Source organism: Paenibacillus sp. FSL H8-0175 (assembly GCF_045040615.1).
Lineage (GTDB): Bacteria > Bacillota > Bacilli > Paenibacillales > Paenibacillaceae > Paenibacillus_AQ > Paenibacillus_AQ odorifer.
In genome coordinates this window covers 1,614,629-1,845,314 of record NZ_CP150299.1, presented here as the reverse complement: position 1 = coordinate 1,845,314, position 230,686 = coordinate 1,614,629, and the positions used below count along the sequence as shown (strand labels likewise).

184 protein-coding genes, 3 pseudogenes and 1 riboswitch (2 of these 188 cut by a window edge) are annotated in these 230,686 nt (G+C 44.1%); of the genes and pseudogenes, 43 read left to right on the top strand and 144 right to left on the bottom strand.

From position 1 onward, the window contains the following. The 3 genes from MHH46_RS07985 to MHH46_RS07975 all read right to left on the bottom strand — a co-directional run. A protein-coding gene (locus MHH46_RS07985; RefSeq protein ID WP_076192898.1) for a sensor histidine kinase crosses the window boundary here: on the bottom strand, positions 1 to 209 show its start. Its footprint begins 1,513 nt before the window's first position; only the first 209 of its 1,722 coding nucleotides appear in the window; its start codon is at positions 207 to 209; its stop codon lies off the left edge, out of view. Positions 210 to 276: 67 nt separating this feature from the next. Next, positions 277 to 2,439, bottom strand: a complete 2,163-nt coding sequence (locus MHH46_RS07980) for an alginate lyase family protein (RefSeq protein WP_076192902.1) — start codon at positions 2,437 to 2,439, stop codon at positions 277 to 279. Continuing rightward, a complete protein-coding gene (locus MHH46_RS07975) occupies positions 2,429 to 3,550 on the bottom strand; it encodes a glycoside hydrolase family 88 protein (protein WP_076192904.1) in 1,122 nt (373 codons plus the stop codon). The genes MHH46_RS07980 and MHH46_RS07975 overlap by 11 nt, the downstream gene beginning before the upstream one ends. Before the next feature lie 259 nt (positions 3,551 to 3,809). On the opposite strand from MHH46_RS07975, the gene MHH46_RS07970 reads away from it, so the two are divergent. Next, positions 3,810 to 5,072 carry a TraB/GumN family protein gene (locus MHH46_RS07970; RefSeq protein ID WP_036675660.1) on the top strand — a complete coding sequence of 421 codons (1,263 nt, stop codon included), beginning with the start codon at positions 3,810 to 3,812 and terminating at the stop codon, positions 5,070 to 5,072. A 194-nt stretch (positions 5,073 to 5,266) separates the two neighbouring features. Here the strand turns inward: MHH46_RS07970 and MHH46_RS07965 are convergent, their stop codons facing one another. Continuing rightward, the gene (locus tag MHH46_RS07965) at positions 5,267 to 6,553 is read right to left on the bottom strand and encodes a Gfo/Idh/MocA family protein (protein ID WP_076141355.1); all 1,287 of its coding nucleotides are present in this window, start codon (positions 6,551 to 6,553) and stop codon (positions 5,267 to 5,269) included. Positions 6,554 to 6,700: 147 nt separating this feature from the next. Between MHH46_RS07965 and MHH46_RS07960 the strand changes: the two genes are divergently transcribed. From MHH46_RS07960 to MHH46_RS07950, 3 genes are all read left to right on the top strand, one after another. Next, the gene (locus tag MHH46_RS07960; RefSeq protein ID WP_076192907.1) at positions 6,701 to 7,528 is read left to right on the top strand and encodes an AraC family transcriptional regulator; all 828 of its coding nucleotides are present in this window, start codon (positions 6,701 to 6,703) and stop codon (positions 7,526 to 7,528) included. A 451-nt stretch (positions 7,529 to 7,979) separates the two neighbouring features. Continuing rightward, positions 7,980 to 8,297 (top strand): transposase, encoded by a 318-nt coding sequence (locus tag MHH46_RS07955; RefSeq protein ID WP_036683594.1) that lies wholly within the window; start codon positions 7,980 to 7,982, stop codon positions 8,295 to 8,297. Continuing rightward, positions 8,246 to 9,172: an IS3 family transposase gene (locus MHH46_RS07950; RefSeq protein WP_143766647.1), complete on the top strand. Its 927-nt coding sequence runs from the start codon at positions 8,246 to 8,248 to the stop codon at positions 9,170 to 9,172. The genes MHH46_RS07955 and MHH46_RS07950 overlap by 52 nt, the downstream gene beginning before the upstream one ends. A gap of 237 nt (positions 9,173 to 9,409) precedes the next feature. On the opposite strand, the gene MHH46_RS07945 is transcribed toward MHH46_RS07950, so the two are convergent. The 9 genes from MHH46_RS07945 to MHH46_RS07905 are packed head-to-tail and all read right to left on the bottom strand — an operon-like array spanning position 9,410 to position 23,136. Continuing rightward, positions 9,410 to 11,629, bottom strand: a complete 2,220-nt coding sequence (locus tag MHH46_RS07945) for a glycoside hydrolase family 105 protein (protein ID WP_179086342.1) — start codon at positions 11,627 to 11,629, stop codon at positions 9,410 to 9,412. 15 nt (positions 11,630 to 11,644) lie between these two features. After that, entirely contained in the window at positions 11,645 to 12,916 is a 1,272-nt protein-coding gene (locus MHH46_RS07940; RefSeq protein ID WP_076130716.1) for an FG-GAP repeat protein, read from the bottom strand. Positions 12,917 to 12,943: 27 nt separating this feature from the next. Continuing rightward, a complete protein-coding gene (locus MHH46_RS07935; protein WP_076130715.1) occupies positions 12,944 to 13,753 on the bottom strand; it encodes a polysaccharide deacetylase family protein in 810 nt (269 codons plus the stop codon). A gap of 21 nt (positions 13,754 to 13,774) precedes the next feature. Further along, positions 13,775 to 14,482: a DUF1961 family protein gene (locus MHH46_RS07930; protein WP_179086343.1), complete on the bottom strand. Its 708-nt coding sequence runs from the start codon at positions 14,480 to 14,482 to the stop codon at positions 13,775 to 13,777. A gap of 27 nt (positions 14,483 to 14,509) precedes the next feature. Next, a complete protein-coding gene (locus MHH46_RS07925) occupies positions 14,510 to 17,137 on the bottom strand; it encodes a hypothetical protein (protein WP_076130719.1) in 2,628 nt (875 codons plus the stop codon). Positions 17,138 to 17,175: 38 nt separating this feature from the next. Beyond that, a complete protein-coding gene (locus MHH46_RS07920) occupies positions 17,176 to 19,590 on the bottom strand; it encodes a helix-turn-helix domain-containing protein (RefSeq protein ID WP_081388003.1) in 2,415 nt (804 codons plus the stop codon). Between the two features lie 51 nt (positions 19,591 to 19,641). After that, positions 19,642 to 21,228, bottom strand: a complete 1,587-nt coding sequence (locus tag MHH46_RS07915) for an extracellular solute-binding protein (RefSeq protein WP_076130714.1) — start codon at positions 21,226 to 21,228, stop codon at positions 19,642 to 19,644. Between the two features lie 34 nt (positions 21,229 to 21,262). Continuing rightward, positions 21,263 to 22,147, bottom strand: coding sequence for a carbohydrate ABC transporter permease (locus tag MHH46_RS07910; protein ID WP_076130713.1), 885 nt, complete (start codon positions 22,145 to 22,147; stop codon positions 21,263 to 21,265). Positions 22,148 to 22,164: 17 nt separating this feature from the next. After that, complete coding sequence (locus MHH46_RS07905; protein ID WP_036675672.1) at positions 22,165 to 23,136, bottom strand: sugar ABC transporter permease; 972 nt, start codon at positions 23,134 to 23,136, stop codon at positions 22,165 to 22,167. Positions 23,137 to 23,400: 264 nt separating this feature from the next. On the opposite strand from MHH46_RS07905, the gene MHH46_RS07900 reads away from it, so the two are divergent. Next, positions 23,401 to 25,392 carry a beta-galactosidase gene (locus tag MHH46_RS07900; protein WP_076130712.1) on the top strand — a complete coding sequence of 664 codons (1,992 nt, stop codon included), beginning with the start codon at positions 23,401 to 23,403 and terminating at the stop codon, positions 25,390 to 25,392. Positions 25,393 to 25,467: 75 nt separating this feature from the next. Here the strand turns inward: MHH46_RS07900 and fucU are convergent, their stop codons facing one another. Genes fucU through MHH46_RS07880 form a run of 4 tightly spaced genes read right to left on the bottom strand, consistent with a single transcriptional unit; the run spans position 25,468 to position 29,817 of the window. Then, positions 25,468 to 25,896, bottom strand: coding sequence for an L-fucose mutarotase (fucU, locus tag MHH46_RS07895; RefSeq protein WP_076130711.1), 429 nt, complete (start codon positions 25,894 to 25,896; stop codon positions 25,468 to 25,470). Between the two features lie 11 nt (positions 25,897 to 25,907). Next, on the bottom strand, positions 25,908 to 26,558 hold the full coding sequence (locus MHH46_RS07890) for a class II aldolase/adducin family protein (RefSeq protein ID WP_038569477.1): 651 nt from the start codon (positions 26,556 to 26,558) through the stop codon (positions 25,908 to 25,910). Positions 26,559 to 26,578: 20 nt separating this feature from the next. Further along, complete coding sequence (locus MHH46_RS07885; RefSeq protein ID WP_076130710.1) at positions 26,579 to 28,024, bottom strand: rhamnulokinase family protein; 1,446 nt, start codon at positions 28,022 to 28,024, stop codon at positions 26,579 to 26,581. Positions 28,025 to 28,053: 29 nt separating this feature from the next. Beyond that, positions 28,054 to 29,817, bottom strand: coding sequence for an L-fucose isomerase (locus MHH46_RS07880; protein ID WP_076130717.1), 1,764 nt, complete (start codon positions 29,815 to 29,817; stop codon positions 28,054 to 28,056). A gap of 244 nt (positions 29,818 to 30,061) precedes the next feature. Between MHH46_RS07880 and MHH46_RS07875 the strand changes: the two genes are divergently transcribed. Continuing rightward, positions 30,062 to 30,832, top strand: coding sequence for a DeoR/GlpR family DNA-binding transcription regulator (locus MHH46_RS07875; RefSeq protein WP_076130709.1), 771 nt, complete (start codon positions 30,062 to 30,064; stop codon positions 30,830 to 30,832). Between the two features lie 41 nt (positions 30,833 to 30,873). Here the strand turns inward: MHH46_RS07875 and MHH46_RS07870 are convergent, their stop codons facing one another. After that, positions 30,874 to 31,581, bottom strand: a complete 708-nt coding sequence (locus MHH46_RS07870; RefSeq protein WP_076130708.1) for an SGNH/GDSL hydrolase family protein — start codon at positions 31,579 to 31,581, stop codon at positions 30,874 to 30,876. 66 nt (positions 31,582 to 31,647) lie between these two features. Between MHH46_RS07870 and MHH46_RS07865 the strand changes: the two genes are divergently transcribed. Then, on the top strand, positions 31,648 to 32,622 hold the full coding sequence (locus MHH46_RS07865; RefSeq protein ID WP_076130707.1) for an aldo/keto reductase family protein: 975 nt from the start codon (positions 31,648 to 31,650) through the stop codon (positions 32,620 to 32,622). Positions 32,623 to 32,704: 82 nt separating this feature from the next. Here the strand turns inward: MHH46_RS07865 and MHH46_RS07860 are convergent, their stop codons facing one another. Further along, positions 32,705 to 35,380, bottom strand: a complete 2,676-nt coding sequence (locus MHH46_RS07860) for a YhgE/Pip domain-containing protein (RefSeq protein WP_076130706.1) — start codon at positions 35,378 to 35,380, stop codon at positions 32,705 to 32,707. A gap of 235 nt (positions 35,381 to 35,615) precedes the next feature. On the opposite strand from MHH46_RS07860, the gene MHH46_RS07855 reads away from it, so the two are divergent. Further along, positions 35,616 to 36,143 carry a hypothetical protein gene (locus MHH46_RS07855; protein WP_076130705.1) on the top strand — a complete coding sequence of 176 codons (528 nt, stop codon included), beginning with the start codon at positions 35,616 to 35,618 and terminating at the stop codon, positions 36,141 to 36,143. A 93-nt stretch (positions 36,144 to 36,236) separates the two neighbouring features. Here the strand turns inward: MHH46_RS07855 and MHH46_RS07850 are convergent. The 6 genes from MHH46_RS07850 to MHH46_RS07825 form a co-directional block, all read right to left on the bottom strand. Further along, positions 36,237 to 37,795 (bottom strand): IS3 family transposase gene (locus MHH46_RS07850; RefSeq protein ID WP_143762803.1). Its coding sequence is split into 2 segments (ribosomal slippage): positions 36,237 to 37,162 and positions 37,162 to 37,795, totalling 1,560 coding nucleotides; the frame shifts between segments, so codons are not numbered across the junction. Between the two features lie 103 nt (positions 37,796 to 37,898). Continuing rightward, positions 37,899 to 38,864 (bottom strand): family 43 glycosylhydrolase, encoded by a 966-nt coding sequence (locus MHH46_RS07845; protein WP_076125166.1) that lies wholly within the window; start codon positions 38,862 to 38,864, stop codon positions 37,899 to 37,901. Between the two features lie 12 nt (positions 38,865 to 38,876). Further along, positions 38,877 to 40,154, bottom strand: a complete 1,278-nt coding sequence (locus tag MHH46_RS07840) for a glycoside hydrolase family 27 protein (protein WP_076125487.1) — start codon at positions 40,152 to 40,154, stop codon at positions 38,877 to 38,879. Between the two features lie 31 nt (positions 40,155 to 40,185). Further along, complete coding sequence (locus tag MHH46_RS07835) at positions 40,186 to 40,458, bottom strand: DUF6171 family protein (RefSeq protein ID WP_076125168.1); 273 nt, start codon at positions 40,456 to 40,458, stop codon at positions 40,186 to 40,188. Positions 40,459 to 40,462: 4 nt separating this feature from the next. Further along, positions 40,463 to 41,938: an alpha-N-arabinofuranosidase gene (locus MHH46_RS07830; RefSeq protein ID WP_076125169.1), complete on the bottom strand. Its 1,476-nt coding sequence runs from the start codon at positions 41,936 to 41,938 to the stop codon at positions 40,463 to 40,465. Next, the gene (locus MHH46_RS07825; RefSeq protein WP_405132624.1) at positions 41,935 to 43,257 is read right to left on the bottom strand and encodes an arabinan endo-1,5-alpha-L-arabinosidase; all 1,323 of its coding nucleotides are present in this window, start codon (positions 43,255 to 43,257) and stop codon (positions 41,935 to 41,937) included. The genes MHH46_RS07830 and MHH46_RS07825 overlap by 4 nt, the downstream gene beginning before the upstream one ends. 424 nt (positions 43,258 to 43,681) lie before the next feature. Between MHH46_RS07825 and MHH46_RS07820 the strand changes: the two genes are divergently transcribed. Together MHH46_RS07820 and MHH46_RS07815 are read left to right on the top strand one after the other, a co-directional pair. After that, positions 43,682 to 44,638: a transcriptional regulator gene (locus tag MHH46_RS07820; RefSeq protein WP_036675692.1), complete on the top strand. Its 957-nt coding sequence runs from the start codon at positions 43,682 to 43,684 to the stop codon at positions 44,636 to 44,638. A gap of 131 nt (positions 44,639 to 44,769) precedes the next feature. Then, positions 44,770 to 44,928, top strand: a complete 159-nt coding sequence (locus tag MHH46_RS07815) for a hypothetical protein (protein ID WP_036675694.1) — start codon at positions 44,770 to 44,772, stop codon at positions 44,926 to 44,928. A gap of 672 nt (positions 44,929 to 45,600) precedes the next feature. On the opposite strand, the gene MHH46_RS07810 is transcribed toward MHH46_RS07815, so the two are convergent. From MHH46_RS07810 to spoVAC, 16 genes are all read right to left on the bottom strand, one after another. Then, positions 45,601 to 45,762 (bottom strand): hypothetical protein, encoded by a 162-nt coding sequence (locus tag MHH46_RS07810; RefSeq protein WP_175619980.1) that lies wholly within the window; start codon positions 45,760 to 45,762, stop codon positions 45,601 to 45,603. A 36-nt stretch (positions 45,763 to 45,798) separates the two neighbouring features. Beyond that, positions 45,799 to 46,569 carry a class I SAM-dependent methyltransferase gene (locus tag MHH46_RS07805; RefSeq protein ID WP_038569469.1) on the bottom strand — a complete coding sequence of 257 codons (771 nt, stop codon included), beginning with the start codon at positions 46,567 to 46,569 and terminating at the stop codon, positions 45,799 to 45,801. Positions 46,570 to 46,624: 55 nt separating this feature from the next. Further along, a complete protein-coding gene (locus MHH46_RS07800; RefSeq protein WP_076125173.1) occupies positions 46,625 to 47,548 on the bottom strand; it encodes a S1 RNA-binding domain-containing protein in 924 nt (307 codons plus the stop codon). After that, complete coding sequence (gene rsfS, locus MHH46_RS07795) at positions 47,545 to 47,892, bottom strand: ribosome silencing factor (protein WP_036675699.1); 348 nt, start codon at positions 47,890 to 47,892, stop codon at positions 47,545 to 47,547. The genes MHH46_RS07800 and rsfS overlap by 4 nt, the downstream gene beginning before the upstream one ends. Then, entirely contained in the window at positions 47,889 to 48,467 is a 579-nt protein-coding gene (gene yqeK / locus MHH46_RS07790) for a bis(5'-nucleosyl)-tetraphosphatase (symmetrical) YqeK (protein WP_076125176.1), read from the bottom strand. The genes rsfS and yqeK overlap by 4 nt, the downstream gene beginning before the upstream one ends. Beyond that, on the bottom strand, positions 48,439 to 49,041 hold the full coding sequence (locus tag MHH46_RS07785; protein WP_076125178.1) for a nicotinate-nucleotide adenylyltransferase: 603 nt from the start codon (positions 49,039 to 49,041) through the stop codon (positions 48,439 to 48,441). The genes yqeK and MHH46_RS07785 overlap by 29 nt, the downstream gene beginning before the upstream one ends. Positions 49,042 to 49,077: 36 nt before the next feature. Beyond that, positions 49,078 to 49,371, bottom strand: a complete 294-nt coding sequence (gene yhbY / locus MHH46_RS07780) for a ribosome assembly RNA-binding protein YhbY (RefSeq protein WP_036675703.1) — start codon at positions 49,369 to 49,371, stop codon at positions 49,078 to 49,080. A 67-nt stretch (positions 49,372 to 49,438) separates the two neighbouring features. After that, positions 49,439 to 50,311, bottom strand: a complete 873-nt coding sequence (gene aroE, locus MHH46_RS07775) for a shikimate dehydrogenase (RefSeq protein ID WP_076125180.1) — start codon at positions 50,309 to 50,311, stop codon at positions 49,439 to 49,441. Between the two features lie 17 nt (positions 50,312 to 50,328). Further along, entirely contained in the window at positions 50,329 to 51,456 is a 1,128-nt protein-coding gene (gene yqeH, locus MHH46_RS07770) for a ribosome biogenesis GTPase YqeH (protein ID WP_076125182.1), read from the bottom strand. Positions 51,457 to 51,458: 2 nt separating this feature from the next. Further along, complete coding sequence (locus MHH46_RS07765) at positions 51,459 to 51,980, bottom strand: YqeG family HAD IIIA-type phosphatase (RefSeq protein WP_036675921.1); 522 nt, start codon at positions 51,978 to 51,980, stop codon at positions 51,459 to 51,461. Between the two features lie 87 nt (positions 51,981 to 52,067). Beyond that, positions 52,068 to 54,308: a transglutaminase domain-containing protein gene (locus MHH46_RS07760; RefSeq protein ID WP_076125184.1), complete on the bottom strand. Its 2,241-nt coding sequence runs from the start codon at positions 54,306 to 54,308 to the stop codon at positions 52,068 to 52,070. 1 nt (position 54,309) lies between these two features. Then, positions 54,310 to 55,554, bottom strand: a complete 1,245-nt coding sequence (locus MHH46_RS07755; protein WP_076125186.1) for a DUF58 domain-containing protein — start codon at positions 55,552 to 55,554, stop codon at positions 54,310 to 54,312. Position 55,555: 1 nt separating this feature from the next. Further along, on the bottom strand, positions 55,556 to 56,512 hold the full coding sequence (locus MHH46_RS07750) for a MoxR family ATPase (RefSeq protein ID WP_076125188.1): 957 nt from the start codon (positions 56,510 to 56,512) through the stop codon (positions 55,556 to 55,558). A 155-nt stretch (positions 56,513 to 56,667) separates the two neighbouring features. Continuing rightward, positions 56,668 to 57,018: a stage V sporulation protein AE gene (gene spoVAE, locus MHH46_RS07745; RefSeq protein WP_036675923.1), complete on the bottom strand. Its 351-nt coding sequence runs from the start codon at positions 57,016 to 57,018 to the stop codon at positions 56,668 to 56,670. Positions 57,019 to 57,020: 2 nt separating this feature from the next. Continuing rightward, positions 57,021 to 58,052, bottom strand: a complete 1,032-nt coding sequence (gene spoVAD, locus MHH46_RS07740; RefSeq protein WP_076125190.1) for a stage V sporulation protein AD — start codon at positions 58,050 to 58,052, stop codon at positions 57,021 to 57,023. Next, on the bottom strand, positions 58,049 to 58,552 hold the full coding sequence (gene spoVAC, locus MHH46_RS07735; protein ID WP_076125192.1) for a stage V sporulation protein AC: 504 nt from the start codon (positions 58,550 to 58,552) through the stop codon (positions 58,049 to 58,051). The genes spoVAD and spoVAC overlap by 4 nt, the downstream gene beginning before the upstream one ends. Positions 58,553 to 59,115: 563 nt before the next feature. On the opposite strand from spoVAC, the gene MHH46_RS07730 reads away from it, so the two are divergent. Then, on the top strand, positions 59,116 to 60,189 hold the full coding sequence (locus tag MHH46_RS07730; RefSeq protein ID WP_076125194.1) for a M42 family metallopeptidase: 1,074 nt from the start codon (positions 59,116 to 59,118) through the stop codon (positions 60,187 to 60,189). A gap of 551 nt (positions 60,190 to 60,740) precedes the next feature. Here MHH46_RS07730 and MHH46_RS07725 read toward each other — a convergent pair. The 3 genes from MHH46_RS07725 to MHH46_RS07715 form a co-directional block, all read right to left on the bottom strand. After that, positions 60,741 to 61,580, bottom strand: coding sequence for an aldo/keto reductase (locus MHH46_RS07725; protein ID WP_212592202.1), 840 nt, complete (start codon positions 61,578 to 61,580; stop codon positions 60,741 to 60,743). 195 nt (positions 61,581 to 61,775) lie between these two features. Beyond that, positions 61,776 to 62,090 carry a multidrug efflux SMR transporter gene (locus MHH46_RS07720; RefSeq protein ID WP_076125196.1) on the bottom strand — a complete coding sequence of 105 codons (315 nt, stop codon included), beginning with the start codon at positions 62,088 to 62,090 and terminating at the stop codon, positions 61,776 to 61,778. Continuing rightward, positions 62,091 to 62,453, bottom strand: a complete 363-nt coding sequence (locus MHH46_RS07715) for a multidrug efflux SMR transporter (RefSeq protein WP_036675723.1) — start codon at positions 62,451 to 62,453, stop codon at positions 62,091 to 62,093. It abuts the gene before it with no gap. Positions 62,454 to 62,537: 84 nt separating this feature from the next. Beyond that, positions 62,538 to 62,645, bottom strand: a riboswitch (guanidine-I (ykkC/yxkD leader). A 184-nt stretch (positions 62,646 to 62,829) separates the two neighbouring features. Between MHH46_RS07715 and MHH46_RS07710 the strand changes: the two genes are divergently transcribed. Together MHH46_RS07710 and MHH46_RS07705 are read left to right on the top strand one after the other, a co-directional pair. After that, positions 62,830 to 63,732, top strand: coding sequence for an MBL fold metallo-hydrolase (locus MHH46_RS07710; protein WP_405132585.1), 903 nt, complete (start codon positions 62,830 to 62,832; stop codon positions 63,730 to 63,732). A gap of 92 nt (positions 63,733 to 63,824) precedes the next feature. Further along, the gene (locus MHH46_RS07705; protein WP_405132584.1) at positions 63,825 to 64,100 is read left to right on the top strand and encodes a hypothetical protein; all 276 of its coding nucleotides are present in this window, start codon (positions 63,825 to 63,827) and stop codon (positions 64,098 to 64,100) included. Positions 64,101 to 64,242: 142 nt separating this feature from the next. Here MHH46_RS07705 and MHH46_RS07700 read toward each other — a convergent pair whose 3' ends face one another. Beyond that, a complete protein-coding gene (locus tag MHH46_RS07700) occupies positions 64,243 to 67,074 on the bottom strand; it encodes a glycoside hydrolase family 3 protein (RefSeq protein WP_076195200.1) in 2,832 nt (943 codons plus the stop codon). A gap of 187 nt (positions 67,075 to 67,261) precedes the next feature. Between MHH46_RS07700 and MHH46_RS07695 the strand changes: the two genes are divergently transcribed. Beyond that, the gene (locus tag MHH46_RS07695; protein ID WP_405132583.1) at positions 67,262 to 67,936 is read left to right on the top strand and encodes a DUF1720 domain-containing protein; all 675 of its coding nucleotides are present in this window, start codon (positions 67,262 to 67,264) and stop codon (positions 67,934 to 67,936) included. Here MHH46_RS07695 and MHH46_RS07690 read toward each other — a convergent pair. The 4 genes from MHH46_RS07690 to MHH46_RS07675 form a co-directional block, all read right to left on the bottom strand. Continuing rightward, positions 67,924 to 68,601, bottom strand: a complete 678-nt coding sequence (locus MHH46_RS07690; RefSeq protein ID WP_076125206.1) for a winged helix-turn-helix transcriptional regulator — start codon at positions 68,599 to 68,601, stop codon at positions 67,924 to 67,926. The two genes, MHH46_RS07695 and MHH46_RS07690, sit on opposite strands and share 13 nt — an antisense overlap. Before the next feature lie 810 nt (positions 68,602 to 69,411). After that, positions 69,412 to 69,549, bottom strand: coding sequence for a hypothetical protein (locus tag MHH46_RS07685; protein ID WP_179086317.1), 138 nt, complete (start codon positions 69,547 to 69,549; stop codon positions 69,412 to 69,414). A gap of 6 nt (positions 69,550 to 69,555) precedes the next feature. After that, on the bottom strand, positions 69,556 to 69,975 hold the full coding sequence (locus MHH46_RS07680) for a rhodanese-like domain-containing protein (RefSeq protein ID WP_076193422.1): 420 nt from the start codon (positions 69,973 to 69,975) through the stop codon (positions 69,556 to 69,558). 4 nt (positions 69,976 to 69,979) lie between these two features. After that, complete coding sequence (locus MHH46_RS07675) at positions 69,980 to 70,300, bottom strand: rhodanese-like domain-containing protein (RefSeq protein ID WP_076125210.1); 321 nt, start codon at positions 70,298 to 70,300, stop codon at positions 69,980 to 69,982. Between the two features lie 101 nt (positions 70,301 to 70,401). Here MHH46_RS07675 and MHH46_RS07670 point away from each other — a divergent pair, with 101 nt between their 5' ends. The 7 genes from MHH46_RS07670 (at position 70,402) to MHH46_RS07640 (ending at position 77,288) form a co-directional block, all read left to right on the top strand. Beyond that, entirely contained in the window at positions 70,402 to 70,686 is a 285-nt protein-coding gene (locus MHH46_RS07670) for a helix-turn-helix transcriptional regulator (RefSeq protein WP_036675735.1), read from the top strand. A 6-nt stretch (positions 70,687 to 70,692) separates the two neighbouring features. Beyond that, positions 70,693 to 73,257 (top strand): FAD-dependent oxidoreductase, encoded by a 2,565-nt coding sequence (locus MHH46_RS07665; protein WP_076193424.1) that lies wholly within the window; start codon positions 70,693 to 70,695, stop codon positions 73,255 to 73,257. Positions 73,258 to 73,466: 209 nt separating this feature from the next. Further along, positions 73,467 to 74,159 carry a response regulator transcription factor gene (locus tag MHH46_RS07660; protein WP_076193427.1) on the top strand — a complete coding sequence of 231 codons (693 nt, stop codon included), beginning with the start codon at positions 73,467 to 73,469 and terminating at the stop codon, positions 74,157 to 74,159. A gap of 82 nt (positions 74,160 to 74,241) precedes the next feature. Next, entirely contained in the window at positions 74,242 to 75,165 is a 924-nt protein-coding gene (locus MHH46_RS07655) for an ABC transporter ATP-binding protein (RefSeq protein ID WP_076193429.1), read from the top strand. Continuing rightward, positions 75,158 to 75,919 (top strand): ABC transporter permease, encoded by a 762-nt coding sequence (locus MHH46_RS07650; RefSeq protein ID WP_076125218.1) that lies wholly within the window; start codon positions 75,158 to 75,160, stop codon positions 75,917 to 75,919. Before MHH46_RS07655 ends, MHH46_RS07650 begins: the two co-directional genes overlap by 8 nt. Positions 75,920 to 75,939: 20 nt before the next feature. Then, positions 75,940 to 76,866, top strand: coding sequence for a sensor histidine kinase KdpD (locus MHH46_RS07645; RefSeq protein ID WP_256717225.1), 927 nt, complete (start codon positions 75,940 to 75,942; stop codon positions 76,864 to 76,866). Between the two features lie 227 nt (positions 76,867 to 77,093). Beyond that, positions 77,094 to 77,288 (top strand): helix-turn-helix domain-containing protein, encoded by a 195-nt coding sequence (locus MHH46_RS07640; RefSeq protein ID WP_076193432.1) that lies wholly within the window; start codon positions 77,094 to 77,096, stop codon positions 77,286 to 77,288. 124 nt (positions 77,289 to 77,412) lie between these two features. On the opposite strand, the gene MHH46_RS07635 is transcribed toward MHH46_RS07640, so the two are convergent. Further along, a complete protein-coding gene (locus MHH46_RS07635; protein WP_076185318.1) occupies positions 77,413 to 77,871 on the bottom strand; it encodes an Lrp/AsnC family transcriptional regulator in 459 nt (152 codons plus the stop codon). 172 nt (positions 77,872 to 78,043) lie between these two features. On the opposite strand from MHH46_RS07635, the gene MHH46_RS07630 reads away from it, so the two are divergent. Continuing rightward, entirely contained in the window at positions 78,044 to 79,219 is a 1,176-nt protein-coding gene (locus MHH46_RS07630; protein WP_254857088.1) for a serine hydrolase, read from the top strand. Positions 79,220 to 79,338: 119 nt separating this feature from the next. After that, positions 79,339 to 80,547 carry an MFS transporter gene (locus MHH46_RS07625; protein WP_076185319.1) on the top strand — a complete coding sequence of 403 codons (1,209 nt, stop codon included), beginning with the start codon at positions 79,339 to 79,341 and terminating at the stop codon, positions 80,545 to 80,547. A gap of 106 nt (positions 80,548 to 80,653) precedes the next feature. On the opposite strand, the gene MHH46_RS07620 is transcribed toward MHH46_RS07625, so the two are convergent. Continuing rightward, positions 80,654 to 82,918, bottom strand: a complete 2,265-nt coding sequence (locus tag MHH46_RS07620) for a glycoside hydrolase family 3 C-terminal domain-containing protein (protein WP_076193434.1) — start codon at positions 82,916 to 82,918, stop codon at positions 80,654 to 80,656. Between the two features lie 110 nt (positions 82,919 to 83,028). On the opposite strand from MHH46_RS07620, the gene MHH46_RS07615 reads away from it, so the two are divergent. Beyond that, entirely contained in the window at positions 83,029 to 84,306 is a 1,278-nt protein-coding gene (locus MHH46_RS07615) for an AraC family transcriptional regulator (RefSeq protein ID WP_076193436.1), read from the top strand. A 52-nt stretch (positions 84,307 to 84,358) separates the two neighbouring features. On the opposite strand, the gene MHH46_RS07610 is transcribed toward MHH46_RS07615, so the two are convergent. Both MHH46_RS07610 and MHH46_RS07605 read right to left on the bottom strand, forming a co-directional pair. Continuing rightward, positions 84,359 to 85,426, bottom strand: a complete 1,068-nt coding sequence (locus MHH46_RS07610; protein ID WP_076193439.1) for a serine hydrolase — start codon at positions 85,424 to 85,426, stop codon at positions 84,359 to 84,361. Between the two features lie 179 nt (positions 85,427 to 85,605). After that, entirely contained in the window at positions 85,606 to 86,439 is an 834-nt protein-coding gene (locus tag MHH46_RS07605) for a metallophosphoesterase (RefSeq protein WP_076125230.1), read from the bottom strand. A 223-nt stretch (positions 86,440 to 86,662) separates the two neighbouring features. Between MHH46_RS07605 and MHH46_RS07600 the strand changes: the two genes are divergently transcribed. From MHH46_RS07600 to MHH46_RS07585, 4 genes are all read left to right on the top strand, one after another. Next, complete coding sequence (locus MHH46_RS07600; RefSeq protein WP_076193441.1) at positions 86,663 to 88,315, top strand: helix-turn-helix domain-containing protein; 1,653 nt, start codon at positions 86,663 to 86,665, stop codon at positions 88,313 to 88,315. Between the two features lie 170 nt (positions 88,316 to 88,485). Continuing rightward, a complete protein-coding gene (locus MHH46_RS07595) occupies positions 88,486 to 89,433 on the top strand; it encodes an iron-hydroxamate ABC transporter substrate-binding protein (RefSeq protein WP_076193443.1) in 948 nt (315 codons plus the stop codon). A 5-nt stretch (positions 89,434 to 89,438) separates the two neighbouring features. Continuing rightward, positions 89,439 to 90,446: an iron ABC transporter permease gene (locus tag MHH46_RS07590; RefSeq protein ID WP_076193445.1), complete on the top strand. Its 1,008-nt coding sequence runs from the start codon at positions 89,439 to 89,441 to the stop codon at positions 90,444 to 90,446. Further along, entirely contained in the window at positions 90,443 to 91,450 is a 1,008-nt protein-coding gene (locus MHH46_RS07585; protein ID WP_076125241.1) for an iron ABC transporter permease, read from the top strand. The genes MHH46_RS07590 and MHH46_RS07585 overlap by 4 nt, the downstream gene beginning before the upstream one ends. A gap of 85 nt (positions 91,451 to 91,535) precedes the next feature. Here the strand turns inward: MHH46_RS07585 and MHH46_RS07580 are convergent, their stop codons facing one another. From MHH46_RS07580 to MHH46_RS07570, 3 genes are read right to left on the bottom strand one after another with little or no spacing between them, the layout of a single operon-like run. Then, on the bottom strand, positions 91,536 to 92,234 hold the full coding sequence (locus tag MHH46_RS07580; RefSeq protein WP_076193447.1) for an SDR family oxidoreductase: 699 nt from the start codon (positions 92,232 to 92,234) through the stop codon (positions 91,536 to 91,538). Further along, the gene (locus tag MHH46_RS07575) at positions 92,234 to 92,704 is read right to left on the bottom strand and encodes a VOC family protein (protein ID WP_076193450.1); all 471 of its coding nucleotides are present in this window, start codon (positions 92,702 to 92,704) and stop codon (positions 92,234 to 92,236) included. The genes MHH46_RS07580 and MHH46_RS07575 overlap by 1 nt, the downstream gene beginning before the upstream one ends. Before the next feature lie 57 nt (positions 92,705 to 92,761). Further along, on the bottom strand, positions 92,762 to 93,097 hold the full coding sequence (locus MHH46_RS07570) for a hypothetical protein (RefSeq protein ID WP_076193452.1): 336 nt from the start codon (positions 93,095 to 93,097) through the stop codon (positions 92,762 to 92,764). A gap of 125 nt (positions 93,098 to 93,222) precedes the next feature. Here MHH46_RS07570 and MHH46_RS07565 point away from each other — a divergent pair, with 125 nt between their 5' ends. The 3 genes from MHH46_RS07565 to MHH46_RS07555 are packed head-to-tail and all read left to right on the top strand — an operon-like array spanning position 93,223 to position 96,247. Then, a complete protein-coding gene (locus tag MHH46_RS07565) occupies positions 93,223 to 94,104 on the top strand; it encodes a carbohydrate ABC transporter permease (protein ID WP_076125253.1) in 882 nt (293 codons plus the stop codon). Continuing rightward, positions 94,104 to 94,943 carry a carbohydrate ABC transporter permease gene (locus MHH46_RS07560; RefSeq protein WP_076141188.1) on the top strand — a complete coding sequence of 280 codons (840 nt, stop codon included), beginning with the start codon at positions 94,104 to 94,106 and terminating at the stop codon, positions 94,941 to 94,943. Before MHH46_RS07565 ends, MHH46_RS07560 begins: the two co-directional genes overlap by 1 nt. A gap of 32 nt (positions 94,944 to 94,975) precedes the next feature. Continuing rightward, the gene (locus MHH46_RS07555; protein ID WP_143762767.1) at positions 94,976 to 96,247 is read left to right on the top strand and encodes an ABC transporter substrate-binding protein; all 1,272 of its coding nucleotides are present in this window, start codon (positions 94,976 to 94,978) and stop codon (positions 96,245 to 96,247) included. Positions 96,248 to 96,345: 98 nt separating this feature from the next. Here MHH46_RS07555 and MHH46_RS07550 read toward each other — a convergent pair whose 3' ends face one another. Beyond that, positions 96,346 to 96,927: a TetR/AcrR family transcriptional regulator gene (locus MHH46_RS07550; protein ID WP_076193456.1), complete on the bottom strand. Its 582-nt coding sequence runs from the start codon at positions 96,925 to 96,927 to the stop codon at positions 96,346 to 96,348. A gap of 294 nt (positions 96,928 to 97,221) precedes the next feature. Here MHH46_RS07550 and MHH46_RS07545 point away from each other — a divergent pair, with 294 nt between their 5' ends. Continuing rightward, positions 97,222 to 98,664, top strand: a complete 1,443-nt coding sequence (locus MHH46_RS07545) for a DHA2 family efflux MFS transporter permease subunit (protein ID WP_248547961.1) — start codon at positions 97,222 to 97,224, stop codon at positions 98,662 to 98,664. 91 nt (positions 98,665 to 98,755) lie between these two features. On the opposite strand, the gene MHH46_RS07540 is transcribed toward MHH46_RS07545, so the two are convergent. The 6 genes from MHH46_RS07540 to MHH46_RS07515 all read right to left on the bottom strand — a co-directional run bounded on the left by MHH46_RS07540 (position 98,756) and on the right by MHH46_RS07515 (position 108,769). Continuing rightward, positions 98,756 to 99,769, bottom strand: coding sequence for a stalk domain-containing protein (locus MHH46_RS07540; RefSeq protein ID WP_076125261.1), 1,014 nt, complete (start codon positions 99,767 to 99,769; stop codon positions 98,756 to 98,758). A gap of 260 nt (positions 99,770 to 100,029) precedes the next feature. Next, a complete protein-coding gene (locus tag MHH46_RS07535; protein WP_076193460.1) occupies positions 100,030 to 100,902 on the bottom strand; it encodes a hypothetical protein in 873 nt (290 codons plus the stop codon). An 81-nt stretch (positions 100,903 to 100,983) separates the two neighbouring features. Continuing rightward, entirely contained in the window at positions 100,984 to 102,117 is a 1,134-nt protein-coding gene (locus tag MHH46_RS07530; RefSeq protein WP_076193462.1) for a DUF4367 domain-containing protein, read from the bottom strand. Then, positions 102,099 to 102,656, bottom strand: a complete 558-nt coding sequence (locus MHH46_RS07525) for an RNA polymerase sigma factor (RefSeq protein ID WP_076193465.1) — start codon at positions 102,654 to 102,656, stop codon at positions 102,099 to 102,101. Before MHH46_RS07525 ends, MHH46_RS07530 begins: the two co-directional genes overlap by 19 nt. Positions 102,657 to 102,902: 246 nt before the next feature. Then, positions 102,903 to 107,474, bottom strand: a complete 4,572-nt coding sequence (locus MHH46_RS07520) for an endo-1,4-beta-xylanase (protein WP_076193467.1) — start codon at positions 107,472 to 107,474, stop codon at positions 102,903 to 102,905. Between the two features lie 407 nt (positions 107,475 to 107,881). Next, entirely contained in the window at positions 107,882 to 108,769 is an 888-nt protein-coding gene (locus MHH46_RS07515) for a LysR family transcriptional regulator (protein ID WP_076125263.1), read from the bottom strand. 111 nt (positions 108,770 to 108,880) lie between these two features. On the opposite strand from MHH46_RS07515, the gene MHH46_RS07510 reads away from it, so the two are divergent. Together MHH46_RS07510 and MHH46_RS07505 are read left to right on the top strand one after the other, a co-directional pair. Next, on the top strand, positions 108,881 to 110,287 hold the full coding sequence (locus tag MHH46_RS07510) for an MFS transporter (RefSeq protein ID WP_076193469.1): 1,407 nt from the start codon (positions 108,881 to 108,883) through the stop codon (positions 110,285 to 110,287). 344 nt (positions 110,288 to 110,631) lie between these two features. Beyond that, positions 110,632 to 113,304, top strand: coding sequence for a cation-translocating P-type ATPase (locus MHH46_RS07505; protein ID WP_076193472.1), 2,673 nt, complete (start codon positions 110,632 to 110,634; stop codon positions 113,302 to 113,304). 104 nt (positions 113,305 to 113,408) lie between these two features. On the opposite strand, the gene MHH46_RS07500 is transcribed toward MHH46_RS07505, so the two are convergent. The 8 genes from MHH46_RS07500 to MHH46_RS07465 form a co-directional block, all read right to left on the bottom strand. Then, positions 113,409 to 113,618 (bottom strand): helix-turn-helix transcriptional regulator, encoded by a 210-nt coding sequence (locus MHH46_RS07500; RefSeq protein WP_076125269.1) that lies wholly within the window; start codon positions 113,616 to 113,618, stop codon positions 113,409 to 113,411. 1 nt (position 113,619) lies between these two features. Then, on the bottom strand, positions 113,620 to 113,946 hold the full coding sequence (locus MHH46_RS07495; RefSeq protein ID WP_076185332.1) for a DUF6442 family protein: 327 nt from the start codon (positions 113,944 to 113,946) through the stop codon (positions 113,620 to 113,622). 129 nt (positions 113,947 to 114,075) lie between these two features. After that, entirely contained in the window at positions 114,076 to 115,164 is a 1,089-nt protein-coding gene (locus tag MHH46_RS07490; protein ID WP_256717226.1) for a nucleotidyltransferase domain-containing protein, read from the bottom strand. Positions 115,165 to 115,332: 168 nt separating this feature from the next. Further along, a complete protein-coding gene (locus tag MHH46_RS07485; protein ID WP_036675789.1) occupies positions 115,333 to 116,205 on the bottom strand; it encodes a YitT family protein in 873 nt (290 codons plus the stop codon). A 28-nt stretch (positions 116,206 to 116,233) separates the two neighbouring features. Then, on the bottom strand, positions 116,234 to 117,538 hold the full coding sequence (locus MHH46_RS07480; RefSeq protein ID WP_076193475.1) for an alkaline phosphatase family protein: 1,305 nt from the start codon (positions 117,536 to 117,538) through the stop codon (positions 116,234 to 116,236). After that, positions 117,535 to 118,794: an MFS transporter gene (locus tag MHH46_RS07475; RefSeq protein ID WP_076098890.1), complete on the bottom strand. Its 1,260-nt coding sequence runs from the start codon at positions 118,792 to 118,794 to the stop codon at positions 117,535 to 117,537. Before MHH46_RS07475 ends, MHH46_RS07480 begins: the two co-directional genes overlap by 4 nt. Before the next feature lie 148 nt (positions 118,795 to 118,942). Further along, positions 118,943 to 119,389, bottom strand: coding sequence for a V4R domain-containing protein (locus tag MHH46_RS07470; RefSeq protein WP_076185335.1), 447 nt, complete (start codon positions 119,387 to 119,389; stop codon positions 118,943 to 118,945). Between the two features lie 182 nt (positions 119,390 to 119,571). Further along, a complete protein-coding gene (locus MHH46_RS07465) occupies positions 119,572 to 120,753 on the bottom strand; it encodes a sensor histidine kinase (protein WP_076193477.1) in 1,182 nt (393 codons plus the stop codon). Positions 120,754 to 121,044: 291 nt separating this feature from the next. Here MHH46_RS07465 and MHH46_RS07460 point away from each other — a divergent pair, with 291 nt between their 5' ends. Then, positions 121,045 to 122,976, top strand: coding sequence for an ATP-dependent DNA helicase (locus tag MHH46_RS07460; RefSeq protein ID WP_256717227.1), 1,932 nt, complete (start codon positions 121,045 to 121,047; stop codon positions 122,974 to 122,976). 66 nt (positions 122,977 to 123,042) lie between these two features. Here the strand turns inward: MHH46_RS07460 and MHH46_RS07455 are convergent, their stop codons facing one another. The 18 genes from MHH46_RS07455 to MHH46_RS07370 all read right to left on the bottom strand — a co-directional run bounded on the left by MHH46_RS07455 (position 123,043) and on the right by MHH46_RS07370 (position 146,415). Beyond that, positions 123,043 to 123,813 (bottom strand): ABC transporter permease, encoded by a 771-nt coding sequence (locus MHH46_RS07455; protein WP_076193481.1) that lies wholly within the window; start codon positions 123,811 to 123,813, stop codon positions 123,043 to 123,045. Next, the gene (locus tag MHH46_RS07450) at positions 123,814 to 124,572 is read right to left on the bottom strand and encodes an ABC transporter ATP-binding protein (protein WP_036675796.1); all 759 of its coding nucleotides are present in this window, start codon (positions 124,570 to 124,572) and stop codon (positions 123,814 to 123,816) included. It abuts the gene before it with no gap. Positions 124,573 to 124,648: 76 nt separating this feature from the next. Beyond that, positions 124,649 to 125,515 (bottom strand): pentapeptide repeat-containing protein, encoded by an 867-nt coding sequence (locus tag MHH46_RS07445; RefSeq protein WP_076125280.1) that lies wholly within the window; start codon positions 125,513 to 125,515, stop codon positions 124,649 to 124,651. Positions 125,516 to 125,529: 14 nt separating this feature from the next. Then, positions 125,530 to 125,859 carry a PadR family transcriptional regulator gene (locus tag MHH46_RS07440; RefSeq protein ID WP_036675798.1) on the bottom strand — a complete coding sequence of 110 codons (330 nt, stop codon included), beginning with the start codon at positions 125,857 to 125,859 and terminating at the stop codon, positions 125,530 to 125,532. Between the two features lie 166 nt (positions 125,860 to 126,025). Beyond that, positions 126,026 to 127,309, bottom strand: a complete 1,284-nt coding sequence (locus MHH46_RS07435; protein ID WP_076193484.1) for a hypothetical protein — start codon at positions 127,307 to 127,309, stop codon at positions 126,026 to 126,028. Between the two features lie 266 nt (positions 127,310 to 127,575). Further along, positions 127,576 to 129,309, bottom strand: coding sequence for a family 10 glycosylhydrolase (locus MHH46_RS07430; RefSeq protein WP_076193486.1), 1,734 nt, complete (start codon positions 129,307 to 129,309; stop codon positions 127,576 to 127,578). Between the two features lie 38 nt (positions 129,310 to 129,347). Then, positions 129,348 to 130,994, bottom strand: coding sequence for an extracellular solute-binding protein (locus MHH46_RS07425; protein WP_076193489.1), 1,647 nt, complete (start codon positions 130,992 to 130,994; stop codon positions 129,348 to 129,350). A 33-nt stretch (positions 130,995 to 131,027) separates the two neighbouring features. Further along, on the bottom strand, positions 131,028 to 131,918 hold the full coding sequence (locus MHH46_RS07420) for a carbohydrate ABC transporter permease (RefSeq protein ID WP_076193492.1): 891 nt from the start codon (positions 131,916 to 131,918) through the stop codon (positions 131,028 to 131,030). A gap of 59 nt (positions 131,919 to 131,977) precedes the next feature. Next, positions 131,978 to 132,904 carry a sugar ABC transporter permease gene (locus MHH46_RS07415; RefSeq protein ID WP_076185343.1) on the bottom strand — a complete coding sequence of 309 codons (927 nt, stop codon included), beginning with the start codon at positions 132,902 to 132,904 and terminating at the stop codon, positions 131,978 to 131,980. Positions 132,905 to 132,928: 24 nt separating this feature from the next. Then, positions 132,929 to 134,224 carry a 6-phospho-beta-glucosidase gene (locus MHH46_RS07410; protein WP_076193495.1) on the bottom strand — a complete coding sequence of 432 codons (1,296 nt, stop codon included), beginning with the start codon at positions 134,222 to 134,224 and terminating at the stop codon, positions 132,929 to 132,931. A 43-nt stretch (positions 134,225 to 134,267) separates the two neighbouring features. Next, complete coding sequence (locus tag MHH46_RS07405; RefSeq protein WP_076193498.1) at positions 134,268 to 135,248, bottom strand: N-acetylglucosamine kinase; 981 nt, start codon at positions 135,246 to 135,248, stop codon at positions 134,268 to 134,270. A gap of 21 nt (positions 135,249 to 135,269) precedes the next feature. Continuing rightward, on the bottom strand, positions 135,270 to 136,271 hold the full coding sequence (locus tag MHH46_RS07400; RefSeq protein WP_076125296.1) for a LacI family DNA-binding transcriptional regulator: 1,002 nt from the start codon (positions 136,269 to 136,271) through the stop codon (positions 135,270 to 135,272). A gap of 297 nt (positions 136,272 to 136,568) precedes the next feature. Further along, positions 136,569 to 140,336 (bottom strand): GH32 C-terminal domain-containing protein, encoded by a 3,768-nt coding sequence (locus MHH46_RS07395; RefSeq protein WP_405132582.1) that lies wholly within the window; start codon positions 140,334 to 140,336, stop codon positions 136,569 to 136,571. 148 nt (positions 140,337 to 140,484) lie between these two features. Beyond that, entirely contained in the window at positions 140,485 to 141,360 is an 876-nt protein-coding gene (locus MHH46_RS07390; RefSeq protein ID WP_076193503.1) for an ROK family protein, read from the bottom strand. Between the two features lie 21 nt (positions 141,361 to 141,381). Beyond that, on the bottom strand, positions 141,382 to 142,863 hold the full coding sequence (locus MHH46_RS07385; RefSeq protein WP_076193506.1) for a glycoside hydrolase family 32 protein: 1,482 nt from the start codon (positions 142,861 to 142,863) through the stop codon (positions 141,382 to 141,384). A 57-nt stretch (positions 142,864 to 142,920) separates the two neighbouring features. After that, positions 142,921 to 144,534: an ABC transporter substrate-binding protein gene (locus tag MHH46_RS07380; protein ID WP_076193509.1), complete on the bottom strand. Its 1,614-nt coding sequence runs from the start codon at positions 144,532 to 144,534 to the stop codon at positions 142,921 to 142,923. Between the two features lie 61 nt (positions 144,535 to 144,595). After that, the gene (locus MHH46_RS07375) at positions 144,596 to 145,477 is read right to left on the bottom strand and encodes a carbohydrate ABC transporter permease (RefSeq protein ID WP_036675818.1); all 882 of its coding nucleotides are present in this window, start codon (positions 145,475 to 145,477) and stop codon (positions 144,596 to 144,598) included. Between the two features lie 17 nt (positions 145,478 to 145,494). Continuing rightward, the gene (locus tag MHH46_RS07370; RefSeq protein WP_076193591.1) at positions 145,495 to 146,415 is read right to left on the bottom strand and encodes a sugar ABC transporter permease; all 921 of its coding nucleotides are present in this window, start codon (positions 146,413 to 146,415) and stop codon (positions 145,495 to 145,497) included. Positions 146,416 to 146,880: 465 nt separating this feature from the next. Between MHH46_RS07370 and MHH46_RS07365 the strand changes: the two genes are divergently transcribed. Beyond that, positions 146,881 to 147,918, top strand: coding sequence for a LacI family DNA-binding transcriptional regulator (locus tag MHH46_RS07365; protein ID WP_076185350.1), 1,038 nt, complete (start codon positions 146,881 to 146,883; stop codon positions 147,916 to 147,918). Positions 147,919 to 148,020: 102 nt separating this feature from the next. Here MHH46_RS07365 and MHH46_RS07360 read toward each other — a convergent pair whose 3' ends face one another. The 4 genes from MHH46_RS07360 to MHH46_RS07345 all read right to left on the bottom strand — a co-directional run bounded on the left by MHH46_RS07360 (position 148,021) and on the right by MHH46_RS07345 (position 152,949). Beyond that, on the bottom strand, positions 148,021 to 148,827 hold the full coding sequence (locus MHH46_RS07360; protein WP_179086319.1) for an AAA family ATPase: 807 nt from the start codon (positions 148,825 to 148,827) through the stop codon (positions 148,021 to 148,023). 323 nt (positions 148,828 to 149,150) lie between these two features. Beyond that, positions 149,151 to 150,548, bottom strand: coding sequence for an MATE family efflux transporter (locus tag MHH46_RS07355; RefSeq protein ID WP_076193593.1), 1,398 nt, complete (start codon positions 150,546 to 150,548; stop codon positions 149,151 to 149,153). 397 nt (positions 150,549 to 150,945) lie between these two features. Further along, a complete protein-coding gene (locus tag MHH46_RS07350; RefSeq protein WP_076193514.1) occupies positions 150,946 to 152,097 on the bottom strand; it encodes a PdaC/SigV domain-containing protein in 1,152 nt (383 codons plus the stop codon). 114 nt (positions 152,098 to 152,211) lie between these two features. Beyond that, entirely contained in the window at positions 152,212 to 152,949 is a 738-nt protein-coding gene (locus tag MHH46_RS07345; RefSeq protein ID WP_076193517.1) for a CPBP family intramembrane glutamic endopeptidase, read from the bottom strand. A gap of 341 nt (positions 152,950 to 153,290) precedes the next feature. Here MHH46_RS07345 and MHH46_RS07340 point away from each other — a divergent pair, with 341 nt between their 5' ends. Beyond that, positions 153,291 to 153,722 carry a hypothetical protein gene (locus tag MHH46_RS07340; protein ID WP_076125314.1) on the top strand — a complete coding sequence of 144 codons (432 nt, stop codon included), beginning with the start codon at positions 153,291 to 153,293 and terminating at the stop codon, positions 153,720 to 153,722. Positions 153,723 to 154,047: 325 nt separating this feature from the next. Here the strand turns inward: MHH46_RS07340 and MHH46_RS07335 are convergent, their stop codons facing one another. Genes MHH46_RS07335 through MHH46_RS07270 form a run of 14 tightly spaced genes read right to left on the bottom strand, consistent with a single transcriptional unit; the run spans position 154,048 to position 170,371 of the window. Continuing rightward, complete coding sequence (locus MHH46_RS07335; RefSeq protein ID WP_076125316.1) at positions 154,048 to 156,354, bottom strand: thiamine pyrophosphate-dependent enzyme; 2,307 nt, start codon at positions 156,352 to 156,354, stop codon at positions 154,048 to 154,050. Positions 156,355 to 156,380: 26 nt separating this feature from the next. Further along, complete coding sequence (locus MHH46_RS07330) at positions 156,381 to 157,391, bottom strand: 2-oxoacid:acceptor oxidoreductase family protein (protein ID WP_076125317.1); 1,011 nt, start codon at positions 157,389 to 157,391, stop codon at positions 156,381 to 156,383. A gap of 45 nt (positions 157,392 to 157,436) precedes the next feature. Continuing rightward, positions 157,437 to 158,402 (bottom strand): flavodoxin family protein, encoded by a 966-nt coding sequence (locus MHH46_RS07325; RefSeq protein WP_076125319.1) that lies wholly within the window; start codon positions 158,400 to 158,402, stop codon positions 157,437 to 157,439. Positions 158,403 to 158,412: 10 nt separating this feature from the next. Further along, a complete protein-coding gene (locus MHH46_RS07320) occupies positions 158,413 to 159,381 on the bottom strand; it encodes a 2-keto-3-deoxygluconate permease (protein ID WP_076125321.1) in 969 nt (322 codons plus the stop codon). Positions 159,382 to 159,421: 40 nt separating this feature from the next. After that, positions 159,422 to 159,865 (bottom strand): hypothetical protein, encoded by a 444-nt coding sequence (locus tag MHH46_RS07315; RefSeq protein ID WP_076125323.1) that lies wholly within the window; start codon positions 159,863 to 159,865, stop codon positions 159,422 to 159,424. Between the two features lie 50 nt (positions 159,866 to 159,915). After that, on the bottom strand, positions 159,916 to 161,277 hold the full coding sequence (locus MHH46_RS07310; RefSeq protein WP_076125325.1) for an NADH-ubiquinone oxidoreductase-F iron-sulfur binding region domain-containing protein: 1,362 nt from the start codon (positions 161,275 to 161,277) through the stop codon (positions 159,916 to 159,918). A gap of 2 nt (positions 161,278 to 161,279) precedes the next feature. Next, positions 161,280 to 163,418 carry an FAD-dependent oxidoreductase gene (locus MHH46_RS07305; RefSeq protein WP_081386478.1) on the bottom strand — a complete coding sequence of 713 codons (2,139 nt, stop codon included), beginning with the start codon at positions 163,416 to 163,418 and terminating at the stop codon, positions 161,280 to 161,282. 3 nt (positions 163,419 to 163,421) lie between these two features. After that, positions 163,422 to 164,936 carry an FAD-dependent oxidoreductase gene (locus tag MHH46_RS07300; RefSeq protein WP_217696513.1) on the bottom strand — a complete coding sequence of 505 codons (1,515 nt, stop codon included), beginning with the start codon at positions 164,934 to 164,936 and terminating at the stop codon, positions 163,422 to 163,424. Continuing rightward, on the bottom strand, positions 164,900 to 165,823 hold the full coding sequence (locus MHH46_RS07295) for an alpha/beta hydrolase (protein ID WP_076125327.1): 924 nt from the start codon (positions 165,821 to 165,823) through the stop codon (positions 164,900 to 164,902). Before MHH46_RS07295 ends, MHH46_RS07300 begins: the two co-directional genes overlap by 37 nt. Beyond that, entirely contained in the window at positions 165,816 to 166,949 is a 1,134-nt protein-coding gene (gene buk / locus MHH46_RS07290) for a butyrate kinase (protein ID WP_076193519.1), read from the bottom strand. The genes MHH46_RS07295 and buk overlap by 8 nt, the downstream gene beginning before the upstream one ends. Before the next feature lie 4 nt (positions 166,950 to 166,953). After that, entirely contained in the window at positions 166,954 to 167,958 is a 1,005-nt protein-coding gene (locus MHH46_RS07285; protein WP_076125330.1) for a phosphate acyltransferase, read from the bottom strand. Continuing rightward, a complete protein-coding gene (locus MHH46_RS07280; RefSeq protein ID WP_076193522.1) occupies positions 167,959 to 168,342 on the bottom strand; it encodes a holo-ACP synthase in 384 nt (127 codons plus the stop codon). 17 nt (positions 168,343 to 168,359) lie between these two features. Then, the gene (locus MHH46_RS07275; protein ID WP_076193524.1) at positions 168,360 to 170,108 is read right to left on the bottom strand and encodes a CocE/NonD family hydrolase; all 1,749 of its coding nucleotides are present in this window, start codon (positions 170,106 to 170,108) and stop codon (positions 168,360 to 168,362) included. Between the two features lie 11 nt (positions 170,109 to 170,119). Beyond that, positions 170,120 to 170,371, bottom strand: a complete 252-nt coding sequence (locus MHH46_RS07270) for an acyl carrier protein (RefSeq protein WP_081386479.1) — start codon at positions 170,369 to 170,371, stop codon at positions 170,120 to 170,122. Between the two features lie 195 nt (positions 170,372 to 170,566). Between MHH46_RS07270 and MHH46_RS07265 the strand changes: the two genes are divergently transcribed. Then, complete coding sequence (locus MHH46_RS07265) at positions 170,567 to 172,096, top strand: CdaR family transcriptional regulator (protein WP_076193529.1); 1,530 nt, start codon at positions 170,567 to 170,569, stop codon at positions 172,094 to 172,096. Positions 172,097 to 172,310: 214 nt separating this feature from the next. Here the strand turns inward: MHH46_RS07265 and MHH46_RS07260 are convergent, their stop codons facing one another. The 4 genes from MHH46_RS07260 to MHH46_RS07245 all read right to left on the bottom strand — a co-directional run bounded on the left by MHH46_RS07260 (position 172,311) and on the right by MHH46_RS07245 (position 177,199). After that, positions 172,311 to 173,180: a carbohydrate ABC transporter permease gene (locus MHH46_RS07260; RefSeq protein WP_076125340.1), complete on the bottom strand. Its 870-nt coding sequence runs from the start codon at positions 173,178 to 173,180 to the stop codon at positions 172,311 to 172,313. Next, a complete protein-coding gene (locus MHH46_RS07255) occupies positions 173,177 to 174,100 on the bottom strand; it encodes a carbohydrate ABC transporter permease (RefSeq protein ID WP_076193532.1) in 924 nt (307 codons plus the stop codon). Before MHH46_RS07255 ends, MHH46_RS07260 begins: the two co-directional genes overlap by 4 nt. Positions 174,101 to 174,179: 79 nt before the next feature. Continuing rightward, positions 174,180 to 175,580, bottom strand: a complete 1,401-nt coding sequence (locus MHH46_RS07250) for a sugar ABC transporter substrate-binding protein (RefSeq protein ID WP_076193534.1) — start codon at positions 175,578 to 175,580, stop codon at positions 174,180 to 174,182. 569 nt (positions 175,581 to 176,149) lie between these two features. Then, positions 176,150 to 177,199: an NAD(P)-dependent alcohol dehydrogenase gene (locus tag MHH46_RS07245; protein ID WP_076193537.1), complete on the bottom strand. Its 1,050-nt coding sequence runs from the start codon at positions 177,197 to 177,199 to the stop codon at positions 176,150 to 176,152. A gap of 120 nt (positions 177,200 to 177,319) precedes the next feature. Between MHH46_RS07245 and MHH46_RS07240 the strand changes: the two genes are divergently transcribed. Next, complete coding sequence (locus tag MHH46_RS07240; RefSeq protein WP_076193540.1) at positions 177,320 to 177,736, top strand: MerR family transcriptional regulator; 417 nt, start codon at positions 177,320 to 177,322, stop codon at positions 177,734 to 177,736. A gap of 55 nt (positions 177,737 to 177,791) precedes the next feature. Here MHH46_RS07240 and MHH46_RS07235 read toward each other — a convergent pair whose 3' ends face one another. The 12 genes and pseudogenes from MHH46_RS07235 to MHH46_RS07180 all read right to left on the bottom strand — a co-directional run. Continuing rightward, positions 177,792 to 178,451 carry a YitT family protein gene (locus tag MHH46_RS07235; protein ID WP_248547753.1) on the bottom strand — a complete coding sequence of 220 codons (660 nt, stop codon included), beginning with the start codon at positions 178,449 to 178,451 and terminating at the stop codon, positions 177,792 to 177,794. Between the two features lie 279 nt (positions 178,452 to 178,730). Next, complete coding sequence (locus tag MHH46_RS07230; RefSeq protein WP_076141168.1) at positions 178,731 to 179,207, bottom strand: hypothetical protein; 477 nt, start codon at positions 179,205 to 179,207, stop codon at positions 178,731 to 178,733. A 436-nt stretch (positions 179,208 to 179,643) separates the two neighbouring features. After that, complete coding sequence (locus MHH46_RS07225) at positions 179,644 to 180,294, bottom strand: ATP-binding cassette domain-containing protein (RefSeq protein WP_076125354.1); 651 nt, start codon at positions 180,292 to 180,294, stop codon at positions 179,644 to 179,646. A 12-nt stretch (positions 180,295 to 180,306) separates the two neighbouring features. Continuing rightward, entirely contained in the window at positions 180,307 to 181,284 is a 978-nt protein-coding gene (locus MHH46_RS07220; RefSeq protein ID WP_076193543.1) for a hypothetical protein, read from the bottom strand. Beyond that, on the bottom strand, positions 181,259 to 181,852 hold the full coding sequence (locus MHH46_RS07215; RefSeq protein ID WP_076125358.1) for an RNA polymerase sigma factor: 594 nt from the start codon (positions 181,850 to 181,852) through the stop codon (positions 181,259 to 181,261). Before MHH46_RS07215 ends, MHH46_RS07220 begins: the two co-directional genes overlap by 26 nt. 26 nt (positions 181,853 to 181,878) lie before the next feature. Next, positions 181,879 to 182,571, bottom strand: coding sequence for a hypothetical protein (locus tag MHH46_RS07210; protein WP_076193545.1), 693 nt, complete (start codon positions 182,569 to 182,571; stop codon positions 181,879 to 181,881). Continuing rightward, positions 182,568 to 185,027 carry a hypothetical protein gene (locus tag MHH46_RS07205; RefSeq protein WP_076125362.1) on the bottom strand — a complete coding sequence of 820 codons (2,460 nt, stop codon included), beginning with the start codon at positions 185,025 to 185,027 and terminating at the stop codon, positions 182,568 to 182,570. The genes MHH46_RS07210 and MHH46_RS07205 overlap by 4 nt, the downstream gene beginning before the upstream one ends. Beyond that, positions 185,024 to 185,902, bottom strand: a complete 879-nt coding sequence (locus MHH46_RS07200) for an ABC transporter ATP-binding protein (RefSeq protein ID WP_256717228.1) — start codon at positions 185,900 to 185,902, stop codon at positions 185,024 to 185,026. The genes MHH46_RS07205 and MHH46_RS07200 overlap by 4 nt, the downstream gene beginning before the upstream one ends. A gap of 224 nt (positions 185,903 to 186,126) precedes the next feature. Then, entirely contained in the window at positions 186,127 to 186,606 is a 480-nt protein-coding gene (locus tag MHH46_RS07195; protein WP_081387905.1) for a carbohydrate-binding family 9-like protein, read from the bottom strand. 642 nt (positions 186,607 to 187,248) lie between these two features. Next, positions 187,249 to 188,196 (bottom strand): Gfo/Idh/MocA family protein, encoded by a 948-nt coding sequence (locus tag MHH46_RS07190; protein WP_256719255.1) that lies wholly within the window; start codon positions 188,194 to 188,196, stop codon positions 187,249 to 187,251. Continuing rightward, positions 188,120 to 188,278, bottom strand: coding sequence for a hypothetical protein (locus MHH46_RS07185; protein ID WP_248547758.1), 159 nt, complete (start codon positions 188,276 to 188,278; stop codon positions 188,120 to 188,122). Before MHH46_RS07185 ends, MHH46_RS07190 begins: the two co-directional genes overlap by 77 nt. Before the next feature lie 504 nt (positions 188,279 to 188,782). Beyond that, a pseudogene (locus tag MHH46_RS07180) lies at positions 188,783 to 189,042 on the bottom strand (sigma factor); the annotation flags it as partial. A gap of 304 nt (positions 189,043 to 189,346) precedes the next feature. Here MHH46_RS07180 and MHH46_RS07175 point away from each other — a divergent pair. Beyond that, a complete protein-coding gene (locus MHH46_RS07175; RefSeq protein ID WP_076193549.1) occupies positions 189,347 to 190,312 on the top strand; it encodes a nitronate monooxygenase family protein in 966 nt (321 codons plus the stop codon). 400 nt (positions 190,313 to 190,712) lie between these two features. On the opposite strand, the gene sigK (MHH46_RS07170) is transcribed toward MHH46_RS07175, so the two are convergent. Continuing rightward, positions 190,713 to 191,255 (bottom strand): RNA polymerase sporulation sigma factor SigK, encoded by a 543-nt coding sequence (gene sigK, locus MHH46_RS07170; protein ID WP_076193552.1) that lies wholly within the window; start codon positions 191,253 to 191,255, stop codon positions 190,713 to 190,715. Positions 191,256 to 192,110: 855 nt separating this feature from the next. On the opposite strand from sigK (MHH46_RS07170), the gene MHH46_RS07165 reads away from it, so the two are divergent. Beyond that, the gene (locus MHH46_RS07165) at positions 192,111 to 195,269 is read left to right on the top strand and encodes an amidase family protein (RefSeq protein ID WP_081387906.1); all 3,159 of its coding nucleotides are present in this window, start codon (positions 192,111 to 192,113) and stop codon (positions 195,267 to 195,269) included. A gap of 219 nt (positions 195,270 to 195,488) precedes the next feature. Here the strand turns inward: MHH46_RS07165 and sigK (MHH46_RS07160) are convergent, their stop codons facing one another. The 7 genes and pseudogenes from sigK (MHH46_RS07160) to sigK (MHH46_RS07130) form a co-directional block, all read right to left on the bottom strand. Beyond that, the gene (gene sigK, locus MHH46_RS07160; RefSeq protein ID WP_405132581.1) at positions 195,489 to 196,061 is read right to left on the bottom strand and encodes an RNA polymerase sporulation sigma factor SigK; all 573 of its coding nucleotides are present in this window, start codon (positions 196,059 to 196,061) and stop codon (positions 195,489 to 195,491) included. A gap of 40 nt (positions 196,062 to 196,101) precedes the next feature. Beyond that, on the bottom strand, positions 196,102 to 196,380 hold the full coding sequence (locus tag MHH46_RS07155; RefSeq protein ID WP_139330139.1) for a hypothetical protein: 279 nt from the start codon (positions 196,378 to 196,380) through the stop codon (positions 196,102 to 196,104). Between the two features lie 134 nt (positions 196,381 to 196,514). Further along, complete coding sequence (locus MHH46_RS07150) at positions 196,515 to 196,790, bottom strand: hypothetical protein (protein ID WP_076193557.1); 276 nt, start codon at positions 196,788 to 196,790, stop codon at positions 196,515 to 196,517. A gap of 175 nt (positions 196,791 to 196,965) precedes the next feature. Beyond that, positions 196,966 to 197,235, bottom strand: a complete 270-nt coding sequence (locus MHH46_RS07145) for an RHS repeat domain-containing protein (RefSeq protein WP_076193560.1) — start codon at positions 197,233 to 197,235, stop codon at positions 196,966 to 196,968. A gap of 192 nt (positions 197,236 to 197,427) precedes the next feature. Beyond that, a complete protein-coding gene (locus MHH46_RS07140) occupies positions 197,428 to 197,955 on the bottom strand; it encodes a hypothetical protein (protein ID WP_076193563.1) in 528 nt (175 codons plus the stop codon). 53 nt (positions 197,956 to 198,008) lie between these two features. Beyond that, positions 198,009 to 198,371, bottom strand: a complete 363-nt coding sequence (locus MHH46_RS07135; protein WP_076193565.1) for a toxin C-terminal domain-containing protein — start codon at positions 198,369 to 198,371, stop codon at positions 198,009 to 198,011. Positions 198,372 to 198,565: 194 nt separating this feature from the next. Then, positions 198,566 to 199,078 (bottom strand): annotated as a pseudogene (gene sigK, locus MHH46_RS07130) (RNA polymerase sporulation sigma factor SigK); the annotation flags it as partial. Positions 199,079 to 199,235: 157 nt separating this feature from the next. Here sigK (MHH46_RS07130) and MHH46_RS07125 point away from each other — a divergent pair. Next, on the top strand, positions 199,236 to 201,353 hold the full coding sequence (locus tag MHH46_RS07125; protein ID WP_076193568.1) for a Piwi domain-containing protein: 2,118 nt from the start codon (positions 199,236 to 199,238) through the stop codon (positions 201,351 to 201,353). A 167-nt stretch (positions 201,354 to 201,520) separates the two neighbouring features. Next, entirely contained in the window at positions 201,521 to 201,709 is a 189-nt protein-coding gene (locus tag MHH46_RS07120; RefSeq protein WP_076193570.1) for a helix-turn-helix transcriptional regulator, read from the top strand. Between the two features lie 33 nt (positions 201,710 to 201,742). Here MHH46_RS07120 and MHH46_RS07115 read toward each other — a convergent pair whose 3' ends face one another. The 13 genes and pseudogenes from MHH46_RS07115 to MHH46_RS07055 form a co-directional block, all read right to left on the bottom strand. Then, positions 201,743 to 202,165 carry a hypothetical protein gene (locus MHH46_RS07115; protein WP_076193573.1) on the bottom strand — a complete coding sequence of 141 codons (423 nt, stop codon included), beginning with the start codon at positions 202,163 to 202,165 and terminating at the stop codon, positions 201,743 to 201,745. Beyond that, positions 202,131 to 202,517 (bottom strand): hypothetical protein, encoded by a 387-nt coding sequence (locus tag MHH46_RS07110; protein WP_076193575.1) that lies wholly within the window; start codon positions 202,515 to 202,517, stop codon positions 202,131 to 202,133. Before MHH46_RS07110 ends, MHH46_RS07115 begins: the two co-directional genes overlap by 35 nt. 494 nt (positions 202,518 to 203,011) lie before the next feature. Continuing rightward, on the bottom strand, positions 203,012 to 203,416 hold the full coding sequence (locus MHH46_RS07105; RefSeq protein WP_076193578.1) for a hypothetical protein: 405 nt from the start codon (positions 203,414 to 203,416) through the stop codon (positions 203,012 to 203,014). Between the two features lie 5 nt (positions 203,417 to 203,421). Next, positions 203,422 to 204,345, bottom strand: a complete 924-nt coding sequence (locus tag MHH46_RS07100) for an RHS repeat-associated core domain-containing protein (protein WP_256717229.1) — start codon at positions 204,343 to 204,345, stop codon at positions 203,422 to 203,424. A gap of 355 nt (positions 204,346 to 204,700) precedes the next feature. Next, on the bottom strand, positions 204,701 to 205,102 hold the full coding sequence (locus tag MHH46_RS07095) for a hypothetical protein (RefSeq protein ID WP_076193581.1): 402 nt from the start codon (positions 205,100 to 205,102) through the stop codon (positions 204,701 to 204,703). Between the two features lie 8 nt (positions 205,103 to 205,110). Beyond that, positions 205,111 to 205,980, bottom strand: coding sequence for an RHS repeat-associated core domain-containing protein (locus MHH46_RS07090; RefSeq protein ID WP_405132580.1), 870 nt, complete (start codon positions 205,978 to 205,980; stop codon positions 205,111 to 205,113). After that, on the bottom strand, positions 205,910 to 206,092 hold the full coding sequence (locus MHH46_RS07085) for a hypothetical protein (protein ID WP_256716045.1): 183 nt from the start codon (positions 206,090 to 206,092) through the stop codon (positions 205,910 to 205,912). Before MHH46_RS07085 ends, MHH46_RS07090 begins: the two co-directional genes overlap by 71 nt. A gap of 342 nt (positions 206,093 to 206,434) precedes the next feature. Next, positions 206,435 to 206,881 (bottom strand): annotated as a pseudogene (locus tag MHH46_RS07080) (sigma-70 family RNA polymerase sigma factor); the annotation flags it as partial. Between the two features lie 350 nt (positions 206,882 to 207,231). Further along, positions 207,232 to 211,617, bottom strand: a complete 4,386-nt coding sequence (locus MHH46_RS07075; protein WP_076195212.1) for a type I polyketide synthase — start codon at positions 211,615 to 211,617, stop codon at positions 207,232 to 207,234. A gap of 5 nt (positions 211,618 to 211,622) precedes the next feature. Beyond that, the gene (locus MHH46_RS07070) at positions 211,623 to 214,964 is read right to left on the bottom strand and encodes a non-ribosomal peptide synthetase (protein WP_076195214.1); all 3,342 of its coding nucleotides are present in this window, start codon (positions 214,962 to 214,964) and stop codon (positions 211,623 to 211,625) included. A 20-nt stretch (positions 214,965 to 214,984) separates the two neighbouring features. Further along, complete coding sequence (locus tag MHH46_RS07065; RefSeq protein ID WP_076195216.1) at positions 214,985 to 221,041, bottom strand: non-ribosomal peptide synthetase; 6,057 nt, start codon at positions 221,039 to 221,041, stop codon at positions 214,985 to 214,987. After that, entirely contained in the window at positions 221,041 to 230,040 is a 9,000-nt protein-coding gene (locus tag MHH46_RS07060; protein ID WP_405132579.1) for an amino acid adenylation domain-containing protein, read from the bottom strand. The genes MHH46_RS07065 and MHH46_RS07060 overlap by 1 nt, the downstream gene beginning before the upstream one ends. Before the next feature lie 56 nt (positions 230,041 to 230,096). Next, on the bottom strand, positions 230,097 to 230,686 hold the end of the coding sequence (locus MHH46_RS07055) for an MFS transporter (protein ID WP_076192925.1). 757 nt of this gene lie beyond the right edge of the window; 590 of the gene's 1,347 nt are visible here — the last part of the coding sequence; its start codon lies beyond the right edge, outside the window; its stop codon occupies positions 230,097 to 230,099.

Below are 230,686 nucleotides of genomic sequence, written 5' to 3'. Positions count from 1 at the left end.
ATAAAATGGGAAGCGAACGTCACATCATCAATAGTTTTGTTTAGTTCGTCAATCATAACGTTCAGGAAGTTATCGTTGCTGAGCTGCAGCTTCTCTACCATCGTATCCCGGATGAGCACGAAGGAGATGATCGATACTGCAATCAGCGGGATAAAAATCAGCAAAAGAAATGAAACCTGGATACGTCTATAGTAAGTGAATTTGAACATGTTTTCTCCGCGCCTCTCTCATGCTCTTTTCTTTTATTCTATCAGCCCGTTGTCCAGTATTCATACATTATCTGATTACCGTGACTTTCTTTTGACCGTCTGCAGAAACCATAAGCACTACTACTCCAAAAATTTGTACGCCTTCCACTACATAGGAATCTAAATGACTGGATGGAATCTCGTGGCTGATCACGATAATATACTCCTCATTCCTTTCGGGGAGGATGATGCGACAGGCCTCCGCCTGTGCAGCAGCCACCGGTTCACCCGTATGGCGGTAAATCGGCACCTGTTCGACCAGCGGACAGAACAACTCACCCGCAGACTGCGGGTACAGCACCTGCATGATCGAGACCGTTCCTTTCCCCTTTCGGGAGTACACAGCATACTGATTGGGTTCCAGCAGATTATATTCGCGGGAGATTACCCCAGCATCAACCCTGCCCTGAAGACCATCAACATGAACAGGAAGGATACAAAGATTGGCTTCCCGCTCATTTTTGGTACGGCATATTAGCGTTCCATCTTCCATCTGAACCGTTCCGGGTGCAAAATGAAAATGCTGGGAAAATGTATGCTCCTGCCGGGAACTGAAGCTGTCCACCAGAAGCCAGTAAAAAGGCTTAATAAATAGGATCCTCCTTAACGGGTAGACCGGATCATCCAAATGACGGTAGCCGTCGTGGCTGCCCTCTACATAATCAAAGTCCGGATGGCTGATCCATTGGCAGCCCGTTGGCTTCGCAATCTTAGAGAAGGACCATGTATCCGTGACTTCGGTAAATCCAATTCCGTCCACAGTGGTCGTATTATGGGCAGCGCTTTCTTTTAGCGCTTTTCTAAGTGGTGTATGATCACTATAGTTGTATCTGCCAAGATCGGTAAGCAGATCCCGCCCATAGGCATACAGATCGAAATGTAGCAGATCCGCGTGCCCATGTCCACCCCCAAGTGGTCCGCAGTGAAAATATAGGTACAAATCCTGCTCGTCCCAGCCCGTTCGCATCACATAATGACCGGAATGTGCATAAGAGCGTGACAAGTTTGGCGGTAGCTCCGCATTCAGCCGCTCGTAGCCCTCAACTCCATTTATCCCAAACAACCAGGCATTGTCATAATCCATTTGATCGTATCCGCCAAAACGGAGTACAGCATCCTGAAATAACCAGCCCGCATAAGTCAAAAGCGAACGAATATCGCTGTCATCACTATCGCCAAGCATCGGCTGCCGGTGATTCGGTTTGGCCCAATATAATGAAGCGACAGCCATTTGCTGAACCTTTTGCTGAAATTCTTCCTGAAGCTCCAGTCCGTTCAATCGGGCTAAGCGGATGCAGTCGAGAAAACATACCAAAACCTCATGGTGATAGGTAGGCGATTGCTCCCAGTGGATGCCGTCCGCCATAATCTGAATTCGCGCCGTCTCTCCCAATCTCTCCTCACTGAGCTGTCGCCAGTTATTGGCGCTAGTGAACTCAGGGAAGTAGAGCGCAGTTTGGAACAAACCACAAGTCTCCAGCACCCCCCAGTTGCTGATCTTCTTCCAGCCCGTAAACGATAAAGCTAAATATTGGCCGTGTTCATGGAGAGATATCATCACTTTGGCCAGCAGCGTCGGTGTGAACAGCGGACTATCCTGTATATAAGACAGTGCTTTAATCCAGTTAGCACAACGAAGGCCCGCTTCAATTGTGCGCCATGTCAGCGAATCATTCGCAGGCTTGTCTGGAACGGGGTTACGGTCTATCCAATCTTCAAGCTGGCAGCAAAATGCTCTTGCATAAACCTCTTTACCTGTTATCGCATATACTTGTCCTAATGCCACCCAGTAGCGGTGGCGATTCAGCATATAAGCCCATTCTACATCCTTGTCCGGAACATGACGCCAGTCAATTTCTTCCTCAAAGGTAACCGGAATGCGGCTGCGCTCCATATCCCAGGGAAAACGAAAGAGAAACGTCTGCTCCACAACTTCATCCGCTGTCTTCATTACAGCTTCCAGCTCGTCTGCACAATAAAGCCGTACATAGTCAATAAGCTGCTGCTTCCGGTTATCCTCTTTCCGCCAGCCCGGCGTGCTCCGTCGGGTCAAATACCGATGTAATTCAGTCAGCGCATCGTCCTGCCGCGCTTGGCTGAGCGCATTCTTCAATAGAGCTAAAGCGGGCAACTCAAGGTCGAGCAGCGCAAAGACGGCATAGGGGGAGATTTGTCGGCCATCAGCGTTCATACCAGTACCCCTTGTTGCCTTTTTGCAGCCGCATCAATGCTTCAAGATAGAAATAATCTCCCCAGATCATGAAGTCATCTGGAGACAGATCGCCGCGCACATGATAAGAACCATGCTTCAGCAGCCCCTCCGCCTCTTCGCCGAGCGTGGAATAGTTCTGCACAAGCGAAGTCATCGACTGCACTAATCCCTGCTGAAAATAAGCCCGCTCCGAATCCTCCCCATCCATTAGCTCCAGCAGTTCCTGTAGTCCGGCTGCTACTATTGCCGAGGCCGAGCTATCCCGGTAAGTATCCGGAGATACCGGAGCATTAAAATCCCAGTAAGCGACATGATCCTGCGGCAAATGCTCCAGAAAATAGCGGGCCATCCGCTTGGACGTTTCCAAATACAACGGATTTTTGGTATAGCGGTAGGATAATGCAAAACCGTAAACACCCCAAGCCTGCCCGCGCGTCCAGGTCGATCCGTTAGTAAAGCCCTGATGAGTGGCGCCGCCAATCGGCTCTCCGGTCTTCGGGTCGAAGAAAAACGTATGGTAAGAGCTGTCATCTCCCCGTACCAGATACCGTCTCGTTTTCTCCGCCTGCATGACCGCCACCTCCCTGTATTCGGAATCACCGGTCTGTTCTTCTGCCCAATACAAAAGGGGAAGGTTTAACAGACAATCAATAATGATCCGCCCGCCTTCCTGAGTATCCCCCTCCGGTCCCCAAGCCTGAATATAACCGCCAGCTGTACGCCAGCGCTTCAGCAGCAGGTCTGCCGCCTGCAATGTCAGTTGACGCGCTGATTCGTCTTTATCTATAATCCACTGGGCTTTAGAGGATAACGAATACAGGAAGCCGATGTCGTGATGATCAAGCACGGTCTTTGCCGCGAAACGGCGGCGGAAATCTTCTACGGTATGGGATGCCGCAATACGGAAGCTGTCATCCCGCGTATATTCATAACACAACCACAACATGCCGCTCCAAAATCCGTTAGTCCAGTCGTCGTTGTTATTGAGCTGATAAGTTCCATTCCTGCTGACATGAGGGAAACTGCCCCCGAACCGGTCTATGTTCTTACGTACCTTCTCTATCGCATCTTCAATCGCACTGCTCCACATAAGTTCCTTGCTCCCTTCAGGCTCTTCGTTTCTTACGTTTCATGATAAGGAGAGTGAACAGGATCTAATAGGGGCGATTTTTGCTTTGATGTGCATTATTTTGACTTTTGAATGACGTGAAGTACTGTAAGTTTACTTTCCAATCATAGGCATCAAATCAATATAGTAACAAAAGGTATAACTGTTTATGGGAAAATACGTTAAAATCAGAGAGTGACTTACATCTTTCATTCTTTTTTAGAAACGGAGTGTCCTATTAATGAAAAAGCTAGGTGCATTATTTTTATCCATTTTCATGGTTATGTCTGTCTTTACCACTGCGCATGCTGCTGAAAAGCCTGTCGGTGTATGGATTGATGGAACCGAAATAAAGTTAGGCAATTCTAACCCTGTTGTAGAAAAAGGAACGACCCTAGTTCCTATGCGTCCCCTGCTAGAGAAGCTTAATGTAAATATTAATTGGAATAAAAAAACCCAAACCGTAACAGGGACCAAAAATGGACTGGCCCTCTCACTGACCATCGGTAGCACAACCGCAACGGTAAACGGGGAGAAGAAAAAACTAGAGGTGGCTCCTAAAACCATCAACAATGTCACCTATGTTCCTGTCCGCTTTATAGGAGAAACGATCGGCTATAAGGTGGAGTGGAGTCCAGCGCTGCGCACCATCACTTTTGTGGCCGATACTCAAGCTGCCGGAAGCACCGGATTCTTATGGAAAGTGGAGAACAACGGCAACACCGTCTATCTGCTTGGTTCTATCCATGTGGCTAACGACAAAATGTACCCGCTGCGTCCGGAGATTGAAGCTGCTTTTGAAGCCTCGCAATATTTAGGTGTCGAAGTAGATATCTCTAAGATTGATCAAGCTGAGATCCAAAAGTTTATTTTGGAAAAAGGCTCTTATACAGATGGAACCAAGCTCAAGGATCATGTATCCGCAGATACCTATAACAAAGTAACTCAGCTGCTAAAAGCAAATGGTCTGGCGGAAAATGCATTCGATTCCTTCAAACCGTGGGTCGTTACCCAAGGTGTCTCAAGTCTACAGATGCAAGTTACAAGTTATACGGCGGATACCGGCATTGATTTATATTTTTTACAAAAAGCAGGCAAGCTGAACAAACCTATTATTGAACTGGAAAACACACAATTGCAGCTGAATATGTTCGACCAGTTCTCAGATGGATTGCAAGAAAAGCTTCTTGTCGACACACTCGGCAGCCTCAATCAAACGGACAATACTTCCGCAGCAGCTTCGCTGGATGCACTATCCCAAATGTGGATGCAAGGTGATGAGCAGTCGCTCGTAGCGATGACAAAAGCGGTCGCGCAAGAGCCAGAGTATTATAAAGGCCTGGTTTCGGATCGCAACGTCAACATGGTGAAGCATGTAAAAGAATATTTGAATAGTGATAAAAAAGCGACTTACCTTGTCGTCGTTGGCGCGCTGCATATGCTCGGTGACGATGGTATCGTGACCCAATTGCAAAAAGATGGCTTTAACGTCGTCAAACAATAATTGTTTTAGCTAAAATAAACAAGGCTGTCTCTTAGTCATCTACGATGATTATGGAGACAGCCTTTTATTTTCACTTTTTTTAGCTCAATCTAAGAGTAGAAGTTGGCTTAACATGTGGACAGAGCGGAGGGCCCTCCGGGATTCTGGAGAAACGCTCCCTACGAACCCAAAGCCGCTTGTTCATAAACGGGCTACTACAATTTTATTAACTGATCTACCTTAACTGGAAGTCCAGTAGCTATTGAACGATTTGCCGCAATCCCGGTCATAATAGACAACGCTCCGTCCACATGGGATGCTGCACGATTAAAGCGATCCTCCAGCGGACGTTCAAAAATATCACGCAGCATCACAGGATCTCCGCCTCCGTGCCCCCCAACTCCTTCTTCAATCTCCACTTCATAAGGTGCTGCGAAATGAGGGAAGACCGTGATCCGCTTGTCTTTTAACGCCCCTTCATCTTCCTTATTTCCTCCGGCATTTACATAAGACTGTTCGACGACCTTTACTTCCATCCGCCCCTTGGTCCCATTAAATACCACAATGAAACCCTCCCAAGGCAGATAAGCATTAAGTGAATAATTCATAATCGTCTTATTTTTGTATTTGACCATAACCGCCATCGTATCCTCAATGCTGATATTGTCACCGAACACACTTTGGTCACGCAGGTAACCATCCTCATGCTCCGTATCCAGATACATCTGCTTTAACTGCTCATTATCTTTAAGATGCAGGGCAAACGGATCGTTTTCCGCCGCACTGCTACCATGAGCACGCTGATAAAACTCAGTCACCCCGCGCTTCTCCGCGTTTTCTCTGCCATAAAATCTTAGATCACCCATCGCATAAATCGTATCTGGGCGCGAACCCAGCCAGAAATTCATCAAATCGAAATGATGTGTGGATTTATGAACCAACAGACCTCCGCTGTTCCGTTTATCACGATGCCATCTGCGGAAGTAATCCGCCCCATGCTGCGTATTTAGCAGCCACTCGAAGTTGACGGAAAGCACTTCTCCAATCGCGCCGTCCATAATGAGTTCACGGATTTTGGTGTTGTGTGGGGCATAGCGGTAATTGAAGGTCACACGCAGCTTTTTCCCAGTCCGCTCAATCGCTTCAAGAATTTCCTGACATTTCTCTTCATCCACTGTCATCGGTTTCTCCGAAATAACATCGCAGCCAAGCTCCATCGCCCGGATAATGTAACGATGATGCGTGCGGTCAATACTCGTGACAATAACCGTGTCAGGTTTGGTTTCCTCAATCATACGGTCAAACTCATGAGCTTTATAGGTAGGAACCGCTTGATATTTATATTTTTCCTCCAGCAAACGGTTCGCATAATCCATTCTTGCTCCATTCACATCACAAAAGCCTACAATCTCAGAGGTTTCACGATAATTCGTGGTGATCTCACCATAAAAAAACTCCGCTCGGCCGCCGGTTCCTACGAAAGCATATTTCTTGTTGGACATCAGGATCACTCCATCACTTATTGATTTAAAAGCGTTTTCTTCTTATAGTGTATAGTATAAAATATATCTTAATCTAAGCGATTCTTAGCAGAAATAACAAAAACTTTGCAAATATTATCCTCATCATCAGAAAGGAGCAGATTTAGCATGGAACAGGAGCCTCAGCCTCCTTTTATAATTGAGCAAATAAAAAGAGCCGGTCCATTCAGCATGGATTCCGACCATTATCACGATACTTATGAAATTTATTATTTACTCGCCGGGGAACGCAGTTATTACATTAACAATCTGATCTACACCTTGCGTAAAGGTGATCTGATTTTTATTAACAAGAACGAGCTCCATCGTACCACCTCTAAAGGCTCTGCAAGCCATGAACGGATCTTAATTAACTTTGAGGAAAGCTTTCTGCAAAAGACATTGGCGCACTTCGAGCTGCATTTTCCATTTATGGCTACACAAAGCTTGCTTTTGCGGCCCGGAGCACATGAACAGGGGGCCATTGAATATCTTCTTTTCAGCATGCTAAAAGAACAAACAGAACCACGGACACAGCAAATCCCCTATCTGCAGACGCTGCTCATCCAACTATTTATTGAAATGAACAGAATACAGGAAATAAGCCGCGAGCCCATTGCCCCTGAGAGCAGTGAGAAGCAGCTAAAAGTCTACGAAATTATTGATTTTTTACAAACACATTATGCTGAAAAGCTTACATTGGAGCGGCTATCTGAGACTTTTTTCATCAGCAGCACCTATCTCTGCCGAGTGTTCAAGCAGACAACTGGCTTCACCATCGTAGAATATCTAAACTACATTCGGATCAAGGAAGCCCAACGTCTCTTGCAGAGCACCAACGCTAAAGTTACGAACATCGCCGAGGATACCGGCTTTGACAGCATCGCCCACTTCGGGCGTGTGTTTAAACAAATCGTTAAACGTTCGCCTTTGCAATATCGCAAGCAAAACCGCTGATCCACAGCTAGAAATCACAACCGATTCTCTATGTAGCCGCTCCGTCGATCACAAGCACCTTATGTGAACTGCCATGGGCATGGGGGCATCTGGGGCAGCGAGGGCAGCGGGGGCATCAGGACCATCGGGGGCATCAGGAGCATCGGGAGCATCAGGACCATCGGGAGCATCAGGAGCATCGGGAGCACCGGGAGCATCTGAGCAACAACAATATCTCGTCACTAGATTACCTTTTCGTGCGAACAAAGTTCATGAGGCTATCGGACCCAGTGGACCTTATTCGCAGCATAATCGCTATTTTGGGATTTTATCGGACCCCATAGTCGCTATTGGCATAAAAAGTTACCTATATTAGCCGTTTTCGAAGCAATAACGCCATTTGTGAAGCTAGAATAAAAAGTGGACAGTAGTTAACAGACTGGCGATAATGAGTCCACGGAGGTGTGTTCACATGGGAGAACATCGACAACGGTATAACGAAGAATTTAAAAAACAGACAGTGCAGTTCATTCAAGAGCAAACAAAGACAGTGGGCGACTTGGCGGAAGAGCTCAACATCCCAAAAAGTACCCTGCATCAATGGATGAGCCAGTATCGAGAACTAAAGAATGAACCGGCAGCTAGCGTGGATCGAGTACGGGAACTCGAGGCACAGTTGAAAGAAATGAGCCGTCAACTTCAAGAAAAAGATAACAAGATTGCCGATGTGGAAGAGGAATTAGCGATCGTAAAAAAAGCAGTGCACATCTTCAGCAAACCAAGGAACTGAGATTCCAGTTTATTGAAAAACATCGCTCCGAGTTTCTCTTGGAGAAGATGTGCATGACCCTACATGTGTCACGGAGCGGGTACTACAAGTGGCGGACAGAAAAAACCAGTACGCATATGCTTCGTAAGGCTGCGATAATGAAGCGAATTCAGTATCATTTTGCAGACCATCAAAAGCGGTATGGGAGTCCGAAGATCACCCGCCTGTTACATCAAGAAGGTTATACCGTTACCGAACGCACGGTGAGTGTGTACATGCGACATATGAAGCTTCGCTCCATTGTCTCCAAAACGTATCGGGTACAGACCACCGACTCCAATCATGACCATCCGATTGCCCCGAATACGCTGAACCAGCAATTTAAAATACTCAAACCCAATTCAGTATGGGTTACCGACATTACGTACATTCCTTGCCGGGGAGGGCGGTTGTACCTGGCTAGTGTGATGGACCTTTGCACGCGCGAAATCGTGGGGTGGCGCTTGGAGAACCATATGGAAACTAGCTTGATTTCGGGCGCTTTACAAGATGCTTACGAAGCTAAACAACCGGAAAAGGGTCTATTACATCACTCCGATAGAGGTTCTCAATATACTTCTCATGAATACACGAAGCAGTTGAAGGCGTATGGCATGGAGTCCAGCATGAGCCGCAGAGGTAACTGTTATGATAACGCCTGTATCGAGTCGTGGCACAGCATTTTGAAAAAGGAGCTCATTTATTGTAATCCACGATTCAAAACTAAGGAGCAAGCCTACCAGACACTTTTTCAATATATTGAATTTTACTATAACCGCAAGCGAATGCATGGCGCGCTGGGGTATCTTTCTCCAGTTCGTTTTGCTGAGCAATTGACTAGAATGTCTGTTGCGTGACTGTCCACTTTCTTGACAGAGGTCCATGGAGTCCGAAAATGGCCCCAAAAGGCGATATATCTGCAAATAACGTCATCTGAGTCCGCATAACTTTGTCTAGCAGGAGTAATCGGCGGTTTGGGGAGTTTAAGCAGCACTGTAACGCATAACAAAGAGCAGCGATCCCCACTAATGGAGTATAGCTGCTCCGCTGTAATTTTGTGATTAATACGGTCGTCTCATTCCTCATCATGCCATTCATTTTGCTTCGTCATGTGATTTCATTTCCAAATCTCGTACGAGCCTGTGAACCTCAATTCCGGCCAGCAACACGATGCCAATCCCATGTGTATCGTTTAATTGCCAGGTCAATTCATCTTTATAATACAGTTTGTTAAACGAATAACCCGAACCGCGGCAGACACCGTAAACATTGCCTTGTTTGTCAATACAATGACGGGTTAAGCCGCTCCAGCCGTTGATTGCAGAGGTTACGTATGAGTCTGGTTCCAGCAGCCAACCGCAGCGTACGCCTCTAGCAAAAGCGTAAATAAACATAGAGGTACAAGAAGCCTCCGCGTAGGACTCAGGATCCGTCAACACTTGATGCCATAGGCCCCGCTCATCTTGCAGCTTAAGATAGCCTTTACTAAGCTCGCGGAAATAATCAAGCAAATCAGATCGCAACGGATGTTGCTCAGGCATAACTTCAAGCAGCTCAGTCAGCGAGAAAATCACCCAACCATTACCTCTGCCCCAAGGCACGCCATTGGGTTTATTAAACTTATAATCATACACATGATGCATAATGCCAAGCTCCGGCTGGAACAGCCGCTCCTTGTAATGTAAAAACTGCGCCGCCGCATCATCAAGATAAGCCGCATTTCCGGTCAATTCATAATATTTGCTTAGAAATGGTGTGCTCATATACAAATCATCACACCACATCGTCTGCTGCATGAAATCAACTGTGCCACTGGTCCGATACAGAGCTCCGTCAGGCAGCCTGCTCTGCACTTTAGTAATATAATTGGCAATTTCAGCAGCAGCTTCCGGTGCGCCCTGTAGTGAACGAAGCTTATATGCTTCCAGCATCGTTGCCCCGAAGGATCCGCAGTCGTCCAGCGAATCCATCAGCGCCAGCTGATGATTGATGCCCGGAGCGCCATAACGTCCAAGGTCCCATAAGGCATATTTATGCAGCCCTGTACATTGCTCAATATGGTGTTGTGCATATTCGGCATAATGGGGGGCCTTAAGCTCTACTCCTGTTCTCAGCAATCCGTACAGGGTTACGCCTAGAGGGTAATTCCAGCGCCCAAACATAACACTCTCCAAATAAGGCCTAACCCAGCTATTCGGCTGGTCTACACGCCAAAAGGTTACTTCATCCGCTTCCCCAAATAAAGTATCCATAGAGGTCAGTTCTAAGACTTTCGGCGCTGCCTCCTTGGTGAACAATCCAAGGTACAACCATGGATCAGTTAATCCTTCAACGGGATATGGTTGCACGAGACTACTCTGAACACCACCAGACCGTACGTCCAGTTCAAATCCCCAATTCCCCTCTCCACAGATGGACTCCACGACCAGATCATGTAGTCCATAACCAAGCTCCAGTTGGATATCAAGCATACCTTTCACGTTCTGATGCTCAGCTACAAGTTTCCCATTCACATAGATAGAGATTTCAGCCATTCCACGATAGCTACCTTGCAGACGAATGTCGTCTTCCTGTAGGCTGTTAACTTCCAGCTTACACCAAGCATACGCCTTGGCTCCCAGCATTTCCCCAAATATGCGTGAACAGTTGCCAGTTGCCTGTTCCTGTGGCGACCATTGCTGTGTCGGAAACCAAACGCAGCGAGCTGTCATTTGCTCTTCAGTGAATTCAGCTTCCAGCCAAGCTGCCCAAGATGTCTGCTGGGGTCCACTATAAATCCAACCTTCACAACCGCTTAACTGCGCCGTCGGAGTAAGAAAGTGTACTGGTGCACCTTTGACACTGCCCGTTCCAAAAACCCCTCCGCAACCTGTACCTGTTGCAACATACTCCAGTACCAGATGGTTCCAGCCTTTATCCATGCTCGCCCGAAAAAACGTCCTTCTGTCCGGAAACACATCATCATTTAGATTGGAGCTAAACACCAGCCGTCCATTTATGTAAACCTTAACTGGACTGTAGCAACTAACTGAGAAAGGGGCATCTACCTCATTGTCACTCCACAGCTTTCCCCACACATATACGAATTGTCCTGCCGCTAGCTCCGGCAGTCGTTCTTCCAGATTCATATCGTAACGGCAGTCGCGGAGCCGGTTGAAACCACTCTGCGAATGTACCCGGTACACCGGAGGCTGCGGGGGATAGGCACCGATAAAACGGCTGGCCACTGCGGCCAGTACATTTTCGATTTTGCCCCCATTATATTTGGCAATACAATCAGGATCAGGAAAGTATTCTGGAATATAAGTACTCACTAAGCGTATCCTCCTTCACACCGTTATTTCTCCACCGGGATACAGCGTCGAGTTGTACAATCTTTTAGGGTGAGGTAACGATTTCTCAGAGGCACAGGTACTAATATCTATCCACTCGCTTGAATATACCGTTGCGGACTCATCATTATAAATTACAACCTGTTCCCTGCCACATCCCAGAAGATCGCCGTGAACGGCATAACCTTCCTCCTTGAATTCAGCTACAACCCGCATATGTCCATCGTACAAAGCAGGATATACTCCGCCTCCCCGGCGGTACGCGAGAATATAATCCGGAGAACCAAATTGCCAGTTACTCACGGCTTCAACTATAGTCAGCCAACCGTCGCTTGTACGTTCTTCTTTCCACAGTTCCTTGCCATTACAGTCTAGAAGAAACAACGCATCCTTGCCCTTCAGCCCTTTGCCGTCATCTTCGCGGATCATTCGGTCCAGCCCGGCAACCTGAAGACCAGGCAGTTCAGGCCGGAATCGGCCTAACGCCAGATGCTGTGACTCGATGGAGCCGTCATAACGCCAAAGCTCTTGTCCGTCCCGGTCATACATCACCGTTACGCTTCCGCCGACAACCAGTTCAGGATAGCCATCTCCATTCACATCGCCAACCCAAATACAGTCCGCATGGTCGTCAAGATCATGGCAGCTCCATAATAAATCACCTTTAGAATCAAGCAGATCATAACCTGCCATCACTTGATCCTGTCCATTTCCATGAAGATCGTGAACCCACGGATAATGTCCTACATTGCCTTTATGCGTCCATAATAAATTGAAATCCTGATCCATGGCCCACAGTTGATGATAACGGTCCTTCAGAATGATGTCGGAAGCGTGTTCTTGCCCTGTTAGATTGGCGATGATAATACAATCATGTGCATGTTCAGCAGGTAAGTCGTATATCGACTTAACCGTTCCTGTTGAACCTTCAAGAATATGAAACCGTCCATCCATTACACATAATACTTCCAGCGCCCCATCACCATCTAAATCATAAATTTGCGCTGGATAGTCCGAGCCTTGGCTGCCAGCGTCAGGATCGGGTGTGCCCACCTGCCACAGCAGCTTGCCATCCATATCAAAAGCAGTCAGGCATTGCACCTGATGGGGAATATAACGTACATCCTGGCGATTATCCGGCTGAACCAGCAGCATTTCCGCACGTCCATCCCCATTCAGATCGCCAATAAGCATTTTGCAGCGTGGACCGGCAGCGGAAATATCTACTTTTGCCAGCTGATAGACTAATTGTGTGTCCTTCGTTTTCATTAGAATCCTCCTGTCTTCTCTCTTCGATTAGATCTCTGGGAAACGGACGGTTTGTCCGCCTGCTACTTCTATAATCACACCGTCGATTTCCAGCCAGACAGATACCGCTCCCGGATTATATACAAAATCCCGAGCAGCGGAGAAAATAAGGGCTTCACAAGCCTTCATATAATGAACGAGTTCAATATTTGTCGCGTACCAGATTTCCTCTAGTCCTCCCACTGCTTCACAGAAGCTTTCCATCAGCTCCCAGTTATTATCGTTATCAAATTCATAACTATGGCCCCACACATACATCAGATATAAATACTGCCGTTTATGCAGCTTCACGAACTGCTCCGCATGCTCCAGCAAATGATCATTATGATGGCAAGTCCCCCGCCATTCCAGCCAATCCTCCGGCAGCCCAAAGCCGCCGCCAGTGGTCTGTACCACACGGGCATATTCCATGCCTAAATGAGGCAAAAGCTTCTTTATCTCCTTGTTAAAGGAACCGTTAGGATAAGACATTCCCCGTATCGGCACCTGGAGCAGCGTCTCAAAACACTTTCGATCCTCCATAATCTCATGGATGATTTGCTCCTGCGGACAACGGGCTATCGTCGGATGGTGTTGCGTATGAACAGATACCTCATGTCCCTGGTACAGCTCAGTTATTTCATCTGCCGCAATACGATTACCTTCACCCAGCAGGCCAGAATTGAGATGAAATGTTCCTCTAATCCCATGGCGGTTAAATAGTCTTACCAATCTTTCGTCAGCCCGTCTGCCGTCATCATAGCTCATTGTAAGCGCCTTATGTCTGCCTTCAGGGTAACAATAATAAATAATAGACATCCATCTGAAGCCTCCTTCGCATTACTGTCCAAAAACCGTCAGATTTGAGTATTCAGCCATCAGGGGTGCCATCTGTCGAAACCCAATTTTCCCGCCTGTCAGTAGCGGCCCATAGGTTTCACCATCATCTATCCATGTAAAAACCGGCAGTTCATTGATTGCAAAAAACAGCATAGGACCACGCTTTACCACTAACATCCGGTAGGGCTCAGTCATGTCGCTGACGTCCGGAAGCGGATCGGCTGCCTGCGTAACCAGATGAAAACCATAGCTTTTACGCAAATTACAGGTATGAAATTCACGTTCTTCCACCCAACGCCTGCGAAAATACGAGATATGATACGTGTCTATCTGCCCGTGATGGTATTGATCATATTCACCCGTACGGCGAGCAAGCGCGGAATCAAATAAATCCTTCCCACCCTCTCCTTTGGCCGCGATAAACAAAATCGCCAACCCCGGCTCACGCAATGGGCGGAAATTCCAAGATACGGCGAGGTCTGCCGGGAACTCTTCTGGACACCAGAGAACGACATTTGCTTGTTGTCCGGCCTCGGCATGGATAGTACTCTCCAGTCTCATTCGCTGCAAAGGGAAGGAAACTGCTCCCGCTCCCTCCATCTGGAATCCAGCGATATCACTAGTTGAAGCGAGGGGATTATGGTAGATTGGTTTCCATGCTTCAGGGATCAAACCACCTATACCCGTGTCCTGCATCGGCCTAGCCATAAATCATTCCTCCCCACAATGAAGCCTTTAATTCGCGCGTTCCGGTAAAGCACTACCGATTAATTCCAAGGCAATGATCGTATTTAAAGACCACTGCGAGGCTTCATTTGTATTCATCCAATCGATCTCATTTAACTCAGTCATATAAGTGACCCGATCAGCTTCCTCCTGTAGATTCACACAACCAAACGGATTCTCCAGCAAAATCGACCAGCACCGCTCTGCCGTCGCTGGATCCTTGCGGTAATATGCTCCATATGCAGCAATGGCTACGCTGAGTACAGGATGCTCAAAACGGAGTTTTCCTGAAATCAACCCTCCTGTAAATGTGTCCTTCTCTTCTTGTGGCAAATTATAAAATACGCCGAACTCAGCCAGCATATCTTCCCAGTCCGGGTCCTCCAGCATTGCCGCCAGCTCGAACCACACCTGCGGACCTCCCATGCTAATGGCTAAATGACGCCCCCAGTTATCGTCGCCCATTCCCGACAATAGGCCAGTTGCCGGATCATAACCATATGTGGGACCAGATAATAGCCGTAAATTTGCCCTTTTGATGCAATCCATACCTGTTATAATCTTGTCACGATAAGCGGTATCCTCGAACCGCTCCCAGCGGGTCATCCAATTAGAGCTAAAGGCCGCCCAGTCCGGACCCACCCTAACATGAGTCGGGAATTCATCCTTCGGAAAATACGCCCGCATCGGATCCAGAGTAACTGTTGAATAATCAGCATCCTTTACACTGTCCATAATATCGCCGACCCGCTCGTCTCCGGTCAGATAATAATAGTAGCGATGCAGACCCGCCATGGCGATACGAGCCTCTTTGCAGCCGCAGCCCCAGTGGATGACATTATGCCGCGAGCCTAGTCCGGCGTATTCGCCAAAATGATATACATCTACCTCACTCGTATGCCTGGTCATAGCTTCGGCCATTCGGAACACATCCGCTCTCCCGGACCGGAGAAACGTTACCCACAACCACATATTTGGCACCAGCTCGGAATTCTGCCAGGCGCAGCCACCGAGATCATAGTTCCATACATGTCTGACCGGATCATAGCTGTGCATGAAATCTCCGTAGTCCCAAAAACCGTACCATTTGCGCTGCTCGATCTCTTCCTTGTAAAAGGAGATGATCCCGTCCAGCCGCTCTTCCAGATACGCTTTGGCTGGTGTGCTCCGATCAGGCAAACTCCAGAAACCAAAAGCACCCGCTTCATGATAATAAGTTGGTTCACAAACCAGCAATGAAGGTTCTTCAGCTTCTGCCTGCATCCGCTGCAACAACTCAGGCCCGGGAGTCTGCGCCGTACACCAGAATGTTAGCTCGCTAGTATTAGCGATACCAAATGGAGTGGCCCGTAATTCTTCTGCACCTTCATACGAGGATTCCACATGTGTTTTCGTATCATAATGCCGCAAGTCCATAGCTACCGCATCAGGTGACCAGAACCAGACAGTAAGTGCTGCCGCGTCAGTGGCAGTGGAACCAATCTCCATTCCTGCCGGATGCTTACGCCAGAAATTCTTCATCCCGACGGCTAGCCCTCCGCCCTCTGCCCCAACATAACCAAGCCCACCTGCCCGGCGGCCTTCTGCTGCCTTGATCCAAGCGCAGCCATCCTCTGTCCGCTTCCAGATCCCATAATGCTCGGAAGAATCTTGAACCAGCCGAAAGCTGCCCCAAGTGGCAGAGTCATCCAATAAATTAAGGAAATAGGCATCCTCTTCTGGATTAAATTTCACAGCACATCCTGCTACCTGATCGAGGAATAAATCACGGTACTTACCTTTGGTTCGCCGTGTATGCAACGTCTTAGGAGACTCGCTAAACAAGCCGCTATCTCCGGCAAAACGAACATGGCGGTTGTAAAGAGGTCCACGCATCGGCACTGTGAATTCTATTCCCAATCCTTTAATAAAATCCTGCTGTGGATTACTGTCATAATGAAACGTATGAACTAATCGAATAGACTCCAGCCCAGCATAAAAATATAAACGTAACGTATAGGGAAGCCACTCACGAGCACTGTGCGAAGCTTGGTGAAGTCCATCTAGCTTCACCACTGCGCGAACAGGTCCGTCCTGTTCAAGGATGGCACTTAACGTTCGTCCTGTGAACCGCTCCTCACGTATGCTCAGGGTGCCAGCACCCTCATCTCTCTGTTCACGTATACATACAAGCTCGCCATTACTGCAAACTTCCGTTCCTTCCGTGTCCGCCGGATTTCTGCGTACAATACTGCGGATAAGACCCTTCCCCTGCTTGTTAACCGTGCAAATAATAACACCTGTATCTATAATGAAAGCTTCCTCTGTTTCCTGCACAGTTAGTCGCTCTGTCACTTCCGTAGCTGGAGTCGCTTGATTTATTGTCATTGTCACTAAGGAATCCTGCTGAATATCCGAATTTTTGTTTACTACCGAGTGCGTGGACCATTTGATGCTCCCGTCTGGCCAAAAAGCTGCTGGCCAGCTTTGCAGCGGCACATGCTTTTCGTTCTTCGGCATACTTAAGCAGAGATTCTTTAACGATTCCCTGCCGAGCGCTCCTTTTTTCCAAGGAACCCCCCAGGTAACACCCACATCAATAGCGGGCTTTTTTAGCCAATGCAGGCCAATCGGCAGAGCCGTAGGCACAACAACCATCTCCTTCATACGTTCTTCGCCGCACGTCCTCTTTACTTTTAAAGAGCTTCATTATTATGGCTTAGTTCTCTATAGCGGCTTGGAGTTATTCCCTCTTGTTTCTTAAAAATCCGGTTAAAATAGCTATGCTGATAACCCACCTGTTCAGCTACATCGTTAATTCGCAGCGAGGTATCACGCAGCAGCTCCTTGGCTTTATCAAGCCGTAATTCGGTCAGATAATCGATGAAATTTTTCCCGGTGACCCGTTTGAATGATTTACTCAGTAAAAATGGGCTGATTCCTGTATAATCCGCACATCCATCCAGCGAAATATTATCCATATAATGCTCATTGATATACATCATGGCATGCTCAATCGTCCGTTTGATTCCGGCATCAGAACGTTCACTCAGCTCCGTCAGATACGGTGCGACTACCTTTTCCTGAAACCAGGCAAGGATAAGCTTCGGCTCATGAATTTGCGACAGTGCCGCGTACAGATTAGCCCCTTTGAACAGTTGGTTTGGATGAATGCCTGAGACCATAATGGCGTGCTGAATACTGCCTAACAAATGAAGCATACCCTGCTGTACATCAATCACTTTTGCCCCATTGGCACACAGTGCCTCCAGAAATTCCTCCAACAGCCGGTAAGCCTCTTCCGCTTCTCCTGTGCGCAGGGCCTGAATCATTCCGCGCTCCAAAGTGAACGAATATTGCGGTTCTGGCGTACTTTGCCCCTCACGATCCAGTAGCTCCATATTAATAATCTGGTTCTCACCACCAAACTGGCGATAACTAGCGGCTTGCTTCGCAGCCTCGAACGCTAGCGGAATACCGGATATCCTTCCAACCGGTGCACTAAACGCCACTGTTACCCTCATTTTTAACATGCGATTAATCGTTCCTGTCAGTTCTTCGCTAAAGGCTTGCACCGCTTCCAGCGATGGATTCGCAACGGGTTCGATAAGAAGTAATCCTGCCGTGAGATCATGGAAATTGATAATATCAGCCTGCTTAAAGTGCTCGGCAGACAATTCTCCGATAATATTGACGGCGGCGAATGATACAAGACTTTCATCACCGTTGCGGAACTTCCCCTCCTGGCTGGAGATGCCTGTAAGCTGAATATAAAGAATAATATAATGACAATCCTCTACTTCCCACTTAAAGCGCCGCATCCGGCTTTGCAGATCCTGCTCAGAATAAGAATATAAATACCCCTGAAACAGCTGATGCAGGAAGCTTTCCTTCACATGTGGAAGCTGCTCGGAAAGAGTGTACTTCAGGGCATGGCTCTCCCCGTGCAAGTTCTGCCAATGCCGTTCAATCAGAATGAACTCATCCTCCCTACTCGCAGCCGCCGCTTGGTCAGGCAACAAAGTCTGCAGCAAACGTCCTATCGGTGAATAGATTTTACGGGAAGCAAACCAAGACAGAATCGCCGCCAGCAGCAAAGCACTAAAGCTAACTAAAAATATCAGTCTTGAAATGAAGACGACAGGTGAAGTTATGCTGGTTATCGGTGAAGCGGACACATAGAGCCAGTCTGCGGAGAGTCGGGAAAACTCACCATAAGTCACTGCATATGTAGCCTTACCCCAGTCGAAGAGAAAAGAGGACTCAAGATTTGACTCATGGTTCGCGCCCCGTTCCACAATCTCATTATGCAATGCGGTAAGTAAGGGAGAATCCTCGGCACTGTCTCCAGCAGATACGTACAAATCCCCCGTCGTCTGCAGCAAAAATGTCTCGCCGCTATTATAAGGTGTCATAGTTCGTAGCATCGCAGCTACTTTCTCCGTATCCATGCGGAGCAAAAGAGCCCCGAAGGGCTTCAAGCTTCCGCCCGGAATATGATGGATAAGCGTTAATTCTTTGATATTTGGTTTATTGGGATCGAATGCCCACTGCGTCCAATAGGTGCTTTGTTCAGTATCAATCAATTTGTCATATTGACCAGAAACCATGCTGGAGTCAATCGTGCCATATTCGGGATTAAATAGTAATGGATGATCTCCTGATAGATAGAGTTCAACGTTACTCGTCATCGTGTTCGAGCCCTGCATCACTACGAGTGTCTTCGTAATATCCCAAGCCCGCTCATGATCCTGAATAAAATCAAGGCCATTCAAGCTGTAATCAAACTTGGGATCAAAAGCCCAATGTGCCAGCATCAGCTCCAGATTGGACAGCTGATCATCAATATTAGCCGCCCGCTGTTCAATCTGCCTGTTATGCATCTGCAGCAGCTCGCTCTCCAGGCGTCCCCCTGCCATCCAGTAGACAAGCGCACCAATAATAAACCCCGGAATGGATGACACCACCAGCATAATGATCAGGTTTTTACGATAATACCGGCCTTTACAGCCTGACCAGCCTTTTGTATAACGCTTCCATTTCGCCACATTTCTCATCACTATGCTCTCACCAGCCGAATCAGATAAATTTGAAGTGCAATCGAACCACATTCGTTTTGCTCCTCAGATCCTTTCCAGCCGGATAAAAGCACTAGGAAGGATCTAGTGGTCAGCCTTAGCGTATAATTCGTTCATTTCCTTAACTAAATCATCTCCACCTGTTTTTCTCCATACGTCAAATGCTGATTTCAATTCAGCTTCATCAATTTGTCCTACAATATACTTTATGCGTGCATCGTTAATTACATTGTCGAGTTGAGCACCCTTTTGCGAATATACTGTGGAAATAAAGGCCTCTGCCGGATTAACCACGATGGAAGCTTCATTTGCCTTTTGAACTTCAGTTTGTTTAAGGCGCAGCGGCGTTTGTGCTACAGTCTTGGACTTATCCTCAGGAATATAAGCCAATATTTGGTTTAGACCTTCCACTTCTGACTCCACAAGTACAGTGTCTTTGGAGCGTTCAATAAAACCATCCACCATAGTGTAGTGAGTACCTTCCAAACCAAAACCTAACATCGTTTGTAATTCCGGATTATTGATTTGATCTAGAAAAGCCAGTACCCGTTTCAGTTCTTCTTCGCTCTTCACAGATGATTTTGGAATAGCCAGCATGCCCGAGAAACCAGAGGTTGGCAATGTGTGTAGCTTGCCATCCGTACCTGTTACGCCCCCGCTTACATCTACATAATGTTTATCCGGTTCGTCTTTGCCTTCTTTTTCTAGCGCAGCGTGAATTTTATCATCCACCCGGGCGCCTGTATCGACCACATCGACGATTACTCCTGCCTTATTGTTCACGATCGGATCTGTCCATTTGGCACTGTCCATTACAGCAAAGTCGGAGTTGATCAATTTCTCATCATACAGCTTCTTCATGAACTTAAGCGCTTCCAAATATTCTGGATATTCATGCTCAGGCACCAGCTTGCCATCTTGCACGCCCCATTTATTCGGTGTTCCAAACCATAACTTAATGGTATCAAAACCGCTGGCCCACTGGCCGCTCCATTTGACAAGCACCATGCCATACGTATCCTCTTTACCATTGCCGTCTGGATCTTTTTCCTTGAACGCTTTCAGCATATTGTAGAAATCATCCACCGTCTGCGGTGTTTGCAACCCCACCTTCTCCAGCCAATCCTTGCGGAAAACCATACCGTTACGGCCGAGTACACGCCCCCGATAGATCCCGTAATTCTTCCCATCAATGGCCGAGTTTTTCAGAATAACCGGGTTCGCTTGGCTTAAATTCGGATAATCCTTAAGGTAAGGCCCTACTTCCCAGAATGCACCCGATTTGGCAGCGTTCACAAAACTAGAAGCCTTAACATCCCCCACGTAGATAATGGTCGGCAGCTTCCCAGAAGCTAGCGTAATATTAAATTTATCTGCATAAGATGCATTCGGGACCCACTCAAAGTGGATTTTTGTATTGGTCTGTTTCTCCAGTTCAGCAGCAACCGGACTGCCATCCTTCGGATAATTTGTTTTGAATATCGGCAGCATGAGGGTCAGATCCAGCGGGGACTCGCTTTTCTCTTCTCCAGTATTACTACTTCCCTCACTTTTGCTGTTAGAACCTGCAGATTCATTACCTGAGCAACCTGCAACAACAGTTGTAACCATCATAGCCACAAGTAAAAGTAACAACCAGCGCTTCTTTTTTACCGAACGATTAGCTTCCATTATTATACCTCCAAATTGGAATAAGTTAAGTTTGTTATCCTTTAACAGAACCCAGCATCACCCCTTTAGCGAAATGTTTTTGCAGAAATGGGTACACACATAAAATAGGTAGAGTACCTACTACAATAACCGCCATTTTAATCGACTGCTCCGGTGGCTGCACAAAGCTCGGATCCATAGAACTCATATCGCCAGCCGCAGATTGGGACAACATTACGATCTGTCGCAGCATCACCTGCAAAGGCCATTTTGTCGGATCCGTAATATAGAGCAGTGCCGAGAAGAAATTGTTCCAATGTCCCACAGCATAGAACAACGTAAATGTAGCGAGAACCGGTTTGGATAAAGGAAGGACTATCTTCCACAACAAGCCCAGCTCAGAACAACCATCAATACGCGCCGCTTCTTCCATTTCTATAGGCAGCTCCTGAAAAAAGTTTTTGACAATAATCAGGTTAAAGGCGCTAATTGCTCCCGGTAAAATAAGAGAATTGAGCGTATCCAGCAAATGCAGCTCCCGAATGACGAGATAGGTTGGAATCATTCCTCCACCGAACAGCATCGTAAAAATAACAAGGTTGAGTACCAAATTACGGCCCATCAGATATCGTTTTGCCATCGGATAAGCCATAGTTACCGTGAAGAATAAATTAACGACAGTTCCGATTACCGTAACATAAATAGAAACCCCTATACTGCGCATAATCGTATCTGTTGAAAAAATAAACCGGTAGGCGTCAAATGAAATCGTGGTCGGGATCAGGAATACGGCACGTTTAGTAATTTCCGCATCTGTAGCGAAGGAGCCCGAAACCACAAAGAGGAAAGGGAGAATCGCTACGATCCCGATAATCCCTAAAAATATATAATTGAATATATCAAATGCAGTTCCACCCGTACTCTTGTATTGTTTGGCCACAGCAAGCTTCTCCCTTCTCAATAAAGTCCAGATTCACCAAATTTTTTGGCGATCCAATTCGTCCCGAGCACAAGCGTCACACCGATTATTGATTTAAATAATCCAACAGCCGTGCTGTAACTAAAAGCTCCCTGGGTAATCCCCAGTGCGTATACATAGGTATCGAACACCTCACCTACTTCACGATTAAGAGCATTCATCATTAAATAAATTTGTTCAAAACCGTTATCCAAAATCGTTCCCATCCGAAGAATAAGTAAAATAACGATTGTACTGCGGATAGCAGGCAACGTAATATGCCAAATCTGCCGCCACCGGTTCGCACCGTCTACTACCGCAGCCTCGTATTGCTCCACATCTACACCGGCCAGTGCTGCCAGGAATATAATCGTCCCCCAACCGCACTCCTTCCAGATCGTCTGGAGAATAATCAATGGACGGAACCAGTCAGGATTAGCTAGAAAGTCTATTTTCCTGCCTGTAAACGTATACAAAAACTCATTTACAGTCCCGCCTTCCGTAGTTAGAAATACATAGCTCATACTGGCCACAATGACCATGGATATAAAGTGCGGAACATAAATCATCGTTTGTATCGTCTTTTTATAGAAGGAAAGCCGTATTTCGTTTAGAAGCAGTGCCAGAATAATCGGCGCCGGAAAAAAGAAAATCAAATTATAAAACGATAACAATAACGTATTGCGCAGCAGCATAAAGAAATCGGGATTCTGGAAAAAAACACGAAAATGCTCAAAACCTACCCATTCACTTTTCTGAAAACCAAGAAACGGCTGGTAATTCTTAAAAGCCAGCAGCACGCCCCACATCGGAACATATTTGAAAACAAGAAAATAAAGGACTCCAGGGAGCAGCAGAATATATAACCATTTATCACGTTTAAAACGTTTCCATCTTCTTACCCGGATATTTCGATAGGTCTGCGGCTTTGGCTGTTGTTCTGCAGTACCCGGAACTGTTACGTGCTTCATCCTGTTCACCTCCATTTGTCATGTACAGCTCGCGATTACTGTAGCCATGGATTACTGCAATCACCCTTACTGCGACTCCTATTATGCTGCTAGTGATTTTTTCCAGCAATCGGACTTTTTTGAACGCTTTATATAAGCTAAAAATTCCATTTTATCTAAAAAGTCCAAACCGCGCAAAAGTTTACTATTGTCCGTAAGACATTAAGCACCTATGATTCCAAGTGATGATTTCCAGCAAATGTTTGCCTTAAAGGAGGAACTGAATTGAAGAACAAGCTATACTACGGTGCTGCTTGGTATCCCGAGCTATGGAGTGAAGAGGTGCTTGAGCAGGACATCCTTCTAATGAAAGAAACGGGGATTAATATCGTACGAATCGGAGAATTCATTTGGTCTGCTTTGGAGCCAGAAGAAGATAAGATTGATATCGGCCCCGTCGTGAAATATATCGAAAGGTTACATAGAAACGGAATTGACACAGTAATGTGTACGCCGACACCTACACCCCCCATCTGGCTTACTCATGGACATCCTGAGCGCTGTTATGTGGATGAAAGCGGAACGGTAATGGGACATGGAGCACGGCAGCATATTTGTACCAACAATCCTTATTTTCGTAAGCGGGCTGCCATCATTACGGAGCATATTGCCAAGGAGACCGGAGCACTGCCGGGGTTAGCCGCCTGGCAGCTCGATAACGAATTCAAAGCGCATGTGGCGGAGTGTATGTGTGAGACCTGTAAAGGCTTATGGCATATCTGGTTGCAGCAGCGCTACAGCTCCATTGAAAGGTTGAATGAGGCATGGGGAACAGCCGTCTGGAGCCAAACTTATCAACGTTTTGATCAGGTGCCACAGCCAGGACCCGCACCTTTCCTCCACAATTCATCCCTGCGGACGATGTATCGCTTATTTTCAATGGAAAAGATCGCTGAATTCGCCGATGAGCAGGCTGATATTATCCGCCGCCACTCCACTGCGCCAATTACCCACAACAGCAGTGTCGCTTTTCATCTAGATAATGAACGGCTATTTCAAAATCTCGACTTTGCTGCCTACGACACCTATGCCTCACAGGAAAATATGCATGCTTATCTGCTTAACTGTGATCTGTGGCGAAATTTCAAGCCGGGAAAAGATTTCTGGATAATGGAGACCGGACCCTCGTTTGCCGCATCTCTAGTCAGTTTTGGTGTGCCCCATCCGAATGGATATCTGAAAGCAGAAGCAGTTGCCGCCTATGCGCTGGGTGCAGGTGCATTTTGCTATTGGCTCTGGCGCCAGCATACTTCCGGAAGTGAACAAACGCATAGCTCGATCCTTAGTGCCTGGGGAGAACCAGCTCTAGGGTACGTTAATGTGCTGGAGGCCAATCAAGCACGGCGGGAAATTGAACAAATTATGCTCTCCACCCGGCCCCTTCGGGCAGATGTTGCGATTACCTATTCGGACAGAACCAAAGCTTATCTCGCAACTGAACCTCATCGGAAGCTAAATTATCGTAGTCTGCTGGGCGATTTCTACAAAAGAATTCTTCATATGGGCATTCACAGGGATCTGCTGCCCGAAGGCGGAGACTTAACCGGATACAAGCTGTTATTCACTCCATTCGTACATTATTTGTCCCCCGAGTATGTGCAAAGTGCCCTGGCCTTCACAGCAGCTGGCGGGATTTGGATTGTCGGTCCTCTTACCGGAGGACGAACGAAGGAGCATACCCTTCATACGAATGCCGGACTTGGGGAATTGGAGCGGTTAGCAGGCGTCAAAACTAAGTTTACCTATCCGCTGGAATCAACAGGCACGATTGGACACGCTTTTGGGGTATCTGCTCCCTTGTCCTTGTGGAGTTCTGTTTTTGAACCCGTTTCAGAGTCCGTTTCCAGTATCGGAATGATTACGGAGGGGGTGACGCCGGGGTTGTCCTTCCTGACGGAGCAGCCTTACGGACAAGGCACTATTGTTATGCTGGGTTCAATGCCTGCCGGTGAAGAAGGCGACCTAATGTTATATAAACTCATTGATCATTATGCAGAACGTGCTGGTGTTACCCTACGCAGTGATGTCACTAAGGGAACCCTTGTCTGCCCTAGAAGCGATGACCAGGCTGCCGAAGTCTGGACCCTTGTAAATATGGATGGACACGGGGGAAGTCTCACACTCCCGCGGGACGGACATGATGTTCTCTCAGGCAAATCCGTGGCCTGCGGCCCCCTCTCCCTTGGTGCATATGAGTACCGAGTAATCCGGTTATAAATACTTATCCTTGCAGCATAAAAAGCCGCTAACTCCTTGGTCACCCAAGCGGTTAGCGGCTTCATTTCCGTTATTTCAACTTTTTATAACGCCTTTTTTAAGAATAACGTTCCCATACAACGCTTCCTCACCTGTAACTATCACTGCATAACTTTGCTTAGAACGGTTATAGAAATCAAAACGTTCCTCATGTTTAATCGTGGCTTCAGCATCATGTTTGGCGATGATAGTCTCGTATGTGGTCCAAATGACCGGCACAGTTGGATCTCCTGCAACCACTGCCATAAAAGCCACCTGTTGCTCTGCGTAATGATCCAGAGGTAACAACTCTAAGATGGCATCCAGCAGTTCAGGAATACCGATGCCATCATATCTCAGTACCCTCGGATTCAACGAATGTCCGGGATAATTCGCATCAGCCAATACAAGCTCATCCCCATGACCCATCTCCATCAGAATGAGTACCAGCTCCGGAGACAGCAGCTTAGGAATTCCTTTTAACATAAGGCACCTCTTTACTTCCCATAAAATGATCGCAACGCTACCAGCTCATCAATCCGATGCTGCGGCAATTCTCTCTCCCCGCCAATCATCCGGGTAATGAAGGTGAGCTTGGCGGTATACTCAAGCCGCTCCATATTCAGATATGCTTCCATAACATCTTCTCCCCAAGTAAGGGCTCCGTGATTCTCGAGCAGAACCGCAGTTTTTTTGCCCAGGAAAGGCATCAGTGAATCTGGAATTTCTTCCGTCGATGGTGTTCCATATTCCGCCAACGGAATATCTCCGATCATAATCACCGACTCTGGCATCATCATCTTGTCGAGCGCCTCACCTTTTATGGCAAATGCAGTAGCATACGGGGGATGTGCATGGACCACACCCTTCATCTCTGGCAGCTCATTATAAATTCTTAGATGCATTTTTGCTTCCGTTGAGGGTCTGTAGCCTTCAGCTGCTTCAAGGACTTCACCTTGCAGATTCACTTTTACAAGCATATGAGGCTCTAAATATCCCTTACTCACCGCTCTGGGGGTAGTCAGAATTACATTCTCTGATAAACGAGCAGAAATATTCCCATCATTAGCCGCGATAAAATCTTTATTAAACAGGTTTCTCCCGATATCACAAATCTGCAAACGTAATTTTTGTTCTAAGGTATCCATAGGGTTTCTCTCCTCGTATCCTATTTTTCACAAACCTTCACCAAAGAAGGCAGATATGTCTTAAAGGCAAAAGAACTTTCCACTACCTGCTTGCCCCCGTAGATTTCCAGTTCCCCTAGGGCAGCCAGTTGAATAATTATATTGCCAATTGCACTGGCTTCCACAGGCCCCGCTACAACTTTTCTCCCCGTAATATTAGCGGTAAGCTGACAGAGCAGTTCATTCTGAATCCCACCACCGACCATATGAATGATATTGATTTTTTTGCCGGTGATCTCTTCCATTTCGTCAATCGTATGGCGATAGGACTCTGCTAAGCTCTCAAGTATGACGCGTATAATCTCAGCTTTCGTATAAGGGGCTTGCTGGCCTGTTCGTTCGCAATATTCTCTAATCCGTTGGGTCATCACACCGGGTGTACTGAACAGCTCGTCATTCGGATCAATAATTGCTGGAGCATGATTTATGGTTTCGGCTAGCTCAACCATTTGGCCTTGGCTGACGTATTTTCCCGCTTCGGCCCAATTCCTTTGCAGCTCCTGCAAAATCCATAGTCCCGTTATATTTTTGAGCAAACGATTAGATTGGCCGTAACACTGCTCATTTGTGAATCCGTATTCATAGCTTTTCTCTGTAATGACAGCTTTAGGCGTCTCCATGCCCACTAACGACCATGTACCACAGCTAATAAATGCTGCATCTTCCTTTAGAGAATAAGGAATAGAAGCTACTGCTGAAGCCGTATCATGAGAAGCACCCGCAATTACCTCCATTGAACCTACGCTAAGCTCCTCTTGAATTACCGGAAGGATAGAACCAATAACCGTTCCCGCTTGAACCCGTTGTGGCACTAGACCAACCGGGATATTAAGCCTGCTGAATACTTCAGTGGAGACTTTACCAGATACAGCGTCCATTAAGCCACTTGTACTCCAAATCGTGCTTTCTGCTGCCGCGATACCAGAGAATAAATAGTGGAACAGGTCTGGCATCATTAAAATAGTATCTGCGATCTCTAGCAGAGAATCATTATCCTGAAAATCAGCAAACAGCTGATAAACCGTATTAATCAAGCTCGGTTGAATACCTGTAATGCTAAATTGCTCCCTTGGTGGAAGCAGCGCCTCCAACCCTAGACGATGACTTCCCATTCTCCTATCCCTATAATGATGGGGGGAATAGAGCAACATCCCTCTTTTATCAATAAAACCGTAATCGACTCCCCACGTATCCACGCTTAGAGACCTCAATTTTCCATGCGCCCTATAAGCTCTCTGGATTCCTTTTTTCATTTCGTGGAAGAGCTTCAAAACATCCCAATACAAATGCCCGCCAACATACACCGGCGTATTAGCAAACCGATGAATTTCTTCTATGCGAAGGGTGTTACCGTCATACAATCCCAACATCACTCTTCCGGAACTGGCGCCAAGATCCATAGCCAGAAGCTTAATCGTATCACCCATTTCAAGCACACCTGCTCCACAAGAAGATTTTAATATAGCGGTCCGAAATTCTGACAGGCTCTGTAATCTGCTCCTTCCAGATTCTCCGTCCCAAATAACGACCACACCCGTGGTCTGAAAATACGTGATTCCTCAACGTTATGCATACTTACTGGAATGCGTAAAATCGACGCCAGCGTAATCAGATCCGCCCCGATATGGCCATAACTGATCGCCCCATGATTCGCGCCCCAATTATTCATGACATCATATACCGATTGGAATGAACCACTGTTAGTTAGCTTAGGAGCGAACCAGGTCGTCGGCCATGTCGGATCTGTTCTTTGATCCAAAGTATGATGAACCTCTTCAGGCAGCTCTACAGTGTAACCTTCAACAAGTTGAAGAACAGGTCCAAGCCCCTTCACCAGGTTCAAACGAGCCATAGTAACCGGCATTCCGCCTTGGGTTAAATAATCGGTAGAGAAGCCGCCTCCCCGGAAATATTCTTGAGAAGCTGGCCGGAATTGTGTATTGCTTAGACAAGCCTCAGCCTCTTCGTCTGTAATCTCCCAAAACGGTTTGATTGCAGGCTTACCCTCTATCCTTTGCTCACCTGTACCATCAAGCGCTGCCGAACCAGAGTTGATCAGATGTAGTATTCCGTGAGCTGCTTCTCCCTCCAATTGATGACCCGTCACTCGCTTCACAGCATCGGGACTCCAGAAGGTTCGGACATCCGCAAAGATTTGTGCTGTATTCGTAAGCAAATAATTGAACAGCATCGTTACCCCATTCAAGCTGTCATTCTCTGTCGCTACGAGATAAGGTGCACGTTTGCCGTTCCAGTCAAAAGAAGAATTCAACATCGTCTCCATGAAATCGCCGTTAGGGAAATGGTCCGTCCATTGTCTCTGGCCTTGGAAACCGCCAACAATTGCATTGTGGCCGTTAGCTTCCTCCTCAAAACCAAGCTCAGCGAGAACCGGATTGCCGATCATCAGGTCGCGGGCGATCAATGTCATTTTCACACAGGTCTCCCACTGCTTCTCTTTCTCTTCTGCACTGATTTGCAGATGCGGCGGATTATTATCGGCGCCAACTTGGCAGTTTTCTTTAGTCCACGCTAGCGCACGCTTAAATTCCCCTTTATCATAAATCTCTTCTTCAAAGCGCCGGACATATTCAGACATATCTATATATTCATTGCGCATGCCCAGATACTCTTGGAAAAACTGTTCATTCACAATGGAACCCGCAATCCCCATCGAAACAGAACCCATAGATAAATATGATTTCCCCTTCATTTGAGCAACTGCTAAGCCTGCTCTAGCAAACTGCAGCAATTTAGACTGCACATCCGCTGGAATCTCTTCACTGCTAGACTCTTGAACATCTTCACCATAGATACCAAACGCAGGAATTCCCTTTTGAGCATACGCCGAGAGAACAGCAGCTAGATACACAGCACCCGGCCGTTCCGTTCCGTTAAATCCCCACACGGCATGCGGAATGGATGTATCCATATCCATTGTCTCTGAGCCATAACACCAGCAAGGCGTCACGGTGATCGACACCCCTACGTTAGCCCCGGAGAATTTCTGAGCCGCAGCAGCAGCTTCTTTAACTCCACCGATCGTAGAATCGGCGATGATGCACTCTACAGGACTCCCATTCGGATACCTTAAATTCGCTTCAATAAACTTAGCCACCCGCTGAGCCATGCCCATCGTTTGCTCTTCCAGTGATTCACGAACGCCTCTTCTTCTGCCATCAATGGTTGGGCGGATACCAATTTTCGGATAGTTTTCTATCAATGCCGTTCCTCCTCAAGATCATCTTAGAGTCATCGTTAATAGATCTATTTCTCCTTCATCATAAAATCTGCAAGCGCTTTAGTCAACACAAAACAACATATCTCCTAAACAAAAGTGTGGTTTTATGTGATATTATTATTATATATTGTGGTTTTATGTGAATATGTAATTATTTTTAGATTTAAACAACAATGTAGTACACTAGAAAGCAGACGATTTATATATAAAGGTGAGTGAATGAATGAAAGCATTTGAACGACGGGATCTAATTATTAAAGAGCTTTACAGACAGAAGAAGGTCCATGTCGCAGAGCTAGCGCAAAAATTCAACGTCTCGGAAGAGACCATTCGGCGGGATCTAGATAAACTGGACAAAGAAGGCCTTGCCAAAAAAAATTATGGTGGAGCCATTCTCAACGCCCATACCAATGAAGATCCTTCCTACATCAGCAGACATCAGGTCAATATTGAAGCAAAGCGAATCATAGCCGATAATGTACTGCAATTAATCAATGATGGAGACAGCTTGGTGACAGATACGAGCTCAACGGTGTTTGAAGCCTTGCGTAGAATTATTGAGGAGAAAAACAATCTGACAATTATTACGAACTCTCTGGTGGTATTATCCGAATTTCAACACTCCGGTCAAAAGCTGATTTCCACAGGTGGAATTTTAGGTCCCGAGACCAGCTCCTTTGTTGGAAATACCGCTTCACAGACGATTCGAAAATATAATGTGGATGTAGCTATATTCAGTTGTAAAGCATTGTCCATGACAGGCGGGCTAAGTGATTCAAATGAAGAAGAAAGTGAACTGAAGGTGCTTATGCAGCAGCAGGCAAATAAAGTGGTTCTGCTCGTAGATCACTCCAAATTTGACCGGACTGCGTTCATTAAGTTGTTCAGCTTTGATAGAGTGGATTATATTGTTACAGATCAGAAGCCTTCTGAGGAATGGACCGATTTCTTAAATAATTACCATGTATCTCTTATCTATGCGCCCGCTGAGTGATCAGTAGGTGCATAGATAAAGAGAGATAATAACTTTATAACTTAGTTGTTTAAAAGACCACTTTCCAAGACGACCTCCAGCCATTCCCCAGCAATCAGATCATGCCCGGCAGTCGTCGGATGAACGCCATCCCACAGCCAGTAGGCTGCTTCTGCTCTCTCCACAGCTGCATTGAAAGCATCCTGTAAAGGTACATAGACCGTATCAAATTGCTCAGACAGCTGCTTAACCACTCCCTGATAATGTGTAATCTTCGCTTCCCATTCTGCCCACTGTTCAGCTGGAGCTCCGGTATTTAAAATAAAAGGCTCACATAAAACCAGCTTCGTATGTGGCAGAACTTCACGTGTTTCTTCAAGTACGTGACGGTAAGCGCGTTCAAAACGGTCCGTAACTCCACTTGGTTCCCCTTTCATCATTCTCCAAATATCGTTAACCCCAATCAATATACTAATGATGTCAGGCTGCAAGCTAATTGCATCTTCATTCCAGCGTGCATATAAATCGGAGATTCGATCTCCACTCACTCCGCGGTTATAGAATACCAGATTCTCTTCTGCCCGCTCATTCCCTAGCTTGCCCCCAATGATATACGCATAGCTATGTCCAAGAATATGATTCGGGTCTTCATCACGACCCCGATTCCCATCCGTAATGGAGTCACCCTGAAATAAGATCACTTTTGATTTTTTAGTAGCTGGATTAGTCATTGAATCTTTCATCTCCTTGATTACTAGTATATTAATCATTCAACTTGAATGTCTCCTATAATACAAGTAAAGTTATCATATAGAATACAAGGAGGAAAGAGAAAAATGAAATATAGAAGACTAGGCAATTCAGGGCTCAAAATCAGTGAGATCGGACTAGGCAGTTGGCTTACATATGGAACAGCAGCAGAGCAAAAGGCAGCCGATGCTTGTATCAGCAAAGCTTTTGAATGCGGTATCAATTTCTTTGATACGGCTAATGCATATAACCGTGGTGAAGGCGAAAAAGCGATGGGTGCTGCTCTACGCTCCTATGAAAGATCATCTTATGTGCTAAGTACAAAGGTCTTTTTCCCCATGGGAGACGATGTTAATAACCGTGGTTTGTCCCGGAAGCATATTATGGAGCAATGTGAAGCCAGCCTCCGCCGCTTAGGCACCGATTATATTGATGTATATTTTTGTCATCGCTTTGATACAGAGACCCCTGTAGAGGAGACTCTACGCGCGCTGGATGATCTGACGGCTCAAGGTAAGATTCTCTACTCCGCTGTTAGCGAATGGAGCGCAGCCCAAATCTCCAATGCAGCTGGTATCAGCCGCAGACTGAACCTGCGTCCACTGATCTCGAATCAACCCATCTATAATATGTTCGAACGTTATATTGAAGATGAGGTCCTTGAAGTATCCCAGCGTGAGGGGCTGGGCCAAGTGGTCTTCTCTCCACTAGCGCAAGGAATTCTGACTGGCAAATATAAACCGGGGCAACAACCTCCAGCAGGAACCCGTGCAGCGGATAATTCAGTTAATGGTGTGATCTCCAGCTACCTCCGTGATGATGTGTTGTCTGTGGTTGGACAGCTGGATGAACTCGCTCACAGTTTAGACCTGAAGCTTTCGCAATTGGCATTGGCATGGATTCTACGCCAGCCTGGTGTAAGTTCAGCATTAATTGGTGCCAGTAAGCCAGAACAAGTTGCAGAGAACACCAAAGCTGTAGATGCGGTACTCTCCGCAGATACTTTACAGAAGATCGAGGAGATTCTTAAGCCGGTAGCTGATTTTGCTCCTGCCAGATAACCTTTTGCACAATTGCCATATAGTACACAAAAGAGGTTGTGCCAAAAGCCATCACCATGGCTTAGGTACATCCTCTTTTTCTTTAAGAAATCAATTTAGACTCTTCGGCTTGTTCAGATGCCTTATGGATAAAAGGCTCCAGTGGTTTCTTGAGGAGTAATGCCAGCAAGAGTGCCAGCACACCGAAGATAATCAGATAAATCACATCACGAATCGCCACTTCCGGCAGAATTCCCCCAACCGCCTCCCGCATCAGACTAATTGCATAGGTAAACGGCATATACGGATTTAATATTTGAAAAAAACGCCCAGTCGTACTAATCGGAAATGTGCCGCCGGAGCTAGAGAATTGAAGCACCATGAATACGATCGCTATCCCTTTTCCCAGGTTGCCAAATACAGCGACAAGCGTAAACACAATGGTTACGAACACGATGCTGATTAACACTCCAAAAAGTACAAACCACACCTTATTCACCACATAACAGTGCAGAATAAAAATGTTGCCAAGGACAGCCACCAGCCCCTGAAGAATTCCCACCGTAAGGAAGGTCAGCAGGCGGCCAAAATATAGTTGATATCTTTTGTACGTTAGCCCCCCCGTATCCACACCTGTGCGGAGAAGAGAGACAAGCAGTGTGCCTCCGACCCATAAGGAAAGTACGACATAAAAAGGAGTCATTGCTGAGCCGTAATTCGGAATGGGATATAACTTATTCTCTTTTAACACTACCGGATTGGCCAAAAAATCACTTTTGCTCTTAATATCTCCTCCGAGCAGTTGCGCAATTTCCCCCAGATCAATCTCTTCTTTAATTTGGCGGATCGTGGAGGCGGCTTTTCGAATCGAGTCTTCCAGTACTGGAAGATCATTTCTCACCAAATCTGCGGCAAGCGCCACTCCTTTGTCTGCACGGGGGAGTCCTGTACGTATCAACTCCGAGACCTGATGAACCCGCTCTTCTACAGTAGGCAGATCCTGACGCACGAAATTCGCAGCTTGCTGTATCTTTTCCCCTGCAGTAGGTAAGCTGCTCTCCAATAGCGGAAGTGTATCTCGGATGAAAGCACCAAAGCCCTGGGTCTGATCGGCAACCCCACTGGCTGCTGTGTGGACCGCTTCGCGTATAGCTGGCAAATCCTGCTGCAGACTAGCTAAGCTTGTCTGCCCGAACTCAATCGCCGACATCGTCTCTTCCAGTAGGGTACCCAGCGCGGGTATACGATCTGGCACCTGCTGCAATGCGGTGGCTGTGACATCTGCCGCCGAAGTTATTTGCTCCAGTGTATTTTTTATGGCAGGGATAGTCGACGAATCATACCCAGAGATAAGCTTCGCAATTGCCAGCTTCCCAAGACCAGACTTTAGGAACAATTGGTTAATTGCACTGGAATCAGCGTTATCCTTATTCTGAAGGTCAGCCGCCATAGCATTTACCAAGGACTTCTGACTGTTCAAAACACTGTCTACACCTTTCAATGCCGCAAGATCAGCAATAGACACTGTTTCAGGTGAAAATGTGTTCAATGCATTTAACATAGAAAGTGTGTGTTCAATCACGCTGCTTCCTGCAGCCAACTGTGCTGAGAGTACCTCCAACTGCTCACGTACAGCTTGTGGCTCGTTATCCTCTCCCTTTAACTGTTCAGCAAGCTTGACCACTGAGCTCTCCGTTTGCTGTAGGAGATTAAGATTCTGTTTGACAGCTGCTGGAACAGCTTCAAATGCAGCACTGCTCTTCTCCAAAAATTGTTGAAGCTCCAGAACAAAATCATTTCCGGCAGTGGCAATCTTTTCTGCCTCAGGCAGTGCTGTTAAGGCAGCATTAACGATTTTATGCGCTTCCGTAAGACCTTGCGAGGCCTGAGCCATGATCTGTTCAACTTCACCATAATGGTTATCAAGTTGAACGATTAGCTGTGCCGCTTCTTCAATCTTGGGCAGCTTGTCCTGTAGCCCCCCTAAATGATCTAAGGTACTCGCGATTTGCGGCCAATGCTCAGCAATTTTCTCTAAAGCCTCACCCGCTTTTTCCACCTCTGGCAGCTTATTCTCCAATGTGGAAATACGCTCTGCTGAGGCATGAATCTGCGGCCAATTTTCCTGAATTTTTAATACACGTTTACCTGCGGTTTCAATTTCTGGCAGACTCGCCTCTAATTTAAACAATCCTTTTTCTACCTTGCGTATAATGGGCAATTCAGATTGAAATTCCTTATCAATTTGACTTAAAACAGTAAATACCGTCTCACTAATCGTTTCCGTGAAATTCTCACTGATCTGTGTGGTGATTGAAGTGGCGCCTTTATCTGTGATTTTAGGAGCAATCGCATTTATTTTCTCATTGACGGTATATTCGATCTCTGGTTTCACAATCGTTCCTTCAAGAATTCCAGTCATTCGTTTGGAGAAATTTGCAGGGATAACAATACTGGCATAGTAGTCTCCGCGTTTGACACCATTATGTGCAGTCTCTGCATCTACAAAGGTCCAGCCCAAGTTTTTATTGCTCCGAAGACTTTCCATGACCTCATTGCCGATATTAAAATCCTTCTCCTGCACCTTAGTACCTTCATCTAAGCTGGTAACAGCAATTTTAATGCCAGAAGTATTGCTATAAGGATCCCATACTGACGCAACGTTCACCCAATCATACACGGAGGGCAATACCACCAAAGCGGCAACCAGCAATACGGCCACAGGAACTCTGAATAAGTTACGCCAATCGTTCCTATAAATCCGTAGTATTCCGCCCATTCGCTGCTCCCCCTAATCTGCATGTTTTGATATTTTAATATGCCCGAGGAGACAAGCTTTTACTATTCATTTTAGGGAACTCATGACTTCTCATTGCTTTTCAAAAAAACTTTTAAAAAAATGCAACAAAAACTGCTCTTCTCACGTAAAGAGTAATATAAACCCGTTTAAGAAAAAACAGAGCGGGTAATAAGTTTTATACAACGTCTTACATATCTCAAGGGGGAGATTAATAATGTTTAAGAAAAAGTCAGCGTATGTGTTACCGGTTGTTGTTCTGTTGTTTCTTTCCCTCATTACTTCTGCAAGTACCGTTGGAACACGGGTAGATGCGCAAGATAGTGACAAGACCCAGCATCAAACAGTTTACTTTCATACTATTGAATCCGACCATGGCAAGCTCTCCGGTATGACCGATGAAATAAACTGGTATCAGGGTGCTGATGCCGATCGAATCTTTGCTGAAAGAGATCCAGAAGCTGCAGCAGAAATAGGCGGAGCTCCAGACAGTTATTATATTGTAAATGATGTTGATACTCTGACAACTTATCCGATTGCGGATAACGCCACAGTGACGATGCAAATTTTTGATCACACTGGCAATATGGATGACTTGGATATCAACTGGAATGAGTCCATCACCTTACAGCAATTTATGGATCAATTTAATAAAACGGATGTCATCGACTTGAGCCAGTTCCCGTATCACATCACCATTCAGGACGGCGTAATTACTTCTATCGTTCAACAATATATACCTTAAGGTGCAACATAAGAAAGAGGGTTACTCAGCAGCCATGTAAATGGCTTATGAACTGCACCCCGTCAAGTAGACAGCACAAAAAATAAAAGTAGTTTAAGCGGCCTTAGTCCTAAATTCAATGGGACTGAGGCCGTTTAGTTTTGCCTGTAACCGTTCGTTATTGTAAAAATGAATGTAGGTATCAATATCTGTTTGGAGTTCTTCAAAGGTCTGGTAGGAATGTAAGTAGTACTTCTCACATTTCAATGTTCCCCAGAAGGATTCCATCGGCGAATTGTCAATGCAGCAGCCTACTCGGGACATGCTTTGCTTCAGTTCTGCATCGTCCAGCATCTTTTTAAAATGCAGAGAGGTATACTGAAAACCACGGTCGCTATGGAGTAAGGTTCGGCTCTCCGGTGCTGCCTTCAAAGCTAATTCCAGTGTGTTAAAAACTAGCGAATTATTATTGGAATGACCCAGAACGTAAGCAACAATCGACTTGTCATACAGATCTTTTATTGCACTTAAATACGCCTTCTTGCCGTTTCCGTATTTGAATTCCGTTACATCCGTTACCCATTTTTGGTTTGGAGCTTCAGCCTCAAAATTACGGTTCAGCACATTCTCTGCAACCTGCTGCGGCGTGGAGCCTACATACTTCTTTTTCTTTCTGCGGATGACTGACTGGATGCCTTGGCATCTCATCAGCCGGTACACTCGCTTTGCGTTAATAGATTTATCCATTTGTCTGCGCAAATGCAGGGTCAATTGGCGATACCCAAAGGTTCGTTCCACCTTCTCATACAAGAGGAGCATAGCCTCTGTCAGTTTCTCGTTGTCTGCCTCTCGAGAACTGGGTTTGCGATTCAACCATTTGTAATAACTTGACCGTGAAATCCCTGCGATGTCACACAAAAGCCGAATGGAGCAAGACTGTTCCTGCTGAACGGCCTGAATGGCCAGGTAGATGTTCACCTGGCGAATGGTCCTTAACGTCTCCTCCTTTCGAGTTCCTCTAACTTTTTTAGAAAAGCATTCTCCGCACGCAGGCGTGCATTCTCGTATTCCAGCTTTTGCATCGCGAGTTTGTGGCGATCTGCTTCCGTAAGTTCTTCAGGCGCTTTAGTGCGTCCTCTACCGTCTCGTAACGCCTCTTCACCACCAGCTTCGTACTTCTTTACCCAGCTATATACTTGTTGGTAAGACACGTGAAAATGGCTTGCCGTCTTCGCATAGTCTTCTCTGTTCGAAAGGCAGTACAGCACGATATTTATCCGTTCCTGCCAAGTGGTTACGCGTCCTTTGGTCATAGCTTTAGTTCCTCCTGAATGAGCTGTTAAGCTGTTGCTATGACCATTATACTTCCTAATCCAGTTGGCGAGTTGGGTTGAACTTGCAATCTTATACTTGCAGATGATTTGGTTTTGCGACAATCCTCCCTCGAGATAGTCCTTAACGGCATGGAGTTTAAGTTCTGCAGAATATGTACGATTGTAGCTTCGGACTTCCAGCCCTTCGTATCCATACAATTGATAACGTTGCCGCCACTTCACTAATGAGTTTTTGGATATTCCATACTTCCGGGCCGCAGTTTTCAAACCAATGTCGCCCCGTTCAATTTCTTGGAGAATCGTTAACTTTTCCAGTGCTGTAAACTTCTTTTGTTCCATAAAAATGCTCCCCATACAGCGACAGGTTTTTATTATTTCACCTGTCTACTATATGGGGAGCATATCATTATAAGTAACCCTCTTTTTTTATTTCCTTAACGAATTATTGTTTAGCTGCATCCTTAACGGGAACCCCAAAATTCGGCGTACCATCTTCATTCCAATGGAAGACTTGAGCACGAGTATGACGGTTCGGATCGTACAGCGGATCGCCGGTAATTTCTTTATAATTGCGGCAGTGGTAGATGAGTACATCTTCCCCATTTTCATTTACAGTAAAGCTGTTATGACCCGGTCCATATTGTCCATTCTCTTCATTGGTCTGGAATACCGGTTCCGGCAGTTTGGTCCATGAAGTGGCATCCAGCAGGTCGCTGTCCTCATCTGCAACTAAAAGTCCCATGCAGTAATTGAAGTCCGTAGCGCTAGCCGAGAAGCTGATAAAGATACGGCCGTTACGTTTAAGCACTGCAGCTCCTTCGTTTACCTTGTACCCAATAATCTCCCAGTCATATTCAGGAGTAGCAATCATGGTCTGAGGACCGGTTAGCGTCCATGGATTACTCATTTCCGAAATATACAGGTTAGAATTCCCCTCAATATTCAGATCCTTCTGTGCCCATACATAATACAATTTTCCTTTGTGTTGAAAGGTGGTTGCATCCAATGCAAAGGATTCCCAAGCGGTTTTTACCTGGCCTTTTTCTACCCATGTTCCTTCTAAAGGATTGGCAGATTCATTCTCAAGAGCAAACATACGGTGATCGAATAATCCATCCTTCGTCTCCGTAGTACGCGCCGCCGCGAAATAAATGTACCATTTCCCGTCAATATAATGGAGCTCTGGTGCCCAAATGTTTGCACTAAGCGGACCCGTCTCATATTTACGCCAAGCTACAACCGGTTCTGCAGCAGCCAATCCCTCGATTGTTGTTGCTCTCCGAACTTCGATCCGGTCGTATTCTGGGACAGAAGCAATAAAGTAGTAATAACCATCTGTATGTTTATATACCCATGGATCAGCTCGTTGCTCCACCAATGGATTTTTATATTCTACACTCGTATTCATAATCTCTCTCCTCTATTTAAACTTTAACAATACAGAACCATGCTGTGGAAGAGTTTGAGAAATACCTTCGTTAACCACTTCCAAATCGCGGCTCTGCCATAGATCACGTATAGTATTAGGAATTGAAACCTTAAGCTGCTCGAACGACACCTGAAGCGTTAAAGCTTCATCGCTAAGATTAAACAAAGCTACATAATGGTTACCTTGTTCATCCTCAGATGTCCAGATCGCATGCTCCTCATTTAGCGCCACCTGTCTGCCGCCTTTACCATAACGATGCAGATGAAGCACTTCCTTATTGGTCAATAAAGATAATGTCCAATCATCATTGTCCCGAAGTTCTCCTCCAAACATTAACGGGGAGCGGAAAATACTCCATAGTGTCATCATGGTGACCTGCTCGTCATGAGTAAACCGCGTGAACCGGTCTCCCCCGCCATCTACAGAACGAATGCCCAGATGACCTAACGGAAGCATGTCACAATCCGGCCAATGGCCCGGCTGCACATAAGGAGCCCATTTCTCACAGCGCTCAAACATCCCGCGCAGCAAATGCCAATGATCCCAGTAATCATCGGTCATTCTCCAAAGGTTAGCGTGTCCGGCTAAGTGTTCAGCCTCTTCCACTGGAGCAGGTCCAGGCGAAAGACTGAGCACCATCTCGCGACCACTGCGGTCAATAGCCTTACGGATCATAGCAACTTCTTCTTTGTGATATCCATAAATGCGTGAAGCGGCAATATCATCCACTTTCACATAATCCACACCCCAACTGGCATACAACTGGAACAGCGAGTCATAATACGCCTGACTGCCTTCTTTTGAAGCATCTACTCCATACATATCCGTATTCCATGGACAAATAGAATTTGGGTGAGCCACATCGCGTGCGGTTTGCTCAGATCCTAGAATGGCACTGGCCGCATGAGCAGCCTGACGCGGGATTCCGCGCATAATGTGTATGCCGAATTTCAAACCCAATCCATGTACATATTCAGCGAGTGGCGCAAACCCTTTGCCTCCCGCTGCGGAAGGAAACCGGTTCTCAGCAGGTTGAAGTCTGGAGTACTCATCCATAACCAGCGGTACAAAGTTGCGGTACTGCGAAGAATTCGCTCCAGGCTCATACCACTGAATATCCACAACTACATATTCCCAACCAAAGTCCTTCAAATGGGTAGCCATATATTCTGCATTGCCTCTTACTTCTTCTTCATTTACACTGGCCCCGTAACAATCCCAACTATTCCAGCCCATCGGGGGCGTAGCAGCTAACAAATTTTGTTTGATGATTTTCACGTCCTTTTCAAAAACTTAGTATTCACTCCCAGCGAGGTGCCAAGGGATAAGGGCAAGTAGAGTCCTGCAATCTTGTTCTTACCTCTACAAGACAGCCACAATAACGGCAAGTGCTACCAAATTGCAGGCCAGAGCAATCTCGGCAATGTTCAATACGCTGCAAATATTGCTCCTCCGGTGCTAAAGGTCTTTCTCTAGTGGCTATTTCTATTAAACGCTCCAATTTTTCTGGGCTTATTCTCATGTTCTCATCACAGCTTTTGCAGCGACGGTTTTTTTCTTGGTTCTCTGACATGATGTTATTCCAGAGTCAAGACTACCACGGAAGCAGGTGGAAGCTCACAGCTCAGCTTTTCACCTAATAAAGACGCACCCTCAAAAGCTACTGGAGTAACTGTATCCGGTGCCTCAAATGTATTGTGCGCTCCCAGCACGGAATGCGTTAAAATCTGACCTGTCACTTTGCTAAAGCTAACCTCTTCAATACCAATACTTAGCGATGCGCTGTCCTTATGGCTCAGGTTACAGAGTGAAACATATACTTTGCCATTCGTATCACGAGATGCAGAAACGCTAATCTGTGGAATTGTAAGCTCCCCAAACGTATAATCAGGGCTCTCAATAGTAACTTCAAGCAGTTCATTATCCTGATGCTCTTTGTACATTTCAAATACATGATAGGTAGGCGTTAGAATCATCTTGTCGCCCTCCGTCAGGATAAGAGCCTGCAGTACATTGACCACTTGAGCCAAATTCGCCATTTGCACACGACTGCTATGCTTTTGGAAAATATTCAGCGTTACCCCTGCTACCAATGCATCTCTGAGTGTATTCTGCTGATACAGGAACCCTGGATTCGTACCAGGTTCACTTAAGAACCAGGTTCCCCACTCATCTATAATCATTCCAACCCGCTTATCCGGGTCATATTTATCCATAACCGCTGAATGTTTAGTAATCAATTCATCCATATGCAAGGTTTTTTGCATAGTCTCAAACCATTCGGCTTCATCAAAACCTAAAGCGTAACGTTTCTCTTCCCAGCTTCCAGGAATCGTATACGAATGAAGACTGAGACCATCCATAAACCGTCCAGCTTCGCGCATTAGCACTTCCGTCCAATTATAATCATCAACGTTGGCGCCACCAGCGATTCTATAGATCTGATTTTCACCATAATTGCGCACATATGTCTGGTAACGTCTGTACAAATCTGCATAATATTCTGGACGCATATTGCCGCCGCAGCCCCAGTTCTCATTACCTACACCAAAATACTTCAACTTCCACGGCTCTTCACGCCCATTTTCACGACGCCAGTCCGCCATCGGTGATTCGCCTTCAAAGGTCATATATTCAACCCACTCCGACATCTCCTGAACAGTGCCACTGCCAACATTCCCGCAGATATACGGTTCACAATCCAGCAACTCACATAATTCAAAAAATTCATGCGTCCCAAAATGATTATTCTCGACGACACCGCCCCAGTGCGTATTCACCATCCGCTTACGGGTTTCTTTTGGACCAACGCCATCCTTCCAATGATACTCATCGGCAAAACAACCCCCCGGCCAACGAAGGACAGGAATATTAACTTTTTTGAGTGCTGCTAGGATGTCATTGCGGAAGCCCTTGGTGTTCGGAATCGGTGAATCTTCCCCCACATAGATCCCGTCATAGATACATCTGCCCAAATGCTCAGCAAAATGACCATATAGATATTTGCTGATCTTATTAATTCCTTTACCTGCATGTAGCTTGATCGTAGTCATCTATTCTCTTCTCCATTCTTTTGCTTACCCCAGATGGAAATTCCATTTTCATTTAATCCAGTAAATACAAGGGTCTGAGTTTCTTTCTCCCAATCCCATGACGGAAGCAATTGCACCTTCTCTATCCGGCCTTCACCCTCGACAACATCATTCCAGACCAAGGTCAGGACTCTGCATCCATCAAAAGACCAGCTTCCCTTTCCATTCGCACCTTCCAGCTTAAAGTCAGAGGATAGACTTATGACGGCAGACTGAATCTGGCCATCCGCTGAGGGGTCCATTACAATCCATTCCCACTGTCCTGCGATTAGCTGTTCTGGAATATCCTGTTCCACTTCACCCGCATACCGTTCTGGAGATACAACAGGCCAACCATCCTCTGTCCACAGAATTCGACGAACCTGTAAATAGGACCAATGTTTATCGATTTCACCACGTGCATGATGAACTATATAATAGCTGCCATCCTCATGAAGAACTGAGTTATGGCCGGGAGCTATCCAACCTGGATCTTGTCCAAAGCGATAGCCACCCAGTATTTTATTGCCGACCTCATATCGGGGTTGATGCGCACTATCAGTCATATCTCGTCCGTTATAATCCACATATGGGCCGGTAATAGTATCTGCACGAGCGACACGAACGTTATAATCCTCAAACAGGGAGTCATAGGAGACGAACAAATAGTATTTTTTGAATTGCTCGTTATACACTATGTACGGTCCTTCAACTGCTCCATCTTTAATGGTATTATCCCGTTTAGCGATCAGCGTACCAAAACCTTCTTGCTTCGGTTTGCCCGTTTCCGCATTCAGCTCAATGATATGAATTCCACCAAAAAAAGAACCATACACCATCCACATTCGCCCATCTGCATCCGTAAGCACATTGGCATCAATCGCATTCAGTGAATCTTCAGCACGCGTCTGAATCACTACACCTTCATCGGTCCAAGGTCCCTCAATAGAAGCTGAAGTTTGAAGTCCGATTAGCGATTGTCTACTTCCGAAAGATGAGGCCGAGTAATACATTCGATACTGTTCACCGTATTTCACCACATCGGGTGCCCATAAATTAGTAGCCCCTGCCCATTCCTTCGCAACTTGGGGAATTCCCGGCAGCGCATAATGAACCCATTCCCAATGGATAAGATCCTGTGATTTCCGAACCATTACGCCTGGACGTAATTCTCCTCCGACTCTTATGTCCGTAGAAAAAACATAGTAACCCTCATCTGTTTTAATAATGCCTGGATCATGTGTGTTGTGAATCGTCCATAAAGACTCGATATCAATCACTGATAGATCATACATTGGCATGTTCCCCGGGGAACTTGGAAAGACAAGATCTGATGTTTTTTTTACCATTAAATTATCACCTCAGAAATAGCAACAGATTGAACAGCAATAAATATTAAATTTAAAATGAAAAAATATGTATTCGCTTACAATATAAAATAACATATATAAAAAGCCTTGTAAATATATTTCTATAAACCTTTTTATATTTATATGAAATTAAACTCGAAATAAATGAATTAGGGCGAAATAACAGCCTTTTTCTTTAGACTAATTCTTTATATGTTTAAATTTTACTAAATCAAATAAAAATCATGCCAAAAATCCCTCTTATATTCGTACATTCTACAAAATAAGGAAGTATACTTTATTTATATGCCTTATTAGTTTATAATTTTATAAAATAGTATAATTTATGACGTAATCGGAAGAAGGTATTGATAAAATGATCTATATTAAAGATTTAATGAGTGGATTAGAAATTTTTAAGGCACTAAGCTCAGAAATCAGAATTCTCATTTTAGAGCTCCTTGCCACCAATCAAGCCTTGAACCTGAATGAAATTGCCAAGAAACTGAACCTCAGCAACGGCGCCATCACCATGCATATTAAAAAGTTAGAAGAAAGCGGTCTCATTGAGATAAACACATCAGTGGGTAAGCACGGTATTCAAAAGGTCTGCTATTTAAATAAGGACAAGCTTATTGTTGACCTTCGCAGCAAGGATGTTGATAATCTTTACGAAGTAGAAATTCAAGTAGGTCATTACAGCAACTATCAGGCTGTTCCAACTTGTGGACTGGCTACCAAAGACAGCATCATCGGGGATTTCGACGAGCCGCGTTATTTTGCAGATCCGCAGCGAATTGAATCCGAAATTATTTGGATGGCTGAAGGGTTCCTCGAATATAGAATTCCGAACTACCTTAAAGCCAACCAAACGTTCCGCGAAATTCAGTTCTCGATGGAGATCGGCTCTGAAGCTCCTGGGTCTAACGATAACTATCCGTCCGACCTTTATTTCTATTTAAATGGAATTGAAATCGGATTCTGGACTAGCCCTGGCGATTTCGGAGATACCCGGGGAACATTTAACCCCGATTGGTGGCCTCCGCACCTAAACCAATACGGTATGCTGAAGCTGATCCGTATCAATAATGAAGGCAGCTTTATTGATGGCTGTCGGATTTCTGACGTGACCCTTGATGATATCCAATTGGATTACAAGAGTGAACTCACTTTCCGTATCGCAGTAACCGACAAACCTACAAACAAACGTGGACTCACGATTTACGGAAAACATTTCGGCAATTATAGCCAGGACCTACTGGCACGTGTGTTGTATGATGTACATGAAGTTGGAGAGGGCCTCCCTCGTAACGCTGTTATAATAGCAGAGTAACAACCCCGCTTAAATAAAAAGACCCTAGATTCAGCTAACGCTGATTTAGGGTCTTTTTGTGCTTCGTATATTTTTTCGATATTGAACCATAATAACTTTGTCTCCCAAACCACCGAGAAGGAGTGTTTCGAATGCGTGAAGGTCTAATTCCCGCTGTTCTTGGAACCGTCGTAACCGCTTCTAGCGCCGCTTTTCTTGGAAGCAAGTATAAGATGGCAGCAACAGGCGTACTTGGATTTGGTCTGGCTCATGTCGTATTGGGTGCCATTGATCTGTTTGAGCATCGGTAAGGATTGGAAGATGCCGGGTGGTATGAACACTGCCCGGTTTATTTTGTATTTCTTATGTTGGCGCAATTACAAGCTGCTCCAACAGATGATGTCATAAAAAAAACAGCGCTTCTCCTGATATCGGAGAAGCGCTGTTTTTGTTTGGGGCGCTGGCTGGTTGCTCCAACCTTGTCTCCATCATCTCACGTATCTCACGTGGCTTACGTGGCTTACGTGACTTACGCGGCTTAGCGGCTTACGGACCCAGATGACGTTATTTGCATATTTTTAGCTCTTGGAGCATGTTTTCGGACTCCAGTGACGCTATCCATTGGAAAAAGACCAATATTGGACGTTTTTCAAGCCAATAGCTGCAATGGAGTCCGATAGCACCCAAAATATTGGAAAATGCTGCGTATAAGGTCCGCTGGGTCCGATCGCTACTACTAATACGTATATCTGATGGTAGTTGTGCATGCATGCGTGTTGGGTAGTGAAAACCCACACGCTTCCGTAAAGGGTAATGCATGAGCATTCGATAGCGGGAATCCACACGCTTCCGCAATCGGTAATGCATGAGCATTCGAGAGCGGCAACCCACACGCTTCCGCAATGGGCATATATGAGCATTCGATAGCGGGAACCTACACGCTTCCGCAAAGCGGTAATGCATGAGCATTCGATTGCGGGAACCTACACGCTTCCGCAAAGCGGCAATGCATGAGCATTCAATTGCGGGAACCTACTTGTTTCCGGCAGCGTCAACTTATGTGCTTCCAACAGCAGCATTCCACTCGCTTCCCCCAGTAATAAGCTAAAGTCAAAAAAAGGGGCTGTCCCAGCAGCTATTTTCATAGCTTATGGGACAGCCCCTCTTAACATTTTGAATAATTATTTTATAGCTACATAAAATAATCGTTCAGCATCATCTTCTGCCTCTACCCACTCGAAATCGGCGTAGATCTTCACATCACTAAACCCAGCCTTAAGCAGCTCTTCCTTCATCCAGTTAGGATCGTAGGCGCGCTGAATATGGGTCTCTTCGAATCGGCGATAGCGATCGCTATGTCCGTCTTCACGGGCAAAAATGGACAGATGATGTTCAATTTCGCGGCGTGGAACATCCATCTCACAAGTCCAAATATAAGAAACAGATGGCTCGTCCAGAATAAAGGGCTGTTCTTCTTCATAACGAATTAGTGTGTTTGGATGATGCACATCGAACAGGAAGGTTCCGCCTTGCTTTAACCCTGCATAGGTACTAGCAAAAACAGCGCTGATGTCATCCTCTTCCAACACATAATTCAGACAATCACAAAAGGAAATTACAGAATCCACCAGCTCCGGAAGCTCCCATTCCTTCATGTTTTGTCTAATCCAACGAACACTGCCTTCGCGCAAAAAACGCCGTCCCTGGGGATGCTCCTCCATTTTGCGCTGTGCCACTGAGAGCATATCAGAAGATAAATCGATTCCGGTCATATGATATCCTGAACCCGCCAAAGGAATTGTAATACTTCCTGTTCCGCAGCCAAGCTCGGCTACAGTTAACGGTTTGCCGTATTTACTCCATGCGGCTTCAGCAAAGGATATCCAATCTGGATACGGCATATCTGCCATAAGCTCATCGTATACATAAGCAAATTTCCCATAGGAAGACACAATTACACCGCTTTCTATAACAACATTTTATAAATTCCGTCTATTGAATCGTAGCTTAATCCGTCGTTTCTTCTTGCCCTTCGGTTGTTCCTTCTTCATTCTCCTTAGCAACAAGATACGTCCAGTTCTCTTTTTGAGTAATATGGCCTTCCTTCATCAGCTTCCCAAGTGCACGCTTGAAGGCGGATTTACTGATTCCGAACCGTTGTTTGATAATATCTGGCGGCGTAGCATCCGAATAAGGCATCGCTCCACCTGGACGAGCATGTAAGAACTCCAAAAGTGCGGCGGAATCTACATCCATCCCCACTTCTTTACGAAGACCCATAGAAAGGTTAACACGTCCATCTTCACGGATATGAGAGACACGTGCTTCAAACTGCTCACCAAGACGCAGCAGACGGCTCCGCTCCGAGGAATGGACCATACCGATAATCCCAAAGCCTAGCACACCCGCATCCACAAGTACAAAAGTACCCATTTGCAGCGGCTTATACACTCGGGCTGTTACAGTCTGTCCCATCCAAGATTCAGGTGCAGGCAGAGCTAGAGGAGCAAGCTCCTGTTCTCCGGCCAGCTTGGCACGCAGACGCCCCTGTTTATCATGCTCCATGATCGCAAACACATAGTCCCCAACCTGCGGACGCAGCTCTGGAAGCTCTGGAAGCTCACGGATAGGCAGCAGCAGCTGACGTCCAAGACCCATCTCCAAAAAGCAGCCCAGACGCGGATGAATATCAGCCACTTCCAATAACGCCATCTCGCCCAGCGTCAGAAATGGTTTTTTCATCGTTGCCGCAAGACGGTCCTCGGTATCAAAGAAAATGAAAACTTCAACTTTATCGCCGGCTTTTACCTTCTCTGTCAGCTCCGTATAATGCAGCATAACATCCTGGTCTCCAGCATTCAGAAAAAATCCGTATGGGGAAACTTCCCGCTCTACATGAAGTGTAACCGTAGTTCCTGCAATCAGGCTCATACAGTCTCCACAACCTTGGCATCGGACCACAGACGCTCGATATTGTAATATTCACGCTCATCGCGGTGGAATATATGAACGATAACATCGCCAAGATCCATCAGCACCCAGCGTGCTGAATCCATGCCTTCAATCCCTTTGATCACTCCGCCTGCTTCATGAACCACTTTACGGACTTCGGTAGCGATCGCCTGTACCTGAATATCCGAGTTACCGTGACATACGATAAAGTAATCACTGATTGGTGAAACATTACGTAGATCTAGTGCCACGACGTTCATTGCTTTTTTATCTTCAACAGCCTTAAGGGCCAGTTCTAACAGCTTGCTTGGTTGTACACTCATATTTTATCCTCCAATATTCTAACTAAATCATTACGCGCCAGTACCGTTAAGGGGAAAATCACCCGGCGTTTCTCCAGTAACAAACTAATCGTAGAATCGAACCCAGCGACTAATCCTTCTTCCAAACTTACTTGTGCCTTCTCGCGTATCTTATCAACCCCGGGAAAATCACGCCCAGGCTCGATGTAGTCAGCTAGGCAGACGATCTTTTCAAGTAAACTCATGTCTTCACGGCCTGAGGTATGGAAACGAATCGCATTGATAATATCAGGATCCGTAATCCCATAGTCTTTCTCAGCTACAAAGGCGCCTACTTCCGAATGCCACATCTGCTTGTCATACACCAGAAGATCCAAATTTAATTGATTTTGTTCAATGATCTCCTTCATACGCTCAACCGGCCAATACTTAGCCACATCATGCAGAATTGCTGCTGTCTCTGCACGCTCAGGGTCAGCACCATATTGCTTCGCCAGTTGAATAGATGTCTCCATCACGCCGAGTGTATGCTTCCAGCGCTTATCAGGCATCTGTGCGGAGACCGCTTCAATCAGTGCTTCGCGGCTGTATGCCATACAATCCACTCCTTTGAACATAATCGAACACTGCCTCTGGAACCATATAACGAATAGATTTACCTGCTGCCGCCCGTTCTCTTAACATCGTTGACGAAATATCAACCAGTGGCATATCTGCAAGCAATACCTTTTTTGCTATAAAGTCTGGCAATGCATCTAGATCAAGAGGTGTCCCCGGACGACCCACACCAATAAATGTAAGCCGCTGCACCAGTTCTTCAATCTCGTTCCATTTCGGCAAATACTGGACCATATCCGCTCCAATGATGAAATAAAGATCGAAATGCGGATACTCCTCTTGCAGACGTCTTATGGTCTCATAGGTATAGGAGACGCCACCTCTGACCACTTCCCAATCTAATGTGCAAAAAGCTTCGTGATTCTTCACCGCTTCCTGCACCATGGCTAGTCGGTCTTCTCCAGATACACCCGCCTCATGTTTATGAGGAGGGATATGTGAAGGCATAAACCATACCTCTTGCAGCCCATAAGTATCTCTTGCGGCTTCCGCTGCCATCATATGACCGATATGAAGAGGATCAAAGGTACCTCCCATAATTCCAACTTTCAAGAGGACGACCTCCTCGGTAAGGTATACTTACAGCTATTAACGCGGCAGCTCAATGGTTTTGTTATCACGTGATTCTTTGTATAGAACGACAGTCTTACCGATCACTTGCACAAGCTCAGAACCCGATTGTTCAGCCAGAGCAGCACCGATTTCCTTGGGATTCTCAATATTATTGCTCAGTATACTAATCTTCATAAGCTCGCGCTTCTCAATAGCTTCTTCAATATGGCGTACGAGGTGATCGTTTACTCCACCTTTGCCCACTTGAAAAATAGGATCGAGATGATGCGCCAATGAACGAAGATACCGTGTTTGTTTACCAGTTAACATAAATGAATAACTCCTTAATTAACATATATTATTACCTATTATTACCCTAACTTGATGAATCCATTTCTTACTCATTTCCACCCAAACAATCGAGAATAGTCTGCCGCATGATTTCCGTAGGTGCAGGCTTCCCTGTCCAATACTCCAGAGCATAAGCTCCCTGATAGACAAACATACCAAGGCCTCCATGAATCGTACAGCCCCGTTCGAGTCCTTCCAACAATAGCCGCGTGCGCAGCGGATTATAAATCAGATCGCTTACGACCATTCCTTCACGAAGCAGTCCAGGATCTATCGGTGTCTCATCCATATGAGGATACATACCTACGGAGGTAGTATTGATCAGCACGTCTACACCACTTAGCATTTCTGCTACTTCGTTCATGCTAATCCCGATGACATTCCCTTTGCTACGGCATTGTGTCGCCAAATCCTCTGCCTTATCAACACTGCGATTAGCGATAATGATTGAAGAAGGCTTCTCCTGAAGTAGTGCGGCAACAATTCCTCTTGCTGCTCCACCGGCCCCGATAACCATAATCTTCACACCAGACAAATCAGAAATAGCTTCCGCTTTGAGCGAACGCACATAACCGATCCCATCCGTATTATATCCGGTGAGCACTCCGTTATCATTAACAATCGTATTGACTGCACCAACGGCTACTGCACTCTCATCTAATACATCCAAATATTGCATCACCGCAACCTTATGCGGAATCGTCACATTCACTCCACGGAAACCAAGCGTACGGATCGCTTGCACCGCATCGCCCAGCTTCTCCGGGCGGATGTGAAGCGGTACATAAGCACCCGGAATTCCCAGCGCTTGCAGCGCTGCTTCATGCATAATTGGAGATTTGGATTGTATAATAGGATCTCCCATTACACCGAGTAGAATATTACCGCTATTGTAGCCTTCGACTGCAGTTGTAGACAATAGATTATCCTCCCTCGTTAAATCATCGAAGGGCGGGTAAGCACCTTCACACCACGCGGAACATGAATGGCCACAACTGCACCTTCAGTTCCATTAACCTTAATCCAGCCCAGACCCGAAATATACAGATCGGCTCTGCTGCCCCGGTTAATCCGGAACTCATGCCGCTGCCAAGGTGGCAGCTTGTCCATCCGGTCACTTCCCGGTGGAGACAGCATTTCACCGCGATGATCCTGATAGAGGGAATCTGCGCGTTCCAGCTTCGTGCGATGGATTTTTAAAGTACCACTAATAAAGCAAGTGAAGGATTGATGCGGGCCTTGTACGAAATCAAAACGTCCCAATCCACCGAAGAAAAGAGTCTGTCCTTCGTTCAACTGATAGACTGTCGGCTTCAAAGGATTGGCAGGCATAACTGCATCCAGATCCTGACGCTCAACTAATTCACTATAACGCCAAGGATACACAATCCCTGGAGTATCTATAATGTAGTGGCCGTCATCCAGTGGAATTTTGACCGTATCGAGTGTTGTGCCAGGGTAACGTGAAGTCGTTAACTCCTGCTCTAAATCGCTATAGTCCGAAATCAGACGATTAATAAGTGTGGATTTGCCCACATTGGTAGCACCTACTACATATACGTCGCGTTGACCGCGCAACTCCGTTACGGCTTCCAGCAAACGGTCAAAACCTTGATTGCGTTTCGCACTGCAAAGTACGATTTCAGCCGTCCGCAAGCCTTCCTCTTTACAGCGCTGCTGCATCCAGTTACGCAACTTGTTCCAGTTTGTAACCTTCGGCAGCAAGTCACATTTATTCACTGCAAGAATAACAGGGTTATTGCCAACAAACCGCTGCAGGCCGGAAATCAGACTGCCTTCGAAATCGAAGATATCGACAATATGAATAACAAGCGCATTCTTCTCTCCTACTCCACTCAGCAGGCGAAGAAATTCATCCTGATTCACCGAAACAGATGAAGCCTCATTATAATTTTTAATCCGGAAACAGCGTTGGCAAATCACCGGGTCCCGTTCAAGTGCAACCTCCGGAAGATATCCTGGTTGATCCTTATGCTCCGTCTGAAGCTTGATGCCGCAACCGCTGCACTTCTCAGGACGCTGTGTTTCGCTTTGTTCGTTCATTACTATTTATCCTCCTCGTGCCACAATCCTTTTTTGCGAAGCCGTGTCAGAGCAACCCGCTCTACCCGGCGATTAAACCTTGTGCCGAACCCCTCGTCCTTGACGGAGATTGGCAGTACCAAAACAGTATACAGGCCAAGGCGATTGCCGCCGTATACATCAGTAAGCATTTGGTCTCCCACCACAATCGTTTGTTCAGGGGGCAGCTCCATCTGCTTCATCGCTTTGAGAAAAGGAGCATTACTCGGTTTACGAGCTTGGTGCACAAATTCAATATTAAGCGGTGTTGCAAAGCGGGACACCCGTTCCATGTTATTGTTAGATACGATGATGAGCTTAAAGCCCAGTTCCTTCACCTTTTCGAACCATAACAACAGCTCCGGAGTAGCCACAGGCGCTTTGGCACCGACCAGTGTGTTATCCAGATCCGTGATGATTCCGCGATATCCCTGTCTATACAGCTCGTCCAGAGCAATATCGAATACCGTATTCACCCGGAGTTTGGGAACTAACATTTCAAACAATACGTTCACCTCGATTTCATACAAAAAACTATAACATACTCCTTGCGCATCGCAAATAAATCTGTAGCTATACTTTCACGCAAAGTGTTATTTCTTGGATCTCATTTTTCTCCGCACCCACAAAGCTTCAGTATACACGCTCTGCCAGTCTTTGTCTTCAATAACCTCAGGGCTATATTTCGCCTTTTCGAACATTGTTAGTAGCGAGTGTAGATGATCAGCCACTGCCGGCCGTTCTCCACTCCAGCGATCTACGGCTTCACGTAAAGTTTCGTGTTCTTCTTTTAGCATTCCCTTGCGATGCAAATACCTTACCCAACGCTCAGTTTCCGCCACTACTTTCTGATCTGGCGTTAAAGGCCGGCCATTGCGCAGCTGCTGCATGAAGAAGCGAAGCTTAAAGCGTCTATGCCAAACTATAAAAATCGCCCAGGACAGCAACACCACTACAGCTGCCACAACAACCCATAGACCTACATGAAACCCTTGATCTTCTTGTGCGTTATTCACAGGCGCTGGTGTAGGTTCTGCCTGCTCTTTTTGATCTTCTGGTTCGACTTCAGGGGTTTGCTCACTCTGAGTTAAAAGCGGAATATTAAATCCAGGTGTAGCTTCAACTGGAATCCAACCATAATCACCAAAATAAACCTCAGCCCAAGAGTGGGAATCCGCATTGGTAATTGTATAGTTATTATTCACTGTGCCTGATTGCTGTTGTGCCGGATTCATTGGGATTTCCGGCTGTTCCCCAGGTGCGTACCCCTTAACCCACCGTGCAGGGATGTTCAGAGAGCGCGCCATAGTAACCAGTGCCGTAGAATAATAATCACAGTAACCTTCCTTTAACTCAAACAAAAACCCTTCTACAAAATCGTTGCTTGTGACACGTGATATATCTGGATTATTGGTATATGGAAAGGTTTGTTGTAAGTATTGTTGCAAAAGCGCTGTTTTTTCATACGGCGTTTTTCCTTCAGCCGTGATTTCCTCAGCCAGCTCCCTGACTCTTTTAGGAAAATCGTTAGGCAGTTGAAGAAACATTTTCTCCAAATCGTTCCCTTTATATAGCTCCTCATACGTCTTTGTTGTCAATTCTTGAACAGGAATTACAGGAACCTCAGACGTCACCTCAAAAGTAGACGGATAAGCGAGTTTTTTCCCATCCACATCCCAGATCAGCTCGCTGTCTCGGCTTCTCCAGGAGAGTCCATCTCCAGCTTTTTCCCCATTTAAAGAATCCACCGAAGATACTGAATAAGTGCCAAATAGTACGGGAAATTCATTATTATTAAGCACGGTTACTGTTTGTTTCAGTGTTCGTGTATTTACTTTAGAACCCACACTGCTCTCTAAAGCTTCACCTACATCCACCGCTTCTAGAGGTCCCCGATTTAACCGGTCTCTATCGACCCAACCTCTTCCGGAATATAATCTGCGCGTTTCTCCCCGCATATAAATACGCAAATCAGAAACTACTGTCATCACCGGTGTATAATCGAAGGTAAAGCCGCCACCTAGTTGATCATCATTCAGACTGTAGCCTGACGAAGTATTGTTAGTAGGGGAGACAGAACCCATCTCAGATTTCGTGGTCCCAACTGTGCCCTTCCCAGAAGACTTCCCAATCCCATTCCATTCTTGCCAAGCGGTATAAGGATCGGTTAGGGTAGGCCTTACCCCAGGCATATTCACTCCAATTAGGATGACCAAAGAGAAGACGATGGCAATATTAATGACTATTTTCGTGGGATATTTCAGCAGATGCACCCAACCACGCGGATATTGAAGCTGGAAGCTTCTCAGATGCTGGCTGACCAGCCAGCCCATCCCCGCAAATACCGTCCAGGCTACTTCCTGCCACAAAACAATAGATGTAAAGGAATCCAAGGCAGCCAAGGCCACTATGTTCATTCCTATAAACCATAAAATACGTCTTTTTGAGGATGCCCACCAAGACGACAACAGCAGCAGGGCTGAGGCTCCGAGAGCAAACCAGATATAGGGCACCATATGAACTGCAATATCCTGCAGTCTGTCCGGGAGGGTTGTTGCCCAAGGATCAGCAACGTATATACCATAATTGATAAGTATCCGATAAACGATATAAATAATAGCTGCCGCTTCAATAAAGAGCCTTATCTGAACTTTTACAGGAATTATGATTTCAATAACAGTGATCGTTATTAATGCAGCCCACACAACAGCAGTTGTCTGTCTTAACCAGATAGGTTCCGTATAAGAGACCCACTGGTGGGCTATAATCAAAAGCCACAATAGACCCAAAGAACGGTGCCAGGAGAATTTCATCTGATTCCACCAGTTTCTCATATCAGACTTCCCCTCCTAATACTATGGGAAGCTCTTGCAGTGAGCTAATGCTGTAGCCTGTAATCCCCCGTGATCTTAGAACGTCTGTCCAATCTGTGCTGCTATTCGTTTCTGATAAATTCCCTATATGAATGTGCGACGGAGTCATCCCTCTGCTGTCAGCCCAACGTAGTGCATCCAGTACAGGCTGACCACGTTGAGGACTAATTAGCACGAAGTATGAGCCTTTAGGGAACATACGGTAACTTTTTTCCAAACGGGATATGAGTGGACCGTGCCCTTCGGCGTTAAGATCGATCAAATATTGAATCATTTTCTGACGCTCAGCAGCACCTTCAACAGGTGCAAATACCTTCGTGGTCTTATCCAAACAGCAAAGACCGATCCCAATTCGCTCTCGAATGCCGAATCCAAGTAGTGAGGCTGCGACGGAGACTGCGAGTTCAAATTGATTCGAATTCGTATAAGCAGAAGCAGAGCCGTCCAGAACTAGAATGGTCTTGGGAATCGACTCATGCTCGAACTCTTTGGACTTCCACGAGCCTGTCTTTGCCGTTGCATTCCAATGAATGCGTGTTAGGCGGTCGCCATATACGTAGTCGCGTACACCGTTAATTTGGGTAGTCTCACGTCGTGATTGAACAACAGAGGTCTGTGGCCCAGAAAGACGGGATTTTCTTTCATATAACTGCCACCGCGGAACATAGATTGCACGAGGCAACACCTGAAACTGGCCTTCAGCCAGAAAAGTACCTTTATGCTCAATAAGGCCAAAAATATCTTGGCTGATGATATCCGTATCTGAAAATGTATAAGTGCCCCGTTCGAGAACTGGTGTCTGAAACCGCAGTTCCCCAAGTCCTCTGAGGCTGGGAATCAGGCTTTCCTCAAATACCCAGGATTCGCCATTATGCCGTTTCAGAACTTCCCTAACAACTACATAAGGTAAAGGCAAAATCCCCGGGATTGTGACCTTCAGACCTACACGAAGATACCCACCGGCAGAGAGCAAATCTCCCTTATCCTGTTCGGCATAAAAACTGCGAACACCCTTAGCCCGCCGAACGCCTCCCAAACCTCCAGCAATCAGATATGCAATAAGTACAGAGACCATAATAAACAACATAAATGCAGTTTTACCGCCCTGAAATAGTACATATAAGAGAGTAATACTCCAAATTACAAGGATGCTGGCGAACTTAGTAGGCTGAATGCGAGCTGCCACCGTAGACAAATAACGTCTCATATTATTGCCTCATCGTAACAGGCACTTGAATGCTCTGCAGAAGCTTTTGAAGCAGTGAATCTACGCTAACATTATCTAGGCGCGACTCTGGACGCAGCAATATACGATGACCCAAGGCAAATGGAGTAAGCACCTTTACGTCATCTGGAAGCACATAATCTCTTCCCTGTAAGAAAGCATAAGCTTTACAAGCCAGCATAAACGATAACGAAGCTCGTGGACTTGCACCGAGCAATACAAGCGGATGCTCTCTTGTCTGGCGCACAATATCTAACAAGTAATTCAGTACAGGATCACTCATATAAATCTCACGAATTTCCTCCTGAATACTAGCGATCTGCTCCATACTAGTGACAGCCGTAAGCCTGTCCACCGGTTGACCTTCTTGATGGCTCAGCAATAGATTTTTTTCGGTTGCTGCATCAGGATAACCAAGACTAATTCTTAGCATAAACCGATCCAACTGAGCTTCCGGCAGCGTGTAGGTTCCCTCAAAATCTATCGGATTCTGGGTGGCGCACAACATAAATGGATGCGGCAGCGGATAGGTCTCCCCATCTACGGTTACATTTCGTTCCTCCATCACTTCCAGAAGGGCGGATTGTGTCTTTGTGGTGGCTCGGTTAATTTCATCGGCCAGCAGGATATTCGTCATCACTGGACCTGGGCGGAAATGAAACATCTCATCTCTCGGATGATACACAGATACACCGGTAATATCACTCGGAAGAATATCCGGATTACATTGTATCCGGCGATACTCTCCGGACATTGATCTGGAAAGTGCGCGAATAAGCTGGGTCTTTCCTGTTCCCGGTACATCCTCGATCAGAACATGACCACCGGCAAGCAGCGCTGTTAGCAGCAATTGTATTTCAAATGATTTTCCAAGTATGCAGGATTCTAGATTATTACGGACAGCATTCATGATGTGCATTGATTCTTGACGAACGGGCATATATGATCCTCCTAGGTCAGAATAAGCAGTAATATTTATATTTTACATGATTAGGGGACCCAAAGTACATTGTTGAAGCTTACGAAGTGTAAACAAACCAAAAACCCGCAGGACAAAATGTCCCGCAGGTTCTAATCTAAAGCGCTAAAATCCCATTATCCTTTAGGCCGAACAACCAATGCAGCCAGGAAAGAGAACACAATCGCTGACGAAATCCCTGCGCTCGTGATATCAAAAATCCCTGTAACTACACCGATCCAGCCATCCCTTTCCAGCTCTGTCAATGCTCCATGGACCAAAGAGTTACCGAAGCTTGTGATTGGAATGGTTGCGCCCGCACCCGCAAATTTCACAAGTGGATCATAGATGCCAAAAGCATCAGCAATCGCTCCGGCTACAACTAATGTACTCATCGTATGTGCAGGTGTCAGCTTCAATACATCAAACATCAGCTGGCCTATAACGCAAATGGCTCCTCCGATCAGAAAAGCCCATAAGTAAATCATCATTAAACTCCACCTCCACTTTCTATAGCAACAGCATGAGCCACACACGGAATGCTCTCTCCCTGCTGGTATGACAATGGGGATAATAAGGCTCCAGTTGCCACAATCAGCACCCGTTTTAGTTCACCTTTTTTAATACGCTTGAGTATATGACCATAAGTCACTACCGCGGAACACCCGCAACCACTTCCTCCGGCGATCACATACTTCTGTTTCTCCAAATTGTAGATAAGCAAACCACAATCATCAAAGGTTGTTTGCTCCATTGGAATTCCTTCTTTAGCTAATAAGGTTTTCGCAATGGGCAAGCCTACAGATGCAAGATCACCTGTAACAATTAAGTCATAATGCCCGGGGGATAGTCCGGTATCCCGAAAATGCGCAGTGATCGTATCCGCCGCCGCCGGTGCCATCGCTGTTCCCATATTAAAAGGATCTGTCAAACCGAGATCCATTATTCGTCCAAGGGTAGCCGAGACCACTACCGGATTGTTGCCAGTCCCATCATTCTGACCTACTACAGCACAGCCCGAGCCTGTGACCGTATATTGCGCCGTTGGCGGCTTCTGTGAACCGTATTCGGTAGGATAACGAAATTGCTTCTCCACCGTACAGTTATGGCTGGATGTTCCCGCGAGCACGTATTTGCTGCCTCCGGAATCAACGATCATAGAGGCAATTGCAAGGCTCTCCATAGAAGTGGAGCAAGCACCAAAAACTCCAAGATAAGGCACACCTAATTTTCTTGCCGCGAAGGAGCTGCTGATAATCTGGTTCATCAAATCTCCGCCAACAAAAAACTCCAGCTTCTCCTTATCCAGGTTTGCATTAATCAGTGCCAATAGGGAGGCTTTTTCGAAAAGAGCCCGCTCAGCCTTTTCCCATGTTTTTTCACCCATTTCCAAGGAATCAAATATAAAATCAAAATCTGACGTTAATGGACCCTCTCCCTCTTCAGGACCCACTACAGCGGAAGAGCCTAAAATAACGGGACGGCTCGTGAACTCCCAAGTCTGACTGCCAAACTGTTTCATGTATGTGCACCTCCGCCAACGCCTAAAAAGAGATAGACGATACCAATTATGAAAGCAGCAACGGCACCAAATACGATGACTGAACCCGCCAGCTTGAACATATTGCCGCCCACACCCAGCACAAGTCCTTCCGCACGATGTTCAAGAGCTGCTGAGCACATACTGTTCGCAAAACCAGTAACCGGAACCGCAGTTCCTGCACCGGCCCATTGCGCCAGTTTGTCATACACGCCAAAGCTGGTCAGGATTACAGAAAGTAAAATCATCGTCGCTACAGTTGGACTTGCGGCTTCTTTGGAGGTCATATCGAATATTGCCATATAAGCCTCCTGAATCCCTTGTCCAATTACACAGATTAGGCCGCCAGCAAGAAATGCTCGCACACAGTTTTTGAATACGGGCCTAGCGGGTACAAAGGGCTTGGACAATTTCTCGTAATCTTGCGGGGTCAGGGTATCAAGCTTCAGCTTGACACCCGATTTTTTCGTTTTCGCCGGCATTGAGGGCACCTCCTGAAAGTTAGGCGAAGGGGGCTGACAAGCATCATAGTAGTACTCACTTTGAGCCCCTCAAGTTGTTTCTTCGCTTAGAAGTTTTCCTTATTGTTTGCCATACCCCGCTTCGTTATGTCCCTCCAATTCAGGAAAAATACAGTAACACAACTATCAGCAGCAAGAACAGCACAAGAATAAGCACTGCTTCCTTTTCCAGAGAGTTGTGGCGCCAGTAACGTCTGCGCGCTCCGCTAACCTTTAGGTTTCTTTTGGAGTATCCTCCCTGCACCCTTCTTTTGGGTACACTACCTGCTACCCTCATTTCCTTCGCATCCTTTCTAAAGCTCCTGCCACCAGAGCCCCTATTGCATTGTATTCGCGGAGCATTCACCGGGTGTTCATTTGTCTCTTTAGCATGGACAAGTGAGCTCACAATGTTCATACTAAGTGGCAGGAAGAAATAACGTTGTCGTCCATTTTGGATGGCAACCGTTTCTCGTAGAACTATAAGGATGATGTATAACGCAAAGCTTATACGTCCTTATATTTTAATAAAGGAGTGATTTCAAATGAATCAAGAAACATTGGATCTATTCAAAACACTTACCGAATTCCCTGCAGCCCCGGGCTTTGAGCGCGAACTCCGCGCTTACGTCAAGGATGCTATGACACCTTATACCGAAGAGTTCGTGCAGGATCGTCTCGGAAGTCTGTTCGGCGTATTGCGCGGTGAGGAAAACGGGCCAAAAATTATGGTCGCTGGACATTTTGACGAAGTGGGCTTTATGGTCACCGGAATTACTAACACCGGGATGATTCGTTTTCAACCGCTAGGCGGATGGCTTGCTTCTGCTGTTGCTTCCCAGCGTCTCCAAATCATTACACCAAAAGGCACATTGACCGGTGTTGTTGGCAGCACGCCTATCCACCTACTAAGCGCAGAAGAACGCGGCAAGACGGGCGAAATTAGCAAAATGTATATTGATATCGGTGCAGACAGCCGTGAAGAGGCGGAAAGCTTTGGCGTCAGACCAGGTCAACAAGTACTGCCGATCTGTCCGTTCACCCCGCTTGCCAACCCTAAAAAAATCATGGCTAAAGCGTGGGATAACCGTTACGGTGTAGGTCTCGCCATTGAGCTGGTTAAGTCATTACACGGCAAAAAGCTGCCTAATACTGTTTATGCTGGTGCTACTGTACAAGAGGAAGTCGGACTTCGTGGAGCACGTACAGCCGCTAATCTTCTGTCCCCAGACATTTTCTTCGGCTTGGATGCGAGCGCTGCTGCCGATATGACCGGGGATAGCCAAGCCTTTGGCCATTTGGGTAAAGGCGCTCTACTGCGCATTTATGATCCTACGATGGTTACACATCGCGGCTTAATCGAATATGTACAAGACACAGCGGATACTCACAAGATCAAATACCAGTATTTTGTCTCCCAAGGTGGGACAGATGCAGGTCAGGTTCATGTAAGTGGCATCGGCGTTCCTTCCGCAGTCATCGGAATATGCTCCCGCTACATTCATACTGCTTCATCAGTTATTCATAGCGATGACTACGAAGCTGCTAAAGAGCTGTTAGTTAAACTGGTAGAAGGCCTCGACCGCACTACACTGCAAACGATTATTGAGAACAGCTAAGTTCTTATTTTTAAAAGAGCAGCGATCCTTTTTGAAGGATTGCTGCTCTTTTTTGGGTCGGGGCTTACGGACCTGTGTCACTTGCGCCCCAGTGGTGTTTACAAACCCCGATATTACTTCTAAAAAACAATTGTGCTTATGAACCCCGTTGCCCGCTGATCCCGCCATTGGTACTACGACGGACCCATGATGCTTACGAACCCACGTTGTTTATTGTTTACGCTCCCAACGTTGCTTGCTTACGGCCCCACGTTGCTTGCTTACGGCGACACGTTGTTTATTGTTTACGCTCCCCATATTGCTTCGGACTCAGATGACGCTATTTGCTAATTTAGTGCCTTTTGAGTAAGTTTCCGGACTCCAGTGACACTATTCCAGAGAAATGGGCTCATAATTGGTGTCATTCATGCTAATAGCGACTATGGTGTCCGATATTCCCCCAAAAGTGGCATAATTCTGCGTTTAAGATCATCTGTGTCCTATAGAGACTCCCCCTTATCTCTTTTCATATAAAAAAGCCCGCCTCAACGGCGAGCTCTTTGACAGCTATATCAACTCATATCCAGCGGCACTTTCCACGAAGGTATCGGGAAAGCCTCATCCAGCTTCCATCTTTCTTCTTCACTCAGCGTAATTAAACCTGCAGCAGCATTCTCAATTACATGCTCACGTGAAGAAGCTTTTGGAATCGTAATGATGTCCTCCTCGCGGATCGTCCAAGCTAACATAATTTGTAGTGGTGTTGCGTTATGAACACGGGCGATTTCCTGAACTGCCTCACTCTCGATAACCCCTTTGCGGAGCGCGCCTGCTTGTGCAAGCGGAGAGTACGCCATTACGGGCATGCGGTGACTTTTCTGCCATGGCAGCAATTCAGCTTCGATGCCTCTCGACCCTAAATGATACAGCACCTGATTCATAGCACAGTGAGTTCCCCCAGCTATACTAAGCAGCTCTTTCATATCGTCAACATCAAGGTTCGATACTCCCCATCTTGCTATTTTACCTTGAGAGACCAGTTTCTCCATGCCTTCCACAGTCACTTCAAGCGGAATATCTCCCCGCCAGTGCAGTAAATAGAGATCCAGATGATCCGTATTCAGTCGTTGCAAGCTTTCTTCACAGCTGCGAATAAGATTCTCGTTGCCGGCATTATGTGGGTATACTTTGGATACCAGAAAAACGTCATCCCGAATTCCTTTAATAGCGTCACCTACTAAAAGCTCTGAGTTTCCTTCCCCATACATCTCCGCCGTATCTATCAAATCCATGCCTAATTCCACGCCTAATCTAAGAGCAGCAATTTCTTCCTCTCTACGGGAAGCATCATCACCCATATTCCAAGTTCCCTGTCCTATTCTAGGCACAGAGGTACCGTCTGGAAGCAGCATGCGGTTAGCTCGGTTCACTTTCACAATTTCAGCCAAATGCTCGATTGAATCCTTAGTCATTGTAAAAATCTCCTTACCGATAAATTGTATACTTACTTTATACGACCTTTATGACCCTTTCGAAACATCTGAATCGTGTCTAATTTATAACTTATCTTTCCTTTAGGAGAGAAAAAGTAACAAATTGATTGCTAACTACGCTATCAACTTCAGCCCCACTGCGGCTCCCAGTATCATAAAAATACAGATAACCCGCCGCCAGTCTTTGGCCTCCCCATATAAAAGCATCCCCAAAATTGCTCCACCGGATGCACCGATCCCCGTCCATACCGCATAAGCTGTGCCCATAGGCAAACTTTTCATTGCAAATGATAGAAAAAGAAAACTTCCTCCAAAACCAAGGAAGAGCAGCAAAAACGACTGCAGATTCCGGTATTTATTCAACCTGTTGATCATAGCCACTCCGAACATTTCAAACAATCCAGCAACAACCAAAAATGCCCATGCCATTTAAGACTCCCCCTTTATTTCAGTTTCTTTGATATCTTTGGTTTCGTTAGTTACCATTTTCAGACCTATAACTCCTGCCAGCAAAATAACCACCAGTACCAGCTTCATTAGCTTGAAGGGTTCACCGAATAAAACCATGTCCGCAATGACTGTACCTGCTGTCCCCAGCCCAACAAATACAGAATATACGGTACCCACCGGTAATTTACTGCTTGCTGAAATAATGACATAGAAACTTATGATTATGGCTACAACTGTGATCAGCCACTCCCACACGCTTGAAGCATGCTTTAAACCTATGACCCACATGACTTCGAAAATCGCAGCGCCAACTACCTTCAGCCACTCTGAATTCTTTTTCATTTCAAGCCCTCCTTCAATTCTCCATAACTTATGATTGCCCACGGACAAACAAATAAGCCCGGAAGGTCATCGCCAAATGGCGATACCTCCCGGGCTTTTATCCCTCCGTGTAGACACAAACTTAATGTTCGTGCGTTTTCCCTCGGACCAGACCAGCTGTGCACCCGCTGCGGAACCCTAGAAAACAAATAAATGATTAAGTTACATCGTATGGTAGCAAATCGGGCGTATAAAAGCAACCTTTTCTATTCCGAGCGTAATTAAATCATAGTATAAAATTCCATAAAATTATAAAATAGATATAAATTTCATTCGATTATCTAGGAAAAGAGGTTAATTCATATTTCTTTCCAGACATTTTAACTGCGTCCCTCTAGTGGAAGGCATTTATTGCCTTGAAGCGAAGGAGCAAGGCGGAGCCATGAGTAATGCCGGTTTGATAGATATGGGTGATTACACATTAATCTTTGATACATTCAACACTCCACAAGCTGGCAAAGATCTTAGGGATGCCGCTCTGTATTATTTTAATAAACCTATCAGATACATCGTCAACAGCCATTGGCATGGAGACCACGTTAGAGGGAACCAATTCTTCTCGGATGAAGTAATCATATCCTCCAGTAGAACTAGAGAGCTCATGATAAAAACTCAACCAGACTGGCTTGCCCGAATGAAGAAACTGCTTCCTAATCTTGAAGAAGATCTTACGAAGCTTAATACATCTCTCGAGCTCAAACTGAACGATTCCAAACAACGAGAGCTCCTTTCGCAAATAGGTTATTTACAAGAAATCAAAGAGTCTATACTAACGCTTGAAGTAACCCTTCCCCAACTAACTTATGACCGCAAAATGACTATACATGGCTCGGCAAGGACCGTTGAACTCCTATCGGTGGGTACTGCCCATACGGAATGCGATTCTATTCTATTTTCTCCATCCGATTCTTTAGCTTTTGTTGGAGATATTGTCGCAGTTGATAATCATCCATTAGTAGTAGACGGTAATCCCTTATCCTGGTTGGAGGCACTTACTTATGTCGAGCGCTTAGATGTGAACATAATTGTTCCCGGTCATGGGCCCGTTACTCAAAAACATTATCTACAGCAAATAAAACGGTATATAAATGATATAATCCATATTAGCGAATCATTGATACGCGAAGACATGAATGTGAATGTGAACCATATAGAAATTCCCGAGCCTTATCTGGGCTGGAATTATGGGAGTATTTTTTACAGAAATCTTGAGTTTTTGACGAAAGCAGCTAGTAACTAATTTTTGGAGTTGAAGGGAGCGGTTCGTTATGGTTTTTGGGATACTATTTGTAGGTGTTGCTGTATTTATTATTATACAAGCCGTAATACGTAATGGCTCGAGCTCAAACAAAAGTACCTTTGATAGAAATAGGCAACATGATGCCGCCAACATGTCTTTTATGGCTGCCAGTCATCCGGATCTGCTGGATCCAAACCACTCTAACCACTCTAATCATTCTAACCACCACCATAATCACCACGGAGATCACTCGCATCACCATTCTGGACCTGACAGCGGGGGGCATAGCTGGGGTGGAGACGGCGGACATAGTGGCGGTGGAGACTTCGGTGGTGGAGATGCTGGCGGGGGCGGTTGTGATTAGATGAAAAGAAACGAAAAGAAAAGGACATTCCTGATCCTTCAGGAATGCCCTTTTTTTTTAATGCTCATTTATGATACTGAGAATTTTAGCTTGAGTTTGGCTTAATAACTTTTCGGCACGGAGCGGATGGAGCGTTCTAGCTTATCTTATTGATTAAATTGAAAACGGCTAAGCAGTACCTCACCATTAAAGATGAGATAAACATCGGTAGTTTCAGATTCCACGGACACTTCACCAGTAAGTGTGTTCCACTGCTGCAACACGCCACCCGACGGTACAGTCACAGATCCAACCAGCTTCCCTGCTGGGCTGCCCGTTCTGATCTCAAGGGTGCCACCTTTTGCAGAGGATACCAAGGCTTCAAAAGCTCCTGCCCCTTGCTCGAACAATACATCTTTAAAAGCGATCCAAGCGCCATCTTTTACCGGATGTATGGAAGCACCGCCTGCTTTGCACTCGTCCAGATATACGCCTTCGTAGTCATCGTAATTCTCTGCTTTGGTATTGATATACAGATTACGCGACGGAATAACGTCCCCTTGAACTGATAGGTGAGCGGATAATTGGATGTCAGCAGATGAACGGCCGATCAGAACCATATACTCTCCATTTTCCACGCAATATTGCTCACGGGTAACATCCCAGAATGCCAGCTCGGCAACCGGTAACGTAAACTCTAGGGTTTGCGATTGACCTGCGGTTAGGTTTACTTTTTCAAAACCCTTCAACTGTTTAATCGGACGTTTGACCCGGGAATTCAGAGCTTGCACATAAAGCTGCACCACTTCGTCCCCATCAACAACGCCTGTATTCTCTACTTGAACAGAAATTTTCAGCGTCTCATTCGCTTGCAGCTCCTTAGCGCTTAGGCTTAGGTTGCTGTAGGAAATTTGGGCATAACTTAAGCCGTGTCCAAACGCATACAGTGGCTCTCCGTCAAAGTACATATATGTTCTTTTGCCTTTGATAATATCATAATCCATCAGCTCAGGCAGCTGTTCTACAGAACGGAACCAAGTCATGTTCAGCTTGCCGGAAGGACTGTAATCGCCGAAAAGAACTTCTGCCACCGCATTGCCCAGCTCTTGTCCACTGTGGGAGGTATACAATACAGCCGGGATGTTCTCGTCAATCCAAGTGGAAGTTATCGGGTAACTGCCGACAATGACTACAACTGTATTCGGGTTCGCTGCATAGACAGCCTTGACCAGTCGCTCTTGCTCCTCTGGAAGCACAATATCCGGTCTGTCGATTTCTTCTTTTCCGTTAAGGAGTGGATGGTTGCCCACAAAAACCACAGCGATTTCAGCCGCCTTGGCAGCTTCTACTGCAGCCTCTATGCCGTTAGTTACGATGTTCTTTTTAAAAAGACCTGCTTGCGCATTGGCATCCTGATCTGCCACTTGCAGCGTTCCATTTTCCGGATTCACCGAGATCATTTTATCATTCCAGGTCCGCAAAGATACCGTATCTTCGCCTTCCGGAACGATGTTAATCGATTCTTTTACAAACCAGCCGTAAATTTCATCAGCAGATGCTGTGAGAGTCTCTGCTTCGCTTAAAGTTACATACTGACCGCGACTTGTCGCCTTCAGAGTATTGCTAGTCCAGCCCCAAGCTGTATGATGGAACAATTCTCCGTGCTCTGCTATGTCATGTTGTACAGCCAGTCTTCCGTCCTCCCCTGTGATTCCAATGGCTTGGCCGTTTGCGGCTGAAGTAAGAATGATCTGATCTGCGCCACTCTCAAAAGTAACGTGTTTACCAGGCAGCTTTTTGCTAACCCCCTGCAGCGGAGTCACTCCATAAGGTAAAGTGCCAGAATACCAGTCTCTAAAGGCTTCATCACCAAGCGGACCAATAATCGCCAATTTGCTCAGACTGCTTTTGTTCAATGGCAATGTGCCTTGGTCATTCTTCAACAATACTATAGATTGTTTCGCAGCTTCCAAGGAGAGTGCGGTATGTTTTTTGCTAAGTATTACGGAATCGTCGATTGCTGCGTATGGGTTCCCTTCAGCCGGATCGAACTCTCCCAGACGGAAACGAACTCTGAAAGTGTTGGCAAGCGCACGATCCAAATCTTCCTCTGCTAAGAGGCCTTGGTCTAGTGCTTCGTGAAGAACCTTGATTGTCTCTGCGGTTTCTTCTGTTACGCTGTCAATTCCATTTTTGATAGATTCAGCCATCGATTGTGCAAAAGATTCATAATACTTGTGATCCTTCACAATCCCAAAAAGATCGCCGGCATCGCTTACGATAAAGCCATCCATTTCCCATTCGCCTTTAACCACATCCATTACTGCCGGATGAAGAATAACAGGCACGCCATTCACCGAGTTATAAGCGGTCATCATGGACTGTGCGCCACCTTCTTGAAAAGCAGGCTTAAACGCTTCCAGATAATACTCCCGCATATTTCTCGGATCGATGCTCGCGGAGCAGTTCCCGCGTTCAATCTCATTATTGTTGCCGAGGAAATGCTTCAGCGTTGCTACCGCTTTCAAATAGACCGGGTGATCACCTTGGATTCCCTGCACAAGTGATGTGCTGAGGCGTCCGGTCAACTCTGGATCTTCGCCGTAAGCTTCCTCGGTTCTTCCCCAACGCGGGTCACGTTCCATATCCACCGTTGGCGCCCATAACGTCAGACCGTTAACCGTTGGATTCTTTTTGTAAAAGGCTCTGGCTTCATCTCCGATGGCCGAACCAATCTCCTTCAGCAGCTCTGGATTCCAAGTACAAGCCAGTCCGCTCGGCTGAGGAAAAGAAGTCGCTTTTCCAAGCCAAGAAATCCCGTGCGCCGCTTCCGTACCATGCTTGTAGGCCCCAACACCCAAACGCTCTATGGCAGCTTGATACTGAGGCATCAGGCTTACTTTTTCATCAAGTGTTAATCTGGAGATCAGATCCTGCACTCGCTCATTTAAAGGTAAATCAATCTGTTGAAATGGATATTTAGCTATATCTGTTCCCATCAAAATCGCTCCTTCGTCTCTTGTTGATAGCGGTTTCATTCATTCTCGAGGACAATCCTTCGAAAAAACACCCATACGTCCTATCCATCTAATCATAGAAGATTCCCCTCCTCCGCAACACCTTAACAATCTAAATAGAAATCAGGTCATAATTAGAGATTTAAGGGGATGATGTGGGTGTGAGTGCATGGGTTTGCTCATTATTCGCCTCCAATCTACGGGATTTATACCGCACATTTGCTCGATTCCCGCTCCCCACCCACAATCTGCGGGATTTATACCGTTCATTTGCTCGATTCCCGCTGCACGCCTCCAATCTACGGGATTTCTACCGTTTATTTGCCCAATTCTCGCTCCACACCTCCAATCTACGGGATTTATACCGTTCATTTGCTCACTTCTCGCTCCACGCCCACAATCTACGGGATTTATACCGTTCATTTGCCCAATTCCCGCTCCATCTCCGCAATCTACGGGATTTATACCGTTCATTTGCTCACTTCTCGCTCCACGCCTCCAATCTACGGGATTTATACCGTTCATTTGCCCTATTCTCGCTCCACGCCCGCAATCTACGGGATTTATACCGTTTATTTGCCCTATTCTCGCTCCACGCCCGCAATCTACGGGATTTATACCGTTCATTTGCTCACTTCTCGCTCCACGCCTCCAATCTACGGGATTTATACCGCACATTTGCTCGATTCCCGCTCCCCACCCACAATCTGCGGGATTTATACCGTTCATTTGCTCAATTCTCGCTCCACGCCTCCAATCTGCGGGATTTATACCGTTCATTTGCTCGATTCCCGCTGCACGCCTCCAATCTACGGGATTTATACCGTTTATTCACCACAGCTGAATATCGTTAAGTGAATGTACATATTCATAGCGACAAACCCTCCCACTCACCTGGGAAACTATCGGCTTAAACTTACCTTTCTCACAAAGTGACCTCATACATTTCCTAACTGTACGCAGATCAATGCCAAGCTCTCTCACCAAATCAACAGGCCGAATGCCCCCGTTCGAACGCACCGCAATTTGCAAAATATCACGCTCCAGTCGACTAAACGCCTCCTTCTCTTCTGTCCTTAAAGCGAGGTACGGCATCAGTAATGATCTCAACAAAAAAATAGTATTCTCAGGACTCGCTTCCAGATCATCATATGGTATCGCCACTACCCGATAACCCGCGATTTGTAGATAAGTCTCTCGATTCAATTCCTGCCGATAACGCGTCCGATCTGTGTTTTGCACATGTGGGCCGTAACCTTTTACCTCAAAAGCAAACTTAACCTGCCCAGGCTTCCACGCAAAATCAACAAAATAAGGCCATCCCCGCCAATCCAACACTTCATATTCAGGATGAAGATCATTAAAATGACCCATGATTGGCCACCAGACCTTCTCCGCAAACATTCGCTCACCATGCCCATGTCCCCGCTCCAATCTCCCCCGTCTTTCTCCCGTTCTTCGACTAATATGATCTTCCACCCACTTACGATGTTCTTCCGTAAATCCCATAACGTCCCCCTCCTCCTTGGCATAAAAAAATCCCGCACCCAATTATGGATGCGGGACGTGCTTCGTCCTATTACTCAGAAGTATAGTATTCGCCTTCTTATGCTGTCAATGACACTCTACATTCAACGTTAGCACTCGAGCTAAATATGCTTACCTATTAAAAAATCACATTGGTTAAAGTATATTGCATTAAAGTAAGTTCAGCTTGAGTTAGATCACTACAGTAGTCCAGCTACAGTTAGATCACTATAGTTAGTTCAGCTAGAGTTAGTTCATTACAAGGTTCAGTTACAGTTAGATCAGTACAGTTCAGTTAGAATTAACTCAGCAAGAGCAATCTCGGTTAAGTAAACTACATTTGAGTTAGACGACTAGATTTAGCTCAATATAGTAGGTTTTGTATAGTAGGTTCAGTTAAAGTAATCTCGGTTTGACTAAGTTCCGCTCGAATAATATTATTCGTCCTACCTTTTTGAAATTGTCCGAAATCGTCTCCCATTCTCCACTATTCACTGGCTATCGACCTGTGCTTTTTCTATTTAATTGTATTTCATGCAACTATTTAACTCTTATCCCCCTAAAAGTCCATTTAGTTGTACTTTCTACAACTAAAAAGGGAAACATTAGGTAGTTAAGCGTAAATGATCAAATTTAGATGTACAAAGTGCAGTTAACTGTTACTTTTCCTAAAACTACTGAAGTTTAACTGCACAAAATGCAATTAAAACTGAGTTCGAGATGAGGCTGACTGGATTGCGACTTAGCAACATTAATATAGCGGCTCAACTAGAGTGACATATTGCTCCCTCTTCACTGCCTTCCCTCACCTAGCAAATGTGCAGGCCGAGCGCCTTGCCCATAGGCATCAAAAGAGATCATTCCATCGTCACCCTGACTTCGAATCCCCAGCTTCAACCCGAGACGGCAAATCATTGACCTTAAATCCATTATCCATTATCCTTCACAACAACCTTTCACAGGAATGTCGGAGAGCGTTCTTTTGTTCCCTAACAAATCGCCATTTACCGCATATAGCTTACGAAATCCCTGCTTATAAAGAATTCGCGCGGCTTTATTTCTTTTGTAGTAACTTCCTGCAAGAATTAGAACCGAGTCGCCCGGAGATAGACAGTGCTGCCAGACATAGGGTAACCGCCCCAGCGAAATATTTATCGAACCACGGATACTGTCCTTCTGGTAATCAACGGCATCCCTGACATCGAGCATTTTCATAGCCAATGATTGATCCGCTAATTCGCGAACCTCACGGACTTCTATATAAGTAAGTGAACGAACAGGCCAAGCATAACGCAAAAACCTCACAATACTAAAGACAATTAAAATACTCAGTAGGATCCGAACCATCATGCTCATATCATTACTCCCGCACCAAAAAATCATCCGTCCAAGCGCCTAATCCACCCGTCATGTTCACAACGTTATACCCCTTTTCACTCAGCAGCTCACAAGCCAGTCCACTACGGCCACCACTTAAGCACATCACAATTATCTCGCCATGAGAATCCAGTTCATCTGTGCGCATCAATAGCTGTCCAAGCGGAATATGTTTAGCACCCATTACATGTCCCTCCACCCATTCGGCGGGTTCGCGTATATCCAACATGGTAAGAGTTTCGCCATTCTTCAAGCGTTCCGCCACTTGCTGTGGGGTAATTTCCTTTGAAATTTCAAAAGACATCGAGCATCTCTCCTTCACCTTTATAAAAATAACTTGATTTTCATATCACTATATCATAATATTACGATATAAGGATATTGTAAAGCGAGGTGTTCGTTACCATGGACAAAAATTTCAAAGCCTATAACCAAACCGCCGAAACCTTAAAGGCTATAGCTCATCCCGTGCGCTTGTGCATCATTAAAGGACTTCTGGAAAAGGGCAGCTGCAACGTGAGCTTCATGCAGGACTGTCTCGATCTTCCACAATCTACGGTGTCCCAGCATTTACAGAAGCTTAGATCACTAGGCATCGTTGAAACCGAACGTAATGGGCTGGAGATTAACTATTCTGTTAAAGACGAAAAAATCAAACATCTGATTCAGTTATTTTTAGGGGAGGAATAAGTCATCATGAGTAAAAAAGTATTAATTGTTGGCGGTGTTGCAGGAGGCGCGTCAGCAGCAGCCCGACTTCGGAGATTAGATGAAGATGCCCATATTGTAATGTTTGAGCGTGATCCGTACATTTCTTTTGCCAATTGTGGACTTCCTTATTATATCGGCGGGTCCATTCAGGACCGCTCCAAGCTGCTGGTGCAGACACCGGAGGCGATGCATAAACGTTTTAACATCGATGTTCGGATTCAAAGTGAAGTCGTGGCTATCGACCCTGTGAACAAAAAAGTGCGAGTAGAAAGCATAGAAAAAGGCTCCTATGAAGAGAGCTATGATGCGCTTATTTTATCGCCAGGTGCTAAACCGATTCGTCCGAATCTGCCCGGTATCGAGAGTTCCCAAATACACATGTTGCGTAACATTCCCGACACTGACAAAGTCAAAGCTATAGTCGCTGCGGAAGGCACACGTTCGGCCGTGGTGATCGGTGGTGGATTTATCGGTGTGGAAATGGCTGAGAACCTTAGAGAAGCTGGTCTGGAAGTTTCCTTAATTGAAGCAGGACCACAAATATTAGCTCCATTCGATACTGAAATGTCTTCTATTTTGGCAAAAGAACTCGACGAGCATGGCGTTAATCTTATTTTTTCCGATATGGTCAAAGGGTTTGCTGAGGTGGGAGAACAAATACATGTGCAATTAGCAAGTGGCACTGTACTGCAAAGTGATATGGTTCTGCTGGCTATCGGCGTTTCTCCGGATACCTCTTTTCTGAAGGACAGTGGCTTAGAATTCGGTCCCCGCGGTCATATTTTAGTCAATGAGCGGATGGAGACCAATCTGGATCAAGTGTTCGCTGTAGGTGACGCGGTTGAGGTGGTTGATTTCGTAAACGGAACAAAAACCGCCATTCCACTAGCTGGTCCTGCCAATAAGCAAGGGCGGATTGCTGCGGACAACGTCAGTGGTCTCGGCACAACTTACAAAGGATCACAAGGGACTTCTATTATAAAGGTTTTTGGAGTCACAGGTGCTTCTACAGGTAATAATGAAAAAACATTACAACGTTTGGGTCTGCCGTATCACGTGATTTATATACATCCAAGCTCACACGCAACCTATTATCCGGGGGCAACCCCGATATCTATGAAGCTGATTTTTGATCCAAAAGGTACGGTGCTAGGAGCACAAGCTGTAGGTTACAGTGGTGTAGACAAACGTATCGACGATATCGCTACAGTTATTCGTTTTAGAGGTACGGTCACTGATTTGACGGAGTTGGAGCTATCTTATGCCCCTCCTTATTCTTCCGCTAAAGATCCGGTGAATATGGCTGGCTTTGCCGCTGAAAATATTTTGCATGGTTTGACTACGGTATTCGTCCCTAAGGATTTAGAAGGTCGTGACAAAAACAATACCATTTTAGTTGACGTACGTTCGGAAATCGAACATGCTAATGGTCATATTGAAGGGTCCATTAACATCCCTGTGGATGATCTGCGTGGTCGGCTAAGCGAGCTTGACTCTAGTAAAGAAATTTGGGTGTATTGCCAAGTTGGACTCAGAGGCTACACCGCTTCCCGGATTTTACAGCAAAAAGGTTACCGTGTGAAAAACCTGACCGGCGGTTATAAAACCTATCAGATGAGCCAATTTACGCCTAAAAAAAAAGATAACTTGACGCCAAACGTTGGTACACCAGCAGCCAGTAAAGAAATCGCAGCAACGGGAGCAATGACGGAGACTGAAACTGAAACTGGAACTGGGACAGAGACTGGAACTGGAACTGGCACAGTTACACCAACCGTTAACGCTACAGCTTTCACAACACCTGATTCCGTGCTTGATGCCTGCGGACTGTGCTGCCCAGGGCCGCTGATCCAAGTTAAAATGAGCATGGACCCGCTCTTGGACGGGCAAGTCCTGAAGGTCACTGCTTCCGATCCCGGATTTTATGAGGATATCAAGGCTTGGGCTCGTATGTCCAACAATACGCTTTTGCAGCTCACAAAGCTGCCTACTGGCATGATCGAAGCTTATCTGCGCAAAGGAGTTATCGAGACTTCAGCATCAGCACCAACCGGAGCAGGCGCACAAGTAATTCAAACTAGTAATGCAAGCACAATGGTTGTTTTTAGCGGGGATTTGGATAAAGCGATCGCTTCCTTCATCATTGCCAACGGAGCAGCATCCAGCGGCAAAAAAGTCACAATGTTCTTTACCTTCTGGGGCCTCAATATTATCCGCAAGGATGAAAAGGTGCCTGTTAACAAGAACTTCATCGGTAAAATGTTCGGTGCCATGATGCCACGCGGCAGCCGGAAGCTGACGCTTTCAAATATGAACATGATGGGCATGGGCTCGAAGATGATCCGCTCTCTAATGAAGAGCAAAAATATCTCTTCCTTGGAGGAATTGATTCAGATGGCTATCGACCAAGGTGTGGAAATCGTCGCCTGCCAAATGTCCATGGATCTTATGGGCATCACTCGTGAAGAACTGATTGACGGTGTCGGAATCGGCGGCGTTGGTTATTACCTCGGCCAAGCCGATCAGTCGGGTCATAATCTATTTATCTAAATACCTTAACACCGCAAAGAGACTCCTCTATTTAAATAGAAGAGTCTCTTTCGTATATAAAAATGAACTCACGAGAATCGGTGATATAGATTTGAATAACCAAAATGCAGAAATTGGCTGGATCTGGATACAGAATCTAAAACCTGCTATCCTATTTAATAGGCATTCATCCGAACAACGACCTATTTCAGGTAAAAAAAGGAGATTAAATGAATAACCCGATACATATTCTTGTTGCTGAGGACGACAGCGACATCAACCGATTGCTGTGCAACATTATCAAGAAAAGCGGCTATATTCCCCAACCTGCTTACTCGGGAACGGAGGCACTTCTCTATCTGGAGCAACGTCAATGGAGCATGCTGCTACTGGATCTGATGCTGCCAGGCATGTCGGGTGAGGAACTACTTGAGAAGATTGCCGGGCGGGATGATATGTCGGTAATTATCATTTCTGCCAAGGGTGAGCCCCAGACCAAGGTGTCTGCCCTGCGGGCGGGGGCGGATGATTTCATTACGAAACCCTTCGACGTTGAGGAAGTCTCTGCACGGATCGATTCTCATCTGCGTTTGTATTCGCGGATTACGCAATCGGCTTTGCCTAACGTGCTCCAGCATCAGGGTCTTGTACTTCATCGAGAGGCGATGTCGATTACGGCAAATGGTGTGGAACTGACGCTCACAGCTCTAGAGTTTGAAATTCTCACGTTACTTTTGTCAGCCCCCAAAAAGGTGTTTACGAAAGCGAATTTGTATGAAAGAGTCTGGCACGAGCCATATTACGGGGACGATAATACGGTCAATGTCCATATGAGCAATTTGCGCAGCAAGCTAACCAAGGCCGCACCAGGAAGCGAATTTATCGAGACGGTATGGGGCATAGGTTATCGGCTCAAGCCTTAAGACATTCTTAAGATTTGGCTTTAGCTCTTCTTATGTTTTCAATTCTATACTTGGTCTATCACGAAAAGGAGGCCAAGACGAGATGTACGAGTATGTATTAAAAACAAATCAGCTATCCAAAAAGTTCAAGGGCCATACAGCGCTGGACAAAGTCAATTTGTCAATCCGTAAAGGCTCTATTTATGGTTTTATTGGACAAAATGGAGCCGGAAAATCAACATTAATCCGGATTGTGACCGGACTTGCTTTTCCGACTGAGGGGACGATCGAGCTGTTCGGAGCCAGTGAAGAGCAAGCCCTGATCCAGGCTCGTAAGCGAATCGGCTCGATTATCGAGAGCCCCGCTTTATTCCCCCATATGACTGCGAGTGAAAATTTAGAAGCAAACCGGATTCTACGTGGTATTCCCGGCAAAGATTGTGTTCCTAGAATGCTAGAGCAAGTTGGACTGCAGGGCGCCGGAAAGAAGAAAGCCAAAAATTTCTCACTTGGAATGAAGCAGCGGTTAGGTCTTGCCATCGCCTTACTGGGAGATCCAGAATTTCTGATTCTGGACGAGCCAACTAATGGGTTGGATCCGATGGGTGTCGTCGAAATGCGCGAACTGCTCAAGCGACTAAACCATGAGCTAGGCATTACGATAATGATCTCAAGTCATATTCTAAGTGAGCTGCATTTAATGGCAAGTCATTATGGCATTATTCATCACGGTCAGTTGCTTGAACAACTCACTGCGGAGGAATTAAACGAGAAATGTCAGCAGTATTTATTTATCAAAGTGGATGATCCTGGCAAGGCAACAGCCGTCATTCAGAACGAGCTGGGTACGGCCGATTTCGAAGTGATGCAGGATGGAACTATCAAGTTGTATAGCCGTATTGAGCAGCCAGGCAAAGTATCAACTGCTTTATTCTCTGCGGGCCTCGAGATCGAGAAGTTTATGCCTATGGGTGAAGACTTGGAAAGTTATTTTACAAAGCGGATTGGGGGGAACCCAAATGTATAATCTGATCAGAGTGGAGTTTTTCAAGCTCCGTAAGAATAGATCATTTTGGACTTTTCTATTGGCACTTTCCGTTCTCTCGCTTGCTTACCCATTGCTATATTATTTTGATCATCGCTCCAATGGGGAACCTCAGATCACCGGCGCTGAATTTCTGACTACCTTTATTTCAAGCAATACCTACATTATTAAATTCGGCGTAGCCATTCTGGCTGGATTCTTTATCTCTAACGAATATTCCACAGGGGTCATGAAGACGATCGCATCTTCGGGCAACACCAGAGGCCGGCTGTTCGCAGCAAAACTAATCGTATTCGCAGTTGGAGCCATGGCGATTTCGCTCGTCTTTCCTATTGTCAGCACAGTCGAAGTCACGCTGCTTTCGGGCTTCGGTCATCTGCCGGAAGGAAGCACTACACTTTTTATACCGCGAGCTCTCGGGCTAACGTTATTGTACACGGCTGGTTACGCAGCCATTGGGGCGCTGTTCACCGTAATCCTAACCGACAGCGGCAAAACTATCGGCTTCTCAATGATTTTCTTCCTTATGATCGATACGGTTTTGGCTAGTATAGGTTCGAAGATCTCTTTCTTTAGTAATTTGTACGATTATTCCATCTTCAAACGGGTGAGCGATATCGGTAAGCCCAGTATCGACAGTGGAGATTGGCCAGCGCTTTTACTTGTACCGTTGTTGACAATAGCCGTTTCCGGGGTACTCGGTATTCTCGTATTCCACCGAAAAGAGATCAAATAGCAAATGGGGGGTGCAGGAGAGTGTTGCTTATTCTGACAATCATATTGTTTGCGGCAGGAGCTCTCCTGCTTTTCCGTTTCTTAATGTTAAGGCGAGAACTAGGGCGGATAACAGAGCAATTGCATACCTACAACGAGCGAGCATCCGGTAAAAAAATTGATGTGGCTCTATTCGACCAGAAGCTTGAGGCGCTTGCGGGACAAATCAATCGTCAATCTGATTTAATCGTCGAAGCGGAAGCCCAGCGAAAACGTGTCGAACAAGAATTCCGTCAGGCTGTGGCGAATATTTCACATGATATCCGTACACCCCTCACCTCCATCTTCGGTTATATTCAACTGTTGGAGGATGAGTCAATTACCCCTGATGAAAAACTTGAATATGTTGCCATCGTTAAAAATCGGACGAAACGGCTGCAGGCGCTGCTGAATGATTTTTTTGAGCTTTCCTTGATCGAATCGCTAGATTATCCTCTACATACGGAAAAGCTTGGGATGAGGGCTCTACTCTCGGAAATACTGGTCGGATTTTACGATTCTTTCAACGAACGCAATATTACACCGGATATACGGCTACCTGAGGAAAATGTATCCGTATACGCCGATGAATCCGCTGTGCGGAGAGTTGTCGAAAATTTACTTGTCAATACGTTCAAACATGCGACCGGGTATGTAGAAATCCATTTCGAACGACAGCAGGAAACAGCTGACTTAACAATAGTAAACGATGCGAAGGAACTAGTCGGAAGCGATATTAACCTCTTATTTGACCGATTCTATACCGCAGACCGTACCCGATCTTCTCAAGCTTCCGGGCTGGGTCTCTCCATCGCCAAAAGTCTAATGAATAAAATGGGTGGCACGCTGACAGCCGAACTGGAGGGTGAGAAGCTGATAATGACCTGCCGTTGGAAACTAGGCGATGCTGGCATTAGCTTAGCTACTTAATTCATTTTATAGTTGGTCTAGACTAACCATTGTTCTAACCCGTTTATTGAAGGTAGCCCATTCCCGATAGCCAATGGCCTGCAGGTTTTTCCGGACTTCTTCGAACTGATCTCCCACCCGTTCAGGTTCATGGTTCTGAACAAAACTTTATCGAGAAATTATTCAATAAAAGGGTCTCTGAATTTACGAAGCAACCTCCCGGCTATGAATTATATTTAAAAACACTTATGTTTGAGCTGCTTATTTATATTTATCGCCACCAGGAAGCTCGTGCCTTGTTAATCAATACTGCCTTTAAAGTAGCCAAGATAGCTGAAAATGTTGGATTTGATAATATGACTCACTTTGGTCGGGTATTTAAGGAAATCACCGGGCTTTCTCCACTAAAATACCGCCAGACTTATAAGATAGAAAGTCCATGATGTATCTACGAAAAAGGAGCAGCTGCAATCATTTTTATTAAAATATCTAAACCAAAAAGACTCCTCTATTTATATAGAAGAGTCTTTTTTTTGTTACGACAGGCTAACGGATTATGTTTAAAATCTAACTCAGCAAGTTTAGGCTTGCTTCTTCAAGCGAGGGTATAAGAAATTTATGATCGATTGGTGATGACATCACGATCAGAATCGTGTAAGTACCGTATTTGTCACATTGATTTCCGAACTCCTCGAGGGCTCGTGTAGAGTCGGTTACTACCTTCAATAAGTAGTTGTGTTCCCCACTTATACGGTAACATTCGACGACATCAGGACTTGAGCGGCAGAAATCAAGGAATGCATTACAATCCCTAGAATGAAATAACATGTAGGCAGCTGCTTGTTTCCCAATCTTTTCAGGAGAAATTATGGTGCGATATTCGCTGATGATGCCTTTTTCCTCCATACGCCTAACTCTCTCCGTAACCGCAGGTTGCGATAAACCGACACATTTGCCCAGCTCTGTCATAGAAATTCTTGCTTGATTTTGAAGATGGAAAAGAATTTGCTTATCAACATGGTCCATCAAAATCGCCTCCTTTAAATTTAAGGTTTTCTATATTAACTAGATTGTAATTAACCGTTATAAAGCTAATTTAGCTTAGTTGCCTTATGTAATCAAGATAACTTGTTATATATAATAACCCTACAATAGTAAAGTGTTCTTGACTTTAACTATTCCGAAGGGATGAAGACCGTTGAGTATATTGGATTCAAATAAAATAATTACAGAATGTTTATCAGGTCGCATCGATAGAGTAATTGATCGAACCCTCGCTGACAAGCGCTTGGTCGGTGCTGTCATTAAAGTGGCGATAGATGGGGAACTGGTTTATAGCCGTGCTGCCGGTTTTGCCGACCGCGAGCTAGGCCGACTTATGCGAGAAGATGCCTTATTCCGGCTCGCTTCAGTTACTAAACCTATCGTTTCAACGGCAGCCCTAGTATTAGTTGCGCAAGGTCGTCTACAACTGGACGACCGCGTTGATCGTTGGCTTCCAGAGTTTCAGCCGCGTTTGCAGAATGGCGAGTTCGCTTCCTTGACGATTCGTCATTTGATGACGCACACCGCGGGCCTGTCTTACCGATTTTTCCAAGAAGAGAAGGGTTCCTATCAGTCAGCAGGGGTATCAGATGGTATGGATCAGTCCGGCATCACATTGGAAGAGAACCTGCGCCGTCTTGCCTCTGTCCCCCTCCTTTATACGCCAGGTACCGAGTGGAAATATTCCATCGCGACAGATGTGCTGGGAGCAGTAATTGCAAAGGTCACAGAAACACCGCTCAGTGAGGCTGTACATTCACTCGTGACCAAGCCGCTTGGCATGAGCGACACGGGTTTTATTGCAGTCGATCGAGAACGGCTGGCCACTTCCTATGCCAATGATACTCCAGAGCCACGGCCCTTACTTGATCCTGACAGTATTGCCTTTGTGGAGGGAACGGCTGGGTTCCTGCTTGCCCCTAGCCGAGCACTTGACACTACTGCCTATCCTTCTGGAGGAGCTGGCATGGTCGGCAGCGCCGGAGATTTTTTGCAACTGCTGGAAACATTACGTAAGGGCGGAGCGCCGCTGCTACCGGAGTCACTGGTTCACGATATGACGACCAACCAGATCGGTGATCTGCCAATGGCCTTCTGGCCAGGACGAGGCTTTGGCCTAGGCATCACGGTACTAAAGGATCCTGTCGCCGCAGACACTCCAGAATCTCCGGGTACTTGGCGCATGGGGGGTACTTATGGTCATTCGTGGTTCGTAGATCCCAAGCAACGCCTAAGTGTCGTCGCTTTCACTAATACCGCATTGGAAGGCATGTCCGGTCAGTTTACTGTAGACCTTTGTGATGCCATTTATGATAGACGTAATAAATAGAGCATGAACACAAGAAGCCTGGGTCCGGAATGAACCAGCCTAGGCTCTCTGTCCAGTAGACCCTATTCGTCGTCTATATCATTGAGTTTGCTAAAATTATATAAGAGAGGGGCCTCTCTATGAGCCAAAACACATCTTCTGCCACACAAAGTGCCCCCAGCACTCCCTCTTCTGAACGTCTGCCATGGGCTGGATTACTCGCCTTAGCTATGACGGGGTTTATCTGTATTCTTACCGAAACGATTCCGGCAGGCTTGTTGCTCCAAATAGGTGAGGGGCTTGGTGTCTCCGAGGCCCTTGCCGGTCAACTTGTCACTTTGTATGCTCTTGGTTCCCTGTTGGCCGCGATTCCCTTAACTACCGTGACGCGTGGATGGCGGCGGCGACCACTGCTACTAATGTGCATCCTAGGTTTTCTCATATTCAACACCGTCACCACTTTTTCTTCCAATTATATACTTACGCTAACAGCTCGGTTCTTCGCCGGCGTATCCGCTGGAGTCTTATGGGGCATGATAGCAGGTTACGCCCGGCGCATGGTGCCGGAGTCACTCAAGGGACGAGCAATGGCGGTAGCGATGGTTGGCACACCTCTCGCTCTGGCACTCGGTGTCCCTGCTGGAACCCTTCTTGGCACCCTTGTAGGCTGGCGCTCTATCTTCGGGTTCATGTCGCTATTAGCTCTCATGCTGATCGCTTGGGTATTTTGGAAGCTACCGGACTATCCAGGAGAAGCCCCTGATAAACGGCTCCCTCTCTACAAGGTTTTTGTTATTCCGGGGGTACGGCCGGTATTGTTTGTCGTTCTGGTATGGGTACTAGCACACAACATCTTGTATACCTATATTGCCCCCTATCTTACTCAGGCCGGGCTAACCCAGCGGGTTGACTTGGTATTGCTTGTTTTCGGCATTACAGCGCTTGTTGGCATCTGGGTCATCGGTATTTTGATCGACCGCAAACTACGTCCATTGGTTCTGATCAGCCTAGCTGCTTTTGCCTTGTCATCCATTGTACTAGGCATTAGTAGCAGCCAGCCCATAGTGATCTATTTAGTGGTTGGTGTATGGGGGTTGACGTTCGGAGGAGCAGCTACTTTGCTACAGACAGCCGTTGCCGAAACCGCTGGCGAAAGTGCAGATGTGGCCCAATCGATGCTGGTGACGGCATGGAACCTAGCTATTGGCGGTGGCGGAGTGATAGGCGGAATTCTTATTGAAACACTTGGTGTCCGCTCCTTCCCGTGGGTAATGTTTATACTATTGATTCTTGCGCTGCTAGTAGCGTGGCGCGCTAAAGATTACGGATTTCCTTCAAGGAAACGTTGAGGCACACCTATCGAGTTTATGGGTAACGGTATCCAGACAAGAAATTTACACAAATAAGACCAGTGGCACATATTAGATAGGACTAATATGTGCCACTGGCTTACTTCTACTTAGTAGCCAATGTATTAAATTCTTGCAGATCCTTGGCTAAATCTTCTTCCGTGTATTTCCCTTGGCCGAAACCGATCATTGCCCGCAGCGGCATATATTTCATCATCGCCATGTACATTTCCGGGTTATCATCCATCGCACCCTCTAAACCAAAAACACTGCTGAATTTCTTCACTTTTTCCGCTGTCCGTGGATTATCCAGCAAATCACCAATAGTACTATTCCGATGATAACGCATCGTAAGCGGATTGGTCGATTCTACTCCGATACAAGTTGTCAGACGAATATCCCGCGATGATGAGCCAATAGCAATTTCAAAATCTCCACTTTCCACATGCCAATCACCAATGTTAACGTTGTAATAAGCAAAGGAGCGTTTATCTAACTCAAAGGTTACCTCCTGCTCTTCTTCAGGCTGAAGCTCTAGCTTCTGGAAGCCTTTTAGTTCCTTCAGTGGACGGATCACGCTGCTCTCCACATCACTAACATAGAGCTGAACGATTTCTTTTCCTGCGCGAGTGCCCGTATTTTTAACGGTAGCCTTAACCTGAACAGTCTCGGTGTCCTTTATGCTGCTCTTGGAAATTGTTAAATGACTGTATTGAAACTCTGTGTAGCTGAGACCAAAGCCGAAAGGAAACAGCGGTTTTATCTCTTTTTTATCATAATAACGATAACCTACGAACAAACCTTCCTTATACTCTACCTTATCCCCTTCCCCCGGGAAATTAAGAAAGGATGGATTGTCGCTCAGCTTCATGGGGAATGTCTCTGCCAGTTTACCGCTTGGGCTGACCTCTCCAAACAATAAATCTGCTACGGCACCCCCAAACGCCTGCCCACCTAGATAACCCTCAAGGACTCCTTTTGTTTTATCAATCCAAGGCATCTCTACAGGTGAGCCATTACTGAGTACAACAACGATATTACTCTGGACCTCAGCTACCACATCGATCAGCGCTTTATGGCTCTCTGGAAGAGACAAGTGGCTGCGATCATAACCCTCTGACTCATAATTATCCGGCAGTCCAAGGAACAACACCGCTACATCACCTTTTGCCGCTGTTTCTCTTGCCTCTTGCAGCAAAACCTCATTAATCTCATCATGCTCCAGTTCATATCCTTGGGCATATAGCAGCTCAGCAGACCCCGCAAGACCTCTCATCTCTTCAAAAGCATCATCCAATTGTGTTGGATTCACATGCGAGCTTCCCCCACCTTGATAACGCGGATTTTTAGCAAATTCCCCAATGATCGCAATAGTACCTTGTTTAGATAAGGGTAGAACTTCCTCCTCATTTCTAAGAAGCACCATGCTTTCCCTCGCCACTTTCCGTGCCAGTTGGTGATGCTCTTCAGCATTAAATGAAGTATTATCTTTACGATTGTCTACCGCCTTAAAAATAAAAGTAAGCAGCCGCTCCACCGCAAGGTCTAACGTTTCTTCAGCTAGTTCCCCACTTTGCACCGCTGCGACAATCTTGGCATCGCCAAGTCCTCCCGTTGACGGCATTTCCAGCTCCAGCCCTGCTTGCAGCGCCTTCACTCGCTCATTGACCGCACCCCAATCCGAGACTACAAATCCTTCGAAACCCCATTCATCTCTAAGAATCCGCGTTAGAAGCGTTTCACTCTCAGAAGCGTATTCACCGTTAACCCGGTTGTAAGAACACATTACGCTCCAAGGTTGACTGTTCTTAACTGCACCTTCAAAGCTAGCCAAATAAATCTCCCGCAGCGTCCGTTCATCAATAACGGCATCTACCGACATTCTCCGGTGTTCCTGATTATTGGCGGCAAAATGCTTAAGCGAGGTGCCGACTCCTTCGCTTTGCACACCTTTGATATGGTTCCCCCCCATCTCCGCAGAAAGATACGGGTCTTCCGAGAAATATTCAAAGTTACGACCGTTCAGTGGAGAGCGTTTAATATTCGTTCCCGGTCCCAACAGAACAGCAACGTTTTCTGCCTGGCACTCCTTACCAAGCGCCTTCCCCACTCGCTCAATTAGTGCCCGATCCCACGAAGAAGCCAACCCTGCTGCTGAAGGAAAACAAGTTGCGGGAACACTGTTATGAAGCCCGAGGTGATCGGCACTCTCTTTTTGCTTGCGTAAACCATGGGGTCCGTCCGTTACCATCAAAGAAGGGATTCCGAGTCGTTCAATCCCCTTGGTATGCCAGAAATCAAGCCCTGAACAGAGTCCCGCTTTCTCCTCAAGGGTCAATTGTGATATGAGTTCATGAATTTTGGTTTTCATAAAAATGCCTCCTCTGAATGTATACTATCCCCATTTTAATATACTTCATGCTTGATTTATGGCATTATTATCGTGTTTTTGGTATTCTTGTTAGGCGAGGAGGTCATAACATGTTAGATCATTTGGAGGATAAGGAAAGAGTCCAATATATCTGTAAAGTGATGTATGAGTCACAGCAAATTCCCGTGTTCCTGCTCGACGCCAATCGGGAAATTGAATTTGCTATGCCTTCCTCAATCGAGTGCGCCCCTTGGGTTCATAACCTTAATGAGCCACTTTCTGAAATTACTAAATCTTTTAATCGTGAGAACAACTCTAATGGCAATGGACGGACTTCTACCATACCCATCGTTCGTACCACAAATTTTCTAGAGAATTACATCATTCTCCATTTACCCTCAGACAACAGTAACGAGGGAAGCATTGTGATTGGCCCTTCATTGTATGCTCAACCTACGGAGGATAGTGTGGTAAGTCTGATGCGTGATCATGAAGTTCCGCTTAAGTTTCAGGAGCAATGGCTTAACTATTACTGCAGCCTGACCGTGTTAAATAAAATGAGACTATACCATACCGCTATGCTGCTATACTCGCTCGTTACTGGAAAAACCTTGACCCTTAGCGAACTACTGCTGGACTCCCGCATTCTTGCCTATAAACAACTGCCCTCAGGCAGTTTGGATTTGGATATTTCTTATCGCCGTGAGAATACGTGGCTGCACCACGAGCCCATGCTAGAAAAAAATCTCTTTCACTATGTCAAAAAAGGCAATAAAACTGAGCTGCTACGCGTTCAAGCTTCGTTCTCCGAAGAGAGTTACGGGCTTCTCTCTAAAAGGAGCCAATTACGTAACAAAAAGAATCTGGCAATCTCTTGTATTACACTCGCTACACGTGCAGCTATAGATGGAGGGCTGTACTGGGAAATTTCTTATACCCTAAGCGACTTTCATATCCAGCATATCGAAGAACTAAAAGATATTCCCGCTGTAGATCATGCCGTTCTTAATGCCCTTTGCGATTTCGCAGACCATGTCAAAGAGAGCCGGATGGCGAAACTGTCGCGCACCGTGGCTCTCTGTCAGAACTATATTTTCAATCACCTATATGAGGAACTTTCCTTAGATAGACTGGCTGAGGTTGCAGGATTAAATAGAAGTTATCTCTCCCTATTATTTAAGAAGGAAACCGGCTTCACCATCAGCGATTTTATTCAATTGGAGCGGATTGAAGAGGCAAAACGACTAATAGAAGTACCAGAGTTAAGCTTATCGGACATCGCCTCACGCCTACATTTTAATGATCAGAGCTACTTTACCAAAGTGTTTAAGAAATATACTGGAATCACCCCTAAACAATTTAGAACAAATAGGGAAAACACACTTTAAGAAAAGTAGACACAACAAAAATTCTAAATGGATATGAAAATAGTAGCTGACATCACAGCTCTGTGATTGCTGCAAGAACAGTATTGTTGAAGTAATCAACATACATATTTTTAAATGGCTTCTGGTGATCCAGCTCTACGGATAAATGAACCGTCACTGTCTGATAAATCGGATCCACGCAGAGGAAAGGACCTGCCGCTCCCCAGTGTGAATAGGCATCTGCAGAGAGCAGATCTCCACCGTCACGCTTCGTGCCATTAATCGCCCATCCGTACCCCCAGTATGCTTCAGGGAAAACTTCGTCTCTATATTGTGAGGATACGCCCGGAATTTGATTGCGGGTCATTTCTTTTACTGTTACCGGACTAAGCAATCGTACTCCGTTATAAATTCCGCCGTTAAGGAACATCTGGCCAAAAACAGCCAAATCCATAGCCGTTGAGTAAGCGCCGCCCCCCGCAGATACAGAATTCAAATTGTATTCGCTGTCTACCCATTCCGCGCATGCTGCCTCAGGGGCACGTCTAACTACTCTGTTCCGCACTTCCATTGGCACACGATAATATGTATTTTCCATTCCAAGTGGTTTAAAAATGGTTTCCTTTACGAATACATCATAAGCTTGTCCACTAACTCGCCGTATAATTTCACCCAACAGCTCATAACCATATCCACAGTAAGACATCACAGTACCTGGCTCGTGGCTTAGTGGTGCATCATAACCGCCATTAACCTCAATTCCAGAGGTATGTGTCAACAAATGATGTACGCATACTTTTGTTTTGTTCTCCCCTGTAAATTCGGGGATGTAATCAGAAACCGGCCTATTTAGGCCCACTTTCCCTTGTTCCACTAACATCATAATAGCGGTTGCAGTAAATAGTTTTGTGATGGAACAGAGTGGAAATATAGCATCCGCTGTTAAATCTGCTGCGTCTGCTTCAGGTCCGAATTTTCCATTCGCTTGATGGACCAGCAGCGTCCCCTTTCTCGCAGCAACAATAACTTGCGCAGGTGTGATATTGTCTTCAACCATTTGTGCGGCGGCTGTACGAATACGCTCCACACCAAAAGCCGAGACACCCGCCTGTTCTAAAGAATTAAATACTAACCCTCTCATCGGTAGCCCTCCAATATGATTCATTTAATACATATATAAACTATTATACAAATATATTAAATAATCCTGCTAGCTTACTATTATCCTGTGACTGAATTGTTGAGTTTCTATTAACTATTTGCTAAAAAACTAAAGCTGACCCCGGTTTCTCCCGAAAATCAGCTTCAGCTTAGTTTTCACTAAATTACCGCTACCTTAAAAGCATCTACATTAAATGTTGTCCCGTTGATGGATAATGTGGCATTGTAATAACCCCGATCACCATTTGTTTTGCATTTATATTCCCCAGAACATCCACATACGAAAAATTTAGTTTTGTTGTAACCGGGATATATATTACTAAGCTTTCGGTAAAACAGATGACCATGATGCGTAAAAATAGCTAACACCTTATCTCTCACTTTTGTAGGAATGGATGAAAAAAACTTATTCGTCTCCGATGCGCTTAATACATGGGTTGGATCCACCGTAATCCCACTTACTTTGAGAGGCCAATGAAAATCTATAATATAATAAAAACTATCATCTAAATTTCTCAACAAATTTATACTACCCGGAGTAAACCGTCCAAGCGCACAATTAAGCCATACATACTTGACCTTCCCCTGCGTACCCGGAAAATTCATTTGACCTTCAACAGCACCTAAATATTGTGTGAATAAGGACTGTGTGCTTGCCTCCCAATTTCCTATAGATGCTTTATAAGGAATACTCCCAAGCGTGCTTGTTACCGTATCCTTGAAGTCCTTGTAGTAAGCATTCGCATTATTTCCATGATTAGCTCCCGCTTGCGTATTATCTCCTCCAAAAATAACAAATCTCTTATTCCCGTTATTCACAGCTTTAGGCAAAAGATTACTAAAAATGCTTGAGCTGTTTCCATACCCCACATGACTATCACCAATAACCGCAAAGTTAATGATTTGCGCTTTTGCTTTAAGAATTAAACTACGTTTAGGCTGCAGTCTGGAGGCAGGTCTTCTTTTCCTACTAGGTTTCACCTGTCTTTTCATCTTAGATTCACCTCTTTTAAAATGGATGAAGGATCATAGTAGTATTTATATTCGCTTGACCTTAGGGACTCTTGGACCAATGGATTCATCTAGGAGATTAGTTTCTCTTCTACTTTGTGGTCATTTATGCGGCTTGTCCCAAACGAGAGATGTTATAATTAGTCCCATAGAAGTGAAGAATATAATACCATTCATAGAATTATAGGTAACGGAGGCTTAAGATTTGAATAACGTAGTCCCAGAATGGGCGGAGTCCCATTTCCCTTTATATACCGCTGATAGTATTCAGTCGATGTATGGAACCTCAAATCTGCCAAGACTTCAGATTCATGAGCATTCAACCGTCCTACTAGCTATTGCTGCTGGCAAGGGTATGCTTGAGGTCAATCATCAGACTTATGAGCTAATGGAAGGCATTGTCGTCCTTCTCCCCGAGAATACTTACGCCTCTCTAATTACAAATCGCCAGCAGCCGCTTCATGCTTATAAGCTTTCAATCCGGATTCAAGAACAGACTCGAGCTCTGCCCTCCGGTGCTATGACGCGGACAAGCCAACTGACATCCAATTCAAATATGCTGTTGTTTCCTAATGAACCAGCCATTGTATCTAATATGAAAGAATTATATCTTCACCGGTTGCCAGATCGTGAAATACGTCATGTGCAGAACCAGATCCTGTTCCATCAGATCCTTCTTCAATTGCTGGAGCAGCAGGAAACAAGATTTGAAGTGAGTGAGCAGCCCTCAATGGAACGCAGTATCACATACTTAGAGAATCACTTCAGCGAAAAAATATCACGTGAACAATTAGCTGCAATTGCGGGTGTGAGCGGTTCACATTATTCAACGCTATTCAAACAATTCACGGGCTTTACCCCTAATGAATATCTGTCCAGGTTGAGAGTTCACAGAGCGAAGGAACTACTGCTTAATAGTTCAAGCACACTAAGAGAAATTGCTTTAAAGGTGGGCTACAAGGATGAGTTTTATCTTAGTCGGCGCTTTAAGCAGCAGACCGGCGCATCTCCTTCAGGCTACAATCTTATCCCTTTCCAACGTGTAGCGGTGATGCTCACTCCCTATGCCAGTCATTTGCTGCTGCTTGGCCTGGAACCTGCAGTTACCATTTCAGAGAGCAGCGAGTATTTAAATCTTTCTGACCAGGAACCACCACAGTCTATGAAATTCATCCATACGAACAGCTCGGCTGAGCAGATAAAAGCGTTATTACTGGAAGCAAACATTGAATTGCTTATTGCAGCCACACAACATCTGGAAGAATTCGGCTTGAACGCTGAGCAGCTGCGGGCGGTCGCTCCTATTGTTGAAATCTCTTGGCAGGAACTAGGATGGAAAGACCACTTGCGCTTGATCGGCCGTGCCATTCATCGTAGCGAACGTGCTGAGCAGTGGCTGGACGATTTTGAACAAGAGGAGCTGGAAGCTCGGGCCGTGGTGCAGCAAAGCACGGTGGCTAACGAGATTGTAACCCTTCTGGTCATTAAACCAGATGGACTACTCGTATACGGGGCAAGAAATGTTGGGTATGTGATCTACCAATCGCTAGGTCTCAAGGCTCCTGCCTTGATTGAGGATCAAATAAATAAACTCGGCGACCAGTTTCATTCCCTTATGATTGACGTCTCTGAGCTGGAGGCTTATGCCGGTGACAGATTGTTAGTCACTGTATTTCCAGACGCAAAAGGCTCCACTGCACACAGTGAAGAAATCTTCCACTCCTCTTATTGGAACCAGCTTTCTGCTGTGCAGAACAAGAAGATCCATCTGCTTAATCTGGATGAATGGGTGCCTTATAATCCAGTTTCCATTCGTTTGCAGCTTGGACGTGCGGTTGCATTATTCGAAGGCCAATAATAGTCCAAGTCTTTTTTCCAACAAAAAGGCATGGTTAGGCACATAAGTGATCCCTATAATGATTACAAATGCGAATGATTCTCATAATCAATCTATGGCGCAGCCTGGGATTCATTAAATAATGGAATTATTCACGGAAACATAGTCATTAAAAGGGGAGAATTATTTAAATGAGAAAGATATTTATTCCGTTTGTACTTATTTTAGGGCTTACCCTTAGTGCTTGTGGGGGAAATCAGGCGAAGAATGAGGTTAGTCCTACAAACAGCCCATCCTCGGCTCCTGCTGCGGAGTCAGAAAGTGCGACTTTTACTTATGAATCGGAAAATGGACCTGTTGAAGTTCCGACACATCCTCAGCGTGTCGTTGTCCTCACTCGATTTTTAACAGGTAATGTTATGGCACTAGGTGTACCTGTTGTAGGCGTAGATGAAATGTCCAAAACCAATCCGCGCTTTGAAGAGCAATTGAAAGATGTAGAAGCTGTAAGTGATGAAAGTCTGGAGAAGATTATTGAGCTGCAGCCTGATCTGATTATCGGTCTCTCCGATATTAAGAACATCGATAAATTCAAGCAAATCGCACCAACGGTTACTTATACTTATAATAAAGTTGATTACTTAACCCAACAGATGGAAGTCGGCAAATTGGTGAACAAAGAAAAAGAAGCCCAAGCTTGGGTAGATGACTTTAGTGCCCGCACCAAAAAAGCGGGTGAGGAAATCAGAGCGAAGATCGGCGAGGATGCAACTGTCTCTGTCATTGAAACCTTCAATAAGCAATTGTATGTATACGGGTATAACTTTGGCCGCGGAACTGAACTCCTCTATGGGGACTTCAAGCTCGGTATGCCGGAGACAGTAAAGGAAGGCACCAAAACAGATGGTTACGTGGCCCTCTCAACAGAAGTGCTGAAGGATTATCTAGGCGATTACGTTATTTTCAGTAAAAATGCGGATGAAGATAATTCCTTCCAGGATACAGAAATCTACAAGAGCATCCCTACTGTCAAAAATAATCATGTTTACGAAGCTGATGCCAAAGCATTCTATTTTAACGATCCGCTTAGCTTAGAATATCAACTGGAATTCTTTGAAAAAAGCTTTCTAGGAAAATAATAAAGATGACTACGAAGCAAACTTCCATTCCATTCTTTTATAAGCTGCTTGGTAGCGTGCTGGTAATGGTTATTTGCCTCGTGATCGCGATGTTATTCGGGGCTAAAGAAACCACCCTCCATGATCTGTGGCTTGCCATCACTTCAAGTTCAACGGCAGACAATGTCCTCATTCTCCGTGAGATCAGGCTGCCGCGTGAACTGGCCGCCATGCTGATCGGCGCCGCCTTTGCCGTATCCGGTGCTATTATGCAAGGCGTTACGCGCAATCCGTTAGCCGATCCCGGCCTGCTGGGGTTAACTTCAGGAGCTAATATGGCACTGGCGCTTACCTTCGTATTTATGCCGGGGCTGAACTATTTTGGCACCATGATTGCTTGCTTCTTCGGCGCTGCTCTGGGAGCCGTTCTGGTTCTTATTCTCGGCTCCGTGCGCCAAGGTGGCTTGTCTCCGATCCGTATCGTACTCGCTGGTGCTGCGGTATCTGCATTCCTATATGCTATCGCAAGTGGTGTCAGCATTGCCTTCAAGATATCCAAAGATGTATCCATGTGGACTGCCGGTGGGCTTATCGGCACAACTTGGGGCCAGCTTCAGGCCATTGCACCTGTGATCCTCATCGGGATCGTGGTGGCATTAATATTTTCTAACCAGCTGACTATTCTTAGCTTGAGTGACGAGGTAGCGATCGGATTAGGACAAAACCTTGTTTTGGTTAAAGGGATTCTGTTCACGTTCATTATTCTGCTGACTGGCGCATCGGTCGCTCTAATTGGGGACATGGCTTTTGTAGGGCTAATGATTCCGCATATTGTCCGCAAAATAGTCGGCACCGACTACCGCTATATTCTGCCGATTTCAGTATTCACTGGGGCATCCTTCATGCTACTTGCAGATACCATTGGACGTACAATCCATGCCCCTTATGAAACGCCGATAGTTGCTGTCGTGGCTATGCTAGGACTGCCTTTCTTTTTGTTCGTTGTTCGTAAAGGAGGTCAAACACTCTCATGATTTCCTCTGCTCCAGTACGAAAACAACGTCTTATCCTGTGGGTATGCACCGGACTGATCCTGCTTACGGCTATTGCCAGTATGGGAATCGGCTACTCTTCCCTGTCTTTTGACAGGCTGCTTCCCGTTCTCTTCGGTCATGGAACCTTTAAAGAGGACTTTGTATTATTTTCTGTGAGACTGCCACGTATTCTAATTACGCTACTGGCAGGAATGGCCTTGGCCTTATCTGGGTCGATTCTGCAAAGTGTTACCCGAAACGATCTAGCAGACCCCGGTATTATTGGGATTAACTCCGGGGCAGGTGTGGCTGTCGCTGTATTTTTTCTCTATTTCCCGGTTAGCGTTGGAACCTTCATTTATGCGTTGCCGCTGGTTGCTTTTATAGGGGCTATAATTACGGCAGCATTAATTTATCTTTTTTCATATAGTCGGACTAGAGGGCTTGATCCTATTCGGCTAGTTTTGGTCGGGGTTGGATTTTCCCTAGCGCTGTCGGGAGTTATGATCGTAATCATTTCATCCGCAGATCGTGCCAAAGTTGATTTTATCGCAAAATGGATTGCCGGGAATATTTGGGGTACAGATTGGCCCTTCATCTGGGCTTTACTGCCTTGGTTATTGCTGCTAGTTCCCTTTACCCTGTACAAATCGCTGCGACTCAATCTGCTCAGTCTGAGTGAGGTATCAGCCATTGGTGTCGGTCTGAATCTGGAGCGCGAACGTATTGTCCTGATTCTTGTCGCCGTCGCAGCTGCCGCCTCCGCGGTATCCGTAACAGGTGGAATCGCTTTTATCGGATTGATGGCACCACATATTGCGAAATCGTTGGTCGGTCCGCGCAATCAGATGTTTATTCCCGTCGCAGTATTGCTGGGTGGCTGGTTGCTTCTGATCGCGGACACCGTTGGCCGCAATCTAGTCTCCCCTGATGGCATCCCGGCTGGGATCATGGTAGCGTTGATCGGCGTACCTTATTTCGCTTATTTATTGATTAAGAAATAAATAAGCATATAGAAAAATCAAAAAGAGGTAACTCAGAAGCCATGAATGGCTATTGAGTTACCTCTTTTAGTTAGAACTCTCATTATTAAATCTTCATATCCTTACCCGTATAGTCTACAAACATGAATTGACCTTCCGGTGTAGTCCGCTTCTCGATCAAGTCCATGATGCCCTCAGCACTTTGGGTCGGATTCGTTGGCGCCTCTGCCCCGCCCATATCCGTATGCATCCAGCCGGGATGTACGCCGAGTACTTGTACCCCGCGTTCTTTTAAATATACATGCAGCTGCTGTGAGAACATATTAAGTGCCGTTTTGGAGATGGAATAAGGATAGTCTCCGGAATAAGCATTAGTAATGCTGCCTGCTTCCGACGATATGTTGATGATCGAAAGCTCGGGTTCAGTGAGTAGCGGCAAGAAATGCTTAACCACTCGCATCGGTCCATAAAGATTAATATCCATCGTGGTAAGCATATCTTGGAAATCCAGCTCTTCAATCTGTGTGTCCCTTGCAGTCAGTACGGCCGCATTATTGATAATGGCACCAAGCGTCCGGCCTTGTCCTTGCAGATTTGCAGCAAGTGCCGCGATTCCTTCTTCATCCGTCACGTCCAGCTGGGCCACAGTCAGCTTCTCCCCGTAGGTCGCAGCGAGCTGAGATAGTGCTGTTTGTTCCTGATCGGGACGGCGAACCCCGGCAATGACTCCATGCCCCCGCTTCAATGCCTCAGCCGCCAGCTCATAACCTAGTCCACGTCCGGCACCAGTAATTAGAATATTCACTATACATCCTCTCCTTTATCTTTATCGTTCTCCAGCAGCTCCACAATCACCTTTAACTCCTTGAACGTGTCCATATAAGCATAACGCCCCCCGGTATACTCGCCCTTTTGCTGGAGTGGGAACCCTTTGCCTTCGAGCAGCATAATCTTCTCCTTCATTCCTTCAACCACAAAAGCAATATGATGAGGTCCCTCACCATGTTCATTCAAATAATCACGCCATGTACTGGGCTGCTGGTCTGGCTCAATCAGTTCAAGCTGCAGGGAGCCCATATCAAAAAAAGCCAACTTCCCCCGCGCCACCGTCGCCTCGCCATTATACCGAGTCTGCGCCTGATCTTCTGTATCTGTAACGATAATTTCCGGCTTTTCCAGTCCAAAAAACTCCGCATAAGCCGTGCTTACCTTTTCAACATCATTCACCAAAATTCCAATCTGCGTAACAAAATGATTCCCCAGCCATCCTGACATGTACCCTACCTCCCATTTGTCTGACAAGTCCACCATACCGATTCTTTGAAAAGGCTGTCAAGCCCGAAAAGAAATCGCTCCGGGCCAATGAAAATTATCCAGAGAAAGCTCAGCCGACTTCGGCGCTATCAAAGGCATTTTTGCCTCTCTTTTCTCCAAACCGCACACTTTCGGCGCTATCAAAGGCATTTTTGCCTCTCTTTCCTCCAAATCGCACACTTTCGGCGCTATCAAAGGCATTTTTGCCTCTCTTTTCTCCAAATCGCACACTTTCGGCGCTATCAAAGGCATTTTTGCCTCTCTTTCCTCCAAACCGCACACTTTCGGCGCTATCAAGGGCATTTTTACCTCTCTTTTCTCCAAATCGCACACTTTCGGCGCTATCAAAGGCATTTTTGCCTCTCCCGATGCCGCAACTGGTTAAGAATACTCGGTTAGTAATATTACTTTTTGTTTCGGTTAATCACCAATTCGGTTATAGAATGAAAAGTTTAAATTAACAAAAGGGGTGAGGAACGATGGACCATAGAAAAAGATCACGCCTGATGCAGCAGTTTATTTTTGTCGGGCCAACTTCCTTGTTTTTCTTTATTATTGTGCTGATTCCTTTCTTTTTGGGACTCTATTATTCATTTACCAGCTGGAACGGAATCTCGCGGCATGTCGAGTGGACCGGACTACGGAACTATCTACATATTTTCACCAAGGATCCTTCCTTTCTTAATTCATTCTGGTTCACGGCGAAGTTCACTTTCTTCGGTCTAGTGCTGACCAATCTGCTTGGCTTCGCACTCGCTTATGTGTTGACGCGCAAACTGTTCACACGTAATGTCCTGAGAACTGTATTTTTTGTACCGCATGTGATTGGCGGACTTTTGCTCGGGTTTATTTGGCAGTTTATTTTTGTCAGAGGATTCTCCTCTATCGGGCAGGCCACCGGCTGGTCCTTCTTTAATCTTCCCTGGCTAGGCACCGGAGGAACAGCATTCTGGGCGATTGTTATCGTATTTGTCTGGCAAAATGCGGGATATCTGATGGTGATCTACATCTCTGCTATCAACAATGTTCCCCAAAGCCTAATTGAAGCGTCCAAAGTGGATGGAGCCGGACGTTTTCAGGCCTTGCGCCATGTCACTCTTCCACTGGTCATGCCTGCTGTAACTGTCTGTCTATTTCTATCTATCTCCTGGTCCTTTAAGCTGTTTGACCTCAACCTGTCGCTGACCAAAGGTGGACCCTTTAAAGCTACCGAATCTGTAGCCTTGAATATTTACAATGAAGCCTATACCATCAGCCGGTTCGGAATGGGCTCGGCTAAAGCGATGGTTTTCTTCGTCATCGTGGCCGTGATCTCCCTACTACAGGTTAGAGCAACCAAGAAAAGAGAGGTGGAGCTGTAATGGAGACTACCGCCAAGAAATTTAATGTCCCCCTGCTTCTCATCGAAGTGATTGTAATCCTGCTGGGACTTCTATTTTTAGTGCCCTTTTACTTTTTGCTGGCTAATTCAGTGAAAAGCTATAGTGAAATACTTTCTGACTCTGCTGCGCTGCCTTCAGCACTCCAGTGGAGCAACTACGCGGAAGCTTGGAAAGCTACCAATTTCCCTCGCGCCTTCCTGAACTCTTTTATCATCACGGTGATTAGTAATGTTCTGCTAGCGTTCCTCTGCTCTATGTGCGCTTACAAAATGGTCCGCAACAACAGCTTGTATAACCGTGTGCTCTATATTGCATTAGTAGCCGCCATGGTTATTCCATTTCAATCTATCATGATCCCGCTGGTGCAGGTCGTCAGCGGTTTGGGCGTCATGGATTCAACCGCCGGTTTGATTTTAGCATATCTTGGGTTTGGGGCCCCGATGACTGTTTTTCTATTCCACGGCTTCGTTAAATCGGTACCTCTCGATATCGAGGAGGCTTCAAGAGTGGATGGCAGCAGTCCTTATGGTACCTTTTTCCGGATTGTTCTTCCGCTTATGCAGCCGATTATCGTCACCGTCATCATACTGAACACCCTGTGGATCTGGAATGATTACTTGATGCCATCGCTTATTCTGCAGGATCCGGTGCTTCGCACCATTCCTATCGCCACTTATAGCTTTTTCGGACAATATACGAAGCAGTGGGATTTGGCGCTTCCAGGACTTGTACTCGGGATTACGCCGGTGGTCATCTTTTTCCTAGTGATGCAAAAATATATTATTGAAGGCATTGCCCAGGGCTCCGTGAAGGGCTAATGATACATGTTGCTTTCAGCCAGAGAGGATGAATGAATATGAGAACAAAACGTGGAATTCTCCTCGCATGCTCCCTGCTGCTGGCTGCCCTGACAGCCGGTTGCGGACGCAGCAGCGACAATGCAGATGGAGTCAAAACCGTACACATCTACCAGTTCAAGGTTGAAATATCTGAAGCGCTGGCTTCGCTCAAGACCGAATTCGAGAAAGAACATCCCGATATTAAGCTTGAGGTACAAAGCGTGGGTGGCGGGACTGATTATGGCGCCTCGCTGCGTGCCAAATTCTCTTCCGGAGATGAACCGGATATCTTTACCATCGGCGGCAACAATGAACGTGATATGTGGCTGGAATATCTGGAGGATCTGAGCGGCGAAGCTTGGGCCAAGGATGTAAAGCCACTCGCAGCAGAACAAATGACTATAGATGGCAAGCTGTATGGGATGCCGATGAATCTGGAAGGATACGGCTTTATCTATAATAAGGATCTATTTAAAAAAGCCGGAATCACTGAGAAGCCATTGACGCTAACCGCTCTACGCGAAGCCTCCGAGAAGTTAAAAGCGGCAGGCATCACACCTTTTGCGAATGGTTATCAAGAATGGTTCGTGCTTGGCAATCATAATGTAAACGTGCCTTTCGCCCAGCAGCCTGATCCAGAGGCATTCATCGCCGGACTTACAGACGGTTCCAAAACCTTCGCCGGAGACCCTATTTTCTCCAAGTGGATCGATCTACTTGACCTTACTGTTGAGTACGGCAATAAGAACCCGCTCTCAACCGACTATAATACACAAGTCACTATGCTAGCGAGCGGCGAAGCTGCGATGATGCAGCAGGGTAACTGGACACAAGGGCAGATCGACGGCATCGATCCCAATCTAAACCTTGGCATCCTGCCCATGCCCATTGACGACACTCCCGAAGACAACGACAAGCTTTATGTAGGCGTACCCAGCAATTGGGTTATCAATAAAAACTCTCCCGTTAAGGAGGAGGCCAAGGTCTTCCTGAATTGGCTCGTCACCTCCGAGACCGGAAAAAAATATATCACTAAGGAATTCCAATTCATCCCTGCGCTCGACAACATTAAGGGAACCGAACAAGATCTTGGAGCACTAGGTGCTGAGGTGCTGGCTTATACCGATAAAGATCAAGCGCTGACTTGGAACTGGACCCGCCTGCCGAACGGGATGCCACAGGAATTATCCAGCAGCATTCAAGGGTATCTCGGCGGCAAGCTGACCAAAGAAAGGATGTTGAAGGAATTCCAAATCAACTGGGATAATCTCAGTGTGCAGTGATTTACCTGCTCTAGATACGACAAACAGCCGCGCAACGATGCGTGGCTGTTTGCGCGTGTTCATTTAATTCCTCTCCGTTCATGAGTCGGAACCCGTTGCTAGTTCGCACGCAGCATGCTAATTTGTCTGGCAAGATACACAGGCGTATAGGGCATGTCATCTCGGAGCCAAGAAATAACCGTGCCAATTAGAGCTGCTGAACCGTACCAAACGGCAATGTCCTTTTGTATCGGTACCTTTGAATGATCAACGGCCCCATCCTTTTTCTTCTGGTGTGCAGAAATGATTTCCGCCATCAAATTAAACAGGCGATCTGTAAAAATCGGGCTTCGCTTCGATGTGAGTATGACTTTGTAGAATTTTGCATTTTCCGCAATATGCTTAAGCAGACTCTCTAATATTCTCAGATTCTCTTCATCAACCGATTCATCATGGTTGCCATCGTTGTTCACCACTTGTAGAATGTCCTCCACCATCTCATCCGCCATCTTTTCTAACATATCCGGGAGATCCCGGTAGTGCAGATAAAAAGTAACACGATTGATTTTAGCCCGCTCTGCAATACGGTTTACTGATATTTTCTCAATATCCATTTCCTCAAGCAATTCAATTACAGCATCTCTAAGCAATTGGCGCGTCCGAAGTACCCGGGGATCTGTACGTTGCGTTGTGTTATTCATCTTCTACTCTCCAATCTTTTACTTTCATATTGTAAGCTACATATTTTAAATAATTGTTGTTTTTTAAAAAGAAAAAACTACATTTTCACAAAGAATGTAAACTACTTTACATTTTTTCGCAAATTGTTGCTTGATTACATGAAAATTTCATTTATAATCTAATTCATGCATTGTAAACTATACAACACACTGTAAATTTAGTCCATGATCGACGAGTTGAAAGGATGGAGTGGAGTGAGTACAAAGAGAGAAGTAACAAGCAGTTCCGTGAAAAAGGGCCCCATCTTATTCATTATGATTTTGGGCGCCTTTCTTGCGACACTGAATCAAACGGTAATGAGCGTTGCCGTTCCGGAGTTAATGCATGATTTTAATATCTCGGCGGCTACAGCTCAGTGGCTGACAACGGGGTATATGCTCGTTAATGGTGTTCTAATTCCAATTACAGCTTATCTAATGCAACGGTTTACGACGCGGGAGCTTTTTCAAGCTTCTATGTTTATATTTTTGGCTGGAACGATCGTATCGGCCGTCGCGACAAACTTCCCTGTTCTGTTGACCGGGCGTATGATTCAGGCAGCTGGTGCCGGGATTATTATGCCACTGCTCACGAATGTCATCTTGACCCTGTTCCCTCCTGAAAAGAGAGGGGCTGCCATGGGGATGGTAGGGTTAGCCATCATTTTCGCACCTGCGATTGGACCTACTCTGGCTGGATATATTTTGGAACATTATTCTTGGGAGACAATGTTTTATGGCATGATTCCTTTGACCGTCATTGTAATCATATGCGGATTTATTTATTTAAAAAATATATCGGAACGCATCTTTCCCAAGTTGGACATTGTTAGCGTAACTCTTTCTACCATCGGTTTTGGAACCTTGCTGTATGGCTTCAGCCGCGCTGCCAGTGCGGGTTGGTCGAGCGCAGAAGTGTTATTGTCTTTAGCAGCAGGTGTGCTTTCCCTTGGCTTGTTTACTTGGAGACAGTTGGCTTCCCAAAATCCACTGCTTGATCTCCGGGCCTTTAAATACAATATGTTCTCCTTAACAACTGTCATCAGTATCGCAGTTACAATCGTGATGTATGCGGATATGATGCTGCTACCTTTGTACCTGCAGAATGCCCGCGGTTTTACAGCGATGGAGTCCGGCTTGTTGCTGCTTCCCGGTGCACTCGTAATGGGATTGTTGATGCCGGTAACCGGAAAGCTGTTCGACAGGTTTGGGGCAAAATGGCTCGCTATAATCGGTCTACTGATTACAATTGCAACGACTCTAAGCTTTGTAAATTTAACAGACTCAACCAGCTACATGTATCTGGTATACATGTCAACAGGCCGCCGGATCGGGATGGCTTTGCTCCTCATGCCTATACAAACTCTGGGTCTAAATCAACTCCCCGCCAAGCTTAGTGCGCATGGTACAGCGATTTCGAATACCATTCGACAAGTAGCTGGCGCCGTTGGGACTTCCCTGCTCGTCACCGTAATGACAAGCCGTACTACAACGCATATGAAGGATATGCTGGCCTCTGGCAGTACACAGAACGGAACACAGGAACATATGATTATGGAAGCATCCATTCAAGGGATCAATGATTCCTATCTAGTGATTGTGGGAATTGGTATCCTCGGTCTGCTGCTATCTTTCTTTATTAAACGTGTTGGGCAAGCGCCTGACCCTGAGCAAGAACCCAAGGTGAAGCTCAAAAAAATCATTGCCAAAGAAGCTTGATATAAAAGTTATCAGCACTGTGTAAGCCTCATAAAAAAAGAGATCAACGATGAATAACATCGTTGATCTCTTTTTCTGCTAACTTGCATAACTATTTCAGTTTAAAATAGATGGATCTTTTGTCGGACTCAAGCTTACTATCGTTTCTATAAAGAATAAGGGTGTTCTCCTTGCCTTTGATTATTGGCAGAACAACTTTACCCGAAGCTTCAAAAGAACCCGGTTTACTTGGGGTGACTTCAGGAAAATCAGCCAACAGCTTTTCGATATTTTCTCCGAGAGATCCCTCAAAATAATCACTAGAGCCACCAATATAGTATTGTCCACTGGATGTTTCTACCCCCCAAATGGTAGGTGTAAAACTTGAAAGGAACTTCCGCCCTTGGTCCTCACTACCTTTTACAAGAGTGGCGTTTTTCACCTTAAGCGTTACATCAAGCAGGACATAATCTACAGCTACATCGGGATCAGTGACATGTTCCTCAAACCCAAGAGCATGTAATTGTCCGAGAGTAGTCGACGTAACCTTATTGATAGTGAAAGTATATTGAGCAGATGTTGAATCACCCTTAGGGCTATAATTGTTATCAAGGTCCGTATAAGTAAAAGAAGTACCCAACTTCACTGCATCTGCAAACGAAGCGCCGCTGTTACTGGAAGTCGTAGCGGAAGATGATGCAGCAGGCTTTGGTGTTGCTTGCGGAGTGGGCTCGGTTGCAGGCGGAGTAGATACGGTTGCCGGCTTCGCAGTAGCTTGTGCAACAGTATTGTCCTTATCCGGGACAACGGATGTAGATGTTCCGCCGTTCGCCGATGTGATCACAACAGCTTGACGACTGTTATCCCATTTCACGGTTGCCCCCAGTGCTTCAGATACAGCCTTGGCGGATACATAGCTATGTCCCTCATAGATAATTGGGTACATTGTTCCTTCACTACTTGACAGGTTCACTTTCTGATTATCCACTTCAATGCTGATGGCCGCATTCTGATATGCAGAAATCTTCTTCAATGTCGTGTCTGCATAAGCGACTGCACCCACAGCCAACAGCATTGAGCTAACTGTAATAATTGACATGACTTTTTTGCTTGTTACCTTTAGCATCTTACACTCTTCTTTCATGTTTATGTATATGAATCTCGAAAATTATATCACTTTATATCGAATTTTGTAAATATTGGAATGATAGGATATTAGTTCTTTATTTGTGAATACTTAAAAAAGACACATTTCCATTGCCCAACGCCACATTTCACTATTAATCTCCTAAATAGCATGAATACTATAAATCTTTATACTCAAATCAAAAAGCAGCCCTGGGGGCTGCCTTGATCAAATGTATTAGTAAGTCTCTTAGAATCATTCTACGCCGAAGCTTCAATGATCTGTCCTGCCAAAGCAATCAAATCCTCCTTGGTCAGATGTCCACCGGTTTCCCGAATAATATAATTGACACGGGTCTTTGGATTCATCCATGCAACTGACTTGTACTCCATCTTATCAATAGGTGTGTATACCACCTCTTGGCCACTCACTTTTAGCTTCTGCGACTGTGCATTTGCTGGTTCGGATTCAACAGTCGTATCCTTAGGTCCTGCAGGTTCGGCAGCGATGGCAAGAACTCCTCTTTTACCATTTTTCTCTGTGGTCATATTATAGATGATGTTGATAGCCGTACGCTTCTCCTGCAATTTCTTTACATAGATTTTCTTATCGGACGCCTTACCCTCGGCGATCACTTGATAGTATATCTTATCCTGTTCTTTTTTCGTCATATATGGAGAAACAATTGCCCTGAAAAAATTGTAGCCTTCCGGAGGCTCTTGCAATTGCAGTGGTATGGAGGTATTGCCGGCAGCATACCTTTCCACATATTCATTATACGTATTAAACGAAAGGGAATAATATGCACCCGCAGTGGGTGATCCCTTAGCATAGGCTTGATATTCCTTGTCATTAATATACACATATCTGATTTCTCCAGGTTTAAGCTCTTCACTTAATGCTTTCTGCTGCAGATCTTTGAGATTTTTGAATTTTTTTTGTTCCTGATCTGTTTTCGCTTTGGCAGCTTCATCGATGCCCTGAGCTATATATTTGACTTCCGCCTTAATGGCGGTTTCTTCCACAGACTGAGCAACAGACTTCTCGGCGTAAGCTTCTCCTTTGAAGCCATAACCTAAACCCAACATTAGGGTCATACTGGTCATGGCAATGAGTGTTTTTCTATTATTCATTAAAATACCTCACCTTCCTGTATATGTAGTACTCTTACATAACACTTACGTTACCGGATTTGTGACATCAAATTTCTATACTTATTTCATCATGTCGGCAGCAATTCGGATAACCTCCTCTTTGGTTAAAGCAGAAGACTCCGGTGCAGCAGTCATATCGTATACTACATTTTGTTCTGGATCCGTCCAGACAAGTCTGTATCTATACCCCAACTTTATTTCAATGTTTGTAGTTTCCGTATAGATCAGTTGGGTTCCGTTAACAAGAATATTCTCTACGTTTGTAGTGTTAGTCCTTAATAAGCTTTCCACCGTTCCGGTCTTTGCCTTGATGTGTTTGGCATTAATTCTTACCATACTCTCTCCTTTTTTGTATCTCATCGACGAATATTCATAATTAATTCTGGCCGTAGGTTCTTTTTTCCACATAACCCGGTAACCGCCTTCCAGCTTTATACCATCAGTCAGGGCAAGCAGTTCATTCTCGTTGACCTCAAAATCAGGTTGTATCCATGCTTGATCAAAAACATACCCTTCTGGCAAATACTCCGGGCGTGGCAAATATGGCGCCTTATACTCCTCTGCTTTGGCTAAATAACTAGAATAATCATTAAATAGCATCGCAGGAATAACTCTGCCAAGCTGAGGACGTTCATCTCCAGCACCTTCCTTTTTTAACACGTAAGAAGCGCCCTCTCCCGGTAGTAATAATTTCTCTACAACTCTATATGCCTCTAAATTTTTTTCACTCAGCAGCTCTTCTTCTTTGGTCGCCACTCTCTGAGGAATTTTTACCTTTGAGGGAACTAACGGATTCTTAGATACTTCAATCGTCCCCCCTTCCTTCGTTGCAAGAAGCGGCTCGTATGGCAGCACTTCATATTGAAATTTGGCAGCTTGCCAGGGACTCTCCTTAAACAAGGAATAGCTGCCTCCTACCAAGACAACCAGGATCAGCACCGCTGCCCATCTCCTTACAGGCCTGCTCCACATGCGCTTACGGCATCGTTTGGCATAGATTGCTGGCTCCATTCGATGCATAATATCTGGGATGTCCCCCTCCTGCTGGTGAGGTACAGGCTTAACAGCAAGGCGACCATTACCTAGCCCGATGGCTTGCATTACAGAATCATGAACATCAACCAGCGGAAGTTTGGCAGAATTATCCCCCTCCTTCAGAAACAACTCTTCGGAAGTCAATTCGTCCTTGCGCATAGTTGTTTCTCCTTTCTTTCAATGACTTCTCTGAGCTTGCACCTTGTCCGCTCGTACCGTTTCCTAACTGTGACCGTACTTTTACCCAGAATTTCACCAATTTCTGCAAATGATTTATCTTCAAAAATGCGTAAAATCAACAGATTACGTTCCTCCACGCTAAGCTTTGCCAGGGCAGAGGCCACGGATTCACTGAACAACTGATTTTCCACCATTTGTTCAGCGCTTTTAGTGGTTACATCCTGTCTGAGTAATTTTCGCAGCTGATTTTGAAATTTCTTCCGGCGCAATTGATTCAGGCAATGATTATAGGAAACCCTGTAGAGCCATGAGTTAAAACTCACCTGAGACTCAAAATGGCCGATGTTCTGGTAAGCCTTAATAAATATGTCCTGAACCGCATCCTCGGCTTCTTCCTTATTGTTTAACAAGCGAAAGCAGTAGAGATAGATCCGTTGTTGGTAGAGTCTGATAATATCTGAAAAAAGGTAGACTTCCCCCGCTTGTACCCGCTTTATCTTTTCTTCAATAGAGTCCACGACTTTCTCCTTTCTACTATCAGTACAGTTATAACACTTGAGCGGTCTGTTTCGTGACATTTTTTTCCGTTTCAGCTCCAACTCAACGGAACATACACAAAAAAATCGCTGCTCCTCTCCGCAGGGAGGTGAGCAGCGATGCTTAAAACAGAAGAACGCAAGGGATGGATATACACGTATTTCCGCTCTTTAAACTACATATGACCATGAGTCAATTCAGACTTCTCTTCTCTGCTGCAGGGACTACTACTTCCAGATACGGTACAGAATGACTACCGCTTCAGCACGGGTAAGGTTATCGTTCGGCGCAATTCTATTATTCTTTCCGTTTACGACTCCGGATTGGATCAACAATGATGCACTGTCTTTTGCGTAGCTGGAAATGCTTGCTTCATCAAGATAAGCAGCAGCTACAACGCCGCTCGCCTTAACTTGCTTACCGGTTGCCGCCAGCGCTCGTGCTGTCAGCACCATCATATCTTGTCTGGAGATATTGCTATTGGGTCTAAACGTATCATCTTTAAAACCTGTAGCAATTCCCAATTCCTTCGCGATGACCAGTTCATCATAATAGTAGTCTGTCTTTTGGACATCGTTGAACATTATTGCACTTTTGCCCGTTCCCTTCAGTTCAAGCGCTCTTACGAGGAGAGTAATGAAATCCGCTCGTTTGATTGAATCTGCAGGTGAAAAGCTGTTCGTGGACGTTCCTTTGATGATATCGCGAGCCGCCATAACGTCTATAGCTTGTTTGGCCCAAGAAAGATTCTGCAGATCTCCGAAGTTTTTCTTTACGAAGGTTACTGCATAAGTGCTGAAGTGGGTTGTTTGAAAGACAACCGTTTGGGTTGCAGCATCATATCGACTGCTCGGAACCGGCAGTACGTTGCCTTTGCCATCGATGTACCAAACGACTATAAGCTCTGGATGGCTTAGCTCCTCCGCTGTCGGCACGTAAGGAATGGCTACCGTTACAGGTGCTTTAGGGTTATTCCAAGGAATAACTTTGTCACCTGCTACTACGCTTAGACCGATAATTGGACGGTTGCCAATCATATTGCGGGTAGCTGCTTCCAAGCTGTCCGTGGTGACTTTACTTATTCGTATAGATACTTGCTCAGCATTGTCTGTTACGTTAGACAGCATATTGCTTGGAATTTGAATTGTGGCATTTTCCGTCTTAAGCCATAGTTCAAAGTTTTCTTTCCCCGTTAGGCTTTGGGTCGGTAATTGTATATCATACCCTTTCCCGTCCGTTTGCTTTGGCACTTCAATGATAATTTGTTTCTTGCCGTTTGCCGCTACAGTAGCCTGCTCAAGCGCTTTTTTCATGTTGTCGCTGGAGATGGTACCTATAGCACGCCCGTTGTCGGACTTTACCTCCAGTTTAATCGTAACAACACCATCTTTGTTTGTAATGGCTCCAGGCTGTGGAGTTGATACTACATTACCCGAGTTACTGCTACCCGTTGGTGCATTTGTTGGTGCTGGCGTCGCTGTTGGAACAGATGTCGGGGTTGCCGATGGTTCCGTTGGGTTTGTTGGATCGGTTGGATCGGTTGGATCGGTTGGATCGGTTGGGCTCGTTGGTGTCGGTGTCGGTGCTGTTGTCGGCGTTGGAGTGGGTTCCGGACCCGTAGATTTACCCTTTAGAGTAAGCACACCATAAACGGATGTGTCCATATACCCAGTTCCACTCGTATCATTCCAAGCCGCGACACTTTGACGTGAGCCCTCTTTAGCATCGTTGATCTGTACATCAAAACCAAGCTTTTTATCGTTGTCCGGAGTGATCCCTTGAAGTGGAATCTTCACTTCAACCGTATAGTTTGTTCCGGAAATCTGGGTTGCCGATTCAAAACCGGCTGCGATACTTGCAGGATTAAATGAAGTCTCGTTGTCAAAATTGATTCTGTACTGGCCGTCATCATCTTGATAGAACGTCGTTTTCCCATTATTTTGGTCCACGAAGATTTCGACCGAATCCTGTTCATGTGCATTCACACTGCTCTTATCAAGCTGTGTATCACTCACCTGGATCAGGACATATAAATTGTGATCATCCCAGAGTGCTTTTGCCACTCCACTCGCTCCTTGCCAAGCGGTTTGATACCGATTGACCGGAATCTCAGCGGTCTGGCTCCAGATCTCGTCAACTGTTCCGTCTATAACAGGTGCAGCAAATTTAGCAGTAGATTGATTAGCTTCTACTGATTCAGGCTCATGCTCTTCAATGAAGGTATCAGGATCGATAACGCCATAGTAAGCTGGCTTGGCTTGCAGATTTTTATCGAATAACAACGGATTGGATGAAGCTCTCCAGCTTGTGTTATCATCCATTCCCCAGAAGGTAACACGTTTGATAGAATCAGCGTGATCCCTGAAGATATTTAACAACTGCGCATGTAGATAACCCTGCGCATTAGCAAGCTTTTCAGAGAGCTGATAGTTGGTTCCGGCCTGAATGTCCAGCTCAGTTATGCTTACTTCGACACCCAAGGAAATGAACTTTTCCAAGGAAAGCTTCACATTCTCTGGGTTCGTATTAATGCTGTAGTGCCCCTGCATGCCAACACCGTCGATAAGCAATTTGCCAGGGTGAGTCAGCGCGTACCTATCATTGATTTCTTTGACCATACTGTAGATGGCTTGCGCTTTATTCTGATTATCTTCGTTATAATCGTTGTAATAGAGCTTAATATCCCAATCTGGATGCGCGTCCAATACTTCTCTTGCCGCCAGGAAGGCTTGCTCTACGTAATCTGCTCCAATGGCACTTTTCCATGGGGCGGATCGCAGCGCTGTTTTCCAATCTGTTGGGTTGGATGGATTATCGCTCATCGCCTCGTTTACAACATCCCAAGAGATCACCTTGTCACCAAAATGCTCCATAACGGTTTGGATATGGGTCTGCAAATTCACAAGAGCTTCATCCCGTCCCAAGGGGATTGTGTTGTTAGCTGCGTCTGTTGTTGTATTCAGCCATGCAGGCGATTGTTGATGCCATACCAACACATGTCCATGCATCTGCATGCCCTCAGCCAGTACTTTATCTACAATTGTATCTGCCGCGGTAAACGTGAAGTTGTCCTTTGTAGGCTGCAACGCGTCCGGCTTCATGGCATTACCTGCCGTAGCAACATTATGATGCATTTTCAAAAGCTCAAGTCTGACACCTTCCAGATCCTCAGCGGTTATCGCATTTCCGATCAGAAAATCATTCTGATAAGCATCCTTAATCGGTATAAGATCTTTTTCGATATCTACCGGGCCAGAGCCTACCTTTTCAAAATTAATATCATCAATATAAAAGGAGGCCGTGCTATTACTGGAGCTTTCCACATAAATGGTCAAATACTCACTGCTTACATTGTTATAACGGTAGGATCCCTCAAACTGAATCCAGCCATCGCTTGCACTGATGGTTTTAGGTGCGAGCTGCACATAATTGGCGCTGCTGCCATTGCCAACCTGCGTGGACAGCTGGAGCTGCGAGCTTGCAGGCTGGATCAGCTTGACCCATAACGAAATTTTATATTCGTAGCCTTTGTCCACATACTTCTCCACACGTAATGTCGGCCCATGCCATGTACTGGTTCTTCCCTCAACCTTCAAAGCGTATGAACCATCATCCGTATGATTCGCTTCATTAGTAACCGTAAGCGTTTCTGTACCTGCCCTGCCTTCAAAACCACCTGCCGTTTGATCCTCAAAAGTAACAGTGGTAAAAGGTAAAGCTGGGTCTCTAGGTGTTTCTGGTGTTGGAGTTGGCTCTACGGTAGCCACCTTTTCTGTGACCAATACATCCCCAATGTAGAACGGAACCGTTTTCCCGTCATCATTGGATTGAACGCGCAGTGTCGTATCTTTGTCCGTATCCACGGTAAATTCTTTCGTCAATATGACCGCTTGGCCTGCTTCATAATTCGCATTTGCCAAAAGAGCATAGCTGCCTATCGCTTGAAGATAAGCTTGGGCACCGCTGGGTACAATCACATCAGTGTCTACATACACGGATGCAGTTACCGTGTAGGTTTTGCCGTTCTCTAGGCCCATGTCGCTGAATTTAAAATCAGCCGCGTCCCAGTTATTCGCTCTATTGCTTACATATAAAGCTGCCCCGTCAGCATTGCCCGCAAAAACCTTTCCGGTGACAGGGGTTAGGTTAGCGCTGCCTGATTGTGAGGCTAAACCTTTGCCACTCACAAAAGTTTCGTGATAGATTTCTTTATCCGTTTCCGTCACTGCTTTTTTTGCTGTAATGAGAAGCTCCCCAATGTAGAACGGAACCGTTTTCCCGTCATCGTTGGATTGAACGCGCAGTGTCGTATCTTTGTCCGTATCCACGGTAAATTCTTTCGTCAAGGTGATTGCTTTGCCTGCTTCATAATTCACATTTGCCAAAAGGGCGTAGCTGCCTATCGCTTGAAGATAAGCTTGGGCACCGCTAGGTATAGCCACATTAGCATCCACATAAACGGTTGTAGTCACCGTGTAGGTTTTGCCGTTCTCTAGGCCCATATCGCTGAATTTAAAATCAGCCGCGTCCCAGTTATTCGCTCTGTTGCTTACATATAAAGCTGCGCCGTCAGTATTGCCGGTAAAAACTTTATCATTCACAGGTGTAAGGCTAGCACTGCCTGCTTGAGCTGCAATCCCCTTGCCACTCGCAAAAGTTTCATGATATACCGTTACCCTATCTGATGATACTGTCGTATCCTGCGCCGCAGCTTCAGTAACCGGAGCGATCCAGCTTGTCGGAATAAGCAAGGCAGCTGCGAGTAAGATCGAGATTACTTGTTTAAGCATTCTACTCATTTAATGCAATCCTCCTCTAGTGATTTTCATAAAAATCAGTTAATGACCTACCTTATTAGCACCAGCCCTATATTCCCACGCTAATTTCCTTACCTGCTAAATCCTTAATTTCAACAGTGGTACAATCATCCCGAAGAGCAGTAGAACATCATCACAAATGAATCTTTTTACTTACAGATCCCCTCCTTTTAATGTAAACGCTTTCATGTCTACTCACACTATTTTACAGCCTCGCTGCTACGCACTACTACGCTAATATTAAAGGTGTTACCCCCCATAATTATAGGAAAACATAGGTATGATTAAAGATTCTACAAATTTAACCCAAAAAGAAAACCCCACTTACGGACCGTTGAAAGTAACGGAAGGTAACGGGGAATTGGTTTGTTATTTGTTCTGCCGCATAATTAAATGGTCTGTTTGGATAACGCTCCAAAATATTCTACAACTACCTCCCGAAATTCCAAAGCAGCCTGCGAAATGTACCGGCTCCTGTGCCACAATAAAGCTATCTCCCTTTCCAATTCGTGATTCTCTACTTGGAGGTATTGGATATCTTCCCGTGAATTGCGTGCCGTGCTTGGTATGAAAGCTAAACCAATTTCAGCTTCCACAAGAGTGCTAAGCCTTGCGGGTTCATCTCCCTCATACACATATTTAGGCACAAATCCAACTGATTTGCATACAGAGTCTATTAAATCGCGAGTACCATAGCCACTCTTTACCCCAACAAACCACTCATCCCTTAGCTCTATCAAAGTTACGCTGCTTCGATTGGCCAGCCGATGCCCCTTTGGAACAGCCACAAGAATTGGATCGATAAAGACGATTTGACATTCGATGTCATCCCCTTTTATTGGAGGTGAGGATAAGCAATAATCAACTTCTCCTCTATTAAGAAGTGTAACCATTTCCTGCGTGGTTAGCATTTGCACATGGTATTGAATATCAGGCCGCTTTTTCCGAAACTCTCGCAGGATATTGGGTAATGTGCTTGCGGTCGTCACCGCTAATTCGAGTGTGCCATGTTCAGGACTGGATAAATCGCTAAGCTCCTGTTTTCCCTGCTCCAATTCAAACAATGCCCTTTCAGCTCGGCGAAGGAACCGGCTTCCGGACTCATTCAGTCGCAGCTTTCTTCCTACCCGATCGAATAAAGGTACCCCCAGATCCTCCTCCAAACGCTGAATCGTTTTGCTTAGTGAAGATTGAGTAACGTGTAGATTTCGTGCAGCTTCAGTCATATGTTCCAACCGAGCTACCGCGAGAAAATATTGCAGTTGCAAAAGTTCCAATTCGCACCTCCGTTCATTCCCTCAAGTCAATGAGATCATAACATAAAATGCGTTGGAATGAATAATCGATTTCAAGTACGATGACATTAATAAGCTTTAGGGGGATTTAAAATGAGTGTTCGCAACAGGTGGTTAATGATTTCAGTAGGTCTGGGGATTTTATTGAACCCTTTAAATTCTTCGATGGTGTCTGTGGCTATTCCAAGGCTGCAAAATGTATTCCAGCTTGACTATACAGGTGTTTCCTGGATTATTTTTTCTTTTTACATTGCAAGTAGCATCGCTCAACCTGTCATGGGAAAGGCCAGCGATTTATTCGGCCGGAGGAAAATATTTCTTACCGGGCTTGTCGTATCCTTCATTGCAGGTTTATTAGCTCCTTTCTCCCCAAACTTTGGCTGTCTCATCGTGTTCCGTATTGTGCAAGCCATTGGAACTAGCATGATGGTTGCCGTTGGAATGGCCATTGTGCGGATTCATATTACGGAGAAACAAGCGACCGCACTATCTGTTTTATCCATCTTCCTATCCTGCGCGGCAGCAATTGGTCCCTTTATTGGCGGGGTTATTATTCACTGGTGGGACTGGCCAGCTATCTTTTTCGTCAATATTCCATTCGTGGTCGCTAGCTTTCTATTATCTTGGAGGCATATCCCCAAGGACGAACCGTCAACAACCGTTACCCGGGGAATGTCCCTGCGCAAATGGTTTGATTTGATTGATGCGTCAGGAATCCTGCTCTTCACTGTGGGGCTGATTGCCGTGCTCCTTGGATTGCTTTCAGCAAAATCATCCGGACATATCTCATTAATACATGTCATTACCTTGCTAACAGGACTCGTTCTGCTAGGAGTATTCGTCCGGCATGAGCTAACAGCGGCATCACCCTTTATTCCTTTACGTACATTTGCTAAATACCCGGCAATGACTTGGGTTAATGTTGAATTCATGCTCGTTAATGTACTTTTTTACTCACTCTTTTTCGGGATCCCATCCTACTTGCAAATGGTACGTCATGTCAGTGAATTCCAAACAGGAATTCTCATGCTAACGCTGGGATTATGCTCACTGATTACTGCTCCAATAGCAGGACGCTGGATCGATAGATCAGGACCCCGGCCAGCATTGCTAGTATCCGGGGTCCTGATGACATTGGGATCAGTGTGGCTTGTGACCTTAAATCAGACTTCACCAGTTATCAGTGTATGTGTGGCTTTAGCTGCATTCGGTATTAGCAACGGATTGAACAATGTCGGCCTGCAAGCAGCCTTGTTCCAAAGTTCTCCAAAAGAAATAATCGGTGTAGCCTCCGGATTATTTAATACATCGAGATACCTGGGAACCATTCTCTCTTCATTGTTAATAGGTATCATAATGGGAGGTAAGTTTAGCTTCGAGGGATTTCAAGTCCTTGGGGTTATCCTCACGGTAATTGCATTGTCTTTGGTATTCATGAGTCGGAAGCACCGGGAGTCAGGGCAATTGCAGGAATCGGCTAATTCGGGCGCTAACAAATAGGAAAGTGCAGACAAATAAGACCTGTCATCAGACGGGTCTTGTTTTGTTATTTTAATGCGTAGCCTCAGCTCTTTATGAGTTTTATTTAACTCTTCAAGGTGGGGATAAACTCGATTCATAAATAGGATAATAAATAAAGCGCCCATAGTAAACTTGTGCTCGGTGAGCCAAAAACATAATGAAGAAACCAGATTTACATATATTTTTCCGTCCAATTTCAAGCTCAAAAGACACATTTATAATGTAAAAACAGTTTCGGCAGCTCGATATTTTGAAACTTGTCCCGGCTTGAACCGTAATTTTTAAGAACAAAGACACAGCACAGCAGAGAGGAGCTATCATTAGTGGAATATTACCGCAACAATGTAGCCGACAGTTTACAGGATGTTCAGAGTTCAGCTAACGGGCTTACTTCGGCAGAAGTCGACAAACGTCTGAAAGACTATGGTTTTAACGAATTAAAAGGAAAGAAAAAAGATCCTGTTTGGAAGCTTTTTCTTGAAAACTTCAAAGACCCTATGGTAGTCGTACTGCTTATAGCGGCCATTGTCCAGATTGTTATGGGACAAGTTATGGAGTCGCTTATTATATTCCTCGTGTTGATTCTCAATGCAGTTATAAGTGTCATCCAGACCCGTAAAGCGGAGAGTTCACTTGATGCCTTGCAGCAGATGTCAGCACCCGAGGCCAAAGTGCTGCGTGATGGAGAATTAAAAACCGTCCCGGCAAGGGAACTTGTACGCGGTGATATCGTATGGCTGGAAGCCGGCGATTTCGTACCCGCCGATGGCCGGATTATAGAATCGGAAAGCTTAAAAATAAATGAGGGTATGCTAACCGGAGAATCCGAAGCTGTGGAAAAGCATACGAATATCATCGCGAAAGAATCTCCGCTTGGAGACCGGCGTAATATGGCGTTCAGCGGTTCACTAGTTGTATATGGCCGCGGAACCCTGGTAGTAACGGGAACTGCACTCACTACCGAGATCGGAAAAATTGCTGAACTCATTGAAAGCGCCGAAGCCAAGCAAACGCCGCTGCAGCGCAAGCTCGAAACATTCAGCAAGCAGCTGGGGGTAGCAATTATACTCCTGTCCATTGTAATCTTTGCCATCCAGGCCGGACGTGTTTGGTTGTCGAATGATACTGTGGATACAACAGAAGCTATCCTGAATGCGTTAATGTTTGCAGTCGCTGTGGCGGTTGCTGCGATTCCCGAAGCTCTTTCCTCAATAGTAACCATTGTCCTATCCGTAGGTACTAATAAGATGGCTAAGCAACATGCGATTATTCGTAAGCTGCCCGCTGTCGAAGCCCTTGGGTCAACCAGTGTCATCTGTACAGATAAAACCGGTACCCTCACCCAGAATAAAATGACTGTTGTAGATTACTTTTTGCCAGAAGGGGACCGTGATCAATTCAATCAAGCGCCTGAAGAATGGTCTGAAGAAGCCCGGCGGCTCCTGCATATTGCTGTGCTCTGCAACGACTCTAACATTAATGAGGATGGTAAAGAGCTGGGTGATCCTACAGAGGTAGCGCTTATTGCCTTCAGCAACAGCAAGAATAAAGATTATAAGGAAATACGCGATAATTTCCCGCGCGAAGCCGAGCTACCTTTTGACTCGGATCGCAAGCTGATGACGACCTTGCATACTTTTAACGGGCAAAAAGCAATGATTACTAAAGGCGGGCCCGATGTGCTCTTTGGTCTATGCTCGCATGTACTGTTAAGTGGAAAAGAAGTGCCGATGACACCAGAAGTTCTTGAACGCTTCTTCGAAGCCAATGAGGAGTTCTCCAGCAGAGCACTACGTGTACTTGCCTATGCCTACAAAACCGTACCAAATACGGTTACTGAAGTAGGATTAGAGGATGAACAAAATCTGGTGCTCGTAGGTTTGACAGCTATGATTGATCCACCTCGGGATGCTGTCTACGGCGCGATCGCAGAGTCTCAGAAGGCTGGCATCCGAACCATCATGATTACCGGTGATCATAAGACAACCGCACAAGCGATCGGCCGCGATATCGGTCTGATGACTGAAAATGAAATTGCCGTAACCGGCCAAGAACTCGATGCCATGTCTGACGAGGAACTTGATCAAAAACTCGAACAGATTGGTGTGTACGCCCGTGTCTCCCCGGAGAACAAGATCAGAATTGTCCGCGCGTGGCAGCGGAAAGGCAAAATAACAGCCATGACCGGTGATGGTGTAAATGACGCGCCTGCTTTGAAACAAGCAGATATCGGAGTTGCCATGGGCAGTGGAACCGATGTTGCCAAAGATGCGGCTGCCATGATTTTGACCGATGATAATTTTGTATCTATTGTCAATGCTGTATCTGTGGGCAGAACGGTATTTGACAATATCAAAAAAGCGATCGCCTATTTGTTCTCAGGTAACCTGGGTGCAATTATCGCCATCCTCTTTGCCCTTATTTTCAACTGGATTAATCCTTTCACAGCGATTCAGCTTCTATTCATCAATCTGGCGAATGATTCTCTGCCCGCCATTGCTCTTGGGATGGAAAAACCTGAACCTAATGTGATGAACAGAAAACCAAGAGAGCTCAAGGAAGGAATATTCGCAGGAGGAATGATGCAGGCCATTGTCACTCGTGGTCTACTCATAGGTATAGCTGTAATCATATCCCTGTATATCGGACTTCAGGATTCGCCTGATATGGGCGTAGCTATGGCATTCACAACCCTGATCTTGTCTCGTACGTTGCAGACCTTTGCCGCCCGTTCGAACAGTCAAACTGCTATTGAAGCTGGGCTTTTCAGCAACAAATACGTCATCGGAGCCGTTCTGGTCTGCTTTGCCTTTTACGGCATTGCAGTTCTGCCAGGGGTTAGAGAAATCTTCTCGATTCCGGCTTCATTTGGAATGTCAGAGTGGCTGGTTGCAGCAGGCTTAGCCCTCGGCTCCCTCATCCTAATGGAAATAACGAAGGTTGTTCGAAGAGCTTTTACACCCAAGTCTGTTGAACAGAATCCTGTAAATTCCTGAGTAAGCTATAATCGACCGAAAAGACAAAACAGCGATTCTCCAATGATGGAGTATCGCTGTTTTTCTGACATCTAGAGTTAAACCTAGAAAAGCTTCTATTGATTTTAATCAAAATAAAATAATTCTTCGAATTTTTTATCCAACGCAATACATAAAATCAAAGCCAATTTTGCAGTAGGGTTAAACTGTCCGGTTTCAATCGAGCTTATAGTATTTCTTGAGACACCCACCATTTCTGCCAATTGTGCTTGCGATAATTTTTGTTCTGTTCTTGCTTCGCGCAGTTTATTTTTTAAAACCAAATGTTCACTCATACTAATCACTCATTCCATAAAAGTAAATAAACAAAAAATAAACACTTATAATTAATCCTAAAATGAATTTGAGTAAATCCATCTTCTTCTTAGTTACAGAATACATTCCAAGTCCTTCAAAGCCCAAATATCCAAAAAACATAGCTATCATAGCTTTTAATGCAAAATTTGTTTCCTGACTATGATTATATAAATTGAAGACACTCAGAATGCAAAATACAATCAACATTCCAATGAATCCGCTTTTTCTGCCTTTAGCAAAAACAAATTCTTTTCCTTCGTCTCCTTTTTCATTTCGGCTTTTTTCTAATATTTCTTCCTTTTTCATAAAAATTTCTCCTTTCAGATTGAAAAGATGATGACAAGAAAACTTGTCATCATTATTATAATACGCCAAGTTTTCTTGTCAAATAAAAAATAGCCCACTCCAATCCAAAGATTGGTAGTGGGCTATTTTCTATACCTTCATATATTCGTTATATAATTGCTCGAAAGTATTGTATCGTTCGACTTTCCTGCCTACCTTGTTGTATTCCTCCAAATATTCATCCATGACCTTCAGAAACTCATTCTTAAAGACTTGAAGATGGTCAGAATCAAAATACTGCATGATATCAAACTTTTTAGTTCCCCTCGATTCTGTCATTTCATCAAGAAAACCTTGTATGCCCATTGCTGCTAGATACGCATACGATCTATCACCCGATTCCACACTTGCTATAATCTTATTGCGGTAATTGCACCATAACTCCTCATAAGTTCCGCCAAGATTATCATAGCTTGGGACTGGCTGCACTACAAAATCCTTATACATTTTATTATATAGATCGTTGATGTTTCTAAGGGACTTATATGCTGCACTTCTGATTTCATCGATAGTCTTCGCCTCTATCACAGCCATATATGTCATTTCAAAATCATCAGGAACATAACGGTACGTAGCTATTTCCTCCAAATATCTTTTCATTCCCCGTTTGAAATAAGTATTGTTCAAATGAGTTAGCGCATTTAACAAATTGTATAAAACTTCGCTTGAAGCATATCTTACTGCTCCTATATCTTCAGAAAGTAATGTATTCGCATATTCCTGTTTTGCTATGTCTATACACTTTTTCGCTCTACTGATACATTCTCTCCCTATAGGCATTGCCAGAGCATCGAGTGCTCTCTGTTTATATAAATTTAGCTTTTCCAAATATTCGGGTTTTGCACAGTATAACACCTGTAAATCCACCAGACATGAAATCATTGGACTCTCGAGATTGGCTTGATCTTCTATCCTTGTTTCCCATGGCGTACAATATAGATCGTATCCAATATCATCCAAAATAAAACACGAAGATATTCCCCAGCCTTGCTCTGTGTTATTAATTATGATTAGATCAAGATCGCTTTTTTCATGAAAATCCCCAGTACTAAAAGAACCTGTAAGCCCAATAATTGCAATATCATCAGAAAAATCTCTCTTAGCCCGTTCAATGACCATGCTAATAAGCTTTTCATTTTTGATTAAGATCTTTTCTTTAAGAACAGCATCCATATCCATGTCCCCTCTCCAACCTTATTAATTCTATTGTATAAGCATGTTGTTAGAGTAGGTATTCCAACTTTAATTATATTAAATCTATACCAAGCCTTTCCTCTCCTTCAAAGAAAACAAAAAAACGCGCTGGCAAGAGCATAATTAGCTTCTCTCCAACACGTTTTATAGTCGTTAGTGAATATTTTTCTTTTTGAAACTGCCACCTTTAACTTCTGCAACATCGTAGACTACTACAAAGGCATTCGGGTCAATTTCACGAATAATATCTTTTATTTTACTTTCTTCAAGACGGTTAATGACACAAGTGATTTCTTTGAATTGTTCATTGGAGTAGCCGCCATAAGCATCTGTATAAGTTGCTCCACGACCCAATCGGTCACGAATAGTCTCGACCATGATTTCCGGTTGAATGGTGATGATTTTAAACGTTTTAGAGCCACTCAAACCTTCTTCAATAATATGAATGACCTTAGAAGCAATAAAATAAGCAAGCGCTGATAGAATAGCCCCTTGTAGGCCAAATACTGTTGAAACAACAATAAAGACAAACATGTTTAGAAATAAGATTAAATCACTGGTCCCAAAAGGTAATTTTCGTGAAAGTAAGACAGCTAACATATCTATCCCATCTAATGCTCCACCATTACGTAAGGCTAAACCCATACCAAAACCGATAATAATCCCGCCAACAACGGTAATTAATAAGGTATCACCTTCTATAATCGTCGGTACATGATGCATAAGACTAGTGCCAATAGCCAGTGAAGCAATACCGATAACGGAGTAAAGAGCAAAGCTTTTACCAATTTGCTTATACCCTAGCCATACAAAAGGGATATTAATTATGCCAATTAGCAGCCCTAGCGGTAAGCCAAACAGTTCAGAGCCAACGATGCTTAGACCTGTGACACCTCCATCTGAGACGTTGTTGGGTATCAATACGGATTCTAGACCATAGGCAGCTATTAGCGCCCCAATAATAATCATGAATACTTTTGAGAATATCTTGAGTTTATTTGATTTCTGTTTTCGCGTTTCAATCATTGAATTTCTCCGTTTCACATTGCTTAATTTAGTCCATAAAAATTTCCTCTAAAGGTCTTCCGTCACCTGGATTAAAATCAATCCCTAAAATCTTTGCCATCGTGGGGGCTATATCTACCATTTCGATGTCCCCTATATGATGCCCATTTCTAATCTTTTCCCCGGAGACAACCAAGTTGCATCTATAGCCGTCTTTATCAGGAGAATAGCCATGCGTGGCAAATTTAACGCCTTGTTTGTCCAAATCAACAATCGTTGGTTCATCCATACTTTCGTCGAAACAATAACCTCTCTTAGCCTCAAGCATATACTTTGTGGTTTGGCCCACATGAAAATAATCCAGTTCATCTCTAGCATACAATTTCTCTATACCTGAAGATTCATCTCTCATATTATCTCCAATAACAGCTAATGCTATTTGCTCAGCTTCTTCATCGCCCTGCCGGATATGCAAGTAAGCCGCTCCACCCCCACACTGAAAGTAAGCTCTCCACTTCATTTCGCCGTTCTCTTCATAGATCAGGCCCTTTTCCTGCAAAAGGTTGTTTAAATGCACCTTGTACCTAACATTAAACTGGCCATGGTCCCCCAAAATTAAAAAAATCGTATCATCCTTTATCCCCGCTTCATCCACTGCCTGCATAGTATCGCCTAACCTTTTATCCATACGTGTGATTACCTGCTTCACTTCGTCACTGTCAGTTCCATAAGCATGTTTGGCATCATCCAGATCGATCAGATGCATCATTAGAAGATTAGGTTTTTTGCGCTTAATCGTGTCTATAGCACATTTGGTCGTGAAGTCATCCAGATAGGGCTGCTCAATCCCTTTGCGGATCCGGCCATATTTCAGCTCCATATCCACGCAGTATAAGGGGCTTCCGCTTTTTAATATCTTCAGTGCCTGATTTTCGTTTTTAATGGCTCTGATTTCAGGTATATTGTATTGGATGGAGGATTTACCCGATACTGGCCATAGGATTCCGGCTGTGCTCATCTTATGCTCTCGCGCAACATCGTAAATCGTTGGCACCTTGATCGCATTTCTAAACCAGAACCAATTCTGCTCCTCTTCCTTAATAAAGGGCTGAAACGGATTGTTGTGATGGATGCCATGCTTATCCGGATATACACCGGTTGCTATGGTGGTGTGCACTACATATGTGAGCGTGGGATACACACTTTTCAATTTATGGCTATGGGCTCCGTTTTTAATTAATTCCGCTAAGTTTGGAAGCCGGCTGGCCAATGCCCAGTGGTCTTCTGAAAAGGCATCGTAAGAGATAACGATCAAATGCTTGGCCATAGCCGTTTGTGCTTTAATTGACTTCATAGAATAAGCCCCTTAGGTTCGTCATGTTCAGGCTGCTCTTTAGGTAAAGTTATAAATACGAATAATCCAATAATAAAAAGTGGGATAATCGCTAAAATACTAAATTTAGCATTACCTGTTAAGGTTGTTGTTAAAGACATTACAGCAGGACCAACAATGGCCGCGAACTTGCCAAAAATATTGTAAAAACCAAAGAATTCATTGGAATTCTCCTTTGGAATGATCTTCGCATAATAAGACCTGCTGAGCGCCTGAATGCCTCCCTGAGCGGAACCAATTAGCGCACCTAGAATAAATATATGCCACACTGAAGTGATAAAAAAAGCTGCGATGCAGGAAATGATATATGTAACAATCCCCACGATGATCAAAGTCCTGGCGGAGTATTTTTTGGCGAGATTACCATACAGGATTGCACAAGGAAAAGCGATGATCTGGATAACTAATAATATCCCCAGTAAGGTAAAGGTGTCAAAAGCATCCGCACCCAGAACCGATGTGGCATAGGGCACCACCATTTTAATAATCGTATCTACCCCATCAATATAAAGAAAGTACGCAATTAAGAAAACAAATACAACTTTATGCTGTCTAACATTCCTAAAGGTGTCCCCCAGTCTTTTAAAACTGTTGATTACAGGTCTTGGTTCAGGCTCAATATAATATCTCTGCTTTACATCTCTGATCATGGGTATGGTCAACAGCCCCCACCAAAGAGCAGTAATGATAAACCCAATCTGATAACCGATCGACTTATCCATCCCCATAAACAGAATCAATAGCAGGCTGATGCCAAATGGAATGACGCTGGCGATATATCCATAAGCAAAACCTTTTGTGGATACCTTATCCATCCTTTCATCAGTGGTTATATCCACAAGAAAAGAGTCATAAAAAATATTGGCTCCGGCAAAACCTATGACAGACAGGATGTAAAACACAATCAATAACTGCCACTGCCCGCTCGCAGGTGCAACGAATGCCAACGAAGCCGTAGCCAGCACACCGATCAAAGAGAAAAATAAGAAAAAGCGCTTTTTCTTATCCTTGTAATCTGCGATCGTGCCTAAAATCGGACTAAGGATAGCCACAAGAATACTAGCAATGGAGTTAAAGTACCCTAAATCCATGCTGCTGTTAACATTTGAAAACATGCCAAATACAATAGGCAATAATGCAGTTGTAACCGCCATCGAATAGGCTGAATTCCCGCAGTCATATAAAATCCATGATTTTTCCTCTTTGCTAAGTTTCATCTAACAGCCACCTTTTCACCTATTTGTAACTGTTATATCATTTCAGCATAAGAGGCATGTTAAATGAATGTTAATTCCATCACAACTTCTTCGTAAAAAAACGACCTTTTAAAATCGAAAGGCCGCTTACTCGCTTTTATATATGAATTTAATATTTGACGATATATTCGCAATATTCATCCCCGTTAACATTACATTTTATTTCCCGGACGGAAACCCGCTTTCCACGAATTTTAGTAAGTGCTCCTTCGATAATGGCCCCCTCCAGGTCACAAACCATTTTCCCTTCCATAATAGGTAACCCTTCGCAGAAACAATCGTGTACTGCAATCGTCATCCCCTTGTCATCTTCATGGGTTATTATAGGAATCCCTATCTTCAATTGTTCGAATAACTCGAATAGTTCATTAACCGAGGTAACACCAAACTCTTCCCCAATTTTTCTTCCTATAGTCAACGTTGTACCCTTACCATTCATGGGTAACGCTTGATATAAACCAATAAGTCTAATCGTTCTGAAAAGCTCTAAAGGTACGACATTTCCTAAATTTTTCCTCTTTATTTTTTTCATATCTGTAAAAGTAAATTGATCCATGCCAGTAGCCTCCAATTGCTTATGTAATTTATATTTCAAATTTAATTGATATATTGAGTATAAACGTATCCAATAATTGCTTTGTGATCTTACGCACATCCTGATTTTTTGTAGAACCATAACAAAAAAAGCAACTTCCCTGTTGGCAAGTCGCTCCTTCATTCATTAGCTGCAGCAGCACCTCAAAAATGATAATCATAAACCCAAGGCAAAATAACCCTCACGCTAGTTCCAACCTGAACCTCTGAATCTACCTTAATATGCCCCCCATACATTTCAATTAATTGTTTACAAATCGATAATCCAATCCCTGTCCCTTTTTGCTTGGTAGTAAAGAAAGGGTCAAATATCCGTTTTAATTTATCCTGTGGAATTCCTTCTCCGTTGTCTTTAAAGAGTAGAATAATTTCGTTTGTCTCAGCAGCTGTGGTAACAGAAATATCTATTCTGCCTCTAAAAGCTGTGAAGGAATCGATACTATTTTTCAAAATATTAAGAATTACCTGCTCTAGCTGAGAGGCGCTTCCAAACGTTAGTACTTTTTCTAAAGAGCACTCTACTGAAAGTATAATATCATCACTAAGTATGAGTTGATTCACAATGTTATTAACTCTATGTATAACCTCCATAACGTTAAATACTACGCCGTTATTTTTCGTACTGTCACCTTTTCGAGCCAGTATTAGAAAGTCCGTTACTAATCCATTCAGAGCATCAATCTCTTTGATGGTGATATCCAGATATGCACGCAATTCATCCGCTTTGATCTCCGGCTCATTTAGCCTGATATTTACAAGCTGAGCAAAACCTTTAATCGAAGCTAGCGGATTTCTTATTTCATGCGCCATTCCTGCTGCCATTTGTCCCATAACAGCAATTTTTTGTTCATGTAAATTGTCAATCTGTTGATTTTTATTAGACAAATAACCTTGTGCAAAGCCAGTAAAACGGGTCCAGTTGCATTCCATTAAACGATTATAAAAAAACAATCGGATCGCGGAATCATCTACAAACTCTTCAATGATCTTAAACATAATATTCTGAGCGGTTAAATTTAAATCCTTGCTCATATCAAGTAAAATATCAAAATGATCACCGAATATTTCTGCAGTATAAACCCCTTGCTCAGCCCCCTCTTTTTCTAGCAGGTTTAAGTATTGATCGTAACCAAAAGAATCAAAAAACAAGGCTTCTACCATACTCATTAATATCGTACTGAATGATGAATCTAACAATTCCTTATGCGTCTCTACAAACCAGGAGAATTCGATGTTTTTCATAGTCATGGAATGATAATGCCTGTTTAAAATGATTGGAACTGCTAAGATTAATGACGAACGCAATTCATTTTCTTTGTATGACATTGTCATCCTCCTTCTTTGTAGTTTGTATTCAAGATATGTGTATATTTTCCTGCTTCAAAAACACAGTAATTCACTTTGTTTTAATCATCATATTATATTCTGGACTTGACTGTTAGAGTGGCATCGAAGATAATTACAACCTCACCAAAAAACCAAAAAAACTATAATTAGGAAGATCATTGATTTTGAAAAGGGGCGGTCGTCATTAGCTGGTTAAGTGATCTCTACAAATTACAGAAGCAGGAGCTAAAGAAGGACATCGAGCCCTCTTTAGTCAATGCTATCTTTCGCATGTATGATAAATTTCCCAGGATTGGACTTAAAGAGCGGATCGGCCAGCAGGATATGTCTCTAGATATCGCTGATGCCTATATTAATGGTCGTAACGCGATGATTGAAGCTGGAGTCGGCATCGGCAAGTCCTTTGCCTACCTCATTCCCAGCCTGCTTATTAACCAAATCTCAAGGCAACCGGTTATTATTGCGACATCCTCCATACAACTTTCAGAACAAATACATAAAGATCTGAGATTCATCGGAAGTCGGCTCGGATTTACAAGGGTACGTTCGGTAGTTGGAAAAGGCATGGGGCAGTATGCTTGCCGGTATAGGGCAGCAGATCTGTTCCAAGCGGATGATTCAAACACCCCTCTGTCTGCGCTTGCTCAACAGATTGTGAATTATGAAATTGATGAGCGGGCGGATATTAAGGGCGGGGTTAGTGATGCAGTATGGTCTAACGTTTGTGTGAATGATTGCAAATTTGAACGTTGCCATTATAAAAGTACATGTACGTTTTATGAGATGAGAGCTAAAATTAATGCCAACGCGAGCGACATGGATTTTATTATCGTAAACCAGGATCTGCTCATCCGTGATTTAATTAAGAAAAAGGAAGGAACGAAGGGGTTAATCACTGAACGGCCGGCTCTGATCGTAATTGATGAAGCTCATAATCTGGAAGCGAAGGTTAGAGATGCAAGAACGCTCGAATTTACAAACCGGGGAACCTGCCGTATTCTGGATGACGCCTTACAGATTCTCTTCAAACAATCTGCCGATACGGAGCTTATGCCGCAATTTAAATTTATAAAAAGATGCGTTGGCCATATTTTTAAACAAGTAGAGGCAGACTTACTGCAAACAGCCAAGCAGGACAATGACCGTATAAAAATATCGCAGATCACAGGAATCCCCTTAAGACGAGCAGCTCAGGTTTTAAAAGATTTTAATCTCAGCCTTTCCGTCTTAACTTCACGGCATGAGCGGGAGATTGACAATATTTTCGAAGCCATGAACGGACTTATCGACCTCTTTGATGTACTCGCCGGAGTAGAGGATAACTATCTGATCTGGGCAAGCAATACCCAGCGGGAGAGTACCCTTAGTATCTGCCCTAAAGGGATAAGCCAGTTTCTGAAATATACCTTATTTAACGGGAAAACCTCTGTTATTTTAACGTCAGCAACGATGTGTCAAAACGGAGAAACGCTGGAGGAACAATACGCTTATCTCACTGAGTCCCTCGGTTACAGGGGAGATTATATGGAGCGCCAAGCTTCACCGTTTGATTATGATAACCACACCATGCTGTATATTGCCAAGGACATCCCCTACTATAACCATCAGCGGCGGGAAGATTATCTTGAAGCGGCATACAAGGAAATGATGAGGCTCTGTAATTTAACAGACGGGCGGACATTGGTTCTTTTTTCAGCTAAAGAGGATATGAAGTATATTCATAAGAAATTAAACTCTGAGAAGCTTGCATGGGCATTGCATGTTCAAAGGGAAGGTTCGTCCCAAGACGGGGTGATCGCTGACTTTCGGGGCAGTAAAGGCGTTCTACTTAGTACCGGTGTATTCTGGGAAGGTGTGAATATCGAAGGTTCCGATTTGTCGCAGTTAATCATTTTCCGTCTGCCTTTCCCTGTTCCTGCCGATCCTGTCTATGAATATAAGACTTCGATGGCAAAGAATCCCTTGAAAGAGGTTTTTGTACCGGACATGCTGCTTCGGTTAAGACAAGGAACCGGGCGCCTGATCCGCAGTGAAACTGACCTTGGTGTGCTCAGCATACTTGATTCCCGCCTGTCCATTGCCGCCAAAAAGGATTACCGGGATCAGGTACTGGAAGCCTTACCTTTTAAAAAGGTTACTGAGGATTTCAAGGTTCTGGAGAAGTTTGTGAAAGAAAAAGGGATACAGCTTAGTGATACGTAGAGAGATGAAAAAAAGCAACCCATCCGCAGACAAGTCGCTTCTAAACCCTATAACGTTATCTGGCAATTAAACTACTTTATGTTTGTATACCCGCATCGCTATTAAATAAGCAACTACTAGAATGGCTATGCACCATATGATGGCTCCCCAAATATCATTGCCGACAGGCTGCCCCATCAGGAGGGAGCGAACCGCCTCTACTATAGATGTAACGGGTTGGTTTTCAGCAAAGGCGCGAACGACTGGCGGCATCGATTCGGTAGGCACAAAGGCCGAGCTGATGAAAGGAAGGAAAATAATCGGGTAGGAAAAAGCAGTCGCGCCGTCCACCGATTTTGCGGATAGTCCAGCAATTGCTGCGACCCAAGTTAGAGCCAGCATAAACAATATCAGGATGCCGGCAACCGCCAGCCATGAGAGCACTCCTGCCGATGAACGAAACCCCATAATCAATGCAACAAGAATGATGACGCTAACTGAAATCGCATTGGATATCAGGGAGGTCAGCACATGTCCCCACAGCATGGTAGAACATGCAATCGGCATAGAATGGAATCTCTGAAAAATCCCTTTTTGCACATCATTAAACAGGCGGTAAGCCGTATAAGTTACACCACTTGCAATAGCGATCAGTATGATCCCGGGTAATAAATAATTCACATAGTTATCCGTACCCGCCTGGATGGCCCCACCGAACACGTAAACAAACAACAGCATAAATGCAATTGGCATGATAGTTACCGTGATGATGGTATCCATACTGCGGAGAATATGGCGCATAGAGCGTCCGAGCATTACACTCATGTCACTGAAAAAGTGCTTCTTAATCATTTCCATTTACTTTCCCTCCTTTTTGCCGATGATTGCGAGGAATATTTCCTCCAGCGTCGGCTGCTTTTCAATGTACTCAACTTTTGCCGGCGGAAAACGCTTTTTTAGTTCTTCGAGTGTACCGCTCGCAATAATTTTACCTTCATGTAGAATGGCGATTTGATCAGCAAGCTGCTCTGCCTCTTCCAAATACTGCGTCGTCAAAAAGACAGTCGTACCGCCGTCGGCAAGCTCCTTAACCATCTTCCATACATCAATCCTTGCCTCAGGATCAAGTCCAGTGGTTGGTTCGTCGAGGAAAATAATCTGCGGCTTTCCAACAAGACTCATCGCGAGATCTAATCTCCGGCGCATCCCGCCTGAATAAGTGGATACCTTGCGATCCGCGGCATCGGTCAAAGTGAAGCGTTCCAGCAGATCGTCCGCAACTTGACGCGGATGCTTCTCATGGCGGAGCCTCGCAATCATGATCAGATTTTCCCGGCCGGTCAGAATCTCATCCACGGCAGCAAATTGACCCGTCAGGCTGATGGACTGGCGTACATAATCAGGCTTTGTGGCGACATCAAATCCGTTCACTGCAGCAGTCCCGCCATCTTGATTCAGCAAAGTGGTGAGGATTTTGACAATGGTGGTCTTGCCTGCACCATTGGAGCCCAGCAGAGCAAAAACGCTGCCCTGCTCCACTTCAAAATCCACCCCCTTTAAAACTTGAAGCTGTCTGTAGGACTTTTCTAACCCAACCACTTTAATGGACTTGTTCATTGCATTCCCTCCTCAAGGTTTTGTTAGCATATCTTCATGGAATTCCCCCCGCAAAACTCACTTCGGAAGCTCAGGCTTATAGAACTGTAACCTTTGTCAAATCAGCTTCCATGCCTTTGAGCGCAGCAAAGGTCAACTTATCCATCATTGCACCATCAAAGTTGATCGTTTTGATTGCACGATAAAACTTCTTGGATAATGAAAACCCGGAGAGGAATGACACATTTTTTAACGTCGCACCTCTAAACGAAATATCGTTCAGCGCCGACTTTTCAAACTTGACCCCGATAAAGGTCTGGCCGTCAAAACATAATCCCCGCAGATCAGAGGTTTTAAATTCCACACCGTCAAAGATACAGTTCTCAAAGATTGTTTTCGTGAGATCAGTCGTACACAGCTTGACGTCGGTCAGTCTTGCGCTGATAAATTTCGCCCCTGTAAGTCCTGATGAGCTAAAGTTGGTGCGAACAAGAATAGATTTGTGAAAGCTCGCATTTGCCAGTTCAATGCCGGACAGATTGCAGTCGGTCAGATTAGCGCTGTCGAACTTGGCCTCGCCTACGTCACTGCCCGCGAAAGAACTGCCAGTCAAGTCAGCGCCTGTAAAATCGGAACCCCGCAACGCGCTCACTTTAAAATCCCCTTTATGGGCGGTAACGCCTGCAAAATCACTCTTCGATAAGTTGCTCGCCCTAAAGCTCGTCACCACCTGCCGCTCAAGTGAACGGGAGAGATTGGCAACCTCCTGCACCGTCTGTTCAATGTCGCCGATGCTGTCTATCGTCATCTTAAACGCCGTTTCATCATCCTTGCCTTCAGCCTTGAGTTCACTGAACCGCTCCTGCAAATCGGAAAGGAGGTCACTCTTTAATTCAGCAACGCTTTTTATCCCGTCATAGGGTGCGAATACGCCATTTAAATACATGTTTAATTTCTCATTCATATTATCAAGTCTCCTTATAATAAGTTTTCAAGCACACGCTTTGCGTACTCCCAATTAGTCTTGTTATTGGCGTAAACAGCTTTCCCCTTCTCGGTAATCCGAAAATACTTCCGTCGTCCCCCCTGAGACTCATCCCCCCAATACCATTCAATGTCACCGTCTGCCTCAAGCCGCCGGACGCTGGAGTACATCGTAGCTTCTTTTAATTCATACTCGCCTCCGGAACGCTCAGCAATCAATTTGACGATTTCATATCCATAACGATCGGCTTCGGACAAGAGCCGTAATACCATCGTATCGGTATGTCCTCGTAGCAGATCGGATGTGATTTTGTTCTCACTCATTTCATCACCTCATAATCGCATTGTATATCATACTACTGTGACAGTCAAGGTACTTTGATCATCATGTTTATACAAAATAAAAAAATGCCGTCCTTAGTTGTCTAAGGCAGCATTTTTCTCTTTTAAGTCTGAAGTTCCAATCTACGCTAATCAGAAATAAGTTGAATTAGGTCTGCTGGTAATTCACAGCTACCTGCCGGCAACCCTCACACAAAAATGCATAATAAATCCCCTCGCTGTCCTCGGCCTGTTCCATGTCCATTTGGGCAATAAACTTCATCGTCGTCGAACAGCAAGGGCACACAGGATATTCCGCATCCTGAATCCAAGCCGGATGTCCTCCAATCTGCGACGCAGGCGCCTCAAGCATCCAATACGAATTTTCATAGGTTCCCATCTGCCGTTCCGATAGCTGCATGGCATGCCATGCTATTTCTTCCCTGTCTTCATTTGCAGGCAAAAAATCAGGAACGGTATTATATTCACTCCACGAATATTGGCCATCCAGCTCCGCTTTCATAAACACGGTGCCATAACAATTACAATGCATGCAAGCTGCAACCCTTAACCGCTGGCCGGAAAGCTTCATAAATTGAACCAGTGGATTCTGCAAATCGTAATCAAACAGCACTGTCAATTTACCGCCACACCAAGGGCAGGAATGCTCACCCTCCTGCAGCGCCGCTACCGCCGTATGATCCCGATCCAGCCCATTTTTTCCGTCCCTGTTTACTTCAAAATGATAACTCTCGGGGTAAAAGAGCAGCCTTTTCCCACCGTCGGGATCTAATTCCCATCCTGCTTCGTGAGCATAGGTTTCCGGAGCCACATTTAACTCCGATGTCCATCGAGGCGGATGCTGCCGCCATGTCTCGAACTGCCGTACAACCTCTTTATCGCCAATCCAGGCCAATGCAAGCAGCAAATGATTACGGTTTTCCGAGTCATGCTCTAACTGATGAATGATCATATCGCGGATCTCCTGACCCGCTTCTTTATAGAGAATACCGGGATAATACTTCCCTTTGTGAAAAAAAACCTCCAGCCCCCGTTCAATGCACGCACTTGAAAAACATATAAGCGACAGTAAAATAGCCTCAGCCTGGTCAAAATCATCTTCTTCCATCAATTCAATGGCGTAGGATTCCAATCCCTCCCTTTCGCTTTCAGTCAGTTGACGATACAATTCTTGCGCGGTTTTGTGATAGGAGATTTCGTGTTCAAGCGGGCTCCATCTCCGCGGTTTGTGCATGATTTTAAGAATTTCAACCGGATCATTCACACCTGCGTACAAATCAATGTCTTTTCGATTTTGTTCAATATAAGCCTTTTGCTCCAGCGCAAGCTTCCTTTGATGACAGGGCATGCAGATTCCCCCCGTCTTTAAAGCAGTTGCAGGAAGTATGCTTCCCTTGCAGCCTGAGGTTTGGCAGGGTATACGCTCGCTCATCGTATCTCTCCTATTCTGTATAAGTTATTCTCAAAGACTATTATTAATAAGCTAAACTGCATTATAGAATTAGCTATATTATAGAATTAGCTGCATTAAATATACCACCGGATTTAGCAGCTTTAAATTCATTTCAGATTTCAATTGGATATATCCCCCACCATCACCTTAAACGGAAACAAAAAAAGGTCAACCAAATATTTCTGGTTAACCTGATAAACGAAAACTCCCCCGGATAAAGAAGAACCGGTGCCCTTGTATTAGGCTTAATCCGTAATCTTCACATTTCCAAACACAGCCTTATTCCTCGAGTCATCCCCGGGATTGCTAAGTGCTATGCCAATGTACACCTTGCGGTTCATCGGAATCTGAACAGTTCCGACCGTTTGCCAGTTATTCCTGTTCGTCGAAATAGCCCCTTTGAAGGTATTTCCACTTCGGGTCAGCTTTAGCCATCTTGGAGCCGAGGCAGCCGCAGTCTGATCAACCATATTGCCCGCAGTCTCTGCACGATACTGGAAGGTGGCCCCATTTTCGGGGGTAAGCATCATATCTGCGTGCTTCGAATTATGACCCAGCGACTCCCGAATCATAATGCCGGCCTTGGCCCAGCCGTCCAATCGACTAGTGGACTGCACTTTAACAATAATCTCCGCATCGCCCCGCACGGATTGGTATATATAATTCAGTTGATCTCCATTTCCCCAGATATCCGTAGAGCTGCTGCTGAGTGTAAATTGCTTATTGGAAGAATTGTAGGTAACGTTCCCCGGCATGGAACCAATATTTCGCGCCTTCCACCCTGCTGGTAATTGAGCCGGATAGTCTTGTTCTACCGGAGGCGTCCAGCCTGGCGTAGGCCAGGTTTCACGTTCTTTGATATTGGCTAGCTCATCTTCTGGCCAGGCCCCGTAAGCAAAGAACGACAGACGCTTCACACCTGGATAATTCTCGCGGATTCCCTTGTAAATCTCCTGATATTGATCATCTGTCCAGTCATTATCCAGCGTCGCAACAATTTCCACGTCACTGCCGCTAATCCGGTCGCTCGTATCCTTCAGGATTCCGTAGGAAGTGCTGTATACCCAATCACTGTTGAACTCCCAGTCATCAAAGTACGCCATTGGTGCAACAAAGTCGATATCATCCTTGAATTTGGCTACATTCTGCCCAACTTCAATGAATTCTGGCGGCAAAATATACACGCCGAGCTGCACATCCGGCTTCGAGGACTGTGTGATATCCTGACGGATATCGCCCACATACTGTCCGATTTGTTCGGTTCTCCATTCATTCCACTGCTCACGCTGAGGCGAATCTGTCTCGAAGTCAATGCTGAGCGGTGAATACCCGAACTGCGCCTGATACTTCAGGGCCGTGTAATCACTGACGTCCATGTTGTAATTGTCGAAGCGGATCCAATCCAGCACAACGCCATCCACATCATAATTCTCGATTACTTCCTGAATAATGGAACGCTCATACTCCTGCACTTCATGGTGAATCGGATTGACGAAGTATTCGTTGCCGTTAGAACCTGTAAACGGTGTCTGAACCCCGTCAACCAGCGCCTGCATCTGCCATTCATCGTGCTCCAGGAAAGCCTGCTGATCATGGAACTGCGGAATCCAGGCATGAACCTTGATTCCTACAGCATGGGCTGCCGTAATGACAGCCTGCAGGGCATCGAAATTCTGGTAGCCTTGGGCAATTGGTGCGATATCACTCTGATAAAATACACTTCCAGACGGAACCTCATCATCTTCATCCTGCTTCACGTTCATGCTAATAACATCGACGCCATAGCTTGTAGAGAGCGCGATGAAATTCTGGACATCCGCCATGTTCTTAAACTGGTTTACGGTCCGTACAATAACTTCCGTTTCGAAAGGGGGGTTACTCTCCTCTTCGGCCATAACAGGAACGGAACCACCGGCTATCGAAGAAACCAACACGATGCTTAACAGTGCTATGAACCTCGATCTCAACGCAAATGCCATAATCTCGCCTCCACAATTATAAGATTTTATAAATAGTCTTATTTCGTCGCGTTGATTTTCTTAACATTTTCCTGCCATTTTTCGGTTCTGAATTCAAGCAGCTTAGCAAGCCCCGCTTTTTCGGTGTTCTTTTTAGCTGTCTTTAGCGCCGACAGCACCGCTTCATCCGACTTCGCCTGAACCATCTGGGCGTAAGCAAGGGTATAAATATCCCCGATATTCTGTGCGATGATGCCGATCTCCGTATCCGGAATCGGATCGGTATTTACAAACTCTGTGATATCCAACGCGGTTTTCCAGGTCACCGTGGACTGCGCCACGGTCTCCCAGGATTTCTGGTTCGCGGAAAGCAGCGCCTCGAGGCTCATTTTCGCCGTATCAATAAAGGTCGTATTTCCCGCCCAGTTAAAGTCCTCGAATTTCCGCATCGTTTCCGTACGCTCGTTAGCAGGAGTCGTCTTGTATTTCTCGTTCGGGATTGGAGCTCCGTCCGCATCCTCTTCATCCCAGTACAAGCCTTTAGGACCGAAGAAAAGCACCTTCTGCCCCTCCGGACCCGTAATCCAGTCAAAATAAGCGAAGATGGCCTCCGGATCCTTGGCCTTTTTCGTAATGACATTAACGTTCCAACCCAGCGTCTCAAAGCCGCTTACAAACACTCGTGTTTTGTCTAGTCCGGATTTATGAATCGGCCATATAATCTCATAACCGCTGTCCGGATTATTCGCTGTCAGTGCCCGGTGTCCCTCGGCTCCATACGTAGTGATATTGGATTCGACCATGACTGCTACCCGGTTGGTATTGACCTTTTCTTTGACCGCATCCTGGGTTTGCTGCAGTGCATCCTGCGTAATCAGCCGTTCACGATACAGCTTATTAATATAAAGTACCATCTCCTCGTAAGCGGGATCGTCCAAGATAGATGACAGCTTGTCGCCATCCGGATATCCCATGAGTGAAATAAACTTACTGGTGGAGTTCTCCTTAAAACCACCATACATAATTTCCAGACCTGCCCCCTTCTCCCCAACCTCCAGAGGTACTACATCCGGATACTTTTCTTGCACCTTAAGCAAATATTGATACAAATCATCAAAGGTCTCCAGCACCGGTCTGCCGAGTTCGTTATAAATATCTTTATTCACCATCCATCCGCCGTTGCCGAATTGCCCGGATGTATACCAGTTCGGGATTTGATAGATTTTCCCGTCTTCTGAACGGAGCAAATTCAGGGTGGATTCCTTCACATATTTCTTGAAGTTCGGATACTTCTCATAGTAATCATCCAGCGCAACGAGTTGTCCTGCCTGCACCAGCCGCTCCACTGAGGATCCCCGGTCAGTAAAAATGACATCCGGTAAATCACCGCCGACGATCATCGTGTTGAGCTTTTCTCCGGCCGCTCCTCCGGATTGTATGGGTTCAACAGTAACCTTACGGTTCTCCTGAATCCATTTTGTCGCCTCATTATCCCCCCAGGGTGATGTCGTAAGCCAGTCATAGTTTCCATAGAAGCTGAAGGTGACGGGCTTGATCCCGCTGCCGTCATCTGTGGCGGCCTCAGTATTCAGATTTTTCTCGCTTGTGTTTGGTGAAGTGTTAGAATTTCCTCCTCCGCTACAGGCAGCCAGAAGAAGCACCAGTGAAGTCAGCAAAAGAGATACCCATTTCATACGATTGCGCATCTTTTCCCTTCTTTCTACATAATATGGAGACTGCTATTCTTTCATCGAACCAATCATTACGCCCTTAACAAAGTACTTTTGGAGAAAAGGATACGTCAGGATAATTGGAATGGTAGCGATCATCATCGTAGCCATAGTCAGTGACTTCGTGGTAATCGTCCGATTCCGGTTCATATGATCCAGCGCGATAGCATTCGATGAGCCAATTTGGGTCATGATGTTGGAGTTCATAATCTGGCGCAGCAGGGTCTGTATAGGGAGCAAGTGATCCTTTGTAATATAGATCGCTCCCGTAAACCAGTCATTCCAATAACCTACTGCGGTGAATAAGGCAATCGTGGCCAGCACCGGGCCGGAGACCGGAATGACGATTCGGAAAAAAATGCCGTAGTTGCTGCTGCCGTCGATTTTGGCAGATTCCTCCAAACCATCCGGCAGAGCATGGAAGAAGGTGCGGATGACAATCATGTTCCAGACACTGATGATGCCGGGGATAATCAGCACCCAAAAGGTGTCCAGCATACCCAAAGAGCGAACTAGTAAATAACTAGGGATGAGCCCTCCACTGAAGAACATCGTAATCATGAAGAACACCATATATTGTTTTCGAAAAAGCAATGTCTTCTTGGACATTCCGTAGGCTAACAGTGCCGTGAAAAAGACAGACAATGCCGTGCCGCTTAACGTTCTAAGAATGGTGATCAGAAAAGAATTCAGCAGGCGTTGATCCTGAAACACAATATAATAATTTTCCAGGGTAAAAGCTCTCGGTAACAAGGTTACACCGCCGAGCGCCGTATCGCTCCCTAGATTAAAGGAAATGACCAACGCATTCCAAAACGGGTATAGCATGAGTAACGCCAGCAGCGTCAAAAGGGTATAAATACTCCGCTGCATGATTTTGTCGCCTAGGCTTAGTCTCATTGTTCACTCCTCCTAAAAGGTTTATGGAGCATCGGAAGCATTCGCTATGAGTAGTAGTACTACCAGAGACTAACATCTGCCCGGCGAGCGATTTTGTTGGCCGTCACTAGCAGAATGACACTGATCACCGCCTTGAATAGCCCTACAGCTGTCGCATAAGAGAATCTGGCATTTAAAATCCCAACACGGTACACATAGGTGTCGATAACATCGGAGTAGGGTCGCAGAATTGGATTGGTTGCCAGCAGCAAAATGTCCTCGAAGCCCGCACTGAGCAGACTGCCGATGGCAAGAATCATAAAGATAATGATAATGGGGGTAATGCTGGGGAGTGTAATCAAGTGAATTTGCTTAAACCGGCTTGCTCCATCTATAGAAGCGGCCTCATATAGGGTTGGATCAATACCTGCAATCGCGGCCAGGTAGACAATGCTCCCGAATCCGACCTCTTTCCATACATTTACGCTTACTAGAATCGACCAAAAGTATTTGGGTAACGCCAGGAAGTTAACTGGCTCCCCTACCAAATTGAATCGCTCCAGCAAATAGTTCACCGTTCCGTTATCAACGGATAACAGCGAAAATACAAAACCGGATACAATAACCCAGGACAGGAAATAAGGTAAATAGCTGACGGTCTGGATAATCCGTTTAAAGCCCATATTCCCGATTTCATTCAGCATCAGTGCAAGAAGAATCGGGGCAGGAAAAGAGATAATCAATTTAAGCAAGCTAATCACAAGGGTATTTCGCATCACATTCCAGAACTCCGGCGCCTCGAAGAACATTCTGAAATGCATAAATCCAACCCAGGGGCTCTTCATAATGCCGCCAAAAATATCGTATTGCTGGAATGCCATAACCACGCCATACATCGGAATGTAGCTAAAAATGAATACAAAGATAATTCCCGGCCAAACCATGGACTGCAAATCCAATTGACTGATAAATTTCTTCCATCTACGCGGTTTCTCGGCCGTGTTCATCCGCTTTTCCTCCTCTGGACGATTCTAGTGAAACAACGGCAACAACGATTTGTTCTTCTCCAGCATTTCATCCAGCAGTTGTTCAGCTACGGTGACCGAAGGCACGAGCGGATGATGAACCATAGCCTGTAGGGCTATATCCCGGTCTCCGTGCACAGCCGCCTCGATGGTTAGGCACTCGTATTGCTTGACCGCGGCCAGCAAGCCTTTGATGGGCTGAGGAATTATACGCAGCGGAATCGGCAGCGGGCCTTGCTTGGTTACCATACAGTTCACCTCAATAGAGGCATCGTCCGGCAAGAAGTCAATCATTCCGTTATTCCTTACATTCAACGTCTGGATATCGCGGGAATCATTATAAATGGAGCGCATCAGCAGCACTGCCGCCTCCGAGTAGTAGGCTCCGCCGCGCTGTTCCAACTGCTTGGGCTTTTCCTTCAGCTCTACGTTCCGGTACAGTTCAAACAGCTCTTCCTCCACCTTCTTCACTACCTCAGCGCGCGTACCAGTCGTTGCTGCTTCCTTCTGTTCCGCAAGCATCGCGTCCGTCATATAGTAATAGCTCAGGTAATAAGAGGGAATCGCTTTCAAAGCATTCAGAAACCGGTAGTCCCAGGAATCAAACGGCACATTGCTCGCCTTGTAGCTCTGCGGGTAATCAATGAGCTCCTGCAGCTTGCTTTTACCGTCAATCACGATATCGGATACCCAGTGCAGATGGTTGATGCCGACAAACTCCGCGTAGATTTTCTCCATAGGAAGTCCGAAGAACTCGGAGAGCCACTTTTGAAAACCGATCGGCGAGTTGCACAGGCCTACGCTTTTTACCGATGAGTATTTGTGAACAGCTTCAGTCACCATACCGGCCGGATTCGTAAAATTCAGCAACCAGGCATCCGGAGCCAGCTCCTCAATGTCTTTGCAAATATCCAGAATGACCGGGATAGTCCGTAGGCCTTTCATCATCCCTCCGGGACCTGTAGTCTCCTGGCCGATGACATTGTATTGAAGCGGAATTAATTCATCCCATTTGCGCGCTTCCAGCATGCCTACCCGGATTTGCGTACATACAAAGTCCGCTCCGGCAATGGCTTCCCTGCGCTCAAGCGTCTGGACCACGGTAATCGGCAGTCCGGACTCAGCAATCATGCGTTTGCTCAGTTCTGCAATCGTATGCAGCTTCTCCCTTCCCTCCTCAATATCCACCAGCCATACTTCGCGAATGGGAAGCTCTTGGTGATGCAGGATGATGCCTTCAATAAGCTCAGGCGTATACGATGATCCCGCTCCGATGACAACCAGCTTCAATGTTTCCTCCATGATAGACCCTTCCTTCATCTTTTTCATTTTGGTCTTATAAAAACTAGCCTATTGTGTTCAGTACTTTCCCCTGTGATAGATTATCTAGAACCTTCTGATCTACACGCATACCGCTGCTTTCCATAGCCAGAACGACCGATCCTACAACCGGCTCCCGGGTCAAAATCCTTAAAGTGCCATTCGGAGCCGACAACTTCACTCTTCTCTCAATGGCCCGCCGGATGATGCCTGAGCGGTCTCCCTTTGTCAGCAGGCTGCCTGCAAGTATGATGTCGAAGAAGTCCTCCTCCATGCCCAAGCGATGGATGGCCGATGCCGCGGCCAAACCCAGCTCATCCCCTTGCTTGACCAGCAGCTCGGTGGCAACCTGGTCCCCTTCCTCTGCCGCTTGAAACAATAGTTCAGCAATATGGGGAGGCAGGTCTCTGAAATGATCCAGGTAATCCTCTCTTAGCTCCGAAACATTGGAATAGCCCAACAATTCCGTTAAGCGTTCGGTTAGGACCGTCTCCTTCTCTCTTCCCTCATCCGCCCGAAGGACGCTACGGAATACCTCAATACTTAAATCATAGCCACCGCCATAATCCCCGAACCGGTAGCCGAATCCACCACATTGGTATGTAGCACCCAACGGATTTTTACCACTACAGTTCACGCCTGATCCGCAAATCAGCACGATCCCATAGTTCTTCTCTGTACCTGACCGCAAGGCAATCCAGGTGTCGCAGGAAATCTCAGTTTGGGGAAGATCAAAGCTGCTGATGATCGGTCGCAAAATCCGGAAATCAGCCTCTCTGTCCGCTCCCGCTAAGCCGAACCAGGAGTAATCCAGCTGATCCTTGGTCAGCCCTGACGCCATAATTGCTTCCGATATGGCCTGCTGCAAACTGTTCACCGCCTGCTCACGGTTTATTTGATGATTTCCGATCCCACCCTTGCCAACTCCGATGACCTTCCCTTGTTCATCTGCAATCATTGCGTGGGTTTTACTGCCTCCTGCATCAACTCCCAAAAAATACTTCACGGATGATTTCACTCCTAAAATTCAAGGTAATCTAACAGATGCGGTGGATTCACGAATGAGTAGCTGCGGAGCAAGCTTCGTTACAGCGGGCGGCATCACCTCCCCGTTGATCATTTTTAGTAGTAAATCAACGCCTATATTGCCCATTTGTGCCTCAGGTTGTCTGACCGTCGTTAACCGCGGGTAAAATTCACCTACGAACTGCTGATCATCAAATCCAACAATTGAGATATCGTGGGGTACTCGAATTCCCTCTTCCCGGAGAGCCTGAACCATTCCAAGAGCAATAAAATCGTCCCCGGAAAAAAAAGCTGTCGGCAGCTTATCTTCGCGGATCCATCTCTTGGCCACCTCATAGCCGCCGCTTACTGTAAAACTGCAGTATTCCGTTCCGAATGGCGTTAACCCGGCATCCTCGAGCGCTTGGACATAACCGCGCTTACGCTCCGCTACACTTAGAAATACCGAAGGGCCGCCAATATAGGCGATTTGAGTGTGCCCAAGATCGAGCAAGTGCTTTGTAGCCTCATACCCGCCTTGATAGTTATCGACCACGACGCTAGGCACATCCTCATGCTGAAACTGGTTATCCAGCAATACAAACGGAATATTTTTTCTTTTCAGTTCCTCTACATATGCCTTTTCTTCAAGTGGGGACAACAGGATAATTCCATCAACGCGATCCTTCTGAAACAGGAAATTATCGCCCTCATCCTCATTCTCGGCGATCGATAGGGCTAAAAAATACCCTTGCGCCGCCAGCTTCCGGTTCACCACGCGAATAACCCGGTCATAGAAAGAGTCGTTAAAGTTGGTAATCGACATCCCGATGACTCCCGTTTTGCCTCTCACAAGACTCCGCGCTGCTGAATTGGGTTGATAATTTAATTCCTCCATAGCTTTCAGTACTTTCTGTCTATTAGCTTCCCGTACAGAGGGTAAATTGTTAAGCACCCTGGATACGGTCACTACAGAGAGTCCCGACTTTTTGGCTACATCATGTATATTCATCTTAGCTTCCATACCTCCGTCACCCGAAAGTTTAAACGATTAAACTTTTTAGGTAAATAAAAAAACCTTATCTTTCGTGATATTTCTATGTTCTGATTGAAAATTGCACACTGAATGTCAGCTTTGCCTTTATCAAGAACACCAAAATTCTTTACAAAAGTTTTAAGGTTTTAACTAATTTACATTCTACTTACATTTCCAATATCCGTCAATACATAAAATGCAGCCAAAACAAAAAGCAACTCATCCGCAGACAAGTTGCTTTTTAGACACGCTATTCCCCCTTCCATTGCTTCTATCATCCTCAGGTTAATTGGTAATTACCCATTGTTGTCGATCAAGAGTAGGATCAAGCTCGCTAAGGGACAGTGTCGACCCATCCGCTGATACTTCCAGCGCTTTCTTATGATGAGCAGAAATAATACTTACGGTACCATCATCATTTTTGTGAAAAATCCAACGCTGATTGTTATATCCGAGATAAGGGTATAACTGGATTTTATTTTGCCCTGTGTCTAGATCAAGCGCCTGACCGGCTGTTGTACGAATAGAATAGGAGCCTGCATCGTCCCCCGTCGGCACGAATACCCACTTCTGATCCGTAAAATCATTCGCATCCTTCAGTGTAACAGCTTCACCATTTGCGAGATTTGCTGTATAAAGGGATTTCTGTAGTTCTGCATTTACTAGACTGGAAGTGGTCAAATTATCCGGTGTTGCTCCGCTCACGTTAACGTTTTGATATGAAGCATATCCGCCAAATACATGTAGTCCAAAGCGGCCTTCTGCAAATGTGCCGTCCTGGAGGTCGATCACTTTCTGCCCATCCACATAAACCACGATATGCGGGCCCTTCGCTTCGATTTTCACTTTGTAGGTTTGACCCGGCTGAATGAACGTCGGAACTTTTACTAGAATCTGACGCTCTTCAATACGGCCGTCGATTTTATAAAACAGACGGATGGACTTCATATTCGGATCCAGATTTAAGTAGTATCCGCTGCGTCCATCTTCGCTGGCACGGAACAACATAGAGCCTGCTCCTCCGGATTTCCCTAACATCATCTCTGCTTCATAAGTAAAATCTGCTGCCTGCTTCTCTGCGATATAATTCGCGTCACTCAAGTAATTTCCACGAATCCCATTTTCACCAATGACCCAGGAGGCTGCAGATAGATCTTTAGTCCACCCACTTAAGTTCGTATGAAATTCACCCCCAGATACCTTAACTAATAAGCTAGCCGATGTCTTCCCATTTGGAGTAGAGACGGTAATGATAGACTCGCCTTCTTTTTTAGCTACAAGGGTTGCCTGGGATTTATCCACCACGTTTAGTTCAACAACATCCTTGTTACTGGAATTCCATTTAAGCGGCTGTGCCCCATTACCGGTACCATTCTCTACCATCGCCAAAAGTATGTCGCTTTGCCCCTTGCTCAGTTCGCGATCACTTGTATCCATCATTATCTTGGTAGCTGAGCCCGTCTCCTGATTCCATACAGAGCCTAACTGATTCACCTTCAGAGATACGACTTTTACGTTGCCTCCTTTGGTGTAAAAACTCAAAGCTCTGCTGGCTGGATCCGGAAAAATGACGTCAGAGAAAACAACTTTACCGTTGTTGCCAAAAACCTCAATAGAAGACTCATCTACAAGGATACGCATCTTAACTCGCTTGTTCTCCGTTTGCATTGCCGCTTCATGTCTTGTACTAAATAGACTCGAAAAATCCGTCAAACCAGATGCAGACCGATTCACGAAAATCCGACCCTCACCAGGTTTATATCCAACAACCGTTTTTTGACTTCCCCCTACACGAACGTTAAAGCCAAATTCACTAACCTGACTACCTGCTGGAATTTCTACTTCAGCTTCAATTTCGTATGCACCAGAGGTAACCCCTTTCAATAAATTCTGAGAAGAAGGACTCACCTCTTTGTTAGCAGTAGAAAACAGCTGACTACGTAGCGTTTCCAACTCCTTGATCGGACTTTGTGTGAGCTGAATCCCATCTTTTGTCGTTACTAATGAGACTTCTCTTGGGATTGACAGTACGCCTTTCCAATGGGTTGTTGGAAAAGCAAACGGATAGTCCCAGTTTGTCATCCACGCCATCATTACACTGCGATGATCTGGCATGTTCGAAAAAGACATTGAAGCGTAGAATTCTTTTCCAAAATCTGTTCGCAATACTTTCCCTGCCGGATTATCATTAACGAATTTACCTTCCGCTGTTAAATGACCCACAAAATATTCAGCATCTGATCCGCCTGTTTTTGAATTCGCTCCTGTACTAATCATCAGAACCCATTTCTTCTGTGATGTTCCGTCTACCGAAAGCTGAAGCAAATCCGGACATTCCCATACACCGCCGCGAACATAGTCCCCGTATCCCCAACTATCTGTCAGGGTCCAATCAAGTAGATTTGTTGAAGTAAAGAAACGAATATGGTCTCCACCGGATACAACCATTACCCACCTGTTATTGTCGTTATCACGAATCACTTTCGGATCACGGAAATCCCAGCCTCCCGGCTCCCCTCCATTATCGCCTGGATTTCCGATAACCATTGGACGCGTCTTGGAATATTCCCAAGTACGACCTTGGTCCTTGCTGTATGCAAGACCGATACGCTGATTCCCATTCGGGCCATCGGGATTATAGGAAGTGTAGTAGGCAATTAGACCTTTACCTCCTGAATCCCCGAACAAACCTGATGCATTCGTCAAATCTGCCACAGCTGATCCAGACCAGACATGCCCATGATCATTCCACGGCAGCGCAATCGGAAGCCGCTTCCAGTTCAGCATATCCTTACTGACAGAATGTGCCCAAGTGCCTCCGTCCTGATGGAATAGATGATATTCACCTTCGAAGTAGACAAGTCCGTTCGGATCACTGGCAGAACCACGAATTGGCGTATAGTGGTATTGAGGACGATATTTTTCACTATAATAATTGCTGGCATCCGTCACATAGGTATCCTGGAAGTAAGCTGTTCCCTGTTTAACAACGATTCCTGCATATCCATCGGTATAGGTTTCATCTGTTAGATCGATTGCGGCCGGGGTGTATCCGTCTAGAAAGACCTGAATTCTGTTTCCCTTCGCCTTTATCTCTACATGATGTTTTGCTCCGGCCTGACTTGGATAGGTATGCTGTGAACTTGCAATCGTTGTTCCGTTAGCTTTCGTCAGACTTACACGAACCTGATTTCCTTCCTTCGTAAGGGCTGCTTCATATCCCTTTGTTCCATCAGCCGATGAACGAAAGGCGAGCGCTGCAACAGAATCAGGACGAAGAGATAGATTTCCTTCATATACAAAATCAGCAGCTTGTTTGTTATAAATTTGCTGTGACTTACTCTGGTTTACTACCATTCCTTTCTTGCCGTTGATATTAGGCTGCCATTGTCCTTTATTTGTAACCACAGCACCCAAATTCCCTTTCAGGTCGCTTACGATAATATTTTGGAACAAAACAGAACCATTCCATACATTGAGTCCCAGCTTACCAGTACGATACGCATCATCCTGAACCTCAATCACAGGTTTATATTCATTGTCCCAATATACTTTCAGTGATGAACCCTCTGCTTTCACCTTGAGATGATAGATCTCTTCTGCCTTAACAGTAACCTTCCGCTCCTCTTTTAATTTCCCTTCACCATCACTTGCGTCTCGTAAGCGGATCATACCTGCATTCGGAACAATTTGGAGCATGTAGGAACCCCAGCCATCTTCATTAGAACGGAACAATAAGGTCGCGTCCGCTTGCATATCCTTGATCATGACATCAGCTTCATAGATAAAATCCCCTGACACCGTTTCGGAGATTGCCATTACATTTTCTTGTGGATCGGAAGTCAGTAAAATCCCTTCCACAGTATCCGCCAACTTACCTTTTCCTTTTATTTGCCAACCTGTCAAGTTTGTGTTTGTTTTGGTTACGCTTTCAAAAATAGAAAGCCCCTCCTTAGCTTGTTTACTTACCTCCTGATCAGCGGGCGCAGCCCAACCCGTACCGGGATTCGCTACATATATGCCTGCGAAAGTCATAACAAATCCTGTTGCCATGAGAAAGGATAAAATTACTTTTCCCTTATTAACCATCCTCTTCACCCTCTTTTTCTATCATCAATCATTTCTTTTATTGTAAAATAAGAAGGAGGCCAATTCATTGCACTGACCTCCTCTCTATATTCTTTTACAATTGAGCAGAACTCTAACTTTCCAGTGCTGTGAGTCCAAGAGCGAGAGCACCACATAATCCCGCCTGTTGGCCTAGTCCTGGTGGAACGATATACTCATCTATGTGTTCCAAAATAGTACTTGAGCTGACATAACCGTTCAGGTTCTGTAGCACGGCCTGCCGAATAAGTGGAAACAATTGGGACTGCTGCATAACACCACCACCCAGAATGATTTTCTGAGGAGAGTTAAGCAATATAGCACCCGTAATCGACTGCGCAATATAAAATGCTTCCATTTCCCATGCAAGGTGATCTATAGGAAGTTCATGTCCCTTCTTCCCCCACCTTGCTTCAATAGCAGGACCTGCCGCCATCCCTTCTAGGCAGTCCCCATGATAGGGACATCCCCCTGGGAATTCATCTTCAGGATGGCGTCTTGTAAGAACATGACCCCCTTCAGGATGCACAAGACCATGAATAAGTTTGCCTTCTGAATACACTCCCACACCAACACCTGTGCCAACTGTATAGTACAAACAGCTGGATAACCCTTGGGCTACGCCCCATTTGGCTTCACCAAATGCCGCTGCATTGACGTCCGTGTCCCAGCCAAAGGGAACCAAAAAGTTTCTTTTCAAAGTGCCCAGCATATCGTAATTTCCCCAACCTGGTTTTGGTGTTGTTGTAACGTAACCATACGTCGGGCTATCTGGGCGTATATCGATTGGACCAAACGATCCAATTCCGATAGCTTCTACTGGTTTGTCTTGAAAATATTGAATAACTTTGGGCAACGTCAACTCAGGATGTTCTGTCGGGAAACTGATCTGATCTTCAATGATCCCATTTTCATTCCCGATGCCACATATAAACTTCGTTCCGCCAGCTTCAATCGCTCCTATACGCATATACAAGACTCCTCTCGGTGACTAATTCTTGTCTTGCTCAGCAGAGAGAGTAAGCTCATAGATATCCAGGGAAATCAGCAAGTCATTCTCATTTTCTGCAAACACAGCAATACCTTTAGATTCTAGTCCAGGGAATATAAGATCCGTAATCACTGCCTGGCCTCTATTACTAAACGCCTCAACGGAAGAGCGATCCACATAAATACGGAGATCATTTGACTCATCAAGCGCTGCGAGTTTGGCTGAATGATGTCCTACGAAATGTTCATGGAAATCATGCTGGCCCGAAGCCTTCCGGTCTACATAAAGTTCCTCTGTCTCACCGTTGATACCGATCACTGTTTGTTCATCCGCACCAATTCTTACTTTGAAACCTACAGATTTACCCCTAGCGAACTCAGCTATAATCTCATAAGATTCCAAGTGAATCTCTTTAAGAAGAGTATTGATTTCTTGCACCGTTGCATTTTTTATGGAAAGGACTTGTACACGAGCTGATTCCAACTCTTGGACCGGCTTCTGCACAAGAAAGGTTCCCCCTTGTCTTGATTCGAGCTGAAGTTCTCTTGCAATTGTCATCGCGCCACGGAATTCTTCTGCTGGCGTCTTGTTAGCATACATCCAGTTGCTCATCCAGCCGATAAATAGCCTTCTTCCATCTTCCGCCGGTATATCGGACCAGCTTACACCTGCATAGTTATCTCTTCCATAATCAAGCCAGCGGACTTTTATCGAATCTTCATCTGGCGTGAACACTTCTCCATCAAAATCCCCTGTAAAATACTGTGTTCTTGATCCTTCCACAAAAGCGGGATCCGCACCGATGCTCACTAGCATCACCCATTTCGTGTTCGAAGGATCGCCATCAATGGCCAGCGGGAACAAGTCCGGGCATTCCCATACCCCGTCATGAGAACCGATTCCTTCTCCGAATTCACTGGCAAATGTCCAGTTCATCAGATCAGGAGAATGATATAGACACACCGTTTGACCACAAGCTACAATCATCACCCATTGATTAGTATCTTTATTCCAAAATACTTTCGGGTCACGGAAATCAATGAATGTATCATGTTCAAGCACCGGGTTTCCATCATATTTCGTCCAGGTTCTTCCGTTATCCTTACTATAAGCCAAGCTTTGACGCTGAATGGCTGGCTTGCCTTCCGGCATATCCAAATGGTGTGTAAAAATCGCTACTAGACCTGGTTTATCTTCAAAAAATCCAGTCGTATTATTCCAGTCAACTACGGCACTGCCGGAAAAAATCATACCTAACTCATCTGGAGCAAGAGCGATAGGCAGCTCCTCCCATGTAACCAGATCCTTGCTGACCGCATGGCCCCAGTGCATAGCGCCCATAGTCATTCCACCTGGATGGTGCTGGAAGAACAAATGATATTCACCCTCAAAATAAACCATTCCGTTTGGATCATTCATCCACTTTTCCTTAGGGGAAAAATGATACACTCCGCGGTAATTTTGTTTCGCAATCGTAGACATTATTGTTTTCTCCTTTACTCCCGAACACGGTCTTTACCGCATATTATTTATAGTTTATTATTTGCTTGCTCTGTCATAGCCGCCTTGTTTAATTTCAAGCCATTCTTGCAGGCCCAGACGGTCCAATTCTTTCAAATATTCATCCCACTGCGCTTCGACTTTACCATTTTGGTACCATTCAGTACGCATTCTAAGCACGTAGGCAAACAGATCCGTCTCAATTGTCGTAAGGCGATCAAGCTCTTGAATAGAATGGAATACACTCGGCATTACGTTTTCTGCTTTCATTTTAGGCGCCATGATGTTCTTGATAATATCCATTCTGCCTTTGGCATCATCCGGCATGGTTGTGTATTTGCCATAATAGGAATCAAGGATAGCTAAGGGTCCACCGACACTTGTTTTCTCACGTAGTTCTACAGGAGCTGCACCCTCCAGCGGCAAATGCTTCAGCATTTCTTTTTCTTTATCAAATTCGAAGATATTTTGCTGTTTATCGTCTCCATACGTTCCCCAGTTGTTCTGTACAGATTGAATCGGATCGTAGAGTTGATCAACCCATTTCGCTGTCGTTTCTAAGTTCTTATTGGCGCTAGTAACAACCATCTTACCTCTGCCCAAACCAAGCGCGTTCGTTCTTGTTACGTTAACTTCACCATCTGGTCCAGCAAGTGGAGGCATAACCTCGTAAATGTCATTTGCTCCAGTGATGTTGGCTTTATCCCATGAGAAGTAAAGTCCGTATCTCTGATCCTTCCCTTTTGCAAGGTAAGTACTCCAGTCCTGTGTATAGGCTTCAATATCAATGAGTCCTTCTTTATACAGCTCGTTAATAAAAGAAACGGCTTCTTTGTAATCATCTTGTGCCGCCGTAAATATTACCTTCCCATCATTGCTTACAACCGCGTGGTCGGGGTTCTCCCCCAATCCGAATGAAGCAAATAGGAAAACCAGATCTTCTGCTCCAGGCTTGTTAATAAAGGACAAAGGAATTTCGTCAGCCTTACCATTGCCATTTGGATCTTTTGTCTTGAAGGCAATTAATACTTCTTTTAATTCTTCTGTTGTTGTAGGCATATCAAGGCCCAGCTTCTCAAGCCATTCCACATTGATCCAAGGCATACTGTCTACCGCCTGGATTCTTTCTTTGCCATTGCCCAGCTCTTCGATCCACGGAAAGGCATAAATATTACCGTCTGGTGCCGTAATCATACTCTTGTATTCCGGTGCTTCTTCCAGCACCTTTTTGAAGTTGGGCATATTGTTCTCGATAAGCTCATTCAGCGGAATAATGGCACCATCTTTAGCAAGCTTGAGCAGCTCATAGTCGCTATAGTCCGCATTAAAAATTGCATCAGGAAGATCGCCGCTTGCCACAGCCAAGTTTCTTTTTTCAACAAATACGTCTTTCGTGAAATTCTTCCAATTAATATGAACATTCGTCTTTTCTTCAAGACGCTTATTAATCAGTTTTTCATTTGGATCAACGGGTGCAAGTGGAGAGCTTTGCGTAATAAAGTTCAAAGTTACTTTACCGCTGGCGTCCTGTTCTTTACTAGCTGCACTTCCCCCTCCTCCTCCGCCACCGCATGCAGTAAGGAACATAAACGAAGCAAGTACAGATGCAGAAGCTACTTTCGTTGATACTCTTGATTTCTTAATTCTTTTCATAGGGTATGACCTCCAAATTAGATATGAATGAATTAATCTTTATCTATGTGCAGCCTGTTTCCTACTTAAGGGAACCGACCATAACACCTTTTTCAAAGTACTTCTGGAAGAACGGATACATAACAATAAGTGGCAAACTGGAAACAACAATGGCAGCGTACTTGATGATTTCAGACAATCGTTTCATTTCCGCCATGGCGAGTTGATCGCTGATCATGCCCGGATCTACCTGATTCTGGATCAAGATGGACCGCAACACGAGCTGCAGTGGATGAAGATTCGGATTATCTAAATAGATCATGGCGTCAAAGTAGGAATTCCACTGGCCCACAAAAGCATAAAGAGCGAGCACGAAAACAATCGGTTTGGAGAGCGGTAATACGACACTGAAGAAAATCCGCATCTCCGAAGCTCCGTCTACATTAGCGGCTTCCTTCATTTCATTCGGTACTCCTTTGAAGAAAGTTCTAGAGAGAATGATGTTCCATACATTGACTGCCCCTGGAATAATCACCGCCCAGACTGTATCAAGCAGACCAAGGTTCTTAACGAGCAGGTATGTAGGTATAAGCCCACCCCCAAAGAACATGGTGATAATAAACAAGGTCATGAAGAATCCTTTTCCTTTGAGCCTGTCATCAGACAGTGCGTACCCTGCACAGATTGAGACGAGAACGGTAAGCATAGCAAATGAAACAGAGTATAAAACAGAGTTTCCAAAACCTCGGATCATGGCCGGATTAGAAAGAATTTTTATATACCCTTCTAATGACCAGTCCGAAAGGTTGAATGATAATCCTTTACTGAGCAGAACTGATGGATCCATAAAAGATGCAATCACTACATAAATCAAAGGAAGTACAATGATAAGTACGGCCAGTGTCAGGAAGATCGCGTTCAGCACGACGATAAAGCGATCTAATCCGGAATGTTTAATGGGCATAGCTTGTTGCTCCTTTCTTAGTAAAGACCTTCGCCCTCATTCAATTTCTTCACGGTAAAGTTAACGGTGATGAGCAAGACGATGTTGATGATAGAGTTAAACAATCCTACTGCGGCTGAATAGGCATAATCGCCCGACTGCAAACCAATTTTATAAACGTAAGTCGGAATGATTTCTGAGGTTGGCAAGTTCATCGCCGTTTGCATGAGATAGGCTTTTTCGAAGCCAATGGACATAATCCCACCAGCTGCAAGGATAAATACAATAGCCATAATTGGACGAATGGTTGGCAAATCGATATTGCGTATTCTTTGTAGAAGATTAGCGCCGTCAAGATTGGCTGCATTATGTAACTCAGGATCGACATTAGCAAGCGCTGCTACATAAATAATGGATGCCCAACCGGCTCCGGTCCAAATATCGGACAGAATGTAGATCGAACGGAAGTACTCCGGACGAGACATGAACATGATTGGTTCACCTGTAAGCCACGTAAAAAACTGGTTAATCGGTCCCGTTGGGGACAAGAAGATAAACAACATCCCGACCACAACGACAACAGAAATAAAGTTAGGTGCATACAAGAACAACTGAATGTTCTTTTTGACGCCTGCACGGCGAATTTGATTTAACATCAACGCAAGCAGGATTGGAATTGGAAAACTCAGAATTAATCCAAAAAAACTTAATTTAAGCGTATTCATAAAGATAACTTCGAAGTTGGGGGATGACAGGAATTTCTCGAAGTTGTACAAGCCTACCCATTCACTCCCCATAATCCCTTTGATTGGGCTGAAATCTTTAAAGGCGATAATCGCACCATACATAGGACCGTATTTAAAAATCAGGGTCAGGATCACAGCTGGTGCGAGCAAAATATAAAGAAAGTAGTATTTCTTTAGATAGTCTAGTAAGGAGCTCTTATGTTTGGTCACCATTGTTCTGTGTTCAGCTTCTATTAGGTTTTGCAATGCCTTTACCTCCGTTCTTATCAATGTTTATATCTTGATGCAGTAAGGGCTTTCAATTGGCTTATGTCCTGCTGCTTTTACAATTTACCAAACACTTAATCGTTCGTCAATACATTTTGTAAAAATATTTATGTGCATTTGACAAAATATTTTGTTCATAAATGACGCTTTAAATTTTACAAAATTACAAATACAGCCAATTTAAATAGGATTATATACTTTAAAGTCAACATATTCTCATGAAGATGAAAATAACAATACCTTTTTTGCACATTTATCCGCTGATAAAATGTAAACTAAATTGTGCATTTGTAAATATCATATTGCTATTTTGAGTAAACTAATATACATTAAAGAGAGTTGGAATCATGCCAAACAGTACACTATTTGTGGCGAAGGTTAAGAACAAGAATATAGAGGTGAATTACATAGATGGCCAGGGAAAAAGTAACCATACAAGACATCGCGGATGCTTTAGGAATCTCTAGAAATACAGCTTCCAAAGCCTTAAATGGAACGAATGGTATACCTGATGAAACCAGAAACAAGGTTATAAAGAAAGCGATAGAGTTAAAATATAAACAATTTGCTTTTATGGACACCGAGAGTGTTCAACCAAGAAACTCTGGAAACATCGCTTTATTAACAGAAAACTTACCTAACACTTCCCACTTTGGATCGAAACTGATCAGTGGCATGGAGAAACGAATCAGCGCGGAAGGATATAATTTATCCATGCACATTATAAGAGACATTGATCAGGAGTCCTTGTCTCTTCCAAATAATTTTGATGTCGCCAATGTAGACGGAATTATTTGTATTGAGTTGTTCAATTCCGAATATAGTAAGCTGATTACAAGTCTAGGCATTCCAACTATTTTCATCGACTGCTCTGCCGATATCTGCTACCCTGAATTCCAAGCAGATGTACTTCTCATGGAAAATGAACACAGCACATATCAACTTACAAAAAAGTTAATTGATGGCGGTTACACATCACTGGGATTCATCGGAGACTATAATCACTGTAGGAGTTTTAACGAAAGATGGGTGGGCTTTAATCGCGCATTGATAGAATCTGGGATTCAGCTTGATCTCTCACAATGTATTCTCGATGACGATAGACTATTTTTTTCGAGTCCGGAGTGGGCAGATGCTAAGCTAAGCCAAATCAATCAGCTTCCTTCTGCTTTCGTGTGTGCTAACGATTATATTGCGGTTACCTTTATGAAGTCACTCAAAAATATGCTTTCCATTCCTAATGACCTCGTCATTTGTGGTTTTGATAATGGTCCTGAATCAAGCATTGTAGAACCCCATCTCACCACTGTTCATATTTATAGTAATCAGATGGGTGTCAAAGCAGCTGAAATGCTACTTTCCCGAATTCATGATCCGAAGCAACCCTATCAGGTTTCTCATATTTATACCAAACTCATCCTAAGAGAATCTACACCTAATATCAGTTGATGAATTTAAAAAGAACCCAAGCGATTAAAAATTCCGTCGCTGGGGTTCTTTTTTTTCGTTGAATTGTTCCAATTACAATTTCCTGTATTTATAATCCCACAATTAGTTCAAGGAAGGATTGTATTCTTCATAAGAAAGAACAATATGCTCACTTTTTAGCAGACAATGCTCTATGATCGCCTTACGTTTCGCTTTCAGGACAATTTGTTCAATATCAGCAAAACTGCAACCGGAAAGACGTTCGCATGTTTCCTCCAGCAGCCCAGCTTCACTTTCAAAGTCATTAATTAACAGTTCGACATATTGACGCCTACTTGATTCATCCGGGTTAGCATAAATCATTTTTGTATCAAACCTTCTCCAAATAGCTCTATCCAGTTCATTTTCTAGGTTCGTCGCTGCTACAAAAATGCTATTGTCACCAAAATCATCGAGACATTGCAGCAGTGTATTCACCGCACGAGCCATTTCTTTAACCTCGTCATTACTCTCCCGTGTTCTTGCAATGGCATCAAACTCATCCAGGAAAAGAACACAAGGAGATGCTTTGGCATACTCAAATATTTTCCGGATATTACTTCCAGTCTCGCCCAAATGACTGTGAATAATTGCATCAAGTCGAACTAGGATAAGTGGAAGCTCCAGCATTTGAGCCATATAAAATGCCGTCAGTGTTTTCCCTGTGCCCGGTGGACCATACATAACCACTTTATTGGGAATTGGAACTCGATGCTCTTCAAATCTTTCCCTCATACCTAAGATTGTGATGAATTCTTCGACAATCTTTCGATTCATATCGGGTAGGATCAAATGTCTAACCTTTTTGGCACATTCTTTGGGTGTATAATAGGTACCCATATCAATCCCTTTTGCTCTGGGTAGACGTTGATTGGTGCTGCTTTTATTCATTATTTATTGAAGCTCCTTTAAAATGGTTATTTTCAAGAAATCCAAAAGATCCTTTCTGAATCCAGTTCAACCTGCTCTAATTGCCGTTCGAAGTCCTCGTGAGGAACGATAGAGTCCGCTTGTGACCATTCGTTATCCACAAATCAATTCATCTTCCACATTGTATTTATTCGTAATTATTACGATTTAAAATATCATACTTTCTTTTTGTTTATTATGTCAACCAGTAGCACAAAAAAGAGCCTTTATAATTCCAAGGCTCTTTTAGGGTATATCTATTAAATCGGCCATCCAGGCAAAGCAGAAGTTCCAGCATTTTGCGTTCACATATTGTAAGTCCTGGCTAGCTTGGACTTAGCTCTGAGCCGGGTGAATTCCTTAGTTACCAGGATTACCGTCCACACTACAACCACAGAATCAATTACAAGCGAACCCCAATATACTCCGGAGACGCCTAACCATCTTGGCAAAACAATCATCACTGGCACATAAAAAACAAGTTGTCTGGTGATGCCGATAACGGCCGCCGGTTTCCCTTTATTAATCGCAGGGAAAAAGGTCATGGCCATAAAAATGAGCGACAATAACGGCAGAACCGCCATGTTCAACCGGAAATATAACATTTCGCTGGTCTTAAAGATTTGATCCGGCAGCATCAGCCCCAGAATGGAAGCCGGCGAGATCATGGAAATTATCCAGAAAGGCAAAGTCAGCAGCATGGAAACGAGTGTGAATATTTTATAGGCTTTGATGGCGCGCTCATACTGTTCTGCTCCAAAATTTATGCCGATGACTGGCTGCAAGGCGCGCATTAATCCGAATATCGGCGTCAACAGGAAGGTGAATACACGAAAAACCACTCCATAAAATGCAATACCTGCTGTAGTCCCGTATCTCGACAGTGCATTAAATACTACAACAGCCTGTACCAGATTCATAAAGTTCATAATGAAAGAGGACATTCCCAGACCAATTATGGATTTGATTGTGGCAGCATCCCGATAGATTGCAAAGACATTCGTTCGGAATGAGGCAAATCCTTTGCCAAAATAAATCCATCCCAGCAAGGTGTAGACCAGCATCCCGATATTTGTAGCCCAGGCAGCTCCCTCTACTCCAAAATCCAGCCAGGCTACCAGAATATAATTGGACAATACATCAACTGCCAGTCCAATGCCCATTACCACGGCTGCCGATTTCATTTTCCCTTCGGCACGTACAATCATGTTGGCAGCCAGTCCATAAATCCAGAAAAATGAACCAATCACCGTAATTCTAAAATAGCTGTCTCCAAGAGCCAGAGTTTCCCCTTCTCCTCCCATGATTCGCACCAGCTGTGTAGAGAAAAGCAATCCCAATACCATATAGACAAGCGTTACAAGGATGGACAGATAATTAACATTCCCCATCAAACGCTTCTGCATTTCTTTGTCCTGCCTGCCGAGGGCTAAACTTAAAGCAGAACCGGCACCCACCCCAATCAAGGAGCCCAGTCCCAAGCTGATCTGGGTTAATGGATAAGCTACCGAAACCCCAGCCAGTGCTTCCTCTCCGACAAACCTTCCCACAAATACAGCGGCAATAACCGCATTTAAGCCATAGAGGACCATTGCGATGATAGCGGGCCATGATAACTGGACCATAATATTCCAAAGATTACCGTTGAGAATAAAATGCGTCTGCTTGTCTTTGCTGTTGTTTATCTGTGTTACTGTGTTCATAATATGAATTTTCTCTCCTTCTTTTGACTGAATATGCAAAGTCCTCGTTCAAAAATTATACGGGACTCCTTGCATTAACTAGTCTATAAGACATGTTGGCTAGCAACTACCGCAAAAAGGATTGTTTCTATCTCATATAGGATTTTATCTTTGAATTTATATAAATCTCCCCGGAATAGCCCCCTCTCATTTTCATTCCTATTAAAAAACTGCAGCAGGAGTGGTCGCGGCTCCGCAAGTTTCCGGTACATGGTCAATTTTGAATGCTAGGCAATCATTTAGTCCCCCCTACTTAACTCAACAAAAAAAGCAACTTCCCAGTTGGCAAGTTGCTTTTAAAAAAACTCTTTTGTGATAAAGTAACGATGAAAAAAAACGATTGAAGTCAAAAAACGACCTAATAAGCAGCGAACGGATCCGCATTATTCGAAAGGAACTGAGCCCATGTGAATTTGAATTCAGGACTGCCTACAACACTTTCTGCTATATCACCTGGAACAAAAAAAACAGTGAATCCTGCATTAGTCAAGTAGAAGTTATCCAGGTATGCATTAGAATCTTTAGTTAACTTATTGAACAGGTCAATAGAGTAGATAGAAGACTCAGTACCTTTTTGGACTTGTTCTTGAAGTGATTTCTTAATAACCTGACTGTAATTGCTGTTGGATTTCAGCAAATCTCCCAGCTTCATTGTCGTACCATCCTGCAGAGAGTAAGTAAGACCTGTTTGTGAGCCGCCTCCATGAGCTCCGCCGAGGTATTGATAATTGGTAAGCAGGAAGCTAATCACTCCATTTTGATTGTAAGTCACCTTGTAGGCCAGTTCGAAATCGTATGTCGCTCCTTCCGCTGGAGCACCAGACTTAGCCAGTTGTTTTTCCGAGGCATCTAGAAACTTCTGTGCCTGAGCTTTCACCGCTTTATTAATTGCCGCTTCGGCATTTTGATTCGCAAGCTGCGATACAACTGGATATACGATATTGATGGTTACATCCTTATGGGAATTAGAAGACTGGAGTTTACCGGCAGTTATAGTCAGTTCATTCATTCCTGCATTCGTGATATTGACAGTACGGGTTTGTCCGTTCCATTGGGCCAAATATCCGAAAGGTTCAACCAAGGCTTGCACTGCAACAAAAGAAGTTCCTCCGATTACCTGAGCTTCATATCTTTGTCCCAGACCGCTTCCATTTAACTTTACAAGTGCACTGTCGATATCCAATGAATAATTTACAGTATTCTCTCCCAGGGTAAGCTCTACACTATGATTTTTGTTATCGTATTTAACAGCTGCACCTAATGCTTGCGCTGCGTCTTTAAGCGGAATGAGTGTATTACCTAATGGGCTTAGGAAAGCCTGAGTCCCGATTGCTTTACCTTTAACCTGGACATTCACCCTGGAGGTTATTGTTGCAGTAGTGGCTGCAGCATGAACTGATCCGACAGACACGGGTAAAGCCGCCGCTGTGCCAACTGCAGCCAGTGCTGCTGACAATAGAAGTACGGACATCCGCTTTTTAGTTGTGAATTTTTTAACTTGAGTTTCCATTTTGAAGATCTCCTTTTAGTCATTTTCTTACTATCACACTATAATCCCGTCATTTCCCGGATGGTTTACAGTATTTTCAGAAAAAGATTACAATTTTTACATGGAATTCGCTAATCAATGATGCATTGAAACCATAAAGGCAAATCCAAAAAGTGTCCAGTCATTTAGCACATGCACTATAAACGATGTCCAAATGTTTTTAGTCTTAATGTATGGATAGAGCAGAACAATCCGTACAATGCCGATACCGAGAATGGCTTGTGCAATATTCCAATTATAAGTTGGTAAATGGTATGCGCCAAAAATAATGGATACTACAATCCACGCTAAGATAATCGCAGACTTTCTGTTCAGTTTAAGTTTTTTTACTCCTAAGTACAAAATGACTAAGAATGGAAGGATCGTTATTAATTCTTCTCCAAAAAGCATCGGGAGCATTGTCAGGAACGTCGTAATTGTATCGGAAAAATTACCATTGAATCCTTCACTCACTGGATTTGCACTAAAATTAAATAATTTCGTAATAATAAAACCAACACCATAGGTCACAATAAGATTTACAATGTACGTCCCAAGAATTAATATAATATCTTTAGCAACTAATTTTCTGAAAAGTAATGTCCACTGACTCCGTGCAACAAAGATAACTGCTGCTAATGGGAAAATCACATTTATAAAAGGATGTCCATAAGTACCTCCAAACCCAATAAGAAACAATGCAAAACCTGCAGCAACAGCTATCAGAAATATTAGGCTGGTTTTCAAATTTAGAGTAGGGGATTGCAGTTCACTGTAGAACGGAAAATCATCATTTTTACGCTCAAATCTAAAAAAATTACTTTTACTCATCATTAATCAAATCCTTCCTGAAAATAATGAAAAGCTATACTCTCTGAATACTAAAACCAATGATGCGGAGAATAGAAATACAGTCAGCTGTTTTTTGTACTATCACACTATACTCCCATTTTTTTCTGAAACATTTACAATTTTTTCAGAAAAGAATTACAATATTTACACAAGTTTTGAATAAACTGAAATTAATTCATCACTTAATTTTGCAAATTCATGAAAATGTATAAAAAAATGAATCTATTTCAGAAATAATTATGTTGTTTTGATAAAATAGACAGGTAATAATAGAATAAACAGTTCTCTTGTTAAAAAACTAAAAAGCGAGGTTTACCAATGTTATGGACCTGAAGCTGTTAAAAAAAATTAAAACGATAAATTTCTTCACATTCTTCTTTTTTTGGACTGTCATCTTTTTTGCTCTTGCGGATAAGCCACCACCTGCTGGTTTCTATGGGCTTATTGCCCTATTATTAGTTTATGGTATTTTACTTATTATCTATTTAAATGATTTTATTGAAAGCTTGATTAAGAAGCGAAGAGGAGTTTTTCTACTCAATTTGTTATATTTCTCCTTGGGAGGTTTTGCTTTCAGTCTAATTCTTTCAATTATTGTCATTAACCTTGTTTCAAATGTAGAAAATGAAGGATATCTAATCTCGGCATTCAGTTCAACCGTAATAGGATTGCTTAACGGGTTATGTTTTTATTTTTTCAACAAGCTGCTTGTGAAGAGGTACAATCTAATGATTGAGCAGAACCGCTCTGAATAATAAAAGAGCCGAATTAGCTAAAGAATGACGTATCGCCAAAAAGCAACTTATCCGCAGATAAGTTGCTTTTTTATCATGATTTTTAACTTCTACACTATATAAATAAAGTAACGTAAACCGACGAATCCCCTGTCCTCACAGGTATTAATCTATTCCCAGACTTTGTTTCTTAAATTCACTCTCGAAACATAACTCCGTGAGATCCCCAGCTCCTTCGCTATCTCCCGCTGTATCCGCTCTTCTCGATCTTCAGATATACTCCCTTGAGCAAATCATCCACTTCCGAATCAAAATATCGATAAGTGTAATGTTTAAAAAACTATATTTACAATTCAGAATGCTCGTGTTTCGCTTTGAGACGACTCCAGCGGCGCTGAACTTCGCTCTCAAAGCTGCGCAGAGCCGGTTCGTTCTCAGGCTTGAGCAGATGGCGGGTCTTACCCATCGTCTTCAGCCAGGCAGAGACTTCAATACGTTTGTCCTTGTTCTCCGGATTGTACGTAATGGTCGTTGTGCCTTGTTCCACTTCATACAGCGGGAAGAAGCAGGATTCCACCGCCAAGGATACAATATCCGTCCCATCCTTGTCTTCGGTCATCCAATTCAACGGGCAGGCAATCAGAATCTTGCCGTAGACCAGACCTTCATTCTGCGCGTACCATTGGGCCTTAGCTGCTTTTTTGAGCAGATCCTGCGGATAGGCTTCACAGCCGGTGAATACATAAGGAATATTAGTGGCTGCCATGATCTGGGCAGTATCTTTATGCTGGGTGACTTTACCCTGCTGGGTCTTGCCGATGCTTGAAGTAGAAGTCCGGTGACCGAGCGGTGTTGAATAAGACTGCTGTGCACCAGTGTTCATATAACCTTCATTATCATACTCGATGATAATCATTTTATGTCCACGCAGTGCAGCACCAATGGCTGGTCCCATCCCGATATCCATACCTCCGTCGCCTGTTACCATAACGAAAGTAAAGTCATTCCTCAGGCCCAGTCCATCCAGCTCTCCGCGGCGTTTGCGTTCCCAGAACATTTCTACCACCCCGGACAACGTAGCCGCACCGTTCTGGAAAAGGTTATGGATGAACGTTGACTTGTGCGACGAATAAGGATAGCCGGTTGTTGTAACCATTGCGCATCCTGTATGGTACAGCGCAACGATATCTCCTTCAATTCCCCTGAAGAACAGCTCAAGACCCGAGAAAATTCCGCAGCCCGGGCATGTGCCGTGACCCGGAGCCAGGCGTCTTGGTTTCTTCATCAAACTGCGGATCGGGGGAATCTTCACGGCCAGCTTTCCGGTTTCTTCATTTTTAGTAACAGTAATGAGGCCCGTCTTCAACAAATCGAAATTCATCGGCTTAAGCAGGCGCTGCGGTGCCTTTTCCGGTTCACCAGGATTGTGGCCGTAGTAATCAAACGGTACTTCAACACGGTCAGCAACAACAGCATCCAACGCCAGCTGGAAGAAATGATGGCCATCTTCAGCATAGAAGTCCTTGCCGCCTAATCCGTAAATCCGGCTGATGACTTTAGTCGTTGTATTCCCGTAAGTGAACAGCGCTGCCTTGATTTCGTTAACCATGTTGCCGCCGTGTCCGCCGAAGGAATCCGCACGGTCACCAACAGTAATGGCTTTGACATTCTTCAGTGCTTCCGCGATCTGCTTCTGCGGGAACGGACGGATCATGTTCGGTGAAATCGCTCCGGCTTTGACTCCCTGCAGTCGCAACTGATCCACAACATCCTTAATGATCTCGGACGCGGAATTCATCAGGAAGACAGCCACATCGGCATCCCCCATCCGGTACTGCTCAATCACCTCATAATGGCGTCCGGTCAGATCAGCAAATTCCTGAGCGATCTCTTCGAACACTTCACCGGCATTGTACATGGCCACAGACTGCTGATAGCGATTATTGATATAATCCGGTTCATTCATGTAAGGACCAACAGTAACCGGATTGTTGCGGTCAAGGGTATCGGTTGAGCCGGCTGGCGGCTGTTCGCCTACGAATTTATGCACATCTGCGCGGTGCGCAAAAGCCTGTACGCGGCGCTTCTGGTGAGAAGTGAAATATCCGTCCGAAGCTACCATAACCGGCAGGCGGACTTTGACATGCTCAGCCAGCTTCAGTGCCATCAGATTCATGTCGTAGACCGACTGCGGGTCACGGCACATCAGAATCGGCCAGCCGGTATTGAGTGCAAAATACAAATCGGAGTGGTCCCCGTGAATGTTCAACGGTCCGGAGATGGAGCGGCAAATCAGGTTCATAACCATGGGCATCCGCGTACCGGCTTGTACAGGCAGCTGCTCAAGCATGTACATGTAGCCTTGCGCACTGGTGGCGTTAAATACGCGTCCGCCGGCTGTAGAAGCGCCATAACAGATACCTGCCGAGCTGTGCTCACCATCTGAGGGCACGAGCATAATGTCATGCTGGCCGCTGGCTTTCATCGTATCGAGGAATTGTGCAACCTCTGTCGATGGCGAGATCGGGAAATACCCCATGACATGATAGTTGATCTGATGCGCAGCATAGGCCGCCATCTCATTGCCTGATTCATATAGGAATTTCTGTTCTACTTTGGCAGAACCTATTTCTTTTTCATAATCAATAGCCATTGTTCATTCCGCCTTTCTAACCAGATTTACGCTTGCGTGATGAGATCGAATGGATGATGCACTGTATGGCTGTCGGCATAGCCTTCCTTCTCGCGCATGCTTGAGAGTGCCGAGGTCGGGCAGGCGCCTACGCATTTCAGGCAACCCTTGCAATATTGATAATCGATGCCCCGCAGGAACATCTGTGAGCGCCCCTTGCGGTCAAGCCGTTCTTCCCACACAAAACACTGGTCAGGGCAGACGGTGTCACACTGTGCACAGTTAATGCAGGACTCATTTTCATAAGCCGGAATCATTCCGGAACGGGAAATGCTCAGGTTCTTGAGGAAGCTACTTCCCGGATTGATGATCGTACCGCCTATAGGCTGAGTTTCATAGCCAAACGGCGAAATGTCGGAACGCACATATTCAGGCATGCTGTCCCCTGCCTCCAGCTCGAAGTGCATAAACTTCACTTCATTGTAGCCGCGCTCAAAAGTCGTAATAGCCGATTGTACAGCCTGCGGATATTTTTTGCCGAGCGATTTCTCAATAACGCCCTTCATCGTTTCAGCAACCAGGAATGGGCAGAGCCGGAACAGGGCACCCAGCATCGCCATGTTTACACGGTTTTTCTCTTTCAGTGCGATGCTTGTCGCGTCGATCACAGCAATGGTTCCGGCTTTCATCTTCAGCAGCTCTTTGAGTTCTTCCGGCGTCTTGGCCGAGTTCACAAGAACAGTGCTGTCTTCATTAATCCCGCTGGTGACATTAACGGTCTTGACAAGCGCTTCGTGGAACACCCCAACCACATGGGGACGCTCTACCGGCGAAGTATCACGGATATGCGTGTTTAAATCACAGAAGCGGATGTGGGCCTTTACAGCAGAGCCCTTTTTCTCTGATCCATAAGACGAGAAGCTTACGCCGTTCAGCCCCGCTCCGACGACTCCCGCTTCTGCGAGCATTTTACCCGCCAGGTTAGCTCCCAAGCCTCCAATAGACTCCAGTCGAATTTCAAAAAATCCGAGATCGTTAATTCGTGGTAATTCAATCATAAATGAACTCCTTTCACTAGAAGACTAGTAATACTCTTGCGAGCATTAATCCCGTTCAGGTCTGGAATAAGCTAAATAATTTTTGTACTTCTTCAACCGTTCAGGCAATTCGTCAGCCTTTGGATTACGTTTTAAAGAAACTTGATATAATTCATCTGCGTGGCCAAGCTTTCCGGAGATTAGAACATGGGAATGTGCTCTATCTTCCTCGGCGATATCAAATCTTACTTTACCGTCTTCCACCTCCAGAGTCCCCCTGACCCCGCAAATTCCACATATTGCTGGGTAATTATCATCATGATTTCTGATTTCTATGAGTTTGGAATGACAGATTGGACATAAACCAGGTTCGCCAATATACTTCGCTTCCGTATCTGGATTCATGAGTGTTTCAGCCACATGACGACCGGATTGTCTTGCTCTCTTAAGTTCTTCCTCCCTGAACACAACTGCTCCAGGTAAGCCAACCCAATTGACCAGCATTTTATCTATTACATTAATTTGCATCGGCAACGTAAAAAGGTGGAGCATCGGCAATGCGAGTGTGTCCCACTCACTTCCTCCTACAGCAATAAGAGAAGCTACTCTAGTTTTAAAGCTTCTTTCATCCGGACCTTTGCCGGTAGTAATCCCTCTTTCCTCGCGTTGCTTCTTGGCAATCATCCGGAAAGCAATGTCATGAGAAGGCCCCATACGGTCATTCAGAATCTTCAATAATCCGTTAGGACTCTTTTCATAAATGGCTGAGCTCAAGATTAATCCGTCGCATTCCATTAATTTTTCATCAATAAATCCATAGTCATCATTCTTTATCACACAGTCTCCTGAGCCACACTTTTCAAGCAGACTCACTACACAAGCATTACAACCGGTGCAAGGTTTAATATGTAAATCATTAAGACGCACAAGTTCTACTTCGGCACCAAGCTCCTCAGCACCCATTAAAGCTTCTTTAACAAGGATTTCTGAATTGCTCATTCTTCTTCCGCAACTGATCCCTAAAATTTTCATTAGTAGCCTCCTACAATTCGAATTTGTTAAGCATATTTTCAGAAACTGATCCACGAGATCGTTTCAGCTTTTTCACAAGAACTGGAGTGACAATTGCACTGGCAACAACTGCGAATGCAATTTGTGCGCGGGCACTCTCAACATAAGGCAGATATGCCTGATCGACCTCTGCCATAAGTTGAGGTACCGTTATGGATAACCCGGCTACACAACAAATCGCCGCAGAAGCATGCCCGTCTTGTTTCAGACAGAATCGGTCAACTAACAACATGGGGATGTTATTAATCAAGGTAAAGATCAAGAACAAAATCAGCCCCAGCCCACATGAGCTGAGTGCGCTCTTGAGATCGATATTCGCCCCAAGGCAAAACCCCAGAAAAGGCACCATAAGTGAGGTCCCTGATTTGGAAAAATTACGAACAGCAGGATCAAACATACCCAGAAGAAATCCGACTACAAATGGAATTAAAGTAGCCATGATGCTTCGAGCGTCAATCCCATTTCCGGAAGAGAAACCAAGAATACAGACGGGTATGAACGGTAGCCCGATAAGGTTCAGCAGAGCAAACGCAGAAATGTCAGTGTCATCACCATAATTCTCCATCAGCGCAAGGTACATGCCGGGATTGCAACTAGTGATGCAAGCCACAAGTGCCAGGGTAGAGATTCCTCCAAAACCCGCCAAACCGAAAAGCTTCATAACAACGATCCCAAAAACAACACTAAGAACAAGTTTTACCGCAACTAGTATGCCGCCCCGCCGCAGAGTTGTCACAAGCTGTTGAGGTTTGAACTGAATACCACAGAATACTAGCAGAATTCCCACGATCGTCATCGTTCCCGCATTCGAAAATACAGCAGTGGACGGATTGCCAACCATCAAGGTTCTCGGATAAAAAGTATGCATTATTGCAGCGATTCCCATAGGAAGCAGCATCATTCCGCCTGATATTCCCTGTATTCTCTCTAATATTTTCATGTACGGCGATTCCCTTCTTCCAAGTAATCGTGTCCTTCCTCTATCTGACTGTTACTCTTGCGCATGCTTTATTCCCGGCAGCTTTGGCTAGAGGTGTCATGATCATGGTCATTAGATAGGAAACCAAATAAAGCACCGGATAATTCCCAGTAAATGAGGTGAGAAAGCCTGACAGGTTTGATGTGCCAAGCAGAGCCATCACTCCGCTGATTACAGTTACAGGAATGAAGTTTATTAGCAGACAGCCGACACATTGACCCGCCAGTAAATCCTTCTTTAGAGCAAAAAGCCCCGTAAACCAGTCGCTAATCCTCATCAAGGGAATAAAATCGTTAATAAGACAAGCCAGCGAGAAACCAACCAGGGTGAACACCCATGTTCGTCCATTAATCCCCTCATTCATCAGGGAAGCTGCAAGCGACATCGCCGCCGCAGAGGGAAGATTCAACACAAGCTTAAAATACAAAGAATATGTCTTACTCATTTTCCTGCACCCGCAGCCGATATGGCATGCTCTTTCCATTTTTCTGTTACTTACTTGAATCTGCCCACCCTGGTCAGCTGTTTGGGGACACGGATGCGACCAGATGCAGTGACAATCGCATTCTCTTCACAGACTTCCGTACACCTTCCGCATTTTTCACAAATCGCCGGATCGATCATATGGATATAGCCTGATTTCCCTTGGATTGCATTTTCCGGGCAGACATCAAGACATTCCCCGCAGCCGCTGCATAATTTCGGATCAATGACATAGGCAAGAAAATGGGTACACACCGAAGCCGGACAGGTCTTGCGTACAATATGGGCTTCAAGATCAAGACGGGAGCAGGCAACAGCAGATAACGCCGGCCCCACCATATTTCTTCCAAATGCGCAAAAAGATCCTGCTCCGATTAATTCGCCAATATCTGTTACTAAATCAAGATCCTCTTTTTTTGCTCGCCCTTCGGTAACATCAGTGAAGACTGCTTTGAGTTGCCAGCTCCCCTCACGGCAAATCACACATTTTCCACAGGATGTCTCCGCTGCAGCGCTAAGTAACCCTTTGGCGATAGTTGCCATACAGTGCTTGTCGGTAAAGATTCGGATACTGTCATAAACAGAATCATAGCTTATGAATTCCGAAGTTAAGGCCGGAGCCGATGCGAAGTGCCCGAGCATGCCACCCAGCAGCAGGGGCTTGGCTGGCGCAAGTTCAAGCTCCTCTAACAGAGCAGACACAGGGGTGCCAAGTGCAACTGCCACAACCCTGGTTCTCTCATCTGTTGTAATCATTATTAATTTCTCCTGACGGCGGGAACTGCTTACACCTTCGTAAATCCAGTACGCAGTCTCCACATCCAGCAGGAAGGTAGGTCTCCCTTGCCAGCCTTCGGCACTGAAGCTTTTCACCCATAAGTCACAACGTATTACACCATTGTCTATGGCATTGTATAATGCTGTTTCTTCCCGCAGGACAGGAGAAGCCGGTCCGTACTTCACTGATATAAGCGAGGCCGGAGCTATCTCACGCAGCGGTGCCGCCAACATCTCAGCTTGCGCCTCTGTCTCGGCATAGATCAGAATCTCACAATCCATGCAAATCTTCGCAGCCATTGCCAGCCCTGCTGCTATTCGACTCGCGACATGCGCAAGAATAAAGTCCGTGAATCCATCTAACTCCTGTGCGAGAGAGCAGATTAATACGGGTCTCCCGTCATCTGGATTGATTGCGGATAAACGTTCATCGAGAAGCACTCCTTGTTTATCCGTCAATGCAAGTGCTCTAATTCTTACTGCCGCGTCCGAAGCTGAAATTGCTAGCCTATTCTCCAAAAGCTCCTGAATAGCAGGCTCTTCAGCATTCGGGAAAGGCGACAGAAAATGGGGAGTTCGGCTGACTTCATGTGGCATCTTTATTCACCTCTGGCAACACTCGAATAATCATTCCAAAATTTTTGCGCAGCTATTTCTAGTCGCAGATCACACTGCAGACAACGTTGCGCCTCATCCGGTACTTGCGCCTCAGAATAACCCAGATCCATCGGATCAAAGCATTGGCAACGCTCCTCTGGCGCAACAATCTGTGTTTTCTTTCGCTTTCTATCACTCATGCCTTTAATTGCACCAATTCTCGGGCAAACCGCCTGCTCCGGTGAAAGATTTTCCTCAATATTGCCGTCCCCGCCGAGAAACCGGTCCATCTCTGAAGCAGCCAGGCGCGCCCCTGCTATGGCACGAATAACTGAATCTGTGCCTGTTACACAGTCTCCGGCTGCGAAAATACCGGGAATGCTTGAAGCACAGCTATTCGCTTCGACAACAATGCGGCTGCCACGACCAAGGGCTAACCCACAGCCCTCTACCAAATCAGGTCCTTGACCTACTGCAAAAATCACTGTATCAACCGGGAGTATCGTTTCGCTGCCAGGTATAAGATCAATGACACTCCTGCCATTCTCATCAAACTGGAAGCCTTTCACTTCTGCCATCCGCAGCCCGTTCACTTTACCGTCGCCGCTGCCGTTAATGGCGAGAAACGTTCGGCTGTTATGCACCAGCACTCCCTCTTCTTCAGCCCAGCGAAGCTCTTCAGGAGATGCGGTCATCTTATTTCGGCTTTCAAGGCAAGCCAGATGAACGGTTTCCGCGCCAAACCGTTTTGCGATTCCTGCACAGTCCAAGGCAACGTTTCCCCCACCCAGAATAATTACGTTCTTACCGACAGTCGGAGCCTCCCCCTCTGCCGTCTGGCGCAGAAATTCAATATTCGTATATACGCCTTCCAGCCCGGCGCCCTTCAGTGGCAGACGCGCTCCCTTATGAGCCCCTACGGCTACCAAAACAGCATCAAATCCTTCTGAGATCAGGGAGGCCGGAAATTCAATCCGAACACCGGTCTGTAATTTCACACCCAACTCCAGGATCATGCCGATTTCTCGGTCAACGATCTCCCGGGGAAGACGATACTGTGGAATCCCGTATTGCATCATACCGCCAGCCTTTTGGCGTTCTTCATAAATAGTTATCTCATGACCTAGCTTTGCAAGGTACATGGCAGCCGTCAGACCAGCAGGACCTGCACCAATAATAGCGACCTTTTTGCCAGTGGCCGATTTTTGGAAAGAACGAGTTTTCCAACTACCGTCATCATGCTCGCAGGCATGGCGTTTCAGGTCACGTATGGCCACCGGTTCATTGAGAAAATTACGTTTACACTCCAATTCGCAGCGATGGGTGCATATGTACCCGAGCGCGTGGGGAAACGGTACTTTTTCGCGCATGACGGCAGCCGCAGCCGGATAATTTTTTTCCCGTATGAACCGCAGATATTTGGGTATATCAATATGGGCAGGACAAGCCGCCCGGCATGGAACCAGGGCATCTGTACGGGACTTTCCAGTCATCTTCTGCGTAATGGCCTCGTGTTCACGAATAGCTCCTGTGGGGCATACCTCTACACAAGCACTGCAAAAGCGGCAATCTGCATCCTGCAGGGAATTACCATCTACTACAACCTGCAACCGGCCCTGAACCTTCTCAAAGCGGATAGCTCCCACACCCCGCATCTCTTCACATGCACGCACACATCTTCCACATAGAATACAGCGGGTCATTTCATGAAGAATAATCGGGTTCCTGACATCCTCAGCAATACGGATCGGGTTGGCCCGGAGGCGGCGCCCCGTATCTCCGACAAATTGGGAAATGGATTGGAACTGGCAGTGTCCGAATTTTGGACAGCCTGTACACTCACTTGGATGTGTTTTGAACATTAAATCAACAGAAAGCTTTCGTACGTTTTCAGCGAGAGCATCCTTACTGTCAATGACCATTCCTTCTTCCGCCTTTACAGCACAGGCAGCCACGACACCCTTTTTCCCTTCCTGACGCACCATGCAGAGTCGGCAGGAGGCAGTGTGACGAAGATTCTCATGGTAACAGAGGTTCGGGATATAGATACCGTTTGATAGTGCAGCTTCTAGAATCGTTCCACCTGTACGCACAGATACGGTCTTTCCGTCAATCACCAGTGTCACTTGTTCGTCCTTCATCGTTTATTCCTCTGCTCTCACATATTCAGCGGCACTTTCACCAGCAAAACGTCCCGTATTCAAGCAATAACCCATCGTGTTTCCGGGTAAAAGAAACATATAGCTGTCCCCGTAAATGGTACAGGTATCTGTACCGGCAGCGTACAGACCGGGTACAGGCAACCATTCCTTATCCAGCACTTCTGCTCTATCGTTTATTTTTATACCGCCAAGTGTGCCATACGCGCTGGGACGAAAGCATCCGGCATAGAAGGGTGCCTTCACAACAGGCTTCATATAAGTCTTGTTTTTGAAGAAGAGCTCATCACTTCTATCACACATATCGTTGTATTCATCAACTGTATCGAGCAAAGCCTCTGGAACGATCCCAAGTTTTTCAGCTAGCTCCTCAATGCTGTCTGCTTTGATAATGTCCGGATTGCCCTGAAGGATGTAATCCTCTACGACCTCATCAAAATCACTGACATCATCCGGGTCATGCACAAAGTTTATGACATCAAGACCATTGCGCTTATACCCCTTTAGAATAGTGGAATCAATAATGGAATAACCTACACGCCCTTTTTGAATAGCGATGGCGTTGCCGGTGAAGGTATTGTTCTGCATTTCTTCCTCATTAATAAAACGTTTGCCGAGTTGATTCACCATCAGGTTAGGTTGCATCAGTACGGCAGGCACACTATCCGGACCGGTATCCGAATGTGGCAGAATGTAGATCATTTCAACAGTCATATCGGTTGTCGCAGCCCCTGCCTCGCAGGCCATACGAATTCCGTCACCCTTGAGTCCGGGTATTGCAAAATTGAACATATCCTCCTTGTAGCTATAGCCGGTGCGCTCCTTAATCATCTCTGGATTATCACCTGCACCTCCCGTAGCTACAACAACAGCCTTGCATCGGAACTCAGTTTCTTCACCATCAGGCCCTCTGCCAATAACTGCGCAGACCTTGCCCTGTCCATCTGTAAGAATACGCTGAGCAGGGGATTCAAGATAAAACTCAACCCCATGCTCACGTGCGTATTCCATGATTGCTTTATTCATGATGGCACCGCCATTGCGGCCAATGCCACCGTTCACTGCTACGATATGCCAGGTCTGCTCAGATTTCGGAAAATATTTGTATGCGCCAGCAAACTGGACGCCCATCTCTTCTAGCCAGGTAATGGTATTGGCGGAATTTTCAAAATACCTTTTCACAAGAGTGGCATCTACGCGCCAATGCGTATATTCCATAAACATTTTGAAGGCCCGTTCTACACTGATATCTACCATCATGGATTTTTGCTGCCGCGTACCTATCCCCAGAGGTCCCATCCCCATATTTGCTGCGCCACCTACCGTACTGTTTTTCTCCAGCACTACTACCCTCGCTCCGTTCTCAGCAGCTTGCGCAGCGGCTGCCAATCCGGAAGGTCCTGCGGCAATTACAACTATTTCTGTCTCGATCCGTCTCATATAAAGTTCCTTTCCTAGAAACATTAATTTAAATACATCCTTAACCATTGCGCACTCCATTCCACCGCCTCATTTGCCAGCTCACGGAAGTTGATTGCATGGGTTTCTTTTGTATCTATGGGAAGTTCGTTATAACAGGCACTATTAAAAGCATCTTCTATATAGCCATGGTGCGCAGCTTGCATCTGCCGTATAAAGACTGGAACGCCTGCCCTGGACAAACGAATTGCATATTGTTCGCCTTCATAGCACAACGCATCACACTCGGCAAGTACTATAATGACCGGCGGCATATTAGTAATGAACCGTTCAGGCGCATGGAGCGGTGATACATAGGGTTCCTTCCGTTGCTCCTCACTTGAATATAGAAAAGTAAACGCTTTCATCAACTCTGGGGCCATATCGGACAAACAGCGCTCCTTCGCTGCCGGATCAGTTACGGCATCAAGATAGGGGTAATGCAAAATCTGGCAGCAAATAGAGTAGCGATCCTGTTCCCTTGCCTTCATTGATGCGGCTGTAGCAAGAGTCGCCCCTCCACTGAATCCCATAACTGCAAACCGTGAAGGGTCCATACTGAAGCTTTCAGCATTTTCGGCAAACCACTTCATTACTCCACAGACGTCATCTAGCGCTGCAGGGTAAGGATTCTCAGGAGCTTTGCGGTAATTTATCCCTACTACGTGACAGCCAATAAGAGTTCTGACTTCCTCGCACAGGTTATCATCCTTGGCAGCATCGCCAAGCACTAGCCCCCCGCCATGCAGCTCAAAAAGTACTGGCGAGTTTTGCCGCTGGGCACGATGCAACCAAACTTCAACACTGTGGCTTTCACCGCAAGGTATTTCCAGCCGCTCTCCATGAATATGCTGTGACAACAGGACCATTCTTTCAGATGCACGAATGGAGGGTATGATTTTAATGAAGCTTTGCAAGAAATCATCCATTTGATTTTCCTGTTTCTGTTCTGTTGAAACCTTCCCATACGGGATAACCCGTATACACTTTGGTTTCTTCTTCACCGTTCAGAGCACGCACAGTGCCTGCCGCAAGTGCCTCCATTTCAAAATCACCCCCGTACACCTTAACAGGTGCGATCCAGCCACAGTATAGCTCCACAAAACCTGTAAAATAGAGGTCATTGCTGACGCCGCCTGTGAGAATGATCCCGTCCACTTGGCCTTGAAGAACTGCTGCGCAAGCACCGACAGCTTTGCATAACTGATAAGCCATAGCATCATAAACAAGCTTCGCATAAGTATTTCCGCTAGCAATTATTTTTTTGATCTCCATGGTGTTATCTGTACCGAGATGACTGACTAGTCCTCCTGTCTTGCTGATCTTCTGGATCATTTCCTGATGGGTGTATTCACCGGAGAAGCACATATCAATAATGGGGACGGCAGGGACTGAGCCAGAACGATTCGGCGCCATAGGACCTTCTCCATTTAGTACATCATTGCCGTCTACCATTCTTCCCTTCTTATGGGCAGTAACAGATAGTCCCCCGCCCACATGCGCCACAATAAAGTTGCATTCCTCATACGGTCTGCGTAGTTCTTTGGCATACCGCATGGCGACTTCTTTCTGATTGAGCACATGTACTCTACTCTCTCGATAAATGCCCCTTATCCCTGTAAAACGGGCCAGCTCCTCATATTCGTCAACATCAGGCGGGTTGACCAAATATGCAGGTGCTCCGCCAAATTCATCCGAGAATGCTTGAATAAGCTGTGCGCCGAGAATTGCCGGATGCTTGACCGTTCTTCCCTCCCGGGAATGCTTAAGAATGGCTTCATTAATCGGATAAATGCCACCAACCATGCTTTCCAAACCTCCACTGTACGCAGCGTAAGCATCCATAGCAGTAAGGCTGATTTTAGCCTTATATAACTCCGATAGAATCGTCTCGCGCCGGTAAGGAAGTTGGTCGCCAATAGTTGCAAAGGTCTTTAGAACTGCCGGGTCATGGGCAACATTCGCTTTGAATACTTGTGTGTTGTTCTCAAAAACCGCCAATTTTGTTGAAGTAGAGCCTGGGCTGAGCGTAAAAATTTTATATATCCTTTCCATGTCTTCACAGTTCCTTTCCATGCTGTGCGCGTACAATTAGCATAATAATATTGCCCATCATTTCGGAAAGCGGAGCACTGCGGGAAAAATCGCAGATCGGCTGTGCAAAGCCTTGAAGTACAGGCCCATATGCATCGGCTTTACCAAAAAGCTGTATCAGCTTGACACCTATATTCCCGGCATGCAGATTTGGAAATATAAGCACATTTGCCTTGCCAGCGACATCACTTTCACGCTTCACTTTGTTTGCAGCCACCCCTGGGGATATAGCTGCATCAAGTTGAAATTCACCATCGATCTTCAAGTCCGGCACTCTGCCATGTACAATATCGATTGCCTTGCGGATAACATCAATACTCTCATGCTCCGTGCTGCCACATGTAGAAAAGGAAAGCATAGCAATACGAGGCTCCCAGCCGAGCAGCGTTTTGACAGTATATCCAGAGGATATGGCGATGTCAGCAAGTTCGTCAGCATCGGGAGCGGCATTCACCGCACAATCAGCTATAGCAAGCAGCTGACCTTCAGGACCCTCAAAGCCCGGCACATTCACAATACCAAGACTTGAAATGCTGCTAAAGCTTTCCTGCATCCCGATAATGCTTTGAGCCGCCACTATAACCTCAGCCGTAGTATACTCGCGTCCAGCAGCTGCACAATCAGCCCTGCCGGTCTTAACCAGCAGCATCGCACAGTTTACTGGATCTTTTGCCTTGCGCAGGACCGCTTTTCTGCTCAACTCATCAAAACGTGCTGTATATTCGTCAGCGAGTTCTTCTAACTGCTGCTCATTCGAATTATTGAAGAAACTGAATGCCTCAGTCGAAATTCCAAGTTCCACCGCACGCGCACTGATACTCTCTGAATTGCCAATTAGCACAGGTTGGCCTATCTTGCGTGCGACCACCTCCGCGGCGGCTTTCAAAATCATTTCATTATCACATTCCGGGAAAACCACCCTTTTGGGATGAAGACGTGCTTTTTGCTCGAGCGTTTCCAGCAGGCTCATTTATATACTCCTTCCATCTGCAGCTATGGCAAAGGCCACCGCGTAGTCTGTATCATAAGAAAGGGAAATTTTCACTTGCGCACATGAGCTTTGCAGCACCCGTTTGGCGATTTCCCCATGCAGTATCACATTAGGCCGCCCTTCGGCATCATTAAGGATTTCAATCTCTTTGAGACTAACTCCCTCGCCACTGATAGCTAGAGACTTGAACACCGCTTCCTTGCCGGCAAACCGCGTTACATAGTAATAAAAAGGCTCCGGACGGCTTATAGCTTGCGCGATCTCATTCGGAGTATATGTTTTTTGTATAAATGGATCTTCCTGCACCAGCGTAATGGCTCGCAGATGAGAAAAATTCACGATATCTGTCCCCACACCGATCATCGGACTTTCCTCCATATCTAACGGTAGATATATTCACCAGATTGATAACGTGGCGGAATTACCGGTACCTGAAGGAAGGATTGATATTCCCCGCCAGTGCGAATGATGTGTCTGCCCTTATTGTCTGTGTCCCACGCTAGAGGCTCGAACCAACCCTCCCGGATATAGCGGCCTGCCACCTGCACCCGCAGTTTCTCACCTTTATGCCAGATCCGGCTGGAAGGTACAATTTCGATATCCACCGGAACTACCTCTCCCCCAGTGAGCTTCAGCTCACGTTCGTGAGAAAGCACAGGCTGATAGTGGGTACTAAGCTTTGAATCAAGCTCTCTGTGCGAAACACGAATCTTACCCCATGCTCCGGGATGCGGCTCATCCAGTACATGCCAGGGAATCCAATTGCCCTCTCCATCAGCCTTCTGAATATTAATGAAAAGATCCATGTCGTCATGCCCGGCTGCTTCAACATAAAGCCGTAAAAACATATAACCGGTCAGCTCAGTATCCTCTTTAATTTCCATATCAAAGATTGCTTCTCCACTGTCCGAGTCGTAAGTTGCTTCGGATGCGGCAGAAACAGGACCTTCTTGCATGCTCATGCTGGCCGCATCCAGGTAGTAACGTGTATATTGAGTTCGCTCCAGAGGAAATCCTTTTTCCTTGCGCTGTACCTGGTAATCACAATCGAAAGCATCCATAACATCAAGCCGGACACGGGGGGTTAATTCCCAGCCATTATGAATGTCTTTCAGGTAGCGGTCATAGAAGCGCTTCAGGTCCTCAAGATTGTAAGGATCATAAGCATCTGCCCATTCAAAATCGCGATGTACGCGCAGCCATTTCTGCTTCGTCTTAATTTTACGATAGCCCTGAATTGAACCACGCAGATGAAAATGACTCCAGCCGGCGGTACAGTAACACGGAATCGTAATCTTGCTGAAATCAGGAATTTTGTCACGCCAGTAACCGTTCATTAAAGGATATTTCCGTGCCATAGCCACTTGATCATCGACACCGCCATTCCCCGTAACCGAAGCTGCGATGAATTCATTGAAGCTAAGTGCTGGGATGCCCCCTTCATAAATTGCTTCCCGGTACACATCAGTCGTGCCTTCCCACGGGGCTATACAGGCGAGATGGGGAGGTTGATAAGCTGCTACACGATACTGGGTCATGGCTACACCAGAGTTTCCTCCCATACCCACTCGACCGTTACACCAGTATTGAACACCCAGCCATTCGATAAAATCATAGCCATCCTCACAATCCTGACGACTGAACATGCTTACATCACCTTCGGAATGACCTGCACCGCGAGTATCAACGTTGGCAACGGCGTAACCCATTCGGCACCAATACATAGGGTCCGGAGACTCGAACTTTGCGAGTTTGGATACGGTCTGCGGAGGAACGCCCATAATCTGCCACTCACTCATTCCTTCTCCTGGCCTTTTCCCGAAAAAACTCCAGGAAACTAGTGCAGGAATCTTGTCTATTCGGTTTTCCGGCATATATATATCACAGTAGATAGTCACCCCGTCACGCATTTTAACGGGTACGTCTTGCTGACAGATCACGCCTTCACCCGCAATGTATGTTCGTTGGTTGAAGGGAGGACAGAAACCTTGTCCCATTGCATCCATTGGATTTTCACTTGCAGAAAGATCAATATCCTGCTCTTTATTAACAGGCCGACGGGCCACACGGTAAATACTCTCAAGCTCTTCGCCCTGAAACATTTCTTTCTTTGTAAAAAATTTGTTCATTGTCCTTCTCCTTATCCGTTCTCGCAAATTTCCAGCACATAATCAACAGCCTCAGCGATGGTTTGTTTCCGGCGAAATTTCATATATGGAATTTCAACATTAAAAGCGTCCTCCAAGAAAGTAGTGATCTGCGAAAAATGCACAGATTTTGCCTGTAAATCACTCGTAAATGAAAGACTTTCCGACAAATCCTCCGGCTTCTTCCCGAATAAAGGCGAAGCTCTTTCCACCAGCTTCGCATAAATTTCTTCACGTAATTCCAATACAATCCCTCCTTGTTGAATACAGCTCATCACACATTTTCAAGCTAAAGTGTCATTTATTGCTGCATGTGATAATTTCAGTATATATAATGAGAGCGTTATCTCCCATGTACTGCAACTTAATCGTGATCGGTTATTTCAACAAAGTTTTGTAAAATTGCACAAAGGTTCCTAGTGCTATTGGAGGCTGTTCTCGTGAATCTTCAAAAGATCATCAGAAAACTTAGCGACTGTTGTCTTGCCTGGCCGGAAGAGGCATTACAAACCAAAGAGATTAACGAATTTGCTATCCTGCGACCCTACTCCGTATTCAAGACTGACACTGCCTATTTAGGCAAGCTTTCAGATATACCAAGGGACTTTCCAACAGACACCCCACTTTTCTGTATTCAGGATTGTGACGCATCTGTTGATTCTTATACTTGCCTTACCCTTCTGCCAAATGAACTGGATTTGCTGGATCTTTCAGAGAAAATCTCTACTATCCTTGCTCATGAGAATCGGCTTATTGAGCATATGCACACGCTTATCTCTGCACTTAACTCCAACAAAGGATTGCAGCACATGACGAATGAAGCCACCCGCATCTTTGGTAATCCGGTTATCATTGTTGATGCTGGCTATAAATTACTTGCTATGTGTCAAGCACCTATTCCCAGCCGACCTGATATTGAACAACAGAGACACTTAGGTTATGTCCTTGACCGAAATATTCAAAGCATGAAGAAATCCAATTTATACGAGCGGACCCGGATGGCTCTTTTTCCTTATTACTCTCGTGATCCCGAGACCAAGAACGGTTGGATTACAGCTTTTGTGTACGTCCACGGTATAGAATTTGCACAGGTTAGTGTTATGGAGCTTGATCGTGAATTTACTGATATTGATTTTGAACTAGTAAAATTTCTTTGCGAACTGGTTTCGGTAGAATTGCAGAAGAGTGATTTCTATAAATCCAATCAAGGAATGGTTCATAGCTTTCTGCTTACCGAACTCCTTACTGGTGATCTCTATGATGCTAATGTCATTGCAATGCGCTTGGCTCATATGGAGTGGCCGCTGTCCTCTAACTTGCGTGTGTTGACCTTAATTGACCAAAACAACGGTTTTTTTGAGGGAAAAGTTCAACTGGTCGCGCAGCATCTAAGTCAATTCCTGCCAAACAACCGTTGGATCGTTTTTCAAGGGCGCATTGTATTTCTAATCTCTCTCACCGATTCATCCCACGAAATAATTACTAAAGAAGAACGGATTCTGGAGTTTCTGCAAGTAAATAGTCTGACTGCTTCAATGAGTGATTCCTTCAGTCAATTAAATTTTTTGCGAAAATATTACAAACAATGTCTGGCTGCCATCGACTTAGGACTCCAACTTGACTTTAACAAGTCAATCTATGTGTATGAGGACTATCTCTGTGAGCATATTGGAAAAATCATATCTGAACATCATGATCTTGCTGATTTCTGTCATCCGGTTATTCAGAAGCTTATTGCTTATGACCATACCCACAAAACAAGTTTGCTGCCTACCCTTGAAGCCTATCTTCAGTATGTGGACACTCCAGCTCTTGCGGCAAAAGCACTTTTTATCCATAGAAACACTTTGTTCTATCGTATCAACAGGATCCGGGAGCTTTTCCAATTAGACTTAAGCAACGGTGATATTCGTCTCAAACTGCAATTGACATTTCATTTTCTGAACTTAAAATACGAAGTACATAAATAAAACTAATCTTCGAGGAATTTGTATGGACGTTCCAATTCAAAGAGAGGACTCGTCCCAGCAAACCTATATAACTTTATTCATAATCTGTAGAAGCTTTTACAGCACAAATAAAGGGCACCTTATACCGCCGGGCTCGGAACTTAAGCCTTAGCAGAAAGGTGCCCCCATTAATACTTCAGAGCAGATTACAGTGCGCTATCTTTAGCCATTGGAGCTAATTTTTCAGTCCTGTCAACGTGATTCCTTCTACGAAATATTTTTGACCAATCAGATAAAAAATGACACCCGGCGCAAAGGACATACACGTAGCCGCCATCGTCAGCGACCAGTCCTGCTTTAGTTGGCCTCTAAAGGCGGTTAGTCCCAAGGCTATCGTATACTTATCGCTTGAGTTTATGTAAATCATCTGTTGAAGTAGATCATTCCATAAACCGATAAAGATAAATAATGCGACGACGATCATCGCAGATTTAATGGCCGGCATAATAATGCTGAACAAAATGCGGTAATATCCAGCGCCATCGATCGTTGCTGCTTGATCAAGCTCTCTCGGTATAGACATGATAAACTGCCTGATCAAAAAGATATTAAAAGCCCCGCCACCACAGAAATAAGGCAAAATCAACGGCAGATAGCTGTCATGAATTCCTAAGCCTCTCGTCCACCCAATATATAGCGGAATAAGTGTAACCATGGCAGGTAGAAGCATCGAACCGACACAAAGAGCCCAAATCAATTTTTTGCCCCGAAAACGCAGTCTTGCAAAGGCATAACCGCATAAAGTCGCTGTAAAGGTTCCTGCCAGACAGGCGGGTACAATAATAATCATAGTGTTCCATAAATATTTCCAAAACTTAAAGATCTCTAGCGTTTCTGCATAGTTTGAAAACAACCAATTTCCTGGCAGCAGTGAAGGCGGATATTGGTATATCTCGGCATTCGACATGAGCGACGTGCGAAATATCCACCAGATTGGAAAGAGCACGAGTATAGTAAAAAAAATAACAACGACAAACGAGATCAGGTTCATCCATTGATTATTACGTTTTTTGCTCTTTAATCTTCCGTATGAGGCTACACTCATTTGTCATCGCCCCCTTCATTAAAGATCCATAGGTTGGAGGTTTTGAATAATACACCAGTAAAGCCTGCAAGAATAACAAAAATAACGGCTGTTGTCGCACAAGCATACCCCAATTTATAATTTACAAAAGCTTGATCATACATCAGATAAGTTAAAAAGCGTGAAGAATTACCCGGGCCCCCATTCGTTAATGAAAGAGCCGGCGTAACAATTTGGAGATTGGCAATCAAGCTCATTAGCAAATTGTAAAAGATAATGGGCGACATGCACGGTAAAGTGATATGCAAGAATCGTTTCCATCCATTCGCACCATCCATTTCAGCCGCTTCATGGTAGACGACCGGAACATTTTGCAGCCCAGCTAAGAAAATAACAATTAAGTTACCTGACAGCCAAACCGAAATCAAGGATAGGGATGGAATGACATAGCTGGAATCCGCGATAAAAGAAACTTTGTTCAAACCCATCTCAGAGAGAATAAAGTTAAAAAATCCAAAATTAGCTTCGTATAACCAGGACCATCCTACATATATTGCGGCTGCCGGCAAAACGTACGGTACATAGAACACAGCCCGGAAAAACCCTCTAGCCGGAATTTTACGATTCAGTAGCATCGCAATAAAAAGTGAATAAATCATGCCTCCAACTACCGATAAGACGGCAAAGTAGACCGTAGCGATAATAGAATCTTTAATATAAGGATCAGTGGTAAATAGATTAATATAATTCTCGAAGCCAACAAATTTGGGGTCTGAAAGTCCCGTCCAATTCGTTAAGCTGATCCCGAGCACCCCAATAAGAGGTAGATACGTTAGAAAGATCAGCCCAAGGAAGGCAGGGATCAATAATATATACGCGGCTCGTGCCTCACCTGCATGAATACGTGAACGACGTTTCGGAGATTTATTAATCATTTCCATCTCTATCTCCCCACCTGAAGATCATAATATGGCCGCCGCGTGTGTGAGCTTGGCAGCGGCCAGTCTTTTACGAACTTTACTAATTGCCTGAATGGGCTGCTTTCAACGCATCGAGATTTTTAGAAATAGCATCCTTAGCGGTCGTCTTTCCAGTCCATACATCCCCTAGAACCGACCCGAGCAAGGTGTTAAACTCCGTCGTATGATTCGTATAGAACCACGCTGCAGGCTTCACAGCAGGTGATTGCGCATAATCGACTACTGCAGATTTATATTCGTCATAAACAGGGAAGTTAGGATTTTCGACCCATTTACGGGTAAGGGTCTCATCCGTGTACCACTTCTCCAGCGTCGGCATCCAGATCCCCGAGCTAATGAGGCCCCAGTTATTTTCTTCTGAGTTGTACCATTTCAGCCATTCCATCGCTTCTTTTGGATGCTTAGTCTGGGAGAAGACGACATTGGCGCCACCCGTGTTGAGGGTAACCTTTTCCTTCATGTAAGGCAATACTGCAACGCCATAGTTCAAGCCTTCATTCTTGGCCGTATTCAGACTAGTTCCCACGTTCCACGCACCGTTAGTAGCCATGGCAACAGTTCCCGCGATGATGGTTCGTTGAATGCCATCATCAGTCTGTCCGACAGACAACGGAGCAACATGATCCTTCAAGTAAAGATCTGCAACCTTCTGAATTCCCTCTATACTGGCGTCTTCTCCAATTCTCACCTCAGTCCCATCACCCGAATAGAACCCTCCACCATTACCAAGCGCCCAGGTCTCAAGCTGCCATGGTAAGTTTTCAACGGATGCGCCAAACTGTACGATACTCTGCTCATTAAAGCCACTCTCATCAGGATGTTTACCATTTTTATCAAGGGTCAGCTTCTTTGCTGTTGTTACAAATTCGTCCCATGTCCACGCTTGGTCTAAAGCGGCTGGGGGATAGGGTACATTGGCTTTGTCAAACATATCTTTGTTGTAATAGAGGAGTAAGATTTCATTGGCAGCCGCGTAGGCTACGGTTTTCCCTTGATATTTGTAGGCTAAGCTATCGAGTGGTTTGCTGTCGCTTCCTTCGTACATTGTATTTACATCATTCAGCATGCATTGGGTAGACCACTGAACGACCCCATCTTCTCTGAGCATCCCTGTGTCAGGCAATTGCTCTGCCGTAGCCATTGTATTCAGCTTAGTCATGTAGTTTTCCCAAGGAATTGCTTGTACTTCTACTTCAATTCTGTCTTGAGAAGCATTAAACTTATCCGCCACTCCCTGGGTTACATTTCCCTCTTCCGCACTTCCCCACATCGAATAGATAATTTTGACCTTCTCCTCAGGCTTGGAGGTTGCGTTCTCAGATGCTTTGGGTGCATCAGATGCCTTGGTTACTGTGTTTGTCTCGTCTTTCGCGCAGCCAATGACACTTAACGCTATTGCAGTTGAAAGAATACCTGCCCCGAATGCTTTACCTACTTTCATTTCCCTCTCCCCCTTCATAATTACATAGATATGTCTAACCGTTTGACCCCTTAAGTTATTGAGTTAAACGTTTAGTACCAACTTTTTTAATAATTTCAACCTTTGCTTGGAATCCGAAATTTCGGCCAGCAGATACGACTTTTAATATCGTAAATATTTTCAAAAAGTGGTATAGAGTCTTCATGAACTTGGGATGTTTTAATGAAGTAAGCGCTTTATTGTTATTGTGTCATGATTTTCTATTAGGGAAAATAGCATTTTTCAACCTGATTTTTAAAAATTCCAACCTTTAAAGAATCAGCTTTTTCATAAAAACGGCAGAATCAGCTGAACCAAAATATTCAATTGCAGTAACGACAATAAGCAGAGCCGTCCTCCTACCCCAATGGTAGAAGCACTGCTCTGCCTATTTAGCATTTATACACATATGCTGCTGTATGCAACAACGCCTTTTTTCTCTTCTCGAAACATAACTGCGTGAGATTTCCAGCTCCTTAGCAAATTCCCGCTATGTTATCGAATTTCTTGAGGTTGTGGCCACGAACCGAGGTCAAGAATGAAGGCGTCTCTTATTCGTTCCCCATCGTGCTGATGTCGATGACAAACCGGTAACGGACATCTGAAGCAAGCACACGCTCCCAGGCTTCATCAATCCGGTCAGCAGAAATGACCTCGATTTCAGAAGCAATATTATGTTCAGCGCAGAAATTAAGCATTTCCTGCGTTTCACGGATTCCGCCAATCATCGATCCGGCAAACGAACGGCGGTGGCCGATCAGCGAGAATACGTTAACTGCCAATGGATCAGCGGGCGCACCAACATTGACTAATGTACCATCCAATGCCAGAAGTGAAAGATAAGCATCAATATTAATTTGTGCGCTTACTGTATTCACAATAAGATCGAATGAACCGGCAAGCTGCTTAAATGTCTCCGGATCGCTGGTCGCATAATAATGATCCGCTCCTAATTGCAATCCGTCTTCCTTCTTCTTCAGTGACTGTGATAACACAGTAACCTCAGCTCCCATGGCATGAGCAATCTTCACAGCCATGTGCCCAAGCCCGCCAAGACCCACTACAGCTACTTTTTTGCCGGGAGCGGCTCCCCAATGGCGCAGCGGTGAATAGGTGGTGATTCCTGCGCATAAAAGCGGTGCAGCCGCATCAAGCGGAATAGTGTCAGGAATCCGGACCACGAAGTCTTCTGTTACAACGATGTGCGTGGAATACCCGCCCTGTGTATAGTGACCGTGCCGGTCGATAGCTCCATAAGTGCCCGTATTTCCACTCAGGCAATACTGCTCCTCACCTTTTTGGCAATTACTGCACTCTCCACAGGAGTCAACCATACAACCTACCCCTACACGATCGCCGACTGTGTACTTTGTAACTTTGGAACCGACCTGGCTGACAATACCGGCGATCTCATGCCCTGGAACAAGTGGATACTTAACCGGTCCCCACTCCCCGCGGGCTGTATGAATATCCGAGTGGCAAATGCCAGCGTATTTAATCTCAATAAGAACATCGTGCGGCTGCAGATTCCGGCGTTCAATTGTAGTTAGCTTGAACGGGCCTTCCTGACTGAATGTAGCACGTGCATTTACTTTTATCATAGTGAAACCTCTCTTCTAGTTAATATAAAAAGCTGTAACGTCGACTTTACAAAACCTATGTTATTACTTAAAGTTAACTCTAAGTCAAGCATAAAATATAATTAAGACTGGAGATAGATGATGAAAACATACTCCATAAGTGAAGTTGCAGAATATTTTAATATGACATCACATACCCTGCGTTACTATGACAAGGAGGGACTTTTGCCTTTTATAGAAAGAACCCACAGCGGGAAACGCGTTTTCAAAGAAACGGATATGGATGCTTTAAAAGTAATTGAATGCCTGAAGTCATCCGGGATGCCAATTAAGGAAATAAAACATTTCATTGAGTGGTGCTCTGAGGGGGACTCCACCTTGCAGCAGAGATATGATATGTTCCTGGAGCGGAAAGCTTCTGTAGAAGCACAGATGGAAGAATTGAAAAAAACGATGGAAGTCATAGACCATAAATGCTTCTACTACAAGACCGCCTTGGATAGCGGCACGGAAGATGTTCATAAAAAAAATAACATTAAGAGTGCATTTACTCATTAAAAATGGACCTTCAAATTACAGTAAAGGCGGGGCAGATTGGTCTGCCCCGCCTTTCTTAATTTGGACGCTTTTTTGCCAGCAGCTTCTCCGTAAAATTCACATCAAAAAAATGAATAATGGGTCCCAAACCAAGTGCGGACACTAGAGTACCTAAGCCTATAACGCCTCCTGCCAGGAAGCAAATCAAAGCACAAAGAGCATCCGTAAACATCCGGTGCCAAAAATAAGATATTTTCGGGACGTTATCCCTCATAATCAGGGACAGGCTGTCGTAAGGAGCGACTCCCACAGCCGATGTCTGATACAGGGATACCCCAAAACTGCATACCACCACGCCAATCGCTACGACGACCACCCGCTGCCATAACAGCTGAGGTTCGCCTAACAGAGATAGCCAAGTACTATGAAAGAACGTAGCGATATACCCCAAAAAGATTGCGTTTACAAAAGTCCCTGCTCCAATATACCTTCGTCCGGTGATGAATTCGATTACAAACAATACCAGGTTCAGCAAGATCAGAAAATTTGCATATGTTATACCCACGCACTCTGCAAGAGCCATCACCATGCCGCTAAAGGGATCATTCCCCATGCCGGACAGCTTAAAAATACTAATTCCCATGCCCAGAAATACATTGCCGATAACCATAATAATCAATCGTTTTTTATCCACGTTATAAAGATAACCCTTCATATTGCCCATCCTATTTTTCATATTAAAATTGCACCTTACAACAACCACGTCATTATATCATATATTCTATTGTTTGACGGTTATCTTTATTGATAGTATTCAATGATTTGGATAAGCAGATCGGTCAGGACTATATTGTTTTGATGGGAACTGAAAAAAACAAAAGCAACCCGTCCGCAGATAAGTCGCCTTTGTAAAACTTTAGTGTTAACGGATCTAACTTATGACTTTAAGCTCAGCGCTTAGCCTTTTAAAAATGATGATAAAGCTTCATAAGAGTATATTTCATTCCACCGGGTTCTATAAGTTAATTTCAGACTTCTCTACTTCATGCCATTGAAAAAGCATTAACACAGGAGGAATATAAATTGGCTGGCCCCAGCAATAAATCAAATCAGGTGTCAAATTCGCAAGCCATAGCTCCCCATTCTCATCTAGTTGCATTCTCCACTTTCCGCTGGCAACAACTTTTTCCTGCTCCATAAGGAAACGAGCCTCATCATATGAAACTTCAATTCCTTTATTGCGCTCTATGAAATCAAGGGCAGCTTGGTAATTACGTTCTTGCTCTTCTTCTTTTTCTGCAGTAAAAGCTGAATCGTATACCTCTGAGAAATCTAAGCCCTTAAGGTCATGGAGTTCCACTAGTTGTTTAAATGCGTCCGTTACAAAAAATTGAACGATAGCTGTTTCCTTTATTTTGAACAGTCTATAATCAACACTATCAATTACATTTGTGGTGTTAAGCAAAAACAACATCAAATCAGGATGAGCCAAGGGAAGTGTTTCGTCTTCTTCCGCAACAATTGGCTATCCGTAAATATCTCGAAAAATCATTGTACTTCCCCTTATTCTTGGTGTGCATGATTCTGGGTTCTCCTCCTTTTTTTCTCTGTATGATTGTACTGACAATAAGGTACCAAAAAATCTCCATTCAAAGAGAAAATCACGCCATTTATTCCATCGGCTGGTTCGCCAATTATTGATATTATCCCAACACTACCCAAGCAATCTGTCACTTCTCATTATTTTATTTGTGTTCAAAACTCCCCGTTCTTTGCCAATGATAAGAGTAGAAGAGTCTCCATTGCCAGCCATCTAGAGGCCGACTCTATCCACCCCTTCAGCAAATGGTTCAAACAAATGTCTGGCTATCCGCCAGGCAAGTTTCGCAGCCGCAGCAGGATGATTTAATATAGAAAACGGCGCTGCATCAGTGCAGCGCCGCTGTACCATTTTCAAGTTTGATCACAGCATCCAACCAACCTCCCTGTAGGCCCTCCAAAGCGCCTGAAAAGATTGCGACTGTGCCAGGTGTCATTTCGTACAACGTGTCTAGCAGCAGGAAACGAATCTCGATATCCATGCCATAGAGAGGCTCATCCAGCAGCAGAAACCATGGATCAGCAAGCATCGCCTGAGCAATCATAAGCCGTTGCTTGTTGCCGCCTGACAACCGCTGAATGGGCGTTTTCCACTCGGCAGTAAGCCCGAGCCGTTCACTTAGCTCACGAGATCGTTCCTCAATGGTTGCCCGTGGCATCAGCTTCATCTCACCCACATAACGCAAGTATGCCTCGACATTCATATTGTCATAGTACGCTGCCTGCTGTGGCTTGTAGCCCAGATAAGGCTTGAAAGCATTGCCTGACAACGTCACGCCATGAAGCTGATAGGTAATCAGGCCGCGTACAGGCTGGTATAGACCAGCTATCGCTTTGAGCAATGCTGTTTTTCCACTGCCATTGGCGCCCTCCAGACCATACCAGCCTGGCGGCAAAGCCAGATTCACATCCCCTAGCAGCAGGTGACCATTATCTGCAAGAAGTTCAACCGCGGTAAGTTTTAGCTCAGCTCCTCGCACCACTCTTCCCTCCTATCCATATTGCTTGTAATAATGCCGATGGCGCAGCAAAATACTTGTTATAACACCCAGCGCTATTGCCAGACTAACAGCAACAAGCTTGCTTGCAAGCCAGTGTTCGGACCCGTATTCGCTGAACAATTGAAATACGCCAAGCCTCTCGCCAGCGGAAAACTGGATGACGCCCACTGCGAGCACAACCGCGGTACCAGGCCATGTCCCGAAACGAAGCATTGCAGCCAGCGCTGCAAAAGCGCTCAGGCAGATCGGCAGTAATAGATCTGTGATCAGTAAAGTAGTGTTAGATCCGAATTCACCGCTGGTACCCGTCATAACGAGTATTCCATAAAACAACAGCGCTAGAAGGAGGTCATATAGCAGTATGGTTCCTATTCTGGCTACCATAAGCTGTACGGGTGTAACAGGAAAGGTCGCCTCAAGCTCACTCATTGGCTTATGCATGGATCGGAGTGAATAGGCCACACTGGCTACAGGAAGCAACAGAATCGTAAATAAAAATACATCCGGCTTGGCAGAGCTACTGAACCATTCACTTGCTACCAGCCCCTCAACGACTGCTCCTATGCCAATCATAAGCGCTGATGTAAGCCAAAACAGCCAATGCATCGTCCTTACCTGAGCTGCCATGCGTTGCATAAGCCTTACTGGTAAAGATATAGCGACAGTTGCTTGCCGCCCAGGCCTGTCATGTCTTGCCACTCGCTTGGAAGAGGGTACAGCAACCGCCCACTCAGGCTGTGTGGCATATGTGGCGGCAAGCGCCAGCAGAGATTCCGTCTGCTGGCCGCTGGGACCATCGACGGTATAGCGATCCAGTTGGCTGAATACGGCTCCGATCTGGTCATGCTCCCATCGATCCGCTGCTGCTTCACCCTTTTCCTCTAGTTGCCGCTGCTCTTGCAATTCCCTGTGCAGTTGACTGTCGCGACTAGCCTTATCGGCGCTACCGGCTCCGGATATGTAACTCATCCTGATCCTCCCCTTTCTGCAATGTATGGGCCAGTCGCCTGAACGCCCGATACAGCTTGGACTTGACCGTTCCAAGCGGCAGTTCCAGCAACTCGGCTATTTCATCCAGCTTGAGCTCCTCATAAAAACGCAAAATAACAATTTGCCGCTCCTCCTCAGGCAAAGCGCCAAGGGCAGCAATGACTGCTTCACGCTCATATTGCTTGTCTAAAAAAGACGCTACCGTATCCTTACCGCCATCTGCCGCATCATACACTCCGGTATCCTTAGCCGCTACTTCATAACGATAAGCTCCGGACTTCCATACATCACGGCACAGGTTCGTCGCAATTCGATAAATCCATGGTCGAAACCGTTCAGGCAACCGACCAGCTTGCAAAGCCGTGAATACTCTGACAAAACACTCTTGCACCAAATCTTCTGCGAGCTGACGCTTGCTGGTCAGTCGGTATAAATACGCATAGATGGTCTGATGATACCGATAGACGAACAACTCCAGCACGGCTGTATTCCCTTGCTTGTATTGCTCGAGCAGTTGCTCATCCGTAACAACAGCCCTGCTGTTCACTTGACTCTCTCCTTTCTCGCTCAGCACTATTGCCTGCACACGAGCCAACCTCTGCCTTTCCCCAATAGAAGCATACAGCAGAAAAGCAGTATTCCAGCTGCTGCAAATAATGCGATAGCGTTATGCGATTTATCTGTGAACCGGCTCACCGGCCAGACGGCTTGAAATAAATAGTACCGATTGAGCGGCATACTGGACATAAAATACTCCAGCAGCCACACCGTTGCCCCCACTCCTAGCCCGACAGCCATATTGCGCCCTAGCAGAGTGCCCAATGCCGCCAGACCGCCAAGGAACATATTCACACTGAGGCTATGTTTAATTATGTAAGCTAGTTGTGCCGTACTTAAAACGATCGCCCAGCGGTCAATTGCCCAGAGCAACGCTGCTTCATAGATAACTAGCATTAGCGCAGCGACCGCTCCTCGCTCGGCGAACACGAGTAATTGTGAATATGGATAGCTGAAATGATGGGCAAAAGTACCCTCACTGAAATCATCGGCGAACAAGGCAGCACTCAAGGCAATCGCAAGTAAAGGCAGCACAAATATAAAAGCCACTTTGACATGATAAAAACCAGGAGAGGGCATCATCATTGGCAGCATGAGGCAACCAGCTGCTATCAGCGCCGCAATAATAGCTATAGCTAGCAAGTAGCCGCCCCATAGGATGCGCCAAGCATATTTTGCACGGGACAAAAGAATGAGGGCAACCTTCATTGTCCTCCCTCCATTTTCCTTTGCAAATAGCCTCGCAGAAGCGCTTCCATTTGTTCATCACTGTCCTCGATTAGCTGCTCTGTGCCAATACTGTCATAGACAAGCTTGATGACATCGTAGACACTTTCAATACCGTACTGGCTGTATATGGTATTCATAAGGTCATAAACCTGATTCGGTGTACCGTTCAAAAAATAGCTGCTAACAGGTTCGAACAGTCGATCTGGCAGTTTCCCTCCGACCAGCTTGAGCTCGTTATAAGCCTGAAAAAAGTTATTCAGTGTATATTGGGCGTTTAAATTTAACATTCTCGCATTTCTAATCTCTCTACGTTTGGCACTGTAATCAAGCCAGTACTGCCCCGTTCTCAGTTGGATATTCCCATTTTTCCCTCGATCAATTTCCGCCCCAAAATAACTTGACACAGACACCTTAGACAAAAAGTGGACATCGCGAGCTTCCGGACCTCCAACTGATGCATCTACCATGCCAAGGGTGCTCATACTCACCATATTCAAACTATAATACGGATAATCGGCAAGTGCCATAGTAACCGTCTGGGGAAAACTCGTTGCAGCTTCTCCATCCAACTTTTTCAAAGTACGCGCCGCTTGGGCGTAATGCCTGGCTGCGAACTGTGCTGCTTCTTCGACAGAACGGGCAGGCAATTGACCAGATGCCAACAGACGCAACGTCTTGCCGTCTGCCGTCGCTTCTGCAAGTTGCAGATCGCCCCCAAATAATGTAAGTCCGCTTGCTTCATCCAGCTCCAGGCGCGTGATGGTCGCTCCCTTCTCTCCAGCCATCTTACTAGTAATGACAGAGGCGTTGGAGAACAGTTTCAAGCCACTTGGCCCTGTGATAGCAACTTCAAAGCCCGCCATAGGGCGCGGCAGTTGTGTGTCCAGAATATCTGTAGCGTGACGCCCCCATTCGTAGTGATCGGTAAGCAATTCCGATAGCCGGCTATTGCCGATAACAGGGTACCAGCCATAGAAAGCTGGCAGGAAAATCCTGTTATCGTCGACAACAGCGATCTGCTCCCATCTATCCCTGCTAGGAGCGACGGAATAATAATGCCGCCAATCATTTAGGGTACCTCTATATGTCATCTCGATCTCCAGATGCTCCCCTGGCATAACATCCGTTGCAGGCTTGATCCAAAGTACATCTGTAGCCTCTTCCCACTCATAGGCAGCAGCAGCACCGTTCACCTTCAGTTCCTGTACATCAAAGATATGTCGCAGCATGATTGGGAATCGCTCTAGTGTTGCCGCTTGTCCATTGCTTGCTTGCATCGTCGCCTGTATTTCTAACCCATGCCGCGGCAGTAATTCCAACTTCAGCTTGTAGCTGTTAATGTGTAGATCCTGGAACTTCATTCCGACAAGCAGATCTTTAATATGCGATACCGAGAGCGGATTGCTGGTATTCCCGTTTGTGTTAAGGGTGATCCGAGACATTTCCTCAATATCCGCCTCCGAATATTTACCCGCTGCAATTCCAGCAACGAGCAGTTGCTCCAATTCACGCTGTTGCGTGATATCATTGGCTGAAGTAAGACGTTCGCGATAGAAACGTTCATTGGCATCCGCAATATCTGCCCGTTCCTGCAGGTATCCGTACATCGCACTACCTGCCCATAACAATGCTGCACCTAGAATCAGCATCGTGGGATAGACAAGCCATGCCTTGACCCGTTCCCGCCTGCGTCTACATACTACAAGTAGAACAGTCATGACCATTCCTGCTGCTAAAGCTGCAACGATGCCGCGATGCAGCCAAAATGCCGGATCATATATAAATCCCCACATACGTGAGTAAGACTTACCAATATATTTAACTAGTGAATAATCGAACCAAATCTGCGTATGAGGGGGTAATGAAAAAGAAGGGCGATCGGTCTTAAAAAATTCCGGTAAAATAATTGCCAAGCTAAGCAACAGGACGAAGCTGATCAAGTAACTGTATCGCTTGCGGATAAGGATACCTACTAAGTAGGCAATTACAGTTGCAAATAACATCGGGATGGCAAAGGAAGCCAATACAGCAGAGGTATACCATTCACGCATTCCCCATGAGATGCCATCATTTACGACCAACCATACATAAGCCCCCATCGGCACGAGCGCAGCTGCTAACGGAAGGGTTACAGCACAGAGCAAGCGTGCAGCCTCCATTTCCCATGTTCGATACGGAAAGGTAGCCATCATGGTTGCTGTCTTCCATTCTTCATCCCGCCGTGCTATCGCTGTTGCCAGCAAAGGCAAAATAATGAGGGCTACAAGGCAATACACCTCAGAAATATCCATCACGTATACTGCACGATCCAATTTGGCATCGGCGTTCTGAAACATCAAATACAGGATGCCGACCACAGTTGCCAGCATTAGATACAAGCCTGGGCCACGCAGCAGTAGCTTGCACTCTGTTTTGTAATAGCGAATCAGGCTCATTGGCTATTCCCCGCTCTCATGACCCCGATATATCCGTCCTCAAGTCCTGCCTTTGCCTGGACTGCTCCAGGTAATGGGACAGAACTGGCAAGAACACGCGCCTCATAGCCGGCTCCTGAACGCTTTGCAGTCACGATGACTGCAGTTTCTTTGAGCTCTGCAAGCTTCTCATCACCCACTTGGACCGTCCACACTTGTCCCTGCACACGCTGGAGCAATTGTTCTTGCGTACCGTGAAATACGATGCGCCCTCCGCTCATAATCGCCATACTCTTACAGTTATTATCAATATCGGCGACGACATGTGTAGACAGTAGCACAGTACGATCTTTACCCAGCTCAGTCAGCATATCACGAAATCGCATGCGTTCTTCGGGATCAAGCCCTGCCGTAGGCTCGTCCACAATAATGAACTGCGGATCACCTAGCAGCGCCTGGGCAATACCGATGCGCTGCCGCATCCCGCCAGAATATTTGCCTATACGCACATGGCGCTTCTCCTCCAGATTGACTCGGCGCAACATTTCGGCTACTGCTTTCCTCCGGACTTTTCCATTTGTAATGCCCTTCATGGACGCGACATAATCGAGATATTCTGCGCCTGTCAACTTGCGATATACGCCAAACTCTTGTGGCAGGTAGCCAAGCAAGCCACGAATTTCACGTTCATCCCGCCCAAGCTTGCAATGTCCAATTTGTACATCCCCTGATGTTTTCGGTATTACTGTTGCCAATATTTGCATCAATGTTGATTTTCCCGCCCCATTGGGACCGAGTAAGCCGAACATACCCGTACCCAATGTCAGGTTAATTCCGTTCAGTACTTGTTTACTGCCATATTTTTTGCACAATTGCTGGATAACTACATGCATCATTACCTGCCTCCATTCGTACTTGGCCAACTACCGTGCGCACGAGTAGATTGTCGAACAGTATAACGACACTCCCTTCTAAAAGTTTAAAAAACAGGTGATTTTTTAAAATAATAGTATCCTTGCGCTGCCAATATGACATTTGTTCGATGTGTCTACTACGACAAAAAAACCTCCAACCCCGTATATGCGGCTTCGGAAGTTATTCATTAACCTGCATTTCGCAGTTACTCTAAGTACAGAATCCCAAAATCACAGCTTCTATGAAATTCTGGTTTGTTCGAATGAACTTTGCTCCATGTTCCAAAGTGCGGATAAACCGTTTCATCGCCGCACTTGTAAAAGTTTCCTCTTATCCTTTTTCCCGGCACTGCCCGAAAATCCGAAAAATAAGATTGTACCCATGCCCATGAGATCGAAAAGCTTAATTCCCAATACGCTTCCCCTTTATCATTAATCTGATCCGTGGTGGATAGGACTTGGAAAAGTGCTGGATTGATAGTGATTGGGAAGCGATCATACCGATCCGCCCCTATCTGCAAGAGAATTGCGCCATTCGCATTAAATTCGAAATTCATATAGCGCTGGTCCGAATCCGGAGAAGGCTGAAAAAAGAACTCGATGCAGCTATCCTTATACACAGGATCATTCATGTTTCTATATGTTCGTATTGGATTCTGTTCGTAAACCTTAAACTGAAGCTTCAGATCCTCCTAACTGTAATTTAATCTTGCTGTAACGACCGGGTTATATCCTTTAAGCCATTGATACTGTTTAATGATCTGGAAATCTTCTGTAACTGAAACATCCGTCTGATTTATCAGGCGGGAAATCACTAAGGTTTCTAATTTTCTTTCCATGGTTCATTCCCTTCGGTTGGAAATCCCACTAGGCTAACACAGCAAAACAACCCTATTAATTAACTTGATTATTTAGACCCGCGACTTACCGGTTTTCCAATACGCAGTCTCGATCCCCGAAATTTCGCACGGCCGTCTGCCGTTACCTGTATTGGCGGATGATGGAACTGCACACTCTATATCCCCTCGGGCGCATCCCCCACTTCCCGATCGATGGTCAGATCCCCCCGTATCCGTTCTCCTGCAATGCGTCGAAATCTACCTTCACCTCGCCGAATGGAACCTCCCGGAATATGGCTCCGGAGCTTACTAGCCCTGCAATCCGTTGATGATCCAGCGGGTGGTACCCGACGGCACCGTATACATCCCTCAGTTCGACTGACTGATGTCGGCTGCCGTACTTTACATGGGTGTGGACAATTTATTCCTCAGCAGGTGTACACCATGCACCGGTTCATCCCCTGTTACCATCACCATGTTGGTCAACCCTTATTTCGCGCAAGGTAACGTAATTCCTTCATGTATCGCCCGGTCGGCTAAGAGAGCGATCTCCATCGCCCGGCAGGCTTCCTCCATTGCCGGTATAGGGGGCAAGTTGTTCTCCAGCATGGACAGGAAATAGTCCAGCTGGGCACCCGTAGGCTTTACGGAGAAGTCCATATTGATCTGCCGGACCGCTCCTTTCTGGTAGTCTTCGACCTCGATCAGATTCCCCAGATGCTGATCCTCTCGCGGTCGTTCGTTCTTGTATATGATGCGAATCCGGCCTGCCGGTCCGATAAATTCCTTCCGGTTATCAGTCGGAAGCCCCTTGCCCCACCCTGTCTCAAAGTAGCCGATGGAGCCGTCCGACAGACGGAGGGTCATGAGTCCGTAATTGTAAGTATACGGCGGGACTTCTTCGTAGAGACGCTGCCCGATCCCATTGACGCTTACTACGTCCGCCCCTGTAGCCCAACGCATCACATCGATATAATGGACGCCGCAATCCACGATCGGCGAGACGTCCCGGAGCAGGGATAAGTGGGAAGCCCAATTTTTGGAGGGCTTCAATTGGGATAGCCGGATGACCAAAGGGAAGCCGATGGCGCCCTCCCGGATCATCTTCATAACCGCCTGGTACGTAGTGTTATGGCGAAGGATGTGACCGATCAGCACCTTGGTTTTAGCTCCACGGGCCAGCTTCATGAATTCCTGTGTTTCCCGTGCATTGCCCGCCATCGGCTTCTCGCATAGGATATGCTTCCCTGCAGCGAGACAATCTTTTGCGATCCCCAGATGGGAGGACGGGTACGTGGCGATAATGACCAGATCCACATCATCACGCTCTATCAAGACCCGGTAATCCGTGCTCCAACACTCAGCTCCGTATTGGCTTGCCACTAAGGAGGCCCTGTCCCGGTTCCAATCCGCCACGCCGATCAACCGGACCCGCACCTGTCGTGATATCGCGTCCAAGTGGAGAGAGCCCATATAACCGCAGCCTATCACGACCGCCCCGTACCTTTTCATGATGCATCCATCCTATCCTTCTCACTCGCAGAGGTTATTTTATGTTGATCCAAGCTCCTTGTTGGGAGAAACCGAAGTCTCCTTACAACGTCTAGTCTTCTTGGGCATTGATGATTTACCATTCTTCATGCATATACTTCTCTTACATTTGTACAATACCGGACTACTACAGAATAACCTGCATCTTGTTATGATACCTTGTCACCTTTATTATATAAGAATGATGGATATTTTTATTTAGCAAAGAAAGTTACTTTTTGCACGATTCCGTTATTCCTTCTAATTCTATGTAGGGGAGGGGCTCGGTTCATAGGTTCTTTCTTCTATCGCTTGCCGCAAGGTCTGCCATTTTTGTACGATGTATGCGGAACTTCAACCCTATAGATTGCCAATGCTGGGCGCACATAAAAAAGCAACTCCCTTTTTGCAAGTCGCTTTTAAAACACTCTATAGTGAATCTTAAGTTATTATCTAATATCCTCACCGCTTCGCCTTATAAAACTCATGATACAGCTTCAGAGCCAAGGATATCGATAAGTGTAATTTCATTACCTTCCTTGTCTGTCCCAATCGGATCGTGCAGAGATACGTCTTTACGTGTTTTCTTGAGCGAACGCAGGTGCAACAGGATTTCGTTTTCAATACAACGAGCAGCAAATGTGGCTAGTTGGTTCCTTTGTTCGGACGATAGCTCTCGATGGCTTTAATCAAGCCAATGGTTCCGATGGAGATTAAGTCCTTCATGTCTTCTCCGGCATTATCGAATTTTTGAGGTTGTGGACACGATACGATGTCAAAATCCACTTTCTTGATAGAAAAGCGTTGATAGAAGTATGAAGGTTTTACCGGATGGATGGCTCTTTTTTTTGTTATTCATTGTCCTTTTTTTAATAGTCACTTCGTTTTCTTAAATTTTCACTTGATATCAACAACTTAACAGTTGAAAGACATGATATTTAACATAGTTTGAGCATGTTTACAGTCACATCCGGGAAAGAATTAGCTGTGTTACGATATATCTTATTACTCTAGAGGAGTATTAATAATGTCAACAACTTGCAAAAGAGGTGTGTAATTGAAACTTCCAACAATACAATTCGGACATATTAAATCGAGAGTTCCTGTTATTCAAGGTGGAATGGGTGTAGGCATATCCTTAAGTGGACTAGCCGCTGCTGTAGCTAATGCAGGCGGGATCGGCACCATCTCTGGTACAGGGATCCCTCCTGATGAGCTGAGAATGCATATTCGCAAAACAAGAAAACTCTCTAAAGGAAATGGTTACATCGGTGTGAATGTACTATTCGCAGTGAAGGACTTTGCCGAAAAAATGAAGATTGCTTTGGAGGAGAAGGTTGACTTTATTATTTCCGGAGCCGGAATTTCCAGAGATATTTATGCTTGGGGTAAAGAATATGGCACTCCTGTCGTAACTATTGTTTCATCCGCCAAATTAGCCCGAATTTCCGAAAGACTTGGTGCCTCCGCAGTCGTTGTGGAAGGGTTCGAAGCTGGAGGCCATTTAGGTACAGACAGATCCATGTTTGATATCCTTCCTGAAGTCTTAGAGGCCGTTTCAATTCCTGTTATTGCTGCGGGTGGAATTTTAACAGGGGATGATATCGCAAAAGCCCTTCGGATCGGCGCATCTGGTGTTCAAATGGGTACCCGTTTTGTGGCTAGCCTTGAGTGTGATGCTCCCTTAGCCTTCAAGCAAAAGTATGTAGATGCTCAGCAAGGAGATACTGTCCTAATCAAGTCTACTGTGGGTCTAGAAGGTAGAGCGATTCGGAATGATTTTACGGACCGGATCAGTGATGATGCCAAATTAAAGATAGTCAAATGCTATAATTGTCTAAAGGTTTGTTCACATCGCTTCTGTACAATGGAATCCCTGCTCACTTCCCTTAGAGGAGATGTTAAGAACGGATTGGTTTTTGCTGGGTCCAGAGTTCATGAGATTAAAGAGATTTTGTCCGTACAGCAGATTATCGACAATTTAATGGATGAGTATCAAGGGGCATTGAACCCGACAACTTAAGGTTGTTATAAGATTCAAAAGCACGATTAACCACTTAAGCAAGCTTGGGATTTCCGAGCATAAGTGGTTTTTTTTATTTCGCTTGATACTCAAATTTAGTTATATTTAATAAGCTTTTGTGTTGTATTAACCAAAGATTTCCGTACCTTTCTTTTTAATTGCAACAACAGCTAAATATCTTCACAGCCAAAATGCAATATGCCCAATCGCAAAAGATGACTGGATATATGTACTCTTCAGAGCACCACTTAACAATTTTCCCTCCCCCTTTCTCATGTATTTTTATGAGTTGGTTTAATACAAAAATTCGCTGAACTATATCTTCTCTAAAAAATTTAAATATGGTCCTTGAAGCTTTCTATGTATGCCGGTTAACGGATACTACCTTGTGATTATGAGTTTACCGCTCAGCCTTATAAAACTCCTGATAAAGCTTCATGAGCGCCCTCTTCTCTATCCTCGAAACATAACTCCGCGAGATCCCCAACTCCTTAGCAATCTCCCGCTGTGTCCTCTCTTCTCCACCTGTATCCAGCCCAAACCTACCCACCACAACTTCTTTCTCCCGGTCATCCAGAATATCTAGGTTGCGATATATTTTACTCTTCTCGATCTTCAGATCGACTTCTTTAATGACATCATCAGCTTCGGAGCCAAGAATATCGATAAGTGTAATTTCATTACCTTCTTTGTCCGTCCCAATTGGATCATGCAGAGATACATCTTTACGTATTTTCTTCAAGGATCTTAGGTGGATCAGGATTTCGTTTTCAATACAACGTGCTGCAAATGTGGCTAGCTTTGTTCCTTTGTTTGGACGATAGCTCTCAATAGCTTTAATCATTCCGATGTTGCCAATGGAGATCAGATCCTCCATGTCCTCCCCAGTGTTATCGAATTTCTTGAGGTTATGGGCACGATGTGATGTCAAAAAATAAACCAATTACGATCGATTCTGATTCGAATTGGTTTCCTTTTGCATATTATATTTAATTTGTAGTTTCCGATTGATTTCTTGTGTACATCCTGGTAATCCATTTAAATAACACTTTACTTGATCAATCAACTCTAAGTAAGATATCAGATTATTCATACTTGTTAAATTGCGTCTAACAATATCCTCGGTTTCAATATGATAGCTAACGTTTTTCACACGTAGAGCAATACATTCAATATTTAGCCGAACATCTGCTAGTCCCATATAAAACACAATAATTTCAAAGCCTTGTTCCTTTGCATCCTCATCTGCCTTATAACGTTATCACCCGCTAAAATGGTTTCCACAATGAAATCCCACTTATTCCAGATACACTACCTGGCTATTCTTATGGCTTCTTTCCCAGCAGATACTTTACTCTTTTCAGGATGCCCATTAGTGATCTTGCGGCTATGCATCTGGAATCATCAGTGATTCTGCTTTATGCCATGCTCCGATATAGAATCTTCCACTTTCATGAAATGAAAAACATAATATTCTCCGTTAATTTTTAGCTGTTCCTCTTCTTTTTGATTTCGTCAAATTCACATAAAGATAAGTGAAATTCAAGGTTTTTGGTGATGCAGCCAGATGATGATACTCAATATCCAATGGATTCCCCAAAAACTATCATAAATTGTAATCTATTTAACACAATAGTTTACATATACATTACATAAAATAATTTAAAAGAGCCTTTTTTTCCTTTTTACAAACTCAAAATATATTAAATTCATTATATTCATTGACTAGAACAAATACTAGTGTTATATTTCCTAACATTAAATAATAAAATACATACAGGAAAAGGAGATTACGCACATGAATAAGTTCAAACGTCTACGTGAAACTAAAAGAGAGCATTCTGGTTCCTCCCGATCTGAATATTCACCAGCAAAAAAAAATTGGAGTAAAAAGCAATTTATAGCTACTTCAATTGTGTTATCTGTTATTGCTACGAGTGTAATTCCGTTCCAAACAGCTGACGCTTTAACTAGAGTTACTTCAGAAAGTGGCACAGTATGGGAGATTCACGATGTTTTTGCTCCTAGCTTAGACACAGGAAGTTTACGTACAGTTGGTGCTACACAAGTACAAGGTTTCGGCAATATCTTTGTTAAAGTGTCCTCGCCTTCAGCTCCGCTGATGAATGGTCAAATGATGCGTGGGTTTGACTTGAAATATGACGGCGTTAATAAGTTTACTTCGGCTCAATCTGTAAATCTAGGAAATGTAACAGTAACACGTGAGGTGTATGTGGATACTATTCATAATCGAACGAGATTCTTTGATACTTTCACTAATAAAAATGATGTGGCAATAAAAGTTGATGTATCATTCGGTGGCTCTTTAGGATATGGTACAACAACAAATGCTTCAGTAGTTAAGGCAACCTATTCAGGCGATCTAAAGGTAACTACAGATGATTCATGGATTGTTGTAGATAGTAGCGCCAAAAACAATAAGCCGCTAGGCGTTGCAGTGGGATCTCCAAAGCCGTTTGATAATGGATTAACCGGTCTAGGTAATCAGCAACAGGATCCCTTCACAATACCCTTAGCTGAGTATGGAAATGAAGCGAATTTCTATGGGTTCATTAATTCACTAAATATTGGGCCGGGCGAATCGAAATCCCTAGTAAATTATGTACAAGTTGGAGAAGCTGGTGAAGAAGGGTTGAAAAATCTGGTTGCTATGCTAGATGGACTTAATAGTCTGCTGGATGTAACAGGATTAACAAACGCACAAATTCGGTCAATTAGCAACTGGGATATATCTGCTATAGAGGGACTTGATACTGGAGATCATCTGGTTATACCAAATGCTCCTGCACCTAAAGAATTAGTAACTTCATCGCCGTATGATGTTAAGAATAAATCCATTGCAGAAATGCAGCAGGATATGATTACTGGCAAAACTACTTCTGTACAAATTACTCAAGCCTATTTAGATAGAATCAAGGTATACGATGAGGGACAATTGGGATTCCATGCATTCCTGCATGTATCTGAAACTGCGCTTAACCAAGCAAAAGCTGCTGACGATGCCCGTGCACAAGGTGTAAAAGGTGATTTATTGGGTATTCCAATTGCGATAAAAGATATTTATGATACAAAGGATATGCCTACTACCGGTGGCAGTAAAGCTCTTGAAGGCTGGCAGCCTGATTCTGATGCATTCCAAGTGAAAAAACTGCGGGAAGCTGGAGCTGTAATTATTGGTAAAGTAAATACTTCTGAGTTTGCTAACAGCGGAAGCTTTAGTGAAAGCGGTTGGCAGCAAACATGGAATGCACTCTATCCATCGAAAACATCTTTTGGCTCAAGCGGCGGGTCTGCAGTATCTGTTGCAGCTGATTTTGCAGCAGCAGCAATGGGATCGCAAACAGGGGTATCTCTCTATGCACCAACTACAGGCGCTAGCTTAAAAAGCTTCCGGGGTACAGACGGTATGGCAAGTACTACAGGTGTACTGCCACTCACTTGGGGACAAGATTATGCAGGTCCCATTGCTAAAACAGTAACTGACCTAGCCATTATATTGAATGCTACAACGGGTACGGACCCACAGGATATTTTCACAGTCACTGCTGATGCAGATCATAAGCGTCCAGTGGATTGGAAGGAATCTCTGGATGTTAATGCATTGAAAGGAAAGAAAATTGGATACATTCCTGCATCCTTTGTATCTGCATATGCTGATGATGATACTGGACAGGCAGTGATGGATAAGTTCTCAGAGCTTCAAGCAGCGGGTGCGACTATGGTTGAAATGTCAGCTGTACCATCAGGCCCTAGTCGTCCTTCAGGTATTAATGGATCTACTGAAGGTTGGGCACGTTATATTGAGTTGCATAAGGACTTCCCTTATATTGATGGAGCAAGTGTACTAGCTTCAGATAAAGTGCTTATCTATAATCAAAGAGGATATAGTACCCCAACTCGTATGACTGAACAGGCTGTACAAGATTACATTAAGTATAGAACTGACTATAAGGATGTTATTAAAAGCTGGATGGACGCGAATGGCGTTGATGCTGTTGTTTATGCAGGTTTTATTAGTGACGTATATAACAATGACGCAGCAGCTTCTCAATTAAGTTCAGACCGTAACACAGGCGTATTAACCTCTACTATGGGTCTACCTACGGTAGTTGTTCCTGTAGGAACGAATGACAGCGGATATTCTATCTCTATGCAACTGGTTGGTAGAGCATGGGACGATGCAAAAGTTTTAGGCATGAGCTACGCTCTTGAGCAACAAAGTCAAGCTAGACTACTTACAACATTTGCTCCAGCACTTCAATACGTTTCAAACTCTACTAATCCTGATCCAAACACAGATAATGGACCAACCCATCCAAATACCGGAGGAGGTACAGTGACACCTCCAGCAATAACAACGCCTATAGAAACACCGGCACCTGCAGAAACAATAACACCAGCAGATAAACCGAAAGTTGTTAGTTTTGTAGATACAATGAATCATTGGGCAAAAACAAGCATTGACGCACTAATTGCTAAGGGATTATTGACGGGGTATTCCGATGGAACATTCCGTCCAAATTCAGGTTTGACTCGTGCGGAAGCCATCAAGGTAATTGCAACGCACATGAAACTTGAAGGACAAGAAAGTAACTTTATAGATGTATCTCCAACTCATTGGGCGAATAAGTTTATTGGTGCAGCTGCCGGATCAGGCTTGATGAACGGATATAGTGACGGAAGCTTCCGTCCAGATGAGAAGATTAGCCGTGGTGAATTAGCGGCACTAATCACTCGAGCTTTTAAGCTAACAGGTACTGGAAACACATCATTCAAAGATGTTACAAGAAATGCATGGTATTATGATTCCATTGATGCACTCGCATCCAATAATATTATTACAGGATACGCAGACAGTACATTTAAGCCTGAAAAAGATATTACTAGAGCAGAGTTTGCAACAATTGTTTCCAGATTACTAGAGACTACTAATTAAAAGAAATTCAATTAAAAATGACAGAGTACTCGAGTAACCACGTTTACAGGAAAGGCCATCCCGAAAGGGATGGCCTTATAACTTGCCGTTACAGATAGTGCGATGAACCGTACCATAAGTAGGGCTAACCCTATCCACACAAAAAACGACTCATCCGTAGACAAGTCGCTTTTCAAGTTTTATTATTAATAGATTATTACTGTGTAATTGTCATCAGTCTCACCGCTTCGCCTTATAAAACTCATGATACAGCTTCATCAGCGCCCTTTTCTCTATCCTCGAAACATAACTCCGCGAGATCCCCAGCTCCTTAGCAATCTCTCTCTGCGTCCTCTCTTCCCCACCTGTATCCAATCCAAACCGTCCCACGACAACTTCCTTTTCTCGGTCATCCAATATATCGAGATTTCGATAAATCTTGCTCTTCTCGATCTTCAGATCGACTTCTTTAATGACATCATCAGCTTCTGAGCCAAGGATATCGATGAGAGTAATTTCATTACCTTCCTTGTCTGTCCCAATTGGATCGTGCAGAGATACATCTTTACGAGTCTTCTTCAAGGATCTTAGGTGCATCAGAATTTCGTTTTCAATACAACGTGCTGCAAATGTGGCTAGTTTGGTTCCTTTGTTTGGACGATAACTCTCAATAGCTTTAATCAGGCCGATGGTGCCGATGGAGATCAGATCCTCCATGTCTTCTCCGGTGTTATCGAATTTCTTGAGGTTGTGGACACGATACGATGTCATTTCCAAATGACGCTTACATCCAAAATACATGGTACGCTGCATTGACGATTATTAATTCCCTCTAGATTAATTAATAAATTTCTTAGTGAAATAAATTTCCTATCCCTCTAAATTGTGATACCAAATAATCAATATCACTTTGAAAATCACCTTTTTGTAGAATTTGATTTATGTAATCATTTTTTATTTTCGTACCATCAACAGCTCGGTGTAATAATTCATTCTGAATGATTGCTTCTTTATAAGAATTTTCAGTACACTCTCTAATGTCTACATCAGTAATATTAGAGCTTAAAAAATCGTCATAATATTCCACAATCACCTCCACGCCTAATGCTGAAACAATTAAATTATTAGCCATCTCAGTAGATAACAATATATCCGAGATTTCATCATAAAAAAGCCTAGTAAGTTCATCAAGCGTATCACAATCTAAGTAAGTAAAATCTTTTGTGTCTAGAGAAATACTTGTCTCGTAAATATTTCCTATCTTGCTTAAATCACAACAAATTTATTGGAGCTAATCTTTCCATTTATCGATATAATTCTCCCTTCCTTAAGAAGCACTATAATTTCATTTGTACTACTTTCACACGCATGAATTTGCAAATCGCCAAAGTCCCAATTTTCCACAGACTCAATCTCATTGATAGCTTTAAGCCCTTTTACTTGCACGACTCTGAGAAGCCAATTTAATTCAATTACGTTTTTTGTAAATATTATTGCATTAAAATTAGCACTCATCTTTTCATCTTCCACCGTTTGTTTCATTGATTGCCCTTGTCACTCTTGTGGAATCTGCACCAGGATAAAGGCTGATAAAATCACCATTTTCCTTGACTCTCAACAAACCTTCCCTTTTGTACTATTCCGTTGGCTATTGACTTCCGCCCTCAACTTATTATAGGAGTTAGAGCTATCCATCGATGCCTTTACATTTTTAGATCTAACCGTCGTTATAGATCACTTCGGTTTTCTGTGTCTGCGATACGTTATTGATCATCCCGCTGACCGTACTGGATTTGAGCGCGCCAATTTCGTCATAGCTGTATCCAAACACACTGCCGTTACGATCGGTTTTGCTGGTTAATTGCCCTAATGTATTATAGAATAAGCTTTTACTTTGAGAAGCCCCGTCCAGCTTGCTCGTCAAAAACCCAACTTTGTTATAGCTCTTGGTATTCAGCGTTTGCTCCGTTCCACCTTTAGCTTGCACCGTGACTTTCGCAAGTTGACCATCCCCATCGTACGTAAAGCGTGTGTGCTTTAATGCATCGTTGACGGAGGTTAGACGATTTAGAGCATCATAACTATATTCTCAACCACCGCCATACTCAGAATGTCAAATGCTAAATTACAAAAAATAAGCCACATAGAGTTATTACACTCGTATGTGGCTAAAGCACTACTATTCTTCTAAATAAGGTGATTCAAAACTCTCAACAAATAAACCTGAATTAATGATCTTTATTAAAGAATCATTACATTCCTTCACACTCCCTAAATACATGTAATAATCAAAACCAAAGTGAACAAACATCTCTCTAATTTGAAATTTACACCAAATCTTTTCTCTTAAAATTAATTGAGAAAGTAATTTCAACTCGTACACAGAGATATAGTCGCCATTTTTCACACTGTTATAAATACTTTTCATCTCGTCAGTGTAGATGGAATGGAATTCAGCTTTCTCCACGTCAAAGTTATATTTTTCTAGATCTACTACTTGAATTGTGTTTAAATTATTCTCATTCATTATTAAATTTATAGCCGTTATATATAATGATTCAGTTTCTAAATAATTTTCAATTAAAAAATCTCCAGATGGATACAAATTCCCGACATCACTTATTGAAGTCCATTCATTTTTTGTGTATACATCATTAATACGGTTAGCTGGGTTATATTTAGTAATCCTCCAAAAGAATTTGTACATTTCAATCTCCAATCCTATTTAATAACGCATCATAAGTACCCAAATGAGTATCTTTACTCAACCAAATATCCCTTTTTTTGAATCAATTTACATATACCTCCGATATGCAAATCAAGATCTTGGGCAATATAGAGTTTACCATTTTTATACACTAGTTTACCCTTAATTTTTACTTTCGTCTTTGTAAAACCCAAATATTCCGCTAACATATCTGTTTCTTTATTTATTAATCTTAAGGTTTTACCGCTTACTTGAGTTTTTAAAACTTTATCTTTACTTCCACCGGAAAATAGACTTAGAGCAGCGCCAAGCATAGCATCGCCCATAACTTGAAATCTTCCATAATCTCTCATTAATTGATCAATCTGCACTTCATACGTATCCTCATTTATACTTGGATCATAATATCGTGCCATTAGATAGTAAAGACCTGTCTCTTCATCGTATACTTCACCTGTATATAAAAGGAGTTAGAGATTCTTTCTATCTAGTGATGTTCCAACATTTTATTCATCTTGCACATCTATCTGATATAATAAAAAAGCAACTTCCCTGTTGGCAAGTCGCTTTTAAAATACTCTATTGTAAATATTTAACTTTTCCTAACATCCTAGCGCTTCGCCTTATAAAACTCATGATACAGCTTCATAAGTGCCCGCTTCTCAATCCGCGACACATAACTCCGCGAGATCTTAAGCTCCTTCGCAATCTCCCGCTGCGTCCGCTCTTCCCCACCTGTATCTAGCCCAAATCGCCCAACGACAACCTCTTTTTCCCTATCATCCAGAATATCAAGATTACGATAAATCTTACTCTTCTCGATCTTCAAATCCACTTCTTTAATAACATCATCAGCTTATGAGCCAAGGATATCGATAAGTGTAATTTCATTACCTTCCTTGTCTGTCCCAATCGGATCGTGCAGAGATACGTCTTTCCGTGTTTTCTTCAAGGATCTTAGGTGCATCAGAATTTCATTTTCAATACAACGAGCCGCAAATGTGGCCAGTTTTGTCCCTTTGTTCGGACGATAGCTCTCGATGGCTTTAATTAAGCCAATGGTGCCTATGGAGATTAAATCCTCCATGTCTTCCCCAGTATTATCGAATTTTTTGAGGTTGTGGACACGACACGATATAAAATCACCTTGTAATAAAATAATATCTTAGAACCCTTATTTAAAGATGTTTATAGATGATGCATGGGATATATTGTATAGTTAAAATATTCCATATGGATTTTGCGGTATAGGCCAATAGGGAGAGTGAACAGAACAGATTATGAATACACCACTAACACACTACGTACTTACAGAATGGGAATCAGACACGAATACAAACGTTCTAAATATTCATTTATATACGCTACCTGTGCGTAATGTATTTGAACAACATACAGAAAACGGAAATGCTTCTTTTGATTTAAGAAAATTAAACAGGTCGCTTGTTATCGATTTTTTCAATCACTATATTGCAAGCTGGCAACCTATTGAAAATTGGGGTGAGTACACATTCACTCAATATGAAATTCGCTCAATTAATCCCACTATCCTAGCAGAGAGAACTATCTTGGAAAGATTACTTTTAAGAACTATTGAAAGTGTTCAGCCAAAAAAAGAAATTGCTGCTGGAAGTCGGAAATTCACGTGGTTAAAAGCTGAAAAAGTCGTAGAAAATATTTCAATACATAGGGTTATACAATGTGATATTACTGTAGACTATACGGGCAAAATTACCATTGGTTTTGATTTAAATCATAGTTATCGTACAAATGCATCGGTATATGATTTAATAAAATCAAACGCAATTTTTAAAGGCGATCGAGTAATTGATATATATAACAATCTTCATTATGAGTTTGTGGAAATCTCCAATTCTACAATCAATGATGCAATTCCAGAACTTAATCAATCAGTTGTTAGTTATTTTACTAAAGAACGAAAGCAAGCTTGGAAAGTTGATAAACTTGAACAGAGTATGCCTGTTGTCTATCTAAAAGCATTTAATGGAACTCGCATTGCTTATGCACCAGCTATGCTACAAAAAGAGCTTACTTTTGAGTCACTTCCTTCTAGTGTAGTGCGCCAAACATCAGAAATTTATAAACAAAACGCAAATCAAAAAATTAAAACATTGCTGGATGAAATACAAAAAATATTAGCACGCACTGATAAAATTAAATTTAATAGACAAAAGCTCCTAGTCCAGCAAGCTGGGTATGAAATATTGGAGTTGTCAAATCCTACTCTTCAATTCGGAAAAAATGTTACTCAAACACAGCTTAAATATGGACTTGATAAGGGCGGTGTTGTAGCCTCAAAACCTTTATCCGTTAATTTACTTGTATACCCAGAACTGATAGACACAAAACTCGATGTCATAACTGACTTTAATGATAAACTGAATACGCTATCCCATAAATGGGGTGTACCATTATCAATCTTAAAAAAATCAGGAGCCTATCGGAACAAATCTATTGATTTCACAAATCCACACCAACTTGCCATCCTGCTTAAAGAGCTTACGAAAAATTCATTTCAAGAGTTGACGCTCGTGATAATCCCAGAAAAAATTTCAGGCATGTGGTATGACACGGTAAAGAAGGAGTTCGGAGGGAATTCTTCAGTACCGACTCAGTTCATAACTATGGAAACTCTTCAAAAAGCTAATGACTACATTCTAGGTAATATATTATTGGGGCTTTATTCTAAATCAGGCATTCAACCGTGGATCTTAAATTCATTCCTATCATCCGATTGTTTTATTGGACTAGATGTATCTCATGAAGCTGGCAGACACTCTACTGGTATTGTACAGATCGTAGGAAAAGACGGTAGAGTATTGTCCAGTAGGGCAAATACCTCTAATGAAGCCGGCGAAAAAATCCGCCATGAGACTATGTGCCAAATTGTGTACTCAGCGATAGATCAATATCATCAACATTACAATGAAAGACCAAAGCATATTACGTTTCATCGTGATGGATTTTGTAGAGAAGATTTAGATAGTCTAGACGAAGTGATGAATAGTTTAGGTGTAGAATATGACATGGTAGAAATTATCAAGAAAACGAATCGTCGTATGGCTCTAAACGTTGATAAGCAAGGTTGGGAAACAAAACCAGGGCTTTGCTATGTTAGAGACGATCTAGCGTATCTCATCGCTACTAATCCTCATCCTCGTGTCGGTACAGCTCAACCAATTAAAATCATCAAGAAAAAGGGATCACTACCAATCGAAACAATAATTCAAGATATTTATCATCTTTCGTTCATGCATATTGGTTCCTTATTAAAATGTCGCCTTCCCGTTACTACATATTATGCCGATTTAAGCTCTACTTTCTTTAACCGGCAATGGCTTCCGCTCGATTCTGGCAAATCGCTACATTTTGTATAACAAATAAACCTCCCACATACTGGGAGGTTTATTTGTTATTATGATAATCCAGAATCTAATACATTTAGAACAACATATTTTTTCGTTTTTACATGTTGTTATTTTATTTCTCACCAGGAAATAATACAGCAACGATCAATACATCATTATCAAACTGTTCAAAATAAATAAAAGAAATCCTTGAAACACAAGGAATTAGTCAACGAGAACTTGCACGAAGAATGAACATTCGACCGAGTACAATTAGCCATCTCTGCTCCGATAAAGTGAATGCAGCTTACTTCGACACCTTGGAACAGATTTGCCGAACACTCAACATCAGCCTAAACGAACTTCTTGTACTGGAAGATGACTAACCTTGCCGCAAACTAAAGCACAGATTATCGTTATTAAATCTGCCTAATGCCCAGCGGCAAGCCATCGAAATCAACTAATTGCTGTGAGGACATCATTTCTTTTATTGATGCCCGATGATGCTTGCTTAGTTCATCGGGTAGCATTAAGCCATTTTGTAATGCTAGTATCATGGCTCTTTTTTCCACCCTAACAGCTTCCAAATCCATAATGATGCTACAAGTATAGTAATCATTGAACTTAGGTGGATACTGAATGATACTTTCTAAAGGTATTTTCTCAACGGGTCTGTATACTAATTCCACTCTTGTTCGTTCCACCACTTCTTCAATTCCTTTCCATTTCCTCTCTAACTTTTTATCATAGTTATGGCAATAAGCATGTTGCTTTCTTTGGTCTTTTCGCCCAAAATATCGAGTTCCTTCACCCGTATTGGAAGCAATGAACAGATTGCTCATTGCTCATTGGATATGGAATATCGAAAGCCAATTCAATTCGGTTAAGGTATACTTTCTGCGAATGTTTATATAAGGTAACAAGCAAGCGTTGAAACTTAACTAAGTGGTCTGGATGAGTTTCAATTTGTAACGTGTACTTCCTTGATTTTTTCTGACACCATGGTTGATACCGCAAATAAAGATAAGCATCATCCATTGCTAGATGCCATTGGTATACATAACCTTTGTGACGTATAGTTGGTTTAATATCAAACCAATCTCGAAATGACAGTGCGAGTTGATTGTAAAAGCTCACTGTCACTCCATGATATTCAAGTGAAACTTTATCAATAGAAATTTGTATGTTGTTCATGCATTCCCCCACGGCCAAAACTTTTGACGTATTTGCCGTTTGTATTATAGTAATGAGGGAGTCGGTGGCTAGCCTTTAACACATGACCTTCCCTATGCAAGATGTTCAATTACGTCCTGTCAGTGTAATGATCGAGCCATCCATTCATTAAGTTGTGAAAAACTTTATGATTAAGTATCTTCTCGCTATGGCTATCACAGTAGCTAATTTACAGGTGCAATTGATTTGAAAAAAAAGAGGATAACGTAGATAACAAAAACAGGTCAATCATGGTGGTATCTGACCATAATCGACCCTTTTTTGTTACGAACTAGCGTTATTTAGGTTATACTTGTCAAGCAATAATGTGCGTACAACATAAATCATGAAATTCTTATAACGGTATTTCTTGGGTGAAGTGTGTTATTGGTTGAATGATGGGTTCATTCGGCACTGGGTAGCCCCACGAAAAAACAACCTTGAAAGGCACGTAGCCAATCAAGGTGTTCATTTTTTCACTTCATTCCATGATAAGGGTCATCGACATGACCGTCTAACTCATCAATTAACTCGTGAATAACTGTCCTAATCTCATTTCTCACATTACCAGTTAGTAAATTTTTCAGGTGTATATAAACCTTTACTAAACCTAGCCGTCCGATAATCAATGAGATTAGCTCAATATCATGTAACGACTCTTTATTACAAATACCAATTATCCATTCTTCAACCCTATTTCTTAATTCAGAGTCGATTAACTCATACGTATGCCACTGTCTGTCTGCTAATTCAACTAATGACTCTAATGCAACTCCAATATCATTTTTGTTTGAACTATTCGACGAAATGAATTCCTCAAACAACTCTCTTAATTGGGTTGTGGAAATGTAATCAGGCAACGATTTATAATAATCCAACAAAATTATTACCTCCCAAAATCAACAGGTATGTGCGTGATATTACTTGGATTTCTATAGAATTTACCATCTTGACCAAGCAACTTGTTTCCAACTTTAATTTGTGCAGTCCAACCGCTTCCTGAATTGCTACTAGGAAATTTAGCAGCAGCATTCGCATCAGGAGCATGCCATTTTATTTCAATTTTTGTACCGTTAATCTCATAATTATACTTGTACCCATCTGCTATTGTTGCGGAAGGTTTAAACCCGTTGGCAGCACCGTTAGGAACCATGCTTTCCAAATTCTCTATTGGAACTTTACCATTCTTTAGCATTTGCTGAGCAGCAAATTGAGGGTTATAAGTTGTTAATGCTTTTTCAACTTCAACGGTCCCCTTAGTATTATTCCTTTGGGTATTGACTTCTGCTCTCAACTTACTAGAAGAATTAGCGCTATCCGTTGGTATTTTTAAATTTTTAGGTAAGGTCCTTGGACTTTGTGTTTTAACAAACTTAAATTCACTAACTAACCATTTTGGAACTGTATAAGCTCCTCCTCCACCAGAACCCCCAGACGATTTCCCGCCCATTTCATGCATATTTCCTGTTGGGTCAATATATTTAAGCGGGTTATTAATAACATAAGTATACAAATTCAAGCTCAGCGGATTATCAATCTGCCCCTCATACGTATCCTCATTTAAAAACTGCCCTATATTCGGGTCATAATACCGTGCACGCAGATAATAAAGTCCTGTTTCGGCATCATACACTTCGCCCGCATATTTGAAGGAGTTGGAGACTCCTTCTATCTGGCTAGTGATGTTGCCCCATACGTCATATTCATAGCTGTTCACCGGCTTACCTTTCGTATCCACAATCTGTACCACGTCACCATGGCCATTGTAAAGGTAATAGTAATCTTTTGCCGCCGTGATGTCATTCTTCACTAGCACCCGGTCTCCGCGAACAAAGTTCGCCTTATGCACAACACTACTGCCGCTTAGCTTTTCTTCCGTTATCACTTATAATATTAGAGTCTTTCATGTGCGTACACTTAAATCGGAGAAATAGTTATCGTGGGATTACGACAGTTAAGTATATTTGAATGAACCGATTCAGTTCATTCGGTACTAGGTGGTCGACAAACTATAAAAAGACCTTTGCTTAGTAGGACTAAGAAAGGTCTTTGCGTGCTTGTTATAGCTTTACATTTAGAAACTAATTCATATCAACAGAACTAGTGAAGCTAAATTAGAAAATATATGATACAAGATCATTATACATCTATTTAATGAAAAATAATTAGTCTTTGAAGCCAAGCATTACTTGTCCCTCATGAAAATACTCAATTACATAACCGGATGATGGACAAAAAATCCATGTATCTGAACCTACAGCAGTAACGTCATCGATGTTATTTAATACTTGACTTAACTCTGTATAAACGCTAGGAGCATCAGTATAATTCCAGAGTAGAAATACTTTCGAATTAAAATCCCCACTAAATTCATTCTCTATAATCGATAAAACCTCTTGAGGCTTTGAGATTTCATAGCACCTCGATATGTTATCCCAATTTATTCTTCCCCAAGATGTGACTGGAAAAAAGCTCACAAGTTGACTAAATAGTTCTTCTGTTTTTTGAATAGTTACTATCTCCGTTCCATCTCCAAGTGCTTGAATACATTCCTCAAATAAAGTCATATAGCCTCCTAAGGTTGAAGGTGCTTTAATAGCGACCTAAATGTACTTTCATTTCCTTCAAAGGGAATTACCAGTTTAGTTGCATTATTGCCTTTGCCACCACGATAGTCTTCAATATTAATGTGAGTCCCCTTATTTGGATCATAGTCTAGTCTCCATAACAACTTCCCATCAGCCGATTGTCTTCCAACAACTTGACCGTATCCTGCACTACTAGGTAATCGACCAATTACTGACTTAGAACCGGGTCCTAGATCACCAACAATATCAAGTGCTAAGTTTCTAGCCTGTTCGTAAGATTTAAGAGTGGATTCAAGAATTTTTTCTACTCCGGTACCGGTAAAATTAATAGCCCTCTCAATTTGCCTACCTTCTTTGCTCGCCAACTTAACAATAAGTCGACCACCTTTAACAAATTTTGCAATAGGTATAAAATTAGCAGCGGCGAGGGTTTTGTCAAATGAAGATGCGTTAGGGTTTAATATTGTATTAATGTCATCCACAACTAAAAAGTCTGCAACTGCGATGGAGGCTTCGATTGTCCCCGCCTTAAATTCGCTCCAACATGTTCCAGCACCAACATTCATACAATGCTGAAGCATTTTCTTGTTACTATAGCCTGTTCCAGTAGGTAACAACTGGTGACCACTGGGGTCAGAATAAATCAAAGGATTATTCTCCACATACGTATAAAGATTCAAACTCAGCGGATTATCAATCTGCCCCTCATACGTATCCTCATTTAAAAAACGCCTCATACTCGGATCATAATACCGTGCCCGTAGATAGTATAGTCCTGTCTCTTCATCATACACTTCCCCTGTGTACTTGAATGGGTTTAGTGTTTCTTCTTTTTGTGGTAATGTTGCCACACACATCGTAGGCGTAGCTATTCACTACTGCGCCACTCGTATCTACCTTCTGTACAATATCGCCGTGACCATTGTACAGATAATAGTAATCTTTACTAGTGGTCTTGTCTTTCTTCACCAAAACTCGGTCGCCTCGGACATACGTGGATTTCTACACGATATTATTCCCATTTAACCTTTCTTCCGTAATAAACTGTCCATTTAAATCATAGTTTACTTGCGTATGTGTGTTACCTTTTCTCATTATCGCACGAAGTCCGCCAGCAACAATTGAATATAAAGATCATATATTTCTTTGTATGTCATAAAACAACCCTCAGCAGTTACAAAGTTAATTTTCTGAATATGCTTTTTTATGTTCATTTAGCCCAACTACTTGAATTAACAAAAAAGCAACTCCCTTGTTGGCAAGTCACTTTTAAAACACTCTATAGTGAATCTTTAGTTATTATCTAAGATCCTACCGCTTAGCCTTATAAAACTCATGATAAAGCTTCATGAGCGTCCTCTCTTCTCCACCTGTATCCAGCCCAAACCTACCCACCACAACTTCTTTCTCTCGGTCATCCAGAATATCTAGGTTGCGATAAATCTTACTCTTCTCGATCTTCAAATCCACTTCTTTAATAACATCATCCGCTTCCGAACCAAGGATATCGATAAGTGTAATTTCATTACCTTCCTTGTCTGTCCCAATCGGATCGTGCAGAGATACGTCTTTCCGTGTTTTCTTCAAGGATCTTAGGTGCATCAGAATTTCATTTTCAATACAGCGTGCCGCAAAAGTGGCCAGCTTTGTCCCTTTGTTCGGGCGGTAGCTCTCGATAGCTTTAATCAAGCCGATCGTGCCGATGGAGATTAAATCCTCCATGTCTTCTCCGGTATTATCGAATTTTTTGAGGTTATGGACACGATATGATGTAAAAAAAAACCAACGTGATCGGTTACGATGCTAGTTGGTTTATTTGTCTCCTTTTTTTCAATTATTGCTCAATAATATGCGTCCATTCTGAAATTCATTGACATATTAACTTATTCCGCTTTTATCTGCTTCGCAAATAATCTCATCATCTGTTTTACTATTATCAATAATAACTAAATGATCTAAGAGACTTAAATGAGAAAGCAAATTCTCTATGCTTGTTACATCACGTACCTTCGAATAGGAGACAAAGTAATTATTGACGATTCAAGAAGTACTTGATTGTTAAAACTGACAAGTTAGTAAAAAAACTAAAAAATACTTTCATTACCTTCTCAATAAGTAGAAGATATTGCAACAAAATCATTCAGATGGGAGTTAGGAGCTGTAACAATTTGCTGCAGAATATCATTATACTGGACGAGCCATCTTTTAATTGTAGCGGAATCAAAAAGATATGAATCATATTCCACATTAAATACTATGCCCTCCTCACCTTCATCGACTGCGCTCATATAAAAATCAAATAATGATCTTCTAGCCCACAATCTGCGTTCCGTAACTAGGCCAGGCCAAGGAGGACTACTACCTTTTTCATACTGTGTAAAGGCAACTCCTCGGACATAGTTTCTCTCACTACGGTATAACTCAGGATATAATTCTTCCATAATTTTCACAAAAGGAAGTTCACTATGAGCAATTGCACCGTTTACTGTTTCCCTTGTTCTCAAAATTAGTTCTGATAACGCAGAATTCTGAGAAAAGTTCACTCGTAATAATACAAAGTTAACTAAACTACCAATTATACCCTCAATATCAGTGACATTTCGATTTGAAAAGGAAGTCTCTGTCACCAGGTCCTCCATACCCGTTATTGTATGCATTGCGATATTAAATCCTGTTAATAGAACAGTGTAAAGTGAGCAACTGTATGTATGACTGGTTTTTCTCAGTAATTCTGATACATTTGGATTAAGAGTAAACGATTCAACTGCACTTTTTGCACCCTCAGGTTTCCTTGGTCTGTCAGTGGGTAATTTTGTAATTCGGATATCTTTAAGCTTTTCTTTCCAATATGACAGGTAATTAGTATAACGATCACCCGACCAAATTTCTTGTTCCCACTTGGCATAATCAGCAAACTGAACTGGAAGTGGTGGTAAAGTATCTGCACTACCCTGCCCTCTAAGATGGAGCAATCCCCCCAGTTCCCTTAAAAATATATTTGCAGAGGGGCCATCCATAATGCTGTTATGAGCATTAATAAATAACGCATAACGATGATTTGAACGTAAGTAAAGCGTGAGACGCCAGAGCAGAGGCCGACTAAGATCAAATGGAGTACTCTCATCAATAAATGCCAATGCATGCATCTCTCGTTCCTGCTCATCTTCAGTTAAATGTGTTAAATTAATTATTGGCAGATGATAATCTATATCCACAGAATCTTGAATGACTTGTAATAGTTCTTCGCACTTTTCATCTTTATGTAACGATGTGCGCAGTACTTCATGTCGTTCAATTAGCTCATTTATACATCTTTCAAGTAATGAAATGTCCAAGTTGCCCTTATATTCCCATCCCACTGCTGTAGTACAGCACTCTCCTCCTTGAATCATCTCCCGCTCCCACATTCTGTTTTGAATCCACGAAGCTGGGATATGCTGACTTCGTTCAACACAGTGAATTTTAGGCAACCTCCGTTGTTTAAGAGTAGCATCTTGTACAGCTCCAGCTAACCCTTCAATTGTCGGAAATTCATATAATGTACTCTCAGGAAGTTCTATTTGAAAAAGCTCCCTCATACGTTTCATTAAACGAATGCCAAGTAGAGAATGACCTCCCAGTTCAAAAAAGTCTTGCGTTATCTCAACTCGGTCTTCGCCCAAGAGTTCACTCCAAAGCGCAGTAATGCCCAATAACACATCTGCAGGAGAAGTACTTATCGTATTTGATGTAGTCACTTTTTGTTCTGGCTTATATAGAAAGTCATCTTTTGATGTTGATTGGATGTCATTATTAGTAGTTGTTCCTACTTCATAATTAATGCACCCTTCTTCTAGCCAATAACGTTTTCTTTCAAATGGATAAGTCGGGAGTACAACCCTATGCCTATTTTGACCTTCATACAAACCTCGGACATCAATATCAATACCTTTTAGCCACAATTCCCCCAGTGCCTCAAGCAGAATTTTATAATCTTCTCTCTGGTTTAAGGGATGACGTATGGTATGGATTGCTTGCTTCTGTAATAATGGTTGTTGAGACACAAAGACAGATAAAGTACGCCCCGGTCCTACTTCAATCGGTACTCCGTTCATATCCTTTATAAGTGTTTCTACCCCCTTAGCAAAATATACTGTTTCGTATAACTGTCTAGCCCAATACGTTGGGTCAGTAGCCTCTTCATCCGTAATCCAAGTCCCTGTAAATCCAGATACATAAGGAATCTTAGGGGGGGATAGCTTTACTTCTCTAACAATGTTCTCAAATGTTTCCGCTGCAGGTTTCATCATAGCAGAATGAAAGGCATGAGAAGTATGTAGACGCCGATGTTCAATCCCATCCGTAGTCAATTGAACCTCCAATTGAGAGATAGCCTCCCCAGTGCCCGAAAAAACACAAAGTGAAGGTGCATTCACTGCAGCAACTGAGATTCTATCATTTGAATATTGCAATGCAAGAGTTTCGCTAACAGATGCAGATATCATTTCTCCGAAGGGCATTGATTGCATCAACCTGCCTCTTTGTGACACCAGATAGATAGCATCTTCTAATGTAAGAACCTCAGCCAGCACAGCAGCAGTAAATTCACCTAAGCTATGACCAATCATTGCTTGTGGATGGATACCAAATGATATAAGAAGTTGGGCCATTGCATATTCAGTAGTAAAAATTACTGCTTGGGCCATTTGCGTCTGCTGTAATTTTTCTTCAAGAATTTTGTTTGTACCTTCTGCAGGGTACATTAGTTGGCGAAGATCCTCTCCTAGTTGTATCTGAAACAGATTGGTGCACACATCTATCCACTTGCGATAATAATGCTGCGTTTCATAGAGCTGTTTACCCATATTTATATACTGGGCACCTTGTCCCGGGAATAAAAATAAGGGCACTGCAGAATTTTGACCTGAACTAATATCTTCCGGTGAGGTTGTCTTCTTCTGCGATAAATTATGAATAAGTTCCTTATTTGTCTCAGCCACCATCACTCTTCGGTAAGGAAACACCCTTCTTCCAACATGCAAGGTATATGCAATATCAGCTAAGGGCAAATCAGCTTGACCAGTAAGTGTATTTACTAGATTTTCGCTAATTCTGTCTAAGGCAGTCGGTGTTTTGGCAGATAAAAAGATTAACTGGTAAGGTCTAGAAGCTCCCGATTCTTCTCTAGAAGGCGCCTCTTCCAAAACAACGTGTACATTTGTTCCTCCAAGCCCAAACGAGCTAACTCCAGCTCTACGTGGAACTTGTTTCTCAGGCCAGGAGATTAAATTACTGTTTACATAAAAAGGGCTCTTTTCAAAATCAATCTCTGGATTTGACTTTTGAAAATGTAATGTTGGAGGAATCATTTTATTCTGCAAAACCATTGTTGCTTTTATAAGACCTGCAACCCCAGAAGCAATGTCAAGATGACCTATATTCGTTTTTACGGACCCTAATGCGCAAAAACCTTCTTTATCTGTAGACATTCGGTACGCTTTTGTAAGAGCTGTTACCTCAATCGGATCACCTAGTTTTGTACCAGTACCATGTGCTTCAACAAAGCCTATTGTTTCAGCTCCTACATTCGCTTGGGCAATCGCTTCTGCAATAACCTCAACTTGTCCCTCAATACTCGGAGCAGTGAAGCCCATTTTTTGTTCACCATCGTTATTCATTGCAGATCCCTTAATTACTGCATATATATGGTCACCATCCGCTTGGGCATCTTCTAGTCTTTTTAATAGAACCACGCCCACCCCATTTCCTGGTACTGTTCCCAGTGCCTTCTCATCGAATGCCCTACAGTGCCCATCCGGGGATGCAATCCCGCCTTGTTCATATAAGTATCCTGATTTTTCCATCGCAGGCAGCGAAACTCCTCCAGCAATTACCATGTCGTTTTGATAACACAAAAGGCTTTGACTAGCCATAGCTACAGCTACGAGTGATGTAGAGCAAGCTGTTTGTAGTGTTAGCGAAGCTCCCTTGCAACCCAATTTATAAGCTGCTCGGGTGGATAAATAATCCTTTTCATTATGTAACATAGTCTGAAAACTGCCCACAGATATTATTGCTGCTTCATTGGGATAGACATGCTTTAGAAAATACTGATTCATTCCTGCTCCTGCAAATACTCCGATACGATTCTCATATTGCTTTGAATCATAACCTGCTTTTTCTAAAACCGTCCATGCCTCTTCTAAAAAAATACGCTGTTGTGGATCCATAACCTGTGCTTCGCGGGCCGTATAACCAAAGAACGAGGCATCAAACTCATCCACCCCATTTATAAACCCACCTGCCGGTACATAATCAGTGTGATCACGGAGTTTGGGATTTTTTCTCATTATAGCATCTTCTTTTTCACTTAGAACCTGTATTCCCTCTATTCCATTACAGAGCATTTCCCAATATTCTTCAATATTTTCTGCCCCAGGAAAGCGCCCAGACATTCCAATAATTGCGATTCCTCCGGAGAAATCCTCTTCATTATCCTCAATATTAGAACCCATAATAGCTATCTCCTTCCTCTTAGCTTATTAATTGCTTCTCGTTGTTTCTGCGCCCTGCTTTTAACATTTGAAATTGTTGTATCATCCGTATTAGTGGATTCGTTCATAAATTGAGCTAAAGATTGAATTGTACTGAAACGGAATAAGTCCATCATTGATATGTTTTTATGTAATTTTTCTAATACTTTAGATCTAACTTTAATAACTAAAAGAGAATGTCCTCCAATTTCAAAGAAGTTATCCTCTATCCCAACTTCGCTTATCCGTAATATATCCTTCCATATTTGTCCAAGTTCAATTTCAAGAACTGAAGAAGGTAGTTTAATGGGATCCTTTTTTTCCTCCAAAATATTGTGTGCATTAGACAAAGACCTTTTATCAATTTTCCCATTGGGCAAGAGAGGCATCTGTGTAAGTTGGATGAAAAAACTCGGCACCATATATTCAGGTAGCACAGCACCTAAAAAACTTCTAATCTCTCTAGCTTCAAGTTGAAAGTAAGCCTCTGTTGTAAAGTATGCTACAAGCTGTTTGTCATCAGGAGAACTTCCCTTTAAGTCAAGAACAACTTCCCGTATTTTTGGGTGCAAACGAATTGCTGCTTCGATCTCTCCTAGTTCTATTCTGAAGCCACGCAACTTTACTTGATGATCTAGCCGTCCCAAATATTCAATTACCCCTTCTGTGGTAAATCTCGCTAGATCCCCAGATTTGTACAATAATTCCTCTTGTTTAAATGGATTTAAGATGAATTTTTCATTAGTTAATTCACTACGGTTATAATAACCTTTTCCTACCTGAACGCCACCAATATGCAGTTCCCCCGCAACCCCAATAGGCGTAGGGGAAAGGTAACGATCAAGAATGTAGACTTGCGTATTAGCAGCAGGTCGACCAATAGGGATGTCTGCTTTCTCCATTTCTTTATTACATTTCCAACTAGTTGCATGCACTGCAGTTTCTGTTGGACCATAAAGGTTGTACAGTTCTGTGCTAGGAAAGCATCCAAAAAAATTATTCTGCAAATCCGATGTAAGCGCCTCTCCAGCCACTAAAACGCGCTGCAAGCTTGTACAACGACTAGCCTCCGGGTCCTCCAGAAATATTGTTAACATGGACGGTACAAAGCCAATAATAGTAATCTGATTTTTCTGAATAGCTTCAATTAAATAAGATGGATCCTTATGCCCCTCGGGTACTGCTAGGTATAAGGAAGCACCAATACTAAGGGGCCAAAATATTTCAGGTATAGATACGTCAAAGCTAAACGGCGTTTTTTGTAGTAATCGGTCTTCTGCAGAGATTTTAAATTCTTCCTGCATCCACAACAACTGGTTATTAATTGCTTTATGTGTATTCATAGCTCCTTTGGGTTTACCCGTTGAACCCGAGGTATAAATCATATAAGCCAAAGAATCGATTGTTACTTCACTTTTCGGATTGAATTTAGGTTGTGTTTCAATAGCTGACCAGTCTTCATTCAGATTCAGACATTTGATAGCACCTGTAAATATTGAATGGAGTTGTTCTTTTTCTAAGAAATTCTGTGTTATTAGGAAAGCCACACCGGAGTCTTCCAACATATACGTTAAACGGTCAACAGGATAGGTTGGGTCAATAGGTACGTAAGCTGCACCAGCTTTTAGAACTCCAAGTAGTGCTACAACCATTTCAATAGATCTTTCCATACAGACCCCTACAAATTGCCCGCAATTAATCCCTTCCTTCTGGAGAAAATGTGCCAATTGATTAGCACGTTCGTTCAACTCTTGATAACTTAGCGAAGTCTCTTCAAAACAAATGGCCTGAGCATCCGGTGAACGCTGTGCTTGCTGCTCTATAAGCTCATGAAGAAGATTCTCCGGGTATGCTTTGCTTGTTTCATTCCAATGATTGAGAATTTTTTCCTTCTCATCGAGGGAAAGCATCTCAATTTCAGCAATACTTTGATTGGGATAAACCAGAATGTTTTGTAAAAGAGTAATAAAATGCTTTGCCAATCTCTGTATACTCTCCAACTTGAAGAGGTCAGTGCGATATACAAAAGAAAACTTGGGAGCTTCTAGTTCTGTAATTTCGAGAGTTAAATCAAAGTTTGCTGTACTTCTCTCATATGGATAAGTAGACCATGTTTTAAATCCCTCCCCCATAAGCTTGGCTTGAGATGATCCGGCTCCTACACTTAGCATAGCTTGAATAATAGGATTATGGGTTGTTGAACGCTCTGGTTGTAACATCTCTACCAATTTTTCAAAGGGAAGTTCCTGATGCTCATAAGCCGACAATGCCGAATCCCGAATATTATGAAGCCATTCTTTGAAAGTCATTTTCTCATCAGGTATGCGCGTACGGATAACCAGCGTGTTAGCAAAAAAACCAGTAATTCCTTCCATTTCCTTCTTTGGTCGATTAAAGACTGGAAGTCCAACTAGCAAATCTTCTTGCCCAGAATATCGATAAAGCAGCAGCTTAAATAGAGCTAGAAATGCCATAACTGGGGTGACTTGTTCTTTTAGGCAAAAATCACGAAAACTTCGCAACGTACTCTCTGGTACGTTGAATTCGTAAACAGCACCCCTACTAGTCTGGACTGTTGGTCTAGGATAATCCAGAGGGAGCTCTATTAACGCAGGAGCTCCTTCCAAATACTCTTTCCAAAACTTCATATGCTCTTTCCATTGATCTTTTTCATATTGATTTGTCTGCCAACGTGCGTAATCATAATATTGAAGAGGCATTTTCTTTGTTAATGGAATTCCATTTAAACGCGCCTCGTAGCCGGCAATTAACTCTTTCATCAAAATCCCATTCGACCAGCCATCCGTTATAATATGATGAATAGAAAGAGAAAATATCCATTCCTCAATACCCAATTGGATCACCTCGGCACGAAATAGAGGACCATTTTTTAAATCGAATAGTTGATTTACACTTTCTTTTAAAATTGAATTAAGCTTCTTTTCCCTCTCAATAATCTGCAACATAGAGATATCTGTGGAGGGAAGTACGAATTCTAGAGACTCCAGAATAACTTGAATAGGTTCTCCTTCTAATTCGATAAAAACAGTTCGTAAAATAGAATGACGGTTTATCAATTCTCTAAAGCTATCTTCCAACTTATTGACATCCAGTTGTTCTTTTATATGGTATATAATAGGAAGATGGTATCCTGATGAGTCTGGCATCCATTGTTGTAAAAACCACAGTCTTTTCTGAGCAAAAGATAGAGGAATTACTCCTGTAGGAGCGGTCGCTATAATCCCCTTTGCATCATGACTTATAGAATTCTGTAGCCATTGTTTTAGTAAACTGTTATCAGCCTTACTCTTTTGTTTGTTATCTAGCATTATATAACTCTCCTTTTAAACTACTCCTGCATTTCGCTGATTTTAGCAACTACACGTTCCTCAATTTGGTGAGCAAAATCACGTAGTTGAGAAAACGTGAATAAAGTCCCTAAGGGAAGTTCAATTGGAAATATCTCTTTAATCCGGCTAATTACCCTCGATGCCATCAATGAATCTCCGCCAATTTCAAAGAAATCATCTTCTGTCTGAATTGTTGTACTTCCAACAACTTCCTTCCAAACTTTTATAACTATTTCCTGAATTTTAAGCTGTAAATCAACTTCTCCCTCTGGTTCCGGAGAACTATATTTGGCAGCTGCTACTTCTTCAAGGATATCTTTTTCAATTGGTTTATGCTCCTTCACAATATCGATCCAAAACCGTTGATGTTCAAAGGGATAAGAAGGCAAAGCAATTCGTCGACGTTCTCCCTCTAGGTTCAGTTGAGACCAAAGAACTGTTACGCCCGATAACCACAATTCTCCTAGAACACTTAGAATTCTGCTTATAATGGTCTCTCTCTCCCCAGCGTTACTAGAATGAATTCCAATAATTTGAGGATTATATCCTTGCAAATGCACTTTAGGTAATGTTGTTAGCAAAGATTGATTGCTACCTATTTCTAGGAATAGATGATTTGGAGAATTAAATAATCCCTCAATTTCCTTGAGGCTTAATACAGAATCTTGCGTTTCATTAGAAAATCTATCCCAATAATCAGGAGCAGAAGTATTTTTCCCTATCCATCTTCCTAAATCCACAGAAAAAATCGGGGTTTTCAATTCTGTCTTCATTAAATTCTGATAAGTTTTATAATAGGGAGAATGTTCCTCAGTGTGCATATCACTTCTTTTAGCTACCATTTCTAAAGCATCTCGCAAGTCCAACACTCCTACTAGACAGGCAGCAACATACTCCCCTATACCTTGAGCAATCATAAATTCCGGATGAATGCCTAAGTCCAACCAAAACTTTCCTAGAGCATAGTTCTCTATAAAAATTGCGAGATCTAGTACTTTATTATGAATCTTTGAAGTACTTCTGTTTTCTATATCTGAAGCAAACCATAGCTTTTTGATATCGTACTCCAGCCAGGACTCTGTAAGCTTACAGCATTTATCCACTTCTTTAGTAAATAGGGGCTCCGACTTATAGAGTTCATTTACATAATGCTGATTTTGTGCATACTGTCCAGATAAAGTGAATATCACTGAAGGGGAAGTTTTCACCTCTTTGGGCTGTTCCCCACCATTAGAGTAGTTTCTTAATTGTTCTACTGCATTATTAATATCACTAGTCAACAGGACTCTACGGCATGGAAACTCAGATCTGCCAACCTGAAGTGTGTAAGCAGCATTTGCTAACTCTTCGTTTGTTTTCCCTTCTAACCATTGAGCTAAACGAAACGACATATTCTCCAGTGCTTTGAACGTTCTTGCAGATAATATAATTAAGTGCTGTGCCATAATAGATGTTGATCCTTTAGTAAATGGTGCCTGCTCTAAAATAACATGTGCATTCGTTCCCCCTACGCCTAAAGCACTTACCCCTGCTCGAAGCGGAACCGGACCATTCCAATTCTGCAAATTGCTGTTAACATAAAAGGGGCTATGGGTAAAATCAATTTTATGATTTGGTGTTTTAAAATGTAAAGTTGGTGGGAGTTGACGATTCTTAAGGGATAACACCGTTTTAATAAAACCAATGACCCCTGCCGCTGCATCCAAATGTCCTATATTGGATTTGACTGATCCCAAGGCGCAGTATTCATTTTTTTGTGCTCCATTATTTCGGAAAGCTTTTGATAGAGCACTAACTTCAATAGGATCTCCTAGCGGCGTTCCAGTTCCATGAGCTTCAATATAAGATATGCTCTCCGGTGACACTTGTGCCCTATGCAAAGCTTCACTAATTACATTAGCCTGACCCTCAACACTCGGGGCAGTAAATCCAATTTTCTTCGAACCATCGTTATTAATAGCTGAGCCTTTAATGACTGAATAAATCGTATCACCGTCTTTCAAAGCTTGAGACAACCGCTTTAGAACTACGACTCCACTCCCCATTCCCCCAATAGTTCCGAGCGCTTCATCATCGAAAGTTCGACATTGCCCAACTGGAGAGCTAATTTCGCCTTCCCTATAGAGATACCCATCCATTAGAGGAGAGCGAACTGTAACTCCACCAGCTAACGCAATCTCACAATCGTTCATAAACAAACCCTGACAAGCCATGTGAATTGCCACAAGTGAGGTGGAACAAGCTGTTTGAATGGTGACAGCAGGCCCTCTCAGGTTCAATTTATAGGCTGTACGGGTAGCTAAGGAGTCCTTATCATTGTTCATAAAAATGCTGTACATCCCCACCATATCTACGTACTGACGATTTGGCAAAAGATTATTGAGTAGATACGTGTTGAATGCAGTCCCTGCGTATATGCCAATTTTCCCTTCAAATCTAACAGGATCATACCCAGCATGTTCTAATGCCTCCCATGTATTCTCCAGAAAAATCCTATGCTGAGGATCCATTACTTCCGCTTCACGAGGTGAAACATGGAAAAATCCAGCATCAAATTGATCTGCCCCCTCTAAATATCCTCTAGCTGCAACATAGTTGGTACGGCTTACATTGGATACATCAGCACCGGCTTCAATCAGTTCCGCCTCACTAAACCAACGAATAGAATCAATTCCATCCTTTAGATTATTCCAAAATTGCTCTGCTTCTTGCGCTCCAGGAACACGGCAAGCTAAACCGATAACAGCAATATCTTCCTTTATCAACTTCTGATCATCATTTCCTGGCGAAGCATTTGAATCATTAATCCCCTTCTGTTCTTGTCCACTATGGATGCTTATAGAGGATTCGAGAGCATGCTCACTCGTTAAACGTTGAGCAATTTGCTGAACTGTGGTGTACTGAAAAAGTTCAATTAATTGAATATTTGTATTCATGCCTTTTTGTAATAATTCATGAACACGGGCCAACAATAGAGAATGTCCACCAATATCAAAAAAGTTGTCCGTACTACTTATTTTTTCTTTTCCTAATACTTGCATCCAAACGTCCGCTATGTATTTCTCTAGCTTGTTTTGAGGAGCCATAAACTCATGGGAGCTTGCGTAATCCAGAACCTCAGGTAAAGCTAAGCGATCTACTTTTCCATTTCGAGTAACTGGAAATTTTGTCATACAGATAATTCGTACTGGAACCATGTAATCAGGCAATTTTTTTTTGAGTGCTCTAATAAGCTCAGGTTCCTTTATCTCTAATTGTTGATCTACTGTTACATATGCGATAATTTTGGATTCTCCTGGTAAAGTTCCCCTTGTTACTACCACCGCTTCTTTTACTCCTGAATGCGCCGCTAGTAGCGTCTCGATCTCCCCTAACTCGATGCGCAATCCTCTAATTTTCACTTGATTATCTTTTCTAGATAGATACTCTATATTGCCATCAGCTAAAATCCTTGCAATATCCCCAGTACGATACAGTCTTTCCCACTGTCCTGAATGAACCTCAACTTCCACAAAATTATTTTCCATTAAATCAGAACGAAAAATATAGCCCTGAGATACACCTAAACCACCTATATAGAGCTCTCCTGGCACACCAATTGGCATTTTTTGTTGATTCGCATCAAGAATATATACATGAGTATTTGCAATTGGCCGACCAATAACCGGAGAACCATCATGAATTCCTTTTGGAACTACACCATAAGTAGCTACAACTGTTGTTTCAGTGGGGCCATAATGATTAACTAATTGAAAAGGTAAACTGATGTCCGGAAACCGATGAAGCTTGTCTCCTCCCGTAAGCATTGCCCTTAAATGTGTCGACTTAGGCCATGTAAAAGTAAGCAATACTTCCGCCAATGGTGTTGGTACAAAGCTGATATTAATATGGTTTTCTATCAACCATTGCTGAAGTCTCTGAGGAGACAAACGAGTTTCTTCATCAGCCAGATAAATTGTCCCACCTACCAAAAGCGTTGGCCATATTTCCCATACAGCAGCATCAAAACTGACTCCTGCCAGCTGTGAGGTTCGATCTTCTTGGGACAAACTGTATGTTTTAATATGCCAATCAATTAAATTCATTAAATTGGAGTGGGTAACCCCAACCCCCTTAGGAGTTCCCGTTGATCCTGAAGTATAAATAACATACCCAAGCTCATTAACGGGATTTTCAAGAGATACCATTTCAGAGGTCACATTTTCACTTTTCAATAACTCACCGAGGCATAGAACTTTTGAGCTAACAGGTAACCTCTCTTTTAACTCATCCTCCGTAATAACTACTGCCACCCTTGCATCTTTCAACATATATTCAAGTCTATCTGGTGGGTGGCCAGGATCTAAAGGAAGGTATGCAGCACCCGCCTTCCAGACCCCCAGCATAGCTACAAGTATTGAGATACTTCTGTTCATGCAAATTGCTATTACTCCGCCTGCACTCTCCTGCAATAGTCGTAATCGATGTGCCAATAAGTCCGCAGCTTTATTCAATTCTCTATAAGTTATAGATGAATATTGATCTACAGCTGCAATTTGAAATGGAATTTCTTGTGCTATCTGTTCAAAACAATGAAGAACAGTGTGTGTTTTTGAAATTGGGACCTCTGTTTTGTTCCATAAAAGTAATTTTTCCCGTTCCTCATCAGGAAGGATGTTAAAACGAGAGAACGAAATGTTTGGACGTTTTGCCGCTTCACGCAGTAGTTCCACATAATGTGTGGCCATCCGCTTAATTGTTTCTTTATTAAACAAGTCCGTACTGTATTCAATAACTATGCTAGCCCCCTTGAGACTTTCCCGAACAACAAAGGTCATATCATATTTAGATGTTCCCTGATGTTCCATCATGAGTTTCCCTTTTACACCCGCCATAACCCAATCTTTGTCTGAACTATGTTCTGTAGTGAACATAACTTGAAACAAAGGAGATCGTCCATGGCTACGATCAGGCTTAACAGCTCGCACAACCTCTGAGAATGAAACTTCTTGATTAGAGAACGCATCAAGAGCCACATTCTTTACACGCTGAAGAACTTCTGTAAATGTGGGATCCCCCGACAAATCTGCTCGGAGTACAACAGAGTTAATTAGCAAACCAATTAAAGGCATGAGTTCAGAGCTATCTCTACAAGAAACCGGAGTACCTACTAAAATATCTTCTTGCTGGGTATAACGATGTAACAGGATATAAAAGGTGCTAAGAAGTGACATAAATAGAGTGGCCCCTTGTAACTGGCCAAACCTTCTTATGCTGTGCATTACATCATCGGGAATAGGGAATTCTAATGTAGCTCCTTTGCCTGAAACGATAAGTGGACGTTTATTATCTATCGGTAAATCAAGAATTGGAAGGTCCCCGGAGAGTCTGCTTTTCCAAAATTCTAATTGTTTATCAATTTCTGTTTTTTTTGAAAATGAGTGGCTGTCTCGGGCAAATGCTGTATACGTATAAGAAAGTTCCGGCAGAAGAGAATCCTCAGAATTCACAAACATCTCATAGTGTTGTCTCATCTCTTCCAAAAACTTGTCCATTGATACTCCGTCAAATACAATATGATGTACCAAAAATATTAGCACATACTCTTCCTCAGCGAATTTCACTAGATTGAATCGTGCTAATGGACCCTTGCTAAGATCAAACTTCCTTGAATACTCAGATTCAACAATTCTCGGAATTATTTCCTCACGAGTGTTTTCTTCCAAGCTACAGTTTAAAAAAGGAAGTTTCATCGGTGTAAAAGGCAGTATCTGCTGCTCTTCGACCCCAAACTGATTAGTTACAAACACAGTTCGGAGCGTTGCATGCCTCCGAATAATTTCATTAATACTTTTCTCCAATGCATCCAGATCTAGCGTTCCTAACAATTGAAGAACATAAGGCATGTGGTATTGAGTATGATCTGGGTATAGTTTTGAAATAAATAACAATCCTTGCTGCTGGCTAGAGAGAGGGGCGCACGAGTCATCCGAAAGCTCATGTTCTTTTTTTTGCAGTTTTTTTCTGAGTAGTTCACGTTTCTCTTCGCTAGACAAATGTATCAAATTAGTATTCATTATTCCCAACCTTCTTCTATTAAAGATAATAACAATGTATCCATTTCGTTTTCAGAGAGATGATCAACGTCGATAGTCAGGTTGTTCGAATTCAACTTAGATGAAATCTTGGTGTCAATTTGATAGGCCAATTGCTTGACTGTCGGCTTATCAAACAAAAGCCTAGTAGGGAATTCTATATCAAATGTTTCCCGTATAAGAATAGCCATACGTGCCAAGCTTAATGAGTTTGCTCCCAGCTCAAACAGATTATCCTCTATACCGATATCTTCGAAGCCCATTATTTCTTCGACGAGTCTTGCCACTGTTCGTTCGGATTCTGTTCTTGGCTCTACACGTACTGACTGTCGTTCTAGAAATTTCACATCCATTTGTTCCAATGCCTTGCGGTCAACCTTTCCGCTTGACATAAGTGGGATTTTATCAATCTGAACTATTACAGGCAGCATATACTCTGGTAGCCTGCGTTCTAAATATTGCATGAGCCTGGAAGGAACTATGTCTTCTTGACTATGTGCCGTGACAAAGGCAATTAGTCTATTGTTATGAGGGTGATGCTCTTTCACAATAACTACCGCATCCCGAACACTTGAATGAAGTCCTAGCGTCTTCTCAATTTCACCTAATTCTATTCTGAATCCTCTGATTTTCACTTGCTGATCCATTCGCCCCAGAAATTCGAGGTTTCCATCTGATAGACACCGAACCCAGTCTCCGGTTCGATATAACTTAGCTTTGCGATCCTTAGAAAAGGTATGGAATATGAACTTTTCATCAGTTAAATCTTGTCGGTGCAAATATCCTTCTGCCAACGAGGTACCCCCAACAAATAATTCTCCCGGAACTCCTATAGGGACCATTTCTCGGTTTGCATCCAGCACATAAACTTGCGTATTTGCCAACGGCTTACCTATTTTAACTATCTTATTTTTGTTGCGCTCAGAAGGCCAGTAAGTTGCATTAATAGAAATTTCAGTTGGACCATATCGATTATGAATCTCAGCAGGTAGTTTCTCTAGTAATCTTTCTAGCAGTTCATAAGGCAAAGTCTCGCCTCCACTGAACACAAATTTTAATGAAGTGCAATTAGAAAAATCAGCCTCATCTAACATAAGTTGAAGCATAGAAGGAATAAAATGAATCATGGTTACACGATGCAAAAGAATCATTCGAACCATATATTGGGTGTCTTTATGTCCCCCAGGTGTTGAGATAATAAGTTTAGCCCCTGTCATCAAAGGAAGAAAAACCTCCCATACAGACACATCAAAACTAATTGGCGTTTTGTGAAATATAGTATCTGTTTCACTGACACTATATTCTTCTTTCATCCAGTGCAACCTGTTACATATAGCTCGGTGACTTATCATTACTCCTTTAGGCTGACCAGTTGTTCCTGATGTGTACATTACATAAGCCAGACGATCAGATCCGGATTCTCTCATAGGATTTGCCTCTTGCCCCTCATGAGGTATCATTCTCTCCTCATCTAAATATAAGATAAGATTTATATTATATTTCATATCTCCTATAACTTTTCTATCTGTTAGAAGAATTTTTATCGCTGCATCTTTCAGAATATTCTCGACTCTTTCTGATGGATATGTAGGGTCAATTGGTACATAAGCTGCTCCTGATTTGACGATCGCTAACATTGCAATTACCATTTCTAACGAGCGTTCCATGTATAAGCCAATAAGAGTGTTTGATGATGCACCCATTTGTTGCAAACGGTGAGCCAATTTATTAGCTTCTACATTAAGTTCATGAAATGTCAAGTTGTTGTTATGGTTAATCACTGCAATTTGATCAGGCGTTTTGGCAACTTGTCGCTCTATCAAGTCTGCTAGGCAGAGATCAAGCGGATAATTTCGTTCTGTAGAGTTTAACAAAAGCAATTTTTTTTGTTCCCACTCTGTCAATAAGGGAAGAGTCGAAACACAAATGTCCGGTGACATAACTGCTCCTGATAAAAGCATTTGAAAATGTTCTGTCATTCTGGACACAGTCTTAAAATCATACAAATTCGTATTATAGACAAGTCTGCCTTCTAATCCCGTACTAGTCGATATTATTTCTAAGTTAAGATCAAATTTTGCAGTTTGATTGTCTATATCTTCTTGGACCCAATCTGTATTTCCGACCGTCCAAGATCTCACTTCTTCTGATTGAAGAACAAACATAACTTGAAACAAAGGATTATAGCTCATGTTACGTTCTATTCCTATTGCCTCAATAATGTGTTCAAAAGGAATATCCTGATTTGCATAAGCTTCTAGAGTTATTTCCCGTACTTGAAGAAGCAAGCTACGGAATGTTCCTTCTCTAGTAACATTTAACCTTAGAGGTAATGTATTAACAAAGAATCCAAGAACCTCTTCTAAGTCACTTCGGTTTCGATTAGCAATTGGGGCACCAATGACTATGTCTTCTTGACCTGAGTACCGATACATTACTGCGTACCAAGCTGTTAATAGCGCCATAAATAGAGTAGTATCTGTTTCCTTGCACAATCCTTGCAGTAAATTAACCAAAGGCTTCGGTATTGAGAACTTACATTGTGAGCCTGAAAAATTTTGAATAGCAGGCCTTTTATAATCTAAAGGAAGTTCTAGTTTGTCTGCTACATTTCTCAGTTTATTTTCCCAATACATTTTTTGCCCAGCAAACCGTTTTTCATGAAAGCAACGATTTTGCCACTCACTAAAATCAGAATATTGAATAACGGGTTCAGTAAACTTAATTCCTTGCTTTTGTATAAGCTGTTCATAAAATATTTTTAATTGCTTTGTGAAAATTTGCATGGACCAGCCATCTGTTATAATGTGGTGCTTCACTAATATAAACCAATTCAAGTTATCCTCTAGTTTAATGAGAGCCGCTCTAAGAAGAGGGGGATTCTCCAGATTAAAGGGTATACGCGCTTGCTCCTGTGCCCAAGACAGTGCGGAACCCTCTCTTTCGTTTTTAGAAACTTCAGTAAAATCAATTTTTTGAATCAGAAGGGGCATTGAAGGAAGTACTCGTTGAGCAGGTTCCTGACCAACTATAGGATAATATGTCCGTAAAGATTCATGTCGGTGAATCATCTCATTTAATGCTAGTTCTAATAGCTCATATTGCAAATCACCCTTAATCTTGTAAATAAAAGGGCAATTATAAGCAGGACTCTCCGGCTCCAACTGCTGTAAAAACCATAAACGTTGTTGTGCATAAGATAACGGCACATCCCCCTTCACTTGACGTGGTACAATTGGAGGCAAGATATTATCACCGGTTGCCTGATCAATCTCCACTGCAAGGTCCTTCAGTATGGACGTTTTAAATATTTGAGCCACACTCACCTCTACTGAGAATGACTCCCTAATATGCGATACTAACTGAGTAGCTAGAAGCGAATGTCCTCCTCTATGGAAAAAATGATCATTACGCCCGATACACTCTGAACGTAGAAGCAGTTCCCAAATTCCAGCTAACTTTCCTTCAGTGTCCGTGTTTGGGGCAATATATTCTTCAACCTCAGAAACATAATCCGGTTCCGGCAGAGCTCTTCGATCCACTTTTCCATTAGGTGTCAATGGGATGCTGTCCACTTTCACAATTACACCAGGAACCATGTATTCCGGCAGAGCGGCAGAAATATCCCTACGCAATTCCAACATCGTTATTTCTGTATTTCCCTCCAAGACTACATACCCTACAAGCTGCTTATCTCCAGGCGTAACTTCGAATGCTACCACTGTAGCTTGTTGTACTGTCGGGTGAGAAACCAGCGCAGCTTCTACCTCTCCTGGTTCAATACGATAGCCACGTATCTTTATTTGCTGGTCTATTCGTCCTAAAAATTCAAGTAATCCATCTTCTCTCCACCTAACTTTGTCCCCGGTACGGTACAGCCGCTCATCAGGTACAAATGGATTACTTACAAATTTCTCCTCCGTAAGCTCTTGTCTCCCCACATACTCTCTGGCTAATCCGTCGCCACCTGTATACAACTCTCCTGGCACCCCTATTGGAACCGGTTGGCCTGCTTCATCTAAAACATAAACCTGTGTATTGGAAATAGGCCGCCCGATCGATACATTTTCTCCCAGATGAGTGCCATGTTGCATTGGATAACATGTTGTAAACGTAGTATTTTCTGTCGGACCATAGGCATGTACCAATATGATTTGGGGATAAGCATCCAAAACCTGTTGCACATGAGCTACCGAAAGAATATCTCCCCCAGTGAGAAGCTGCCTCACCTTGCTTAAAGCCGGTAGCTGATAGTCCACCATTTGATGGAACAATCCTGTCGTCAACCATAAGCTGGTAATCCCCTCTTGTTCGACAAACCTTCCAATCTCCTCTAATGAAGGTCGATGCGCTGGAAAAACTGCCAGCTTTCCTCCATTTAACAAGGCTCCCCAAATCTCCAAAGTAGAAGCATCAAACGCTACCGGAGCCAACAGCATCATCACTTCATCCGGTCCAAATGTTGCATAATTCGTTTCTTTTACTAACCGCACCACCCCTCTTTGAGGCACGGCCACACCTTTGGGTTTACCTGTCGAACCAGATGTAAACACTACATAGGCTAAACTATCCGATGAACTCATAGGAGCTAAATTTTCTTTGTTTTCAGCTGCGAATTCTTCCGTTGATGAATTAAATATGATTAATTGCAAATGATCTTCGTGAAGCCAAAGTTCTTCGCGCAAGTGCTCTTGAGTTAATATAATAGATAACTCAGTATCTTCTATCATTAAATTAAGACGTTCCTTAGGATAACTTGGATCTAGTGGCACATAAGCTCCACCGGCCTTAAGAACAGCCAATAGTCCAACTATAAGTTCTGCTGACCGTTCCATGCTAATGCCTACAAGGTCCCCTTCACTAACTCCTTGCTTCCGCAGATAGGCAGCTGCTTGGTTCGCTCGTTCGTTTAGCTCCACATACGACAGTACATTTCCTTCGAAAACTACAGCCGTTGCTTCTGGATCTCTCTTAACTTGCTCCTCAAATAATTCTGCAATAGTACACTCTGCTGGATAGCTGGTTTTTGTTTCGTTCCATTGCACCAATATCTGGTCTAGTTCTTCGTTATTTATGTACTTTAATTCTGATACCGGCACGTCTGGTTTCCTCAGGCAATTTTCAATTAAACTTTCAAAGTGTCCCAGCATTCGTTCTATGCTTGATTGTTTGTATAAATCCGTACAATATTCCAGTGTCCCAGTGATACCTTGCTCTGTTGATATCATTTCCATAGTCAAGGAGAATTTGGAGGTTCCTGTTCCAGTCGCAATTGGACGGAGGTGTAACTCCTTACTCTCCATCTTTTCTGCATAATCAGTTTGAAGCACAAACATCACTTGGAAAAGTGGTGCATAAGCTGGATTGCGATCCATCTCTACAATCTCTACTACCTTGTCAAAAGGAATGTCTTGATACAAATATGCCTCTAAAGTAGTTTCCTTTACTTGGCCTAATAATTTTCTGAAACTTAGTTCTTTCATTCCGTTTATTCGTAAAGCCAATGTGTTAACAAAGAAACCAATTATATTATCAGTCTCTTTTTGTGTCCGATTCGCAATAGGAGAACCAACTACCAGATCATCTTGTCCTGAATACCGATATAGTAAGACCGACCAAATTGAGAGTAGGGCCATATATAGCGTGACCCCTTCTTGTTTGGAAAACCTCTTTAAATCTTCACTTAGTTGAGAAGAAAGAGAAAATGATTTATTTTCACCTCGTATGCTTCGAGTTAGAGGCGTAGGAAAGTCTGTAGGAAATTCCAAATACGATGGTATCCCTTCAAGCTTCAACTTCCAATAATCAGCTTGCTTTTTCATTTCATCCGGTTGCAGCCAATTCCGTTGCCATTCACTATAATCTGTATATTGAAGACGTTTACCTAATATTTCAGACATCTCATTATTACAAAGAGAATCATACAAACCGAGCCATTCTTCAAGAAAAACCCCCATAGACCATCCATCAATAATCATATGATGAATGTTTAAAAAAATATAAGATCGCTCTTCCTCCAGCCGGTAATGTGTTACACGAAGTAGGGGGGCAACAGAAAGATCAAAAGGAGTCTTAGCTTGTTCATTTATCCTTTGTAACACCTCTGTTTCATATAACTCGCTATTACCAGTGTGGGTTTGATCAATCCAGTTTATCTTTTCAATTATTACTTCTACTTCAGGCAAAATCCGCTGTAGAGGTTCATGTCCTCCCATCGGAAAGATGGTCCGTAAAGATTCATGCCTCCGGATCATTTCATTCAAAGCTTGTTCCAGTAAAGATTCCTTTATTTTACCTGTAACTTCATAGGTTAAAGGAACATTATAAAGTGGACTCTCCGGCTCCAACTGCTGTAAAAACCATAAACGTTGCTGTGCATAAGATAACGGCACATCCCCTTTCACTTGACGTGGTACAATTGGAGGCAAGATATTATCACCGGTTGCCTGATCAATCTCCACTGCAAGGTCCTTCAGTATGGGCGTTTTAAATATTTGAGCCACACTCACCTCTACTGAGAATGACTCCCTGATATGAGATACTAACTGAGTAGCTAGAAGCGAATGTCCTCCTCTATGGAAAAAATGATCATTACGCCCGATACACTCTGAACGTAGAAGCAGTTCCCAAATTCCAGCTAACTTTCCTTCAGTGTCCGTGTTTGGGGCAATATATTCTTCAACCTCAGAAACATAATCCGGTTCCGGCAGAGCTCTTCGATCCACTTTTCCATTAGGTGTCAATGGGATGCTGTCCACTTTCACAATTACACCAGGAACCATGTATTCCGGCAGAGCGGCAGAAATATCCCTACGCAATTCCAACATCGTTATTTCTGTATTTCCCTCCAAGACTACATACCCTACAAGCTGCTTATCTCCAGGCGTAACTTCGAATGCTACCACTGTAGCTTGTTGTACTGTCGGGTGAGAAACCAGCGCAGCTTCTACCTCTCCTGGTTCAATACGATAGCCACGTATCTTTATTTGCTGGTCTATTCGTCCTAAAAATTCAAGTAATCCATCTTCTCTCCACCTAACTTTGTCCCCGGTACGGTACAGCCGCTCATCAGGTACAAATGGATTACTTACAAATTTCTCCTCCGTAAGCTCTTGTCTCCCCACATACTCTCTGGCTAATCCGTCGCCACCTGTATACAACTCTCCTGGCACCCCTATTGGAACCGGTTGGCCTGCTTCATCTAAAACATAAACCTGTGTATTGGAAATAGGCCGCCCAATTGGTACATTTTCTCCTAACTCAGTACCATGTTGCATTGGATAGCATGTTGTAAACGTAGTATTTTCTGTCGGACCATAGCCATTAATCAAGGTGATTTGAGAATGTGTTTCCAAGACCTGTTGCACATGAGCTACCGAAAGAATATCTCCCCCAGTAAGAAGCTGCCTCACCTTGCTTAAAGCCGGTAGCTGATAGTCCACCATTTGATGAAACAATCCTGCCGTCAACCATAAGCTGGTAATCCCCTCTTGTTCGACAAACCTTCCAATCTCCTCTAATGAAGGTCGATGCGCTGGAAAAACTGCCAGCTTTCCTCCATTTAACAAGGCTCCCCAAATCTCCAAAGTAGAAGCATCAAACGCTACCGGAGCCAACAGCATCATCACTTCATCCGGTCCAAATGTTACATAATTCGTTTCTTTTACTAACCGCACCACCCCTCTTTGAGGCACGGCCACACCTTTGGGTTTACCTGTCGAACCAGATGTAAACACTACATAGGCTAAACTATCCGATGAACTCATAGGAGCTAAATTTTCTTTGTTTTCAGCTGCGAATTCTTCCGTTGATGAATTAAATATGATTAATTGCAAATGATCTTCGTGAAGCCAAAGTTCTTCGCGCAAGTACTCTTGAGTTAATATAATAGATAACTCAGTATCTTCTATCATTAAATTAAGACGTTCCTTAGGATAACTTGGATCTAGTGGCACATAAGCTCCACCGGCCTTAAGAACAGCCAATAGTCCAACTATAAGTTCTGCTGACCGTTCCATGCTAATGCCTACAAGGTCCCCTTCACTAACTCCTTGCTTCCGCAGATAGGCAGCTGCTTGGTTCGCTCGTTCATTTAGCTCCGCATACGACAGTACATTTCCTTCGAAAACTACAGCAGTTGCTTCTGGATCTCTCTTAACTTGCTCCTCAAATAATTCTGCAATAGTACACTCTGCTGGATAGCTGGTTTTTGTTTCGTTCCATTGCACCAATATCTGGTCTAGTTCTTCGCGGTTTATGTATTTCAGTTCTGATACAGGCGTGACAGGATTGCGTACTAACTGTTCTAATAAATCTAAATAATTTTTGACCATACGCTGAAAAATAATTTCCTCGAATTGACTACACTTATAATTTATACATCCCTCAAATTGTTCTGTATTTGAGAAAAATATATTTAGTTCAATGGGCATTTCAATCTGATACAATATTTCTTCAATAGAAGCGATTCGCTTTTCAAGCGTATTGTTAGGTTTCCCCCAGAAGAAACCAGCCTGAAATTTTATTTTTTCAAATTGTTCCTGATTTTTGTATAATTGAGAAGAGATATTTGGCTTTTTATTAAAATGCTCATACAACATCTCTACCATTTGATTCCCGGTCATAACTTTCTCTACTTCTATTAATAACGGTAGAGAAACGTGATCATCATTCTTTTCTTCCATACCACATCCCACTATAAATTTTCTTTCTCCTGAATATCTATAAAGCAATATCATCCAAGCGCTTAAAAAAATGAACTTAGCTTCAATATTTAATTCTTGAGAATATTTTTCTATATTCTTTATTGTATTTTTGGGGATTTCAAAGTTTACTTTACCGTTGTCTTCTAGTAATTGATGATTAATAATGGGAGCTCTTCTGGTAGGCGCTATTAAACGAAGGTCTTGTACATCTCTTAATTTTTCTAACCCTTTTACTTCATCATGCTCTAAATCAAGAATCTCTTTAATTTTCACCATCGTTCTCCTTCTCACAGAAGTGGTTTTTTATATTTATATTACTTTGATTTTTGTAGTCATCCCTTCAAAACAGTTTTTGCTAAATTGACAGAGGAGTCTTCTGACTTATCAGCATTGCGGAGTGAAGGAAAGACGAACATGATTAATGGACTAATCACACCAAACAGTAAACCACTCACGATGAGTACGAATGACATACCTGCTCCTGGACCATTACCAACATATTCACCAAAGAGGTTAGATAAAATCCCCCCTTCTTTAAAACCTGGGATAGCAACTTTATCCGATATAAATGTCATTACAAATACTGCAACAGGAATAGTTACTTGTGCCACCAACTTCATAATACCGAATACACGTCCTTGAAATGCTGGTTCAACCTTTGATTGCCATATTCCTACAGTAAGAACCACAGCAATATTATTAAACACACCTTGTAAAAAACCGGAGATAATCCAAACTGGTAGAGAACGCCCCCATCCGCCTACAACAAACCCAAATAATCCAGAAATAGCCCATGCTAGTAGAGTAAGTGGCACACGATTTTTTGGTCCTTTCCAAATGGTCATAAATACTCCAGACACTACGTTACCGATTCCATAACCCATGAGTGCCCAACCAGCAATTTTTACACTGTTATCTGAAA

Coding starts and splice junctions, on each gene's coding strand:
- MHH46_RS07675 (WP_076125210.1), bottom strand. CDS start 70,300: ATGTCTTTTGAAATTTCAAAGGAAATTACCCCACAGCAAGTGGCGGAA.
- MHH46_RS07720 (WP_076125196.1), bottom strand. CDS start 62,090: ATGGCATGGGCATTTTTGGTTGTTGCTGGATTGTTTGAAATGTTCGGA.
- MHH46_RS07755 (WP_076125186.1), bottom strand. CDS start 55,554: ATGAGACGTTATTTGTCTACGGTGGCAGCTCGCATTCAGCCTACTAAG.
- MHH46_RS07940 (WP_076130716.1), bottom strand. CDS start 12,916: ATGAAAACGAAGGACACACAATTAGTCTATCAGCTGGCAAAAGTAGAT.
- MHH46_RS07410 (WP_076193495.1), bottom strand. CDS start 134,224: ATGGAGGAAACATTGAAGCTGGTTGTCATCGGAGCGGGATCATCGTAT.
- MHH46_RS07915 (WP_076130714.1), bottom strand. CDS start 21,228: ATGGAAGCTAATCGTTCGGTAAAAAAGAAGCGCTGGTTGTTACTTTTA.
- MHH46_RS07070 (WP_076195214.1), bottom strand. CDS start 214,964: ATGCTAGATAACAAACAAAAGAGTAAGGCTGATAACAGTTTACTAAAA.
- fucU (WP_076130711.1), bottom strand. CDS start 25,896: ATGTTAAAAGGAATTCCTAAGCTGCTGTCTCCGGAGCTGGTACTCATT.
- MHH46_RS07750 (WP_076125188.1), bottom strand. CDS start 56,512: ATGCCCGTTCGTCAAGAATCAATGCACATCATGAATGCTGTCCGTAAT.
- MHH46_RS07305 (WP_081386478.1), bottom strand. CDS start 163,418: ATGAAGGACGAACAAGTGACACTGGTGATTGACGGAAAGACCGTATCT.
- MHH46_RS07510 (WP_076193469.1), top strand. CDS start 108,881: ATGAGTGTTCGCAACAGGTGGTTAATGATTTCAGTAGGTCTGGGGATT.
- MHH46_RS07275 (WP_076193524.1), bottom strand. CDS start 170,108: ATGAACAAATTTTTTACAAAGAAAGAAATGTTTCAGGGCGAAGAGCTT.
- MHH46_RS07300 (WP_217696513.1), bottom strand. CDS start 164,936: ATGGAGTGCGCAATGGTTAAGGATGTATTTAAATTAATGTTTCTAGGA.
- MHH46_RS07820 (WP_036675692.1), top strand. CDS start 43,682: ATGATCTATATTAAAGATTTAATGAGTGGATTAGAAATTTTTAAGGCA.
- MHH46_RS07815 (WP_036675694.1), top strand. CDS start 44,770: ATGCGTGAAGGTCTAATTCCCGCTGTTCTTGGAACCGTCGTAACCGCT.
- MHH46_RS07095 (WP_076193581.1), bottom strand. CDS start 205,102: ATGACTTTATTTGAGGAATGTATTCAAGCACTTGGAGATGGAACGGAG.
- MHH46_RS07460 (WP_256717227.1), top strand. CDS start 121,045: ATGTATGATAAATTTCCCAGGATTGGACTTAAAGAGCGGATCGGCCAG.
- MHH46_RS07980 (WP_076192902.1), bottom strand. CDS start 2,439: ATGAACGCTGATGGCCGACAAATCTCCCCCTATGCCGTCTTTGCGCTG.
- MHH46_RS07090 (WP_405132580.1), bottom strand. CDS start 205,980: ATGTGTGTGGCAACATTACCACAAAAAGAAGAAACACTAAACCCATTC.
- MHH46_RS07480 (WP_076193475.1), bottom strand. CDS start 117,538: ATGAAGTCAATTAAAGCACAAACGGCTATGGCCAAGCATTTGATCGTT.
- MHH46_RS07220 (WP_076193543.1), bottom strand. CDS start 181,284: ATGAGTTACATATCCGGAGCCGGTAGCGCCGATAAGGCTAGTCGCGAC.
- MHH46_RS07855 (WP_076130705.1), top strand. CDS start 35,616: ATGTTTAAGAAAAAGTCAGCGTATGTGTTACCGGTTGTTGTTCTGTTG.
- MHH46_RS07925 (WP_076130719.1), bottom strand. CDS start 17,137: ATGGTTGTTGTGCCTACGGCTCTGCCGATTGGCCTGCATTGGCTAAAA.
- yqeK (WP_076125176.1), bottom strand. CDS start 48,467: ATGGCATACAGCCGCGAAGCACTGATTGAAGCGGTCTCCGCACAGATG.
- MHH46_RS07395 (WP_405132582.1), bottom strand. CDS start 140,336: ATGGCAACAGGATTTGTTATGACTTTCGCAGGCATATATGTAGCGAAT.
- MHH46_RS07365 (WP_076185350.1), top strand. CDS start 146,881: ATGGCCAGGGAAAAAGTAACCATACAAGACATCGCGGATGCTTTAGGA.
- MHH46_RS07235 (WP_248547753.1), bottom strand. CDS start 178,451: ATGAAAAATAGGATGGGCAATATGAAGGGTTATCTTTATAACGTGGAT.
- MHH46_RS07475 (WP_076098890.1), bottom strand. CDS start 118,794: ATGAAACTTAGCAAAGAGGAAAAATCATGGATTTTATATGACTGCGGG.
- MHH46_RS07680 (WP_076193422.1), bottom strand. CDS start 69,975: ATGAGCATGATGGTTCGGATCCTACTGAGTATTTTAATTGTCTTTAGT.
- yhbY (WP_036675703.1), bottom strand. CDS start 49,371: ATGTTAACTGGTAAACAAACACGGTATCTTCGTTCATTGGCGCATCAT.
- MHH46_RS07595 (WP_076193443.1), top strand. CDS start 88,486: ATGAGAAAGATATTTATTCCGTTTGTACTTATTTTAGGGCTTACCCTT.
- MHH46_RS07245 (WP_076193537.1), bottom strand. CDS start 177,199: ATGATAAAAGTAAATGCACGTGCTACATTCAGTCAGGAAGGCCCGTTC.
- MHH46_RS07390 (WP_076193503.1), bottom strand. CDS start 141,360: ATGCGTATAGGAGCGATTGAAGCTGGCGGAACGAAGTTTATATGTGGC.
- MHH46_RS07330 (WP_076125317.1), bottom strand. CDS start 157,391: ATGATTGAATTACCACGAATTAACGATCTCGGATTTTTTGAAATTCGA.
- MHH46_RS07420 (WP_076193492.1), bottom strand. CDS start 131,918: ATGAGACTAAGCCTAGGCGACAAAATCATGCAGCGGAGTATTTATACC.
- MHH46_RS07325 (WP_076125319.1), bottom strand. CDS start 158,402: ATGAAAATTTTAGGGATCAGTTGCGGAAGAAGAATGAGCAATTCAGAA.
- MHH46_RS07280 (WP_076193522.1), bottom strand. CDS start 168,342: ATGATCGGTGTGGGGACAGATATCGTGAATTTTTCTCATCTGCGAGCC.
- MHH46_RS07690 (WP_076125206.1), bottom strand. CDS start 68,601: ATGGGATTTACGGAAGAACATCGTAAGTGGGTGGAAGATCATATTAGT.
- MHH46_RS07260 (WP_076125340.1), bottom strand. CDS start 173,180: ATGAGTGTAGCCTCATACGGAAGATTAAAGAGCAAAAAACGTAATAAT.
- MHH46_RS07700 (WP_076195200.1), bottom strand. CDS start 67,074: ATGGGAACAGATATAGCTAAATATCCATTTCAACAGATTGATTTACCT.
- MHH46_RS07315 (WP_076125323.1), bottom strand. CDS start 159,865: ATGAGTAAGACATATTCTTTGTATTTTAAGCTTGTGTTGAATCTTCCC.
- yqeH (WP_076125182.1), bottom strand. CDS start 51,456: ATGAACGAACAAAGCGAAACACAGCGTCCTGAGAAGTGCAGCGGTTGC.
- MHH46_RS07885 (WP_076130710.1), bottom strand. CDS start 28,024: ATGGGTGATACGATTAAGCTTCTGGCTATGGATCTTGGCGCCAGTTCC.
- MHH46_RS07610 (WP_076193439.1), bottom strand. CDS start 85,426: ATGAGAGGGTTAGTATTTAATTCTTTAGAACAGGCGGGTGTCTCGGCT.
- rsfS (WP_036675699.1), bottom strand. CDS start 47,892: ATGAGTGTACAACCAAGCAAGCTGTTAGAACTGGCCCTTAAGGCTGTT.
- MHH46_RS07695 (WP_405132583.1), top strand. CDS start 67,262: ATGGGTTTGCTCATTATTCGCCTCCAATCTACGGGATTTATACCGCAC.
- MHH46_RS07110 (WP_076193575.1), bottom strand. CDS start 202,517: ATGAACAACATACAAATTTCTATTGATAAAGTTTCACTTGAATATCAT.
- MHH46_RS07075 (WP_076195212.1), bottom strand. CDS start 211,617: ATGGGTTCTAATATTGAGGATAATGAAGAGGATTTCTCCGGAGGAATC.
- MHH46_RS07350 (WP_076193514.1), bottom strand. CDS start 152,097: ATGGAAACTCAAGTTAAAAAATTCACAACTAAAAAGCGGATGTCCGTA.
- MHH46_RS07380 (WP_076193509.1), bottom strand. CDS start 144,534: ATGAAAAGAATTAAGAAATCAAGAGTATCAACGAAAGTAGCTTCTGCA.
- MHH46_RS07975 (WP_076192904.1), bottom strand. CDS start 3,550: ATGTGGAGCAGTGCGATTGAAGATGCGATAGAGAAGGTACGTAAGAAC.
- MHH46_RS07440 (WP_036675798.1), bottom strand. CDS start 125,859: ATGAGTGAGAACAAAATCACATCCGATCTGCTACGAGGACATACCGAT.
- spoVAC (WP_076125192.1), bottom strand. CDS start 58,552: ATGCCGGCGAAAACGAAAAAATCGGGTGTCAAGCTGAAGCTTGATACC.
- MHH46_RS07625 (WP_076185319.1), top strand. CDS start 79,339: ATGAGCCAAAACACATCTTCTGCCACACAAAGTGCCCCCAGCACTCCC.
- MHH46_RS07930 (WP_179086343.1), bottom strand. CDS start 14,482: ATGGCTAGGCCGATGCAGGACACGGGTATAGGTGGTTTGATCCCTGAA.
- MHH46_RS07685 (WP_179086317.1), bottom strand. CDS start 69,549: ATGGATTTAAGGTCAATGATTTGCCGTCTCGGGTTGAAGCTGGGGATT.
- MHH46_RS07965 (WP_076141355.1), bottom strand. CDS start 6,553: ATGTCCAACAAGAAATATGCTTTCGTAGGAACCGGCGGCCGAGCGGAG.
- MHH46_RS07920 (WP_081388003.1), bottom strand. CDS start 19,590: ATGTGGTTCGATTGCACTTCAAATTTATCTGATTCGGCTGGTGAGAGC.
- MHH46_RS07530 (WP_076193462.1), bottom strand. CDS start 102,117: ATGCGCAAGGACGAATTGACTTCCGAAGAGTTGTTTCTGAAGGAGGGG.
- MHH46_RS07725 (WP_212592202.1), bottom strand. CDS start 61,580: ATGCTGCTTCCAGACGGTACCTCTGTGCCTAGAATAGGACAGGGAACT.
- MHH46_RS07905 (WP_036675672.1), bottom strand. CDS start 23,136: ATGAAGCACGTAACAGTTCCGGGTACTGCAGAACAACAGCCAAAGCCG.
- MHH46_RS07470 (WP_076185335.1), bottom strand. CDS start 119,389: ATGGATCAATTTACTTTTACAGATATGAAAAAAATAAAGAGGAAAAAT.
- MHH46_RS07375 (WP_036675818.1), bottom strand. CDS start 145,477: ATGCCCATTAAACATTCCGGATTAGATCGCTTTATCGTCGTGCTGAAC.
- MHH46_RS07150 (WP_076193557.1), bottom strand. CDS start 196,790: ATGAAACAAACGGTGGAAGATGAAAAGATGAGTGCTAATTTTAATGCA.
- MHH46_RS07565 (WP_076125253.1), top strand. CDS start 93,223: ATGGACCATAGAAAAAGATCACGCCTGATGCAGCAGTTTATTTTTGTC.
- MHH46_RS07495 (WP_076185332.1), bottom strand. CDS start 113,946: ATGAAAAAGGAAGAAATATTAGAAAAAAGCCGAAATGAAAAAGGAGAC.
- MHH46_RS07845 (WP_076125166.1), bottom strand. CDS start 38,864: ATGAATACGAGTGTAGAATATAAAAATCCATTGGTGGAGCAACGAGCT.
- MHH46_RS07370 (WP_076193591.1), bottom strand. CDS start 146,415: ATGGTGACCAAACATAAGAGCTCCTTACTAGACTATCTAAAGAAATAC.
- MHH46_RS07450 (WP_036675796.1), bottom strand. CDS start 124,572: ATGAACAAGTCCATTAAAGTGGTTGGGTTAGAAAAGTCCTACAGACAG.
- MHH46_RS07890 (WP_038569477.1), bottom strand. CDS start 26,558: ATGGATACCTTAGAACAAAAATTACGTTTGCAGATTTGTGATATCGGG.
- MHH46_RS07800 (WP_076125173.1), bottom strand. CDS start 47,548: ATGAGCCTGATTGCAGGAACTACGGTTACACTTCATGTAGAGCGGGAA.
- MHH46_RS07060 (WP_405132579.1), bottom strand. CDS start 230,040: ATGGTGAAAATTAAAGAGATTCTTGATTTAGAGCATGATGAAGTAAAA.
- MHH46_RS07620 (WP_076193434.1), bottom strand. CDS start 82,918: ATGAAAACCAAAATTCATGAACTCATATCACAATTGACCCTTGAGGAG.
- MHH46_RS07485 (WP_036675789.1), bottom strand. CDS start 116,205: ATGATTGAAACGCGAAAACAGAAATCAAATAAACTCAAGATATTCTCA.
- MHH46_RS07135 (WP_076193565.1), bottom strand. CDS start 198,371: ATGGCACGATATTATGATCCAAGTATAAATGAGGATACGTATGAAGTG.
- MHH46_RS07760 (WP_076125184.1), bottom strand. CDS start 54,308: ATGAGAAACTGGTGGAATCAGATGAAATTCTCCTGGCACCGTTCTTTG.
- MHH46_RS07430 (WP_076193486.1), bottom strand. CDS start 129,309: ATGGCATTTGCGTTGAGATCGAGGTTCATAGCACTGTTAAGCATCGTG.
- MHH46_RS07295 (WP_076125327.1), bottom strand. CDS start 165,823: ATGGATGATTTCTTGCAAAGCTTCATTAAAATCATACCCTCCATTCGT.
- MHH46_RS07605 (WP_076125230.1), bottom strand. CDS start 86,439: ATGAAAAGACAGGTGAAACCTAGTAGGAAAAGAAGACCTGCCTCCAGA.
- MHH46_RS07870 (WP_076130708.1), bottom strand. CDS start 31,581: ATGATTAATATACTAGTAATCAAGGAGATGAAAGATTCAATGACTAAT.
- MHH46_RS07830 (WP_076125169.1), bottom strand. CDS start 41,938: ATGACTACGATCAAGCTACATGCAGGTAAAGGAATTAATAAGATCAGC.
- MHH46_RS07185 (WP_248547758.1), bottom strand. CDS start 188,278: ATGCATCATGAAAAGGTACGGGGCGGTCGTGATAGGCTGCGGTTATAT.
- MHH46_RS07660 (WP_076193427.1), top strand. CDS start 73,467: ATGAATAACCCGATACATATTCTTGTTGCTGAGGACGACAGCGACATC.
- MHH46_RS07360 (WP_179086319.1), bottom strand. CDS start 148,827: ATGAATAAAAGCAGCACCAATCAACGTCTACCCAGAGCAAAAGGGATT.
- MHH46_RS07560 (WP_076141188.1), top strand. CDS start 94,104: ATGGAGACTACCGCCAAGAAATTTAATGTCCCCCTGCTTCTCATCGAA.
- MHH46_RS07115 (WP_076193573.1), bottom strand. CDS start 202,165: ATGAGCAATCTGTTCATTGCTTCCAATACGGGTGAAGGAACTCGATAT.
- MHH46_RS07655 (WP_076193429.1), top strand. CDS start 74,242: ATGTACGAGTATGTATTAAAAACAAATCAGCTATCCAAAAAGTTCAAG.
- MHH46_RS07205 (WP_076125362.1), bottom strand. CDS start 185,027: ATGAGCCTGATTCGCTATTACAAAACAGAGTGCAAGCTACTGCTGCGT.
- MHH46_RS07540 (WP_076125261.1), bottom strand. CDS start 99,769: ATGCTAAAGGTAACAAGCAAAAAAGTCATGTCAATTATTACAGTTAGC.
- MHH46_RS07310 (WP_076125325.1), bottom strand. CDS start 161,277: ATGCCACATGAAGTCAGCCGAACTCCCCATTTTCTGTCGCCTTTCCCG.
- MHH46_RS07555 (WP_143762767.1), top strand. CDS start 94,976: ATGAATATGAGAACAAAACGTGGAATTCTCCTCGCATGCTCCCTGCTG.
- MHH46_RS07355 (WP_076193593.1), bottom strand. CDS start 150,548: ATGAACACAGTAACACAGATAAACAACAGCAAAGACAAGCAGACGCAT.
- MHH46_RS07200 (WP_256717228.1), bottom strand. CDS start 185,902: ATGATGCATGTAGTTATCCAGCAATTGTGCAAAAAATATGGCAGTAAA.
- MHH46_RS07535 (WP_076193460.1), bottom strand. CDS start 100,902: ATGAATAATAGAAAAACACTCATTGCCATGACCAGTATGACCCTAATG.
- MHH46_RS07455 (WP_076193481.1), bottom strand. CDS start 123,813: ATGGAAATGATTAAGAAGCACTTTTTCAGTGACATGAGTGTAATGCTC.
- MHH46_RS07240 (WP_076193540.1), top strand. CDS start 177,320: ATGAAAACATACTCCATAAGTGAAGTTGCAGAATATTTTAATATGACA.
- MHH46_RS07590 (WP_076193445.1), top strand. CDS start 89,439: ATGACTACGAAGCAAACTTCCATTCCATTCTTTTATAAGCTGCTTGGT.
- MHH46_RS07340 (WP_076125314.1), top strand. CDS start 153,291: ATGGACCTGAAGCTGTTAAAAAAAATTAAAACGATAAATTTCTTCACA.
- MHH46_RS07285 (WP_076125330.1), bottom strand. CDS start 167,958: ATGAGCCTGCTGGAAACGCTCGAGCAAAAAGCACGTCTTCATCCCAAA.
- MHH46_RS07955 (WP_036683594.1), top strand. CDS start 7,980: ATGGGAGAACATCGACAACGGTATAACGAAGAATTTAAAAAACAGACA.
- MHH46_RS07425 (WP_076193489.1), bottom strand. CDS start 130,994: ATGCGCAATCGTATGAAATGGGTATCTCTTTTGCTGACTTCACTGGTG.
- MHH46_RS07860 (WP_076130706.1), bottom strand. CDS start 35,380: ATGGGCGGAATACTACGGATTTATAGGAACGATTGGCGTAACTTATTC.
- MHH46_RS07385 (WP_076193506.1), bottom strand. CDS start 142,863: ATGTCTACGATTGCGAAACAAAATTACCGCGGAGTGTATCATTTTTCC.
- buk (WP_076193519.1), bottom strand. CDS start 166,949: ATGGAAAGGATATATAAAATTTTTACGCTCAGCCCAGGCTCTACTTCA.
- sigK (WP_405132581.1), bottom strand. CDS start 196,061: ATGCAGCGTACCATGTATTTTGGATGTAAGCGTCATTTGGAAATGACA.
- MHH46_RS07335 (WP_076125316.1), bottom strand. CDS start 156,354: ATGGCTATTGATTATGAAAAAGAAATAGGTTCTGCCAAAGTAGAACAG.
- MHH46_RS07865 (WP_076130707.1), top strand. CDS start 31,648: ATGAAATATAGAAGACTAGGCAATTCAGGGCTCAAAATCAGTGAGATC.
- MHH46_RS07970 (WP_036675660.1), top strand. CDS start 3,810: ATGAAAAAGCTAGGTGCATTATTTTTATCCATTTTCATGGTTATGTCT.
- MHH46_RS07615 (WP_076193436.1), top strand. CDS start 83,029: ATGTTAGATCATTTGGAGGATAAGGAAAGAGTCCAATATATCTGTAAA.
- MHH46_RS07520 (WP_076193467.1), bottom strand. CDS start 107,474: ATGAGTAGAATGCTTAAACAAGTAATCTCGATCTTACTCGCAGCTGCC.
- MHH46_RS07400 (WP_076125296.1), bottom strand. CDS start 136,271: ATGGAAGCTAAGATGAATATACATGATGTAGCCAAAAAGTCGGGACTC.
- MHH46_RS07435 (WP_076193484.1), bottom strand. CDS start 127,309: ATGAGCGAGCGTATACCCTGCCAAACCTCAGGCTGCAAGGGAAGCATA.
- MHH46_RS07545 (WP_248547961.1), top strand. CDS start 97,222: ATGATTTTGGGCGCCTTTCTTGCGACACTGAATCAAACGGTAATGAGC.
- MHH46_RS07140 (WP_076193563.1), bottom strand. CDS start 197,955: ATGTACAAATTCTTTTGGAGGATTACTAAATATAACCCAGCTAACCGT.
- MHH46_RS07500 (WP_076125269.1), bottom strand. CDS start 113,618: ATGAGTGAACATTTGGTTTTAAAAAATAAACTGCGCGAAGCAAGAACA.
- MHH46_RS07650 (WP_076125218.1), top strand. CDS start 75,158: ATGTATAATCTGATCAGAGTGGAGTTTTTCAAGCTCCGTAAGAATAGA.
- MHH46_RS07730 (WP_076125194.1), top strand. CDS start 59,116: ATGAATCAAGAAACATTGGATCTATTCAAAACACTTACCGAATTCCCT.
- MHH46_RS07550 (WP_076193456.1), bottom strand. CDS start 96,927: ATGAATAACACAACGCAACGTACAGATCCCCGGGTACTTCGGACGCGC.
- MHH46_RS07835 (WP_076125168.1), bottom strand. CDS start 40,458: ATGTCAGAGAACCAAGAAAAAAACCGTCGCTGCAAAAGCTGTGATGAG.
- MHH46_RS07320 (WP_076125321.1), bottom strand. CDS start 159,381: ATGAAAATATTAGAGAGAATACAGGGAATATCAGGCGGAATGATGCTG.
- MHH46_RS07125 (WP_076193568.1), top strand. CDS start 199,236: ATGAATACACCACTAACACACTACGTACTTACAGAATGGGAATCAGAC.
- MHH46_RS07635 (WP_076185318.1), bottom strand. CDS start 77,871: ATGGACCATGTTGATAAGCAAATTCTTTTCCATCTTCAAAATCAAGCA.
- MHH46_RS07465 (WP_076193477.1), bottom strand. CDS start 120,753: ATGTCATACAAAGAAAATGAATTGCGTTCGTCATTAATCTTAGCAGTT.
- MHH46_RS07875 (WP_076130709.1), top strand. CDS start 30,062: ATGAAAGCATTTGAACGACGGGATCTAATTATTAAAGAGCTTTACAGA.
- MHH46_RS07810 (WP_175619980.1), bottom strand. CDS start 45,762: ATGAAAATAGCTGCTGGGACAGCCCCTTTTTTTGACTTTAGCTTATTA.
- MHH46_RS07570 (WP_076193452.1), bottom strand. CDS start 93,097: ATGCCTTTGATAGCGCCGAAAGTGTGCGATTTGGAGAAAAGAGAGGTA.
- spoVAE (WP_036675923.1), bottom strand. CDS start 57,018: ATGATTTACTTATGGGCTTTTCTGATCGGAGGAGCCATTTGCGTTATA.
- MHH46_RS07960 (WP_076192907.1), top strand. CDS start 6,701: ATGGAACAGGAGCCTCAGCCTCCTTTTATAATTGAGCAAATAAAAAGA.
- MHH46_RS07665 (WP_076193424.1), top strand. CDS start 70,693: ATGAGTAAAAAAGTATTAATTGTTGGCGGTGTTGCAGGAGGCGCGTCA.
- MHH46_RS07490 (WP_256717226.1), bottom strand. CDS start 115,164: ATGGATATGGATGCTGTTCTTAAAGAAAAGATCTTAATCAAAAATGAA.
- MHH46_RS07065 (WP_076195216.1), bottom strand. CDS start 221,041: ATGAATACTAATTTGATACATTTGTCTAGCGAAGAGAAACGTGAACTA.
- MHH46_RS07445 (WP_076125280.1), bottom strand. CDS start 125,515: ATGAATGAGAAATTAAACATGTATTTAAATGGCGTATTCGCACCCTAT.
- spoVAD (WP_076125190.1), bottom strand. CDS start 58,052: ATGAAACAGTTTGGCAGTCAGACTTGGGAGTTCACGAGCCGTCCCGTT.
- MHH46_RS07585 (WP_076125241.1), top strand. CDS start 90,443: ATGATTTCCTCTGCTCCAGTACGAAAACAACGTCTTATCCTGTGGGTA.
- MHH46_RS07705 (WP_405132584.1), top strand. CDS start 63,825: ATGGCTCGAGCTCAAACAAAAGTACCTTTGATAGAAATAGGCAACATG.
- MHH46_RS07250 (WP_076193534.1), bottom strand. CDS start 175,580: ATGAAAGTAGGTAAAGCATTCGGGGCAGGTATTCTTTCAACTGCAATA.
- MHH46_RS07165 (WP_081387906.1), top strand. CDS start 192,111: ATGAATAAGTTCAAACGTCTACGTGAAACTAAAAGAGAGCATTCTGGT.
- MHH46_RS07155 (WP_139330139.1), bottom strand. CDS start 196,380: ATGGCTAATAATTTAATTGTTTCAGCATTAGGCGTGGAGGTGATTGTG.
- MHH46_RS07935 (WP_076130715.1), bottom strand. CDS start 13,753: ATGTCTATTATTTATTATTGTTACCCTGAAGGCAGACATAAGGCGCTT.
- MHH46_RS07825 (WP_405132624.1), bottom strand. CDS start 43,257: ATGCCAATGTATGATCTATCAGTGATTGATATCGAGTCTTTATGGACG.
- MHH46_RS07670 (WP_036675735.1), top strand. CDS start 70,402: ATGGACAAAAATTTCAAAGCCTATAACCAAACCGCCGAAACCTTAAAG.
- MHH46_RS07415 (WP_076185343.1), bottom strand. CDS start 132,904: ATGAACACGGCCGAGAAACCGCGTAGATGGAAGAAATTTATCAGTCAA.
- MHH46_RS07715 (WP_036675723.1), bottom strand. CDS start 62,453: ATGAAAAAGAATTCAGAGTGGCTGAAGGTAGTTGGCGCTGCGATTTTC.
- MHH46_RS07640 (WP_076193432.1), top strand. CDS start 77,094: ATGTTTGAGCTGCTTATTTATATTTATCGCCACCAGGAAGCTCGTGCC.
- MHH46_RS07210 (WP_076193545.1), bottom strand. CDS start 182,571: ATGAAGGTTGCCCTCATTCTTTTGTCCCGTGCAAAATATGCTTGGCGC.
- MHH46_RS07575 (WP_076193450.1), bottom strand. CDS start 92,704: ATGTCAGGATGGCTGGGGAATCATTTTGTTACGCAGATTGGAATTTTG.
- MHH46_RS07345 (WP_076193517.1), bottom strand. CDS start 152,949: ATGATGAGTAAAAGTAATTTTTTTAGATTTGAGCGTAAAAATGATGAT.
- MHH46_RS07255 (WP_076193532.1), bottom strand. CDS start 174,100: ATGGAAATGATTAATAAATCTCCGAAACGTCGTTCACGTATTCATGCA.